The sequence below is a fragment of the Zobellella denitrificans genome (assembly GCF_002407485.1).
Taxonomy (GTDB): domain Bacteria; phylum Pseudomonadota; class Gammaproteobacteria; order Enterobacterales; family Aeromonadaceae; genus Oceanimonas; species Oceanimonas denitrificans.
This window is the reverse complement of the sequence record NZ_CP012621.1, coordinates 2,663,734-2,894,419: the sequence shown is the minus strand read 5'-3', so window position 1 is coordinate 2,894,419 and position 230,686 is coordinate 2,663,734. Positions and strand designations below refer to the sequence as shown.

General features: G+C 63.2%; 200 protein-coding genes, 1 tRNA gene and 2 pseudogenes (1 of these 203 cut by a window edge). 143 read left to right on the top strand and 60 right to left on the bottom strand.

Annotation, left to right across the window (positions count from 1 at the left end):
- Positions 1-998, top strand: the 3' portion of a protein-coding gene (locus AN401_RS13640; RefSeq protein ID WP_096779670.1) for an AAA family ATPase. It extends 457 nt beyond the left edge of the window; 998 of the gene's 1,455 nt are visible here — the last part of the coding sequence; its start codon lies beyond the left edge, outside the window; its stop codon occupies positions 996-998.
- A gap of 3 nt (positions 999-1,001) precedes the next feature.
- Complete coding sequence (locus AN401_RS13635) at positions 1,002-2,423, top strand: vWA domain-containing protein (protein WP_096779669.1); 1,422 nt, start codon at positions 1,002-1,004, stop codon at positions 2,421-2,423.
- Positions 2,424-2,559: 136 nt separating this feature from the next.
- Here the strand turns inward: AN401_RS13635 and AN401_RS13630 are convergent, their stop codons facing one another.
- The 8 genes from AN401_RS13630 to AN401_RS13595 all read right to left on the bottom strand — a co-directional run bounded on the left by AN401_RS13630 (position 2,560) and on the right by AN401_RS13595 (position 15,543).
- Positions 2,560-4,695, bottom strand: coding sequence for a TonB-dependent siderophore receptor (locus AN401_RS13630; RefSeq protein ID WP_096779668.1), 2,136 nt, complete (start codon positions 4,693-4,695; stop codon positions 2,560-2,562).
- A gap of 67 nt (positions 4,696-4,762) precedes the next feature.
- The gene (locus tag AN401_RS13625; protein WP_232513316.1) at positions 4,763-5,614 is read right to left on the bottom strand and encodes an AraC family transcriptional regulator; all 852 of its coding nucleotides are present in this window, start codon (positions 5,612-5,614) and stop codon (positions 4,763-4,765) included.
- A gap of 52 nt (positions 5,615-5,666) precedes the next feature.
- Positions 5,667-7,793, bottom strand: a complete 2,127-nt coding sequence (locus tag AN401_RS13620; protein WP_232513315.1) for a TonB-dependent siderophore receptor — start codon at positions 7,791-7,793, stop codon at positions 5,667-5,669.
- A gap of 115 nt (positions 7,794-7,908) precedes the next feature.
- On the bottom strand, positions 7,909-9,870 hold the full coding sequence (gene fhuB / locus AN401_RS13615) for a Fe(3+)-hydroxamate ABC transporter permease FhuB (protein WP_096779667.1): 1,962 nt from the start codon (positions 9,868-9,870) through the stop codon (positions 7,909-7,911).
- Positions 9,867-10,769 carry an iron-siderophore ABC transporter substrate-binding protein gene (locus AN401_RS13610; protein ID WP_232513314.1) on the bottom strand — a complete coding sequence of 301 codons (903 nt, stop codon included), beginning with the start codon at positions 10,767-10,769 and terminating at the stop codon, positions 9,867-9,869. The genes fhuB and AN401_RS13610 overlap by 4 nt, the downstream gene beginning before the upstream one ends.
- Before the next feature lie 9 nt (positions 10,770-10,778).
- Positions 10,779-11,546 carry an ABC transporter ATP-binding protein gene (locus AN401_RS13605; protein ID WP_094039255.1) on the bottom strand — a complete coding sequence of 256 codons (768 nt, stop codon included), beginning with the start codon at positions 11,544-11,546 and terminating at the stop codon, positions 10,779-10,781.
- A 328-nt stretch (positions 11,547-11,874) separates the two neighbouring features.
- Positions 11,875-14,319: an acyl-CoA dehydrogenase FadE gene (fadE, locus tag AN401_RS13600; RefSeq protein WP_096779666.1), complete on the bottom strand. Its 2,445-nt coding sequence runs from the start codon at positions 14,317-14,319 to the stop codon at positions 11,875-11,877.
- A 204-nt stretch (positions 14,320-14,523) separates the two neighbouring features.
- Positions 14,524-15,543: a choice-of-anchor P family protein gene (locus tag AN401_RS13595; RefSeq protein WP_096779665.1), complete on the bottom strand. Its 1,020-nt coding sequence runs from the start codon at positions 15,541-15,543 to the stop codon at positions 14,524-14,526.
- Between the two features lie 410 nt (positions 15,544-15,953).
- Here AN401_RS13595 and lpcA point away from each other — a divergent pair, with 410 nt between their 5' ends.
- The 4 genes from lpcA to AN401_RS13575 all read left to right on the top strand — a co-directional run bounded on the left by lpcA (position 15,954) and on the right by AN401_RS13575 (position 20,823).
- Entirely contained in the window at positions 15,954-16,535 is a 582-nt protein-coding gene (gene lpcA / locus AN401_RS13590; RefSeq protein WP_096779664.1) for a D-sedoheptulose 7-phosphate isomerase, read from the top strand.
- 5 nt (positions 16,536-16,540) lie between these two features.
- A complete protein-coding gene (locus AN401_RS13585; RefSeq protein ID WP_096779663.1) occupies positions 16,541-17,335 on the top strand; it encodes a class II glutamine amidotransferase in 795 nt (264 codons plus the stop codon).
- 300 nt (positions 17,336-17,635) lie between these two features.
- Positions 17,636-20,044 (top strand): Lon protease family protein, encoded by a 2,409-nt coding sequence (locus AN401_RS13580; RefSeq protein ID WP_096779662.1) that lies wholly within the window; start codon positions 17,636-17,638, stop codon positions 20,042-20,044.
- On the top strand, positions 20,041-20,823 hold the full coding sequence (locus AN401_RS13575) for a hypothetical protein (protein WP_096779661.1): 783 nt from the start codon (positions 20,041-20,043) through the stop codon (positions 20,821-20,823). Before AN401_RS13580 ends, AN401_RS13575 begins: the two co-directional genes overlap by 4 nt.
- On the opposite strand, the gene purN is transcribed toward AN401_RS13575, so the two are convergent.
- Both purN and purM read right to left on the bottom strand, forming a co-directional pair.
- Positions 20,808-21,446, bottom strand: a complete 639-nt coding sequence (gene purN, locus AN401_RS13570; protein WP_096779660.1) for a phosphoribosylglycinamide formyltransferase — start codon at positions 21,444-21,446, stop codon at positions 20,808-20,810. The genes AN401_RS13575 and purN overlap by 16 nt on opposite strands.
- Positions 21,443-22,480: a phosphoribosylformylglycinamidine cyclo-ligase gene (gene purM / locus AN401_RS13565; protein WP_094039247.1), complete on the bottom strand. Its 1,038-nt coding sequence runs from the start codon at positions 22,478-22,480 to the stop codon at positions 21,443-21,445. The genes purN and purM overlap by 4 nt, the downstream gene beginning before the upstream one ends.
- Before the next feature lie 237 nt (positions 22,481-22,717).
- Between purM and upp the strand changes: the two genes are divergently transcribed.
- The 4 genes from upp to hda all read left to right on the top strand — a co-directional run bounded on the left by upp (position 22,718) and on the right by hda (position 26,430).
- Positions 22,718-23,344 (top strand): uracil phosphoribosyltransferase, encoded by a 627-nt coding sequence (upp, locus tag AN401_RS13560; RefSeq protein ID WP_094039246.1) that lies wholly within the window; start codon positions 22,718-22,720, stop codon positions 23,342-23,344.
- 51 nt (positions 23,345-23,395) lie between these two features.
- Positions 23,396-24,664, top strand: a complete 1,269-nt coding sequence (locus AN401_RS13555; RefSeq protein WP_094039245.1) for a uracil-xanthine permease family protein — start codon at positions 23,396-23,398, stop codon at positions 24,662-24,664.
- 64 nt (positions 24,665-24,728) lie between these two features.
- On the top strand, positions 24,729-25,715 hold the full coding sequence (locus AN401_RS13550) for a DUF2066 domain-containing protein (RefSeq protein WP_096779659.1): 987 nt from the start codon (positions 24,729-24,731) through the stop codon (positions 25,713-25,715).
- A complete protein-coding gene (hda, locus tag AN401_RS13545; RefSeq protein ID WP_094039243.1) occupies positions 25,708-26,430 on the top strand; it encodes a DnaA inactivator Hda in 723 nt (240 codons plus the stop codon). The genes AN401_RS13550 and hda overlap by 8 nt, the downstream gene beginning before the upstream one ends.
- Positions 26,431-26,838: 408 nt before the next feature.
- On the opposite strand, the gene AN401_RS13540 is transcribed toward hda, so the two are convergent.
- Both AN401_RS13540 and arsC read right to left on the bottom strand, forming a co-directional pair.
- On the bottom strand, positions 26,839-27,219 hold the full coding sequence (locus tag AN401_RS13540; RefSeq protein ID WP_094039242.1) for a DUF2069 domain-containing protein: 381 nt from the start codon (positions 27,217-27,219) through the stop codon (positions 26,839-26,841).
- Positions 27,219-27,566 (bottom strand): arsenate reductase (glutaredoxin), encoded by a 348-nt coding sequence (arsC, locus tag AN401_RS13535; RefSeq protein ID WP_096779658.1) that lies wholly within the window; start codon positions 27,564-27,566, stop codon positions 27,219-27,221. The genes AN401_RS13540 and arsC overlap by 1 nt, the downstream gene beginning before the upstream one ends.
- 61 nt (positions 27,567-27,627) lie before the next feature.
- On the opposite strand from arsC, the gene AN401_RS13530 reads away from it, so the two are divergent.
- Positions 27,628-28,074, top strand: a complete 447-nt coding sequence (locus AN401_RS13530) for a TlpA family protein disulfide reductase (protein ID WP_096779657.1) — start codon at positions 27,628-27,630, stop codon at positions 28,072-28,074.
- Positions 28,075-28,080: 6 nt separating this feature from the next.
- On the opposite strand, the gene bepA is transcribed toward AN401_RS13530, so the two are convergent.
- Complete coding sequence (gene bepA / locus AN401_RS13525; protein WP_094039239.1) at positions 28,081-29,523, bottom strand: beta-barrel assembly-enhancing protease; 1,443 nt, start codon at positions 29,521-29,523, stop codon at positions 28,081-28,083.
- Positions 29,524-29,643: 120 nt separating this feature from the next.
- On the opposite strand from bepA, the gene AN401_RS13520 reads away from it, so the two are divergent.
- Genes AN401_RS13520 through AN401_RS13510 form a run of 3 tightly spaced genes read left to right on the top strand, consistent with a single transcriptional unit; the run spans position 29,644 to position 32,310 of the window.
- Positions 29,644-29,865 carry a sulfurtransferase TusA family protein gene (locus AN401_RS13520; RefSeq protein ID WP_094039238.1) on the top strand — a complete coding sequence of 74 codons (222 nt, stop codon included), beginning with the start codon at positions 29,644-29,646 and terminating at the stop codon, positions 29,863-29,865.
- An 11-nt stretch (positions 29,866-29,876) separates the two neighbouring features.
- A complete protein-coding gene (locus AN401_RS13515) occupies positions 29,877-30,950 on the top strand; it encodes an AI-2E family transporter (protein WP_094039237.1) in 1,074 nt (357 codons plus the stop codon).
- Positions 30,951-30,972: 22 nt separating this feature from the next.
- Positions 30,973-32,310 (top strand): sodium-dependent transporter, encoded by a 1,338-nt coding sequence (locus tag AN401_RS13510; RefSeq protein ID WP_094039236.1) that lies wholly within the window; start codon positions 30,973-30,975, stop codon positions 32,308-32,310.
- A gap of 68 nt (positions 32,311-32,378) precedes the next feature.
- Here AN401_RS13510 and AN401_RS13505 read toward each other — a convergent pair whose 3' ends face one another.
- Both AN401_RS13505 and AN401_RS13500 read right to left on the bottom strand, forming a co-directional pair.
- Positions 32,379-33,215: a tetratricopeptide repeat protein gene (locus AN401_RS13505; protein WP_096779656.1), complete on the bottom strand. Its 837-nt coding sequence runs from the start codon at positions 33,213-33,215 to the stop codon at positions 32,379-32,381.
- 13 nt (positions 33,216-33,228) lie between these two features.
- A complete protein-coding gene (locus AN401_RS13500; protein WP_096779655.1) occupies positions 33,229-33,948 on the bottom strand; it encodes a 4'-phosphopantetheinyl transferase family protein in 720 nt (239 codons plus the stop codon).
- Positions 33,949-34,154: 206 nt separating this feature from the next.
- Here AN401_RS13500 and AN401_RS13495 point away from each other — a divergent pair, with 206 nt between their 5' ends.
- Positions 34,155-34,547: an NlpC/P60 family protein gene (locus tag AN401_RS13495; protein WP_232513461.1), complete on the top strand. Its 393-nt coding sequence runs from the start codon at positions 34,155-34,157 to the stop codon at positions 34,545-34,547.
- 73 nt (positions 34,548-34,620) lie between these two features.
- Here the strand turns inward: AN401_RS13495 and AN401_RS13490 are convergent, their stop codons facing one another.
- Together AN401_RS13490 and AN401_RS13485 are read right to left on the bottom strand one after the other, a co-directional pair.
- Positions 34,621-36,474: a DUF3413 domain-containing protein gene (locus AN401_RS13490; protein WP_096779654.1), complete on the bottom strand. Its 1,854-nt coding sequence runs from the start codon at positions 36,472-36,474 to the stop codon at positions 34,621-34,623.
- Between the two features lie 32 nt (positions 36,475-36,506).
- Complete coding sequence (locus AN401_RS13485; RefSeq protein ID WP_096779653.1) at positions 36,507-36,734, bottom strand: YejL family protein; 228 nt, start codon at positions 36,732-36,734, stop codon at positions 36,507-36,509.
- A 77-nt stretch (positions 36,735-36,811) separates the two neighbouring features.
- Between AN401_RS13485 and yejK the strand changes: the two genes are divergently transcribed.
- Both yejK and AN401_RS13475 read left to right on the top strand, forming a co-directional pair.
- Entirely contained in the window at positions 36,812-37,810 is a 999-nt protein-coding gene (gene yejK, locus AN401_RS13480; RefSeq protein ID WP_096779652.1) for a nucleoid-associated protein YejK, read from the top strand.
- 151 nt (positions 37,811-37,961) lie between these two features.
- The gene (locus AN401_RS13475; RefSeq protein ID WP_094039229.1) at positions 37,962-38,861 is read left to right on the top strand and encodes a hydrogen peroxide-inducible genes activator; all 900 of its coding nucleotides are present in this window, start codon (positions 37,962-37,964) and stop codon (positions 38,859-38,861) included.
- A gap of 60 nt (positions 38,862-38,921) precedes the next feature.
- Here the strand turns inward: AN401_RS13475 and ahpF are convergent, their stop codons facing one another.
- Together ahpF and ahpC are read right to left on the bottom strand one after the other, a co-directional pair.
- Positions 38,922-40,469, bottom strand: coding sequence for an alkyl hydroperoxide reductase subunit F (gene ahpF, locus AN401_RS13470; RefSeq protein ID WP_096779651.1), 1,548 nt, complete (start codon positions 40,467-40,469; stop codon positions 38,922-38,924).
- A gap of 93 nt (positions 40,470-40,562) precedes the next feature.
- Positions 40,563-41,129 carry an alkyl hydroperoxide reductase subunit C gene (ahpC, locus tag AN401_RS13465; RefSeq protein ID WP_094039227.1) on the bottom strand — a complete coding sequence of 189 codons (567 nt, stop codon included), beginning with the start codon at positions 41,127-41,129 and terminating at the stop codon, positions 40,563-40,565.
- 826 nt (positions 41,130-41,955) lie between these two features.
- On the opposite strand from ahpC, the gene AN401_RS13460 reads away from it, so the two are divergent.
- The 6 genes from AN401_RS13460 (at position 41,956) to AN401_RS13435 (ending at position 51,259) form a co-directional block, all read left to right on the top strand.
- Positions 41,956-43,554: an isocitrate lyase gene (locus AN401_RS13460; protein WP_094039226.1), complete on the top strand. Its 1,599-nt coding sequence runs from the start codon at positions 41,956-41,958 to the stop codon at positions 43,552-43,554.
- A gap of 218 nt (positions 43,555-43,772) precedes the next feature.
- A complete protein-coding gene (locus AN401_RS13455; RefSeq protein ID WP_096779650.1) occupies positions 43,773-45,911 on the top strand; it encodes a methyl-accepting chemotaxis protein in 2,139 nt (712 codons plus the stop codon).
- A gap of 109 nt (positions 45,912-46,020) precedes the next feature.
- Positions 46,021-47,205, top strand: coding sequence for a thiamine pyrophosphate-dependent dehydrogenase E1 component subunit alpha (locus tag AN401_RS13450; protein WP_096779649.1), 1,185 nt, complete (start codon positions 46,021-46,023; stop codon positions 47,203-47,205).
- Positions 47,205-48,182, top strand: a complete 978-nt coding sequence (locus AN401_RS13445; RefSeq protein ID WP_096779648.1) for an alpha-ketoacid dehydrogenase subunit beta — start codon at positions 47,205-47,207, stop codon at positions 48,180-48,182. The genes AN401_RS13450 and AN401_RS13445 overlap by 1 nt, the downstream gene beginning before the upstream one ends.
- 8 nt (positions 48,183-48,190) lie before the next feature.
- The gene (locus tag AN401_RS13440; protein ID WP_096779647.1) at positions 48,191-49,438 is read left to right on the top strand and encodes a 2-oxo acid dehydrogenase subunit E2; all 1,248 of its coding nucleotides are present in this window, start codon (positions 48,191-48,193) and stop codon (positions 49,436-49,438) included.
- A gap of 3 nt (positions 49,439-49,441) precedes the next feature.
- Entirely contained in the window at positions 49,442-51,259 is a 1,818-nt protein-coding gene (locus tag AN401_RS13435) for a protein kinase domain-containing protein (protein ID WP_096779646.1), read from the top strand.
- Positions 51,260-51,683: 424 nt separating this feature from the next.
- Here AN401_RS13435 and AN401_RS13430 read toward each other — a convergent pair whose 3' ends face one another.
- Positions 51,684-52,265, bottom strand: a complete 582-nt coding sequence (locus AN401_RS13430) for an acyl carrier protein phosphodiesterase (RefSeq protein ID WP_096779645.1) — start codon at positions 52,263-52,265, stop codon at positions 51,684-51,686.
- Positions 52,262-52,771: a CBS domain-containing protein gene (locus tag AN401_RS13425; RefSeq protein ID WP_094040128.1), complete on the bottom strand. Its 510-nt coding sequence runs from the start codon at positions 52,769-52,771 to the stop codon at positions 52,262-52,264. The genes AN401_RS13430 and AN401_RS13425 overlap by 4 nt, the downstream gene beginning before the upstream one ends.
- 199 nt (positions 52,772-52,970) lie before the next feature.
- Between AN401_RS13425 and queA the strand changes: the two genes are divergently transcribed.
- From queA to nlpI, 6 genes are all read left to right on the top strand, one after another.
- Positions 52,971-54,020 carry a tRNA preQ1(34) S-adenosylmethionine ribosyltransferase-isomerase QueA gene (gene queA, locus AN401_RS13420; protein WP_094040129.1) on the top strand — a complete coding sequence of 350 codons (1,050 nt, stop codon included), beginning with the start codon at positions 52,971-52,973 and terminating at the stop codon, positions 54,018-54,020.
- Positions 54,021-54,149: 129 nt separating this feature from the next.
- On the top strand, positions 54,150-55,298 hold the full coding sequence (gene tgt / locus AN401_RS13415) for a tRNA guanosine(34) transglycosylase Tgt (RefSeq protein WP_096779644.1): 1,149 nt from the start codon (positions 54,150-54,152) through the stop codon (positions 55,296-55,298).
- 212 nt (positions 55,299-55,510) lie between these two features.
- Complete coding sequence (gene yajC, locus AN401_RS13410) at positions 55,511-55,837, top strand: preprotein translocase subunit YajC (protein ID WP_094040131.1); 327 nt, start codon at positions 55,511-55,513, stop codon at positions 55,835-55,837.
- A gap of 21 nt (positions 55,838-55,858) precedes the next feature.
- A complete protein-coding gene (gene secD, locus AN401_RS13405) occupies positions 55,859-57,712 on the top strand; it encodes a protein translocase subunit SecD (protein WP_096779643.1) in 1,854 nt (617 codons plus the stop codon).
- Positions 57,713-57,724: 12 nt separating this feature from the next.
- Positions 57,725-58,669: a protein translocase subunit SecF gene (gene secF / locus AN401_RS13400; protein ID WP_094040133.1), complete on the top strand. Its 945-nt coding sequence runs from the start codon at positions 57,725-57,727 to the stop codon at positions 58,667-58,669.
- A 159-nt stretch (positions 58,670-58,828) separates the two neighbouring features.
- Positions 58,829-59,662 (top strand): lipoprotein NlpI, encoded by an 834-nt coding sequence (gene nlpI / locus AN401_RS13395; protein ID WP_232513313.1) that lies wholly within the window; start codon positions 58,829-58,831, stop codon positions 59,660-59,662.
- Between the two features lie 25 nt (positions 59,663-59,687).
- Here the strand turns inward: nlpI and AN401_RS13390 are convergent, their stop codons facing one another.
- Both AN401_RS13390 and ubiU read right to left on the bottom strand, forming a co-directional pair.
- Complete coding sequence (locus tag AN401_RS13390) at positions 59,688-60,587, bottom strand: U32 family peptidase (protein ID WP_094040135.1); 900 nt, start codon at positions 60,585-60,587, stop codon at positions 59,688-59,690.
- Positions 60,588-60,595: 8 nt separating this feature from the next.
- The gene (ubiU, locus tag AN401_RS13385) at positions 60,596-61,591 is read right to left on the bottom strand and encodes a ubiquinone anaerobic biosynthesis protein UbiU (RefSeq protein WP_096779642.1); all 996 of its coding nucleotides are present in this window, start codon (positions 61,589-61,591) and stop codon (positions 60,596-60,598) included.
- A 452-nt stretch (positions 61,592-62,043) separates the two neighbouring features.
- Between ubiU and ubiT the strand changes: the two genes are divergently transcribed.
- From ubiT to AN401_RS13275, 22 genes are all read left to right on the top strand, one after another.
- A complete protein-coding gene (gene ubiT, locus AN401_RS13380) occupies positions 62,044-62,568 on the top strand; it encodes a ubiquinone anaerobic biosynthesis accessory factor UbiT (RefSeq protein WP_096779641.1) in 525 nt (174 codons plus the stop codon).
- Positions 62,569-62,626: 58 nt separating this feature from the next.
- Entirely contained in the window at positions 62,627-63,358 is a 732-nt protein-coding gene (gene trmJ / locus AN401_RS13375) for a tRNA (cytosine(32)/uridine(32)-2'-O)-methyltransferase TrmJ (RefSeq protein WP_094040152.1), read from the top strand.
- A 79-nt stretch (positions 63,359-63,437) separates the two neighbouring features.
- The gene (iscR, locus tag AN401_RS13370) at positions 63,438-63,935 is read left to right on the top strand and encodes a Fe-S cluster assembly transcriptional regulator IscR (protein WP_094040138.1); all 498 of its coding nucleotides are present in this window, start codon (positions 63,438-63,440) and stop codon (positions 63,933-63,935) included.
- A gap of 51 nt (positions 63,936-63,986) precedes the next feature.
- Positions 63,987-65,201: an IscS subfamily cysteine desulfurase gene (locus AN401_RS13365; RefSeq protein ID WP_094040139.1), complete on the top strand. Its 1,215-nt coding sequence runs from the start codon at positions 63,987-63,989 to the stop codon at positions 65,199-65,201.
- A 42-nt stretch (positions 65,202-65,243) separates the two neighbouring features.
- Positions 65,244-65,630 carry a Fe-S cluster assembly scaffold IscU gene (gene iscU, locus AN401_RS13360; protein WP_094040140.1) on the top strand — a complete coding sequence of 129 codons (387 nt, stop codon included), beginning with the start codon at positions 65,244-65,246 and terminating at the stop codon, positions 65,628-65,630.
- Positions 65,631-65,642: 12 nt separating this feature from the next.
- Positions 65,643-65,966 carry an iron-sulfur cluster assembly protein IscA gene (gene iscA, locus AN401_RS13355; RefSeq protein WP_094040141.1) on the top strand — a complete coding sequence of 108 codons (324 nt, stop codon included), beginning with the start codon at positions 65,643-65,645 and terminating at the stop codon, positions 65,964-65,966.
- A 10-nt stretch (positions 65,967-65,976) separates the two neighbouring features.
- Positions 65,977-66,495, top strand: coding sequence for a co-chaperone HscB (gene hscB, locus AN401_RS13350; protein WP_094040142.1), 519 nt, complete (start codon positions 65,977-65,979; stop codon positions 66,493-66,495).
- Positions 66,496-66,500: 5 nt separating this feature from the next.
- Positions 66,501-68,342, top strand: coding sequence for a Fe-S protein assembly chaperone HscA (gene hscA / locus AN401_RS13345; RefSeq protein ID WP_096779640.1), 1,842 nt, complete (start codon positions 66,501-66,503; stop codon positions 68,340-68,342).
- 2 nt (positions 68,343-68,344) lie between these two features.
- The gene (gene fdx / locus AN401_RS13340; RefSeq protein WP_094040144.1) at positions 68,345-68,683 is read left to right on the top strand and encodes an ISC system 2Fe-2S type ferredoxin; all 339 of its coding nucleotides are present in this window, start codon (positions 68,345-68,347) and stop codon (positions 68,681-68,683) included.
- A gap of 13 nt (positions 68,684-68,696) precedes the next feature.
- Positions 68,697-68,897 (top strand): Fe-S cluster assembly protein IscX, encoded by a 201-nt coding sequence (gene iscX, locus AN401_RS13335; protein WP_094040145.1) that lies wholly within the window; start codon positions 68,697-68,699, stop codon positions 68,895-68,897.
- Positions 68,898-68,983: 86 nt separating this feature from the next.
- Complete coding sequence (gene pepB / locus AN401_RS13330; RefSeq protein WP_096779639.1) at positions 68,984-70,294, top strand: aminopeptidase PepB; 1,311 nt, start codon at positions 68,984-68,986, stop codon at positions 70,292-70,294.
- Positions 70,291-71,565, top strand: coding sequence for an aminopeptidase PepB (pepB, locus tag AN401_RS13325; protein ID WP_408645775.1), 1,275 nt, complete (start codon positions 70,291-70,293; stop codon positions 71,563-71,565). The genes pepB (AN401_RS13330) and pepB (AN401_RS13325) overlap by 4 nt, the downstream gene beginning before the upstream one ends.
- 125 nt (positions 71,566-71,690) lie before the next feature.
- Positions 71,691-72,122: a nucleoside-diphosphate kinase gene (gene ndk / locus AN401_RS13320; protein WP_094040148.1), complete on the top strand. Its 432-nt coding sequence runs from the start codon at positions 71,691-71,693 to the stop codon at positions 72,120-72,122.
- 150 nt (positions 72,123-72,272) lie between these two features.
- Positions 72,273-73,391, top strand: coding sequence for a bifunctional tRNA (adenosine(37)-C2)-methyltransferase TrmG/ribosomal RNA large subunit methyltransferase RlmN (locus AN401_RS13315; protein ID WP_094040149.1), 1,119 nt, complete (start codon positions 72,273-72,275; stop codon positions 73,389-73,391).
- A 26-nt stretch (positions 73,392-73,417) separates the two neighbouring features.
- Positions 73,418-74,197 (top strand): type IV pilus biogenesis/stability protein PilW, encoded by a 780-nt coding sequence (pilW, locus tag AN401_RS13310; protein ID WP_094040150.1) that lies wholly within the window; start codon positions 73,418-73,420, stop codon positions 74,195-74,197.
- A complete protein-coding gene (rodZ, locus tag AN401_RS13305; protein ID WP_096779637.1) occupies positions 74,187-75,191 on the top strand; it encodes a cytoskeleton protein RodZ in 1,005 nt (334 codons plus the stop codon). The genes pilW and rodZ overlap by 11 nt, the downstream gene beginning before the upstream one ends.
- Positions 75,192-75,210: 19 nt before the next feature.
- On the top strand, positions 75,211-76,329 hold the full coding sequence (gene ispG, locus AN401_RS13300) for a flavodoxin-dependent (E)-4-hydroxy-3-methylbut-2-enyl-diphosphate synthase (protein ID WP_094039821.1): 1,119 nt from the start codon (positions 75,211-75,213) through the stop codon (positions 76,327-76,329).
- A gap of 43 nt (positions 76,330-76,372) precedes the next feature.
- A complete protein-coding gene (hisS, locus tag AN401_RS13295) occupies positions 76,373-77,650 on the top strand; it encodes a histidine--tRNA ligase (protein ID WP_096779636.1) in 1,278 nt (425 codons plus the stop codon).
- A complete protein-coding gene (locus AN401_RS13290) occupies positions 77,651-78,295 on the top strand; it encodes a YfgM family protein (protein WP_096779635.1) in 645 nt (214 codons plus the stop codon).
- Positions 78,296-78,297: 2 nt separating this feature from the next.
- Positions 78,298-79,470, top strand: a complete 1,173-nt coding sequence (gene bamB / locus AN401_RS13285; protein ID WP_094039824.1) for an outer membrane protein assembly factor BamB — start codon at positions 78,298-78,300, stop codon at positions 79,468-79,470.
- 73 nt (positions 79,471-79,543) lie between these two features.
- The gene (gene der, locus AN401_RS13280) at positions 79,544-81,046 is read left to right on the top strand and encodes a ribosome biogenesis GTPase Der (protein ID WP_094039844.1); all 1,503 of its coding nucleotides are present in this window, start codon (positions 79,544-79,546) and stop codon (positions 81,044-81,046) included.
- A gap of 134 nt (positions 81,047-81,180) precedes the next feature.
- Positions 81,181-81,621: a universal stress protein gene (locus tag AN401_RS13275; protein WP_094039825.1), complete on the top strand. Its 441-nt coding sequence runs from the start codon at positions 81,181-81,183 to the stop codon at positions 81,619-81,621.
- A 38-nt stretch (positions 81,622-81,659) separates the two neighbouring features.
- On the opposite strand, the gene AN401_RS20030 is transcribed toward AN401_RS13275, so the two are convergent.
- On the bottom strand, positions 81,660-81,803 hold the full coding sequence (locus AN401_RS20030; RefSeq protein WP_176442045.1) for a hypothetical protein: 144 nt from the start codon (positions 81,801-81,803) through the stop codon (positions 81,660-81,662).
- A 95-nt stretch (positions 81,804-81,898) separates the two neighbouring features.
- On the bottom strand, positions 81,899-83,314 hold the full coding sequence (gene mltF, locus AN401_RS13270; RefSeq protein WP_232513312.1) for a membrane-bound lytic murein transglycosylase MltF: 1,416 nt from the start codon (positions 83,312-83,314) through the stop codon (positions 81,899-81,901).
- A gap of 192 nt (positions 83,315-83,506) precedes the next feature.
- On the opposite strand from mltF, the gene purL reads away from it, so the two are divergent.
- Both purL and AN401_RS13260 read left to right on the top strand, forming a co-directional pair.
- On the top strand, positions 83,507-87,397 hold the full coding sequence (gene purL, locus AN401_RS13265; RefSeq protein WP_096779633.1) for a phosphoribosylformylglycinamidine synthase: 3,891 nt from the start codon (positions 83,507-83,509) through the stop codon (positions 87,395-87,397).
- A gap of 177 nt (positions 87,398-87,574) precedes the next feature.
- Entirely contained in the window at positions 87,575-89,329 is a 1,755-nt protein-coding gene (locus AN401_RS13260) for a putative bifunctional diguanylate cyclase/phosphodiesterase (protein WP_094039828.1), read from the top strand.
- Positions 89,330-89,331: 2 nt separating this feature from the next.
- Here the strand turns inward: AN401_RS13260 and AN401_RS13255 are convergent, their stop codons facing one another.
- The gene (locus AN401_RS13255) at positions 89,332-89,877 is read right to left on the bottom strand and encodes a DUF1439 domain-containing protein (RefSeq protein WP_094039829.1); all 546 of its coding nucleotides are present in this window, start codon (positions 89,875-89,877) and stop codon (positions 89,332-89,334) included.
- Between the two features lie 75 nt (positions 89,878-89,952).
- Between AN401_RS13255 and cls the strand changes: the two genes are divergently transcribed.
- A complete protein-coding gene (gene cls, locus AN401_RS13250; protein WP_094039830.1) occupies positions 89,953-91,410 on the top strand; it encodes a cardiolipin synthase in 1,458 nt (485 codons plus the stop codon).
- 163 nt (positions 91,411-91,573) lie between these two features.
- Here the strand turns inward: cls and AN401_RS13245 are convergent, their stop codons facing one another.
- The 4 genes from AN401_RS13245 to AN401_RS13230 all read right to left on the bottom strand — a co-directional run bounded on the left by AN401_RS13245 (position 91,574) and on the right by AN401_RS13230 (position 96,644).
- Positions 91,574-92,788, bottom strand: a complete 1,215-nt coding sequence (locus AN401_RS13245; RefSeq protein WP_094039831.1) for a pyridoxal phosphate-dependent aminotransferase — start codon at positions 92,786-92,788, stop codon at positions 91,574-91,576.
- A gap of 271 nt (positions 92,789-93,059) precedes the next feature.
- Positions 93,060-93,323 (bottom strand): GrxA family glutaredoxin, encoded by a 264-nt coding sequence (locus AN401_RS13240; protein ID WP_094039832.1) that lies wholly within the window; start codon positions 93,321-93,323, stop codon positions 93,060-93,062.
- Between the two features lie 76 nt (positions 93,324-93,399).
- The gene (gene dacB / locus AN401_RS13235; protein ID WP_096779632.1) at positions 93,400-94,830 is read right to left on the bottom strand and encodes a D-alanyl-D-alanine carboxypeptidase/D-alanyl-D-alanine endopeptidase; all 1,431 of its coding nucleotides are present in this window, start codon (positions 94,828-94,830) and stop codon (positions 93,400-93,402) included.
- Positions 94,831-94,898: 68 nt separating this feature from the next.
- Positions 94,899-96,644, bottom strand: coding sequence for a DEAD/DEAH box helicase (locus AN401_RS13230; RefSeq protein WP_096779631.1), 1,746 nt, complete (start codon positions 96,642-96,644; stop codon positions 94,899-94,901).
- A gap of 71 nt (positions 96,645-96,715) precedes the next feature.
- Between AN401_RS13230 and fabV the strand changes: the two genes are divergently transcribed.
- The 3 genes from fabV to AN401_RS13215 all read left to right on the top strand — a co-directional run bounded on the left by fabV (position 96,716) and on the right by AN401_RS13215 (position 98,922).
- A complete protein-coding gene (gene fabV / locus AN401_RS13225; RefSeq protein WP_096779630.1) occupies positions 96,716-97,915 on the top strand; it encodes an enoyl-ACP reductase FabV in 1,200 nt (399 codons plus the stop codon).
- A gap of 60 nt (positions 97,916-97,975) precedes the next feature.
- Complete coding sequence (locus AN401_RS13220; protein WP_096779629.1) at positions 97,976-98,317, top strand: 5-carboxymethyl-2-hydroxymuconate Delta-isomerase; 342 nt, start codon at positions 97,976-97,978, stop codon at positions 98,315-98,317.
- A gap of 95 nt (positions 98,318-98,412) precedes the next feature.
- The gene (locus tag AN401_RS13215; protein ID WP_094039837.1) at positions 98,413-98,922 is read left to right on the top strand and encodes an anti-virulence regulator CigR family protein; all 510 of its coding nucleotides are present in this window, start codon (positions 98,413-98,415) and stop codon (positions 98,920-98,922) included.
- Between the two features lie 21 nt (positions 98,923-98,943).
- Here the strand turns inward: AN401_RS13215 and AN401_RS13210 are convergent, their stop codons facing one another.
- Together AN401_RS13210 and AN401_RS13205 are read right to left on the bottom strand one after the other, a co-directional pair.
- A complete protein-coding gene (locus AN401_RS13210; protein WP_094039838.1) occupies positions 98,944-99,897 on the bottom strand; it encodes a GGDEF domain-containing protein in 954 nt (317 codons plus the stop codon).
- A 3-nt stretch (positions 99,898-99,900) separates the two neighbouring features.
- Positions 99,901-100,905, bottom strand: a complete 1,005-nt coding sequence (locus AN401_RS13205; protein WP_094039839.1) for a response regulator — start codon at positions 100,903-100,905, stop codon at positions 99,901-99,903.
- A 404-nt stretch (positions 100,906-101,309) separates the two neighbouring features.
- On the opposite strand from AN401_RS13205, the gene AN401_RS13200 reads away from it, so the two are divergent.
- The 4 genes from AN401_RS13200 (at position 101,310) to rluF (ending at position 105,263) form a co-directional block, all read left to right on the top strand.
- Complete coding sequence (locus AN401_RS13200; protein WP_094039840.1) at positions 101,310-101,921, top strand: glutathione S-transferase family protein; 612 nt, start codon at positions 101,310-101,312, stop codon at positions 101,919-101,921.
- 100 nt (positions 101,922-102,021) lie between these two features.
- Positions 102,022-103,785 (top strand): SulP family inorganic anion transporter, encoded by a 1,764-nt coding sequence (locus AN401_RS13195; protein WP_096779628.1) that lies wholly within the window; start codon positions 102,022-102,024, stop codon positions 103,783-103,785.
- Positions 103,785-104,252 carry a methyltransferase family protein gene (locus tag AN401_RS13190; RefSeq protein ID WP_094039842.1) on the top strand — a complete coding sequence of 156 codons (468 nt, stop codon included), beginning with the start codon at positions 103,785-103,787 and terminating at the stop codon, positions 104,250-104,252. The genes AN401_RS13195 and AN401_RS13190 overlap by 1 nt, the downstream gene beginning before the upstream one ends.
- A gap of 123 nt (positions 104,253-104,375) precedes the next feature.
- On the top strand, positions 104,376-105,263 hold the full coding sequence (gene rluF / locus AN401_RS13185) for a 23S rRNA pseudouridine(2604) synthase RluF (RefSeq protein WP_096779627.1): 888 nt from the start codon (positions 104,376-104,378) through the stop codon (positions 105,261-105,263).
- Between the two features lie 541 nt (positions 105,264-105,804).
- On the opposite strand, the gene tyrS is transcribed toward rluF, so the two are convergent.
- Positions 105,805-107,079 carry a tyrosine--tRNA ligase gene (gene tyrS, locus AN401_RS13180; protein WP_096779626.1) on the bottom strand — a complete coding sequence of 425 codons (1,275 nt, stop codon included), beginning with the start codon at positions 107,077-107,079 and terminating at the stop codon, positions 105,805-105,807.
- A 113-nt stretch (positions 107,080-107,192) separates the two neighbouring features.
- Here tyrS and AN401_RS13175 point away from each other — a divergent pair, with 113 nt between their 5' ends.
- The 5 genes from AN401_RS13175 to AN401_RS13155 all read left to right on the top strand — a co-directional run bounded on the left by AN401_RS13175 (position 107,193) and on the right by AN401_RS13155 (position 113,840).
- The gene (locus AN401_RS13175; RefSeq protein ID WP_096779625.1) at positions 107,193-108,002 is read left to right on the top strand and encodes a helix-turn-helix transcriptional regulator; all 810 of its coding nucleotides are present in this window, start codon (positions 107,193-107,195) and stop codon (positions 108,000-108,002) included.
- A 107-nt stretch (positions 108,003-108,109) separates the two neighbouring features.
- Positions 108,110-111,166 carry a D-2-hydroxyglutarate dehydrogenase YdiJ gene (gene ydiJ, locus AN401_RS13170; protein ID WP_096779624.1) on the top strand — a complete coding sequence of 1,019 codons (3,057 nt, stop codon included), beginning with the start codon at positions 108,110-108,112 and terminating at the stop codon, positions 111,164-111,166.
- Positions 111,167-111,184: 18 nt separating this feature from the next.
- On the top strand, positions 111,185-111,427 hold the full coding sequence (locus AN401_RS13165) for a GlsB/YeaQ/YmgE family stress response membrane protein (RefSeq protein WP_096779623.1): 243 nt from the start codon (positions 111,185-111,187) through the stop codon (positions 111,425-111,427).
- 80 nt (positions 111,428-111,507) lie between these two features.
- Positions 111,508-111,933 carry a hotdog fold thioesterase gene (locus tag AN401_RS13160; RefSeq protein ID WP_094040096.1) on the top strand — a complete coding sequence of 142 codons (426 nt, stop codon included), beginning with the start codon at positions 111,508-111,510 and terminating at the stop codon, positions 111,931-111,933.
- A gap of 125 nt (positions 111,934-112,058) precedes the next feature.
- Positions 112,059-113,840 carry a DEAD/DEAH box helicase gene (locus AN401_RS13155; RefSeq protein ID WP_094040095.1) on the top strand — a complete coding sequence of 594 codons (1,782 nt, stop codon included), beginning with the start codon at positions 112,059-112,061 and terminating at the stop codon, positions 113,838-113,840.
- A 547-nt stretch (positions 113,841-114,387) separates the two neighbouring features.
- Here the strand turns inward: AN401_RS13155 and suhB are convergent.
- Entirely contained in the window at positions 114,388-115,191 is an 804-nt protein-coding gene (suhB, locus tag AN401_RS13150) for an inositol-1-monophosphatase (protein WP_094040094.1), read from the bottom strand.
- Between the two features lie 231 nt (positions 115,192-115,422).
- Here suhB and AN401_RS13145 point away from each other — a divergent pair, with 231 nt between their 5' ends.
- Both AN401_RS13145 and AN401_RS13140 read left to right on the top strand, forming a co-directional pair.
- Positions 115,423-115,917 carry an acyloxyacyl hydrolase gene (locus AN401_RS13145; protein WP_096779622.1) on the top strand — a complete coding sequence of 165 codons (495 nt, stop codon included), beginning with the start codon at positions 115,423-115,425 and terminating at the stop codon, positions 115,915-115,917.
- Between the two features lie 128 nt (positions 115,918-116,045).
- Positions 116,046-117,224, top strand: a complete 1,179-nt coding sequence (locus AN401_RS13140) for an MFS transporter (protein WP_157772276.1) — start codon at positions 116,046-116,048, stop codon at positions 117,222-117,224.
- Between the two features lie 48 nt (positions 117,225-117,272).
- Here the strand turns inward: AN401_RS13140 and AN401_RS13135 are convergent, their stop codons facing one another.
- On the bottom strand, positions 117,273-117,524 hold the full coding sequence (locus AN401_RS13135; protein WP_096779620.1) for a YfhL family 4Fe-4S dicluster ferredoxin: 252 nt from the start codon (positions 117,522-117,524) through the stop codon (positions 117,273-117,275).
- 201 nt (positions 117,525-117,725) lie between these two features.
- Here AN401_RS13135 and pdxH point away from each other — a divergent pair, with 201 nt between their 5' ends.
- The gene (gene pdxH, locus AN401_RS13130; RefSeq protein WP_096779619.1) at positions 117,726-118,361 is read left to right on the top strand and encodes a pyridoxamine 5'-phosphate oxidase; all 636 of its coding nucleotides are present in this window, start codon (positions 117,726-117,728) and stop codon (positions 118,359-118,361) included.
- Positions 118,362-118,375: 14 nt separating this feature from the next.
- Entirely contained in the window at positions 118,376-118,867 is a 492-nt protein-coding gene (locus tag AN401_RS13125) for a GNAT family N-acetyltransferase (protein WP_176442108.1), read from the top strand.
- 107 nt (positions 118,868-118,974) lie between these two features.
- Here the strand turns inward: AN401_RS13125 and AN401_RS13120 are convergent, their stop codons facing one another.
- The 6 genes and pseudogenes from AN401_RS13120 to rluE form a co-directional block, all read right to left on the bottom strand.
- Positions 118,975-120,123, bottom strand: a complete 1,149-nt coding sequence (locus AN401_RS13120; protein ID WP_094041141.1) for a ribosomal protein uL16 3-hydroxylase — start codon at positions 120,121-120,123, stop codon at positions 118,975-118,977.
- A 149-nt stretch (positions 120,124-120,272) separates the two neighbouring features.
- On the bottom strand, positions 120,273-121,643 hold the full coding sequence (gene purB / locus AN401_RS13115) for an adenylosuccinate lyase (protein WP_096779618.1): 1,371 nt from the start codon (positions 121,641-121,643) through the stop codon (positions 120,273-120,275).
- 41 nt (positions 121,644-121,684) lie between these two features.
- The gene (hflD, locus tag AN401_RS13110) at positions 121,685-122,308 is read right to left on the bottom strand and encodes a high frequency lysogenization protein HflD (protein WP_094041143.1); all 624 of its coding nucleotides are present in this window, start codon (positions 122,306-122,308) and stop codon (positions 121,685-121,687) included.
- Positions 122,305-123,411 carry a tRNA 2-thiouridine(34) synthase MnmA gene (gene mnmA, locus AN401_RS13105; protein ID WP_096779617.1) on the bottom strand — a complete coding sequence of 369 codons (1,107 nt, stop codon included), beginning with the start codon at positions 123,409-123,411 and terminating at the stop codon, positions 122,305-122,307. Before mnmA ends, hflD begins: the two co-directional genes overlap by 4 nt.
- A 108-nt stretch (positions 123,412-123,519) precedes the next feature.
- Positions 123,520-123,975, bottom strand: a complete 456-nt coding sequence (locus AN401_RS13100; RefSeq protein WP_094040485.1) for an NUDIX hydrolase — start codon at positions 123,973-123,975, stop codon at positions 123,520-123,522.
- A pseudogene (gene rluE / locus AN401_RS13095) lies at positions 123,975-124,565 on the bottom strand (23S rRNA pseudouridine(2457) synthase RluE); the annotation flags it as partial. The pseudogene rluE and the gene AN401_RS13100, both read right to left, overlap by 1 nt.
- Before the next feature lie 216 nt (positions 124,566-124,781).
- Between rluE and icd the strand changes: the two are divergent.
- The gene (icd, locus tag AN401_RS13090) at positions 124,782-126,035 is read left to right on the top strand and encodes an NADP-dependent isocitrate dehydrogenase (RefSeq protein WP_096779616.1); all 1,254 of its coding nucleotides are present in this window, start codon (positions 124,782-124,784) and stop codon (positions 126,033-126,035) included.
- Positions 126,036-127,045: 1,010 nt separating this feature from the next.
- Here the strand turns inward: icd and map are convergent.
- A complete protein-coding gene (gene map / locus AN401_RS13085; RefSeq protein ID WP_096779615.1) occupies positions 127,046-127,831 on the bottom strand; it encodes a type I methionyl aminopeptidase in 786 nt (261 codons plus the stop codon).
- A 328-nt stretch (positions 127,832-128,159) separates the two neighbouring features.
- Here map and rpsB point away from each other — a divergent pair, with 328 nt between their 5' ends.
- The 19 genes from rpsB (at position 128,160) to tilS (ending at position 151,904) form a co-directional block, all read left to right on the top strand.
- Entirely contained in the window at positions 128,160-128,885 is a 726-nt protein-coding gene (rpsB, locus tag AN401_RS13080) for a 30S ribosomal protein S2 (protein ID WP_094040481.1), read from the top strand.
- 108 nt (positions 128,886-128,993) lie between these two features.
- Positions 128,994-129,872 (top strand): translation elongation factor Ts, encoded by an 879-nt coding sequence (gene tsf, locus AN401_RS13075; protein WP_094040480.1) that lies wholly within the window; start codon positions 128,994-128,996, stop codon positions 129,870-129,872.
- 70 nt (positions 129,873-129,942) lie between these two features.
- Positions 129,943-130,671, top strand: coding sequence for a UMP kinase (pyrH, locus tag AN401_RS13070; RefSeq protein ID WP_094040479.1), 729 nt, complete (start codon positions 129,943-129,945; stop codon positions 130,669-130,671).
- Between the two features lie 115 nt (positions 130,672-130,786).
- A complete protein-coding gene (gene frr, locus AN401_RS13065) occupies positions 130,787-131,344 on the top strand; it encodes a ribosome recycling factor (RefSeq protein WP_094040478.1) in 558 nt (185 codons plus the stop codon).
- Positions 131,345-131,418: 74 nt separating this feature from the next.
- Positions 131,419-132,186 carry a polyprenyl diphosphate synthase gene (gene uppS, locus AN401_RS13060; RefSeq protein ID WP_094040477.1) on the top strand — a complete coding sequence of 256 codons (768 nt, stop codon included), beginning with the start codon at positions 131,419-131,421 and terminating at the stop codon, positions 132,184-132,186.
- A gap of 98 nt (positions 132,187-132,284) precedes the next feature.
- The gene (locus tag AN401_RS13055) at positions 132,285-133,139 is read left to right on the top strand and encodes a phosphatidate cytidylyltransferase (RefSeq protein WP_094040476.1); all 855 of its coding nucleotides are present in this window, start codon (positions 132,285-132,287) and stop codon (positions 133,137-133,139) included.
- Between the two features lie 2 nt (positions 133,140-133,141).
- On the top strand, positions 133,142-134,332 hold the full coding sequence (ispC, locus tag AN401_RS13050) for a 1-deoxy-D-xylulose-5-phosphate reductoisomerase (RefSeq protein ID WP_096779614.1): 1,191 nt from the start codon (positions 133,142-133,144) through the stop codon (positions 134,330-134,332).
- Positions 134,332-135,681 (top strand): sigma E protease regulator RseP, encoded by a 1,350-nt coding sequence (rseP, locus tag AN401_RS13045; RefSeq protein WP_094040474.1) that lies wholly within the window; start codon positions 134,332-134,334, stop codon positions 135,679-135,681. The genes ispC and rseP overlap by 1 nt, the downstream gene beginning before the upstream one ends.
- Positions 135,682-135,710: 29 nt before the next feature.
- Positions 135,711-138,125 carry an outer membrane protein assembly factor BamA gene (gene bamA / locus AN401_RS13040; protein ID WP_094040473.1) on the top strand — a complete coding sequence of 805 codons (2,415 nt, stop codon included), beginning with the start codon at positions 135,711-135,713 and terminating at the stop codon, positions 138,123-138,125.
- 214 nt (positions 138,126-138,339) lie between these two features.
- Entirely contained in the window at positions 138,340-138,834 is a 495-nt protein-coding gene (locus tag AN401_RS13035) for an OmpH family outer membrane protein (RefSeq protein WP_232513311.1), read from the top strand.
- Between the two features lie 11 nt (positions 138,835-138,845).
- Complete coding sequence (gene lpxD / locus AN401_RS13030) at positions 138,846-139,868, top strand: UDP-3-O-(3-hydroxymyristoyl)glucosamine N-acyltransferase (protein WP_096779613.1); 1,023 nt, start codon at positions 138,846-138,848, stop codon at positions 139,866-139,868.
- A 20-nt stretch (positions 139,869-139,888) separates the two neighbouring features.
- Complete coding sequence (gene fabZ / locus AN401_RS13025; RefSeq protein WP_094040470.1) at positions 139,889-140,350, top strand: 3-hydroxyacyl-ACP dehydratase FabZ; 462 nt, start codon at positions 139,889-139,891, stop codon at positions 140,348-140,350.
- A gap of 2 nt (positions 140,351-140,352) precedes the next feature.
- Positions 140,353-141,144 carry an acyl-ACP--UDP-N-acetylglucosamine O-acyltransferase gene (gene lpxA, locus AN401_RS13020; protein WP_176442071.1) on the top strand — a complete coding sequence of 264 codons (792 nt, stop codon included), beginning with the start codon at positions 140,353-140,355 and terminating at the stop codon, positions 141,142-141,144.
- The gene (gene lpxB, locus AN401_RS13015) at positions 141,119-142,288 is read left to right on the top strand and encodes a lipid-A-disaccharide synthase (RefSeq protein WP_408645711.1); all 1,170 of its coding nucleotides are present in this window, start codon (positions 141,119-141,121) and stop codon (positions 142,286-142,288) included. Before lpxA ends, lpxB begins: the two co-directional genes overlap by 26 nt.
- Positions 142,285-142,878: a ribonuclease HII gene (gene rnhB / locus AN401_RS13010; RefSeq protein WP_096779612.1), complete on the top strand. Its 594-nt coding sequence runs from the start codon at positions 142,285-142,287 to the stop codon at positions 142,876-142,878. The genes lpxB and rnhB overlap by 4 nt, the downstream gene beginning before the upstream one ends.
- The gene (gene dnaE, locus AN401_RS13005) at positions 142,878-146,351 is read left to right on the top strand and encodes a DNA polymerase III subunit alpha (protein ID WP_096779611.1); all 3,474 of its coding nucleotides are present in this window, start codon (positions 142,878-142,880) and stop codon (positions 146,349-146,351) included. Before rnhB ends, dnaE begins: the two co-directional genes overlap by 1 nt.
- A 9-nt stretch (positions 146,352-146,360) precedes the next feature.
- Positions 146,361-147,317 carry an acetyl-CoA carboxylase carboxyl transferase subunit alpha gene (gene accA / locus AN401_RS13000; RefSeq protein WP_094041374.1) on the top strand — a complete coding sequence of 319 codons (957 nt, stop codon included), beginning with the start codon at positions 146,361-146,363 and terminating at the stop codon, positions 147,315-147,317.
- Positions 147,318-147,696: 379 nt separating this feature from the next.
- Entirely contained in the window at positions 147,697-150,582 is a 2,886-nt protein-coding gene (locus tag AN401_RS12995) for a ligand-binding sensor domain-containing diguanylate cyclase (RefSeq protein ID WP_096779610.1), read from the top strand.
- The gene (tilS, locus tag AN401_RS12990; RefSeq protein ID WP_096779609.1) at positions 150,573-151,904 is read left to right on the top strand and encodes a tRNA lysidine(34) synthetase TilS; all 1,332 of its coding nucleotides are present in this window, start codon (positions 150,573-150,575) and stop codon (positions 151,902-151,904) included. The genes AN401_RS12995 and tilS overlap by 10 nt, the downstream gene beginning before the upstream one ends.
- Before the next feature lie 1,313 nt (positions 151,905-153,217).
- Here tilS and AN401_RS12985 read toward each other — a convergent pair.
- The 4 genes from AN401_RS12985 to rcsF all read right to left on the bottom strand — a co-directional run bounded on the left by AN401_RS12985 (position 153,218) and on the right by rcsF (position 157,670).
- Positions 153,218-154,369 (bottom strand): patatin-like phospholipase family protein, encoded by a 1,152-nt coding sequence (locus tag AN401_RS12985; protein ID WP_096779608.1) that lies wholly within the window; start codon positions 154,367-154,369, stop codon positions 153,218-153,220.
- 277 nt (positions 154,370-154,646) lie between these two features.
- Positions 154,647-156,365 (bottom strand): proline--tRNA ligase, encoded by a 1,719-nt coding sequence (locus AN401_RS12980; protein ID WP_096779607.1) that lies wholly within the window; start codon positions 156,363-156,365, stop codon positions 154,647-154,649.
- A gap of 232 nt (positions 156,366-156,597) precedes the next feature.
- The gene (gene tsaA / locus AN401_RS12975) at positions 156,598-157,302 is read right to left on the bottom strand and encodes a tRNA (N6-threonylcarbamoyladenosine(37)-N6)-methyltransferase TrmO (protein ID WP_096779606.1); all 705 of its coding nucleotides are present in this window, start codon (positions 157,300-157,302) and stop codon (positions 156,598-156,600) included.
- Positions 157,302-157,670, bottom strand: a complete 369-nt coding sequence (gene rcsF / locus AN401_RS12970; protein ID WP_096779605.1) for an Rcs stress response system protein RcsF — start codon at positions 157,668-157,670, stop codon at positions 157,302-157,304. The genes tsaA and rcsF overlap by 1 nt, the downstream gene beginning before the upstream one ends.
- Positions 157,671-158,109: 439 nt before the next feature.
- Here rcsF and AN401_RS12965 point away from each other — a divergent pair.
- From AN401_RS12965 to AN401_RS12845, 26 genes and pseudogenes are all read left to right on the top strand, one after another.
- A tRNA-Gly gene (locus AN401_RS12965) sits at positions 158,110-158,183 on the top strand.
- 402 nt (positions 158,184-158,585) lie between these two features.
- Positions 158,586-159,278, top strand: coding sequence for a Wzz/FepE/Etk N-terminal domain-containing protein (locus tag AN401_RS19840; protein ID WP_157772274.1), 693 nt, complete (start codon positions 158,586-158,588; stop codon positions 159,276-159,278).
- 63 nt (positions 159,279-159,341) lie between these two features.
- On the top strand, positions 159,342-160,421 hold the full coding sequence (gene rfbB, locus AN401_RS12955) for a dTDP-glucose 4,6-dehydratase (protein WP_096779603.1): 1,080 nt from the start codon (positions 159,342-159,344) through the stop codon (positions 160,419-160,421).
- Positions 160,414-161,298, top strand: coding sequence for a glucose-1-phosphate thymidylyltransferase RfbA (gene rfbA, locus AN401_RS12950; protein ID WP_096779602.1), 885 nt, complete (start codon positions 160,414-160,416; stop codon positions 161,296-161,298). The genes rfbB and rfbA overlap by 8 nt, the downstream gene beginning before the upstream one ends.
- Positions 161,298-161,705 carry a sugar 3,4-ketoisomerase gene (locus tag AN401_RS12945; protein WP_096779601.1) on the top strand — a complete coding sequence of 136 codons (408 nt, stop codon included), beginning with the start codon at positions 161,298-161,300 and terminating at the stop codon, positions 161,703-161,705. Before rfbA ends, AN401_RS12945 begins: the two co-directional genes overlap by 1 nt.
- Positions 161,692-162,366, top strand: a complete 675-nt coding sequence (locus tag AN401_RS12940; protein WP_096779600.1) for an acetyltransferase — start codon at positions 161,692-161,694, stop codon at positions 162,364-162,366. The genes AN401_RS12945 and AN401_RS12940 overlap by 14 nt, the downstream gene beginning before the upstream one ends.
- Positions 162,366-163,301: a glycoside hydrolase family protein gene (locus AN401_RS12935; RefSeq protein WP_096779599.1), complete on the top strand. Its 936-nt coding sequence runs from the start codon at positions 162,366-162,368 to the stop codon at positions 163,299-163,301. The genes AN401_RS12940 and AN401_RS12935 overlap by 1 nt, the downstream gene beginning before the upstream one ends.
- Positions 163,298-164,236, top strand: coding sequence for a GNAT family N-acetyltransferase (locus AN401_RS12930; protein ID WP_198401738.1), 939 nt, complete (start codon positions 163,298-163,300; stop codon positions 164,234-164,236). The genes AN401_RS12935 and AN401_RS12930 overlap by 4 nt, the downstream gene beginning before the upstream one ends.
- Entirely contained in the window at positions 164,233-165,357 is a 1,125-nt protein-coding gene (locus AN401_RS12925; protein ID WP_096779598.1) for a DegT/DnrJ/EryC1/StrS family aminotransferase, read from the top strand. Before AN401_RS12930 ends, AN401_RS12925 begins: the two co-directional genes overlap by 4 nt.
- Complete coding sequence (locus tag AN401_RS12920) at positions 165,354-166,643, top strand: O-antigen translocase (RefSeq protein WP_096779597.1); 1,290 nt, start codon at positions 165,354-165,356, stop codon at positions 166,641-166,643. The genes AN401_RS12925 and AN401_RS12920 overlap by 4 nt, the downstream gene beginning before the upstream one ends.
- A 6-nt stretch (positions 166,644-166,649) precedes the next feature.
- The gene (locus AN401_RS12915; protein WP_096779596.1) at positions 166,650-167,861 is read left to right on the top strand and encodes a glycosyltransferase family 4 protein; all 1,212 of its coding nucleotides are present in this window, start codon (positions 166,650-166,652) and stop codon (positions 167,859-167,861) included.
- 10 nt (positions 167,862-167,871) lie between these two features.
- Positions 167,872-168,753, top strand: coding sequence for a glycosyltransferase family 2 protein (locus tag AN401_RS12910; RefSeq protein ID WP_096779595.1), 882 nt, complete (start codon positions 167,872-167,874; stop codon positions 168,751-168,753).
- Positions 168,744-169,976 (top strand): hypothetical protein, encoded by a 1,233-nt coding sequence (locus AN401_RS19835; RefSeq protein WP_157772272.1) that lies wholly within the window; start codon positions 168,744-168,746, stop codon positions 169,974-169,976. The genes AN401_RS12910 and AN401_RS19835 overlap by 10 nt, the downstream gene beginning before the upstream one ends.
- A 6-nt stretch (positions 169,977-169,982) precedes the next feature.
- A complete protein-coding gene (locus tag AN401_RS12905) occupies positions 169,983-171,017 on the top strand; it encodes a polysaccharide biosynthesis protein (protein ID WP_096779594.1) in 1,035 nt (344 codons plus the stop codon).
- Between the two features lie 2 nt (positions 171,018-171,019).
- The gene (wbjC, locus tag AN401_RS12900) at positions 171,020-172,138 is read left to right on the top strand and encodes a UDP-2-acetamido-2,6-beta-L-arabino-hexul-4-ose reductase (RefSeq protein WP_096779593.1); all 1,119 of its coding nucleotides are present in this window, start codon (positions 171,020-171,022) and stop codon (positions 172,136-172,138) included.
- A 22-nt stretch (positions 172,139-172,160) separates the two neighbouring features.
- On the top strand, positions 172,161-173,291 hold the full coding sequence (gene wecB, locus AN401_RS12895) for a non-hydrolyzing UDP-N-acetylglucosamine 2-epimerase (protein WP_096779592.1): 1,131 nt from the start codon (positions 172,161-172,163) through the stop codon (positions 173,289-173,291).
- Positions 173,276-174,454, top strand: a complete 1,179-nt coding sequence (locus AN401_RS12890; RefSeq protein ID WP_232513310.1) for a glycosyltransferase — start codon at positions 173,276-173,278, stop codon at positions 174,452-174,454. The genes wecB and AN401_RS12890 overlap by 16 nt, the downstream gene beginning before the upstream one ends.
- 1 nt (position 174,455) lies before the next feature.
- Positions 174,456-175,400, top strand: a complete 945-nt coding sequence (locus AN401_RS12885; protein WP_096779590.1) for a UDP-glucose 4-epimerase family protein — start codon at positions 174,456-174,458, stop codon at positions 175,398-175,400.
- Positions 175,384-175,935, top strand: coding sequence for a sugar transferase (locus AN401_RS12880; protein ID WP_096779589.1), 552 nt, complete (start codon positions 175,384-175,386; stop codon positions 175,933-175,935). Before AN401_RS12885 ends, AN401_RS12880 begins: the two co-directional genes overlap by 17 nt.
- 90 nt (positions 175,936-176,025) lie before the next feature.
- Positions 176,026-177,930, top strand: a complete 1,905-nt coding sequence (locus AN401_RS12875) for a nucleoside-diphosphate sugar epimerase/dehydratase (RefSeq protein WP_232513309.1) — start codon at positions 176,026-176,028, stop codon at positions 177,928-177,930.
- Positions 177,931-178,019: 89 nt separating this feature from the next.
- On the top strand, positions 178,020-179,033 hold the full coding sequence (gene galE / locus AN401_RS12870) for a UDP-glucose 4-epimerase GalE (protein ID WP_096779587.1): 1,014 nt from the start codon (positions 178,020-178,022) through the stop codon (positions 179,031-179,033).
- Between the two features lie 23 nt (positions 179,034-179,056).
- Positions 179,057-179,629: pseudogene (locus AN401_RS12865) on the top strand (polysaccharide biosynthesis protein); the annotation flags it as partial.
- Positions 179,630-179,652: 23 nt separating this feature from the next.
- Positions 179,653-180,903, top strand: a complete 1,251-nt coding sequence (locus AN401_RS12860; RefSeq protein ID WP_096779586.1) for an O-antigen ligase family protein — start codon at positions 179,653-179,655, stop codon at positions 180,901-180,903.
- A 274-nt stretch (positions 180,904-181,177) separates the two neighbouring features.
- The gene (locus AN401_RS12855) at positions 181,178-182,536 is read left to right on the top strand and encodes an MBL fold metallo-hydrolase RNA specificity domain-containing protein (RefSeq protein ID WP_096779585.1); all 1,359 of its coding nucleotides are present in this window, start codon (positions 181,178-181,180) and stop codon (positions 182,534-182,536) included.
- Between the two features lie 1,173 nt (positions 182,537-183,709).
- Positions 183,710-186,121 (top strand): bifunctional diguanylate cyclase/phosphodiesterase, encoded by a 2,412-nt coding sequence (locus tag AN401_RS12850; RefSeq protein WP_198401737.1) that lies wholly within the window; start codon positions 183,710-183,712, stop codon positions 186,119-186,121.
- Complete coding sequence (locus AN401_RS12845) at positions 186,109-186,957, top strand: substrate-binding periplasmic protein (RefSeq protein WP_157772270.1); 849 nt, start codon at positions 186,109-186,111, stop codon at positions 186,955-186,957. Before AN401_RS12850 ends, AN401_RS12845 begins: the two co-directional genes overlap by 13 nt.
- A 330-nt stretch (positions 186,958-187,287) precedes the next feature.
- On the opposite strand, the gene arcA is transcribed toward AN401_RS12845, so the two are convergent.
- A complete protein-coding gene (gene arcA, locus AN401_RS12840) occupies positions 187,288-188,004 on the bottom strand; it encodes a two-component system response regulator ArcA (RefSeq protein WP_094040388.1) in 717 nt (238 codons plus the stop codon).
- A gap of 440 nt (positions 188,005-188,444) precedes the next feature.
- Here arcA and AN401_RS12835 point away from each other — a divergent pair, with 440 nt between their 5' ends.
- Positions 188,445-188,936, top strand: a complete 492-nt coding sequence (locus AN401_RS12835; protein ID WP_094040389.1) for a putative 4-hydroxy-4-methyl-2-oxoglutarate aldolase — start codon at positions 188,445-188,447, stop codon at positions 188,934-188,936.
- 683 nt (positions 188,937-189,619) lie between these two features.
- Here AN401_RS12835 and paaZ read toward each other — a convergent pair.
- Positions 189,620-191,659 (bottom strand): phenylacetic acid degradation bifunctional protein PaaZ, encoded by a 2,040-nt coding sequence (gene paaZ / locus AN401_RS12830; protein ID WP_096779582.1) that lies wholly within the window; start codon positions 191,657-191,659, stop codon positions 189,620-189,622.
- Positions 191,660-191,927: 268 nt separating this feature from the next.
- Between paaZ and paaA the strand changes: the two genes are divergently transcribed.
- The 13 genes from paaA to AN401_RS12765 all read left to right on the top strand — a co-directional run bounded on the left by paaA (position 191,928) and on the right by AN401_RS12765 (position 203,454).
- Complete coding sequence (gene paaA / locus AN401_RS12825) at positions 191,928-192,860, top strand: 1,2-phenylacetyl-CoA epoxidase subunit PaaA (RefSeq protein ID WP_094040391.1); 933 nt, start codon at positions 191,928-191,930, stop codon at positions 192,858-192,860.
- A 23-nt stretch (positions 192,861-192,883) separates the two neighbouring features.
- Positions 192,884-193,168 (top strand): 1,2-phenylacetyl-CoA epoxidase subunit PaaB, encoded by a 285-nt coding sequence (paaB, locus tag AN401_RS12820; protein WP_094040392.1) that lies wholly within the window; start codon positions 192,884-192,886, stop codon positions 193,166-193,168.
- A gap of 8 nt (positions 193,169-193,176) precedes the next feature.
- The gene (gene paaC / locus AN401_RS12815) at positions 193,177-193,941 is read left to right on the top strand and encodes a 1,2-phenylacetyl-CoA epoxidase subunit PaaC (RefSeq protein WP_094040393.1); all 765 of its coding nucleotides are present in this window, start codon (positions 193,177-193,179) and stop codon (positions 193,939-193,941) included.
- A gap of 11 nt (positions 193,942-193,952) precedes the next feature.
- Positions 193,953-194,447, top strand: a complete 495-nt coding sequence (gene paaD / locus AN401_RS12810; protein ID WP_096779581.1) for a 1,2-phenylacetyl-CoA epoxidase subunit PaaD — start codon at positions 193,953-193,955, stop codon at positions 194,445-194,447.
- Positions 194,448-194,470: 23 nt separating this feature from the next.
- Positions 194,471-195,532 (top strand): 1,2-phenylacetyl-CoA epoxidase subunit PaaE, encoded by a 1,062-nt coding sequence (paaE, locus tag AN401_RS12805; RefSeq protein ID WP_096779580.1) that lies wholly within the window; start codon positions 194,471-194,473, stop codon positions 195,530-195,532.
- Positions 195,533-195,550: 18 nt separating this feature from the next.
- Positions 195,551-196,327 carry an enoyl-CoA hydratase-related protein gene (locus AN401_RS12800; RefSeq protein WP_096779579.1) on the top strand — a complete coding sequence of 259 codons (777 nt, stop codon included), beginning with the start codon at positions 195,551-195,553 and terminating at the stop codon, positions 196,325-196,327.
- On the top strand, positions 196,327-197,118 hold the full coding sequence (gene paaG, locus AN401_RS12795; RefSeq protein WP_096779578.1) for a 2-(1,2-epoxy-1,2-dihydrophenyl)acetyl-CoA isomerase PaaG: 792 nt from the start codon (positions 196,327-196,329) through the stop codon (positions 197,116-197,118). Before AN401_RS12800 ends, paaG begins: the two co-directional genes overlap by 1 nt.
- Before the next feature lies 1 nt (position 197,119).
- Complete coding sequence (locus tag AN401_RS12790) at positions 197,120-198,622, top strand: 3-hydroxyacyl-CoA dehydrogenase (protein WP_096779577.1); 1,503 nt, start codon at positions 197,120-197,122, stop codon at positions 198,620-198,622.
- Complete coding sequence (gene paaI / locus AN401_RS12785; protein ID WP_096779576.1) at positions 198,615-199,061, top strand: hydroxyphenylacetyl-CoA thioesterase PaaI; 447 nt, start codon at positions 198,615-198,617, stop codon at positions 199,059-199,061. The genes AN401_RS12790 and paaI overlap by 8 nt, the downstream gene beginning before the upstream one ends.
- Positions 199,054-200,262 carry a 3-oxoadipyl-CoA thiolase gene (pcaF, locus tag AN401_RS12780; RefSeq protein ID WP_096779575.1) on the top strand — a complete coding sequence of 403 codons (1,209 nt, stop codon included), beginning with the start codon at positions 199,054-199,056 and terminating at the stop codon, positions 200,260-200,262. The genes paaI and pcaF overlap by 8 nt, the downstream gene beginning before the upstream one ends.
- Before the next feature lie 24 nt (positions 200,263-200,286).
- Positions 200,287-201,582, top strand: a complete 1,296-nt coding sequence (gene paaK, locus AN401_RS12775; protein WP_096779574.1) for a phenylacetate--CoA ligase PaaK — start codon at positions 200,287-200,289, stop codon at positions 201,580-201,582.
- A 137-nt stretch (positions 201,583-201,719) separates the two neighbouring features.
- Positions 201,720-202,646, top strand: coding sequence for a phenylacetic acid degradation operon negative regulatory protein PaaX (paaX, locus tag AN401_RS12770; RefSeq protein ID WP_096779573.1), 927 nt, complete (start codon positions 201,720-201,722; stop codon positions 202,644-202,646).
- Positions 202,647-202,857: 211 nt separating this feature from the next.
- Positions 202,858-203,454, top strand: a complete 597-nt coding sequence (locus AN401_RS12765; RefSeq protein WP_096779572.1) for a phenylacetic acid degradation protein PaaY — start codon at positions 202,858-202,860, stop codon at positions 203,452-203,454.
- Positions 203,455-204,021: 567 nt separating this feature from the next.
- Here the strand turns inward: AN401_RS12765 and AN401_RS12760 are convergent.
- The 9 genes from AN401_RS12760 to AN401_RS12720 all read right to left on the bottom strand — a co-directional run bounded on the left by AN401_RS12760 (position 204,022) and on the right by AN401_RS12720 (position 215,445).
- Positions 204,022-205,311, bottom strand: coding sequence for a TRAP transporter large permease (locus AN401_RS12760; RefSeq protein WP_198401736.1), 1,290 nt, complete (start codon positions 205,309-205,311; stop codon positions 204,022-204,024).
- An 8-nt stretch (positions 205,312-205,319) separates the two neighbouring features.
- Positions 205,320-205,859: a TRAP transporter small permease gene (locus AN401_RS12755; RefSeq protein ID WP_157772268.1), complete on the bottom strand. Its 540-nt coding sequence runs from the start codon at positions 205,857-205,859 to the stop codon at positions 205,320-205,322.
- A 5-nt stretch (positions 205,860-205,864) separates the two neighbouring features.
- Complete coding sequence (locus AN401_RS12750) at positions 205,865-206,896, bottom strand: TRAP transporter substrate-binding protein (protein ID WP_176442043.1); 1,032 nt, start codon at positions 206,894-206,896, stop codon at positions 205,865-205,867.
- Between the two features lie 193 nt (positions 206,897-207,089).
- Positions 207,090-208,229 carry a DcaP family trimeric outer membrane transporter gene (locus AN401_RS12745; RefSeq protein ID WP_094039810.1) on the bottom strand — a complete coding sequence of 380 codons (1,140 nt, stop codon included), beginning with the start codon at positions 208,227-208,229 and terminating at the stop codon, positions 207,090-207,092.
- 1,634 nt (positions 208,230-209,863) lie between these two features.
- Positions 209,864-210,442 (bottom strand): REP-associated tyrosine transposase, encoded by a 579-nt coding sequence (locus tag AN401_RS12740; RefSeq protein WP_094039809.1) that lies wholly within the window; start codon positions 210,440-210,442, stop codon positions 209,864-209,866.
- A 220-nt stretch (positions 210,443-210,662) separates the two neighbouring features.
- Positions 210,663-211,862: a M20 aminoacylase family protein gene (locus AN401_RS12735; protein ID WP_094039808.1), complete on the bottom strand. Its 1,200-nt coding sequence runs from the start codon at positions 211,860-211,862 to the stop codon at positions 210,663-210,665.
- 12 nt (positions 211,863-211,874) lie between these two features.
- Positions 211,875-213,413 carry an AbgT family transporter gene (locus AN401_RS12730; protein WP_094039807.1) on the bottom strand — a complete coding sequence of 513 codons (1,539 nt, stop codon included), beginning with the start codon at positions 213,411-213,413 and terminating at the stop codon, positions 211,875-211,877.
- 133 nt (positions 213,414-213,546) lie between these two features.
- Positions 213,547-214,470, bottom strand: a complete 924-nt coding sequence (locus tag AN401_RS12725; protein ID WP_094039806.1) for a LysR family transcriptional regulator — start codon at positions 214,468-214,470, stop codon at positions 213,547-213,549.
- A gap of 63 nt (positions 214,471-214,533) precedes the next feature.
- On the bottom strand, positions 214,534-215,445 hold the full coding sequence (locus AN401_RS12720) for a LysR substrate-binding domain-containing protein (protein WP_096779571.1): 912 nt from the start codon (positions 215,443-215,445) through the stop codon (positions 214,534-214,536).
- 179 nt (positions 215,446-215,624) lie between these two features.
- Here AN401_RS12720 and AN401_RS12715 point away from each other — a divergent pair, with 179 nt between their 5' ends.
- The 8 genes from AN401_RS12715 to AN401_RS12680 all read left to right on the top strand — a co-directional run bounded on the left by AN401_RS12715 (position 215,625) and on the right by AN401_RS12680 (position 222,921).
- Positions 215,625-216,323 carry a fumarylacetoacetate hydrolase family protein gene (locus tag AN401_RS12715; RefSeq protein WP_094039804.1) on the top strand — a complete coding sequence of 233 codons (699 nt, stop codon included), beginning with the start codon at positions 215,625-215,627 and terminating at the stop codon, positions 216,321-216,323.
- A gap of 13 nt (positions 216,324-216,336) precedes the next feature.
- Positions 216,337-216,978 carry a maleylacetoacetate isomerase gene (gene maiA, locus AN401_RS12710; RefSeq protein WP_096779570.1) on the top strand — a complete coding sequence of 214 codons (642 nt, stop codon included), beginning with the start codon at positions 216,337-216,339 and terminating at the stop codon, positions 216,976-216,978.
- 34 nt (positions 216,979-217,012) lie between these two features.
- The gene (locus AN401_RS12705; RefSeq protein ID WP_096779569.1) at positions 217,013-218,221 is read left to right on the top strand and encodes a 3-hydroxybenzoate 6-monooxygenase; all 1,209 of its coding nucleotides are present in this window, start codon (positions 217,013-217,015) and stop codon (positions 218,219-218,221) included.
- 46 nt (positions 218,222-218,267) lie between these two features.
- Positions 218,268-219,299, top strand: coding sequence for a cupin domain-containing protein (locus tag AN401_RS12700; protein WP_094039801.1), 1,032 nt, complete (start codon positions 218,268-218,270; stop codon positions 219,297-219,299).
- A gap of 16 nt (positions 219,300-219,315) precedes the next feature.
- Entirely contained in the window at positions 219,316-220,017 is a 702-nt protein-coding gene (locus tag AN401_RS12695) for a fumarylacetoacetate hydrolase family protein (RefSeq protein ID WP_094039800.1), read from the top strand.
- A 121-nt stretch (positions 220,018-220,138) separates the two neighbouring features.
- Positions 220,139-221,110, top strand: a complete 972-nt coding sequence (locus AN401_RS12690) for a TRAP transporter substrate-binding protein (RefSeq protein WP_096779568.1) — start codon at positions 220,139-220,141, stop codon at positions 221,108-221,110.
- Between the two features lie 45 nt (positions 221,111-221,155).
- Entirely contained in the window at positions 221,156-221,656 is a 501-nt protein-coding gene (locus tag AN401_RS12685) for a TRAP transporter small permease (RefSeq protein WP_094039798.1), read from the top strand.
- Positions 221,653-222,921, top strand: coding sequence for a TRAP transporter large permease (locus AN401_RS12680; RefSeq protein ID WP_096779567.1), 1,269 nt, complete (start codon positions 221,653-221,655; stop codon positions 222,919-222,921). The genes AN401_RS12685 and AN401_RS12680 overlap by 4 nt, the downstream gene beginning before the upstream one ends.
- 404 nt (positions 222,922-223,325) lie before the next feature.
- Here the strand turns inward: AN401_RS12680 and AN401_RS12675 are convergent, their stop codons facing one another.
- The 3 genes from AN401_RS12675 to bioA form a co-directional block, all read right to left on the bottom strand.
- Positions 223,326-223,664: a type II toxin-antitoxin system RelE/ParE family toxin gene (locus AN401_RS12675; protein WP_096779566.1), complete on the bottom strand. Its 339-nt coding sequence runs from the start codon at positions 223,662-223,664 to the stop codon at positions 223,326-223,328.
- An 18-nt stretch (positions 223,665-223,682) separates the two neighbouring features.
- Positions 223,683-223,910: a type II toxin-antitoxin system Phd/YefM family antitoxin gene (locus AN401_RS12670; protein ID WP_094039795.1), complete on the bottom strand. Its 228-nt coding sequence runs from the start codon at positions 223,908-223,910 to the stop codon at positions 223,683-223,685.
- A gap of 333 nt (positions 223,911-224,243) precedes the next feature.
- Positions 224,244-225,509 carry an adenosylmethionine--8-amino-7-oxononanoate transaminase gene (gene bioA / locus AN401_RS12665; protein ID WP_096779565.1) on the bottom strand — a complete coding sequence of 422 codons (1,266 nt, stop codon included), beginning with the start codon at positions 225,507-225,509 and terminating at the stop codon, positions 224,244-224,246.
- A 108-nt stretch (positions 225,510-225,617) separates the two neighbouring features.
- Here bioA and bioB point away from each other — a divergent pair, with 108 nt between their 5' ends.
- The 5 genes from bioB (at position 225,618) to htpX (ending at position 230,562) form a co-directional block, all read left to right on the top strand.
- Positions 225,618-226,649, top strand: a complete 1,032-nt coding sequence (gene bioB / locus AN401_RS12660) for a biotin synthase BioB (RefSeq protein ID WP_096779564.1) — start codon at positions 225,618-225,620, stop codon at positions 226,647-226,649.
- Between the two features lie 280 nt (positions 226,650-226,929).
- On the top strand, positions 226,930-228,072 hold the full coding sequence (gene bioF / locus AN401_RS12655) for an 8-amino-7-oxononanoate synthase (protein ID WP_096779563.1): 1,143 nt from the start codon (positions 226,930-226,932) through the stop codon (positions 228,070-228,072).
- Between the two features lie 48 nt (positions 228,073-228,120).
- Entirely contained in the window at positions 228,121-228,915 is a 795-nt protein-coding gene (bioC, locus tag AN401_RS12650; RefSeq protein WP_232513308.1) for a malonyl-ACP O-methyltransferase BioC, read from the top strand.
- Positions 228,908-229,591 (top strand): dethiobiotin synthase, encoded by a 684-nt coding sequence (gene bioD / locus AN401_RS12645; RefSeq protein ID WP_094038370.1) that lies wholly within the window; start codon positions 228,908-228,910, stop codon positions 229,589-229,591. The genes bioC and bioD overlap by 8 nt, the downstream gene beginning before the upstream one ends.
- Before the next feature lie 95 nt (positions 229,592-229,686).
- Positions 229,687-230,562 carry a protease HtpX gene (htpX, locus tag AN401_RS12640; RefSeq protein ID WP_094038369.1) on the top strand — a complete coding sequence of 292 codons (876 nt, stop codon included), beginning with the start codon at positions 229,687-229,689 and terminating at the stop codon, positions 230,560-230,562.
- The last annotated feature ends 124 nt before the right edge of the window (positions 230,563-230,686 follow it).

The following is a 230,686-nucleotide window of genomic DNA, read 5'->3' as shown; positions in this document are numbered from 1 at the left end:
CGGAGGGAGCCGAACTCAACGCCCTGTACGACCGCTTCCTGCTGCGCTACCAGGTGGCGCCGGTGAGCGACCAGGCTTTTACCGCCCTGCTCACCCTCGACCAGGGCTACCGGGCGCCGCCGCCGGAGCTGCGCCTGAGCGGCTGCGAGCTGGCCGCCATCCGCGAGCTGGCCGGCCGCCTGCCCCTGGCCCCGGCCCTGGTGCGGCTGCTCACCAGCCTGCGCGCCTTCCTGGCCGAGCAGGAGATCGCCGTCTCCGACCGGCGCTGGCGCAAGCTGGTCAAGCTGCTCCGGGTGTCCGCCTATTGCAACGGCGAAAAGGAAGCCGGCCTGCTCGACGCCTGGCTGCTGCCCCACTGCCTGTGGCAGCAGCCGGATCAATATCCCCGCCTGGCGGCCTGGCTGCACGAGCATATCGCCGCCGACCCCGGCTTCAGCCCGGCCCTGGTGGCCGAGCTGGTGGACAGCTGGCAGCAGCGCCTGGCCCAGGACGCGGATCCGGTGGTGCCGGCCCTGGACGAACAGGGCTACCAGCTTTACCTGGACGAAGCCGGCCAGCCGGTGACCGAGCGCGAGGGCCTGCGACCCTGTCGCAACGCCGCCGGTGAGGTGCTTTACCGCCAGCCCCGCCTGCCGGACAGCAGCTTCACCGAGCGGGAAATCCGCAACCTGGGCGGCAGCCTGGATCAGTACGAGCCGGTGCTGGAGTCCTACCCGCGGCCGTCGGCCCTGCAGCCCCGGGCCTGGCCGGCGGCCCACCTGGCCGCCCGCCTGGCGCAGCTCGATGAGCGCATCGACGAGCTGGACCAATACCTGGGCTGGCTGGCCGGACAGCGCCAGGGCCTGGAACGGCGGCTCGAACAGCACCTTTGGCTGAGCCCCGCCCTGGGGGAGCAGGTGCGCCGGCAACTGGAGCGGCAGCAGCAGGAGCTGGGTCGCCAGCGGGAACGGCTGGGGCAGCTCCGCCAGGCCTTCGCCGCCCTGCCGGTGGAGGACTGAGCCGTGCAGGATCAGCCCGCCGGCATCGGCCTCCTGGCGGCGCTGCCGGAAAGCCTGTTCGCCCTGGTGGCCACCCACCCCCTGGGCCGGCTGCTGCCCCGGGTCCGGTGGGTGCTGGCCTGGCTGCACCGGCTGGACAAGGGGCGCCTGCCGGCCCCGGGCGACTGGCTGAACGGCAGCACCGAACGGCGCCTGCGCCACCTGCTGGTGCGCTCGGGCGCGCTCGGTTACTGCCGGGACACCCCGGAAGTGGCGCGGGTGGTGGTGCAGGACATACTGCTGGCGCTGGAGCAGGTGGAACTGCTCTGGCCGGCCACCGCCGCCCTGCTGGCGCGGGCCGGCATGGACAGGCGGCAGGCCGAAGGCCGCGCCCGGGCCCGCCACGCTCGCCGGGCCATCGCCCGCCTTGCCGAGCAGTGGCGCCAGCGGGTCAGCCTGTGGCAGGCCCTGGACGAGGTGACCGAGGAATTCGGCATAGCGCCGGCCATCGGCACCGACGTCAACGGTGGCCAGCTGCGGGATCGGGCCTGGTTCGACATACAGCGGTTGTCCCAGTGGGTGGCTCAAATTCGTGAGCTGCAACGCCTGCTGAACCAGCTGGGCCAGCAGCGCCCGGATCCGTCGCAAAGCGCCACCCTGAGCCAAATTCGCCAGCAGATGAGCCCCCGGGACGCGGGCCCCCAGGAACGCCTGTTGCCCGGCATGCCGATGGAAACCCAGGGCCTCACCCGCTCCGACCGGATCAACCGCATGCTGCCCCAGGAGGCGGCCTTTCTCGGCCATCCGCTGCTGCACCTGTTGTGGCATGCCCGCCGTGCCGAGCAGGGGCTGCTCAGCTACGCGGTGGCCGGGGTCATGCCCATCGACGCCGGCAACGACTGGCCCCTGCCCCGGGCCGGCCAGGGCCAGGGGCAGGGCAAGGGCAGCCAGATGGGACCCATCATCCTCTGCCTGGACACCTCCGCCTCCATGCACGGCCTGGCGGAGCAGGTGTCCAAGGCCATGGTGCTGGAGGCCCTGCGTCTGGCCAAGCGCCAGCGGCGGGGCTGCCTGGTGTACCTGTTCGGCGGCGAGGGCGAGCTGCAGGTGCTGGACAACGGCCACCTGACCCTGGCGGAGCTGATGGCGTTGCTGCGGGCCTCCTTCAGCGGCGGCACCGAGGTGGTCACCCCACTGACGGCGGCGCTTTCGCGCCTCAGGGAGCAGGAGTGGCGGCAGGCCGACATCCTGCTGGTGAGCGACGGCGAGTTCCAGGTGCCCGCCGCCCTGCGGGAGCAGGTGGCGCAGACCAAGGACAGCCTGGGCGTGCGCCTGGTCGGCCTGCAGCTCGGCTACGCCACCGCCCTGCACGCCATGCGCCAGCTGTGCGATCCCGTGCACCTGTTCAGCGACTGGCGCAGCCTGGAGCAGGCGGCCAGGAGTTAGCCGGGCACCGGAGAGAGGAAATCGAGATCCCTGACTTTATGATCCTGCTCGAGTGCTCTGCCGCGAATACAGGAGTTGAAAACAAAGGGAGGCAATTCACATTGCCTCCCTTTGCGTTTTCAGGGGGAGATGAAGGTCAGAACCGGTAGCTCAGGCTGGCCTTGAGCTCGCGTTCGGCGCCGAACCAGCAGTTGCTCTCGTCGAAGCAGCTGTAGTAGCGCTTGTCGAACAGGTTGTTGGCGGACAGCTGCACCCGGGCACCGTCCCAGTCGCCATTGAGCCGGGCCAGATCGTAGCCCAGCGCCAGGTCCACCAGGGTGTAGGCGGGCACCTGATCGGTATTGAATGCGTCCATCTGGGTCTTGCCCACATAGCGCACCCCGGCGCCCAGGGTGGTGCCGGCCAGGGCGCCGTCGAAGATGTCGTAGTTGGCCCACAGGCTGGCCTGGCGTTCCGGCACCCAGATCGGCGTCTTGCCGGCGAGTCCGCTGTTGTCCCTGGTCACCTCCATGTCCATCAGGGTCAGGCTGGCGGCCAGGCTCAGGTTGTCGGTCAGGTAGCTGCCGGCTTCCAGCTCCAGGCCCTTGGCCACCACCTCGCCGGTCTGGATCTTGTCGTAGGCGCTGCCGTTGGGATCCCGGGTCGGGTCATTTTCCTTGGTGATGTGGAAGGCGGACAGGGTGCCCTGGTGGCGCCGGTCGGCGGACTGGTACTTGACCCCGGTTTCCCACTGCTGGCTGGTGGTGGGCTTGAAGGTGTTGCCGTGCCGGTCGTGACCGGTGATGGGCTCGAAGCCTTCGGCATAGCTGACGAAGGGAGAGAAACCGCCCGGCAGTTCGTAGAGGGCGCCGGCGCGGAAGCTGAACTTGTTCTGCTCCACCGTGCTGTCGACCTGGGCACCGTACTGCATGCCCTTTTCATTGCCCACGTAACGGTCGTAGCGGCCGCCGGCGATCAGCACCAGCCGGTCCAGGCGGATCTGGTCCTGCAGGTAGAAGCCGGTCTGGCGGGTGCTGCGGCGGAAGTCTGCCGAAAAGTCGGCGGAAAAATCAGCGGGCTGGAAGAGGCGGTGGTTGCGCGCGAACAGATCGATGGCGGGCATGGCACCGTCTTCGTAGCGGATATCCGAGTTCAGCCAGGTATAGTCCACCCCCAGCAGCAGGTTGTGCTCCAGGCTACCGGTCTGGATCCGGCCGGACAGCTGGTTGTCGATGGCCCAGCTGCGGGAGGCCTCGTCGGTCAGGTAGGCGCGCCGGGCCAGGGTGCGCTGGTCGGCATCCAGGCCCGCGCCATAGCTGTTTTCCTGATAGGCGGTGGCGTCCATGAAGCGCAGGTTCTGCAGCAAGGTCCAGTCGTCGTTGAGTTCGTGGTTCAGCTTGTAGCCCACCAGCAGCACTTCCCGATCATAGGTGTTCCAGTTGGCGTCGCCGGAATAGGCATCGGCGGGCAGCCGGCCGTTGACGTTGTCCTTGAACAGGCCAGCGGCCGGCAGGGTATTGAAAATGCCGGCGGAGGGGTCGTGCTGGTAATAGAGGTTGAGGTTGAGCAGGGTGCGATCCGAGATATGCCAGTCCACCGAGGGGGCGATCAGGTAGCGCTCCTCCTCCGAGGTTTCGGCCTGGCCGTCCTTCTTGCGGCCCAGGGCCACCAGGCTGTAGTTGAGGCTGCCGTCGTCCTTGAGCGCACCGCGGGACTCGAAGGTTCCCTCGCGCAGATCATGGCTGCCGCCGGCCAGGGTCAGCTCGTTGAAGGGCTGGCTGCTCGGTTGCCTGGCGATCAGGTTGACCATGCCGCCGGGCGGCATGGCGCCGTACAGCACCGAGGTGGGGCCCTTGAACACTTCGACCTGTTCGATGGCGAAGGCGTCGATCTGGGGCTGCAGGTTCCAGTCATTGTAGGTGAGCGGCAGGCCGTCGTAGAAGTTCTGGTAGTTGATAAAGCCGCGGATGTTGAACAGATCGAGCCGGCTGACGGCGCCACCGCGCAGCTCGGTGTGCACGCCGGGCACATAGCGCAACGCCTCGGCCACCGAGTCCACGCCCCGCTGGTCCAGGGTTTCCCGGTCGACCACGCTGATGCCCTGGGGCGTTTCCTCCGGCGCCAGGGCCGACTTGGTGGCGGTATGGCGATAGGCCTTGCCCTGCACCACTACGGTGTCTTCGGTGAGCAGGGGAGCGTCGTCGGTGCCGGACTGGGCCAGGGCCTGGCCGCTCAGGGCGCTGGAGACCGCCAGGGCCAGCAGGGAAGGGGTAAAGGCGCGTTGCCGCCGCATGAGATCCTCTCTTTGGGATGGTTAAATGACAATGAATCTCATTTTACTTTTCTGGCGGCGAACAGACTTAACATTTTGGTGCAGCGGCGATGGGGATCCAGTATTCCATCCCGCCGCGCGTGTCGGCGGGGGCGTAGATTTCCAGATCGCAGGCGGACAGGGCGCGATACCCCGAGCCGGGCAGCCATTGGCGCAGTATCCAGGCGAGATTGGCGGCCAGGGTGCCGGGCTCGCCCCGGTGAGGGACCACCAGGTATTCCGACGCCGGTACATCCAGCAACTCGAGACCCGCGGTGGCGGTGCCGCCGAAGGGGGTGCCGGCCCAGTAACGCAGGCGACCCGGCTGACATACGTCGATTTCGATAGCCGCCATGGGCGCCTGCCGGGCATGGGGGCAGCGTTGCAGCAGCCGCCGCCAGATCTGGGGAACGCGTTCGGCGAAGTCGGGGTGCTCGGCGAACAGGCCGCCGCAATGGTCGCTCAGGCCCATCAGCCGGCAGGCGGGACGGCTGTCGATGCGGAGCTGCAGCAACTGCCGATTGTCGGGGCGTAGCAGGGGAGCGCTCAGGCCCCGGCGTATGCCGGCCTGGCGGTACTGGCCGGGGGCGCAGCCGAACTCCTGGCGGAAGGCGCGGCTGAAGCTGACTTCGGAATCGAAGCCGCAGCCCAGGGCGATGTCGAGCTGGCGCAGCCGGCCGCTCAGCAGCCATTCGGCCGCCCGGCTCAGGCGCAGCCGGCGGATATAGCGGGCCAGGCTCAGGCCGGTGGCGGCCTGGAAATCCCGTTGCAGCTGCCAGCGGGAGCAAGCGGACAGTTGCGCCAGCCGTTCCAGTTGAAGCGGTTCATCCAGGTGCTGGTGGATATGCTGGAGCAGGCGGTCCAGCCTGGACTGGGGGGATAAGGGGGTGGGGGCCGTCATGGTGTGCCTCCGGCAAGAGCCGGCCCGGGGCCGGCTCGGTCGTTATTCCTGTTTAGAACTTCCAGTTGACCGTCAGCTTGGCGTTACGGGGTTCGCCATAAAATGCTTGGCTGCCGCCCCAGTAAAGGCTGTTCAGGTATTTTTCGTCGGTCAGATTGTCGACATTGAGGGTGGCGTCAAGCCGGGGGGTAAAGTCGTACTTGGCCATCAGCCCGAGCAGGGTGTAGGCATCCTGGCGGATCTCTCGACCGGCGCCCAGATCGACATAAATATCGTCCTGCCATTTGATATTGGCGCCCAGCTTCAGCTGCTCCATCATGGGCAACCGGTAGGTGGTGGCCAGCTTGGCGCTTTGCCGCGGGGTATAGGTCTTGGTGGTGTTGCCCTCGCTGTCTTCGATATCCACATAGCTGTAGCCGGCGCTGGCTTCCCAGCCCGGCAGCAGCTCGCCGGCCAGCTCCAGCTCCACGCCCTGGCTGGTAACGCCGTCCACGGCGCGGAAGTGGGTCCTGCCGTCGACAACGCCGGCCGCCTCGGCCAGGTTGGACTGCTCTATCCGGAACAGGGCCAGGTTGGCGTAGAGCCGGCCGTCGAGCCATTCGCTCTTGACGCCGGTCTCCATGCTGCTGCCCTCGACGGGATCCAGGCGGTTGCCGTCGATATCCGCCGCCACCTGGGGGGTGAAGATTTCGGTGTAGCTGGCATAAAGCGAGTAGTTCGGGGTCAGGTCATAGACCAGGCCGGCGTAGGGCACCAGCACATTGTCGTGACGGGTGGCCTTGTCCTTACCGTAGCTGGTGCCGTGGCTGTCCCAGTTGGAGAGGCGGGCGCCCGCCAGCAGGCTCAGATCCTCGGTCAGGCTGAAGCGGGCGGCGGCGTAAAGGCTTTGCTGCTTATCGGTCCAGTCGCTGCCGCCGCCGTCGACTGTGAACTGGGGCTTGGCTATGTGACCATTCCAGCCATTGAGGCTTGGTAATGTTTCTAGTTTATTGTTGGCTCCACTCATCGATTTGTCTGTCGTGCTTGTGAAGGACCAACTGGTGCCGGCCACCAGCTCGTGCTCCCGGCCGGCCAGCCGGAAGGGACCGCTGGCGTAGAGATCGACCAGATCCTGGCGGGAACTGAAAGTGTAATGACTGGCGTGATTACCCTGAGGGATGCTGCCATCGGGAATGGGGTTAGCCCTAATATAAAACATCTGTCCGTCGGACTCGATTTTCACATGGGAGTAGGCCGCCTTGGCGGTCCAGCCGTTGCCCAGCTCTTGGGCCAGCTCGACGAAGCTGCGGTTGTCCTCGTTGTTCCAGTAGGCCCAGTCGGCGGCGCTGCTGTCGGAGCGGCTGTAGTCGGTGCGGCTGCCGTCGGTATAGAACAGCGGCAGCGAGCCCCACAGCGGGCTGTCGGCGTCGTTTTGCTGGTAGCTGTGGCCCAGGGTGAGCAGGGTGCTGTCGGTCAGGTCCGCCTCCAGCACGCCGTAGGCCAGGCCCCGTTGCTGCTCGTAGCGATCCAGGTAGGAATGCTTGTCCTGGCCGGCCACCACCAGGCGGGCGCGTACCCGCTCGCTGAGGGCGCCGGAGATGTCGCCCTCCAGTCGGCGATAGTCCCAGGAGCCGACGCCGGCCTTGGCCGAAGCCTGGAATTCCTCGGTGGGGCGCTTGCGCACGAAGTTGACGGTGGCGGCGGGGCTGCCGGCGCCGCTCATCAGGCCATTGGCGCCCTTGAGTACCTCCACCTTGTCGAACAGGGCGGTATCCAGATCCCCCATCAGGTTGCCGTAGGTCAGGGGCACGCCGATACCGTCCACCTGGAAGTTGGTGATATCGAAGCCGCGGGCGGTGAAGTAGGTGCGGTCGGTTTCCACCTTCTCCACATTGACGCCGTTGGTGTTCGCCAGCACGGCATTGACGTCGTTGAGGGCGAAGTCGTCCATCTTGGTACGGGTGGTGACCGATACCGTCTGCGGGGTTTCCCGCGGCGACAGGCTCAGCTTGGTGGCGGTGCGGCTGCTCTTGGTGGTATAGCTGTCGCTGCCCTCGGTGACGTCGTTCTCGCGCTCGGCGTTGACGGTGACGGTGCTCAGCACCAGGGGGTCCTGCTGCTGGGCCAGGGCGGGGGCCAGCACAGCGCCAGCCAGCAGGGCGGCAATCACACGGGACAGGTGTTTCTTCTGAAACGGCATTCCTTTAAATCTCCTTGATAGTAAAATTGTAAAAACAAATGATTTTTATTTAATTATTGACGCCTTTACCCGGCCTGCGCGGGAGTCCGCGCGGGCGGCGCCTTCTATCCCGTGGTTACAGGGCCCGTTTCCGGGCCAGCAGGTAAATAAAGTAGGTCCCGCCCATGATGGAGGCGAGGGTGCCGGCGGGCAGCTGCATGGGGTAGAGCAGCACCCGGCCCAGCCAGTCCGACAGCAGCATCAGCGCCATGCCGAGCAGGGAGGCCAGCAGCAGCTGGGGGCCTGCCTTGCGCGCGCCCAGCAGGCTTGCCATGTGCGGCGCCAGAAGGCCGACGAAGGCCACCGGCCCCATCACCGCCGTGACCATGGCGCAGATCACCGAGACCAGCACCAGCAGCAGCACCCGGGTGCGATCCAGGGCCAGGCCGCGGCCGAGGGCGATGCCGTCGCCGATGGACACCAGGGTCAGGCCGCGGCCCGAGGCCAGGGCCAGCAACCAGGTGAGCAGGATGCCGGCGGTGAGCCAGCCGGCCTGGGCCTCGCTCACCCGGTAGGTGGAGCCCGACAGCCAGCCGAGGATGGCGAACACCTGATCGTTGCCCTTGGCCAGGGTGAACTGCAGCAGGGCGTCGAGGAAGGCGGCGAGGGCGATGCCCACCAGCGCCATCATCGCCGGGGCGTAGCCGTGGCGGCGGCCGAGCAGCAGCAGGATGGCCAGCACCGCCATGCTGCCGCCGAAGGCCAGCAGCGGGCCGCCGTCGTGAATGGAGCTGCCGCCGAGCAGCACGCCCAGCACCAGCGCCAGGGTGGCGCCGGCGGAGATGCCCATGATGTCCGGGCTGGCCAGGGGATTGCGGATCAGCCGCTGCAGTATCACCCCGGCCACCGCCAGGCCGGCGCCGGCGCCGGCGGCGGTGAGCAGGCGCGGCCAGCGCAGCGACCACAACAGCTCATCGGGCCAGGACCACTGCCAGCCCTGGCCGGTGGGCGCCAGGGTCAGGTTGATCAGGATCAGGGCCAGGATGGCGGCCGCCACCGTCAGCCAACTGGCCCGGGTGACCCGCCAGCGCTCGCCGGGCAGGCGGATGGCGCTCTGATCCTGGGCATGCATCCGGCTGCGCAACAGCCACAACAGGGCGGGCGCGCCGATCAGCGCCGCCGCCGCGCCGCTCGGCACCAGATCGGTGGAAACCCGGCTGAAGCCCAGGGCGATGGCGTCGGTGGCCAGCAGCAGCAGGCCGCCGAGCAGGGTGGAGAAGAGCAGCTCGTCGCGGGCGGTGCGGGCGCCGAAAAAGCGCGCCATGTTGGGGGTGAGCAGGCCGATAAAGCCGATCAGCCCCACCGCGGTGATGGCCAGCGAGCTCAGCCAGAGCGCGGCCACCAGCAGGGCGAGCAGCACCGGCCACAGGCTCAGGCCCCGGGCGCGGGCGGCGTCGTCCCCCAGGCGCAGCAGGGTCAGCGGCCGGGGCGCGAACAGCGCCAGAGCCACCGCCACCGGCAGCAACCGGGGCAGCAGCCAGAGCACCCAGTGCCAGTCGGTCTGGGCCAGATCGCCGGCGCCCCAGATAAAGAGGTTGCGGGTGTACTGATCGTTGAGCAGCACCAGCCCCGAGGCCAGGGCGCCCAGCAGCAGGTTGACCGCCATGCCCGCCAGTACCACCGGCAGGCCGCGGATGCCGTGGCGACCGGCGATCAGCAGCACCAGCGCCGCCGACAGCGCCGCCCCCAGCAGGGCAATCCAGTGGCCGTGGCTGGCCGCCAGGGCGGGCGCCCAGACGGCGGCGCAGACCAGCGCCAGCCAGGCGCCGGACGAGGCGCCCAGGGTCATGGGCGACACCAGCCGGTTCTGGGTAAGCTGCTGCAAGATGCTGCCGGAAAGCCCCAGGGCGCCGCCCACCAGCAGCGCCATGGCCACCCGGGGCAGGGCGCTGTAGAAAAACTGGAATTCCTCGAACAGCTCGGGCTCGGCGCCCCGCAGCAGGGCCCATTGCCCGGCGAGGGGCACCGTCGGCTCCAGCTGCAGGTGCAGCAGGGCCAGCGCCAGCAGGGCGGGCGGCAACAACAGGTAGCGGCTCATTCCGTCGGCACGCTCAGCAGGGCCCGGGTCAGGTTGTCGGCCAGGTAGCCGAGGGACATGACGCCGCCGTAGGTCCAGGTGGAGGGCACCGCCGCCAGCCGGCCGGCACGCACGAAGGGCATGGCCCGCCACAGCGGGGTGGCGAACAGCTTGTCCGCCTCGGGGAAGGGCTCGATATAGAGCACCACGCCGTCGCGGATGGCGCCCAGATCGGTCAGCTTCTTCTGCACCTGGCCCCACTGGCTGACCGGCACTTCCAGGGCGGGAGCGATACCGAGGCGTTCCAGGGCATACTGGGGCATGCCGTTGTCGCCGTAGATGCGCACATGGCTGCTGTCCATCAGCCGCACCACCGTCACCCTGGGCAAGGTGTCGCCGAAGTGGGCGTGCAGCCGGGCCTTCAGTTGGTCGAAGCCCTGCTCCAGCTCGGTCAGGCGCTGTTCGGCCCGTTCCTCCCGATCCAGCACCCTGGCCAGGGTCAGGAACACCCGGCGGGCGGCCTCGGCGTTGTTGTGCTCGCTGCTGAAGCTCTCGAAGTGCAGCACGGGGGCTATCTGGGACAGGCGGGGCACCAGATCCCGCTGCTGATCACCGCTCAGGATCAGATCGGGCTTGAGTTCCGCCAGCCGCTCCAGGTTGGGCTCCTGGCGCATGCCGACGTCCTCGACCCCGGCGGGCAGGGTCGGCTGCACCACCCATTCCCGGTAGCCGGCGGTATCGGCGATGGCAAGGGGCGTCACGCCGAGTTCCAGCAGGTGCTCGGCGGCGGCCCAGTTGAGGGCGACTACCCGCTGCGGCGCAGAGGTGAATTCGTGGCGGCCCAGGCTGTCGGTGACGTCAACGGCCTGCGCCTTGAAAACGGCAAGGAGGAGCAACAACAGGGTAAGGGGTGTTTTCATCAACATGACTCAGGCGACAACGGCGATCTTTTCATCCTGGTCCGGATGGTCGATCAGGCGAATGGGAATGTTATAGAGTTCGGACAGCAGCCGCTCCGACATCAGCTCGGCCGGGGCACGGTCGAACAGCAGCCGGCCCTGTTTCAGGGCGACGATGCGATCGGCGAAGCGCAGCGCCAGGTTGAGATCGTGCAGGATCACGATAACCCCACGGCCCTGCTCCCGGTTGAGGGTTTGCAGCAGTTTGAGCAGTTCGTACTGGTGGCTGAGATCCAGCGCCGAGGTGGGCTCGTCCAGCAGCAGCAGCGGCGACTGCTGGGCCAGCAGCATGGCCACCCAGGCCCGCTGGCGCTCGCCGCCGGAGAGCAGATCGGCCTGGTGCTCGGCATGCTGGCCGACCCTGGTATGGCTCATGGCCTCTTCCACCAGGGCATGGTCGGCGCGTTGCCAGCGGCCCAGCATGCCGCGCCAGGGAAACCGGCCCAGCCGCACCAGCTCGCGCACGTTCAGCCCGGCCACTTCCGGCAGGCGCTGGGGCAGAAAGGCGATGCGGCGGGCGAATTCGCGCTGAGAATAGTGGCCGAGGGGCCGGCCGTCGAGGGCGATGCGGCCCTCGTCCGGCGGCATCTGCCGGGCCAGCAGCTTCATCAGCGTCGACTTGCCCGAGCCGTTGTGGCCGAGGATGACGGTAAAGGCATCCGCCGCCAGGGACAGCTCGTCCAGGCTTAAAATGGTCCTGTTATCGCGGTGTACGCGGATACCTTGCAGTTCCAGCATCGGGGCTTAGGGGGATATGAAATTGTGGTGCGTATGATAGTGAGATTGATTATCACTTTTCAAGTGTTTTGCGTAAGGGATGGCCCATTGAAATGGGCCCTACCGGAGTCGTGGGGTGACAAGGGTCGAATTTATTCGACCAAACACGGCGGCGGTAGTGGATTGGTCCACTGAAGTGGACTACATCGGACCAAACCACGGCGCCGGTGGCGGGATGGTCCGTTGGTATGGATCTACGGCGGGGCTTGTAGGGTCGAATTTATTCGACCGAACACGGCGCCGGGGTTGAAATGGCCCATTGAAATGGGCCCTACAGGAGCAGTGCCGTTCAGGCGGCCTTGTTGAGCATGGAGTCGTCGAAGCTGGCCTTGTTGACCACCAGCTCCAGCGGATCGAAGTCGTCCACGTTGATGGTGCGCAGCCGGCTGGCTTCCGCCGCTGTCAGCAGGGCGGCTTCCTCCTGGCTGATGGCACCGGCGGCCAGGGCTTCTTCCGCCAGCTGGTCGAGCATGGTAAAGGGGCGGCGGCCGACGGCCCTGGTGGCCTTGTCGAACACCGGCTCGGCGCGCAGGATGTCGGTGAGCGCCTGCTCCAGCATGCCGAGCGGGTTGCCTTCCTCGGCGGTGAGGTAGAGGTCACCGGCCAGGCTGTTGCGGGCCAGGCCCGGGGTTTGCAGCAGGCGGGCCACCTGGTGATCCAGCCGGTCGGAGGGGCGCTTGAGCGGCGCGCCAAAGGGCATCAGCAGCAGCTTGAGTACCCTGCCGAGGCCGCGGGCGGGGAAGTTGTCGAGCAGCTCCACCAGCGCCACCTGGGCCCGGTAGAGGCCGTCCTGGCAGGCCCAGTGCACCAGCGGCAGCACCTCGGCCGGGCGGCCCTCGTCGTTGAAGCGCTTGAGGGTGGCGGACACCAGGTAGAGCTGGCTGAGGATGTCGCCGAGGCGTGCCGACAAGCGCTCCTTGCGCTTGAGCTCGCCGCCCAGGGTGGCCATGGCCAGGTCGGACAGCAGGCCCAGGTTGGCGGACAGCCGGTTCATCTGGCGGTAGTAGCGGGCGGTGGCGTCCTTCACCGGCGCCGGGCTCAGGCGGGCGCCGGTCAGGCCGAACCAGGCGCTGCGTGCGAAGTTGCCCAGGGCGAAGCCGAGATGGCCGAACAGGGCCCGGTCGAACTGGGCCAGCGCCTTTTTGGCGTCCGGCTCCTGCACCGACAACATTTCCGCCAGCACGTAGGGATGGCAGCGGATGGCACCCTGGCCGTAGATGATCATGCTGCGGGTCAGGATATTGGCGCCTTCCACCGTGATGGCGATGGGCGCGCCCTGGTAGCCCCGGGCCAGGTAGTTGTTGGGCCCCATGCAGATGCCCTTGCCGCCGTGGATGTCCATGGCGTCGATAATACTGCGCTGGCTGCGGTCGGTGAGGTGGTACTTGACGATGGCGGAGATCACCGAGGGCTTCTCGCCCAGATCGATGCCGGTCACGGTGAGCATGCTGGCCGCGTCCGACAGGTAGGCGTTGCCGCCCAGGCGGGCCAGCGGCTCTTCAATGCCTTCCATCCTGCCGATGGGCAACTTGAACTGGCGGCGGATGCGGCTGTAGGCGCCGGAGGCCAGGGCCGACACCCGGCTGCCGGCGGTGCCGTTGGAGGGCAGGGTGATACCCCGGCCGACGGACAGGCATTCCACCAGCATGCGCCAGCCCTGGCCGGCCATCTCCTGGCCGCCGATGATGGTGTCGATGGGCACGAACACGTCCTTGCCCTGGGTGGGACCGTTCTGGAAGGGCACGTTGAGCGGGAAGTGGCGGCGGCCGATGTTCACCCCCGGGGTGTGGGTGGGGATGAGCGCGCAGGTGATGCCGAGATCTTCCTCGCCGCCCAGCAGCCGCTCCGGGTCGCGCAGCTTGAACGCCAGCCCCAGCACGGTGGCCACCGGGGCCAGGGTAATGTAGCGTTTGTTCCAGGTGATGCGCATGCCGAGCACCTCTTTACCCTGCCACTCACCCAGGCACACCACGCCATAATCCGGAATGGCGCCGGCGTCCGAGCCCGCCTCCGGGCTGGTGAGGGCGAAGCAGGGGATTTCCTCGCCCCGGGCCAGGCGCGGCAGGTAATGGTCTTTCTGCTCCTTGGTGCCGTAGTGCTGCAGCAGCTCGCCGGGGCCGAGGGAGTTGGGCACGCCCACGGTGGAGGCCAATACGGCGCTGGTGCTGCACAACTTTTGCAGTACCCGCGACTGGGCATAGGCGGAGAATTCGAGGCCGCCGTATTCCTTCTTGATGATCATGGCGAAGAACTTGTGTTCTTTCAGGTAGGCCCAGACTTCCGGCGACAGATCCGCGCGCTCGTGGGTGACTTCCCAGTCGTTGGTCATGCGGCATACGGTTTCCACCGGACCGTCCATAAAGGCCTGCTCTTCCTCGCTCAGGCGGGGGCGGGGATAGTTGTGCAGGGTCTGCCAGTTCGGCTTGCCGCGGAACAGCTCGGCTTCCCACCAGGTGGTGCCGGCCTCGATGGCTTCCTTCTCGGTGCGCGACATCTCCGGCATCAGCCCCTTGTATACCTTGAACAGCGGCCGGCTCAGCAGGCCGTGGCGCAGGGCCGGCAGGTTGAGCACGGCGGCCACGACAGCGAACAGCAGCCAGACAAGCGGGCCCACCTCGCCGAGCAGGGTGCCCAATACCAGTATGGCGGCGGTAAGCAGGGACGCCGTCACCAGCCGGCTCTGGCGATAGGCCAGTCCCCCCCAGGTGATCAGTAGCAGCAATGCGGTAACCATAAACGACTCCTTGTGCAGATTGAAAGGTAAGAGGTCAGACCTGTGTGGTTTCCCTAGTTGTAATTCATACGGATGTTTAAATCAAGCTGCGCGGTCGTTATCAAAGTGTATATCCTGAGTCGGGGCAGGAGAGGGGAAGGCGAAGGCCGGGGTGGACCGCCGTTGCCGGCCGACGGAAGGGATTGGCAACGGCGGATGGTTCAGTTATTTCTTGCCACCTCCCTTGCCGCCGCCTTTGCCGCCACCGCCGCTATTGCCACCGTCCTCGACGGACAGGGCGCAGGAGGGCTTGTGCAGCTGGATATTGCCGCCCTGGCTGAGGACTCCGCTCACGGCGTAGCCCGAATCACAGTCGATGGCGAAACTGTCGTCGCGACCGGGTTCACCGTTATCGGCCACCTCCAGGATGCACTGGGTGGCCTGGCCGTTCACCGTGGCGGCATAGGTCAGCCGACGGGTGGTTTCGTCCAACGCCGAATATGCCAGCAGGCTCTGGCCCTGGGCATGGACGCCGCTCCCCACCAGGTTGAAGCGGCCGCGCAGCTCGCCATCGCCGCGCACGCCGCCGTGCAGGCCGAAGTTGACCTTTCTACCGCTGCCATCCAGCACGAAACCGCCCCCGGTGACGAAGTCGGCTGGCGCCGGACAGACGCCGTCCGGGCCCGAGCCGCAGTTGATGCCGGACTCGCTGCGCGAGACCACCACTTCCGCCACCGGTTTGCCCAGCAGGTCGAGCACCTTGATGTAGAGGGCGTCCACCTGCAGGCCCTTGGCGGTTTCCACCTGGCGGTTCAGGATCACCTGCAACAGCGGGCCCAAATCCACCCCCTGGTTGGGATGGCCCGAGGCCTCGACGGATTTGCCGTTGATGGTGAGCCCAACGATGTCGGCATAGCCCGACAGCGCTGCCTGGCCGTCGAGGCAGTCGGCCCAGGTGAAGGACTGCAACAGGCCCGCGCCGACGGTAAGGCCCAGCAGGCCGAGATCCAGATCCAGCCCCAGGGTGGATGCCATGGAGTTGGCCAGGTTGCCCGAACCCATGGTGGCGGCGTTGAGTACCGACGCCTTGACCAGGCCGCTGGCGTTCACGTTGGCCAGGGTGGCGTCCTTGCTGCCTCCCGTGCTGTCCAGTTGCCCGGTATCGGACAGTATGATGTTGGTCTTGAGCAGCAGGGCATTGGCCGATACCCTGACCGCCGTGGCCTGCCCGCTGTAAGTGGTCATGACGCTGGGCTCGGCGTCACCACCTCCTCCTCCCTTTCCTCCTCCCTTGGGTGCCGCCATCGTCTGGTGGGACAATCCCGAGCCTAGCCATAGTATTGTGATGGCGACGAACACCAGCCACCGTGCTTTGTTATTGGACATTGGTTAACCCTCCTCCTGGGGATAAAATGACACAGCGTCGGCCTTTGAGTCCTATCCCTGCCGTGCAGGAAAAGTATAGGTTCGGGTTTGCCGGCTTGGTCAAATAATATTCAGTCTCGTTGCGATTGGGGGTTGCCATGGGTACAAGAGCGGCAGGGGGGCTTCTGTCGCTGCCGGCGCAAGGTGGCAGGGAAGGAATGCCACCCGCTTCCCGCTCCTGGCCACTTGTGCCAAAATGCCCCCTTATCCCGCAAGTGAGAGGCCATTTCATGTATCAGGATCTGATCCGCAACGAACTCACCGAAGCCGCCGAGGTGCTGAACCGCTTCCTGGCCGACGACGCCAATATCGCCGCCATCGAGCGGGCGGCCAAGTTGCTGGCCGACAGCTTCAAGGCCGGCGGCAAGGTGCTTTCCTGCGGCAACGGCGGCTCCCACTGCGACGCCATGCACTTTGCCGAGGAGCTGACCGGCCGCTACCGGGAAAACCGCCCCGGCTACCCGGCCATCGCCATTTCCGATCCCAGCCATATCTCCTGCGTGTCCAACGACTTCGGCTACGAATACGTGTTTTCCCGCTACCTGGAGGCGGTGGGCCGCGAGGGCGACGTGCTGTTCGGCCTGTCCACCAGCGGCAACTCCGGCAATATCCTCAAGGCGATAGCGGCGGCCAGGGCCAAGGGCATCAAGGTGATAGCGCTGACCGGCAAGGACGGCGGCAAGATGGCCGGCCTGGCGGACGTGGAGATCCGGGTGCCCCACTTCGGTTATGCGGATCGCATCCAGGAGGTGCATATCAAGGTGATCCACATCCTGATCCAGCTGGTGGAAAAAGAGATGGAGCAAGGGTAAGCCGGATGTGCGAACTGTTAGGGATGAGCGCCAATGTGCCCACCGACATCTGCTTCAGCTTTACCGGCCTGATGCAACGGGGCGGGCGCACCGGCCCGCACAAGGACGGCTGGGGCATTGTCTTCTACGAGGGCAAGGGGGTGCGCACCTTCAAGGATCCCCAGCCCTCCAGCCAGTCGCGCATCGCCCAGCTGGTACAGGAGTATCCCATCAAGAGCTGTGCCGTGGTCAGCCATATCCGCCAGGCCAATCGGGGCGGCATCGCCCTGGAGAACACCCATCCCTTTACCCGCGAGCTGTGGGGCCGTTACTGGACCTTTGCACATAACGGCCAGCTCAGCGGCTACAAGAGCAAGCTGAAAACCGGGCGGCACAAGCCGGTGGGCGACACCGACAGCGAGCTGGCCTTTTGCTGGATACTGCACGAACTGGAGCGCAGATACCCGCGCAAGCCCGGCAACATGGCGGCCATGTTCCGCCACGTAGCCTCCCTGTGCGACCGGCTGCGCGCCCTGGGGGTGTTCAATATGCTGCTCACCGACGGCGAGTACCTGATGACCTACTGCAGCAACAACCTGCACTGGATCACCCGCCGCGCCCCCTTCGGCCCGGCGCGCCTTATCGATGAGGAGGTGGAAATCGACTTCCAGCAGGAAACCACCCCCAACGACGTGGTGACGGTGATCGCCACCCAGCCGCTCACCAACAACGAGCAATGGCGCAAGATGCAACCCGGCGAGTTCAACCTCTTCCACCTGGGCGAGCGCATCGCCGGCAACGGGGCCTGGAGCACCATATAGTTTAAAAATCAGGCAGCCCGGCTCTGCGTCGCTGCCGGTTTGTGCCGCTGTAGCCGTCGCTTCAGCCGACGGGAAGACGGCGCTCAATTTCCACACCCCACGCCGTTGGCAGCTTTGCGCCACGTAAACGGGCGCCTACAGGTAAGATATCGCACTGCTCACGTTTTAAACTGATCGGTGCTCTAGCCGCTAAGCCCCAAAAAGGGGGCGGAGTCATTTTCTGATGGAAAATGACACCGCCCCCTTTTTGGATGGCAATTTTGGCTACGCTTTGAACAGCACTGTTCAGCGAGGCGAGCCATGGAATTCCTTTCTCCCCTAGCCCCCGAGCGGCTTTACCGCGCCTGCGACGAGGCTGCTTTCGGTTTTACCACCACCGACGAACTCACCGATTCCGGCGCCCTGGTGGGCCAGGAGCGGCTGCTGGAGGCCCTGTCCTTCGGTACCGGCATCCGCAGCCAGGGCTTTAACATCTTCATGATGGCGCCGGAAAGCTGTGCCCGTCACTCCCTGATCCAGCGTTTCCTGAGCGGCCGGGCGGCCCATGAGCCGGTACCGCCGGATATCTGCTACGCCTACTGCTTCGAGGAGCCGATCCGGCCGGCGCTGCTGACCCTGCCCGCCGGGGTGGGACGGCGCTTCAAGGCCAGCCTGGAGAAGCTGGTCGAAGAGCTGCTCATCGCCATTCCAGCGGCGTTTGAAACCGAGGAGTACCGCCTGCGGCTGGAAGAGCTGAACCAGCAGCTGGCCGAGCGCCAGGCGGCAGCCATGGCCGAGGTAAAGGCGCTGGCCAAGGCCGAGCAGGTGGCCCTGCTCAGCACCCCCACCGGCTTTACCCTGGCACCACGCAAGGGCGACGAGGTGCTGGACGCCAGGGCCTTCCGCCAGTTGCCGGAGGCGGAGCGCACCGCCATGGAGCAGGCCATCGCCCGGGTCGAGGCCAGGCTGCAGGAGGTGCTGCAGCAGTTTCCCCTGTGGCGGCGGGAGACCCAGCTGCATATCCAGTGGCTGAACGAAGAGATGGTGATGTTCGCCGGCGGCAACCTGATCGACGAACTGCGCCGGGAATACGGTGGCTGCGATCCCGTGCTCCGCCAGCTGGAAGCGATACAGCAGGACTTGAGCGGCAATGTCAACCTGCTGCTCGGGCACATGCGCGAGGGAGAACTGCCGGCCCAGTTGCTGGCCCGCTACCAGCTCAACCTGCTGGTGGACAACGCCGACACCGAGGGGGCCCCGGTGATCTACGAGGATCTGCCCAACCTGTCCCGCCTGCTCGGCCGGGTCGAGCACCACGTGCAGCAGGGCGCCCTGGTCACCGACTTCACCCTGATCCGCAGTGGCGCCCTGCACCGGGCCAACGGCGGCTACCTGATCCTGGACGCACGCAAGCTGGTGATGCAGCCCATGGCCTGGGAAGCGCTGAAGCGGGCCCTGTTCGCCCGGGAGATCCGCATCGAATCGCTGGAGCAGTTCTACAGCCTGGCCAGCACCATTTCCCTGGAGCCGGAGCCGGTGCCCATGGAACTGAAGGTGGTGCTGATCGGCGAGCGCCAGCTCTACTACCTGTTGGCGGCCTACGATCCCGACTTCGGCAAGCTGTTCAAGGTACAGGCGGACTATCAGGACGAGGTGGACGTCAGCCCGGAAAACCTGCAGCGTTACGCCCGCTTTATCGGCTGGCTGGCCCGCCAGCAGGACTTGCGCCCGCTCACTCGGGGCGGGGTGGCCAGGATGGTGGAACATGCCGGCCGGCTGGCCGACGATCAGTTGCGGCTGTCGGCCCACACCCAGGAGCTCACCGACCTGTTGCACGAGGCCAACTACTGGGCCGAGCACGGCGGCGAGCAGAGCATCTCGGCCGGGGCCATCGAGCAGGCGCTGGAGGCCGTCCGGCGGCGGGCTTCGCGCATCCACCGGCAGATGGAGGAGTCGGTGCTGCGCGGCAGCAAGTTTATCGATACCGACGGCGCCGTGGTGGGCCAGGTCAACGGCCTGACGGTGCTGGATCTGGGTAATTACCGCTTCGGCCAGCCGGCGCGGATCAGCGCCACCGCCCGGCTCGGTTCCGGTTCGGTGCTCGACATCGAACGGGAGGCCAAGCTCAGCGGCGCCATCCACGCCAAGGCCATGCTGATCCTGTCGCGCTTCCTCGGCAGCCGCTACGCGCCCGAGGGGCCCATGGCCGTGTCCGCCAGCCTGGCGTTCGAACAGTCCTACGGCATGATCGAGGGGGACAGCGCCTCGGTGGCGGAGTGTTGCGCCCTGATCTCGGCCATCGCCCGGGTGCCGCTCAGCCAGGCGCTGGCGGTGACCGGCTCCATCAACCAATACGGCCAGGTGCAGCCCATCGGCGGGGTCAACGAGAAGATCGAAGGCTTCTTCGACATCTGCCAGGCGCGTGGCTTTGCACCGGGGCAGGGGGTCATCATCCCCAGGGCCAACGAAGACAACCTGATGCTGAACCGGGAGGTGCGCCAGGCGGTGGCCGAGGGGCGTTTCCGGGTGTATTCGGTGGCGCACCTGGACGAGGCGCTGTCCCTGCTCGCCGGTCTGCCGGCGGGGGAGGCGGACGAGCAGGGCAATTACCCCGAGGGCACGGTCAATGCCAGGGTGCGGGAACGGCTGGCGAGGCTGGCCGAGCTGCAGCGCCGCCAGAAGGCGGCAGAGCATGAGGACGGGACCAAGGGCCCGGATGAGGAATCATGATAAGGCATATCGTATGGTATCTGGATCTGAGCCAGGCCGAGCTGGAGATGCTGGAGCGGGTGGCCGAGTTCGCCGCCCGGCACGGGGCCCGGCTGCGCGCCGTTTTTATCGAGGATGAAAGCTTGCTGCGCTCGGCCGAGCTGCCCTGCACCCGGGAGGTGAGCCTGACCACCGGCCGGGTGCGGGAGCTGGATCCGGAGCGAATACGCCTGCAGCTGCGCCGCCGGCGCGAGCATATCCGCCAGCGGTTGCAGCAGCTCGCCCGCAACCGGGCCCTGGAGTGGAGCCTGGAGGTGGAGTACGGCCGGCGCGAGCAGTTGCTGGCCCGACCGCCGGCTTCCCGGGACGAGGTGCCGGTGCTGGTGCTCGACCCGGCCACCGAGCTGCCAACCTGGGACAGGCCGCCGGAGCATGAGGTGCTGCTGCTGAGTCGCCGGTTCAGGCCGGTGGAGCTGGTGCTGGCGGTATGGGAGGAGGCGGCGCGGGATGCACCCGTGCTGGCCCGGGCCGAACAGCTGGCCCGGCAGCAGCAGTTGCCCTTGTGGATCACGGTGCCGGCGGCCGGGGCCGACGAGTTGGGCCCGGCGCTGGAGCCCCGGGGGTTAAAGGGGGCCATGTTGCCGATCACCGACTGGAGCCTGCCGGGGGTGATGGCCGCCGCCAGCGACCGGGCTTCGCTGCTGGTGCTGCACCGGGACAGCCCGCTGTTGGCGGGCGCCCGCATGAAGAACATCAACGCCGCCCTGCTGGTTGCGCCTGAACCTCAGTCTTCGGCGTAGCCCTGGGCGGGCAGGGCCCTGCCGTCAAGCACCGCCTGGCCGTCCCGCATTTCAAGCCGGCCGTCGCAGAACCAGCGCACCACCAGGGGATAGATGGCGTGCTCCTGCACCAGCACCCGGGCGGCCACGGCGGCTTCGTCGTCCCCTTCAAAGATGGGCACCCGCGCCTGCAGCACCACGGGGCCGCCATCCAGCTCCTCGGTGACGAAGTGCACGCTGCAGCCGTGCTCCTCGTCGCCGGCCTCGATGGCGCGGCGGTGGGTGTGCAGCCCCTGGTATTTGGGCAGCAGCGAGGGGTGGATATTGAGCATGCGGCCCTGGTAGTGACGCACCAGGGCGGGGGTGAGGATGCGCATAAAGCCCGCCAGCACCACCAGATCCGGCTGGTAGCCGTCGATAAGCGCCATCAGGTCGGCGTCATAGCTTTCCCGATCCGCATAGCCCTGGTGGGGCAGCACGGCGGTGGGCACGCCCGCGATGCGGGCGCGCTCCAGGCCGTAAGCCTCGGCCTTGTTGCTGATCACGGCGACGATGTCGCCGCCCAGCTGGGCGGCGGCGGCCTGGCTCAGCAGCGCCTGCAGGTTGCTGCCGCTGCCGGAGATCAGTACGACGATGCGTTTCATTGGATCTCGACCTGTTCTTCACCCTCGGCGGCGGCGTCGATGCGGCCGATCAGCCAGGCGTTTTCACCGGCATCCTGCATGAACTTGACCGCGGCCGCGGCCTGCTCGGCGGGCAAGGCGATGATCATGCCCACGCCGCAGTTGAAGGTGCGGTACATTTCAAAGGTTTCCACGTTGCCGGCCTGTTGCAGCCACTGGAACACCTGCGGCCACTGCCAGCTGGCGCCGTCGATCACCGCCTTGGCGTCGGCGGGCAGCACCCGGGGAATGTTTTCCCAGAAGCCGCCGCCGGTGATGTGGCTCAGGGCGTGGATGTCGAACTGCTTGATGAGTTCCAGCACCGGCTTGACGTAGATGCGGGTGGGAGCCATCAGGGCATCGGCCAGGGAGCCTTCGCCCAGGGGCTGCTGCAGGTCCGCGCCGCTCACTTCCAGGATCTTGCGGATCAGGGAGTAGCCGTTGGAGTGCGGGCCGCTGGAGCCCAGGGCGATCAGGGCGTCGCCGGCGGCCACCTTGGAGCCGTCGATAATGCCGCTTTTTTCCACTACGCCGACACAAAATCCTGCCAGGTCGTAGTCGCCTTCTTCGTACATGCCGGGCATCTCTGCGGTTTCACCGCCGATCAGGGCGCAGCCGCTCAGCTCGCAGCCGGCGCCGATACCGGTGACCACGTCGGCGGCGGTGTCCACGTCCAGTTTGCCGGTGGCGTAGTAGTCGAGGAAGAACAGCGGCTCGGCGCCCTGCACGATCAGATCATTGACGCACATGGCCACCAGATCGATGCCCACGCCCTGATGGCGCTTGAGGTCGATGGCCAGGCGCAGCTTGGTGCCCACCCCGTCGGTGCCGGCCACCAGCACCGGCTCCTTATAGCCGGTGGGCAACTGGCACAGGGCGCCAAAGCCCCCGAGGCCGCCCATCACTTCCGGGCGTTGAGTACGACGGCTAACGCCTTTGATGCGTTCAACCAGGGCGTTACCGGCATCGATGTCTACGCCGGCGTCTTTGTAGCTCAGGGGTTTGTTCTGCGTCACGGGGGATCACCTTGTTTTTGGATTCAAAGGCCGGCGGGGCAATTGGCGCCTTGTTCCGGCTGGTACTGATGTGTTCGGGCGCTATTCTAATTTAATGGGCAGGCCAGTGCCACAGCCATAAACCGCCTAATGGAGCAAGGCGGCGGCCTTTGCTAAAAGTTGCTCTGTATCCCTGCCGCTGGACACTATTTTATGCTAGTATTCCGCGGTTTTTTTATACGTCGGGAGATCGGGTTGATGAAAGTCGTCGAGGTAAAGCACCCTTTGGTGAAACACAAGCTGGGTCTGATGCGGGAAGCCGACATCAGCACCAAACGCTTTCGTGAACTGGCGAAGGAGGTGGGCAGCCTGCTGACCTACGAGGCCACCGCCGATTTCGAAACCGAAAAGACCACCATCAACGGCTGGAACGGCCCGGTCGAGGTCGACCAGTTGAAGGGCAAGAAGGTGACGGTGGTGCCCATACTGCGTGCCGGCCTCGGCATGCTGGACGGCGTGCTGGAACACATGCCGAGCGCCCGGGTCAGCGTGGTGGGGGTCTACCGCGACGAGGAGACCCTGCAGCCGGTGCACTACTTCAACAAGCTGGTCAGCCACATCGAGGAGCGGCTGGCGCTGGTGGTGGATCCCATGCTGGCCACCGGCGGCTCCATGGTGGCCACCATCGACCTGCTCAAGCAAAAGGGCTGCAACCAGATCAAGGTCATCGTGCTGGTGGCCGCGCCCGAGGGCATCAAGGCCCTGGAGCAGGCCCATCCGGACGTGGAGCTGTACTGCGCCTCCATCGACGAGCGGCTCAACGAGCATGGCTACATCATCCCCGGCCTGGGCGATGCGGGCGACAAGATATTTGGTACCAAGTAAGGCAAAACCGGCTGAGGCCGGTTTTTTTCCGTTTATTCAAGGTTGAGACAGATGAATTCAGCAGAGCAAACCGACGCCTTGGCCACCGCCCAGGCGGCGGTCAATACCCCCCTGCGCCAGGCCCTGGCCGGCTCCCAGATGCTGTTCGTGGCCTTCGGCGCCCTGGTGCTGATGCCGCTGATCACCGGGCTGGATCCGAACGTGGCACTCTTTACCGCCGGTATCGGTACCCTGATCTTCCAGCTGTGCACCAAGCGCCAGGTGCCCATCTTCCTGGCGTCCTCCTTTGCCTTTATCGCCCCCATCCTCTACGGGGTGCAGACCTGGGGCATTCCCGCCACCATGAGCGGCCTGATGGCGGCGGGCGCCGTTTACGTGCTGCTCAGCCAGCTGGTGCGCTGGCGCGGCACCGCCCTGCTGACCCGGCTGCTGCCGCCAGTGGTGGTGGGGCCGGTGATCATGGTGATCGGCCTCGGGTTGGCACCGCTGGCGGTGAACATGGCCATCGGCAAGACCGGCGACGGTGCCGCCGAGCTGATGCCGCAGGAGGTCGCCCTGTGGCTGTCGCTGGGCTCCCTGGTCACCACCCTGCTGGTGTCCACCATGGCCAGGGGGATTTTCAGGCTGGTGCCCATTACCGCCGGCATCGCGGTGGGCTACGGCCTGGCGCTGTGGTTCGGGGTGGTGGATTTCACCCCGGTGCGGGAGGCGGCCTGGTTCTCCGTGCCCAATTTCGTTGCGCCCGAGTGGCACTGGCAGGCGGTGCTGTTCATGATCCCGGTGGCCATCGCCCCGGCCATCGAACACATCGGCGACATCCTGGCCATCAGCTCGGTCACCGGCAAGGACTACGTCAAAAAACCCGGCCTGCACCGCACCCTGCTGGGCGACGGCCTGGCCACCGGCGCGGCGTCGCTGTTTGGCGGCCCCCCCAACACCACCTATTCGGAGGTGACCGGCGCCGTGATGCTGACCAAGAACTTCTACCCGGTGATCATGACCTGGGCGGCGGGCTTTGCCATCGTGCTGGCCTTTGTCGGCAAGTTCGGCGCCCTGATGCTGACCATTCCCACCCCGGTGATGGGCGGCATCATGATACTGCTGTTCGGCTCCATCGCCACCGTGGGCCTCAACAGCCTGATCAAGCACCAGGTGGATCTGTCCCAGGCGCGCAACCTGTGCATAGTGGCGGTGATCCTGGTGTTCGGCATCGGCGGCATGGCCTTCGGTATCGGCGGTTTCAGCCTGCAGGGCATCAGCCTGTGCGGCATTGTCGGCATACTGCTCAACCTGGTGCTGCCCAGGGCGCGCGGCCATTGAACCTGGCAAGGGCCTGGCTCAGTGGTTATCATGAGTCCCATGCTCCGTTAACGATGGACAATCGATGCTGAAAACTCTGTTACTGGCGGCCATGGCGCTGCTGTCCTCGGTGGCGGTGGCCCAGCCGCTGCTCGAGGTGACCCTGGATCCCGCGCCCTACAGCCGGGACGAGGCCCGCGCGCAGGCCCTGGAGCTGGTGCTCGACCGGCTCACCGGCGACCGGGCCCGGGATTCCTGGATCCGGGAGGAGGCCCTGGCCGAGCCCGAGCGCTACCTGCGGGACGAACCCCAGGGGAGCGGCTACAGCGCCCGCTTCGACGGCGAGGAGCTGCGGGCGCTGATCGACAGCGCCGGCCTGCCGTTCTCACTCGACCCCAGGCCCGCCCTGCTGGTGTGGCAACTGGACCAGGGCCAGGCCCGCAGCGAGGCGGACGCGGACTGGCGCCGGGCCAGCTCGGCCTATCCCTTGCCGCTGTTGTGGCCGCTGTGGGATCTGGAAGAGCACATGGCCATCGACAAGTCCCGGTTGTTCGACGAGGAGCAACTGCGCGAGGCCAGCCGGCGTTACGGTGCCGACTACTGGCTGGCGCTGGAGCGGGAGGCGCAGGGCGGGCGCTGGCAGTTGTACGCCGCCGGCCAGGACGGCGCCCTGTTGCAGGGGCGGCTGGAGCCGGATGCCGGCCTGCTGGAACTGGCCTCGGCCCTGAACCGTTACTGGGTGGAGCGGGGCAACGGCGGCGGCGAGCCGGCCCGGGCCGACAACCCGGATCCGGTGGAGCCCCTGCAGCTACAGCAGGACGGAGCCGGTGAGCTGACCATAGTGGTGTCGGGGCTGCGCCAGTTTTCCGATGCCATCCGTCTGGAGCAGCGCCTGCGCCAGCTGGACGGCGTGGAACAGGTCTACCTGATGGACAGCGCCGGCCACCAGGCGCGCTATCGGCTGTTGGTACCCGGCTCCCGGGCGGCGGTGCTGCAGGCGCTGGCCGCCGTGGCGGGGCTGTCGGCCAGCGGCGAGCGGCAGTTCAACTGGTCGGGGACGGCGAGTGAGTAACGATGGCGAAGACGAGGCGGTACCGGCCCAGTTGGCGCTGGCGGTGCAGTTGCCGGACGACGAAACCTTCGCCAGTTTCTACCCCGGCGACAATGCCCAGCTGATCACCGCCCTGAAGAACGCCGCCATCGGCCAGGGCGACGAAGTGCTCTACTTCTGGGGGCAGCGCGGCAGTGGCCGCTCGCACCTGCTGCACGCCACCTGTGCCGAGGTGAACGCCGCCGGCGAGGCCGCCGCTTACCTTCCCCTCGATGGCCACCGGCAGATGTCGCCGCGCATGCTCGACGGCATGGAGCTGCTGCCGCTGGTGTGCCTGGATAACCTGGATGCCATCGCCGGGGTGGAGGAATGGGAGCGGGCCGTGTTCAATTTCTTCAACCGGCGGCGGGAGCGGGCGACGGGCTCGCTGCTGATCAGCGCCGTCAGCGCCTCGCGCAACCTGGGGCTGGGGCTGCCGGATCTGGCCTCGCGTCTCGACTGGGGCGTGGCCTACCAGCTCAAACCCCTGGACGACGAGGGCAAGCTCAGCGCCCTGCAGCTCAGGGCCGAGTTGCGCGGTTTCAAGTTGCCCACCGATGTGGGCCGCTTCCTGCTCAACCGCCTGTCCCGGGACATGCGTACCCTGCTGGCGGCCCTGGATCTGCTGGACAACGCCTCCTTCCGGGCCAAGCGCAAGCTGAGCATCCCCTTCGCCAAGGAAATACTGGGACTGTAAGGGGCGGGACGCCAAGGCAGGGACTAGAGCACCGATCAGTTTAAAACGTGAGCAGTGCGATATCTCACCTGTAGGCGCCCGTTTACGTGGCGCAAACCGGCCAACGGCGTGGGGCGTGGACATTGGGCGCCGGTTTGTGCCGGCTAAAGCGGCACCTACAGCGGCACAAACCGGCAGCCAGGCGCAGTGTATTTCTGTCTCTTTAGCTGGCAGACAAACGCCGCCGTTTACAGATTTGCACTTGCTGGTGGAGCGCAGGCGGGCCGCCCGCGCCCCAAGCATCATCACTGCCTAAGTTTTAAACTGAACGGTGCTCTAGGGATTGGTGACTGGGGATTCGAGAGCCATTATTCTGGTCCCGAGTCCCGAGTCCCGAGTCCCGAGTCCCGAGTCCCGAGTCCCGAGTCCCTAATTCTGGCCTTTTTTCTTGCGGATGCTCAGGCCCAGCTCGCGGCCGCGGAACTTGGCGTAGTAGATATTGCCCACGAACATGGTACAGGCCAGCAGCAGTTCGACCAGGGCCAGCCAGCGTTCCCCCTCGTCCACCCACAGCAGGGTGAGGGCGTGCAGAAAGTAGGGCATGATCAGGAAGATGGCCCAGGCATGGGTATAGGGATTGCCCCGGAGCATGCCCACCATGGGGATGAACAGCCAGGGCAGCCACAGCATCAGCATAAAGCCGGCACCCAGCTCAGGATGGGGCGAGAGCAGGCCGTGCCAGAGGGCGACCCAGAAGATGAGCCCGAAATAGCCGACCAGGGCCAGTCGGCGTGCCAGTTGGGTGCTCATTACAGGATATCCAGGATCTGCTCGGGCGGACGGCCGAGGGCGGCCTTGCCGTTATGGACCACGATGGGGCGTTCTATCAGTTTGGGGTGGGCCACCATGGCGGCGATCAGGGTCGCTTCGTCGGTCACCCCGGCCAGGCCCAGCGCCTTGTATTCCTCTTCCTTGGTGCGCATCAGCTCCCGGGCCGAGCTCATGCCCAACTGACCCAGCAGGGTTTTCAGTTGATCCGCGTCAGGCGGGGTTTCCAGATATTTGATAATCTCCGGCTGCAGGCCCCGCTGCTCCAGCAGGCTCAGGGTTTCGCGGCTTTTAGAGCAGCGGGGATTATGGTAGATACGTAGGCTCATTCTAGACTCCTGTGGCAAAGCTGCGGGCATTGTATAAAAGCTGCCGTGGAGGGTACAGCGTATGGGCAAACATCAGGCCCTGTTTTTGGCGGTGTTGTTGATGGCAGGCTGCCGGGAGGCGGCCACCCTGACGCTGGCCGACGGCCAGCGTCAGGATCTGGGGGACTACCGGGGCCAGTGGCTGGTGGTGAATTACTTCGCCGAATGGTGCGCTCCCTGCCTGCGGGAGATGCCCCTGCTCAACGAACTGAGCGCCACGGCCGGCCCGGCCGTGCTGGCGGTGAGCTTCGACGCCCTGCCGGCCCAGGCGCTGCACAGCCTGAAGGAACGTTACCAGATGCTGATGCCGGTGGTGGCGAACCTGGAAGGGGCCTGGCCTTTCGAAACGCCCCGGGTACTGCCCACCACCTTCGTGATCGATCCCAGGGGCCGGCTGGCGGAACAGCACCAGGGCGAGCTCCATGCCGAGGATATCGCCCGCTGGCAGGCGCTGTACTGGGGTAATTAGGGGTTATCAGTTCCTCAGGGCGTCCCAGTCTTTCTGCTGCTGGCGCAACTGCTCCAGACGGGCACCGAGCCGGGCCCGCTGCATGGGGTCGGTGGCGAGGTTGGCGGCGATCTCCATCTGATCCACCGCCACCTCGTAACGCCCTTTCAGCGCTGCCACTTCGGCCTGGGCCTGGCGGAAGGCCGACTCGTCGCTGAGTGGCCGGTAGGCCTGGGCGATCAGCTCCCAGGCCAGGGGATTTTCCGGGTGCCGGCGCAGGTAGCCGTCGAGCAGCTCGGCGGCCTCCTGGTTGCGCCCGGCCTGCAACAGGCTGTCGGCCAGGTTGATCATCACCACGGCGTTGTCGGGCAGCCGCTGACGGGCCTGGCGCAGGCGGGCGATGGCCGCGTCGTGCCGTTTTTCGGCGTTGTCCAGATCGGTCAGGGCGTCCAGTACGAAGACATTGCTGCCGTGGCGTTGGCTCAGCTCGTCGAGCAGGGCCCTGGCCTTGTCGTATTCGTGGATCTGCAGCAGGCTCAGGGCCTGGCCGTAGCGGGCGGCATCGGGCTGCCAGTCGCCGCCGCGGCCGGCTTCCCGCTCGAAGAAGCGGTGCAGCTCGCTGGTGTTGCCCTGCTGGAAACGGACCATGATCCTGGCCTTGGCCAGTTGGAACTCCAGGCTGGGCGGATAGGGTTGGGCGGGGTACTCCGCCGCCCGGCTGCGGGCCTCGGCGATCCGGCTGGCGGGCAGGGGGTGGGTCAGCAGCATTTGCGGCGGCGTGCTGGCGAACTGGTATTTTTCGGCCAGTTTCTGGAAGAAGCTGGCCATGGCGTTGGGATCGAAGCCGGCATTGTGCAGCAGGCGCAGGCCGATGCGATCCGCCTCGAATTCGTTGTCCCGGGTATAGTTGATGGCCGACTGCATCTTGAGGCCCAGGGTGGTCTGCAACGCCGCCATGCCCGCCTGGGGGTTGACCACCGCCAGCGCCACCGAACCCACCAGGCCGGCGATGGTCAGGGGGGTGCTGCGCGACTGGGACTCCAGGTAGCGGGCGATGTGGCGCTGGGTGACGTGGGTGATTTCATGGGCCATGACCGAGGCCAGCTCGCTCTCGTTGTCGGCATACAGGAAGAGTCCGGAATGGATTTGCACCACGCCGCCCAGGAAGGCGCTGGCGTTGATGCTGTCGTCCCGGATCAGCAGGAAGCTGAAGGGAAAGCGCACCGAATCGGCCTGGGACAGCAGCTTGAGCCCGAGGTCGGTGAGGTATTCGTTGAGCACGGGGTCGTCGATGACCGGCTGGTTGGCCCGGGCGAAGCGGATAAAGGCCTGACCGAAGCGGGCTTCCCGTTCCACCGACATGGCACTGACCCCGGCGGTGCCGATATCGGGCAGGTTGTTGGCGGCGAGCCAGGGGGCCGCGGTACAGAGGGAAAAAGCCAAAACCAGCCTGGCGGCACGAAAACCCATGTCAATAACCTTATTGCTGTTGTACTCACCGCAGAATACTCTCCGCAATAGGGCGGAACAAGCATTGTTTGGCAGCCAGAACAAAGGGATAATGCCCTTTCTTTTGGTTCGGGGGCTCTCATGGATACGCTGGATGCACGCGCGCTGCGCTGCCCGCTGCCACTGCTCAGGGTCAAGCTCTGGCTGAAGGCGGCGAAGGCCGGCCAGGCCCTGCGGCTGTGGCTGGCGGACTCGGGCTCCCGCCGGGATATTCCCGCCTATGTCTCGGGCATCGGTCACCGGGTAGAGGTGGTGGCCGATGAACCCGGACGACTCGAACTCATCATTACCAAGGCACCTTAAGGAAATTTTGCATGCTGGATGTTATTAAGCACTGGTATCGACAGCGGTTTTCCGACCCGGGTGCGGTTGCCCTGTTCCTGCTGCTGCTGTTCGGTTTCGTGGTGGTGTACTTCATGGGCCACATACTGGCGCCTTTCTTCGCCGCCGTGGTCATCGCCTACCTGCTGGAATGGCCGGTCAGCCGGCTGGAGCGGCTGGGGCTGGGCCGGGGACTGGCCGCCGGCGTGGTGCTGCTGCTGTTCGCGGTGGTGATGGTATTGTCGCTGGTGAGCATAGTGCCTTCCTTCCTGGTGCAGACCGCCAACCTGGCGCGGGAAGTGCCCGCCATGATCAACCGCACCCAGGAGGCACTGCTGACCCTGCCGGAGCAGTATCCCGAGCTGGTGGACGTGACCCTGGTGCAGAGCGTGCTGGACGATCTCCGCGGCCGGCTGCTGGGCTCGGCCGACGCCATCTTGAGCGTGTCGATCAGCTCGCTGACCAACGCCGCCGTGCTGCTGGTCTACCTCATCCTGGTGTCGGTGCTGGTGTTCTTCATGCTCAAGGACAAGCGCCATCTGCTGGACGGCATGAGCCGTTTCCTGCCCCGCAACCGGGAACTGGTGTCCCGGGTCTGGCTGGAGATGAACGGCCAGATTGCCAACTATGTGCGCGGCAAGGTGATCGAGATCCTGATCGTCGGCGTGGTCAGCTATGTCACCTTTGCCCTGCTGGATCTGCGCTATGCCCTGCTGCTGGCGGTGCTGGTCGGCTTTTCGGTGCTGATCCCCTATATCGGCGCCGCCGCCGCCACCGTGCCGGTGGCCATGGTGGGGCTGTTCCAGTGGGGCTTTACCCCGCCGTTCTTCTACCTGATGGTGGCCTACGGCATCATCCAGGCGCTGGACGGCAACGTGCTGGTGCCCATCCTGTTCTCGGAGGCGGTCAACCTGCATCCCATCGCCATCATCGTCGCTGTGCTGGTGTTCGGCGGCCTCTGGGGCTTCTGGGGCGTGTTCTTCGCCATTCCCCTGGCCACCCTGGTCAAGGCGGTGCTCAACGCCTGGCCCCAGCACGAAGATGCGCCTGCAAATACCAACAATTGATGAAAGACGTAAGGACAATACAGTGAGAGAACATTTCGGCTCGCGCTTCGGGTTTATCATGGCCGCCGCCGGGGCGGCGGTGGGGCTGGGCAATATCTGGGGTTTTCCCACCCAGGCGGCAAGCAACGGCGGCGGTGCCTTCCTGGTCGCCTACCTGATGCTGGTGCTGGTGCTGGCCTTCCCCATGCTGGTGATGGAAGTGGCCATCGGCCGCTACGGCCAGGCCAACCCGGTGGATTCGGTGCGCAAGCTGGGCCGCAGTCGAGGCCAGAAGGCCATGGCTTCCCTGGTGGGCTATGCGGGCATGCTGGTGCCCAGCCTGGTGCTGTCGTTCTACGCCATCGTCGCCGGCTGGCTGCTGGCCTTCCTGGCGGCGGCGGTGACCCGCATGCTGGGCTGGGAGGCGGCCACCGGCTGGCTGCAGGGCTTCGGGCTGTCGCGCAACATCGTCTGGACCCTGGTGTTCTACCTGCTCACCATACTGGTGGTGCAGGCCGGGGTACGCAAAGGGATAGAGCGCTGGTCGGCCCGGCTGATGCCGGCACTGTTCGTGCTCTTCCTGGTGCTGTTCGCCTATATCCTGACCCAGAACGGCGCCATGGAAGGGCTGCGTCATTATCTGGTGCCGGATTTCAGCAAGGTACTGGAGCCGGGGCTGCTGATCAGCGCCATGGGCCAGGCCTTCTTTTCGCTGACCATAGGCGGCTGCTCCATGCTGATGTACGGCTCCTACCTGAGCAAGCAGGAGAGCATTCCCGGCACCGCCTTCCAGGTGACCCTGATCGATACCGGCGTGGCCTTCCTGGCCGGGCTGGTGATACTGCCGGCCATGTTCGTGGCCATGAACAATGGCGTGACCATCTTCGCGGAAGACGGCAGCCTGCTGAGTTCCGATACCCTGGTGTTCACCGTGCTGCCCGCCCTGTTCGACACCATGGGGCCGGTGGGGCTGGTGATGGCGCTGGTGTTCTTCGTGCTGATGGGCATCGCCGCCCTGACCTCGTCCATCTCCATGCTGGAAGTGCCGGTGTCCTACACCACCGAACGGTTCAAGGCTTCCCGTCCGCTGGTGACCTGGCTGCTGGGTGGCGGCCTGGCGTTGTTCAGCGTGGTCATCTGCCTGAATTTCGGCGCCCTGTTCGGCTTCGTTATCCGCCTGTCCACCCAGAATCTGCAGCCGCTGGTGGGCCTGGGTTTCTGCCTGCTGGGGGGCTGGCTGTGGGGCAGGGCCAAATTGTTCGAGGAGCTGGTACAGGGTTCGCCGGAACTCGCTTCCAGCCTGTTCTGGCGCATCTGGCCCTGGTACGTGCGGCTGGTGTGCCCGCTGCTGGTGCTGCTGGTGATCGGCGCCAGCTGGTAATCGGGCGGAACAAAAAGGGCGGGGGTCATCTCGATGATCCCCGCCCTTTTTTGTCTTCGAAATTGTACTCAGTAGAGCATGCTGTAGAGCTTGCGGCGGTAGCGGGAGGCGACGGGATCGGCACCCATGGTGGTGAGCATGTCGAGGAAACGCTTCTTGGCCTCGCCGAAGCCCAGATCCTGCTGCAGCACCTCGACCAGCAGTTGCAGGGCCTCTTCCTGGCGACCGGCCTGGAAGTAGAGCACCGCCAGTTCTTCCTTCAATTCCAGCGAGTCCGGGGCGTCGGCCAGCTTCTGCTCCAGCTCGCGCAGTTCGGGGCTGTCGGCGGCTTCTTCCGCCAGCTCCAGCCGGGCCAGGATATGCTGGTACTGGCTGTCCTGATCGGCCATGCCGATGGTCGCCAGCAGTTGCTTGGTTTCCTCCAGCTTGTTCAGGGACAGGGCGGCTTCGGCCAGGCTCAGGCGGATGGCGGCGCTGTCCTCCAGCGCCCGGGCCTGCTGCAGCAGGCCGTAGGCGGCCTGGGGATCCAGGCCCAGGGTCTGCTTGGCCTGCTCCAGCAACAGCGCGGCTTCGTTGGGTTGGTAGGGTTGCAGAAAGGCCTTGAGGGCGGCTTCGTCCTGGGGGCCTTCCAGTATGTCCACCGGCTGGGCGTCCTTGAAGGCGACCAGGGCCGGCAGGGCCTGCAGCCCCAGCTGGACCGCCAGGCTCTGCAGTTGCGGATCGGCGACATCGACCCGGGCCAGATCGATATGACCGTTGTCGGCGCCGATCAGGCGTTCCACCACCGGGCCCACCGTCTGGCATTCGGGGATCTGCTGGGCATGGAAGTAGATCACCACCGTCTTGCTCATGGAGGCCTGGATCAGCGCCTGCTGGAAGTTCTGCACATTGATGTCAACGATCATGTTCGAGGTCTCGTTAAGGGTTTATGGTTAGATTGGGCTGGGGGCCGCCGATTTCAAGGTCGAAGGGCAAATCCGGGAGGCGCAGCAGCAGGGGCGGGGGGCCATCCGTGCCCGCCACCGCCAGGGTCAGCCAGGCCCTGTCCAGGGTGTACTGATACAGCCGGTAAGGCTGGTCGTCGAACAGAGCCCGGTGGCTGCCCGCCTGCCACTGTACCCGCTGCAGGTTGTTGGCGATGCCGCCGCCCTGGGCCTTGAGCACCGCTTCCTTGACCGTCCAGAGACGGATAAAGTCCAGTTCCGGCTCGCGGCTGTGGGCCAGCCACCGCTGCTCGGTGTCACTCAGGTAACGGTGGGCGAGGCGAAGGATCCTGGCAGGATCCAGTCGTCGTCCTTCCAGATCGACGCCGAGCGGGCCGGCGTTACCGATGGCCAGCGCCAGCAGGCTGCCGCTGTGGCTGATGTTGAAGTGCCAGCCCGGCCGGGCGAGGCGGGGCTTGCCCCTGCTGTCGATCCGGATGGGGATCCGTCCCGGATCCTCCGCCAGGTGGACGGCGAGCCAGCGGCGCAGCAGGTAGCGACCCAGCAGGAACAAACGGGCCTGTCCCGGATGGCGGATGCCGGCCAGGCGCTTGTGCTCCGCCGGGGAGAGTATTTTTTGAGCATTTTCCGGCAGTTTTATGTTCGCACTGTCACAAATTAGTAACTTGGTGACGATATCGTTGTTTTTGCTCATATTCTCTTTTGCAAAATACCCTGGATCTGCTCTAGTATCTTTCAGATTGATAGCTGGTTGCCATTATTTGCATGAAAAAGGTCATAATTCTAAGCAGTGTGCTCCTGGTCGCCGGTTGCAGCAGCGCCCCGAGCCCGGAGTCAGGCAAAAAGATGGCTGGAAAAAAACCGTCTTCTTCCCTGACTTACAGCATCAGTACCGGCCCGATGAAGCCCAGGCGTTCCGTGGGAACCGTGCAGGATCTGCATCAGGTGTACCAACGCTGGCGCGGCGTGCCCTATCGCTTCGGCGGGGTGGATGCCGAAGGCATCGACTGTTCGGCCTTTACCCGTACCATGTACCAGGAAGTGTTCGGCATGGAGCTGCCGCGCAGCACCTATGAACAGGTCAACCTGGGGCGGGCGATCGGCAAGAACGAGCTGCAGCCCGGGGATCTGGTGTTCTTCCGCACCGGCAGCGGCCAGCACAACGGCATCTACATCGGTGACGGCAAGTTCGCCCATGCCTCTTCCAGCGTGGGGGTCACCATCTCCCGCCTGGACAACGTCTACTGGCGCAGCCGCTACTGGCAGGCCCGCCGCCTGCTGGACGACATCTGAAAAAGAACATTGGTGACCGGGGATTGGAGGCAGCGATAATATTGCCAGTCACCGGTGACCGGTCACCAGCCTGTTATTTCGCCTGAAAACGGTTCAGCTCATTCATCACCTGCAGCAGCAGCGACAGCTCCGGGCTGGCATCGGCCTTGACCCGGTAGTCCGCCGCGCTCAGTAACTGGAAATCGCCCCGCCGGTTGAACAGGGTGATCTCGTCCTGCTGGTAGATGACATATTCCTCTTCGTCCGATGCCAGTCGCCAACGCTCGGGTACTATCTCGAACAGCGATTGCCCGGTGCTGTAGCTGCGCATCGGACTCTGCACACCCAGTACCTGCTGCATCAGGGTGGGCACCAGATCCAGCTGGCTGGTCGGATGGGTAAACCGGGCCTGGGCCTGACCGGGCCAGCCGATCACCAGGGGCACCTGCAACTGCTGGGGCGAATAGGCGCTGCCGAAGCCCCAGGTGTTGTTGCCGTTGTCGTTGAATTCCATGCCGTGACCCGAGGTCACGATGATCAGGGTGTCCCGGCTGCCGGGCCGCTGGGCCAGGGCCAGCAACTGGCCCAGCAGCTGATCGGTGTAGAACACCGCGTTGCGGTAACGGTTGAACAGGGCCTCGCGCTGCTCGTCATGATAGGCCAGGGCCGGATTGAGGCGTTCCAGGGAGGGCTGGAAGGGGCCCCGGGTGTCCGCCGGCAAATCCAGTGCCTTGAGGGCATCCAGGTACAGGAAGGAGAACCAGGGCCGCAACTCGTCCTGCTCCGTCAGCCAGTCGGCGAAGCCGGCCAGCACCTGGCGGTCGCCTTCGGCACCGCCGGGGGCGGTAGCGAAGGACTGGTTGCGCAGGCTGGAAAAGATGGCGTTCTCATACAGCGGCTGTGCCAGGCCGCCGCTGGCGAACAGGCCGAAACGGTAGTCCTGGCGCTGCAGCTCGTCGATCAGCGCCGGGGCCATGCCTTCTACTTCGGCGTCGTGGCGATAGTGGGCCGGCAGGCTGTAGAACAGGCTGAACAGGGCGGACTGGGGCTGGTTGCCGGCGCTGAGGTGGTCGTCGAAGCGCAGGTTCCGCTCGGCGAAGCGGTACAGGTTGGGCATGGTGATGGCGTCGAGCTGGTCGGCGCGCAGACCGTCGACCACCAGCAGCAGGATATTGGGCGCGTGCGCCGGCGCCGATACCGACAGCGGGCGCAGCGGGTAGTTCAGCCGGCGCTGGGGCTGGTCGGCGGCCTGTTGCGACAGTTGCCGGTATTGATCCGCATCCAGCCAGCCCTGCTTGATCAGGAAGCTCTTGGCGGTCATGGGATAGGACAGCGGGAAGTTGGCCTTCTGGTTGGTGATGGGGGTATAAACCAGGGCATCGGCCCAGATGTGCACGCTGTGGGTGAGGAAGAAGCTTACCAGCAACGGCAGGGCCAGGGGCAGGGCCAGGGAGCGTCGCCGGCGCTGACTCCAGCGCCACAGCCAGGCCGCCAGCCACAGTTCGAACAGGAACAGCAGCGGTACCCAGACGAACAGCCAGCCCCAGCCGGAGGCCTCCTCGGCCTGGGCCTGATCCAGCAGCAGCCGCCAGACGGTGGGGTTGAGGTGGAACTTGAACAGGCTGAATACCTGGGTATCCACCAGCAACAGGGTCAGGGCCCCGGTGGCGATGGCCGCGCCCAGGAATTGCACCGCCCTGAGCCTGGGCAGCAGGAAGGTGAGGGGAAACAGGGTCAGCAGATAGGTGAAGAAGGTCAGAAAGGCGAAATGCCCGACCCAGCTTACCAGCATGTAGCCGATGCCGAGGGGAGTCTCGGGCCAGCCGGCGGCCAGCAGGTAGCGGCTCGACACCGCCATGGCCAGCAGGATATTGAAAAACACGAACCAATGCCCCCAGCCAATCAGGCGGGAAACATTATCGCGATAGAGGTTACCGGTTTCGACCATGGTTCAGACTGTTTCGGCTAACAAAAAGGCTCTTAATGAGCCCCTTTTTGTGTGTCGACGGAGGCGGTGAGCACCTTGGCGAACTTGTCGGCGATGGCCTTCCGCTGCCCGGGGGCGACCTGGTGGTTGAGCACATGGGTGACCAGGTTGCCCAGCACCATCAGCCGCAGATCCGCCGGGGCCTGGTGCTTGTCCATCACGGCTTCCAGCTCGCTCAGCAGTTGGTCGTATTGTTTATCGTATTTGGAAAGGACGGGCATGGGCGTTCAATCATGTAACTTGGTGACAGGGCGACTATAATACCCCACCCCTTCTGGCAACTCTACGGCAATCTGTTATGAGCTTGGATATCGAACACATCATAGTACATTCCCTTTTTCTCGATGAGCAGGGCCAAACCCAGCTTGCCACCCGGGAGCAGGAGCTGGCCACCGGGCCCGCGGTGAACCAGCTGATGGGCGAGTTGCACCATATCTACAACACCAAGGCGGGCAAGGTGTTCGGCTATTTCAGCGAGGAGGACACCGGTTTTCGCGACCTGGTGCGGCGGGTGCAGGATCAGAGCCTGACCTTCGCCGCTTTTTCCCACCTGGCGGCCGAGCGGCTGTTGGGCGAACTGTACCGGCTGGAGATGAACGAGGCCGGCGTGCTGCTGTTCGTGCGCTACCAGTGGCTCGGCGCCCACTATTTGCTGATCGCCCTGCTCGACAACAAGGACAGCGTCACCGTCACCGACAAGCTGGAAGTCAGCCACGCCAGCTACCTGGATCTGGGCAGGATGCAGCTGGCCGCCCGCCTGGATCTGACCGAATTGCAGACCCGCCCCGAGTCGCACCGTTATTTCTCCTTTATCAAGGGCCGGGCCGGACGCAAGGTGTCTGACTTTTTCCTCAACTTCCTGTCCTGCGTGGAGGGCATGGATCCCAAGGCCCAGAGCCAGGGCCTGCTGAAGGCGGTGGACGACTATTGCGAGTCCCGCCAGCTTAGCACCGAGGAGAAGCTGGAGAGCAAGGCACTGGTGAGCAAGTACTGTCGCGATCAGCTCAAGGAAGGGGAGGAGCTGGAGCTGCGCGAGCTGTCCGCCGAGCTGGGCCGGGACGATGACCTGGACTTCTACCAGTTCGTCAGCGAGGAATACCAGCTGGAAGAGCGCTTCCCGGTAGACAGATCCGCGCTCAAGGGGCTGACCAAGTACGTGGGTTCGGGCGGCGGCCTGACCATCAGCTTCGATCAGAAGCTGCTGGGCGAGCGCATCCAGTACGACGCCGCCACCGACACCCTGGTGATCAGGGGTACCCCGCCGAACCTGAAGGCCCAGTTGCAGGGCGGAAACTGAGAAAGGTGGGGCAGGCATCCTGCCGCCCCGGGACTGTAACAAGTAGGCATACTTGGGACAGAAAAGGGAACTCATTCGATAGCGGCCAGTGTAGAGGCTGTGATAGCGTTAGAGAACCGAAATAAACAGATAGCCCTAATCGAGTTGTTCAATGAGTCGTCTGCCCAGCCTGAAGCAATTGACCTACCTGGTGGCCCTGGACGAGCACCAGAACTTCAACCGGGCCGCCAAGGCCTGTTTCGTCAGCCAGTCCACCCTGAGCACCGGCCTGCAGAACCTGGAAAGCCTGCTCGGCGGCGAGCTGATCGAGCGGGATCACAAGGCGTTCGTGATGACGCCGCTCGGCCGGCAGGTGGTGGTGCGGGCCCGGGAACTGCTGGCCCAGACCCGGGAGCTGATGGAACTGGTGGAAGGGCAGAAAGGCGCCATGCAGGGGGCCATCCGCCTGGGGTGCATTCCCACCATAGCGCCTTTTTTGCTGAGTGGGCTGGTGCAGCGCTGCCGCCGGCACTATCCCGAACTGCAGTTGTTGCTGCGGGAGGACACCACGCCGCAGTTGCTGTCCCTGCTGCGGGCCGGCGAGCTGGACCTGCTGTTGCTGGCCCTGCCCACCGACACCGAGGGGCTGCAGACCCGGGTACTGGGCCAGGATCCCTTCGTGCTGGTGATGCACCAGGAGCAGGCCAGGCGGCATGGCCGGGTGCCGGTAGACTATGCCGACCTGCCGGATCAGAGCATCTTCCTGCTGGAGCAGGAGCACTGCCTGACCGAGCACGCGGTGAGCGCCTGCAAGCTGACCGACAGCCGCAAGGTCAACCCCTTCGCCGCCACCAGCCTGCATACCCTGGTGCAGATGGTGGGCGCCGGCCTCGGTACCACCTTCCTGCCGCAAATGGCGATCGACGCCGGTATCCTCGCCAACACCGAGATCGTCGCCATGGCGCCCCAGGGCGACAAGGCCTACCGGGATATCGGCCTGGTGTGGCGGCCCACCGCTACCCGGGTGGAAACCTTCTACCGGCTGGGCGAGCTGGTGAGCGAACTGCTGTAAACAGAAAAGGCGGAGTACCGGGGTACTCCGCCTTTTTTGCGTTGTGAGGCGCCGGCGCCGTTACGAGCCGGCGCGGATCAGGTGGTCGAAGGCGCCGAGGGCGGCGGTGGCGCCGGCGCCCATGGAAATGATGATCTGCTTGTAGGGCACAGTGGTGGCGTCGCCGGCGGCGAACACCCCGGCCATGGAGGTGGCGCCCTTGGCGTCGATCACCACCTCGCCGAAGCGGGTCAGCTCCACTTCCGAGCCCTGCAGGAACTCGGTGTTGGGCACCAGGCCTATCTGCACGAAGATGCCCGCCACCTCCAGCCGTTTGCTGTCGCCGCTGACCCGGTCGGTGTACTGCATGCCGGTGACCTTGCTGCCGTCGCCCAGCACTGCGGTGGTCTGGGCATTCATGATGATGTCGATATTGCCCATGGAGCGGGCCTTGCGTTGCAGCACCTCATCGGCGCGCAGGCTGTCGGCGAACTCCAGCACGGTCACGTGTTCGACGATACCGGCCAGATCGATGGCCGCTTCAATGCCCGAGTTGCCGCCGCCGACCACCGCCACCCTCTTGCCCTTGAAGAAGGGGCCGTCGCAGTGCGGGCAGTAGGCCACGCCCCTGGTACGGTATTCGGCCTCGCCGGGCACCTTCAACTCGCGCCAGCGCGCCCCGGTGGCCAGGATCACCGCCTTGCCCCTGAGGGTGGCGCCGCTGGCCAGCGGCAGCTCGATAAGCTCCCCGCGGCGGATGCCGGCGGCACGCTGGTCGGTGATGATGTCCACCCCGTATTCCCTGACGTGCTGCTCCAGGCTGGCGGCCAGCTTCGGGCCTTCGGTGTAGGGCACGGAAATGAAGTTTTCGATGCCGACGGTGTCCATCACCTGGCCGCCGAAGCGCTCGGCCACCAGGCCGGTGCGAATGCCCTTGCGGGCGGCGTAGATGGCGGCGGCGGCACCGGCCGGGCCTCCGCCGACGATCAGCACGTCGTAGGGGGCTTTTTCGTCGAGGGCGGCGGCCTTGCGCTCGGCGGCGCCGGTGTCGAGTTTGCCGATGATCTCTTCCAGGCTCATGCGACCCTGGCCGAAGTGTTCGCCGTTCAGGTAGACGGCGGGCACCGCCATCACCTGGCGCCGGTTCACCTCGTCCTGGAACAGGGCGCCGTCGATCATCACGTGGCTGATGTTGGGGTTCAGGGTCGCCATCAGGTTGAGCGCCTGCACCACGTCCGGACAGTTCTGGCAGGACAGGGAGATGTAGGTTTCAAAATGGAACTGGCCCTCGAGGTTGCGGATCTGCTCCAGCAACTCGGGGGAGGCCTTGGACGGATGGCCGCCGGCCTGCAGCAGGGCCAGTACCAGCGAGGTGAATTCGTGGCCCATCGGAATGCCGGCAAAGCTTACCCGCGGCGCCTGCCCGGCGGGGGCGACGCTCATGCTGGGAGTGCGGTCGGCGGCGGCTTCCTTGAGGCTGATGTTGCCGGAAAGCCCGCTGATCTCGGCGGCCAGTTCCAGCAATTCTTTGGATTTGGGGCTGTCATCACCGGACACGCTGATCTCTATCGGAGAGACGATGTTCTGCAGGTAGGTGTCCAGTTGTTTTTTGAGATTCGCATCTAACATAGTCGTGTCCTGTGCCGAATTTTGGGTATAAAAAACCCGGCCCGCCGACCGGATGAGGCATCATCGCGGCGGGCCGGGGTAGTTGTCTGGGTCTTAGATCTTGCCGACCAGGTCGAGGGACGGTGCCAGGGTGGCTTCGCCTTCCTGCCATTTGGCGGGGCAGACTTCACCCGGGTGGGCGGCCACGTACTGGGCGGCCTTCACCTTGCGCAGCAGGTCGGAAGCATCACGGCCGATGCCTTCGGCGGTCACTTCGATGGCCTGGATCACGCCCTGGGGGTCGATGATAAAGGTGGCGCGGTCGGCCAGGCCCTGGCCTTCACGCATCACGCCGAAGTTGTTGGTGATGGTGCCGGTCTGGTCGCCCACCATGTAGTACTTGATCTTGCCGATGGTCTCGGAACTGTCGTGCCAGGCCTTGTGGGTGAAGTGGGTGTCGGTGGACACGGAGTACACTTCGACGCCCATCTTCTGCAGTTCGGCATAGTGGTCGGCCAGGTCGCCCAGTTCGGTGGGGCAGACGAAGGTGAAGTCGGCCGGGTAGAAGAACACGATGGACCACTTGCCTTTCAGATCGGCCTCGGTCACTTGAACGAAGTCGCCGTTGTAGTAAGCCTGGGCGGTAAAGGGTTTGATTTCGGTGTTGATTGCAACAGCCATGTTAGCTCCTAAATGTGTCGTTAGTGGGTGTGTCTCTCGAACGGTTTCCATACTAGGCCCTGTCCTGAATCCAATAAAGTGATTATTTTCTATTGTTCTAATAGGTAATTTCTATCGCTCCTTTTTATCGCCGCCGTCGTGGCCGGCAGCCGTGTTGTCGGACTCCTGTGGGTGCCCAAGCGACGGAGCAGGCCCGGTCCGGGAGGAGGACCAAAAATGACAAAACAACCACAGATACCCGCAAGCCGGTGTTGGTTGCCTGTCACCGCCGGCTTTTTGCGAGCGCAAAAAGCCGGGAAAATCCCGGAAAACTTTTTTAAACATGTGTTTAAATGCTTGTATTTCAAGCCTTGAAGAAGAGCGGCAGGGTATTTGTCAAACCTTGGAGTTTAGTCGGGATAATATATTGCATATGAATTAAATTAACGTAATTTAATTACACTTATATTTGTCTTGGTCCAGTGGTGGTTAATGGGTTAATCCAGTAACTAAGTGATTTTTATGGGGTTTGACTTTAGTCGTAAAGCGAATTTGTAGTGTGACCTGTGTTGTATTTTTGTGAAATTGGATCTTGATCTTTTCCGGTCTATTGCGCACCTTAATAACCGTACAGCGATGCAGAGCAACAAGGAAAAGGGGCACCAATAACGGAGACACCGATACGGTGTCCGGATAACAAGCACCGGCCTTGTTGCGAAGCCAAATATAACGAGAGCATCACTGCCAATGCCGGCAAGCGGGAAGGACCCGGAGGTATTGCCGGTTTGACAGGGAAGTTTAATGCCGCTGAACAGAGCGCAAATCATACAAGAGAGGACTTGAGACCATGCCATACGCACACGACCTTGATACCCTGGCGTCATTGATCAAGCAGAATCCGAGCTGGAGCGCCATCAAACCCGAGTACGCCGCCCGCATGCGTGCCCAGAACCGGTTCAAGACCGGCCTGGACATCGCCAGGTACACCGCCAGGATCATGCGCGAAGACATGGCCGCCTACGACCAGGACTCGTCCCAGTACACCCAGTCCCTGGGGTGCTGGCACGGTTTCATCGGCCAGCAGAAACTGATCTCCATCAAGAAGCATTTCGGCAGCACCAAGCGGCGCTACCTCTACCTGTCCGGCTGGATGGTGGCGGCCCTGCGCTCCGAGTTCGGCCCGCTGCCGGATCAATCCATGCACGAGAAGACCTCGGTGCCGGCCCTTATCGAGGAGCTCTACACCTTCCTGCGCCAGGCCGACGCCTGGGAGCTGAACCATCTGTTCCGCGCCCTGGAAGAGGCCCGGCAAGCCGGTGACGAGGCCAAGGCCAAAGAGCTTCTGAGCCAGATCGACAACCACGAAACCCATGTGGTGCCGATTGTCGCCGACATCGATGCCGGTTTCGGCAACGCCGAGGCGACCTACCTGCTGGCCAAGAAGATGATCGAAGCGGGGGCCTGCTGCATCCAGATCGAGAACCAGGTGTCCGACGAGAAGCAGTGCGGCCACCAGGATGGCAAGGTGACGGTGCCCCACGCCGACTTCCTGGCCAAGATCAACGCGGTACGCCTGGCCTTCCTGGAACTGGGGGTGGACGACGGCGTGATAGTGGCGCGCACCGACTCCCTGGGTGCCGGCCTGACCAAGCAGATCGCGGTGACCAACGAGCCGGGGGATCTGGGGGATCTGTACAACAGCTTCCTCGATGGCGACTACATCGACTCGGCCGACGACATCGACAACGGCGACGTGGTGATCAAGTCCCAGGGCAAGCTGCTCAAGGTCAAGCGCCTGGCCTCCGGCCTGTTCTGCTTCAAGCCGGGCTCCGGCGAGGATCGGGTGGTGCTGGATTGCATCACCAGCCTGCAGCACGGCGCCGACCTGCTGTGGATCGAGACCGAGAAGCCCCATATCGGCCAGATCAAGGGCATGGTGGACCGTATCCGTGAAGTGGTGCCCAATGCCAAGCTGGTGTACAACAACAGCCCGTCCTTCAACTGGACCCTGAACTTCCGCCAGCAGGTGTTCGACGCCTGGGCCGCCGAAGGCAAGGACCTGTCCGCCTACGACCGCGCCAAGCTGATGAGCGCCGACTACGACGACACCGAGCTGGGCCGCCTGGCCGATCAGTGGACGGCCAACTTCCAGCGCGACGCGGCGCGGGAAGCCGGCATCTTCCACCACCTGATCACGCTGCCGACCTACCACACCGCGGCCCTGTCCACCGACAACCTGGCCAAGGGCTACTTCGGCGACGAGGGCATGCTGGCCTATGTGGCGGGCGTACAGCGCAAGGAGATCCGCCAGGGCATCGCCACCGTCAAGCACCAGGACATGGCCGGCTCCAACATCGGCGATGATCACAAGGAGTTCTTCGCCGGCGAGGCGGCGCTGAAGGCCGGCGGCAAGGACAACACCATGGGCCAGTTCGAGAACATCTGATTGCAAAACAGGGTCAACTGAGAAAGAAAAATACCAACTAGGTCCATCTCGTTTTGGCAGCCTCCGGGCTGCCTTTTTTATTTGCCATATTCCTGTACAGGTGTTAAGTAAATGCACCCATGGCCGATACAGGGAAAGTATTGCTTCCCGGAATAAGGGGACCAAGGCTGTTGTCATCCGGCCCCATGGCAATCCAACGCAGAAGGATCTGAAACAGAATGATGCAGATAAAGAAAACGGCGCTGTCGGCCAAGCTGTTCCTGGCCACCGGCCTGATGCTGTTGCTCAGCATACTGGTGCTCAATGGGGTGGTCAGCCTCTTCCTGCAGCGCACGGCCGGCCAGGTCGGGGACGACAGTTCCCGGGTGCTGATCCGGGAAGTCAGCGAACGGCTGCAGAGCCAGGCCGCCGAGGCCGGAACGCAGCTGGCCGGCTTTATCAACGAGAGTTTCCGCTCGCCCCTCACCCTGGCCACCATACTGGCCGAGAATGCCGTCCTGCCCGCCTTCGAACGACTCAGCCGGGAGCAGGTGGTGGCCCTGAACCGGCAGCTGTTGCTGGCCAACCGGCAACTGGGTTCCAGCTACAGCCAGTTTGAAGCCAACGCCTACGACGGCGAGGACGCCCTTTTCCTCAGCGGCTACGACCATTCGGTGACCGGGGCCGGCAGCCTGGAGGTCTATGTGGTGCGCCACCAGGACGGACGCCTGGAGCAGCAGATCATCGGCGGTGCCGACGAGAAGCACGATCAGAGCCGCAACGAGTTCGGGGTGCGCAACGCCGAGTGGTACCTCTGTCCCATGGAGACCGGCCGGCCCTGCCTGATGGAGCCCTACCTGTACGAGATCCAGCCCGGCTACAGCGAGCTGATGACCAGCCTGACGGTGCCCATCGTCGCCGAAGGGCGCTTTCGCGGCGTGGCGGGCTCGGACATCAACCTGCCCGCCTTTCAGCGGCAACTGGAGCAACTGGCCGCCTCCCTCTACCAGGGGCAGGCCGAGGTGCTGCTGCTCAGCAGCCAGGGTCTCATCGTGGCCTCCAGCCGCTATCCCGACAAGCTGGGGCGCCCCCTGGCGGAGGCGGCGGGAGCCGAGGACAGCGGCCAATGGCAGGCCCTGGCCAGGGGGGAGGGCAGCCTGGTCACGGCCGAGCACCTCTACGGCAGCTACCGGCTGCAGATACCGGCGGCGGAGGCGAGCTGGTCGCTGTTGATCGGGGTTCCCCGTTCGGTGGCCCTGGCCGAGGTATCGGCCCTGCAGGCCGGGCTGGCCGCGGGAGTGGCCAGCCTGACCCGGCAGCAGTGGCTGGCCGGCGGTCTCGTCATCCTGGCTGGCATCGGCGCCATGATGTTGCTGGTACGTACCATCACCCGGCCACTGCAATTGATGCGGGAGCGAATCCATGAGCTGAACAGTGCCGAGGGAGACCTGACCCGAGTCATCGACATCGATACCCACAAGGAGCTGATCGCCCTGTCCGGCGGCTTCAACGGCTTTATCGACAAGCTGCGCCAGCTGGTCGGCCGGCTCAAGCATACCGGGGCCGAGGTCGGCAGCGAGTCGGAAAACGGCGCCCGCCTGGCCAGGCGTATGCGCGAGGAGGTGGGGCGCCAGAATCGGGAGCTGGAGTCGGTGGTCACCGCCATGAACGAGATGAGCGTGGCGGCGACGGAGGTGGCCCGCTTCTCCGAGCAGGCGGCGATAGAAGCGGGCCAGGCCAACCAGGCGCTGAAGGCGACCCAGGACCGGCTGGCGGGCACGGTGGACGACATCGGCCAGCTGGCCACGGAAGTACAGGAGGCGGCCGGTGCCGTCAACCAGGTGGCGGAGCGCAGCGATGCCATCAACAGCATCCTCGAGGTGATCCGCGCCATCGCCGAGCAGACCAACCTGCTGGCCCTGAACGCCGCCATCGAAGCGGCCCGGGCCGGCGAGCAGGGCCGGGGCTTCGCGGTGGTGGCCGACGAGGTGCGGGCCCTGGCGGCCAAGACCCGCCAGTCCACCGATGACATCGCCGAACTCATCGAACGGCTCAACAGCCAGGTGGGCGCCACGGTGCGGATCATGGAGCAGGGGGCCTCCCGGGCCGGGCAGACCTCGGCCAGCTCCCGCGAGGCCTACCAGGAGCTGGCCCGGGTGGCCGGCCTTATCGAGACCATCAGCGATCATGTGACCCAGATGGCCACCTCCGCCGAGGAGCAGAGCGCGGTGTCCGGCGACATCAACCGCAACCTGACCACCCTGGGCGAGGCCGCCGCCGAGCTGGCGGAGCTGGCCGGGGAGGTGGGCGAGCACGGCCAGCGGCTGAGCGGCCTCTCCGCCGGACTGGATCAGGATCTGGGGCGGCTGAGGACCTGAGCAGGTCCTGCGACTTGTTGCCCAGGTGTTATAATTGGCGTCATATTGAGCTGCCGCTTATCGCGGCGGCTCCGTTTCCTGACTCGCCAGCGGCGATGGGAGTGACGCCATGACCAATCCCAGCAATGCCAGCACCACCACTGTGCACCAGGCCCAGTTCACCGGGGCCCATGCCCTGAGCATTCCCACCCTGAGGATATTGCAGGACGACGGTACCCTCTTTGCCGGCGCCTCGCCGCCGGTACTGGACCGGGATACGGCGCTCCACATCTACGACAGCATGGTGTTTATTCGGGTGCTTGACGAGCGCATGCTGGCGGCCCAGCGCCAGGGGCGGATCAGCTTCTACATGCAATGCCTGGGGGAGGAGGCCGCCGCCGTGGCCAGCGCCGCCGCCCTCGACAGGCACGACATGATCATGGCCCAGTACCGGGAGCAGGGGGCCCTGCGCTACCGGGGCTTCACCCTGGAGCAGTTTATGAACCAGCTGTTTTCCAACGAGCGGGATCTGGGCAAGGGGCGGCAGATGCCGGTGCACTACGGCAGCCGGGACATCCGTTTCATGACCATTTCCTCGCCCCTGGGCACCCAGATCCCCCAGGCCAGCGGCTATGCCTACGCCCAACGGCTGAAGGGGGAGAGCAACACCACCCTCTGCTATTTCGGCGAGGGCGCCGCCTCCGAGGGGGACTTCCACGCCGGCCTTAACATGGCCGCCGTGCTACGGGCGCCGGTGATCTTCTTCTGTCGCAACAACGGTTATGCCATCTCCACCCCGGCCAGCGAGCAGTTTATCGGCGACGGCATCGCCTGCCGGGCGGTGGGCTACGGCATCCAGGCCATCCGGGTGGACGGGGCCGACGCCCTGGCGGTGTACGAGGCGACCCGGCTGGCGCGCAAGCTGGCCCTGGAGCAGCAGGAGCCGGTGCTGGTCGAGGCCATCGCCTACCGCCTGGGCGCCCATTCCTCCTCCGACGATCCCAGCGGCTACCGTTCCCGGGAAGAGGAGGAACGCTGGCGCAAGCAGGATCCCATCGCCCGCTTTCGGCGCTGGTTGCTCAACCAGGGCTGGCTGGACGAGGCGGCGGATCAAATCGCCACCGACGCCCTGCGCCAGGAGGTGCTGGAGGCGGTGAAGGAGGCGGAGCAGGTGCCCAAACCCCGCCTGGACAGCCTGATAGAGGATGTCTATGTCGAGCCCCCGCCCGCCCTCAAGGCCCAGCTCGAGGCGCTAAGGGAGCATATCCGCCGCTATCCGGACGCCTATCCGGTGACCTCAGGGAGGCTTGACTAATGGCACAGATGAACATGCTGCAGGCCATCAACAACGCCCTGGATCTGGCCATGGCCCGGGACGAGAGCGTGGTCTGCTTCGGCGAGGACGTGGGCCACTTCGGTGGCGTCTTCCGCGCCACCAGCAAGCTGCAGGACAAATACGGCAAGCACCGCTGCTTCAACACCCCCCTCACCGAGCAGGGCATCATCGGCTTCGCCAACGGCATGGCGGCCCGGGGGCTGAAGCCGGTGGCCGAGATCCAGTTCGCCGACTACATCTACCCGGCCTTCGATCAGTTGGTCAACGAAACCGCCAAGTTCCGCTATCGCTCCGGCAACCAGTTCGACGTGGGCGGCCTGGTGCTGCGCACCCCCTACGGCGGCGGCATCGCCGGCGGCCACTATCACAGCCAGTCGCCGGAGGCCTACTTCACCCACACCCCCGGCCTGCGGCTGGTGGTGCCCCGGGATCCGGCCCAGGCCAAGGGGCTGCTGCTGGCGGCCATCAATTGCCCGGATCCGGTGTTGTTCTTCGAGCCCAAGCGACTCTATCGCGCTGCCGTGGGCGAGGTGGACGAGGACTACTACGAGCTGCCCCTGGGCCAGGCCGAGGTGGTGCAGGAGGGGAGCGATGTCACCGTGCTGGCCTGGGGCGCCCAGATGGAAGTGGTGCAGAAGGCGGCGGAGCTGGCCGGGCAACAGGGCATTTCCTGCGAGCTTGTCGATCTGCGCAGCCTGGCGCCCTGGGACCTGGAGCGGGTGGCCGAGTCGGTGCTCAAGACCGGTCGCCTGGTGATCAACCACGAGGCGCCGCTCACCGGCGGCTTTGCCGGGGAAATCGCGGCCAGCATCCAGCAGCGCTGCTTCCTCTATCTCGAGAGTCCCATCGCCCGGGTCTGCGGCCTGGACACGCCCTACCCCCTGGCGCTGGAGAAGGAATACATGGCGGATCACCTCAAGACCTTCGAGGCGATAGTGCGGACGGTGAACTTCTAGGGGGCGGCATGAAACAGGATTTCTACCTGCCGGATATCGGCGAGGGCATAGTGGAATGCGAACTGGTGGAGTGGCTGGTCAGCGAAGGCGACAAGGTCGCCGAGGATCAGGCCATCTGCGACGTGATGACCGACAAGGCCCTGGTGCAGATACCGGCGGTGCATGGGGGCACCATCACCCGGCTGTACGTGGCCAAGGGCGAGATGGCGCGGGTGCATGCGCCCCTGTTCGAGATGGAAGTGGCCGGGACCAACGACGGCAAGGCGGCCAGCCAGGCATCCCCGCCGGCGCCGGGTCAGACCGCCGAGCCCGCGGCTCCCGGGCCGGAGAGCGAGGCGGCCAGCGCTCAGCCGGCGGTTTCACCGGCGGCACCGGCCGGCGGCCGGGCGGTGGCCAGCCCGGCGGTACGGCGCCTGGCCCGGGAGCTGTCGGTGGATATCGGCCAGGTGCCCGGCTCCGGCGACAAGGGCCGGGTCTACAAGGAGGACATCGAGGCCTACCTGGCCCGGCGGGAAGCGGCCGCCGCGCCAGCTCCGGTCGAGCCGGCGGCGCCGGCCGGCCGGGAGGAGCCGCTCAGAGGTGTGCGCGCCGCCATGGCCCGGCAGATGACCGCCTCCCTCGGCATCCCCCGTTTCACCTTTTGCGACGAGTTCCGCCTGGACCAGTTGCTGGCGCTCAAGGACAAGCTCAAGCCCGCCTTCGCCGCCGAGGGCGCGCGGCTGACCCTGTTGCCCTTCTTTATCAAGGCACTGTCCCTTAGCCTGAAGCAGTATCCCCTGCTCAACGCCCGCCTGGGCGAAGACGGCGCCAGCCTCCGCTACCAGGATCACCACCATGTCGGGGTGGCGGTGGACACCGAGGCCGGCCTGCTGGTGCCCACCATCAGGCATTGCGAGCAGAAATCCCTGCTCGCCATCGCCGCCGAGCTGGAGCGGCTGAGCGAGGCGGCGCGCCAGGGCGGGCTGTCCCCCGCCGAGCTGCAGGGGGGCACCATCACCCTGTCCAACATCGGGGTGCTGGGCGGCACCGTGTCCACCCCGGTGGTGAACCCGCCGCAACTGGCCATCGCCGCCCTCGGCCGCCTGCAGCGCCTGCCCCGCTTCAACGCGGCGGGCGAGGTGGAGGCACAACAGCTGATGACGGTGTGCTGGTCGGCGGACCACCGGGTGATCGACGGCGCCACCCTGGCCCGTTTCAACAACCGCTGGCGGCAGTATCTGGAGCAGCCGGAGCTGATGCTGGCGCAACTGACCTGAGCCATGTACCGGCACCAGCTGCGCAACTTCTATATTCCGGAAGAGCAGTCCATCTATCTGCTCAACGCCAACGACGCCAGGAAACTGAAGGACTGGATAGCCCTGTGCATGGGCGAGCTGGAGAAGCTCGGTTATCGCCGGATCAGCCTGGCGGGCAAGGGTGCCTACGGCTTCACCTTCGTCGGGGTCGGCGCCGACGGCGAGGAGGTGGCCTTCAAGTTTTCCCGCATCAACCTGCCGCCGCACATCCGCGAGCGGCTGGCCGACGAGGCCTATATGCTGTCCCAGGTGTGCCACCCCCTGGTGCCCCGCTACATCACCTACCAGGTGGTGAGAAAGCAGGGCATCCTGATGATGGGGCGGGCCCGGGGGGAGGATCTGGAGCGGTTCAGCCTGAAGACGGGGCGGCTGCCGCCCCGGCTGCTGGTGGACATCGCCGCCCAACTGGCCGACATACTGCAGGCCCTGCGCCACCACCACAAGGACGGCCAGCCCGCGCCCCTGGTGCACGGCGACATCAAGCCCTCCAACATCGTGTTCGACCCGGAGTCGGGGCGGATCAGCCTGGTGGACTGGGGCTCCTCGGTGTTCGCCCAGACCGACAGCGACGGCCAGTTCGTGGCCAGCAACGTGATGGCGCTGATGTCGGCGGATCTGCAGCATTCCAACGCCCGCCTGGGGGATGTCTATTTCATCGGTCCCGAACAGCGGGAGGGCGGGCTGTCCAGCCCCCGTTTCGACGAGCAGGGGGTGGCCGGCACCCTCTACGCCCTGGCCTCGGGCCAGTCCTGCCGCTTCGGCTGCCGGGCCCTGCCGGCGACCAGCCTGGGGTTGCCCCGGGAATTCGCGCTGATGCTGGACGGCCTGCTGTCCGAGGACGCCGGGCTGCGCCGGCGGGCCGGAGACTATTTCCTGGCCGCCATGCCGCGCCTGAAGCGGCTGGTGCTGCCGACCCTGGTGCTGTTCGACGACAGCCCGCAACTGCCGGTGTGGGTCAGCCCGGAGCAGCACGAGATGGATACCGTGGTGTACTCCTCGCGCAAGTCCTTCCTGCGCGAGCACAGCGAGGAGGAGGGCATCCACTACGTGGACGACGCCCAACTGGAGCGCTACTACAAGAACTACCTGGCGGGCATGGGCGAGACCGAGAAGGCGTTCGTGGCGGCGGTGAGCCGGATCGGCCGCTACCCGGTGGTGGGGGGGCTCGCCATCCACTGGGAGGAGGAGGGCGTCTATATCGACTCCAGCCTCAACCTCTACGACCAGGCGCTGAAGGAGGCCTTCGCGGTGGCGGTCAACAACGTGGTGATGCTGGCCCGGGCCATCGACAGGATAGGGGTGTTCAAGGCCTGCCTGTTCAACGCCCGCAACACCCTCCACCTGAGCCGCTCCGACGAGCACAGCCCCTTCCTGCCACCGCCCGGCACCCGTATCCCCTACCGGCTGGCGGACATTCCCAGCACCGATGACGCCAGCCGCCAGCATTCCTATTTCGAGGACGGCCGGGATCCGGACGAACAGCTGGTGCTGCCCTACGCCATCGTGGACGCCATCGCCCGCCTGAACCGCATCCACCATACCGGCTGTATCATCTTCGAGGTGACGCCGCTCTACCTCAAGCTGCACAGCTACTACCGGCTGCTGGACCGGGGCGCCGAGGAGGAGTTTCGGGCGCTGCTCGCCTTTATCGTGGACAAGATACCGCTGATCAGCGACCAGGGGGTGGGGGGCTTTATGAAGCTGCCCCACAAGAATACCCGCTTCTTTTCCCACCAGCCGGTGCAGCCCGAGCTGTTCTATCCGGCCAACCCCAGGGCTTAGCGGTGGTACTATTTGGCTGTTTGTTACGAAGAAGAAGAGGAAGAAGCAACAGGGCCACCTCCGCCGACCCGCTTCAAGCACATCCCTGTGGCGCTCGGCACATACCGGATGTCGCGGAAACCGTCGGTATCGCCGCGCTGCGACTTGTCACTGGCAACTCGGTCGCGGCGATACCTCCGGTGCAAGGCGCTTCGCGCCCCTGGCATGTGACGGTCGGCGGAGGCCATCCCTGTTGCCTCCTTCAAGCCCCGGCGCCGTCTGATTATGGTGCCTGCAGGCGGCTGCAGGGCGATAAGGAGGACAAAGCATGCTGTTCCGCCGGCCTTCTGTTTCAGGGATGAAACAGAGAGCGTACATGGATGTATTCATAGCGTGTCGGCGGAACAGCATGCTTTGACCGAGTCTACCTGAGCTGGAACAGGTACTAATCCGGTCGGGTCTGGCTCAGTACAAAGTCCTGCAACTCGGGGTAGAAGGCGAGAAAGGCCTGCTCCATCTCGTCGTAATGGGCCCGCAGCAGGGGCGCGCAGTCGGGCAGGGGGGTGGGACGGCGAAAACGGCCGTCGATGCGGATAATGGCCCGGGTGATGCCCTCCAGGCTCCGGTACTGGGCCAGCAGCCGGTGCTGCTTGAGCCGCTCCACCAGCATGACCATGTCCTGCGGCCAGTGTGCCCCGGGCTGCAGCCGGCGGTGGCTGTAGCCGATAAAGTCGGCCAGCGCCCAGGGATGGTAGCGGGACCAGTGCCGGGCCAGGAAGTGATCGAACATCATGTCCATGATGATGCCGCCGTAGCGGCGAAAGGGGCTGGGCAGGGCGCGCACCGCTCCCAGGTGCCGCGGATGGGCGTCGGCGAAGCTGTCGATGCGCCGGTGCAGCAGGATGCCGAGTTGCAGTTCCGGGGGCAGGGCCGGGTCTATGGCACCCCGGGCGAACTCCCCCAGCAGGGCGCCGGCCAGGCTGGTCTGGCTGATATGGGCCAGGTGCAGGTGGGCCAGGTAGTTCATAGATCCCGCGAGCCGTCCAGATAATCCTGGGCGTCCGGCGCCAGATCCAGATCGTCCAGGTCGGCTTCGTCGCTCCCTTCGTCGGCCAACTGGTTGTCCAGCACCTCCAGCAGGTGGATGGCCACGGCGACGAAATCGCTGTCGGTGACGATGCCCACCAGCTTGCCCTTGTCCACCACCGGCAGGCAGCCGTACTTGTGTTTCTGCAGGTAAAGGGCCGCCTCGCGGATGCCCGCTTTGGGGCTGACGGTGGTGACCCCGGTTACCATGATCTCCGCCAGCTGGTGGTGCTCCAGGAAATGGCCATTGGTGCCTTTTTCCAGGCTGGACTCCTGGGCCGCCAGGATATCCCGCTGGCTGACCAGGCCCACCAGCCGATCCTGCTCCAGCACCGGCAGGTGGCGGATGTGCTGGCGCTGCATCAGGGTGCGGGCCTCGGCCAGGGTGGCGGACGGGGGCAGGCCGATAACGTTGCGTGACATGATTTCGGAAACGACGGCTGGCATGATGCTTCTCCTCTTTTTATATCAAGATAGCCCAAGCGGGGAGGCGGAGAACATGACCCCGGTCACGACCGGGCGGAAGTTTCTGCCGTGCTCTTGTTCCCCGCGTGGCATATTCCATGGCGCAGGCCCCGGGCCGAATTGCCTTGATCCCGTGATGCAGCCTCACTAGACTAGCGCCCGTTATAACAAGAGGTTGTCTATGCAGGTCCGTGATTTCCATTTCGAACTCCCCGACGAGTTGATCGCCCGCCACCCCATGCCGGAGCGCACCGCCAGCCGCCTGTTGCAGCTGGACGGCAACAGCGGCGCCCTGGTGCACGGCCGCTTCGGCGACATCCTGAACCTGGTCAACCCGGGTGATCTGCTGGTATTCAACAACACCCGGGTGATACCGGCGCGGCTGTTCGGCCACAAGGCCAGCGGCGGCAAGGTGGAAGTGCTGGTGGAGCGGGTGCTGGACGACAAGCGGGTGCTGGCCCATGTGCGCGCTTCCAAGTCGCCCAAGCCGGGGGCCGAACTGATCCTGGAGCCGGACGTCCGGGCCACCATGCTGGCCCGCCACGACGCCCTGTTCGAGATCGAATTCAACGACCCGCGCACCGTGCTCGAGATCCTGGAGGCGGTGGGCCATATGCCGTTGCCGCCCTATATCGACCGGCCCGACACCGAGGCCGACAAGGAGCGCTACCAGACCGTCTATAACGAAAAGCCGGGCGCCGTGGCGGCCCCCACCGCTGGCCTGCATTTCGACGAGCCGCTGCTGGCCGAGCTCAAGGCCAAGGGCGTCGAGCTGGCCTTTATCACCCTGCATGTGGGCGCCGGCACCTTCCAGCCGGTGCGGGTGGACAATGTGCTCGAGCACAAGATGCACGCCGAATACATCGAAGTGCCGGCCGAGGTGGTGGCGCAAATCGAGGCCACCCGCGCCCGGGGCGGCCGGGTGATCGCCGTGGGCACCACCTCGGTGCGCTCCCTGGAAAGCGCCGCCCGGGCCAGCCTGGGCAAGGGCGAGCCGCTCGCCCCCTTCTACGGCGATACCGACATCTTTATTTACCCGGGTTATCGCTTCCAACTGGTGGATGCCATGGTCACCAACTTCCACCTGCCCGAGTCGACCCTGATCATGCTGGTCAGCGCCTTCGCCGGCCACGACCACATCATGGCCGCCTACCGGGCGGCGGTGGCGGAGCGCTATCGCTTTTTCAGCTACGGCGACGCCATGTTTATTACCCGGCAAAGCCAGGGATAAAAAGGTGAGGCGTGAGGGGAAAGGCGTGAGGCGTGCAAGATAGTGTTTTTCACCTCACTCCTCACGATTCACCCCTCACCAGTTTTAAAAATAAGGTCGGACTGTTTCTCCGGCCAGTAGAGGTAACCGATGAAATTTGAACTGCAAACCACCGATGGCCGCGCCCGCCGCGGCCGGCTTGTCTTCGACCGGGGCGTGGTGGAAACCCCGGCCTTTATGCCGGTGGGCACCTATGGCACCGTCAAGGGCATGACCCCGGAAGAAGTCACCGCCACCGGCGCCCAGATCCTGCTCGGCAACACCTTCCACCTGTGGATCCGTCCGGGCCAGGAGGTGATGAAGCTGCACGGGGATCTGCACGACTTCATGAACTGGCAGGGCCCCATCCTCACCGATTCCGGCGGCTTCCAGGTGTTCAGCCTGGGCGACATCCGCAAGATCACCGAGGAAGGCGTCTACTTCCGCAACCCGGTCAACGGCGACAAGATCTTCCTGGCGCCGGAAACCTCGATGGAGATCCAGTACGATCTGGGCTCCGACATCGTGATGATCATGGACGAATGCACCCCCTATCCGGCCACCTGGGAGGAAGCCAAAAAATCGATGGAGATGTCCCTGCGCTGGGCCAAACGGTCGCGGGATCACTTCGACAAGCTCGGCAACAAGAACGCCCTGTTCGGCATCATCCAGGGCAGCGTCTATGAGGATCTGCGCGACCAGTCCCTGGAAGGGCTGCTGGACATCGGCTTCGACGGCTACGCGGTGGGTGGCCTGGCGGTGGGCGAGCCCAAGCACGAGATGCACAAGGTGCTGGAGCACACCTGTCCGAAGATCCCGGAAGACAAGCCCCGCTACCTGATGGGCGTGGGCAAGCCGGAGGATCTGGTGGAAGGGGTGCGCCGGGGCATCGACATGTTCGACTGCGTGATGCCGACCCGCAACGCCCGCAACGGCCACCTGTTCACCACCGAAGGGGTGGTGAAGATCCGCAACGCCAAGCACAAGACCGACACCGGCCCGCTGGACGCGGATTGCGATTGCTACACCTGCAAGCACTACTCGCGCTCCTATCTGCACCACCTGGACAAGTGCAACGAGATCCTGGGTGCGCGTTTAAACACCATTCACAACCTGCGCTACTACCAGCGGGTGATGGAAGGTTTACGTGGAGCCATAGAGCAGGGTAAATTAGACGACTTTGTAGCTGAGTTCTATGGCCGGCAGGGCAGACCCGTGCCGCCATTGGGCCAGAGCGCAGTTGAACACGGCGAAGGATAAGAGCGGTGAGAACAGGCAGCAGCTAAGCCGACCGTCACCTGCCAGCGCCGAAAATTGCTCCTGCATTTTCGGCATTTCCGCCATCCCTGGCGGTCAGATGCAGGTGCGAGCCAAGAAGTGAATGTTCATGGCGTGTCGGCGTGCTGTGCCTGTTTTCGCCGATGCACTATGCCGGATAACAGCTTTTAACCATCAACGAGGAACCAAAACGAATGGATATTATCTCCAAAGCTTATGCCCAGGGCGGCTCCGCCGGCGGCGGTATGGAAATGATCATCATGCTGGTCGTGTTCGGCCTGATCTTCTACTTCATGATCTTCCGTCCCCAGTCCAAGCGGGTGAAAGAGCACAAGAACCTGATGTCTTCCCTGAGCAAGGGCGACGAGGTGCTGACCAACGGCGGCCTGGTGGGCAAGATTGCCAAGATCTCCGCCGAGAACGACTATGTGGTGCTGAACCTGAGCGAACAGACTCAAGTGACCATCAAAAAGGACTTTATCACCGCCGTCCTGCCCAAGGGCTCTATCCAGTCCCTTTAATTTCCTATCGAGGAGCACAGCGTGTTAAATCGATATCCGCTGTGGAAATACTTGATGGTGATCTGCGTGATCACCATCAGTTTTCTTTATGCAGCACCCAATCTGTTCGGTGAAGACCCTGCCCTGCAGGTGTCCGGCTCCCGTGGTACCCAGGTGACCCCTGAGGTCCTGACTCAGGCCCAACAGACCCTTGATCAGGCCGGCATCGAGGTGCTCAGCGCCGCCCTGGCCGACAACCAGTTACTCATCCGTTTCCGCAATACCGACGATCAGCTCAGGGGCAAGGACCTGGTGGCCGAGGCCCTGGGCGAAAACTACATCACCGCCCTCAACCTGGCCCCCGCCACCCCCTCCTGGTTGCAGGCCATCGGCGCCGGTCCGCTCAAGCTGGGCCTGGATCTGCGCGGCGGCGTGCACTTCCTGATGGAAGTGGACATGGAGGAAGCCCTCAGCCGGGTGCGGGAACAGATGGTGCAGGACTTCCGCACCGATCTGCGCGAGCAGCGCCTGCGCTATTCCGGCGTGGTCGCCCAGGATCAGGGCGCCTTGGTGGTGTTCCGTGAGGCGGACGTCCGCAACCAGGCCCTGACCTATCTGCGCGGGCGCTACCCCGACCTGGTGTTCTCGGAGCGGGACAGTGGCGACAGCTTCGGCCTGTTCGCGGTAATGGGCGAGCAGCGGCTGAAGGAAGTGAAGGAATATGCCCTGCAGCAGAACATCACCATCATCCGCAACCGGGTCAACGAGCTGGGCGTGGCCGAGCCGCTGGTGCAGCGCCAGGGCGCCGAACGCATCGTGGTGCAGCTGCCCGGCATCCAGGATACCGCCCGCGCCAAGGAGATCCTCGGCGCCACCGCTACCCTGGAGTTCCGCCTGGTGGATGAAAGCGCCGACCTGACCGCCGCGGCCGCCGGCCGGGTACCCCCCAACAGCGATCTGCTGCGGGACCGGGAAGGCCGCCCCGTGGTGCTGCAAAAGCGCATCATCCTCACCGGTGAGCATATCGTCGACGCCAGCTCCGGCATGGACGAGTTCAGCCGCCCGCAGGTGAACATCAGCCTGGATGCCCCTGGTGGCAGCCGCATGGCCGATTTTACCAAGGACAACGTGGGCCGGCCCATGGCGACCGTGTTCACCGAGTACAAGCCCACCGACGAACTGAACGAAGACGGCTCCCGCAAGTTCCGCAAGGATCAGGAAGTCATCAACGTGGCCACCATCCAGTCGCGGCTGGGACGCAGCTTCCGCATCACCGGCATCGGCTCCATGGCCGAGGCCCAGAACCTGGCGCTGCTGCTGCGGGCCGGCGCCCTGATCGCGCCCATCCAGATAGTGGAAGAGCGCACCATAGGCCCGAGCCTGGGACAGCAGAACGTGGAAAACGGCCTGATGGCCATGATCTACGGCATGCTGGCGGTGGTGCTGTTCATGACCATCTACTACCGCAAGTTCGGCCTGGTGGCCAACGCCGCCCTGCTGGCCAACGTGGTGATCATCATCGGCGTGATGTCGATGGTGCCGGGGGCGACCATGACGCTGCCGGGCATCGCCGGTATCGTGCTCACCATCGGCATGTCGGTGGACGCCAACGTGCTGATCTTCGAGCGGATCCGCGAGGAGTTGCGCGGTGGCCGCAGCGTGCAGCAGGCGATACACCTGGGCTACGAGAAGGCGCTCAGCACCATTGCCGACGCCAACATCACCACCCTGATCACCGCCGTCATCCTGTTTGCGGTGGGCACGGGCCCGGTCAAGGGCTTTGCCGTGACCCTGATGATCGGCATCCTCGCCTCCATGTTCACCGCCATCGTCGGCACCCGGGCGCTGGTCAACCTGATCTGGGGCGGCAAGCGTCTCAGCAAACTGCCGATATGAGGAAAGTGACCCATGTTTGAGATCCTCAAGACCAGAGCGCCCATCCGCTTTATGCGCTATTCCAGGGCGGCGACGGTGCTGTCCCTGGTGCTGATCGCCCTGTCCTTCTTCAGCCTGGCCACCCGTGGCCTGAACTGGGGCCTGGACTTTACCGGCGGCACCGTGGTGGAAGTGGCCTTCGAGCAGGCGGTGGACCTGGACCGGGTGCGTGACCGCCTCGACGGGGCCGGTCTGCCCGGCGCCACGGTGCAGCATTTCGGCACCAGCCGGGATCTGCTGATCCGCCTGGCGCCCCAGGAAAACGTCAACGTGCAGCAGCAAGGCGAGTCGGTACTGGCGGCCATGCAGCAGGTATCCCCGTCCGCCGCGATGAAGCGGCTGGAGTTCGTCGGCCCGGCCATCGGCGCCGAGCTGGCCGAGCAGGGCGGCCTGGCGATACTGGTGGCGCTGCTCTGTATCCTGGTGTACGTGGGCATGCGCTTCGAGTGGCGTCTGGCCTCCGGCGCCGTATTGTCCCTGGCCCACGACGTGGTGATCACCCTGGGTGTGTTCTCCTGGCTGCAGATCGAGGTGGATCTCACCATAGTGGCGGCCCTGCTGACGGTGGTGGGTTACTCCCTCAACGACACCATAGTGGTGTTCGACCGGGTGCGGGAAAACTTCCGCCGGGTGCGGGACACCACCACCGCCGAGGTGTTCGACGAGGCCATTACCGATACCCTGAGCCGGACCCTGATCACCTCGGCCACCACCCTGGTGGTGGTGGTGGCGCTGTTCCTCAAGGGCGGGGCGCTGATCCACGGTTTTGCCACCGCCTTGCTGCTGGGCATCGGCTTCGGCACCTACTCGTCCATCTATATCGCCAGCGCCTGGGCCATGCTGCTCGGGGTACAGCGGGAGCACATGCTGCCGCCGCAGGTGGAGAAGGAAGGGGCGGACCAGGAACCGCTGCCGTAATGGGGATTGCAAAGGGGCCGGTCGCGCCCCTTTTTATTTGTGAAATGCATTTGCAACATGACAAACGTCGTGGAGCTGCATAACATGTGGCCATAATAAGACAAGTTCGGAGCCGACTTGAAAGACAGATTTTTGCTCGGTCCTTTAGCCCTTCTCGGAGTGCTACTGACCGGTTGCAGTGCGCCCAAGGCAGTCACACCCACCCTGGTGCTGCCGGTGCCGATGCAGGTTTCCTACGAGAGTGAACTGGGTATCGCCCGCCTGGGGCAGATGCTGAACGCGCCCGGCCTGACGCCGGAGCAGCGGGCCGAGCTGTTCTTTCAGCGCGGCGTGGTGTTCGACCGGGTCGGGCTGCGGGCCATGGCCAGGCTGGACTTCAACCGCGCCCTGCGCGAGCGGCCCGACTTCGCCGACGCCTACAACCTCAACGGCGTCTACCTGACCCAGAACCAGGAGTTCGACGAGGCCTACGAGGCGTTCGACTCGGCGCTGGAGCTGGCCCCCGACTATGCCTATGCCAACCTTAACCGGGGCATCGCCCTCTATTACGGCGGCCGGCCCGGGCTGGCGGCGCGGGATCTGAAAATCTTCCTGGATGAGGATCCGGGTGACCCCTACCGCCTGCTGTGGTGGTATCTGGCGCTGGAGCAGATTGATCCCCGGGCGGCGCTCGAGCAATTGGCCGCGCACCGTCAGCAATATGCCACCGAGGAGTGGGCCTGGGATATCGTCGGTGTCTACCTCGGCGAAGTGAGCGACGAGCAACTGCTCAACCGCATATCGGAAGAAAGCGCGGACAACCAGGAGCTGGCCGAGCGGCTGTGCGAGGCCTATTTCTATCTCGCCAAACAGGCTCAGCGCAACGGCCAGCCGGACCAGGCGGCGGTGTATTTCAAGCTGGCCCTGGCCACCAACATCTACGACTTCGTCGAACACCGCTATTCCCTGCTGGAGCTCGATCTTATCGGCGAACAGGCCCGGCTGCGGCGATAGCAGAGGGGGCCTGCGCCCCCTTTCCTTATTCTACCTCCATCCCTGCCGGCGACGGCAGCCACTCCATGCCCGGCAACTGGTTCCAGTAGCCGTTGCAAAAGCGGGAAGCCAGCCGATAGGGGCGGGGCTGCCCGGCCTGCTCGGCAAAGCGTCCTATCCACTCCAGGCAGTCGCGGCTGTGGGCGCTGATGCGCACCGCGTCCACCCAGCCGTTCATGCCCGGTACCTCGTTGATCAGGTTGTAGCAGTAGCCCGACTGGGTCTGGATACCGTTGAGGTTGAACACCGGCTGGCCTTCCTGGGTGTTGGCCTGGCGGCCACTGGGATAGTTGATGCATACCAGCTCGCACTCGTCCTTGGGCCGGTTTTCCGCCCGGGCCGTGAAACAGCGCGCCGAATAGGCCAGGGGCAGGTAGCCGTAGCCGAACACCTCGAGCTGGAAGCGGGCACGCAGGCCTGCTGCCTCCGCCGCCCGGTGGATGTCCCACAGCCAGGCGCGGGACAGCTCCACCGGCGGTACCCAGGTGGTCATGCCCTTGTCCAGCAGCAGCCGCAGTGTCTCCAGGTTGTAAACATTGAGCGCCGGCCCGCCGACGAAGGGCAGGCGGTGCTCATGGGCCAACTGCACCGCCCCGAGATCGTTGGCTTCTATCTGCAGCTCGCCCTGTTCGCACAGCTTTTTGATGGTGAGCAGCTCCGCCGGCGCCTGGATCAGCGCCAGGGTGGACAGCACCACCTCCTTGCCGGCGGCGGAGAGCTCCCGGGCCAGGTCAAGCCAGTCGGCGGTTTTCAGCTCCCGGCGCTTGGGACAGACGGTTTCGCCCAGGTAGAGGCGTCGGCAGGGGGTGGCCAGGGCGGCCTGGTAGAAATCCTCGACCTGTGCCCTGGGCCAGAAGAACAGCAGGGGTCCGAGATGAAGTTGCATATGTGCTCCTATTGCCATTTGCGATGATAGGCGCCCAGGGTGGTCTGGCTGCCTTCGGAGACCCCGTCGAGCCGCTGCGTCCAGGCCGGCCGTACCGCATAGCCTTCGGGCGTGGCGAGGTAGGCATCCAGGGCCTGGCGCCAGACCCGGGTGACCTCGGCCACGTAGGCGGGGCTGCGCTGGCGGCCCTCTATCTTGACCGACTTCACCCCCAGCCGGGCCAGATCGGGGATCAGGCTCAGGGTATTGAGGCTGGTGGGCTCTTCCAGGGTATGGAAGCGCTTGCCATCCACCTCGAAACGGCCCTTGCACAGGGTGGGGTAGCCGGCCTGTTCGCCTTCGGCGAAGCGGTCGATCAGCACGCCGTTCAGGCGCGATTCCAGTTGTTCGCCTTGCTCCTCCCAGCGTACAAAGCGGGCCGGGGAGCAGGCGCCCACCGTATTGGGGCTCTCTCCGGTGAGGTAGGAGGAGAGGTAGCAGCGCCCCTCGGCCATGATGCACAGGCTGCCGAAGGCGAACACCTCCAGTTCGGCGTCGGTGTCTTTGGCTATCTGGCGTACCTGCTGGATGGAGAGCACCCGCGGCAGCACCACTCGCCGGACCTTGAAGTTGTCCCGGAAAAAGCGGATGGCGGCGGCGTTGGTGGCGCTGGCCTGCACCGACAGGTGCAGCTCCGCCTGGGGATAGGTGCGGGCGGTATAGGCCAGGATGGCGGTATCGGCGATGATCAGGGCGTCGGCGCCCAGGGCCACGGCCTGATCCACGGCGCCCTGCCAGAGCGCTTCATTACCCTGGTGAGCGAAGGTGTTGATGGCCACATGCAGCTTGCGGCCGTGCCGGCGCAGGTAGTCCACGCCCTCGCGCAGGCCGCGCTCGGTGAAGTTGAGGCCGGCGAAATGGCGGGCGTTGGTCTGGTCTTTGAAGCCGATATAGACGGCGTCGGCGCCCTGGTCGACGGCCGCCTTCAGCGCCGGCAGGCTGCCGGCGGGACAGAGTAGTTCCATAGCGTTCACTCCGGTTTACAAGGCGGTCAGTCTAAGCAGGGATGCATAACCGGCATTTGATTTGAAACAAAACAGCCGTGATTTGATTTGGCGCAGGACGACCTCGTCCGTAGCCTGCTTTGATATGCCTTTACCCCTGGACCAGGCCCTGTGGCCGACGCCGAGAAAGGGTCAGAAGATAACTAACTGTTCCGGATGGTAGATCACTACCGGAAGCGACTGGGTTCCGCTAAGCAGACCCTCCGCGCCAGGGATGGCGCGGCGGAGCCCCCAGGGGGCGAGCTTGCTCGCCGTGACGAGCGGTTTCAGCCTGGCCGAATATCCAGTGAATGTTCGCAGCAGGCTGAAACAGTGAGTGTCATGTCCTCACGGCGAGTCTGCGTGCGGGGCCCGGTCGATGTAGCACTATTAGGAACAGTTATTTATTGTCAATCAACCGAGAGGAGCCCGTTATGTTGCCCCTGTTATGCCGGACCCTGAGCGAGCGGGGGCCGGCCCTGCTGCGTCCCCCCTTGCGTTACCTGCCCCACCGGCTGCAGACGCCGCTGATGGAAGCCCTGCTCAACCGCGGGCTGGCCGAGCCCATCAAGGACGGCGAACTGGATTTCCTGGCGCACCGTTGCCTGCAGCTGTGGGTGCCGGATCTGGACTACCGGCTGAGCCTGGGCTATGCCGGGGGGCGCCTTACCCTGCTGCGGGACAGCGAGGCCGACGTGGTGATCCGCTGTGCCCTGAACGATCTTATCCGCCTCAGCGCCGGTGAGCGGGATCCGGACACCCTGTTCTTCCAGCGCCGGCTGCTGATCACCGGCGACACCGAGCTGGGGCTGGAGTGCAAGAACCTGCTCGACCGGCTGGAGCCGGGCCGCCAGCCCCCCTGGCTGCAGCGCCTGTTGCGGCTGCTGGCGACGGTGCTGGCCCAGGCCGGACGTGCGCCCGCTCCCAAAGCCGGTGCCGGGCTGCAGGATAACACCTGATCCCGCACCGCGACTGTGCTAGAATCCGGCGCCTTAAGCACTGTTGGACCAAGTGGATATGCTTGAGCAAATACGCATTGTGCTGGTGAACACCTCCCACACCGGCAACATCGGCTCGGCCGCCCGCGCCATGAAGACCATGGGGTTGGGGGATCTGTGCCTGGTCGATCCGGTCAGCCCGCCCGACGGCCAGGCGGTGGCCCTGGCCGCCGGCGCCAGCGACATCCTGGCCAATGCCCGCATAGTGCCGACCCTGGCCGAGGCGGTGGCCGATTGCGGCCTGGTGATCGGCACCAGCGCCCGCTCCCGGACCTGGTCCTGGCCCATGCTCGATGCCCGCGAGGCCGGCGAAAAGGCCATGGCCGAGGCGCCCCGGCACCGGGTGGCGCTGGTGTTCGGCCGGGAGCGCACCGGGCTGAGCAACGAGGAGTTGCAGCAGTGTCACTACCATGTGGCCATCCCCGCCAATCCGGAATACAGTTCGCTCAACCTGGCGATGGCGGTGCAGACGCTGAGCTACGAAGTGCGCATGGCCTGGCTGGCCCGGGACTCCCATCCGGTGGCGGAGCAGGAATACCCGCTGTCGGCGGATTTGGAACGGTTTTACGCGCATCTGGAGCAGACCCTGCTGGACACCGGCTTTATCATCAAGCCGCACCCCGGACAGGTGATGACCAAGCTGCGCCGGCTGTTCAACCGGGCCAGGCCCGAGTCCCATGAGCTGAACATACTGCGCGGCATCCTGACCTCGGTGCAGCGCCGGCAAAAGCAGCGGGAATCCAATAGCTGACTGTTTTGGTAGGACAAATACTTGACTGAAACACTCGGGTATGACACCCTGACGCCATGTCTGGAAACGGTTCAATTACATGAGACTGACATCAAAAGGGCGTTACGCGGTGACCGCCATGCTGGATGTGGCATTGCATGCCGATACCGGTCCGGTGTCCCTGGCCGACATCTCCGAGCGTCAGGGCATTTCCCTGTCTTACCTCGAACAGCTGTTCGCCCGGCTGCGCAAGCAGGGCCTGGTCAGCAGCGTGCGCGGACCCGGTGGCGGCTATCTGCTGGGCATGCAGGCCTCGGCCATCTCGGTGGGGGCGGTGATCGCCGCCGTCGACGAGTCGGTGGATGCCACCAAGTGCCAGGGCAAGGGCGACTGCCACAGCGGCAGCCAGTGCCTGACCCACTCCCTCTGGTGCGCCCTCAGTGATCGGATCAGTAATTTTCTCGACGGTATCAGCCTGGCGGAACTGGTCAGCCAGAAGGACGTCCGGCGGATTTCCGAGCAGCAAGACAGCAATCTGAGCCTGTTGACTCTGGCCGAGCCCGAGCAGCACGAAGTGAGCCTGAAGGTTCAACTTTAATATGTCGATGACAAGACTGCCGAACAGGGCAGCGTTGGAACGGAGAATATGATGAAACTGCCCATTTATCTCGACTATGCGGCGACCTGCCCGGTGGACCCTCGCGTTGCCGAAAAAATGATGCAATGCCTTACCCTCGACGGTATTTTCGGTAACCCGGCTTCCCGCTCGCACCGCTTCGGCTGGCAGGCGGAAGAGGCGGTGGACGTGGCCCGCAACCAGGTGGCGGAGCTGATCAACGCCGACCCGCGCGAGATCGTGTTCACCTCCGGCGCCACCGAGTCCGACAACCTGGCCATCAAGGGTATCGCCAACTTCTACGGCAAGAAGGGCAAGCACATCATCACCTCCAAGACCGAGCACAAGGCGGTCCTGGACCCTTGCCGCCAGCTGGAGCGGGAAGGTTTCGAGGTCACCTACCTCGAGCCCCAGTCCAACGGCCTGTTCACCCTGGAGCAGATCGAAAACGCCATGCGTGACGACACCATACTGGTGAGCATCATGCACGTGAACAACGAAACCGGCGTGATCCAGGACGTCAAGGCCATCGGCGAGCTGTGCCGCAGCCGCAAGATCATGTTCCATGTGGATGCCGCCCAGAGCGCCGGCAAGATAGCCATCGATGTGCAGGACATGAACATCGACCTGCTGTCCCTGTCCGCCCACAAGATTTACGGTCCCAAGGGCATCGGTGCCCTCTACGTCTGCCGCAAGCCGCGGGTGCGGCTCGAAGCCCAGATGCACGGCGGCGGCCACGAGCGCGGCATGCGCTCCGGCACCCTGGCCACCCACCAGATAGTGGGCATGGGCGAGGCCTTCCGCATCGCCAGGGAAGAAATGGCCGCCGAGGGTGAGCGCATCCGCGCCCTGCGCGACCGCCTCTACCAGGGCGTGAAGGATATCGAGGAAGTCTATGTCAACGGCGACCTGGAGCAGCGGGTGCCCGGCATCCTCAACATCAGCTTCGCCTATGTGGAAGGCGAGTCCCTGATGATGGCGCTCAAGGATCTGGCGGTGTCTTCCGGCTCTGCCTGTACCTCCGCCAGCCTGGAGCCGTCCTACGTACTGCGTGCCCTGGGGCTGAACGACGAGCTGGCGCACAGCTCCATCCGCTTCAGCATCGGCCGTTTTACCACCGAGGAAGAGATCGATTACGCCGTCCGCCTGGTCAACGAGGCCATCGGCCGCCTGCGCGAGATGTCCCCCCTGTGGGAGATGTTCAAGGACGGCGTGGATCTGGAAAAAGTTGAGTGGGTACACCATTAAGGGTGTCTAACGGATTAAAGGATTGGTGAGGAGTTTTACATCATGGCTTACAGCGAAAAAGTAATTGACCACTACGAGAACCCCCGCAACGTGGGCGGTTTCGACAAGAACGATCCCAACGTGGCCACCGGCATGGTCGGTGCCCCGGCCTGCGGCGACGTGATGAAGCTGCAGCTCAAGATCAATGACGACGGCATCATCGAAGACGCCAAGTTCAAGACCTACGGCTGTGGCTCCGCCATTGCCTCCAGCTCGCTGATCACCGAGTGGGTCAAGGGCAAGAGCCTGGACGAGGCGGCGAGCATCAAGAATACCGACATCGCCGAAGAGCTGGCCCTGCCGCCGGTGAAGATCCACTGCTCCATCCTGGCGGAAGACGCCATCAAGGCGGCGATCGACGATTACAAGAAAAAGAAGAACCTGGCGTAAGGCGGAGCAAGCATGGCGATTACCATTACCGACGCGGCGGCCCAACGGGTGCGGAATTTCCTGGACAACAGGGGCAAGGGCATCGGCCTGCGCCTGGGCGTGAAGACGTCCGGCTGCTCCGGCCTGGCCTATGTGCTGGAGTTCGTGGATGAGCTGGCCGAAGGCGATCAGGTCTTCGAACACGGCGAGGTAAAGGTGATCGTCGACAGCAAGAGCCTGGTGTACCTGGACGGCACCGAGCTCGACTTCGTGAAGGAAGGCCTCAACGAAGGCTTCAAGTTCAACAACCCCAACGTCAACGGGGAATGTGGCTGCGGCGAAAGCTTCAACGTTTAAGGATGCCGGCATGAACTATTTCGAGCTGTTTGGCCTGCCGGAGCAATTCGCACTCGATACCCAGACGCTGTCCGATACCTACCGCCAGCTGCAGATGCAGTTCCATCCCGACAAGTTTGCCTCCCGCCCCGAGCGGGAGCGCCTGCAGGCGGTGCAGCGCGCGGCCCAGATCAACGACGCCTTCACCACCCTGAAGCAGCCCCTGGCCCGCGCCGAGTACCTGCTCTCCCTCCACGGCACCGATATCCGTGCCGAACAGCAGACCCTGAAGGATCCCCTGTTCCTGATGCAGCAGATGGAGTGGCGCGAGCAGCTCGAGGCCATTCCCGGGGCGGATGACGTCTTCGGCGCCATCCTGGCCTTCGACCGGGAGCTGGCCCAGGTATCGGCCGAGCTGTTCGGGGAGCTTGAACGGCAGCTGGACACCGGCCAGTGGGACGCCGCCGCCGATGCGGTACGCAAACTCAAATTCATGACCAAGCTGCACGCCGAACTCGAGCGGCTGGAAGACGCGCAGCAGGAACTCTGAACTCCATGGCATTATTACAAATATCCGAACCGGGCCAGAGCGCGGCCCCGCACGAACACAAATGGGCGGTCGGTATCGATCTGGGCACCACCAATTCCCTGGTGGCGGTGGTGCGCAGCGGCCTGGCCGACACCCTGCCCGACGATCAGGGGCGCGATTTGCTGCCCTCGGTGGTGCACTACCTGGAAGACGGCCTCCGGGTCGGACACGAGGCCAAGCGCGACGCCGAACTCGATCCCCAGAACACCATCGTCTCGGTCAAGCGGCTGATGGGCAAGGCCCTGGCGGACGTGCCCCGGGCCAAGCTGCCCTACGCCTTCCGCGAGCAGGATGGCCTGGTCGAACTCGACACCGTGCAGGGGCCGGTCAATCCGGTGCAGGTGTCGGCCGAGATCCTCAAGAGCCTGGCTGCCCGGGCCGAAGCCAGCCTGGGCAATCCCATCCAGGGCGCGGTGATCACGGTGCCGGCCTATTTCGACGACGCCCAGCGTCAGGGCACCAAGGACGCGGCCCGGCTGGCCGGCCTGGAGGTGCTGCGGCTGCTCAACGAGCCCACCGCCGCCGCCATCGCCTATGGCCTGGACTCGGGCCAGGAAGGGGTGATCGCGGTCTACGATCTCGGCGGCGGCACCTTCGACATCTCCATACTGCGGTTGCACCGGGGCGTGTTCGAGGTACTGGCCACCGGCGGCGACTCCGCCCTGGGCGGCGATGACTTCGACCATGCCCTGGCCGACTGGATCCAGGACCGGGCCGCTGTCGGCGAGCTGAGTCCGACCCAGCAGCGCAACCTGCTGGACCTGGCCTGTGCCGCCAAGCAGGCGCTGACCGACAGCGACCGCGTGGCGCTCGAGTGGGAAGGCTGGCAAGGGGAGCTGACCCGGGCCGGGTTCGACGCCCTGATCCAGCCCTGGGTCAACAAGACCCTGCTGGCCTGCCGCCGGGCCCTGAAGGACGCCGGCGTGACGGCGGCAGAGGTGCTGCAGGTGGTGATGGTGGGCGGTTCCACCCGGGTACCGCTGGTACGCAGCCGGGTAGGCGACTTCTTCGGCCGCGAGCCCCTGACCAGCCTGGATCCGGACAAGGTGGTGGCTATCGGGGCCGCCATCCAGGCCGACGTGCTGATCGGCAACAAGCCCGACAGCGAGATGCTGCTGCTCGACGTCATCCCCCTGTCATTGGGGCTCGAGACCATGGGCGGCCTGGTGGAAAAAATCATACCGCGCAACACCACCATTCCCGTGGCCCGGGCCCAGGAATTCACCACCTTCAAGGATGGCCAGACCGCCATGGCCATCCACGTGGTGCAGGGCGAGCGGGAGCTGGTGGCGGATTGTCGCTCCCTGGCCCGCTTTACCCTCACCGGCATCCCCCCCATGGCGGCCGGCGCCGCCCATATCCGGGTCACCTTCCAGGTGGACGCGGACGGCCTGCTGTCGGTCAGCGCCATGGAGAAATCCTCCGGGGTGCACGCCAGCATAGAGGTCAAGCCCTCCTACGGCCTGAAGGAAGACGATATCGCCAGCATGCTGAAGGCCTCCTTCGAGCATGCCAGGGAGGACATCGCCGCCCGCATGCTGGCGGAGCAGAAGGTGGAGGCCGCCCGGGTGATAGAGAACATCCTCAGCGCCCTGCAGGCCGACGGCGACGAGCTGCTCGACGAGCAGGAGCGGGCCGGGATAGTGGCCGCCATCGAATCCCTGCAGCGCAGTGCCGGGGGCGACGACCCCGAGGCGATCAAGCAGGCGATAGAGCAAACCGATAAAGAAACCGCCGAATTTGCGTCTCGCCGGATGGATGCATCCATTCGCAAGGCACTTGCCGGACAACGTGTTGATAAGGTGTAATAATGCCAAAGATTGTTTTTCTGCCTCATACCGAGTTGTGCCCCGAAGGGGCCGCGGTGGAGGCCAAGCAAGGTGAAACCGTGCTGGACGTGGCCCTGCGCAACGGCATCGCCATCGAGCACGCCTGTGAAAAATCCTGCGCCTGCACCACCTGTCATGTGATAGTGCGCGAGGGCTTCGACTCGCTGGAAGAAAGCAGCGAGCTGGAGGATGATATGCTGGACAAGGCCTGGGGGCTGGAGCCGGAATCCCGGCTCGGCTGCCAGGCCAGGGTCGCCGACGAGGATCTGGTGGTGGAGATCCCCAAATATACGGTGAACATGGTATCCGAAGGTCACTGACCGGGGAGGGGGTATGAGTCTGAAGTGGATAGACAGCCGGGAAATCGCCCTGGCGCTGCTGGAAGCCTATCCGGACACGGATCCCAAGACGGTGCGTTTTACCGATCTGTACCAGTGGATCTGCGAGCTGGAAGACTTCGATGACGATCCTGCCCATTCCAACGAACGCATCCTCGAGGCCGTGATCATGGCCTGGATGGATGAATACGAATAAACGTAAGCTTCCGGCTTCCAGCTTTTTCAAGCCACAGTCCGACTGTGGCTTTTTCCGTTTTCTGTCAACAGAATTAAGGAAGTGTTATGCCCGCAACCATGAAGGTCATACTGAGTCATGAAGCCGCCGCCGCCCACTGGGGCGACAAGGCGCTGTTGAGTTTCCGGGACGACGAGGCCCGGGTCCACGTTACCGACGCTGCCGCGCTGGTGCAGAAGGCCCAGCAGGCGGGGCGCAAGCTCGATGCCATGGGCATCAAGCAGGTGGCGCTGGCCGGCGAGGACTGGACCCTGGAAAGCCGCTGGGCCTTCGCCCAGGGCTTCTACAACGCCAAGGGCGGACAGCAACTCGACTTTGGCACCACCTCGCCCGAGGAGCGGGCCGAGCTGGAGGCCCGGGAGCGGGCCTGCCGCTGGGTGCGGGAGATGATCAACGGCACCCCGGAAGACATTTACCCGGCCGCGCTGGCCACCGAAGCCGGCAAGTTCCTCCAGGCCCTGGCGCCCGAGGCGGTGAGCTACCGCATCTACAGCGGCGAGCAACTCAAGGATCTCGGCTATGTGGGCATCTACGAGGTGGGCCGGGGCAGCGAGCGGCCGCCCACCCTGCTCGAGCTCGACTTCAACCCCACCGGTGATGCCGGTGCTCCGGTGGCGGCCTGCCTGGTGGGCAAGGGCATCACCTTCGACTCCGGCGGCTACAGCATCAAGCCTTCCGACGGCATGGCGGTGATGAAGTCCGACATGGGCGGCGCCGCCACCGTGACCGGCGCCCTGGCCCTGGCCATCCAGCGCGGCCTGGGCAAGCGGGTCAAGCTGTTCCTGTGCTGCGCCGAGAACCTGGTGTCCGGCCACGCCTACAAGCTGGGCGACATCCTTACCTACAAGAACGGCGTCACCGTCGAGATCCTCAACACCGACGCCGAGGGCCGGTTGGTGCTGGCCGACGGCCTGCTGGCGGCGAGCGAGACCGGCGCGCCCTTCATCCTGGACGCGGCCACCCTCACCGGTGCCGCCAAGATGGCCCTGGGCCGGGACTACAACGCCGTGTTCAGCATGAACGACGAGCTGGCCCAGGCCACGGTGCGGGCCGCCCGGGACGAATACGAGAAGGCCTGGCAACTGCCCCTGGAGCCCTTCCATCTGGGCCAGCTCGGCTCCGCCTTCGCCGACATGGCCAATGTGCACGGCGGCGAGGGCATGGCCGGCGCCTCCACCGCCGCCGCCTTCCTGTCCCGCTTCGTGCCTGAGCAGGGGCGCAACTGGGTGCATATGGACTTGTCGGGTTCTTACCAGAAGGCGGCCAACGATCTCTGGGCCACCGGCGGCAAGGGGCACGGCGTGCGCACCATCGCCGCCGTGCTGGCCCGGGTCTGCGGGGAGGAGGGACTATGCTGAAGGTCTGCCTGAGCGCGGCCCCCGCCGCCGAGGCCTGGGGCGAAGGTGCCCTGTTGAGCTACGGCGAGCAGAGTGCAACTGTGCATCTGGGCTCCTTGCCGCTGCGCCGCATCCAGCGGGCCGGCCGCCGGCTGCACGCCCAAGGCGTGCGGCGGGCGCAACTGGCCGGCGACTGGAGCAGCGAACAGCAATGGGCCTTCGCCCTGGGCTGGATGAGCAGCAAGGACGAAGGCGAGCTGCACTGGGCGGGCGAGGATGGAGAGCAGCACCGGCTGCTCGACGCCCGCCTGCGCTGCGCCCGCTGGGTGCGGGCCCAGACCAACGCCACCCCCGAGCAACTGAGCCCGGTGGCCCTGGCGGTGGAGGCGGCCAGCTTCCTCACCGAGTTGGCGCCCAGCCGGATCAGCCACCGCATCCTCAAGGGCGAGGCGCTGCGCGAGGCGGGCTTCGTCGGCATCTACGAGGTCGGCCGGGGCAGTGACCGTGAGCCGGCGCTGCTGGAGCTCGACTTCAACCCCACCGGGGATCGCAAGGCGCCGGTGGCCGCCTGCCTGGTGGGCAAGGGCATCACCTTCGACTCCGGCGGCTATTCCATCAAGGCCTCCGAAGGCATGCTGCACATGAAGGGCGACATGGGCGGGGCGGCCCTGGTCACCGGCGCCCTGGGCCTGGCCATGCTGAGCGGCCTGGACAAGCGGGTCAAGCTGTTCCTGTGCTGCGCCGAAAACCTGATCTCCGGCCATGCCTACAAGCTGGGCGATATCCTCGCCTACCGCAACGGGGTGACGGTGGAGATCGTCAACACCGACGCCGAGGGCCGGCTGGTGCTGGCCGACGGCCTGCTGGCGGCGGGGGAAACGGGGGCGCCGCTCATCATCGACGCGGCCACCCTCACCGGCGCCGCCGTGATGGCGGTGGGCCAGGAGTACAACGCCCTCTTCGCCCTGGATCAGGGGCTGGCGCAGCGGGCCCTGGAGCTGGCCGGGCAGGAGCAGGAACCCCTGTGGCAGCTGCCGCTGGCGCCCTGGCACCGGGAACAGTGCCCCTCGGCCTACGCGGATACCGCCAACAGCCGGCCGGTGAAGGGCGGCGGCCCGGGCGGCGCCTCCAACGCCGCCGGCTTTTTGTCCCGCTTCGTGCCCAACGAGGGGAGGGGCTGGCTGCACTTCGATCTGGCCGCCGCCTACCGCAACAGCGCCGATGCGGACTGGTCCGCGGGTGGCACCGCCCTGGGCCTGCGTACCCTGGCGCGGCTGCTGCTGGAGCCGTAGGGCTGAGGCAGTACATTATGTTGCCCCTATGCAATAAAAATGCTGAACAAGAGTGTTAACTTGAGCGGGCTTTACGTATAATTCGGCCCGTTTTTACCTAGCCCGTTTACTTTAAAGGAACACACATGGCTCTCGAACGTACTTTCTCCATCATCAAGCCTGATGCCGTCGCCAAGAACCTGATCGGTGCCATTTACCAGCGCTTCGAAGCGGCCGGCCTGAAGATCGTCGCCGCCAAGATGGTTCACCTGAGCCGCGAGCAGGCCGAAGGCTTCTACGCCGAGCACAGCGAGCGTCCCTTCTTCAAGGCCCTGGTCGATTTCATGACTTCCGGCCCGGTGATGGTACAGGTACTGGAAGGTGAAGACGCCGTGCGTCGCAACCGCGAGATCATGGGCGCCACCAACCCGGCCGACGCCCTGGCCGGCACCCTGCGCGCCGACTACGCCAACAGCATCGACGAAAACGCCGTGCACGGCTCCGATGCCGCCGCTTCCGCCGCCCGCGAAATCGCCTATTTCTTCAGCGACGAAGAAATCTGCCCGCGCACCCGCTAAGTGTCGCGCGCCCCGGCAAAAAAGGAGCTTCGGCTCCTTTTTTCATGGCCGGCCGGTCCGGTCGCCGGGGCGGTAGCACTGGCAACCGGATGCTAAACTCTGTACAATTTCGCGCCCTGTGGGCTCTGGTCAAAACGCGAGAGGCAACCGATGAGTGAGACAAAAATAAACCTGCTGGATCTGGATCGTGACGGCATGCGCGAGTTCTTCAATGAACTGGGCGAGAAGCCGTTCCGTGCCGATCAGGTGATGAAATGGATCTATCACTTCGGTTGCGACGACTTCGAGCAGATGACCAACATCAACAAGGCGTTGCGCGGCAAGCTGGCCGAGCGGGCCGAGATCCGCGCCCCCGAGATCAGCCGGGAGCAGAAGTCCGCCGACGGCACCATCAAGTGGGCCATGCAGGTCGGCGGCCAGGAGGTGGAAACCGTCTATATCCCCGATGGGGACAGGGCCACCCTGTGCGTTTCTTCCCAGGTGGGCTGCGCCCTGGACTGCAAGTTCTGCTCCACCGCCCAGCAGGGCTTCAACCGCAACCTCAAGGTGTCCGAAATCATCGGCCAGGTGTGGCGTGCCGCCAGCAGGGTGGGGTTCAGCAAGGACACCGGGCGCCGTCCCATCACCAACGTGGTGATGATGGGCATGGGCGAGCCCCTGCTCAACCTGACCAATGTGGTGCCGGCCATGCGGCTGATGCTGGAGGATTACGGCTTCGGCCTGTCCAAGCGGCGGGTGACCCTGTCCACCTCCGGCGTGGTGCCGGCGCTGGACAAGCTCGGCGACATGATAGACGTGGCCCTGGCGGTCTCCCTGCATGCGCCCAATGACCGCTTGCGCTCCGAGATCATGCCGATCAACGACAAGTACGACATCGCCACCCTGCTGGACAGCGTCAGGCGCTATATCGCCAAGTCCAATGCCAACCAGGGCAAGGTGACCATAGAATACGTGCTGCTCGATCACGTCAACGACGACATGCAGCACGCCCACGAGCTGGCCCAGCTGTTGAAGGACCTGCCCTGCAAGATCAACCTGATCCCCTTCAATCCCTTCCCGGGCAACCCCTACGGCAAGCCGAGCAACAGCCGCATCGACCGCTTCAACAAGGTACTGATGCAGTACGGCAATACCGTGACCATCCGTAAGACCCGGGGCGACGACATCGACGCCGCCTGTGGTCAATTGGTGGGCGATGTCATCGACCGGACCAAGCGCACCCTGAAAAAACGGATGCAGGAGCAAAGCATATCCGTCACAATGGTTTAAAGAAAAACCATGGGTGCAACCAGGGAATGCAGAAGCTCAAACTGCCGGCGGCGATACTGATAACGGGGATGCTGGGGGGCTGTGTCAGCGAGACCACCTACCTGGCCGACGGCAGAGCTTCCCGCGAGCCGGTGTTCACCCCGTCGGATGCGGCCATGACCCGGATGAACCTGGGGCTGGAATACCTGCGGCGGGGCGACCGGGAGCAGGCCAAGTTCAATATCGACCGGGCCCTGTCCCAGGATCCCCGCAATCCGGATGTCCACCTCGCCCAGGCCTATTTCTACCAGTCCGTGTCCGAATTCGAGCTGGCCGAGAAAAGTTACCGTCAGGTGCTGAAACTGTCGCCGAATCATGGCGATGGGCTCAACAATTACGGCGTTTTTCTGTGTGGGCGGGAACGTTTCGACGAAGCGGATGTCATGTTTAGGAAGGCGGTAACGGTGCCCGGTTATGTGCAGGTGGCGGATACCTTTGAGAACGCGGCCCTCTGCGCCAGGCAGAACAATAAGTCCCAGGCGGCGCTCGACTATTTCCGGCGGGCCCTGGAATACAGTCCGTCCAGGCCGAGATCCCTGCTGGGGGCGGCGGAGCTGGCGGCGGAGTTTGGGGATCAGGCGGGGGCGCTCGATTACCTGGCGCGCTACCGGCGCGAGCATTTGCCCAGTCCACAGAGTTTATGGTTGACAGTGCGTACCGCACAAGCGCAGGGCCGGGTGGCACAAGCCCAGGTGGCCGGCGCCGAGCTGGTACGATTATTTCCGGATTCAGAACAGGCCAGGCGATTCCTAGCAAATGACTATTAACGAAGCAGAACAGCAGCCCCAGGCTGAAGCAGTGGTAACGGCCGGTCCCGGCGCCTTGTTGCGTCATGCCCGGGAGGCCAGGGGATGGACCCAGGCCGAGGTGGCCCGCAGGCTGAATCTGCGGTTGGCGGTGATCGAATCGATCGACAGCGATCAGTACAAGGCCGGGGTGGCGGTGACCTTCCTGCGTGGCTACGTCAAGGCTTATGCCAAGTTGGTGGGCGTCAGGGAGCAGGAAGCCCTGGCCGCCTTCGACGGCATGAGCGGGGTCGAACAGATAAAGGCCGCCGCGCCCATGCAGAGTTTTTCCAGGAAAACCCGCCAGCAGGCCAGCGACAACTGGCTCAAGCGAGTCAGTTGGCTGGTGCTGCTCGGCCTGGTCGCCTCCCTGGTGTACTGGTGGTGGCAGGACAGCGGCGCCAATTACATGGAGCGAACCCTGGAGCCGGTCATCCAGCAGGAGGAGGCGGCCCCCTCCCTGCCGGCGCCGATCGAGGGCGGCGAAGTGCCCCTTCCCGTCGCGCCGGTGGCCGAGCCCGCCGCCCAGCCGGTGCCCGATGCCCCCCTGACCACGGCGCCGGCCGGTGACGATGCTGCTCCGGCGCCCCAGGATCTGGCTCCGGCAACGGATGCCGCGCCGGCGGCCGAGCCTGCCTCGCCCGAGGCAACGGCCAGCGTCGAACCGGCGGCCACGGCGGAGCCGGCCGAGCCGGCTGCCGAAGCCGAGGCTCCCGTGGTGGCGGACGCCAATCCCCGGCTGCTGAGCCTGCGTTTCAGCGACGACTGCTGGATCCAGATCACCGACAGCCGGGGTCGGGTGCTGGCCGAAGGCGTGAAAAAGGCCAACGACAGCCTGGCGCTGGAAGGGGAACCGCCCTTTCGGCTGGTGCTGGGCGCGCCCCGGGCGGCCAGCGTCGAATACATGAACCAGGCGGTGGATCTGTCTTCCTTCAGTGCCGGCCGGGTGGCCCGCCTCACCGTCCCCCAATCCTGATCGAATCAAGAGTAGAGCAATGTCTCAGCACCAGTCTCCGATAGTTCGCCGCCAATCCAAACAGATCCGTGTCGGCTCCGTGCTGGTGGGGGGGGACGCCCCCATCAGCGTGCAGACCATGACCAATACCCTGACCACGGACGTGGCGGCCACCCTGGCCCAGATCCGGGCGGTGGAGAAGGCCGGCGCCGACATAGTACGGGTATCGGTGCCCACCATGGAGGCGGCGGAAGCCTTCAGGGCCATCCGGGCCGGCACCAGCATGCCGCTGGTGGCCGATATCCACTTCGATTACCGCATCGCCCTGCAGGTGGCCGAATACGGCGCCGATTGCCTGCGCATCAACCCGGGCAACATCGGCCGGGAGGACAGGGTGCGGGCGGTGGTGGACTGCGCCCGGGACAAGGGCATTCCCATCCGCATCGGGGTCAACGGCGGCTCCCTGGAGCGTGATCTGCAGGAGAAGTACGGCGAGCCCACGCCACAGGCCCTGGTGGAGTCGGCCCTGCGTCACGTGGACATTCTCGACAAGCTCAACTTTGACCAGTTCAAGGTCAGCGTCAAGGCCTCGGACGTCTTCCTGGCGGTGGGCGCCTACCGGGAGCTGGCACGGCAGATAGTGCAGCCCCTGCATCTGGGCATCACCGAAGCCGGCGGCTTTCGCAGCGGCGCGGTCAAGTCGGCCATCGGCCTCGGCATGCTGCTGGCGGAAGGCATCGGCGACACCCTGCGGGTGTCGCTGGCGGCGGATCCGGTGGAAGAAGTCAAGGTCGGCTTCGACATCCTCAAGTCCCTGCGTATCCGTTCCCGGGGCATCAACTTCATCGCCTGTCCGTCCTGCTCCCGCCAGGAGTTCGACGTCATCGGCACCGTCAATGCCCTGGAAAGCCGGCTGGAGGACATCGTCACCCCCATGGACGTGTCCATCATCGGCTGCGTGGTCAATGGCCCGGGCGAGGCCCTGGTCTCCGATCTGGGGCTGGCCGGCGCCCAGCGCAAGAGCGCCCTGTACGACGGCGGCAACCGGGTCGACCGGCTCGACAATAGCACCCTGGTGGACGAGCTGGAGAGCCGCATTCGTGCCAAGGTGGCCAGGCTGGATCCGGCGGGCCGCATCCCGGTGCAGTCCAAGGACTGATATTCCCCCTTTCCTTCATGTTTCAAGAACAGAGATAGTTGTTGTGGCCAAACAGATTCAAGCAATTCGTGGAATGAACGACTGCCTGCCGGAGCAGACGCCGGCCTGGCAACAGGCGGAGGCGGTGCTGCGCGACACCATGAACGCCTACGGCTATGCGGAGATCCGCCTGCCCATCATGGAGGTCACCGGATTGTTCCAGCGGGCCATCGGCGAGGTGACCGACGTGGTCGAGAAGGAGATGTACACCTTCGAGGATCGCAGCGGCGACAGCCTGACCCTGAGGCCCGAAGGCACCGCCGGTTGCGTGCGCGCCGGCATCGAGCACGGCCTGCTCTACAACCAGGAGCGGCGCATGTGGTACATGGGCCCCATGTTCCGCTACGAGCGGCCGCAGAAGGGCCGCTATCGCCAGTTCCACCAGTTCGGGGTGGAGGTGTTCGGCCTGCATGGCCCGGATATTGACGCCGAACTCATCATGCTCACCGCCCGCCTGTGGAAGGCGCTGGGAGTGAGCGAGCACGTCACCCTTCAGCTCAACAGCCTGGGTGCTCCCGAGGAGCGCGCCGCCTACCGGGACGCCCTGGTGGCCTACCTGGAACAGCACCGGGAGCGGCTCGACGAGGATTGCCGCCGACGCATGTACACCAATCCGCTGCGGGTGCTGGACAGCAAGAACCCCGAGGTGCAGGCGCTGCTGGCGGATGCCCCGGTGTTGTCCGACTACTTCGGCGAGCAGACCCGGGCCCACTTTGCGGGACTGCAGGCCCTGCTTACCGCCGCCGGCATCGGCTTCGAGCTCAACCCCCGCCTGGTGCGCGGCCTGGACTACTACAACCTGACGGTATTCGAGTGGGTCACCGAGAGCCTGGGAGCCCAGGGCACCGTCTGCGGCGGCGGCCGTTACGACGGCCTGGTGGAGCAACTGGGGGGCCAGGCCACCCCGGCGGTGGGCTTTGCCATGGGCATGGAGCGCCTGGTACTGCTGCTGGAGACCTTGCAGCGGGTGGCGCCGCAGCCGGCCCTGGCCGACGTCTATGTGGCGGCGGCGGGCGAGGGTGCCCAGGCGGCGGGCTTCGCCCTGGCCGAGCGGCTGCGGGATCAACTGCCCGGGTTGCGAGTGATGAGCCATTGCGGCGGCGGCAACTTCAAGAAACAGCTCAAGCGCGCCGACAAGAGCGGGGCGGCCATCGCGCTCATCCTGGGCGAAGAGGAAATCGCCCGGGGCGAGGTGACGGTGAAGTATTTGCGCGGCCAGGGCGAGCAACAGACCCTGGCTCTGGATGAAGTCATCGAACAGCTCAAGCAAAAGGGGATCTGAGTGGATATCTACAGCACTGAAGAACAACAACTGGATGCCCTCAAGCGCTGGTGGCAGGAATACGGCAAGGCCATCATCCTGGGCTCGGTACTCGGCCTGGGCGGCCTGTTCGGCTGGCGTTACTACCAGAGTTACCAGATAGAGAGCCGCTCCGCGGGGGCCGAGTCTTTCGAGCAGATCAGTCAGCGCCTGGCGGCCGAGGGCAGTGCCGCCTTCGCCGAGGCGAGCGCCTTCGTCGAACAGAACAGGGGCAACAACTACGGTGAGCTGGCCGCCCTGCTGCTGGCGGCCGAAGCGGTGCGTGCCAACGATCTGGCCCTGGCCCGGCAGCAGCTGGAGCTGGCCCTGGCCGGCACCAAGGACGCCGTGCTGGCCGACACCATCAACCTGCGCCTGGCCCGGGTTCTGCTGGCCCAGAACGAGCCGGCGGTGGCCCAGACCCGTCTCGATCTGGTCAAGAGCGACGCCTTTGCCGCCCTGAAGAGCGAGGTGCAGGGCGATCTCTTCCTTGCCGAGGCGCAGCTCGATGCGGCCCGCGACGCCTACCGGGCGGCGCTGGACGCGGGCGGCCTGGCCGACAACCCCGGCCTGCAGCTCAAGCTCGACAACCTGGCGATTGCCACCGAACTCGGCGATGAGGAATGACCATGGCTAACCACCTGATGCGGATGCTGCCCCTGGTGCTGGGGCTTGGTCTTGCGGCCTGCTCCAGCCAGGAGCCGGTGGCGCCAGCCAGCCCCCTGCCCGAGATCAGCAATGCCTTCACCGCCAAACCCCGCTGGTCGGCGTCGGTCGGCCAGGGCGTGGGCGACTTCTACTCCCAGTTGCGGCCCGTGGTGGACGGGGAGCGGATCTTCGCCGCCTCCCGGGACGGGGTGCTGGCCGCCTACGACCGGAGCAGCGGCAAGCGCCAGTGGCAGACCCGGCTCGACAAGCTTGATATCAACAAGAACCAGCGCAGCCCCCGCATTTCCGGCGGCCTGACCGCCGCCTACGGCAACCTCTATTTCGGCTCCGAGAACGGCATCGTCTATGCGGTATCCCAGGCCGACGGCGAGGTGCGCTGGACCCGGGAAGTGCCGGGCGAGGTGCTGGCGGCGCCGGCGGTGGACGAAGGCAAGGTGGTGGTGCACACCAGCGCCGGCAACCTGGTGGCGCTGGACTCGGACAGCGGCGCGCCCCAGTGGCTGCTGCGCAACGAGCAGCCCAGCCTGACCCTGCGCAGCATGTCGACCCCGGTCACCGCCGGCGGCGCCGTGCTCTACGGCCGGGCCGACGGGCGGCTGGGCATAGTGCTGCTGGCCAACGGCCAGCCGGTGCGCGACACCCGTATCGCCAGCCCCCGGGGCGCGACCGAGCTGGAGCGGATGGTGGACGTGGCGTCCCGGCCGGTGATTCTGGGCGATATCCTGTTCGCTATCGCCTATAATGGCCAACTGACCGCCCATCAGCTCATCTCCGGGCAGGAACTGTGGAAGCGCCAGTACCAGGGCTCGCGGGATCTGAGTACCGACGGCGGCCGGCTCTACATCAGCGACAGCCGCAGCCATCTGTTCGCGGTGGATGCGCGCAGCGGCATGGAGCTGTGGTCCAACACCGAGCTGGAAAACCGCCAGCTGACCGCCCCGGCGGTGTTCGGCGACCACCTGGTGGTCGGGGATGCCGAGGGCTACCTGTACTGGCTGGATCGGCAGAGCGGGGTGCTCAAGTCGTTGCAGCGCATCGACAGCAAGGGGCTCTATGGCGCCCCGGTCGTGGCCGGCGATACCCTTTACGTGCAAAGCCGCAGCGGCGATCTGGTGGCCATCGGCCAGCCCTGATCCGGCGGAAACCGGCACCACCGGCTCCTGATCTCGCGTCAGGAGCCGTTATTGTTTTTTGGAGACCCTGTTTATGATGCCTGTAGTGGCTCTGGTGGGCCGCCCCAACGTGGGCAAGTCCACCCTTTTCAACCGACTGACCCGGACCCGGGACGCCCTGGTGGCGGATTTTCCCGGCCTGACCCGTGATCGCAAGTATGGCCAGGCCAGGGTGGGCGAGCTGGAGTTCATCGTGGTCGACACCGGCGGTATCGACGGCAGCGAGGAAGGCATCGAGCTGAAGATGGCCGAGCAGTCCCTGGCCGCCATCGACGAAGCGGACGTGGTGCTGTTCATGGTCGACGCCCGGGCCGGCCTGACGGTGGCCGACGAAGCCATCGCCAACCACCTGCGCCGCTGCGAGAAAAAGACCCTGCTGGTGGCCAACAAGACCGACGGCATCGACGCCGACTCGGCGGTGAGCGAGTTCTACCTGCTCGGCCTGGGCGACATCCACCAGATCGCCGCCGCCCACGGTCGCGGCGTGCTGAGCCTGCTGGAAACCGCCCTGGCGCCCCAGCTGGAAGCCCTGGCGGCAGAGCGGGAAGCGGTGGAGGCCGATGAGGCCGACGGCGAGGCGCTGGAGTTTGACGAGCAGGAGCTCGCCGAGGCCATGGAAGCCCTCGACGAACTGGAAGACGAAGAGGCCACGCCCTTCGAGGATCTGCCGATCAAGCTGGCCATCGTCGGCCGGCCCAACGTGGGCAAGTCCACCCTCACCAACCGCATCCTCGGCGAGGAGCGGGTGGTGGTGTACGACATGCCCGGCACCACCCGGGACTCGGTCTATATCCCCATGCAGCGGGACGAGCGGGACTTCATCCTGATCGACACCGCCGGGGTGCGCCGGCGCGGCAAGGTGCACGAGGCGGTGGAAAAGTTCTCGGTGATCAAGACCCTGCAGGCCATCGAGGACGCCAACGTGGTGCTGCTGGTGCTGGACGCCCGGGAAGGCATCTCCGATCAGGATCTCAGCCTGCTCGGCTTCGTGCTCAACGCCGGCCGCAGCATCGTCATCGCGGTCAACAAATGGGACGGCCTCAGCCAGGAGGTGAAGGACGACATCAAGCGCGAGCTGGATCGGCGCCTCGGCTTTATCGACTTCGCCCGTCTGCACTTTATTTCGGCCCTGCACGGCAGCGGCGTGGGCAACCTGTTCGGCTCCGTGGTCGAGGCCTACGAGTCCGCCACCAAGCGGGTGAGCACCTCCATGCTGACCCGCATCATGCAGATGGCCCAGGACGACCACCAGCCGCCCCTGGTGCGCGGCCGTCGGGTCAAGCTGAAGTACGCCCACGCCGGCGGCTACAACCCGCCACGCATCATAGTGCACGGCAACCAGGTCAAGGATCTGCCGGACTCCTACAAGCGTTACCTGATCAACTATTTCCGCCGCTCCCTGCAGATCATGGGCACGCCCATCCGGGTGGAGTTCCAGGAAGGGGACAACCCCTACGCCGGCGTCAAGAACAAGCTGACGGCGACCCAGTTGCGCAAGCGCAAGCGGTTGATGAAATTCATCAAGAAAAAATCCTGACCCCAGAACGCCGGCATTGCCGGCGTTCTGCTTTGTTGCCGCTGCCCCCTGAGCTGGATCACGCCTCGTCCGGGGTTCTGGTCTAGGCTGAATACGGGGCCGCCGGGGCGGCGTCAGGTCAAGGAGAAACGATAATGTACAAATCACTGCTGGTCGCCGTGGATGGTTCCAAATACGGCAAGAAAGCGCTGGAGCTGGCCGCCTACCTGGCCTGCCAGGACGATGCCAGCCTCCATATAGTGCATGTTCCCGAGGTGTTGTCCCACGATGCCACCCTGGTGTGGGGGATTGGGGCGGTGTCCATCGAGGCTGGACGCCAGGAGCTGGAGGAGGCGGGCCGGAAGGTCATGGCGCGGGCGGAAGAGCAGGCCCGTGCATTGGGCGTCAAGCACCTGCAGACTCATCTGGTTCAGGGAGAGCCGGCCCGAGCCATCATTCGCACGGCCGAGGAGCTGGGCGTCGATGTCATCGTCATCGGCAGCCGAGGGCTCGGCGATCTGGCCGGCCTGGTGATGGGCAGCATTTCCCACAAGGTGACCCACAGTGCCAAGTGCGGCGTGATCACGGTGCGTTGAGGGGCTGTCCCCGCCAGTCCGCTGGCGGGGGGCGGGAATTATTCGGCGGTGGCCTGGGTCAGAAAATAGGCGTTATTGCGGCGCAGTATCTTGCGGCGAAGATCCTGCATCAATATCTTGCGCCGGGGCGACCAACCGGCCGGCTTGCGCTGTTTCAACAAGGCGCGTCTGCGTTTCAACATGGTGGATTCCCCTTCACAAAACTCGTCTGACAAGACGATGTTGCATTGCTTCACTTGATAGCAGTTTGCCATGCTCGAGTAAAGTGACATTCCGGTTAAAGTGGTGGAACTGTCGACGGGCTCTCACGCTGGGCCGTGGTCAGCCCCGGATCCGTGCCGGGTGCGTGCAGCCACTGCAGGCTCTGGTAGTACTGGCGCACGTTGTTGACGAACTTCTGCGCCTCCCGCCCCCGGGCATAGCCGTAGCGGGTCTGGCTGTGCCAGCGCGGCTGGTGCAGCAGCGGCAGGTTCTCCTTGACCTGGCTCCAGGAGTTCGGATCCTGCTCCCTCATCTTGGTCAGCCGGCGCACGTCCAGCACATGGCCCAGGCCCAGGTTGTAGGCGGCCAGCGCAAACCAGATCCGTTCATCCTCCGGTATGGCCTCCGGCAGCCGGCCCATCAGCGACGCCAGGTACTGGGCGCCGCCGCGGATGCTCTGCTCCGGATCCAGCCGATCCTCCACCCCGAGCTGGCGGGCGGTGTCCTCGGTCAGCATCATCATGCCGCGCACCCCGGTGTAGGAACGGGCCCTGGGGTCCCAGTGGGACTCCTGGTAGCTCACCGCCGCCAGCAGGCGCCAGTCCAGCTCGCCGGCATGGCGCTCGAACAGGGGCTGGTAGCGGGGCAGCAGATCCTCGGCCCGGCGCAGGAAGGTGCGGGTGTCCACATAGTCGAAGTCCTGCACATGGCCGAAGTACTTTTCGTTCAGCCGGGCCAGGGTGCCGGCCTGTTGCTGCTCGTTGAAAAAGCTCAGCATCTTGCCGAGCAGGCTGTCGTCGTCGCGCCGGTCGATGACCCAGGCCACCGGCTGGGGATCGCCCAGGCTGAAGGCCGCCTCCACATTGGGGTAGTAGCGTTGGGTGCGGGCCAGCAGGGTATCCTCCACCAGGGTGTGGGCGGCGCGCCCTTCCGCCACCTGGCGTAGCAGATCCTCCGCATCCGCATCCCGTCGCGTTTCCCAGTTCAGTTCGGGCAACTGCTGTTGCAGCCCATGCAACCATTCGGCCTGGCTGGAGCCGGCCAGCACCCGGATGTCGCCCGCTATCTGTTCGGGCTCCTTGGGCCGGGGCTGGCCCTTGCGGTAGACCAGGGTCTGGGCCACTTCGTAGTAACTGGGCCCGAAACGATAGTGCTGGCGGCGCAGGGGGGTACTGGTGAGGCCCGCGGCCAGCATGTCGACCTTGCCGCCGTCGAGCAGGGCGAAGAGGTCGTCCAGGTTGTAGGCCGGAACCATCCGAAGCTCGACGCCCAGGCTGTCGGCGAACAGCCGGGCCAGTTCGTAATCCAGGCCTTCCTGCTGCTCGTCGCGCAGGAAATAGTAGAGGGGATGGTAGAGGGTGCCGACCCTGAGTTCACCGCGGGCCTGGATCTGGGCCTGCTGGGTCTTGGGCTGGGACTCGGCCTCGCAGCCGGCCAGGGTCAGCAGGCCGAACAGCAGGGTGACTTTGGAAAGGCTAACAATACGGCGCAACAGCGAATCCTCATTCTGGGCAACCGACATTTTATAGCAGAAGTCGACTTCTTCGTCAGGTAATTGCCGGTATCGGCGGCGTCAGGCCCAGGACAAGGCTCGGGAAATCGGCGTCGACAGGGCAGGGGTGTAAACCTATAATACCGCCAATTTCTCAACCCCCCATTCACTCACGCTTTGAGAATAGCCACTATGGAAATACTGAGAGGCTCGCCGGCCTTATCCGGTTTCAGGACCCAGGCCCTGGTTCGCCGTGCCCAGGAGCAGAACCTGCCCCTGCTGGGAGTCGAAACCGAGTATGTGCACTTTGTCGCGCTGAACGCCAACCTCGAGGGCGACAGCCGACAAACCCTGAGCCAGCTGCTCGACAGCCCCGCTCAGGGCATCACCCCGGCCGCCGGCAGCCTGCTGGTCCTGGTTACCCCCCGTCCCGGCACCCTTTCCCCCTGGTCCAGCAAGGCCACCGACATCGCCCGTAACTGCGGCCTGGGCCAGGTCAAGCGCATCGAGCGCGGCATCGCCTATTACCTGAGCTTCGAGCGTGAGCCTTCGGCCGTTGAGCTCGGCGCCATCAAGGGCCTGCTGCACGACCGCATGACCGAAACGACCCTCGACAGCCTGGACGCCGCCGCCTGCCTGTTCGTGGAGGCCGAGCCGGCGCCCCTGACCAGCGTGGACATCCTCGCCGGCGGCCGCGCCGCCCTGGCCGAGGCCAACCAGCGCATGGGCCTGGCCCTGGCGGAAGACGAAATCGACTACCTTTATGAAGGCTTCAGCGGCCTGGGGCGCAACCCCAACGACATCGAACTCTACATGTTCGCCCAGGCCAACTCCGAGCACTGCCGGCACAAGATTTTCAACGCCGACTGGACCATAGACGGCATCGAGCAGCCCAAGTCCCTGTTCAAGATGATCAAGAACACCTTCGAGCAGGTGCCCGATCATGTGTTGTCCGCCTACAAGGACAACGCCGCCGTCATGGTGGGCTCGCCCGCCGGCCGCTTCTTCCCCAGCCCCAACTCCGGCGAGTACCTCTACCACCAGGAAGACATCCATATCCTGATGAAGGTGGAAACCCACAACCACCCCACCGCCATCTCCCCCTACCCGGGCGCCGCCACCGGCTCCGGCGGCGAGATCCGCGACGAGGGCGCCACCGGCCGCGGCTCCAAGCCCAAGGCGGGTTTGGTGGGCTTCAGCGTGTCCAACCTCCGGATCCCGGGTTACCAGCGCCCCTGGGAGCAGGATTTCGGCAAGCCCGAGCGCATCGTCAGCGCCCTCGACATCATGATCGACGGCCCCCTGGGCGGCGCCGCCTTCAACAACGAATTCGGCCGTCCGGCCCTGCTCGGCTACTTCCGTACCTACGAGGAGCAGGTATCCAGCTTCAACGGCGAGGAAGTGCGCGGCTACCACAAGCCGATCATGATCGCCGGCGGCCTCGGCAACATCCGCGCCGAGCACGTGCAGAAGGGTGAGATCACCGTCGGCGCCAGGCTGGTGGTGCTGGGTGGCCCGGCCATGAACATCGGCCTGGGCGGCGGTGCCGCTTCCAGCATGGCTTCCGGTCAGTCCAGCGAGGATCTGGACTTCGCCTCGGTGCAGCGCGACAACCCCGAGATGGAGCGGCGCTGCCAGGAAGTGATCGATCGCTGCTGGGCCCTGGGTGAAGCCAACCCCATCCAGTTCATCCACGACGTGGGCGCGGGCGGCCTGTCCAACGCCATGCCCGAGCTGGTCAACGACGGCGGCCGCGGCGGCCGTTTCGAACTGCGCAATATCCCCAACGACGAACCGGGCATGAGCCCGCTGCAGATCTGGTGCAACGAATCCCAGGAGCGCTACGTGCTGTCGGTGGCCGCCGACCGCCTGGCCGAGTTCGAGGCCATCTGCCGCCGGGAGCGCGCGCCCTTCGCGGTGATCGGCGAGGCCACCGCCGAGCCGCACCTCGGCCTGCACGACAGCCACTTCGACAACCAGCCCATCGACATGCCGCTCAACGTGCTGCTGGGCAAGCCGCCCAAGATGCAGCGGGACGTGGAAAGCCGTACCCACCACAGCCCGGCCCTGGATCTGCACGGCATCAACCTGAAGGAAGCGGCCGAGCGGGTGCTGACCCTGCCCACCGTGGCCGACAAGGGCTTCCTGATCACCATCGGTGACCGCACCGTCACCGGCCTGGTGGCCCGGGATCAGATGGTGGGCCCCTGGCAGGTGCCGGTGGCCGACTGTGCCGTCACCGCCGCCGCCTTCGACACCTACGCCGGCGAGGCCATGTCCATGGGTGAGCGCGCCCCGGTGGCCCTGCTCGACTTCGCCGCCTCCGCCCGCCTGGCGGTGGCCGAGGCCATCACCAACATCGCCGCCACCGACATCGGCGAGCTCAAGCGCATCAAGCTGTCCGCCAACTGGATGTCCGCCGCCGGCCACCCGGGCGAGGACGCCGGCCTGTACGAAGCCGTCAAGGCGGTGGGCGAGGAGCTGTGTCCCGTGCTGGGCCTGACCATCCCCGTGGGCAAGGACTCCATGTCCATGAAGACCCGCTGGCAGCAGGACGGCGAGGACAGGACGGTTACCGCGCCCCTGTCGCTGGTGATCTCCGCCTTTGCCCGGGTCAATGACGTGCGCGCCACCGTCACCCCCTGGCTGCGCAGCGACCAGGGCGAGACCGACCTGATCCTGGTGGATCTGGGCAACGGCAAGAACCGCCTGGGCGCCTCCGCCCTGGCCCAGGTCTATCGCCAGTTGGGCGACAAGCCCGCCGACCTGGACAATCCCGAGCAGCTCAAGGGCTTCTTCTACGCCATCCAGGCGCTGCTGGCCGAGCGCAAGCTGCTGGCCTACCACGACAAGGGCGACGGCGGCCTGTTCGTCACCCTGGCGGAAATGGCCTTCGCCGGCAAGACCGGCCTCGACGTCGAGCTGGATCTGCTCGGCGCCGATCGGCTGGCGGCCCTGTTTAACGAAGAGCTGGGCGCCGTGCTGCAGGTGCGCCGGGAAGACAAGGAAGCGGTGCTCACCTGCCTGGCCGGCCACGGCCTGGCCGCCTGCAGCCACGTGATCGGTCACCTCAACCAGGACGACAGCCTGCGCTTCTTCTTCGCCGGCGAGGAAATCTACGCCCAGCCCCGCGCCGAGCTGCGCCGGCTGTGGTCCGAGACCAGCTACCGCATGCAGGCCCTGCGCGACAACCCCGAGTGCGCCCTGTCCGAGTTCGACGCCAAGCAGGATGCCACCGACCCCGGCCTGTCGGTGTCGCTCAGCTTCGATCCGAAGGAAGACATCGCCGCGCCCTTTATCGCCAAGGGCGTGCATCCCAAGATGGCGATACTGCGCGAGCAGGGCGTCAACTCCCATGTGGAGATGGCGGCCGCCTTCGACCGGGCCGGTTTCACCGCCATCGACGTGCACATGAGCGATCTGCAGAGCGGCCGCCACCGGCTGGACGAGTTCGCCGGCCTGGTGGCTTGTGGCGGCTTCTCCTACGGTGACGTGCTGGGCGCCGGCGGCGGCTGGGCCAAGAGCATACTGTTCAACGAGGCGCTGCGTGCCCAGTTCGAGGCCTTCTTCGCCCGTCCCGACAGCTTCGCCCTGGGGGTGTGCAACGGTTGCCAGATGCTGTCCCGGCTGCGGGATCTGATCCCCGGCGCCGCCCACTGGCCGGACTTCGTGCGCAACGCCTCCGAGCGTTTCGAGGCCCGTTTCAGCCTGGTGGAAGTGCAGGACTCGCCCAGCCTGTTCCTGGCGGGCATGGCCGGCTCGCGCCTGCCCATCGCCGTGTCCCACGGCGAAGGCCGGGTACAGCCGCTGCGCGCCGATATCGCCGCCATCGAGGCGAGCGGCACCGTGGCGCTGCGCTATGTGGACAACCATGGCCAGGCCACCGAGCGCTATCCGTTCAACCCCAACGGCTCCGCCAACGGCATCACCGGCCTGTCCAGCGAGGACGGCCGGGTGACCATCATGATGCCGCACCCGGAGCGGGTGTTCCGCACCGTGGCCAACTCCTGGCATCCGGACGGCTGGGGCGAGGATGGCGGCTGGATGCGCATCTTCCGCAACGCCCGCAAAAACCTCGGCTAGATCGCAAATCGAATCCGGTGTTTCAAGCCCGCAGCAATGCGGGCTTTTTATTTTTCATATGAGTCTATATGATGGAGGCGCCCGAAAAATAACCAGCTGGATCAAGCGTCAAAACCAAAAAAATAAAGGGCGATGAACAGAGCGAATCTCATTCATTCAACCATATAGAGCACGGACATGGACCACAGCGATTTGTTATGGGCAACACCGACGGATCTGCACCAGACCAGCCTGGACGGCTTGCGGGAGCTGGCCAACTCCTCCCTCAACCTGGCCCGGCAGATCATGCAGCATACCCGGGAAGGCATAGTGGTAATGGATCCGCGGGGGCGGGTGATCGGCGTCAATCCGGCCTTCTGCCGGCTCAGCGAGCTGGACGCGGCGGATATCGAAGGCCGCCATATCACCAATATCAACCATGATCTGCACGAGCGCCGCTACTACCGCCAGATCTGGCAGCGCCTGCTGCAGCAAGGGCACTGGCAGGGAGAGGTGCAGCACCATACCCGGCAGGGACGGCTGGCCACCCACTGGCTGATGCTGCACCTGCTGCGCGACGGCCGGGGGCGGGTCAGCCATATCATCGGCATCCTCGACGACATCAGCCGGCTCAAGCAGTCGGAGGAAAAGCTCAGCTACCTGGCTCACCACGATGCCCTCACCGGCACCGCCAACCGCAGCTTCCTGCTGAGCTGGTTCAACAAGGTACGGCTGTCATTGGACGAGGGCGAGCAACTGGCCCTGCTCTTTATCGATCTGGATCGCTTCAAGCCAATCAACGACAGCTTCGGCCACGGGGTGGGGGACCAGGTGCTCAAGGCCCTGGCCGGCCGTCTGCTGGCCCGGGTGGATGCCAACGAGCTGGTGGCCCGCATCGGCGGCGACGAGTTTGTCATGATATGGCGGGGGCGGCTCAGCACCGGCGAACTGCTGGCCAAGGCGGAGCAGTTGCTGGAAGAGCTGGAAGCCCCGGTGCTGGTGGGCGAGTATGAACTGAGCGTGGGGGCCAGCATCGGGGTCAGCCTCTATCCCGAGCACGGGCTGGAAATCGAGACCCTGCTGCGCTACGCCGATACCGCCATGTACGAGGCCAAGACGTTCAGCAGTGCCAAGGTGTGCCTGTTCGACAGCGCCCAGTTTGCCCGCCTGGAACAGCAACATCGTCTGGCCGGCGAGTTCCGCCTGGCGATAGAGCGCCGGCAGCTGTTTCTGGAGTACCAGCCCAAGCTGGAGCTGAGCTCACGGCGCCTGCTCAGCCTGGAGGCGCTGCTGCGCTGGCGCCATCCGGAATTGGGGGTGCTCTACCCTGATCAGTTCCTGCCCGCGGCCAAGGATGCCGGCCTGCTGTGCCGGCTGGCGGACTGGGTGTTCGGCGAGGCGGCGCGGCAATACCGTTGCTGGCGGGAGCAGGGCGGCTGGCAGGGGCGGGTCAGCATCAACCTGAACGGGCTGGAGCTGGAGCAGCACAGGGCCGCCCAGTTGCTCGACATCTTCGCCCGCGAACGGGTCAGCCCGAGCGACTTTATCCTGGAGCTGCGCAGCGACTTCATCATGCGCCGCAGCGAGTCGCTGATGGGCGCCCTGCACGCCTTCCGCAGCGCCGGCATGGCGGTCTACCTCGACAACGTGGGGGAGGGCCGGCTCAGCTTCAGCAAGCTGCGACAGTTGCCCATCGACGGCATCAAGATAGACCGCAGCCTGCTGTCGGATCACTTCGATCCCCTGGATCGGTCGGTGATCCGCTCCCTGCTGCTGTTGTCCCAGACCCTGGGGATAGAGGTGGTGGCCTGCGGGGTGGAAACCGCCGAGCAGATGCAGTTCCTGCACCAGCACGGCTGCAGCTCGGTGCAGGGGCAACTGCTGGCCGCCCCCATGACGGCAGGCCAGCTCGAGGCCTTCTACCGCAACGCCAGCGACGGGCTACGCCACTAGCCTTAATCGAGCCCGTGCAGGGAGAGGCGGCCCGGCGCCAGCTCCAGGCCCAGCACCCTCTCCTTCAACTGGCGCTGCAGCGGGTCTTCCTCATCCAGTACATAGACCGGATACTGGGACAGGTAACCGGCTATGCCCTGCAGCAGCATGGGCAGCATAAAACCGGCCTGGGGCGAGCTGCCGTCCTCGTTCAGCCGATAGCCGAGCAGCTCGAACTCCTCCAGGTAGAGGGCGCCCTGCTCGCTGTCGTAACGGGGACGGGCGCTGAAGTCGCCGCTGATATCCCAGTGATAATGGTTCTCTCCCTGACGGACCGAGACGATGCCCCGGCCCGAGACCCGGGCCTTGTCCGCTTCCTGCCGGCCCAGTTCGACCCCGAGATCCTGCAGCCTGATCCCCGCCGACAGCCATTCCCCCAGGGTGAGCGGGAACTCCCGCCCGAGCTGACGGTTGAGTTCGGTGTTGAGCTGCTGCTCGGTGATGGTCAGGGTTTGCGAGCAAGCAAAACTACTTATCCCAAACGTGATTAAAAAAAGTATAATTTTCATAAGCCTATATCTCTGTCCGGATTCGCTGCATCAGGGACAGTCTGCACCGTCCCGCTTGAAAGGAGCAAGGCGTTTTTGAGTGACTACATCTATACAGTATTGGGCTGGCTGCTGTTTCTCGCCCATACCAGCCTGGTGATAGGGGTGACCCTGAGGGTCATCATGAAGCGCCGGGCGGTGGGCGTGTCGCTGGCCTGGCTGGCGCTCATCTACGCCATTCCCATCCTGGGGGTGGCGGCCTATATCCTGCTCGGCGAGGTGCGCCTGGGTCGCAAGCGGGCGGAGCGGGCCAAGTCCATGTACCGGCCCTATGCGGACTGGATCAACGTGCTGGTATCCCGCTTTCCCGGCCAGCGCTTCGAGGTGAGCGACCCGGTCAGGCCGATCTACGAGCTGGTCAAGGCGCGGCTCAACATGCCGATGCTGAGTGGCAACGGCATGACCCTGCTGCAGCGGCCGGAGCAAATACTGGCGGCGATGCGGGCCGATATCCAGGCCGCGCGCAGCTCCTGTTACCTGGAGTTCTACATCTGGCATCCGGGCGGGCAGGCCGACGAGGTGGCCTACGCCCTGATGGAGGCCGCCCGGCGGGGACTGGACTGCCGGTTGCTGCTGGATTCGGTCGGCAGCGCCGATTTCTTTCGCAGCCGCTGGCCCAAACGGCTGCGGGAAGCGGGGGTCAAGGTGGTGGAGGTGCTGCCGGTGGGTGCCCTGCGGGTGCTGTTCGAGCGCCAGGATCTGCGCATGCACCGCAAACTGGTGGTGATCGACGACGACGTGGCCTATACCGGCTCCATGAACCTGGTGGATCCCTCCTGCTTCAAGCAGGACGCGGGGGTGGGCCAGTGGGTGGACATCATGCTGCGTATCCGCGGCCCCATAGTGCCCATCATCTGGTCCCTGTTCGTGTGGGACTGGGAGATGGAAACCGGCGAACGCCTGCTGGAGCAGCTGGAATACCACCCCATCAGTTGCCTGGACAACCAGCTCAAGCTGCAGTTGCTGCCCTCGGGTCCCTTTATGGGCGGAGACGCCATCCAGCAGAGCCTGCTCACCGCCATTTACCAGGCCAGGCGCAGGCTGGTGCTGATCACCCCCTATTTCGTGCCGGACGACCCCCTGGTGGCCGCCCTTTGCTCGGCGGCGGACAGGGGCGTGGAGGTGCAGCTGGTGCTGCCGGCCAAAAACGACTCGCGCATGGTCAACCACGCCTGCAACGCCTTTTTCGACGAACTGCTGCAGGCGGGGGTGGAGATCCACCTCTATGCCGCCGGCCTGCTGCACACCAAGTGCGTGCTGGTGGATCACCAGTTCGCCCTGGTGGGCACGGTCAACCTGGACAAGCGCAGCCTGTGGCTGAACTTCGAGATGACGCTGTTGGTGGACGACGGCCAGGCCATGGGCGAGCTGCTGCGGCTGGCGGACGATTACCTGAGCGATGCCCGGCCCCTGTCCTGGCTGGAATGGCGCAAGCGCCCGTTGCGCAAGCGGGTGGCGGAAAACCTCTTCTACCTGCTGAGCCCGCTGCTGTAGCCTGCAGCGAGAAGCTGGAGGCTTGCAGGCGGCCGGCGTTGTATAACGACAAGGCGTCATCGTCCGGCGTCGAGCCGGTCTGTGAAAATAAAAATGGCGCTGCATTGCAGCGCCATTTTTATTTTGCTTCCAGCTTCCAGCTTCCAGCTTCCAGCTTCCAGCTTTACTGCTGGTAATGCTTGAGGAAGCGGGCGATACGGCCGACGGCGTCCTCGATATCGTCCACCCGCGGCAGGGTGACCAGGCGGAAGTGGTCGGGCTTGGGCCAGTTGAAACCGGTGCCCTGCACGATCAGCAGTTTTTCCTGCAGCAGCAGGTCGTACACCATCTTCTGATCGTCCTTGATGTCGTACACCTTGGGATCCAGCTTGGGGAACATGTAGATGGCGCCCTTGGGCTTGACGCAGGACACCCCGGGGATCTGGTTGAGCAGCTCCCAGGCCTTGTCCCGCTGCTGGCGCAGCCGGCCACCGGGCAGCACCAGCTCGTTGATGCTCTGGTAGCCGCCCAGCGCCGCCTGGATGCAGTGCTGCATGGGCACGTTGGCGCACAGCCGCATGGAGGCGAGCATCTCCAGCCCCTCGATATAGTCCCGGGCCAGGTGCTTGGGGCCACTGAGCATCATCCAGCCCTGGCGGAAGCCGGCGGCGCGATAGCTCTTCGACAGGCCGTTGAAGGTGGCCACCAGCACGTCGTCGCACAGGGTGCAGACCGAGTGGTGGGCCACGTCGTCGTACAGGATCTTGTCGTAGATCTCGTCGGCGAAGATGATGAGCCGGTTCTGGCGGGCGATTTCCACCACTTCCAGCAGGAACTCGCTGCCGTAGACGGCGCCGGTGGGGTTGTTGGGGTTGATCAGCACTATGCCCTTGGTGCGGGGGCTGATCTTGGCCTTGATGTCGTCCAGGTCCGGGTACCAGTCGGCCTGCTCGTCGCACATATAGTGCACCGCCTTGCCGCCGGACAGGGTAACGGCGGCGGTCCAGAGCGGGTAGTCGGGGGCGGGTACCAGCACCTCGTCACCGTTGTTGAGCAGGGCCTGCATCGACATCACGATCAGCTCCGACACCCCGTTGCCGATGTAGATGTCTTCCAGGTCGGTGGTGCGCAGCCCCTTCTGCTGGTAGTACTGCATCACCGCCTTGCGCGCCGAGAAGAGTCCCTTGGAATCGCAGTAGCCCTGGCTGGTGGGCATGTTGAGGATGGCGTCCTTGAGCAGCTCCTCCGGGGCCTCGAAGCCGAAGGGCGCCGGGTTGCCGATATTGAGCTTGAGGATGCGGTGACCCTCGTCCTCCAGGCGGCGGGCCTCCTTGTGGACGGGGCCGCGGATGTCGTAACAGACGTTGTCCAGCTTGTGCGATTTCTCTACGGAATACATGGGTATCAAGGGCCTCGGGTTATGCAACTGCCAGGGAAACCACGGACAGGAGAGGCCGGCATGAGGCGCGGGCTTCGGGAAAGGCGTGTCCGGGAACGGGCAGTACAGACAGTCAATGGCGTCCATGATGGAGCTTTGGCAACCGGATGAAAAGGGGTAAAAGGGAGCTTTGGACGAAAAAAATCCTGAAAATGGCGCTTTGGCGTGAATGTCGGCGTCGGGACGCTGAAAAGGCGGCCTTGCGGCCGCCAGGGCAGGGCAGTGAAAGGAATTACTGGTACAGGTTCAGGTTGGTCTTGGCATAGGCCTCGAAGTCGGTGAAACCGCCGATGTGCTGCTGGTCGAGGAAAATCTGGGGCACCGTCTGCACCGGCTTGCCCACCGTCTTTTCCAGGTCTTCCTTGGAAATGCCCTCGGCGTGGATGTCCACATAACGGAACTTGAAATCGTCGCGCTCGGTGGTGAGCTTTTCCGCCAGCTCCTTGGCGCGAACACAATAGGGGCAACCGGGACGACCAAAAATCACAGCAAACATGGGCTCTCTCCTTAACGGGTTAACGGGGGCCAGTATAAGCAGCCGGGGGGCCCCGGTTAAATCGTTAATCCATTAATTATTGATTGGTTTTAACGATGGAGTCGGCAGCCAGGGCCTGCTCCAGCCACTGCCGCTCGAAGGCCCGGGCCGGCCAGTCGCCTTCGCCCCGGGCCAGTTGCTGCTCCTGTTCGGGACTGATGGACAGGCCGTTTTGCAGCAGCACGAAGGCCTTGCGGCCGCCGTCGGTGTCGATAAAGCCGGCCAGGTTCTGTACATGGGCGATGGTACCGGTCTTGGCCTGCACCCGTCCCTTGAGCGGTGTCTGGAGCACGCTCTTACGGTACTGGAGGGTGCCGCTTTCGCCGCTCACCGGCAGGGCCGCCACCAGCCAGTCGAGCGCCGGGCGCTCTGCCATCACCCGCAGTACCGCCAGCAGATCCGCGGCCCGCAGCAGGTTATGGGCCGACAGGCCGGAGCCGTCCGCCAGCCAGGCGGGACCCAAATCGATGCCGGCCTGCGCTTTCAGGATCTCCCGCACCGCCTGGCCGCCGTTGCGAAAGCTGCCGGGCTGGCCGAAATGCTCGGCGCCCAGGGTGCGCAGCAGGCTGTCGGCGTAGAGGTTGTCGGAGTGGATCAGGATGCGTCGTACCAGTTCCCGCAGGGGCGGCGAGGCGTGGCTGGCGAGCACCGGCCAATCGGCGGCATCCTGCCGGCTGCCGCTGATCCGGCCGGAAAGCGCGATGCCGGCCTGCCCCAGGGCCCAGCGGCTGAGGGCCTCGCCCCAGGCGTCCAGATCCTGGATGGCGAAGCGCAGCGGCCAGGGCTCCTGGCGTGGCCCTGTGCAGCCGCTGAGGTGATAGCGGTTGGGCGGGCTCATGTCCACCTCCAGCTCGCAGAAGCGGGCCCGGCGCTCGGCCTCGCCCAGCACCGCCACCTCGGCGCTCACCGACACCGGCTGGTGCGCCGGCACAGTGGCGCGGGCCGGCTGGCCGAGGCGGGCGTAGAGGGCGCCCTGCACGCAGTTCCTGTCCAGGATCAGCGCCGCCGGCGGTGCCGTGTAGCAGACCCCGAGGTCGTTCCAGGACCAGCCGTTGCCCCTGTCGTAGCCGCCGAAACGGGACTGGTTGAGCAGCAGGTTGCCGCTGATGCGGCGGATGCCGCTGCCGGCCAGCAGATCCCGCAGCTGCTCCCGGGTAAGGCTGGGATCGCCGACAAAGTCGATCAGCAGATCCCCTACCAGCAGGCCGTTTTCGAGCCTGCCCCGGTAGCGCAGCCGGGTTTCATAGCGCCAGTCGGGCCCCAGGGCCAGGGCGCCCGCCAGGCTGGTGAGCAGCTTCTGGGTGGAGGCGGGCTTGAGCAGTTGCTCGGGGTTGTGGCTCTGCTCGATACGGCCGCTGTCGAGGTCGGCCAGCAGCCAGGCGGCCTGGCCGTGCTCCGGCGGCGTGGCCGCCCGGGCGGCCAGGGCGGTAAAAAGAATGGCGAAGCCGGTTAATGCGGTTTTTATCATGGATGTGCTCTTTGGTGATGTCTTGCCTGTGGTCTGCGGGGCCAATATAGCATGCCAGTCTCCGGCCCTTATCCCAATTCATGGGCGCGCCGGTAGCGGCCCTGGTAGTCGAAGATCTTCTCCTTCACCTGCCAGCCCCGTTTGTGCTTGCGGGCGATGACGAAGTCCGGGTGGCGAAAGCGCGCGGCGGCGGCCTCCACCTCGGCCAGGCCGGCGAAATCCGGCTCCAGGCCCGGGGCGGGCCAGTGGGGAGCCACGAAGTCCCGGAAAAAGCGGCCCTTGGGCCCCTTGGCGTCGAAGCCATACCATTGCACCAGCTCGGTGCCGTCCTCGTCGTGATAGGTCACCTTGAGCGCCGGGCCGAACCTGCCCTGCTCCGCCGCCAGCGTCATGCCGGCGCAGCGCAGCACCAGGGCGTCCTTCAGCGCCAGGGCTTCCTTCAGTTGCTTGTCCGGATCCACCAGCAGCTGGCCGCAGTCGTGGCACTGGCGGGCGGCGATGTCGTTTTCCGCCAGGCACTGGGGGCAGGACTTGAAGCGGAAACGGTAGCCGCATTCCTCCCGTTGGCCCTCGTCGTCTTCGAACAGGCCCTGGCAGCGGCGGCCGAAGTGCTCCAGCACCCGGCCCTCGGCGTCGGTCTTGCCCCAGAAGATATTGGCGAAACCGCAGGCGGGGCAGGGCACCTGCACCTGGGTGCTGTCCGGATGGGGCCTGGGCTCGCCCACTTCGGGGGCGAAGAGGTCCATGTTGTTGCCCGCGTAATCCAGCACCAGGCAGTCGTGCTTGCCCGGCGAAAGGCGCAGGCCCCGGCCCACTATCTGCTGGTACAGGGCCACCGACTGGGTGGGGCGCAGAATGGCGATAAGATCCACATGGGGGGCGTCGAAGCCGGTGGTGAGCACCGCCACATTGACCAGGAACTTCAGCTCCCGGGCCTTGAAGCGGCGGATGATGGCGTCCCGCTCCGGGCCGGGGGTCTCGCCGGTGATCAGCGCGGTCTGCCCGGGCGGCAACAGGCCGGCCACTTCGGCGGCGTGGCGCACGGTGGCGGCGAAGATCATCACCCCTTGCCGGGGCTCGGCGTAGTCCTGAATTTGCGCCACTATGTGGGGGGTGACCCGGGGCTGGCGGGCCAGTTCCCGATCCAGCGCCTGCTCGCTGAACAGCCCCTGCTCATAAAGACGGGAAAAGTCGTAGTGCACCACGGGGGCGTCCACCAGTTGCGGCGGGCACAGGTAACCCTGCTTGATCATCAGCCGCAGCGGCAGCTCGAACAGGCAGTGTGTGAAAAAGCGCGGCGCACGACTGCGCACCATGCCGTGGTGGTGGCTCTGGTAGATCCAGCCCAGCCCCAGACGGTAGGGAGTGGCGGTGAGCCCCAGCACCTTGAGCCTGGGATTGTCCCGACGCAGGTGGTTGACCACCTGCAGGTACTGGCTGTCATCGTCGTCCGACACCCGGTGGCACTCATCGATCACCACCAGGCTGAAGCCGGAAAAGGCGTCCAGGTTGCGTGCCACCGACTGCACCGAGCCGAACACCACCTGGGTATGGGCCTGCTTTTGGCCCAGGCCGGCGGAGAAGATGGCCGCCTCCCGGCCGTAGGCGCTGTACTTGGCGTGGTTCTGCTCCACCAGCTCCTTGACATGGGCCAGCACCAGCACCCGGCCCCGGGCCAGGCGGGCCAGCTCGGCGATCACCAGGCTCTTGCCGGCGCCGGTGGGCAACACCAAAAGTCCCGGCGCATCATGGCGGCGAAAGTAGTCCAGGGTGCGGTCGACCGCGTCCTGCTGATAGGGGCGAAGGGTAAACATCGGGCCTCACATTTGCCCCGGAATAGGGTATCTTTAGCCTCTATTTGTGAATAACCGAGGCAAACATCTCTATGATCATCAAACCCAAGGTCCGTGGCTTTATCTGCACCACCACCCATCCGGTCGGCTGTGAGGCGAATGTACGCGAGCAGATCGCCTACGTCAAAGCCAAGGGCAAACTGGCGCAGGGGCCGAAGAAGGTGCTGGTGATCGGCGCGTCCACCGGTTACGGCCTGGCTTCCCGCATCAACGCCGCCTTCGGCAGCGGCGCCGCCACCATCGGCGTCTTCTTCGAAAAGCCGGGCACCGAGAAAAAGACCGGCACCGCCGGCTGGTACAACGCCGCCGCCTTCGACAAAGCCGCCAAGGAAGAGGGCCTGTACGCCAAGAGCATCAACGGCGATGCCTTCTCCAACGAATGCCGCGAAAAAGTGATTGAGCTGATCAAACAGGACCTGGGCCAGATCGATCTGGTGGTCTACTCCCTGGCCTCGCCGGTGCGCAAGCTGCCCGACAGCGGCGAAGTGGTGCGCTCCGCGCTCAAGCCCATCGGCGAGCCCTACAAGTCGGTGGCCCTCGACACCAACAAGGACGTGCTGGTGGAAGCCGTGGTCGAGCCGGCCAACGAGCAGGAAATTGCCGATACCATCCAGGTGATGGGCGGCCAGGACTGGGAACTGTGGATGAATGCCCTGGACGCCGCCGGCGTGCTGGCCGAGGGCGCCAAGTCGGTGGCCTATTCCTACATCGGCACCGATCTGACCTGGCCCATCTACTGGCACGGCACCCTGGGCAAGGCCAAGGAAGACCTGGACCGCGCCGCCCATGCCATCGACGCCAAACTGAAGGCCGGTGGCGGCAACGCCCATGTGGCGGTGCTCAAGTCGGTGGTGACCCAGGCCTCCGCCGCCATCCCGGTGATGCCGCTGTACATCTCCATGGCGTTCAAGGTGATGAAGGAGCAGGGCATCCACGAGGGCTGTATCGAGCAAATCCAGCGGCTGTTCCATGATCGTCTCTACAGCGGCCAGCCCGCGCCAGTGGACGAGCAGAACCGCCTGCGCCTGGACGACTGGGAACTGCGCGACGAGGTGCAAAACGCCTGCCGCGAAATCTGGCAGAAGATCACCGACGACACCATCTATGAGCTGACCGATTACCAGGGCTACAAGGACGAGTTCCTGCGCCTGTTCGGCTTCGGCCTGGCCGGTGTCGACTACGACGCCGACGTCAACCCGGAAGTCGGCTTCGATGTGATCGAACTGGTGTAAACCGCTTTTTTCTGCGAAAGCCCCCGAAGCGGGGCTTTCTTTTTTTCAAGGAGCAAGCTCATGCCCCACTGCGTCATTGAATACTCCACCACCCTGGGACGCCAGCTCAGTCCTTCTGCCCTGGTCATGGCGGTGCACCAGGGGGCCCTCGACAGTGGCCTGTTCGAGGAGGCCGACATCAAGAGCCGGGCCATCGGTTACGATTACCACCACAACGGCGGCTCCAGCCGGGATTTTGTGCACGCCACCCTGAAGATATTGTCGGGGCGCACGCCGGAGCAGAAACAGGCCCTGTCGGCCGGGGTGCTGGATGCCCTGGCCGGCCTGGGGCTCAAGGATATCTCCCTCACCGTGGAGGTGGTCGACATGGAGCGGGAGTGCTACGCCAAGCGGCTGGACTGAATCCGACAGAACAGGTCCCATGGCGTGCCGGCGGGGTTTGCCGCCCGCGGCCGGCGGGAGTAGAGTGAAGAAAAGACCGCAGCCCCGGAGGCCTTATGCAGACCAGATACAAGTTGGGAACCTTATTGCTCGGTGGAGTACTGGGCCTCGGCCTGGCGCCCGCCTGGGCCCAGCCGCCCGAAGGCAAGGGCCAGGGGAATGCCCCGGGGCAGCAACGGGAGCAGTTGCTGCGCAACGAGAGCCGGGGGGATGTGTCCCGGGAACGTGAGCGGGACTGGCAGCGGGACGAGCGCCGCGGCGAACGGCGTGACTACGATCGGCGCGAGCCCCGGATTGACGAGGCCTCCCTGCGGGTGATCTTCCGCGAGCACCGCGACTGGATCGGCTACGATCAGAGTCGCGATGCCCTGCCGCCGGGTATCCGCATGAATCTGGCTCGGGGCAAGCCGCTGCCCCCGGGCATCGCCAAGCAGTTCGACCCGCGTCTGCGAGCCCGCCTGCCCCACTATGATGGCTACGAATGGCGCCGGGTTGGCGACAAGGCGATACTGGTCGACATCGCCACCCAAAACGTGCGCTTTATCCTGGAAAGCATCCTCGACTGAGACAGGGCCCCGGCCGGGGCCCTATCTCATCACCACCCGATTACGGCCGCCGTGCTTGGCGGCGTAGAGCGCCTCGTCGGCCTGACGCAGCCATTCCATGTGGCTGTTCGGGCCTTCCCGCAGGGGGGCCGCCCCCAGGCTGACGGTGTAGCGGATCTCGCCCTCCCGGGTGCTGACCACCGCGGCTTCAAAGGCCCGGCGCAGCCGCTCGCAGATAATGCGGGCACCTTCGGCATCCGTCTGCGGCAGTATGATGCCGAATTCCTCGCCACCATAACGACCCGCCTGATCCGCCTGGCGCAGGGCGTCCCGGGTAATGGCGGCCACCTGGCGGATGACGTCGTCCCCGGCCAGGTGGCCGAACCTGTCGTTGATCTGCTTGAAATGGTCGATGTCGAACAGCACCAGGGTGGATGCCTGGCCGTAGCGGCGGAAGCGGGTGAATTCGGCGTCGAGCAGGGTCTCCCAGGTACCGCGGTTGAGCAGGCCGGTGAGCCGGTCGGTCATGCTCAGCCGGGCCAGCTGTTCGTTGGCCTGCTCCAGGGCCAGCCGGCTGCTGGCCACATCGGTGACGTCATACACCATCAGGCAGACCCGCCGGATACTGCCGTCGGGATCAGACAGCGGGCTGATGGTCAGGTTCTGGAACATGTATTCCTGGGTGCCGGTCACCGGGCGGCTGTTGCGAAAGCGGAACAGCCAGGGCCTTTGTTCCCAGGAGGTGAAGGCCCGGGTGTTGAGGGTGACCACGGTGTCCACCTTGCGCCGCAGCCAGGTTTCGGGCAGCTCCGGGAAGAGACGAAACAGGTTGCGGTCGCGCACGGCGGTGGAGGTCAGGCCGCTGTGGTTTTCCATAAAGCCGTTCCACAGCTGCACCCGAAAGTCCAGATCGACCACCACCAGTCCTATTTCGACCGACTCCAGCATATCCGCCAGCCAGTGGAATCCATGGGCATCCTGCTCGGTGAGGTTCATCGCTTACTCCGCCATGTAGCAAAGGCGTTGCTCCAGTCGGCCGACCGACTCTTCCGTGAGCAGCACCAGTAAATTGCAGTGAATATGATGGTGTTCGAGTTCGTAGGGGATCTCGATGCACAACAGTTGCTCGCTCTGCCGGCGGTGGTGTTCCAGCAGCACGTCCACCCGCTGGTGCCGGCCGAGCACTGTGGGGTGGCCGAGTCCGAGGCGGATGTCGAGCTGGTCTCCCAGCCCCTTGAGGAAGGCGCCGAACAGTATGCTCGACATGTCCATCAATATCTCCACGTCCGGCGCCCCGGCGTCCCCATCGTAGTGCAGCAGCCGTGCCATTTCCGCCATGCTGGCATCCGAAAACAGCAGCAGCGCCTCGCCGGACACGCCGGCCCCGACAAAGCCCTGGCAGACCGCGGAATAGCACTCGCCGTTTTTCGCCGCCGAGATGGCCATGCTGAGTTCGCTGCGGGCGATGGGGGCCACCTTGGGGATGGGCTGGCGGATGAAGATCTTGAGCAGACGGGCCAGCAGATCCGAGGCCTGGCCCATGGCGACGTTGGCCAGTTCCTGCAGGTAGTCGTCCAGGGAGAGGGAGGCATCGGGGAGCGGGGCCGCTGATGGCACCAGCGGGGCGGCTTCGGCCGGCTGGTAGAGGCCGTACCGGCGCAGCAGCCCGCTCAGCTCGGTGGCATCGACGGGTTTGCGGACAAAGGCCATGGCGCCCAGGGCCTGGACTCGTTCCTGGGCCTGCGGCTGGATATCGCCGGACACCACCAGGGTCATCACCGGCAGATCCTCGGCCCTGATGGCTTCCAGCACCCCGTAGCCGTCCAGCTCGGGCATGTTCAGATCGAGAAAGAGCAGATCGATGCCGCCGGTGCGCAACTGTTGCAGGGCATCGAGGCCGTGTTCGGCGAAATGGAGTTCAAGCTCCCAGCCCGCAGGCAGGGATCTGGCCATTTGCTTGCGAGCCAGGGCCGAGTCGTCACAGATCAGAACGCGTGTCGTCATGCCATCCTTTGCCTGTCGATAAATGGGAGAGAGCCGTCATCCGGCCGAAAGGCGATTATTCAACCATAATCGGAGGCCGGAGGACAGGTGACAAACGGCACCTAGATCGCATTCTGGGTGTTCGGGTTCTTTTTTTGCGATCCGGGACCACATCCCGGGCCGCAGCTCTCCGTCCCCTGTCCAGGCGAGGGGGACTGGGATAACCTAAATAACCGCTCCTAATAGTGCTACATCGACCGGGTCCCGCACGCAGACGCGCCGTTAACCCATCCCTGGGGGCTCCGCCGCGCCATCCCTGGCGCGGAGGGTCTGCTTAGCGGAACCCTGTCGCTGCCGGTAGTGATCTACTATTCGGAACAGTTAGTTAGAACATGACCCTGACTCCAGAACCACGAGGAAATCCTATGAAGCTTTATGAACTGGCGACCACGCCCAATGCCCGGCGGGTGAATCTCTTTCTGGCCGAGAAGGGGATAACGGTCGAGCGGGTGCAGGTGGACGTACGGGCCGGGGAAAACCTGACGCCCGAATTCCGGGCCAAGAGTGCCAACGGCCGCATTCCCTTGCTGGAGCTGGACGATGGCGGCTATCTGTGCGAGTCGGTGGCCATCTGCCGCTATTTCGATGAGCTGTACCCGGATGAACTGGCCCTGTTCGGCGACAGCCCCCTGGACCGGGCCCGGGTGGAGATGTGGCACCGCATCGTCGAACTGGACGGACTCATCCCCGCTTTCCAGGCCTTCCGCAACCTGAGCGGCGTCTATCGGGATCGGGAACACTGCGTCCCCGCCTGGGGCGAGGAGTCCAGGGCCCGGCTGCAGGCCTTCCTGCCCCGGCTGGAGCAACGCCTGGGCGAGAGCGACTATCTGGCCGGGGCTCGCTACTCCATCGCCGACATCGCCGCCTATGTGCTGATAGGCTTCCTGCCGCGGCTGGACATTTCGGTGGCGGAGCTGCCCCAATTGCAACGCTGGCTGGACCGGCTGCGCCTGCGTCCCGCCCTGGCCGGGTGCTGAGCCGCGTCGCCGTTTCCAGGAACTGTGGCAATGCTCGCGCATTTTCCCGCTCGGCCGCTCTATACTTAAAGCGAGATAACTAACTGCAAGTGGTTGAAAAATGCGCGATTTTTTTTCCCTGGCCCGCTGGATGCCGGGGTTGGTGGCGCTGCTGGAATATCAGCGGGCCTGGTTGTTGCCGGATCTGCGCGCCGGTCTGTCGGTGGCGGCGGTGGCGCTGCCGGTGGCCATCGCCTATGCGGAGCTGGCCGGGGTGGGGGCCGTGGTCGGCCTTTATTCCTGCATACTGCCGATGCTGGCCTACGCCCTGTTCGGTACCTCCCGCCAGCTGATCATCGGCCCCGATGCCGCCACCTGTGCGGTGATCGCCGCCGTGGTCACCCCCCTGGCGGCGGGGGATGCCGCCCGCCACTGGCAACTGGTGATGACCATGACCGCCATGACCGGCTTCTGGTGCCTGATCGCCAGCCGGTTCAAACTCGGGGTACTGGCCGACTTTCTGTCCCGTCCCATCCTGCTGGGGCTCTTGAACGGCGTGGCCATCACCATCATGGTCGGCCAGCTGTCGAGCATTTTCGGCTTTACCTTCGACGAGTCGGAGCTTATCGAGCGGATCGCCGCCGCGCCCAGCTACCTGGCGTTGATCCACTGGCCCACCCTGGGCATCAGCCTGCTGACCCTGGCGGTGATGCTGGCCTGCCGGCGCTACCGGCCCCAGTGGCCCAGCAGCATGCTGGCGCTGGCCGTCGCCGCCGCCCTGCTGTGGGGACTGGGCCCGGAGCGCGCCGGTATCATGGTGGTAGGAACCATCAGCGGCGGTATTCCCTCGCTGCAGATCCCGGAATTTCCGCCCGGCCTGATGCGGGAACTGGTGCTGCCGGCGCTCAACCTGGCGATGGTGAGCTTCGTGTCGATGATGCTCACCGCCCGCAGCTTCGCCGCCAAGAACGGCTACGATATCGATGCCGACAAGGAATTCCGCGCCCTCGGCGTGGCCAACCTGGCCTCGGCGGTGTCCCAGGGGTTCGCCATCAGCGGCGCCGACTCCCGCACCGCGGTCAACGACGCCAACGGCGGCAAGAGCCAGTTGGTGTCGATCGTGGCCGCCACCGTGATCGCCCTGGTCACCTTTTTCCTGACCGCGCCCCTGCAGTACATTCCCACGGCGGCATTGGGCATAGTGCTGGTAATGGCCTCCTGGTCGCTTATCGATCTGCGCGGCCAGTGGGCGCTGCGCCACTCGGACAACGCCGCCTTCTGGCTGGCCTGGATCACCTTCGTCAGCGTGCTGTTTATGGGGGTGATCCCCGGCATCACCCTGGCGGTGCTGCTGGGGCTGTTCCAGTTTCTGCGCAACGTGATGCGGCCCACGGACCAGTTGATGGGCATGAACGACGAGGGGGTAGTGCATACCCTGGGCCACAACGAGGAGGTCAAGGCCGTGACCGGGGTGCTGATCTATCGTTTCAACTCGCCGCTCACCTATTTCAACGCCGCCTATTTCAAGCGCCGGGTGCTGCAGTTGCTGGGACGGGAGCCCCATCCGCCCAAGTGCCTGATCATCGATGCGGTGTCCTGCTTCACCCACCAGGACATCAGCGTGATGAGCATGGTGGGGGAACTGCACAAGGAGCTGAAGCGGCGTGGCATCCAGCTGCTGATGGCCGGCCGGCGCAGTCAGATGACCCACTGGCTGCACCAGGCCGGCATCCGGGTGGGGGAGGACGGCATCCTGCTCTACCCGGATTTGTATGAGGCCTTGCGCATGACCCGTTGCTACCGGGAGCCGGAAGAGCCGGTGGCGGAAGGGGAAGCCTCGCCTGTTGCCCCTGCATTGCCGCAAGAGCGGCTGGCGGAGTCCTGATGCGCCCGGCCACCCTGCGCCGCCTGCTGTGGCTGCCGCCCCCCGGCGTGGTGGTGCTGATCGCCGGCCTGATGTGGCTGGTGCGGCGCTGGAGCGGCGGGCTGGCCTTTGCCGGCCAGGGCTGGGTTGCCCTGCTGGTGCTGGCGGCGGGGCTGGCGCTGATGGCGGCGGCGGCGTGGCAGTTGGCACGGGCCCATACCACTGTGCTGCCCTTTCATCCGGAGCAGGCGTCGCACCTGGTGACCACCGGGATCTTTCGCCGCTCGCGCAACCCCATCTACCTGGGCGATCTGCTGCTGTTGCTGGCCTGGGCCCTCTGGCTCGGCAGCCTGTTCAACCTGCTGTTGCTGGGACTGTTCGTGCTCTATATGAACCGGGTGCAGATAGCGGCGGAGGAGCGGGCGCTGGCGCGCAAGTTCGGGCCGGCCTACCTCGGTTACTGTGCCCGGGTCCGGCGCTGGCTCTAGCTGTCCGGGGAAGGGGCTTGCGATGGCCGGCCCGGGCGCCTACACTGCCGCTTTTCAGCCAGCCGCCCCGGATCCGTCCGGAGCGGGCCGGTTTATCGCCACCGAGGGAGAGCGTCAGGGCCCATGACAGAAGACAACGGCGGCACCCGCCTGAACAAATTTATCAGTGAAACCGGCATCTGTTCCCGCCGGGAGGCCGACCGGCTGATCGAGCAGGGGGCGGTGGCGGTGAATGGCCAGGTGGCCGGCATGGGCGTCAAGGTAACCGCGGCCGACAGGGTCACCATCAACGGCAAGCCCCTGCGTGCCAGGCCCCAGCCGGTGTACCTGGTCTACAACAAGCCCATCGGCATTACCTGCACCACCGACCAGGCCATTCCCGGCAATATCGTCGACGCGGTCAAGTATCCTGCGCGCATCTTCCCCATCGGCCGGCTCGACAAGCCCTCGTCCGGCCTGATCCTGCTGACCAACGACGGTGACATCGTCAACAAGATACTGCGTGCCGGCAACGCCCACGAGAAGGAATACATCGTCTCGGTGGACAAGCCCATCACCGAGGATTTTGTGGCCAAAATGGCGGCGGGGGTGCCCATTCTCGACACCGTGACCAAGCCTTGCAAGGTCAAACAAATCGGCCCGCGCAGCTTCAATATCATCCTCACCCAGGGGCTGAATCGCCAGATCCGGCGCATGGCGGAATACCTCGGTTTCGAGGTCACCAGCCTGAAGCGGGTCAGGATCATGAATATTTCCCTGGGCGGACTCAAGGCCGGCCAGTGGCGGGAGGTCAGCCCCCAGGAGCTGGCGGTGATCAACCGCATGGTGCAGGGGTCGAGCAAGACCGAAGAGGCATCCCGGCTGGACGTGCCGAAAGCGGCCCGCAAGGGGCCGCGGGTCGGCCAGGACGGCAGGGGCAAGGCGGCCCCGGGGCGGCGACCGGCGAAGCCGGGCCGGGAGAGCGCCGGTACCGCCGGCAAACGGAGCAGCGCCGGGCGGCGCGGCCGCTAGAGTACCGAACAGTTTAAAACTTAGGCAGCGCCTTTCCCCTTTGTCGATGGCTTCTGACGAGGTGTAGTCTGTCGGCCAAAGGGCACTACTCCTCCGACACGCCGTAAAGACAGGACACTCGCAGTTTCGACCTGCTGCGAACATTCACTGGATGTTCGGTCAGGCCGAAACAGCTCGTCACGGTGAGCAAGCTCGCCCCTTGGGGGCTCTGCCACGCTTCTGACCGCCAGGGATGGCGGGAATGCCGGAACGGCAGGAGCATTTTCCGGCCCTGGCGCGGAGGGCCGGCGGAGCTGCCCCCTTTGTCCTCCCTATCGCACCGCAGCTGCCTGCTGGCACCACCTTCAGACGGCGTCAGAGTTTGAAAGAGGTAACAGGGATGGCCTCCGCCGACCGTCACCTGCCAGGGATGGCAGGTGCGAGCCTACAGGGACGTACTTGCGGCGTGTCGGCGGAGGTCGCCCTGTTGACTCTTCTCTGTGTCGCAACAGACAACAAATAGCCGACTGGTCAATATTTGAGCTGAACGGTGCTCCAGGATTCAGGCCGGGTCGAACTTCAGCAGGTGGAAGTGCTTCTTGCCCCGGCACAGCACCAGGTAGCGGTGGTGCAGGGGAGCAATGCCGGCCAGGCTGTCGCCTCCGGCCCGGACGCCGTTCACGCTGATGGCGCCCCGGGCGATCAGTTCCCGCGCCTGGCGGTTGGAGCCGGCCAGCTTGGCTGCGACCACCAGCTCCACCAGCGAACCCGTGGCTTCCACCCGGGTCAGGGGGATGCCGTCCAGCTCCAGTTGGGCGAACTCGGCCGGGCTCAGTCGACCGAACTCCCCGGAAAACAGCGCCGAGCTTATCCGTTCGGCACCTCGCAGCGCCTCCTCGCCATGCACCAGCCGGGTCAGCTCCCGGGCCAGCACCCCTTGGGCCCGGGGCTTGCCGCCTTGCCGGTCCTCCGCCTCCATGGCGGCTATCTCCACCAGGGGGAGAAAGCTGTAGTAACGCAGGAAGCGATGGACATCCTCATCGGCGGTGTTCAGCCAGAACTGGTAGAAGGCGTAGGGCGAGGTCCTGGTCGGATCCAGCCAGACGGTGCCGCTTTCGGTCTTGCCGAACTTGGTGCCGTCCGCCTTGGTGATGAGCGGCAGGGTCAGTCCGAATACCCGCTGCCGGTTGAGCCGGCGCACGAGATCGATGCCGCTGGTAATGTTGCCCCACTGATCGTTGCCGCCGATCTGCAGGCTGCAGCCCCGCTCCCGGTTGAGCACGGCGAAGTCGTAGGATTGCAGCAGGGAGTAGGAAAACTCGGTGAACGACAGCCCCTGCTCGGGGCGGGCCAGTCGTTGCCTGACCGATTCCCGGGCGATCATGGCATTCACCGAAAAATGCTTGCCGAGGTCCCGCAGAAAGCCGAGCACGTCCATGCCGGCCAGCCAGTCGCGGTTGTTGACCAGTTGCACCCGATCATTGCCGTCCGCACCCAACAACCGGCCTATCTGCTCACCCAGTGCGTCCACCCAGCCTTGCACCGCCTCGGCGCTGTTCAGGCTGCGTTCCTTGGCCTTGAAGCTGGGGTCGCCGATCATGCCGGTGGCGCCGCCGATCAGGGCCACCACCCGGTGGCCGGCGTCCAGGAAGCGGCGCAGCATCAGCAAGGGGACCAGATGGCCGATGTGCAGGCTGCCGGCGGTGGGATCGAAACCGCAGTACAGGGTGCGGGCATCGGCGTCGAGGTGCGCCGCCAGGGCGGCGGGATCGGACAACTGGGCAATAAGGCCGCGCCGTTGCAACTCGTCGAGCAAGGAGGAACCGGTCGTATCCATGGGAAGACTCCGTTGGCAAAAGCCCGATCCTGCTCCGGACGCGGCCGGCCAGCTATGTCCTTTATGGGACAGTTTGCGATAATCGTCGGCTCCAACCTCCGGAGTGAATAGCGATGAAAGACCTGGACGAAGCCCTGCTGGCCAGGGCGATCGATGCCTTGGGCGGTGCCGCCTTTTCCCGGGCGCTGGCCCGCCTGCTGGAAGCCCTGCTCGGGTGCGATTGCCTGCTGATGGTGGGCTATCGCACCGGGGGCCGCGCGCTGTATCTGTACGACAACCTGCGGCATCGGCGCGAGCTGCTGTTTCAGCAGTACCTGAACGGCCTTTACACCGAGGATCCCTTCTGCCGGGCGCTGAGCGCCGGCCTGGCCGAGGGCGTCTACTCGCTGCGCGCACTGGCGGCGGCGCAGGGCATGGCGCCCCATTATCTGGCGGCCTTCTATCGGGACACCGGCTGGCAGGAGGAGCTGGGGCTGGTGATCAGGCTCAACGACGGCCAGTGGCTGATGATCTTTTTTGGCCGCCTGCAGGCCAGACCCTTCACCCCGGCGGAGCAGGCGGAGCTGCGCCGCCGTCTCCCCTTGCTGGGGGCCCTGTGCCGGCGGCACTGGCCCGGTGGCATCGGTCCGCTGGCGCTGTCGCCGCCCGGTGCGGCCGACATGGACCGCCGGGTGCAGGCGGCCCTGGCCAGTTTCGGCCGGGCCAGACTGACCCGGCGCGAGGGACAGGTGGCTTCCTTGCTGGTACAGGGCCTCGACAACGGCGCCATCGCCGCCGGGCTCGGCATCGGCGAGGGCACGGTCAAAAACCACCGCAAGCATTTGTACGCCAAGTTCGGGGTGGACTCGCGGGCAGCGCTGTTCGCGCTTTTTCTCAACCACCTGATCACCGGTGACGGCGAGTCCGGTCGAAGGGAAGGATAAGGCCGTCGGCAGGCAACAGTAGCCCCTCGCCCCCGGGGCCCATAGGCGTGTATAATGGCCGCCTCTTCTGGGCGCACTGATACAGGATTCAAAGGGGACAGATCGTTATGATCCCAAGGATTGATCTGCAGCAGCAGATAAACCCCACCTATTTTTCGTTTCTCGAGGCCTTGGCCGACAGCGGTTTTCGCGGAGACATAGAGCGCGGTTACGCCAGCCGGCTGGCGGTGGCCACCGACAACAGCGTTTACCAGTGCCTGCCGCAGGCGGTGGTGTTTCCCCGCTCCAGCCAGGATCTGGTGGTGATGCTGACCCTGGCCGGCAAGGAGGCCTACAGGGATATCCGTTTCTCCCCCCGGGGCGGCGGCACCGGCACCAACGGCCAGTCGCTCAACGACAACATCGTGGTCGACCTGTCCCGCCATATGCACCAGTTGCTGACCCTGGATGCCGAGGGGCGCCGGGTACGGGTACAGACCGGCATGGTCAAGGACAAGCTCAACCAGCTGGTGGCCCCCCAGGATCTGTTCTTCTCGCCGGATCTGTCCACCAGCAACAGGGCCACCATCGGCGGCATGATCAACACCGACGCCTCCGGCCAGGGTTCCCTGGTCTATGGCAAGACCTCGGATCACGTGCTGGGGGTGACCGCCGTGCTGGTGGACGGCACCCTTATCGAAACCGGGCCGGTGTCCGGCGAGGCGCTGGACCAGAAGCTCGAGGAAGACAGCCGGGAAGGGGAGCTGTACCGCTGCGTCTACCACAGCGTCACCGGGCACGCGGGCGAGATAGAGCGGCGCTTCCCCAAACTCAACCGCTTCCTGACCGGCTACGACCTCAAACATGTTTACGACAAGCATACCCATACCCTGGATCTGACCCGTATCCTGTGCGGCTCCGAGGGGTCGCTCGCCTTTATCACCGAAGCCTGGCTGGATCTGACCCCCATTCCCAAGTACCGTACCCTGGTCAACGTCAAGTACGACAGCTTCCAGTCCGCCCTGCGCAACGCCCCGCTGATGGTGGAGGCCAAGGCGCTGTCGGTGGAAACCGTCGACTCCAGGGTGCTCAACCTGGCGCGGGAAGACATCATCTGGCACTCGGTGAGCGATCTTATTCAGGACGTGCCGGGCAAGGTGATGGACGGCCTCAACATGGTGGAGTACGCCGACCAGGACGAAGTCGCCCAGCGCGACAAGGTCGAGGCCCTCTGCGCCCGGCTCGACGAGCTTATCAAACGGGGCGAGGCGGGCATCATCGGCTACCAGCGGTGCGACGATCTGGCCTCCCTCAACCGCATTTACGCCATGCGCAAGAAGGCGGTGGGCCTGCTCGGCAACGCCAAGGGCCGCAAGAAGCCGGTGGCCTTCGTGGAGGACACCGCGGTGCCGCCCGAGCACCTGGCCGACTACATCATGGAATTCCGCCAGCTGCTCGACGACCATGGCCTGCAGTACGGCATGTTCGGCCATGTGGACGCCGGCGTGCTGCACGTGCGCCCGGCGCTGGACCTGACCGACCCTGAGCAGGAGGTGATGCTGCGCCGCATCTCCGACCGAGTCAACGCCCTCACCGCCAAATACGGCGGCCTGATGTGGGGTGAGCACGGCAAGGGCTACCGCTCTGAATACAGCCCGGTGTTCTTCGGCGAAACGCTCTTTACCGAGCTGCGCCGCATCAAGTCGGCCTTCGATCCCTTCAACCGTCTCAACCCGGGCAAGATCTGCACCCCGCTGGACAGCCTGGAGCAACTGGTGTCGGTGGATGCCACCAAGCGCGGCTTCTTCGACCGGCAGATCCCGGTGCACGTGCGTGACGGCTTCACCCAGGCCATGGACTGCAACGGCAACGGGCTCTGTTTCGACTTCGAGGTGCGCTCGCCCATGTGCCCCTCGATGAAGCTCACCGCCGACCGGCGCCACTCCCCCAAGGGCCGGGCCGGCCTGGTGCGGGAATGGCTGCGCCAGCTCTCGGCCCAGGGCTTCGATCCCATGGCCGAAGAGGCGGCGGTGATGAGCCGGGGCACCAGCGTCAAGGGCATGGTGGAGCGCATCAAGCACACCCTGGCCAGGCGCCGGGGCGAATACGACTTCTCCCACGAGGTGAAGGAGGCGATGGACGGCTGCCTGGCCTGCAAGGCCTGCTCCAGCCAGTGCCCGATCAAGGTGGACGTGCCCACCTTCCGCGCCCGCTTCCTGCAGCTCTACCACCAGCGCTACCAGCGCCCGCCCAAGGATTACCTGGTGTCCTGGGTGGAAAGCTACACCCCCTGGATGGCGAAAGCCCCGGGCCTGGTCAACCCGGTGATGAAAAAACAGTGGGTCAAGCGCGCCGCCGCCTCTTGGCTTGGCATGGTGGACATGCCGCTGGTGAGCAACCCCAGCCTCAAGACCCTGCTGGCCGACGGCCCGGCCGGCCAGTTCGACCTGGCCCGGCTGCAGGGCCTGAGCGCGGAGCAGAAGGCGAAAACCGTGCTTATCGTGCAGGACCCCTTCACCTCCTTCTACGATGCCCAGGTGGTGTTCGATCTGGTGCGCCTGGCCACGGCGCTCGGCTTCGCGCCGGTGGTGCTGCCGTTCAAGCCCAACGGCAAGGCGGCTCATGTGAAAGGCTTTTTGCGCCGTTTCGCCGCCATGGCCGCCGACAGCGCCCAGTTCCTCAACCAGCTGGCCCGGCTCGGCATTCCCATGATGGGGGTGGATCCCTCCCTGGTGCTCTGCTACCGGGACGAATACGACAAGATCCTGGGCCCGGCCCGGGGCGACTTCGAGGTGCTGCTGCCCCAGGAGTGGCTGCTGCGGGTGCTGGAGCAAATCCCGGCCCGGCAGCCGGCCGGCGAGCCCTGGTACCTGTTCGCCCACTGCACCGAAAAGACCGCCAAGCCCGCCACCCACCAGGACTGGGGCAGGATCTTCGGCCACCTGGGCGCCCGGCTCGAGCCGGTGGCGGTGGGTTGCTGCGGCATGGCCGGCACCTACGGCCACGAAACCAGGAACCTGGAAGGCTCCAGGACCCTCTATGGCCTGAGCTGGGCCGAGCCCATGGGCAGGTTGCCCCGGGAACGCTGCCTGGCCACCGGCTTCTCCTGCCGCAGCCAGGTCAAGCGGATGGAAGGGCAGCCGGTCAAGCATCCGGTGCAGGCTCTGCTAAGCTTGTTGACGTAAGGCAATAAGGAGAAGCATATGGGTCTGTTATGGGGGTTGATCATCGGCGGCCTGGCCGGCTGGATAGCGGGCAACCTGATGAAAGGGCAGGGCTTCGGCCTGCTCGGCAACATCGTCGTCGGCCTGGTGGGCGGCTTTCTCGGCGGCCTGGTGTTCCGCCTGCTGGGGCTGGCCGCCACCGGCATCATCGGCTCGCTGGTGATGTCGGTGATCGGCGCCGTGCTGCTGATCTTCGTGGTCGGCAAAATCGCCCGGCGTTAGCGGTGATGTGAAGCCTGAGGGGAGAGGCGTTGGGCGTGAGGCGCCTAACGCCTAACGCCTCACTTCAAATTGCGTCTTTTATGTGGAAACGTGAATTTACACTGGACTCTTTGAACCAACTGTCAGAGAATACGCTCGCAGCCCAGTTGGGCATGACCTTTTGTGACGTGGGTCACGATTATCTGCGCGGCAGTATGCCGGTCGACCATCGCACCCACCAGCCTCTTGGCATGTTACATGGCGGCGCTTCCGTAGCGCTGGCCGAGACCCTGGGTTCAGTAGCTGCCAATATGTGCGTTGAAGCGGGTTATTATTGCGTTGGTCTGGAGGTTAACGCAAATCACGTCCGCGCCAAGCGAAGCGGCCTTGTCATAGGTACCGCACGTCCCCTCCATTTGGGCGCGACGACACAAGTCTGGCAGATCGACATCCATGATGAGAAAGATCGACTGGTTTGTACCAGCCGGTTGACCATGGCGGTGTTGAGACAAAAACGGCCAGATTAGCCTTGTGAATCTTTGTGTGACACACACTGTGTGAAGGGAAGCCCTCACCCCCGGTGAGCAATGGGTTGTCCCTGGCCTTTTACTGTATCAGTCCGCCGACATTTTATTTATTTCGGAACTGTTAAATGACAAATACTTCTGTTGTACCTGCTTTCGCTGACCTCGGCCTGGCGCCTGCCGTTCTTCAAGCTCTGACCGATGCCGGTTACGAGCAGCCTTCTGCCATCCAGGCCGCCGCCATCCCCACCCTGCTGACCGGGCGGGACGTGCTGGGTCTGGCGCAAACCGGTACCGGCAAAACCGCCGCCTTCGCCCTGCCGATGCTGAGCCGTATCAGCGGCGGCAATGCCTATCCCCAGGTGCTGGTGCTGGCGCCGACCCGTGAACTCGCCATCCAGGTGGCCGAGTCCTTTGAAAACTACGCCAAGTACCAGAAAGACATTCGCATCCTGTCCATCTACGGTGGCCAGGCCTACGACAGCCAGATCCGCGCCCTCAAGCGTGGTGTCGACGTGATCGTCGGTACCCCGGGCCGGGTCATGGATCACATGCGTCGCGGCACCCTCAAGCTCGACAACCTGCAGGCCCTGGTGCTGGACGAAGCCGACGAAATGCTGCGCATGGGCTTTATCGACGACGTCGAGTGGATCCTGGAGCACACGCCCGAGAGCCGCCAGATCGCCCTGTTTTCCGCCACCATGCCGCCGGCCATCCAGCGCGTGGCCCAGAAATACCTGAAAGATCCCCAGGAAGTGCGTATCGCCAACAAGACCCGCACCAATGCCAGCATCCGTCAGCGTTACTGGTTCGTGCGCGGCATGAGCAAGCACGAGGCCCTGTGCCGCCTGGTGGAAACCGAAGAGATGGACGCCATGCTGGTGTTCGTGCGTACCCGCAAGGATGCCGAAGATCTGGCCGAGATGATGGTGCGCGAAGGCCATGCCTGCGAAGCCCTGCACGGCGATATTCCCCAGAAGCTGCGCGAGAAGGTGGTCGATCGCCTGAAAAACGGTCGCCTGAACGTACTGGTGGCCACCGATGTGGTCGCCCGTGGCCTGGACGTGGAGCGTATCAGCCACGTGGTCAACTTCGACATGCCCCACGACAACGAGTCCTATGTGCACCGCATCGGCCGTACCGGCCGTGCCGGTCGCGAGGGCGACGCCATCCTGTTCGTGACCGGTCGTGAAAAGCGCAACCTGTTCAACCTGGAGCGCCACACCCGCCAGCCGATCGAAGAAATGCAGATGCCGTCCGCCGACGACATCAACAAGATCCGTGCCGAGCGCTTCAAGTCCCGCATCCGTGCCAGCGTGGAAGCCGACGAGCAGGCCCTGGCCCCCTTCGTGGCGATGATCGACGAACTGCAGGCCGACGGCATGGACACCGCCCAGCTGGCGGCCGGCCTGGCCCGCCTGCTGCAAGGCGACCGCCCGCTGTTCGTGGAAGACCGGCCGATGGCGGCCCGCCGCCCCGACGTGCGTGAAAGCCGTGACGGTGGCCGCGAGCGCTTCGAGCGTGCCGAGCGTGCCGATCGTCCCCGCGCCGCCCGGGGCGGCAAGGACGATGTCTCCGGCGTGGTGATGGAAACCTTCCGCGTCGACGTGGGCCGGGTGCACGGCGTCAAGCCGGGCCACCTGGTCGGCGCCATCGCCAACGAGGCGGATCTGGAATCCCGTTACATCGGCCAGATCCAGATCCACGACGACTTCTCCACCGTGGACCTGCCCGAGGGCATCCCGGCCGAGATCCAGCAGGTGCTGCAGAAGGTGCGCGTCTGCCAGCGTCCGCTGAACCTGGCCAAGTACGAAGGCGGCCCGCTGCCCCGTCGCAGCTTCCGCGGCAACAACGACGACCGCGGCGGCAAGTTCCGCCCCCGTCGCAACGACAAGCGCCTGAACGGCTAACCGCCGTTTTGCGCCAGGTCTGAAAAGCCCGCCGGTATTCCCGGCGGGCTTTTTTGTTTTATCACGGGCGTGGAGGCGTGGAGGCGTGGAGGCGTGGAGGCGTGGAGGCGTGAGGGGAAAGGGGCTTTCCTCTTCGAGGCGAGTGCCGAACCACCGAGTTGCTCCCATGTTCCCTTGGCTTTGAAGGCGTACACCGCCCTGGAGCGCAGGCGGCTCGCCTGCTTTCCCGCGTAGCGGGAACCCTTGGGCCCACCAACCACACCCAAGCAATGGGCATAACACCCATGCGGGCGGGCCGCCCGCGCTCCAATGCCCTGTGCATCCACTCGGCAAAGGTGCAACTTCCATGCGGGCGGGCCGCCCGCGCTCCAATGCCCTGTGCATCCACTCGGCAAAGGTGCAACTTCCATGCGGTCGGGCCGCCCGCGCTCCATTAGCCCGTGCCATACCTCGGCTCTAGCGGGTACGTCGCTCCATCACGCCTAACGCCGAACGACGCGCACAAAAAAGCCCCGCCGGAGCGGGGCTTGAGATCAGCCGAAGCGCATCAGTTGGCCAGGGATTCCGGCAGGTGCTCGCGAATACTGGCCAGCATCGCCTTCAGCACCTTGGGGTTGGCGCACACCACATTGCCGCTGCGCTCATGGTTGTGGCCGCCGACGAAGTCGGTGACGATGGCGCCCGCTTCCCGGGCGATCAGGCTGCCGGCGGCGGAGTCCCAGGGCTTGAGGCCCAGCTCCCAGTAACCGTCCACCCGGCCGGCGGCCACATAGGCCAGATCCAGGCTGGCGGCGCCGGCGCGGCGGATATCGGCACACTGCAGGAACATGGCCTTGAACATGGCCAGGTAGGCGTCGGCCTGGTGTTTCTGCTTGAAGGGGAAACCGGTGGCCAGCACGGTATTGGACAGATCCTTGGCCTTGCCGGTGCGGATACGGTAGCCGTTCAACTGGGCACCGGCACCGCGGCTGGCGGTAAAGAGTTCATCACGAATGGGATCGTAGACCACCGCCTGTTCGGTACGGCCCTTCACCCGCAGGGCGATGGACACCGCGAAGTGGGGAATGCCTTTCATGAAGTTGGTGGTGCCATCAAGGGGGTCGATGATCCACTGATAGTCCGGATTGCTGCCGGTCAGCTCGCCACACTCTTCACCGATAATGGTGTGCTCCGGGTAGGACTTGCGGATGGTGTTTACCACGGCGTTTTCCGCATCAAGATCGATATTGGTAACAAAATCGTTCTGGCCTTTTTGGCGGCTTTCCAGGTTGTCCGGATTGGCGAAACCTTTGACGATAACTTGACCGGCGTTACGCGCAGCGCGCACCGCAATATTCAGCATCGGATGCATATCAGTGAACCCACTTGATGTTAAAGAACGAAATTTGAGCGGCGAATTATACCAGCGTACCCGGGCCAGGCAAGGACTAAATGGCGCCCCTCGGCGGAACCCCGGCGCCTGGGCGGCGCCTCTTCATACGCAGGAGCGGATAAAAAAATGGAAAGAGAGGCCAATGGCGCCCGCGGAGGCGGGAAAGCCAGCTATCTTTGATGTAGTGGTGGCAACAAAAGAGACTCAAACATGAACAAACGGATATTGTTATCCTTTGTGCTGTTATCCGTTCCGGCCTATGCGGAAGTGGGGGTGGTGGTCGGAGCAGGCAGCGGGGACGGGGCGGATCGCTACACCCTGGGGGTGGAATGGATGGAAAACTGGCGCAGCCTGGGGGCGGGGCAACTGGCCTATGGCGTCGGTTTCGACAGCAGCTACTGGGAGCTGGACGACGATGATCTGGTGCAACTAAGCCTGGTGCCGACCCTGCGCTACCTGTCCGGCGATAACCAGGGGTTCCGTCCCTTCGTGTTCCTGGGGGTGGGGCCGGCCTGGATCAGCGATACCCGGCTCGGTCGGCGCCAACTGTCCAGCCAGTTCCAGTTTTCCAGCCGGGCCGGCGTCGGGGTGGCGCTGGAGCAGCACAGCCTGGCCCTGGAGGGCTGGCACCTGTCCAATGGGGGCATCAAGCAACCGAACGATGGCCTGAGTTCCTGGGGCGTCAGCTACCGCTATAATTTCTGATTAGAAAATCTAGGCCTGGACATTATAAAAGGTCGTTCAGGCCGCTATTGCCAGTCAATCTCTCCATTCATTATGATGCGATCCAAGTCACAGTCTGCCCGACCGGGCACTTTTTGGAGATCGCGGCCATGTCGGGCCTGTCCTTGGTATTACTCACCGTATTGATGGTCGCTTCCGGTCAGATGACCCAGACGCTCTATGTTCCCGCCATGGGCGACATGGCGGCCGAGCTGCAGGTGGCGAGCGACAGCCTGCCGCTGGTGATGGCGTTCTACTTGATCCCATATGGATTATTTCAGTTTATCTATGGCCCGCTGTCCGACCGTTTTGGCCGACGCCCGGTCCTGCTGGCCGGGCTGTCCATCTATATGCTGGGTTCGGCGCTGATCCTGGCCTGGCCGGTGTTTCCCATGCTCTTGCTGGGCAGCTTTATCCAGGGCGCCGGCACGGCGGCCGCGGGCAGCCTGTGCCGCAGCCTGATGCGGGACAAGTTCGAGGGCACCGATCTGGTGCGCTACAACGGCTATGTCTCCATGGGCATCATGCTGGCGCCCTTGCTGGCGCCGCTGATCGGCGGCTATCTCAACCTGTACTTCGGCTGGCAGTCCATGTACTGGTTTCTGTTGGGCCTGGGGCTGGCGATCACCCTGGTGATGGTGTTCTTCTTCCGGGAGACCCTGCCACCGGCGCGGCGCCATGCCCAGCCCATGCTGCCGGCCTATCAGTATGTGCTGCACGATGCCGGCTTTCGCCGCCAGCTTGGCATGCTGATCGCCACCTTCGCCGGCGTCATCCTCTATGAGGCGGTGTTCAGCGTGCTGGTCGGCAAACAGAGCAACCTGAGCAGCGCCGAAATCAGCCTGCTGTTCATTATGCCGCTGCCGCTGTATTTCGCCGGCGCCATGCTGGCATCCTGGAAAGCCGCGAGCTGGTCCCTCGCCCGGCTGCAGTGGATTGCCACCACCGGCCTGTTGCTGGGAGCGGCCATGGTGCTGCTGTCCGCCTTCGAGCCCGCCTTGAGCGTGGCCGGCCTGGTGCTGGGGGGCAGTGTCTATTTTGCCGGTGCCGGTCTGTTGTTCCCGGTGGCCACTTCCAAGGCGGTTGCGCCCTTTCCCCAGCACAGCGGCACCGCCGGTGCCCTGCTGGGCGGCAGCTCCAACCTGGGGGGCGGCCTCTTCCTGCTGGTTCAGGGGGGCTTGCCGGAGATGAACCAACTGGTGCTGGGTGGCCTGCTGCTGGCCTTTGCCGGGTTGGTGGCCTGGTTCCTGATGCCGAGCCGGGAAGCCCTGCCGGAACACGGGGTATAAGGTGCCGGGACCGGGGAGGTTATATTGCCTGGTCCCCGGTCTTCAGCCTCAGGGCTGGTGGTGCAGCAGCACGAACTTGTCCCACAGCTGTTCCTCGCTTTCCCGGTGCTCGGGATCCTCGATGATGCAATCGATGGGACAGACGCTGATGCAGGTCGGTTTGTCGTAATGGCCCACGCACTCGGTGCACAGGGCCGGGTCTATCTCGTAGATCTCCGGGCCGAAGGAAATGGCGCCATTTGGACACTCCGGTTCGCACATGTCGCAGTTGATGCACTTGTCGGTGATAAGTAGCGCCATGGTGTAATGCTCTTGTTGACCTGGGTGGCTGATAAGGGGTGAACGGGGCGGATTCTAGCATTTTTTGCCGCCGGCGGGGGCTCTTTGTCGTGTGGACGGCCGGCCTCAGGCTCAACTGGCGACAGGCGTGGCCCGGCTTGCCAATCCCCGGCGGTCAACGCACAATAGCGGCTACCCTCCGATACATGAGAGACCCTATCTATGGAATTGGCTGACTACCGGCGGGAATACCTGCAGGGCGGTTTGCGCCGCAAAGATCTGCCGGCAGAGCCCCTCAGGCTGTTCGAAACCTGGATGAAACAGGCCATCGCCGCCGGCCTGGCCGATCCCACCGCCATGGTGGTGGCCACGGTGGACGAACGGGGACAACCCTTCCAGCGCATCGTGCTGCTCAAGCACGCGGACGAACGGGGCTTTGTGTTCTACACCAACATGGGCAGCCGCAAGGCGGGCCAACTGGCCCGAAATCCCCGCATCAGCCTGCTGTTTCCCTGGCACAGCCTGGAACGGCAGGTGCATATCACCGGCCAGGTCGAAAAACTGTCCACGGTCGAGGTAATGAAGTACTTCAGCAGCCGGCCCAAGGACAGCCAGATCGGCGCCTGGGTATCGCAGCAGTCTTCCCGTATTTCCGCCCGTGGCCTGTTGGAAGCCAAGTTCCTGGAAATGAAGCAGAAATTTGCCAGCGGCGAGGTGCCCCTGCCGAGCTTCTGGGGCGGCTTCCGGGTGCACTTCGACAGTGTCGAGTTCTGGCAGGGCGGAGCCAACCGCCTGCACGACCGTTTTCTCTATCAACGCAGCGGCGACGGCTGGACCATAGATAGACTGGCGCCATAGGAGTCCTTATGCTGATATTCAGAACCGAACGTCCCGGTGACGGCGACGATATCGACGAAGTGGTGTATGCCGCCTTCGACCGGCCGGCCGAAGCGGATCTGGTATTGGCATTGCGCGAGCAGGGCGCCATCAGCGTCAGCCAGGTGGCCGAATACGAAGGTGCCGTTATCGGCCATCTGGCCATGAGCCCGGTGCTGATCGACGGCGAGGACCTGGGCTGGCTGGGGCTGGCGCCGGTGAGCGTCTGGCCCGACTGCCAGCGCCAGGGGGTGGGCTCGGAGATGATCAAGGAGGCGATCAACGCCGCCAACGAGCTGGACTGGGCCGGCATAGTGGTGCTGGGCGATCCGGCCTTTTACGGCCGTTTTGGCTTCAGGCCGGCGCGTGAGCTGCAATTGCACAGCATCTACCCGGATGCAGGCGATGCCTTTATGGCGTTGCCCCTGAAGCAGCCCCCGCCCAAGGGACTGGTGACCTATCATCCCGCCTTCGACGAGCTGTCGTAAGCCGGTAAGGTGCCAGGAGTTGGATGTGAGGCGTAAAGAAGAATAGGCTGTTCACGCCTCACGCCTCACGCCTCACGCCTCACGCCTCACGCCTCACGCCTCACGCCTCATTCCTCTTCATCTTCCTCAAAGTACCAGTAACCCTGGTTGACCAGCGGCAGCAGCACTTCCAGCAACACCTTGGGATCCTTCAGACAGGCCACTTCCGGGCCGCAGATGCGGGCCTGGTCGCACAGCAGGGCGATGGCGTCCGCATCGGGCTCGGCCAGTTGGTAGCGATCGCCGTCCAGGTAGAACAGCTGCTCGCTGCCTTCGTGATAAAAGCAGCGCACGCCGCCCAGGCGATAGAGGTGATCGCCGTGATCCAGGCGCAGCACCAGCTCCTCCAGGCTGTAGGCCGGCTCGGCCGGCTCCAGATCCAGATCGTGCTTGGCTTCCGACATCATCTCGCCGAACCAGTCGGCCAGGCGGGCCGGGTCATCCAGCAGCTCCGTCATCAGCGCCTTGACCTGGGCCAGGGCGGTGGCATCGATACGGCCGTGGGCCCGTGCCGGCGCCATGCCCGCATCGTCGAAGCGACGGCTGGTCGTCTCGTGGGCCAGCAGGTGGTCGGCGAAGCTCGAGATCAGATCCCGGGCGTCGGGGGCGCGAAAGCCCACCGAATAGTTGAGCGCCGGCGTCACCGCATAACCTTCGTGGGGGCAGCCGGGGGGGATATAGAGGATGTCGCCGGGCTCCAGCACCTCGTCGATCTCCGCCTCGAAGGCTTCGCAATGGCGCAGGGCGCCGTGGGCGGCAAACTCCTTCAGGCGTTGCTGTTTGCCCACCCGCCAGTGGCGACGGCCTTCACCCTGGATGATAAAGACGCCGTACTGATCGATATGGGGGCCGACACCGCCGCCCGGGGTGGAGAAGCTCACCATGACGTCGTCGAAGCGCCAGCCGGGGATAAAGCGGAATTCCTCGGCGATGTCCTGCACCGCCGGATGCCACTGGTTGACCGCCTGTACCAGCAGGGTCCAGTCTTTTTCGCCCAGGTGATCGTAGCTGTCGAAGGGGCCGGTCTCCGCCTGCCAGCGCCCGGCTTCGCGCCATACCCGGCGGGACTCGATGTGTGGCTCCAGTGCCAGTCCGGCCAGCTCGTCCGGGCTGAGCGGATCCTCGAAACCGGGCAGGCCGGCCTTGATCAGCAACGGCCGGCGTTGCCAGTCGTGGGCGAGAAAGTGTTCTATATCCAGTTTGAGTGCGCTGTGCATGGGGGCCTGCCGGAGTGGGAAGGATGCTTAAAGAATAGCGAAGTATTATGCCAAGGCGCGGCGGGGAAGGGAATGATGGTGAGGGGTGAGGGGTGAGGGGTGAGGGGTGAGGATTACGCCTCACCCCTGTCACCTAACCCATTACGCTGTTACTTCAGCTCGTCGGTCAGTTTGACGGCGCGGCCGATGTAGTTGGCCGGGGTCAGCTTTTTAAGCTCGGCCTTCACCGGCTCGGGCAGTTCCAGGCCGTCGATAAAGGCGCGCATGCCCTCGGCGTCCACCCGCTTGCCGCGGGTTAGCTCCTTGAGCTTCTCGTAGGGCTTTTCGATACCGTAGCGGCGCATCACCGTCTGCACCGGCTCGGCCAGCACTTCCCAGTTCTGATCCAGATCGTCGGCCAGCGCCTGGGGGTTGGCTTCCAGCTTGCTGATGCCCTTGAGGGTGGCCTGGTAGGCGATAAGCGAATAGCCCACCGCCACGCCCAGGTTGCGCAGCACCGTGCTGTCGGTCAGATCCCGCTGCCAGCGGGAGATGGGCAGCTTGGCGGCCAGGTGGTTGAACACGGCGTTGGCCAGGCCCAGGTTGCCTTCGGAGTTTTCGAAGTCGATGGGGTTGACCTTGTGCGGCATGGTGCTGGAGCCGATTTCACCGGCCACGGTACGCTGCTTGAAGTAGCCCACGGAGATGTAGCCCCAGATATCCCGATCGAAGTCGATGAGGATGGTGTTGAAGCGGGCCAGGGCGTCGAACAGCTCGGCAATGTAGTCGTGGGGCTCGATCTGGGTGGTGTAGGGGTTCCAGGTCAGACCCAGGCGGGTGACGAAGCGCTCGGCGAAGGTGTGCCAGTCCACTTCCGGATAGGCGGACATATGGGCGTTGTAGTTGCCCACGGCGCCGTTGATCTTGGCCAGCAGCTCCACCGCCAGGATCTGCTTGAACTGGCGCTCCAGCCGGTAGGCCACGTTGGCCATTTCCTTGCCCAGGGTGGTGGGCGAGGCGGGCTGACCGTGGGTGCGGCTCAGCATGGGCACGTCCCGGTACTGGCGGGCCAGCTGCTTGACCGCATCGATAAGCTCACGGCAGTAGGGGGCGATCACTTCTTCCCGGGCGGCCTTCAGCATCAGGGCGTGGGCGTTGTTGTTGATGTCCTCGCTGGTGCAGGCGAAGTGGATGAACTCGCTCACCGCCGCCAGCTCGGGCAGGGCCTCGACCTTTTCCTTCAGGAAGTATTCCACCGCCTTCACGTCATGGTTGGTGGTGCGCTCGATGTCCTTGATGCGCTGGCCGTCGGCCTCGTTGAACTCGGCGACAATGCGGTCGAGCAGGGCATTGGCCTCGGCGGACAGGGCGGGCACCTCGGTGATTTCAGCATGCTCGGCCAGGGCCTGCAGCCAGCGGACTTCCACTTCCACGCGGAAACGCAACAGACCGAACTCGGAAAAAATGGCGCGCAGCGCCTCAGTTTTGCTGCCGTAACGGCCATCGACCGGGGAAATGGCCGTTAATGCTGACAATTCCATGAACAAGGACTCCTGAAGGTTGGGGGGTAACTAAGGATAGCTTAATAGCGCAGCGCGGCCTGGGCCTGGGCCACCAGCCGCTTGCGCGAAAACAGGATATGGCGGCGCTTGCCGCCGAGCTGGCGCCACAGCACCGCGCTGCGGATGCCGGCCAGCAGCAGGGCGCGGATCTGGTGCTGCACCAGGGGCTGCTGCAGGTAGCCGGGGTTGCCCGCCACCTGGATGCGCGGCCCCAGGGGGCTGATGATGTCGCTGTAGATGCTCGCCAGGTTGGCCAGCACCTGCTCGTCGAGCAGCTCGAAGTGGTGCAGCTGGCGCTTGACCTGGCTGATGCGCTCGCCCAGCATGGACAGCAGGTCGCGGCGGCGGGCCAGCTTGCGCTCCAGCGCCACCAGGCCCACCAGGTAGCGGGTGAGTTCGGCGTTTTTCTGGGCGCTGTCGGTGCTCAATTGTTCTATCAGGGTCTGGTAGCCCAGATGCAACTGGGGATGACCGCCGTAAATGTCTTCCGAGCGCTCGGCATCGGTGACCAGAATGCTGTTGAGGGTGGCCTTGAACACCTCTTTATCTTCAATGCTGCCCTGGCGGGCCACCTGCTGCACCAGGCTGACCGCCTGGCAGATGCCGGCGAAGGCCAGGGTTTGATTTTCCAGACTCTTGCTCACGCTTGCTCCTGACTGAATCGGGTTTCGATGATGCCACCGCCCAGGCAGACCTCGCCCTGGTAGAATACGGCGGACTGTCCCGGCGTCACCGCGGCCTGGGGGCTGTCGAAGGTCACCCTGATGGTGTCGGCGTCCACCGGCTCCACCAGGCAGGGAATGTCGGCCTGGCGGTAGCGGGTTTTCACCGTACAGCGCATGGGGGCCGTGACCGGCTGGCGGTCCACCCAGTGCAGCTGGCGGGCGATAAGGCCATGGGAATAGAGACGGGGATGATCGCCCTGGGCCACCACCAGCACGTTGCGCTCCAGATCCTTGTCCACCACATACCAGGGATCGTCGGTGGCGTTTTTGAGGCCGCCGATGCCAAGGCCCTTGCGCTGGCCCAGGGTGTGGTACATCAGCCCCTGGTGCGTGCCGATGACCTCGCCGGCCACGGTTTCAATGTTGCCCGGCTGGGCGGGCAGGTAGCGGGCCAGAAAGTCGCGGAATTTGCGCTCGCCGATAAAGCAGATGCCGGTGGAGTCCTTCTTCTTGGCGGTCACCAGGCCGAGCTGTTCGGCGATGCGGCGCACCTCGGGCTTTTCCAGCTCGCCCACCGGGAACAGGCTCTTGGCCACCTGCCGGGAGCTCAGGGTATAGAGGAAGTAGCTCTGATCCTTGTTGCCGTCGAGGCCGCGCAGCAGTTTGGGCTGGTCGTCGAAGCTGCGGCGCACGTAGTGGCCGGTGGCGATATAGTCGGCGCCCAGATCCTCGGCGGCGAATTCCAGGAAGGCCTTGAACTTGATTTCCTTGTTGCACAGGATGTCCGGGTTGGGCGTGCGCCCGGCCTGGTACTCGGCCAGGAAGTGCTCGAACACGTTGTCCCAGTACTCGGCGGCGAAGTTGATGGTGTGAAGCTCGATGCCGAGCTTGTCGCACACCGCCTGGGCATCGCGCAGATCCTCGGCGGCGGAGCAGTACTCGTCGGTGTCGTCTTCTTCCCAGTTCTTCATGAACAGGCCTTCCACCTGGTAGCCCTGCTGTTGCAGCAGCCAGGCCGACACCGAGGAATCCACACCGCCGGACATGCCGACAATCACTTTTAGCTGACTGTTATCGCTCATACGCGCCCGTTACCTGTTAGCAAAACGGGCGGCATTTTACCAGACAAATGCCGCCAGGGGGAGGCGTTGTGACGTAAGGGGGGAGGCGCACCCCTCACGCCTCACGCCTCACCCCTTACCCCTCACGCTCTTCAACGCGTCCAGCGGAAAGCGTGCCCCGGCCAGGTAATCCCGGAACGAGGCGAGAATAAGCGGGCTGCGCAGCTGGCTGCCCAGGGCCTCGATCTCGGCCAGGGTCAGCCAGTGGCAGCGGATGATGTCGCCGTCCGGATCCTGGGGATGGGTGGCCAGCGGCTCGGCCACCTCCACACAGAAGGTAAAGCGCACGAAGTGCTTGCCGCTGTCCGGCGCCTGGTACTGGTAGATGCCCACCGCCTGCTCGATGGGCAGGGCAAGGCCGGTTTCTTCCAGCAATTCGCGGCGGGCGCCGGCCAGCAGATCCTCGCCCGGCTCCAGGTGGCCGGCGGGCTGGTTGAACATGATGCGCCCCTGCTGCCACTCTTCCACCATCAAAAAGCGCTCGCCGGCACGCACTATCACCGCCAGGGTGACCGCATGGCTCATAGCTGCCTCCATTGTCCGGGCTGCAGCTCGCCCAGGGTCCAGTCGCCCATGGCATAGCGGATCAGGCGCAGGGTGGGAAAGCCGATATGGGCGGTCATGCGCCGCACCTGGCGGTTGCGTCCCTCGGTGATTTTGATCTCCAGCCAGCTGGTGGGAATGGCCTGGCGCTCGCGGATGGGCGGCACCCGCGGCCATACCGCGGGCTCGGCCATCAACCGGACCCTGGCCGGCAGGGTGGGGCCGTCGTTCAATTCCACCCCCTGGCGCAGACGTTCGAGGTCCGCGTCGGTGGGCACACCCTCCACCTGCACCCAATAGGTCTTTTCGGTCTTGCGTCCGGGTTGGGTCAGGCGGGCGTTGAGGGCGCCGTCGTTGGTCAGCACCAGCAGGCCCTCGCTGTCCCGGTCCAGCCGGCCGGCGGCGTAGACACCGGGCACGTCCACATAGTCGGCCAGGGTCTGACGGCCATCGCCGTCGGTAAACTGGCACAGCACCATATAGGGCTTGTTGAACAGCAGCGTGGTCGGCGGCCCGGCCGGCGGCCTGTTAGACTTTGGTCGGGGTGCGGGACGGGGTCTTCTGGTCTTCATGGTGAAAATGCTTGATGAAACAGGGGGTTCAGCATAACAGAGTGCGCCCCGGCCGGCGAATGACAGGTCCCCGGAACTGTGACTGGGCCAATATTAATAGCCGGATCTTTAACCTATGATGCCAGGGCCTATGTGGCGTGCGGTGCGTCCAATGGAGCGCGGCCCACCCGCCTGCGCTCCGGTAATAATTCAATATCAACAAGCCAGGAGAAAGCCATGACATCAAAAGTGACGGTGCCAACGGACGGACAAAAGATCACCCTGGATGCCGACGGCAAGCTGGTGGTCCCCCGGGATCCCATCATTCCCTTTATCGAAGGCGACGGCATCGGGGTGGACATCACCCCGGCGATGCTGCGGGTGGTGGATGCGGCCGTGGCCAAGGCCTACGGCGGCGAGCGCAAGATCAGCTGGATGGAGATCTACACCGGCGAAAAATCCACCCGGGTTTATGGCGAGAACACCTGGCTGCCGGAAGAAACCCTCGACTTTATCCGCGACTATCATGTGGCGATCAAGGGGCCGCTGACCACCCCGGTGGGCGGAGGCATCCGCTCGCTCAACGTGGCCCTGCGCCAGGAGCTGGACCTTTATGTCTGCCTGCGCCCGGTGCGTTATTACCAGGGTACCCCCAGCCCGCTGAAACAGCCCGAACTCACCGACATGGTGATCTTCCGCGAGAACAGCGAAGACATCTACGCCGGTATCGAATGGAAGGCCGGCAGCCCCGAGGCCCAAAAGGTCATCGACTTCCTGCGCGATGAGATGGGAGTGCAGAAAATCCGCTTCCCCGAGGATTGCGGCATCGGTATCAAGCCTGCCTCCCGCGAAGGCAGCCGCCGCCTGGTGCGGGCCGCCCTGCAGTACGCGGTCGACAACAACCGCGACTCGGTCACCCTGGTGCACAAGGGCAATATCATGAAGTTCACCGAAGGCGCCTTCAAGGACTGGGGCTACGAGCTGGCGCGGGAGGAATTCGGGGCAGAACTTATCGACGGCGGCCCCTGGTGCGCCTTCAAGAACCCGAACAACGGCCGGGAGATCGTGGTCAAGGACGTGATCGCCGACGCCTTTCTGCAGCAGATCCTGTTGCGTCCGGCCGAGTATGACGTGATCGCCTGCATGAACCTCAACGGCGACTATATCTCCGACGCCCTGGCGGCCCAGGTGGGCGGTATCGGCATCGCCCCCGGCGCCAATATCGGCGACGGAGTGGCGCTGTTCGAGGCTACCCACGGCACCGCGCCCAAGTACGCGGGGCAGGACAAGGTCAACCCGGGCTCGCTTATCCTTTCCGCCGAGATGATGTTGCGCCACCTGGGCTGGGTGGAAGCCGCCGATCTCATCATCAAGGGCATGGAAGGGGCCATCGCCAACAAGACGGTCACCTACGACTTCGAGCGGCTGATGGAAGGCGCCATCCTGCGCAAGTGCTCGGAATTCGCCGAGGACATAGTGGTGAATATGTAAAGAGGGGGCGTACGCCTCTATAGCCGAGGGTTTGCACGGGGCATTGGGGCGCGGGCGGCCCGCCCGCATGGGTGTCATGCCGTGGTGTGGGTGTGGCATTGGGTCTGTAGGGTCGAATTTATTCGACCGTTGGGGTATGACGCCGTGGCTTGGGTGTGGCGTTTGGTCGACTGAAGTCGACCCAACAGACACCTCCGTCCGTAGGGTCCACTTCAGTGGACCGTCCCGCCACCGGCGCCGTGGTCCGGTCGAATAAATTCGACCCTACGGTTTAGCGGTTCCCGCTTCGCGGAAAAGCAGGCGAGCCGCCTGCGCTCCAGGGGACGGCGTACGCCTCTATAGCCGAGGGTTTGCACGGGGCATTGGGGCGCGGGCGGCCCGCCCGCATGGGTGTCATGCCGTGGTGTGGGTGTGGCATTGGGTCTGTAGGGTCGAATTTATTCGACCGTTGGGGTATGACGCCGTGGCTTGGGTGTGGCATTGGGTCTGTAGGGTCGAATTTATTCGACCGTTGGGGGTTACGCCTGTGGCTTGGGTGTGGCGTTTGGTCGACTGAAGTCGACCCAACAGACACCTCCGTCCGTAGGGTCCACTTCAGTGGACCGTCCCGCCACCGGCGCCGTGGTCCGGTCGAATAAATTCGACCCTACGGTTTAGCGGTTCCCGCTGTGCGGGAAAGCAGGCGAGCCGCCTGCGCTCCAGGGTACGGCGTACGCCGCTATAGCCGAGGTTTTGCACGGTTCATTGGGGCGCGGGCGGCCCGCCCGCATGGGTGTCATGCCGTGGTGTGGGTGTGGCATTGGGTCTGTAGGGTCGAATTTATTCGACCGTTGGGGGTTACGCCTGTGGCTTGGGTGTGGCGTTTGGTCGACTGAAGTCGACCAAACGGTTTAGCGGTTCCCGCTTCGCGGGAAGGCAGGTGAGCCGCCTGCGCTCCAGGGGACGGCGTACGCCTTCAAGGCTGAAAAAAGCTGGAGACATGTTGGTCGTTGGCTAAGCAGCCTCACGCCTCACGCCTTGATAATACGCGGCAGATGGTCGTCCTTGCGCAGGGTCAGCACTTCGCAGCCGTCCTCGGTCACCAGTATGGTGTGCTCGTACTGGGCCGACAGGCTGCGGTCCTTGGTCACCACGGTCCAGCCATCGCCCAGCATCTTGCTGTGGCGTTTGCCCACGTTGATCATCGGCTCTATGGTCAGGCACATGCCGGCCTGCAGCACTTCGCCGGTGCCCGGCTTGCCGTAGTGCAGCACCTGGGGCTCCTCGTGGAACTCACGGCCGATGCCGTGGCCGCAGTATTCCCGTACCACCGAGTAGTGGTGGGCTTCCGCATGCTGCTGGATGGCGGCGCCGATGTCGCCCAGGCGCACCCCGTGCTTCACCATCTTGATGCCGAGTTCCATGCATTCCTGGGTCACCCGGCACAACCGCTCGGCCATGATGCTGGGCTTGCCCACAAAAAACATCCTGGAGGTATCGCCGTGGTAGCCGTCCTTGATCACCGTGATGTCGATATTGATGATGTCGCCGTCCTTCAGTTTCTTGTCGGACGGAATGCCGTGGCAGATCACATGGTTGACCGAGGTACAGATGGACTTGGGAAAGCCGTGGTAGTTGAGCGGCGCCGGAATCGCCTGCTGTTCGTTGACGATATAGTCATGGCAAATCTGGTTCAGCTCGTCGGTGGTGACGCCGGCCTTGACGTAAGGCTCGATCATTTCCAGCACCTCGGCGGCCAGGCGGCCGGCCACGCGCATCTTTTCTATTTCTTCCGGGGTTTTTATGACTATGCTCATTAAACTCGTCTCTGTGATGTGGGTGCCCGGTTTTGTCGCATCCGTGTCGCTCGGGGCGGCTGTCGGCCATGCCGTTGAAGGGGCAAAAGTGTAACCGCAAGCGGGTTCAACTTCTAGTGGCGGTCTTGCCTTGCCTCGCGCTCGTACTGGCGCGCGGCGCACTTTCATGGTATAAAGCGCGCCGTGACAGCCATGCCTGCCGGTTTGGCCGCTCACGACACATTCACTTTTTAACACACACACACATCGGCACATGCTCCAGGGTGCCTTCGGGTCGGAGCCATGGGATGTGTGGAGGCCTAACCCAATACACTATTTAGAGGAAATCATGGCACAAGTTTCTATGCGCGACATGCTGAAAGCCGGCGTTCACTTCGGTCACCAGACCCGTTTCTGGAACCCCAAGATGAAGCCCTTTATTTTCGGCGCCAGCAACCGGGTTCACATCATCAACCTGGAAAAAACAGTACCTATGTTCAACGACGCCCTGAACTACCTGGGCAGCGTTGCCTCCCGCAAGGGCAAGATCCTGTTTGTTGGTACCAAGCGCGCAGCCTCTGAAGCCGTTAAAGAAGCCGCTACCAAGTGTGATCAGTTCTATGTCAACCACCGCTGGCTGGGTGGCATGCTGACCAACTGGAAAACCGTACGTCAATCCATCAGCCGCCTGAAAGAGCTGGAAACCCAGTCTCAAGACGGCACCTTCGACAAGCTGACCAAGAAAGAGGCGCTGATGCGTACTCGCGAAATGGAGAAGCTGGAGAAGTCCCTGGGCGGTATCAAGGACATGGGCGGTCTGCCCGACGTACTGTTCGTCATCGACGCCGATCACGAACACATCGCCATCAAGGAAGCCAACAACCTGGGCATTCCTGTGGTTGCGGTAGTGGACACCAACTCTAACCCGGACGGCATCGACTACATCGTTCCCGGTAACGATGACGCCATCCGCGCCGTTCAGCTGTACCTGAACGCCGCTGCTGACGCCGTGACCACCGCCCGTGCGCAAGACTTGGCCGTGCAAGCCGAAGACAACTACGTCGTTGAAGAATAATAAAGTCTGAGCGAAGAGCTCGAGCCTTTATTAACCATACGCAAGTAATGGGTTAACGGGGGCCTTGTGCCCCTGTTTTCTTGTAGACCAAGACCGAGGATATTAGAGATGGCAAATATTTCCGCCGCCCTGGTAAAAGAACTGCGTGAGCGCACTGGCGCCGGCATGATGGATTGTAAAAAAGCCCTGATCGAAGCCAATGGCGACATCGAGAAGGCCATCGAAGACATGCGCAAGTCCGGCCAGGCCAAAGCCGCCAAGAAAGCCGGCCGCATCGCCGCCGAAGGCGTCATCCTGGTGCGCCAGGCTGGTAACACCGCCGTGATGATCGAACTGAACAGCGAAACCGACTTCGTTGCCAAGGACGCCGGCTTCCGCGCCTTCGGCGAGAAAGTGGCCGACATCGCCCTGGCCAACAAGATCAACGATCTGGACGCCCTGAAGGCTGCCGAGTTCGAGAATGGCGAGAGCGTGGAAACCACCCTCACCAACCTGATCGCCAAGATCGGCGAGAACATGAGCCTGCGCCGCATCGTGCTGGTGGAAGGCGACAACCTGACCACCTACCTGCACGGCACCCGCATCGGCGTTATCGTCAACCTGAAAGGCGGTGACGAAGAAGTGGCCAAAGACGTGGCCATGCACGTGGCTGCCTGCAGCCCGCAGTTCGTCAAGCCCGAAGACGTGTCCGACGAAGTGGTGGCCAAAGAGCGCGAAATCCAGGTGGACATCGCCGTCAACTCCGGCAAGCCGAAAGACATCGCCGAGAAGATGGTTGAAGGCCGCATGAAGAAGTTCACCGGCGAGATCTCCCTCACCGGTCAGCCCTTCGTCAAGGATCCGTCCGTCTCCGTTGCCGACGTACTGAAGCAGAAAGGCGCCGACGCCCTGGGCTTCGTCCGCTTCGAAGTGGGTGAAGGCATCGAGCGTAAAGAAGAAGACTTCGCCGCCGAAGTTCAGGCGCAAATCGCCGCCGCCAAGGGTTAATTCCCGCCATTTAGTGCTATCCAGACCGCGACACCCGTCGCGGTCTTTCTATGACCAGGAATAGAAAAGCATGAGTACCAATCCCAAACCCGCATACAGACGCATTCTTCTCAAACTCAGCGGCGAAGCGCTGCAAGGAGAGGAAGGCTTTGGTATCGACCCCGCCGTACTGGAGCGTATGGCGCAGGAAATCAAGGAACTGGTTGAATTGGGCGTTCAGGTCGGCCTGGTGATCGGCGGCGGCAACCTGTTCCGTGGTGCGGGCCTGGCCAAGGCGGGAATGAACCGCGTGGTGGGCGACCACATGGGTATGTTGGCGACCGTGATGAACGGACTGGCCATGCGTGATGCCCTGCACCGTGCTTATGTGAATGCTCGCCTGATGTCCGCCATTACCCTGGAAGGCATGTGCGACAGCTACAACTGGGCGGAAGCCATCAGCCTGCTGCGCAAGGGGCGGGTGGTGATCTTCTCCGCCGGCACCGGCAACCCCTTCTTCACCACCGACTCCGCCGCCTGCCTGCGCGGCATCGAAATCGAGGCCGACGTGGTACTCAAGGCCACCAAGGTTGACGGCGTGTTCAGCGAAGATCCCATGAAGAACCCCGAGGCGGAGCTGTTCCACCATCTCGACTACAGCGACGTGCTGGAAAAGGAGCTCAAGGTGATGGATCTGGCCGCCTTTACCCTGGCGCGGGATCACAACCTGCCGATCCGGGTCTTTAATATGAATAAGCCGGGTGCGCTGCGCCGCGCCGTGATGGGGGAAACCGAAGGCACCCTTATCTGCCGCAAGTAACTCTGTGGAGTGAGGTGTCAGGCGGGAGGCGTGAGGCGAATTTCCCCTCGCACTTCATGTTGCTCCTCACGCCTCACGCCTGACACTTCACCCAGGACCAAAGAGGATAACGACTGTGATTAACGACATTAAGAACGACGCCAAGGTGCGGATGGAAAAAAGCGTGGAAGCGCTGAAAACCCAGATGAACAAGGTGCGCACCGGCCGGGCCCATCCCAGCCTGCTCGACACCATCTACGTGGACTACTACGGCAGCTCCACCCCGCTCAAGCAGGTGGGCAACATCACCACCGAAGACTCCCGTACCCTGGCGGTGACGGTGTTCGACCGCTCCATGATCCAGGCGGTGGAAAAGGCCATCATGAGTTCCGACCTGGGCCTGAACCCTTCCAGCGCCGGTACCACCATCCGCATTCCGCTGCCGCCGCTGAACGAAGAGCGCCGCAAGGATCTGATCAAGGTGGTCCGTCATGAAGCCGAACAGGGCCGGGTGGCCATCCGCAACATCCGTCGCGATGCCAACGGTGATCTGAAAGCGCTGTTGAAAGAGAAGGAAATTTCCGAGGACGACGACCGCCGCGCCCAGGACGATATCCAGAAACTGACCGATCTCTACATCAAGCAGGTGGACGAAGCCCTCGCCGCCAAAGAGAAAGAGTTAATGGAAATCTGATACTTACATCAGGTATAGTAGCCGACGCCGTGTAGCTGCCTGCACGGCGTTTGTCTTTGTGCAGGAGTGATTCAATGCCAACCACGGCAGCATTCAAGGAGCCATCCCAGCTACCCCGCCACGTCGCCATCATCATGGACGGCAACGGCCGTTGGGCCGAGCAGCGCGGCAAGTTCCGGGTAAGCGGCCACAAGGCCGGGGTCAAGGCGGTGCGCGAGGCGGTCACCTTTGCCTACAAGCTCGGCCTCGATGCCCTCACCCTGTTCGCCTTTTCCAGCGAGAACTGGCGCCGCCCGGAAGAGGAAGTCAGCGCCCTGATGGGCCTCTTTATCGCCGTATTGGGTTCCGAGGTGCGCAAGCTGCACCGCAACAATATCCGCCTGCGCATCATCGGCGAGCGCGGTGCCTTCAGCGACCACCTGCAGCGCAAGATTGCCGATGCCGAGGCCTTGACCGCAGCCAATACCGGCCTGACCCTCAATATCGCCGCCAATTACGGCGGGCGCTGGGACATCGCCCAGGCGGCGCGCCGCCTGGCTGAACGGGTGGCCGCCGGCGAGCTGGCCCCGGGCGACATTACCGAACAACAGCTGGACGCGCACATGCAACTGGCCGATCTGGCACCGGTGGATCTGCTGATCCGCACCGGGGGCGAGCAGCGCATCAGCAACTTTTTGCTTTGGCAACTGGCCTATGCCGAGTTGTATTTCACCCCCGTGCTCTGGCCCGACTTCGGCGAGGAGTCGTTCAGCGAGGCGGTGGCCGCCTTCGTGGAGCGGGAGCGTCGCTTCGGCTGCACCGGGGCGCAGATCCGTGCCCTGGTGGCGGAGCGCGAGGCGTGAGGCTGGCGGGAATCCGAGAGTAGGGTCGAATTTATTCGACCGGGTGCGGCACCGTGGCTGGGACGGTCGATTGAAATTTCAATAAGAGAGGATATTGCTTGCTGAAGCTTAGAATCATAACGGCCCTGTGCCTGATCCCCCTGGTGCTGGCCGCCATTTTCCTGTTGCCGCTGCCGTTCTTCGCCCTGTTCGCCACCGGTGTCTTCCTGCTGGCCGGCCGGGAATGGGGGCGCTTTATCGATGTCCGCAAGGCCAATGTGGTGATGGTTTCCCTGGCCCTGGTCCTGATCGCCCTGATGGCGTCGGTCCCCATCGCGCAGATCTGGGCCGCCGGGCTGCACCCCTGGGTGGCGGCGGTACTCTATGGCGGCGCCCTGTGGTGGCTGCTGGCCCTGGGATTGGTGCTGGCCTATCCCCGCTCCGCCGCCCTCTGGCGCGATCACCTCTGGCTGAAGGCGCTGTTCGCCCTGATGAGCCTGATCCCCTTCTTCTGGGCCCTGCTGGTGCTGCGCAGTTACCAGTATGAGCAGAATCCCTATTTCGGCGCCTGGCTGCTGCTGTTCGTGATGTCCCTGGTATGGGCGGCGGACACCGGCGCCTATTTCGTGGGCAAGGCCATGGGCCGCCACAAGCTGTGCCCGCGGGTCAGCCCGGGCAAAACCATCGAAGGCATGCTGGGCGGGGTGGCCGCCGCCAGCCTGCTGGCCCTGGTGGTGACCCAGGCCCTGGGCCTGCCGTGGCGGGAAAGCGGCGTCCTGCTGCTGGCCTCGGTGGTGGCGGTGTTCGCCTCGGTGCTGGGCGATCTGGTGGAGAGCATGTTCAAGCGGGAGGCCGGCATCAAGGATTCCGGCCAGATACTGCCGGGCCATGGCGGCATCATGGATCGAATTGACAGTCTTACCGCCGCCTTGCCGGTCTTTATTGTAGTTGTGCAGTTGATGGGGCGGGGCTGAGCATGGAAAGGCTGACCATACTGGGTGCCACCGGCTCCATCGGCCAGAGCACCCTGGGCGTGGTGCGGCGCCATCCGGCGCGGTTCTCGGTATTCGCGCTCACCGCCAGCCGGCAGGTGGACAGGATGCTGGCCGACTGCCTGGAGTTCGGTCCCCGCTACGCGGTGATGGCCGACGAGCAGGCGGCGTGCGAACTGCGTCGCCGGCTGGCGGAGCTGGGCTCCTCCACCCAGGTGCTGAGCGGGCCCGCGGCCCTGTGCGAGGTGGCGGCGGAGCCCGAGGTCGGCTGCGTGATGGCGGCCATTGTCGGTGCCGCCGGCCTGCTGCCCACCCTGGCGGCGGTGCGGGCCGGCAAGCGGGTGCTGCTGGCCAACAAGGAAGCGCTGGTGATGAGCGGCGAACTGTTCATCGAGGCGGTGCACCGGCACGGGGCCCGGTTGCTGCCGGTGGACAGCGAACACAACGCCATCTTCCAGTGCCTGCCGGCCGAGTTGCAGCAAACGCCGGGACGGGGCAGCCTGAGGGAGGCCGGCATCGGCAAGATACTGCTCACCGGCTCCGGCGGGCCTTTCCGCTACACGCCGCTGGCGGAACTGGCGGCGGTGACCCCGGCCCAGGCGGTGGCGCATCCCAACTGGTCGATGGGGCCCAAGATTTCGGTGGACTCGGCCACCATGATGAACAAGGGGCTGGAATACATAGAGGCGCGCTGGCTGTTCAATGCCCCGCCCGAACAACTGGAGGTGCTGGTGCATCCCCAGTCGGTGATCCATTCGATGGTGCAGTACTCGGACGGTTCCGTCTTGGCCCAGCTGGGCCAGCCGGATATGATGACCCCCATCGCCCATGCCCTGGGCTGGCCGGAGCGCATCAGCTCGGGGGTGGCGCCGCTGGACTTCTGCCGCCTGGGGGAGCTGACCTTTATGGCGCCGGACATGGCCCGGTATCCCTGCCTGCGGCTCGCCATCGAGGCCTGCGCGGCGGGGCAGGGCGCCACCACGGCGCTCAATGCCGCCAACGAAGAGGCGGTGGCCGCCTTCCTGGCCGGCGGGCTGGACTATATGGGCATAGCGGCGGTAAATGAAACGGTGGTGCAAAACCTGGGGCTGACCAGGGTAGGCAGCCTGGACGACATCCTCGCGCTGGATGACCAGGCCCGTCGTAGTGCAACAGAGATAATCAGGAGACGGTGATGACAGGCGTATTGTGGAACCTGGGCGCCTTTATCGTCGCCCTCGGCATCCTGGTGGCGGTGCATGAGTTCGGCCACTTCTGGGTGGCCCGGCGCAACGGGGTGAAGGTAGAGCGATTTTCCATCGGCTTCGGCAAGCCGATCTGGCGCCGTATGGGCAAGGATGGCACCGAGTACGTGGTGGCCATGATCCCGCTCGGCGGTTATGTGAAGATGCTGGATGGCCGGGTGGACGAGATCCCACCCGAGCAGCGCCACCAGGCGTTCGACAGCAAGTCGGTATGGGCGCGGATGGCGATAGTGGTGGCCGGGCCCATGGCCAATTTCCTGTTTGCGGTGTTCGCCTTCTGGCTGATGTTCATGATAGGGGTGCCGGCGGTCAAGCCGGTGCTGAACGAGGTAACGCCCGGCTCGCCGGCGGCCCAGGGCGGCCTGGCCCCGGGCATGGAAATCGTGGCCATCGACGGCAAGCGCGTCCGTACCTGGGAAGACGTGAATTTCGCCCTGATCGGCCGCCTGGGGGAATCCCAGACCCGTTTCGAGGCCGAAGACGGCTACGGCCAGCGCCGGGAATACCGGATACCGCTTGAGCAGTGGCAGTTCAACCCGGACGAAACCTCGCCCATCGCCGCCCTGGGACTGGTGCCGGTGGGGCCGGAGCTGACCCTGACCGTGGCCGAGGTGGTGAGCGGCGGGCCGGCGGCCCTGGCCGGGGTTCAACCCGGCGATACCCTGCAGGCGCTGGACGGTGAACCCCTGGCACACTGGAACCAGGTGGTGGAGCTGATCCAGGCTGCTCCCGAGCAGCCGATGGAACTCTTGTTGAATCGTGAAGGTCAGACAGTGGGTTTGACCCTGACCCCGGAGCGGCGGGAAAGCCGGGAGCGGGTGATCGGCTATGCCGGCCTGGCGCCGGAGGTGCTGCCGGTGGCCGAGCAATACCGGTTCGAACTCAGCTATGGCCCGGTGGCGGCCATCGGGGCGGGCCTCCAGCGCACCTGGGAGCTGACGGTGCTCACCTTCAAGATGATCGGCAAGCTGCTTACCGGTATCGTATCGGTCGACAACCTGAGCGGCCCCATCTCCATCGCCAAGGGGGCCGGGGTCAGTGCCGAATTCGGGCTGGTGTATTTCCTTGCCTTCCTGGCGTTGGTGAGCGTGAATCTGGGCATCATCAACCTGTTGCCCTTGCCGGTGCTGGACGGTGGCCACCTGCTGTTTTATCTGGTGGAAGCGGTCACCGGGCGGCCGGTGCCGGAAAAAATACAGGAAATCGGGTTCAAGATTGGGGCTGCCCTGCTGCTGATGCTGATGGGGCTGGCGCTGTTCAATGATTTTGCTCGCCTCTAGGGCGAACGACACAAGGATAACGTCTAATAATGACAGTCAAAAAAACGCTTGTGGCCTCCTGCCTGCTGGGAGCCAGCCTGCTGGCCCAGGCACAGGGTGACATGACCCCCTTTGTGGTGCAGGACATCCAGATCAACGGCTTGCAGCGGGTCACCCTGGGGGCCGCCCTGCTCAGCCTGCCGGTGCGGGTGGGCGAGGAAGTGGACGCCGCCCGTCTGTCCGAGGCGATCAAGAGCCTCTATGCCTCCGGCAACTTCGAGGATGTTCAGCTGCTGCGCGATGGCGACGTGCTGGTGGTGCAGGTGACCGAGCGGCCCACCATCGCGGGCATCAGCTTCAGCGGCAACAAGGAAATCAAGGAAGCCCAGCTCATGGAAAGCCTCGAGGGCGCCGGGGTGCGGGTGGGCGAGCCGCTGGATCGCACCACCCTGAGCTCGCTCGAGAAGGGGCTGGAAGATTTCTATTACGGGGTGGGCAAGTACTCCGCCCAGGTCAAGGCGGTGCTGACGCCGCTGCCCCGCAACCGGGTGGATCTGAAGTTTGAATTCGTGGAAGGCCCGGCCGCCGAGATCAAGCAGATCAACATCGTCGGCAACAAGGCCTTCAGCGAAGAGCAGCTGCTGGCCCAGTTGCAGCTGTCCGACAGCGTGCCCTGGTGGAACTTTATGGCCGACCAGCGCTACCAGAAACAGAAGCTGGCCGGCGACATCGAGACCCTGCGTTCCTACTACCGGGACAGGGGCTATCTCAAGGCGGAAGTCACCTCCACCCAGGTGTCCATGTCCCCCGACCGGGAAGGGGTTTACATCACCCTGAACGTGGAGGAGGGCGAGCAGTACCGGGTGTCCGGCGTCAGCCTGCGCGGGGATCTGATCGACCGCCGCAGCGAGCTGGAGGCCCTGGTGCCGGTGCAGGCGGGGGATCTCTACTCCGCCGCCGACGTGGCCCATATGGAGGAAGTGCTGTCCAAGTTCCTGGGCCGCTTCGGCTACGCCTATCCGCGCATCAGCACCTTCCCGCAGATCGACGAAGGCACCAAACAGGTGGATCTGGTGGTCAACATCGAGCCGGGCAACCGGGTCTATGTGCGTCGCATCAACTTCAGCGGCAACATCATCACCAAGGATGAGGTGCTGCGCCGGGAGATGCGGCAGATGGAGGGCACCTGGCTGTCGAGCGAAAACGTCGAGCAGTCCCGCACCCGCCTGAACCGCCTGGGCTATTTCTCCGACGTGCAGGTGGAAACCCGCCGGGTGCCGGGTGAAGAAGACCTGGTGGATCTGGACGTGAACGTCAAGGAGCAGCCCGCCGGCTCCATCAACTTCGGCGTGGGTTACGGCACCGACTCCGGTTTCAGCATCCAGGCCGGCCTGCAGCAGGACAACTTCCTCGGCACCGGCAACCGGGTGGGCATCAACTCCCAGATGAACGACTACTCCAAGGACGTGTCCCTGGAGTACACCGACCCCTACTTCACCGTGGACGGGGTCAGCCTGGGCGGCCGCCTCTACTACCGCAAGTTCGAGGCGCGGGACGCCAACCTGGCCGACTACGACAGCACCACCTACGGCGCCCGCCTGCTCAGCGGTTTCCCCATCAACGAAACCAACAGCCTGAACTTCAGCGCCGGTTACGAGCACAACTCCCTGGGCAAGCCGGAAGACAGCTACCTGCAGCTGGACGACTTCTGGACCCTGCACGGCGCCAATGTCGACAGCAGCAACGAGATCAGCTTCAACACCTTCGACCTCAGCGCCGGCTGGACCCGCAACACCCTGAACAAGGGCTTTTTCCCCACCGCCGGCAGCCGCCAGAGCCTGAACGCCAAGGTGGCGGTGCCCGGCTCGGATCTGCAGTACTACAAGCTGAGCTTCGACGACGCCCATTACCTGCCGATCGATCGGGAGCACAACTGGGTGCTGCACGGCAAGTTCCGCGCCGCCTACGGCAACGGCTACGGCGATGCCAGCAACGGCAGCCAGCGCCTGCCCTTCTTCGAGAACTACTACGGCGGTGGTTTCAGCACCCTGCGCGGCTTCAAGAGCAACTCGGTGGGCCCCCGGGCCATATATCCCGAGGGCAGTGGTCTGCGCGGCTCCGACAGCGCCATCGGCGGCAACGCCCTGCTGGCGGGCTCGGCGGAGCTGATCGTGCCGACTCCCTTCGCCGGCGAGGATCTGCAGCGCTCGCTGCGCACCAGCCTGTTCGTGGACGTGGGGACCGTCTGGGATACCGAGTACACGGCCTACGACAGTGATTGTGTCAGCAGTTGCGAGCTGATCTACGACTTCGGCTCCCTGTCGAACTTCCGGGCCTCGACCGGGGTCAGCATGCAGTGGCTGTCGCCCCTGGGGCCGCTGGTGTTCTCCCTGGCCACCCCCATCAAGAAGGTGGAAGGGGACAAGACCGAAGTATTCAACTTCAATATCGGCCGGACCTTCTAATTCGGAGACTGTGGGGTCGACTTTATTCGACCGGGCGAGGCGTGGTGGTTGGAGTGGTCGATTGAAATCGACCCTACAGGGCCAGGCATCGGTCTTCGGCGACAGTAGGGTTGAATTTATTCGACCGGGCGAGGCGCCGGTGTTGGGAGTGGTCGATTGAAATCGACCCTAGATTAAAATATGGCTTACAAGCAGGAGTGTTATCTTGAAACAAATGATGAAAATGTTGGGTGTAATGGCGCTGGTGCTGAGCGCCGGGGTGGCCCAGGCCCAGAGCGGCAAGATCGCGGTGGTGGACACCGCCGAGGTGTTCCAGAAAATGCCCCAGCGACAGGTAGTGGCCAACCAGTTGCAGAAAGAGTTTGAAAACCGGGTCAAGGAAGTGCAGAAACTGGAAGCCGACGGCCGTACTTTTGTTGAAAAACAGCAGAAGGACATGGCCTTTATGAACGATCAGCAAAAGGCCGATGCCCAGAAAAAGCTGAACGAGATGCAGGGCGCCTATGTGCAGAAGCGCCGTTCCCTGGAAGAAGACCAGGCCCGCCGCGAGCATGAAGAGCGGCAGAAAATGCTGGCGCGCATCAAGACCGCCATCGACGAAATCACCAAGGCCCAGGGGCTGGAACTGGTGATCGAGCGCGGTGCCGCCATCTATGTATCCCCCTCGCTGGACATCACCGAGCAGGTGATCAGCAAGGTCAGCAAGTAAGAGACGGGTCAATGAACGTAACGCTGCAAGAGCTGGCCGGCCATCTGGGTGCCGAGCTGAAGGGCGATCCGGGGGTGAAGATCACCCGGGTCAACACCCTGGACAAGGCCGGCCCGGGCGAGGTGGCCTTTTTGTCGGACAGCAAGTATCGCCACCTGCTGGCCGAGACCAAGGCGGCCGCCGTGATCCTGAAAGCCGAAGACAGCGTCGCCTGCCCGGTGGCCAGCCTGGTGATGGCCGACCCTTACCTCGGCTTCGCCCTGGCCGCCCAGCGGCTGGACACCACGCCGGCGCCGGCGGTGGATATCCACCCCAGCGCCGTCATCGCGGAGGATGCCGTGCTGGGCGAGGGCGTGGCCATCGGCGCCAACGCGGTGATTGAATCGGGCGTGGTGCTGGACGCGGGGGTCATCGTCGGTCCCGGCTGCTTTGTCGGCAAAAATACCCGTCTGGGGGCCCGTACCCGGCTGTGGGCCAACGTCACCCTCTACCACAACGTGGTATTGGGCAGCGACTGCCTGGTGCAGTCGGGGGCGGTGATCGGCGCCGACGGCTTCGGTTACGCCAACAACAAGGGCGAATGGGTCAAGATCCCCCAGCTCGGCGGCGTGGTGATCGGCAACCGGGTGGAAATCGGCGCCTGCACCACCATAGACCGCGGTGCCCTGGGCGATACCCGCATCGCCGACAACGTTATCATCGACAACCAGTGCCAGATCGCCCACAACGTGGAGATCGGCTATGGTACCGCCATGGCCGGTGGTACCATCATGGCCGGTAGTCTCAAAGTCGGTAAATATTGTATCATTGGCGGCGCTTCGGTCTTCAACGGCCATATGGAGATTTGCGACGGGGTCACCATCACCGGCATGGCCATGGTGATGCGGCCCATTACCGAACCTGGCGTCTATTCCTCCGGCATACCGCTGCAGACCAACAAAGAGTGGCGCAAAACGGCGGCGCGGGTGATGCGCATCGACGACATGCACAAGCGGCTCAGCCGGCTTGAAAAACAACTAGACAAAAAAGACTAAGCGATTGGTAGGGTTACATTTTGAATAACGAACTGAATCAGTTGGATATCCAGGAGATCCTGGAACTGTTGCCGCACCGTTACCCCTTTCTGATGGTGGACCGGGTGGCCCATTATGAAATTAGCCCCGAGCGCAAGACCCTGAGAGGCATCAAGAACGTGTCTTTCAACGAGCCGATGTTCACCGGCCACTTCCCCCAGAAACCGGTGTTTCCCGGCGTGCTGATCCTGGAAGCCATGGCCCAGGCCACCGGCATACTGGCCTTCAAGATGGTCGGCAAGCCCAAACCGAACGAGCTGTACTACTTCGCCTCCATCGACAACGCCCGCTTCAAGCGCCCCGTGGTGCCGGGAGACCAGTTGATCCTGGATGTGGAATACCTGAAGGAGCGCCGCGGCATCGCCAAGTTCACCGGTGTGGCCACCGTGAACGGCGAACTGGTGTGCTCCGCCGAACTGATGTGTGCCAAACGCGAGGGTTGAGTGTGACCGAGTTGAGTGCAGTGATCCATGAAACCGCCATCGTCCACCCCGATGCCAGCATTGGCCAGGGTGTGGAGATCGGCCCCTGGACCCTGATCGGACCCGAAGTGGAGATCGGCGACGGCTGTCGTATCGGCTCCCATGTGGTGATCAAGGGGCCGACCCGCATCGGCCAGCGCAACCGTATCTTCCAGTTCGCCTCCATCGGCGAAGACTGCCAGGACAAAAAATACGCCGGCGAGCGTACCTTCCTGGAGATCGGTGACGACAACGTGATCCGTGAATCCTGCACTTTCCACCGGGGCACCAGCCAGGATGAAAGCATCACCCGGGTGGGCAGCCGCAACCTGTTCATGGTGAACGTGCACGTGGCCCACGACTGCCGTATCGGCGACGACTGCATCTTCGCCAACAACGCCACCCTGGCCGGGCATGTGCACATCGGCGACCATGTCATCTTCGGTGGCCATGCCGCCATCCACCAGTTCGGCCGGGTCGGCAGCCACGCCTTTATCGCCGGTTGCGCCGCCCTGAACAAGGACGTGCCCCCCTACGTGATGGCCGCCGGCCTCTATGCCAAGCCGTTCGGCATCAACTCCGAAGGCCTGCGCCGCCGGGGCTTTTCCGCCGAGGCCATTTCCGCCATCAAGCAGGCCTACAAGGAAATCTTCCGCAGCGGCAAGACGGTGGCCGAAGTGCTTCCCGTGCTCGAGGCGCTGAACGAAAAGCAGCCCGAGGTGGGCATCATGATCGACTTCCTCAAGCAAAATGAACGTGGGATCATTCGTGCCTGAGTCGCAACGCCCCTTACGCATCGGAATCGTCGCCGGGGAAGTCTCCGGCGATACTTTAGGTGCCGGTCTGATCCGCGAGCTTCGTGCCCGCCATCCGGACGCCATCATAGAGGGCATCGCCGGCCCGCAGATGATCGAGGCCGGCTGCAACGCCCTGTTCGACATGGACGAGCTGGCGGTGATGGGGGTGGTGGAGGTGCTGGGCCGGCTGCCGCGCATCCTGCAAATCCGCCGGCAGATAGTGCGCCATTTTATCGACAACCCGCCGGACGTGTTCGTGGGCATCGATGCCCCCGATTTCAATATCGGGGTCGAACTCAAGCTCAAGCGGGCCGGCATTGCCACCATCCATTATGTCAGTCCCTCGGTCTGGGCCTGGCGGCAGAACCGCATCCACAAGATCAAGGCCGCCACCGATCTGGTGCTGGCCTTTTTGCCGTTTGAAAAGGCCTTCTACGACCGCTTCGACGCCCCCTGCCGCTTTATCGGCCATACCCTGGCGGATCAGATGCCGCTCACGCCCGACACCCGGGGCGCCCGCGAGCGGCTGGGGCTTGCCCCCGACGGCCCCTATCTCGCCCTGCTGCCCGGCAGCCGTCACGCCGAAGTGACCCTGCTGAGCCCGGTGTACCTGGAGGCGTGCAAGCAGCTCAAGGTGCGCCACCCGGAGCTGAAGTTCGTGGTGCCCCTGGTCAACGCCAGGCGCCGGCAGGAATTCCTCGCCATCAAGGCGGAAGTGGCGCCCGAACTCGACATCACCCTGATCGAAGGCCGGGGGCGGGAGGTGATGACCGCCGCCGACGTGGTCCTGCTGGCCTCGGGCACCGCCACCCTGGAGGCCATGCTGGCCAAAAAGCCCATGGTGGTGGGCTACAAGCTCAAGGACTTCAGCTACTGGCTGGCCCAGCGCCTGGTCAAGACCGAACACGTGTCCCTGCCCAACCTGCTGGCCGACCAGACCCTGGTGGCGGAGCTTATCCAGCACGAATGCACCCCCGGCCACATCGTGGACGAGGTGGGCAAGCTGCTGGAGCACGACAACGGCGAACTGCTCGCCCATTTCACCCGGCTGCACAAGCAGATCCGCTGCAACGCCGACGAGCAGGCCGCCCTGGCGGTGCTGGAGCTGGCCGGACAGCCATGAGCGAGATCATCTACCCCGAACATGTCCTGGTCGCCGGCGTGGACGAGGTGGGGCGCGGCCCCCTGGTGGGCGACGTGGTCACCGCCGCCGTCATCCTGGATCCCGCCAATCCCATCCCCGGCCTGGCCGACTCCAAGAAACTCAGCGAGAAAAAGCGCGAGCAACTGGCTCCGCTGATTCGCGAGCGGGCCCTGGCCTGGGCCATCGGTCGCTGCTCGCCGGCGGAGATCGACGAACTCAACATACTGCACGCCACCCTGCTGGCGATGCAGCGGGCGGTGGCGGGGCTGGCGGTGCAACCGGGCTTCGTCTTCGTCGACGGCAACCGCTGCCCGGTGCTGCCCATGGCCGCCCGGGCGGTAGTGAAGGGGGACGACCGGGTGGCCGAGATCGCCGCCGCCTCCATCCTGGCCAAGGTGGCCCGGGACCAGGAAATGGTGGCGCTCGACGCCCGCCATCCCCAGTACGGTTTTGCCCGCCACAAGGGCTATCCCACCCGGGAGCACCTGGCGGCCCTGGCCGAGCATGGCGCCCTGCCCGAGCACAGGCGCAGCTTCCGGCCGGTGGCCTTGATACTGGCGGAGGCCTGATGCCGGTTCCCTTTATCCATCTGCGCGTCCATTCGGATTTTTCCATGGTGGACGGCCTGGCCAAGATAGGCCCCATCAACAAGCGGGTGCGGGAACTGGGCTATCCGGCCCTGGCCCTGACCGACCAGATGAACCTGTGCGGCCTGGTGCGCTTCTACGGCGACGCCCACGGCAAAGGACTCAAGCCCATCGTCGGCACCGATATCTGGGTGCAGAGCGAGGAGCTGGGCGAGCAGCAGTTCCGCCTGACCCTGCTGGCCATGGACAACACCGGCTACCAGAACATCACCCTGCTGATCTCCAGGGCCTACGAGCGCGGTCATGTGCAGCACAGGCCCGTTGTCGACAAGGCCTGGCTGGCCGAGCACAGCGAAGGGGTCATAGTGCTGTCCGGCGGGCGCGACGGGGACGTCGGCATTTACCTGCTCAAGGGCAACGACGAGCTGGCGGCCCAGTGCCTGTCCTTCTACCGGCAGCATTTTCCCGATCGCTACTACCTTGAGCTGCTGCGCACCGAGCGGCCGGACGAAGAAAGCTACCTGCACATGGCGGTGGCCCTGGCCGGGCGGGAAGGGCTGCCGGTGGTGGCCACCAACGAGGTGGTGTTCCTCGACAAGGACGACTTCGACGCCCATGAGATCCGGGTAGCCATCCACGACGGCTACACCCTCGACGACAAGCGCCGGCCGCGCCGCTACAGCGCCGAGCAGTACCTCAAAAGCCCGGCAGAGATGGCCGAGCTGTTCGCCGACATCCCCGAGGCGCTGGAAAACAGCGTGGAGATCGCCAAGCGCTGCAACGTGACGGTGCGCCTGGGCGAGTATTTCCTGCCGGACTTTCCCACCGGCGACATGAGCATCGAGGACTACCTGGTCAAGTGCTCGCAAGAAGGACTGGAGGAGCGGCTCGAATTCCTGTTCCCGGATCCGGCCGTGCGCGCCGAGAAGCGCGGCGAATACGACGAGCGGCTCAAGATCGAGCTGGAAGTGATCAACCAGATGGGCTTCCCCGGCTACTTCCTGATCGTGATGGAGTTTATCCAGTGGTCCAAGGATAACGGCATTCCGGTGGGGCCGGGGCGGGGTTCGGGGGCGGGCTCCCTGGTGGCCTATGCGCTCAAGATCACCGACCTGGATCCGCTCGAGTTCGACCTGCTGTTCGAACGCTTCCTCAACCCGGAGCGGGTGTCGATGCCCGACTTCGACATCGACTTCTGCATGGACAGGCGCGACGAGGTCATCGACCACGTGGCCGAGCTGTACGGCCGGGAGGCGGTGAGCCAGATCATCACCTTCGGCACCATGGCCGCCAAGGCGGTGGTGCGCGACGTGGGCCGGGTACTGGGCCACCCCTACGGCTTCGTCGACCGTATCTCCAAGCTGATCCCGCCGGATCCGGGCATGACCCTGGCCAAGGCGTTCGAGGTCGAGCCCAAGCTGCCCGAACTCTACGACCAGGACGAAGAGGTCAAGGCGCTGATCGACATGGCGCGCAAGCTGGAGGGGGTGACCCGCAACGCCGGCAAGCACGCCGGCGGCGTGGTCATCGCGCCCACCAAAATCACCGACTTCTCGCCGCTCTACTGCGACGAGCACGGCCGCAACCCGGTCACCCAGTTCGACAAGAACGACGTGGAATACGCCGGCCTGGTGAAGTTCGACTTCCTCGGCCTGCGCACCCTCACCATCATCGACTGGGCGCTGGGCATGATCAACCCCAGGCTGGCGAAGGAAGGCAAGCCGCCGGTGGACATCGCCGCCATCCCCATCGACGATAAGGATTCGTTCAAGCTGCTCAAGCGCCATGAGACCACGGCGGTGTTCCAGCTTGAATCCCGCGGCATGAAGGACTTGATCAAGCGGCTGCAGCCGGACTGCTTCGAGGACATGATCGCCCTGGTGGCCTTGTTCCGACCGGGGCCGCTGCAGTCGGGCATGGTGGACAACTTCATCGACCGCAAGCACGGGCGGGAAGCCATCTCCTACCCGGACGAGCAGTGGCAGCACGAGTCGTTGCAGCCCATCCTCGAGCCCACCTACGGCATCATCCTCTACCAGGAGCAGGTGATGCAGATAGCCCAGGTGCTGGCCGGCTACTCCCTGGGCGGCGCCGACCTGTTGCGCCGGGCCATGGGCAAGAAGAAGCCGGAGGAGATGGCCAAGCAGCGCGCCGGCTTCGAGGCCGGTGCCGTGGCCAACGGCATCGACGGCGAACTGGCGATGAAGATCTTCGACCTGGTGGAGAAGTTCGCCGGCTACGGCTTCAACAAGTCGCACTCCGCCGCCTACGCCCTGGTGTCCTACCAGACCCTGTGGCTCAAGACCCACTACCCGGCCGAGTTCATGGCGGCGGTGATGACCGCCGACATGGACAACACCGACAAGGTGGTGACCCTGGTGGACGAATGCCAGCGCATGGGGCTTTCCCTGTTGCCGCCGGACGTCAACTCCGGTCGCTACCGCTTCACCGTCAACGAGGACGGTCATATCGTCTACGGCATCGGTGCCATCAAGGGAGTGGGCGAGGCGCCCATCGAGGCCATCCTCGAGGCGCGGGAGCAGGGCGGGCCCTTCCGGGATCTGTTCGACTTCTGCAACCGGGTCGATCTGAAGAAGCTCAACAAGCGGGTGATGGAAAAGCTGATCCTCTCCGGCGCCATGGATCGGCTGGGCCCGCACCGGGCCTCGCTGATGGCGACCCTGGAAGAGGCGATGAAGGCCGCCGACCAGCACGCCCGCGCCGAGGCCCTGGGCCAGGGCGACATGTTCGGGGTGCTGGTGGAGGAAGAAAACATCGAGCATGCCTTCGCCGACGTCGCGCCCTGGCCGGACCAGGTGTGGCTGGAAGGGGAGCGGGACACGCTCGGGCTCTACCTCACCGGCCATCCCATCAACCAGTACGCCAAAGAGCTGCGCCACTACACCGGCGGCCGGCTCAACGAGGTGCAGCCCACCGGGCGGGATCGCAGCACCACCGTGGCGGGGCTGGTGATCGCCGCCCGGGTGATGACCACCAAGCGCGGCAACCGCATGGGCATCCTCACCCTGGACGACAAGTCAGGCCGGCTGGACGTGACCCTGTTTTCGGATGCCCTGGATCGCTATGAGTCTTTGCTGGAAAAGGATAAAATCCTGGTCATCAGCGGACAGGTCAGCTTTGACGACTTCTCCGGCGGACTTAAAATGTCGGCACGGGAAGTGCTAGACATTAATGAGGCGCGCGAGCGGTTTGCCCGCGGGCTACAGTTGAACATCGACAAAAGCCAGATCGATCAGGGCTTTTTCACCCAATTATTGGACATTCTCACGCCGGTGAGGGCGGGAGTCTGTCCTGTTCGAGTGACCTATCACAGACCGGGAGCACGGGCGCAGCTTCAGCTTGGAACCGAATGGCGGGTAACCCCCACCGATCAGATGCTGGAAGCGCTGAAACAGTTGCTGGGTCGGGATAAGGTCGAACTGATTTTTGAATAGAGGGGACCTATGAGCCACCATTTTCTGGATTTTGAACAACCCATCGCAGAGCTTCAGGCCCAGATTGAAGAACTCCGCCACGTCAGCGAAGGAGACGGCCTGGACATCGACCTGGACGAAGAAGTCCGGCGCCTGGAGATGAAGCGGGACGAACTGACCCGCAAGGTGTTCAGCAACCTGGGGCCCTGGCAGATCTCCCAGCTGGCGCGCCACCCGCGCCGCCCCTACACCCTGGACTACATCGAGCTGATGTTCGGCGAGTTCGACGAGCTGGCCGGTGATCGCGCCTACGCGGACGACAAGGCCATCGTCGGCGGCGTGGCCCGCTTCGAGGGCCGCCCGGTGATGGTGATCGGCCAGCAGAAGGGCCGGGAGACCAAGGAGAAGATCAAGCGCAACTTCGGCATGCCCCGCCCCGAGGGCTACCGCAAGGCGCTGCGGCTGATGGAAATGGCCGAGCGCTTCAAGATGCCGATCCTCACCTTTATCGACACCCCCGGCGCCTACCCGGGCGTGGGCGCGGAAGAGCGCGGCCAGTCCGAGGCCATCGCCCGCAACCTCAAGGTGATGGCCGGGCTCAAGACCCCCATCGTCTGCACCGTGATCGGCGAAGGCGGCTCCGGCGGCGCCCTGGCCATCGGCGTGGGCGACCGGGTCAACATGCTGCAGTATTCCACCTATTCGGTGATCTCGCCGGAAGGCTGCGCCTCCATCCTGTGGAAGAGCGCCGACAAGGCCTCGGTGGCGGCGGAAGCCATGGGCATCACCGCCGGCCGTATCCACGAGCTGAAACTGATCGACAACGTGGTGGAAGAGCCCATGGGCGGCGCCCACAGCAATCCGCCGCTGATGGCCGAGCGGCTCAAGGCCCGCCTGCTGGCGGATCTGAATGAGCTGGACGCCCTCGACACCGACACCCTGCTGGAGCAACGCTACCAGCGGCTGATGAAATACGGCTACTGCTGATTTGGGGCGCGGGCGGCCCGCCTGCGCTCCAAAACGGCCTGCGCCCTAAATGCCGGGGCAGTGCACGCCCTGGGGCGCGGGCGGCCCGCCCGCATGGAACCTTGCACCCAAGCCGAGAGTCCCCGCTGTGCTCCTGTTGTAGGGTCGAATTTATTCGACCGGACCACGGCGCCGGTGGCGGGACGGTCCACTAAAGTGGACCCTACGGTTGGAGGTGTTTGTAGGGTCGAATTTATTCGACCGGACCACGGCGCCGGTGGCGGGACGGTCCACTAAAGTGGACCCTACGAGTTAGAAATGCAGGCGAGCCGCCTGCGCTCCAGGCAAAGTGCCCCCAAGCGGCTCGAACGTATTGGACCAGAGGTATGAAGTTCTCGCCATGAAGCTCAAGATCCCGCCGCCTCTCCTTCGTCGATTCAACTGGCTCCTCGGCCTGCTGCTGCTATTGTCATCCTCCCTTTCTGCCGCCCAGGCGCCGCTTTCCCACTATTACCAGGACACCTGGACCACCCGCAACGGCCTGCCCCACAACTCCATCAACGCCATCGCCCAGACCAGCGAAGGCTACCTGTGGTTTGCCACCTGGGAAGGGGTGGCCCGTTACAACGGCCGGGAGTTCAGGGTGTTCGAGCGGGGCGAGCACACCGGCCTGCCCGACTCCGGGCTGCGCAGCCTGACGCCGGACGGCCAGGGCGTGCTGGTGGCCGGGGCACGGGGCGGCGTCAGCCGCTACGAGCAGCAGCGCTGGACGGCCGAGCCGCCGGTGGCCGCCATGGTCAACCATGTGCTGCGCGACCGCCGCGGTCGCTTGTGGTTCGCCACCGAGGGCGAGGGCATCTATATGCGCGACGGCAGGGGCGAGCACCACTACGGCGTGGCCGAGGGCCTGCCCGGGGCCGGGGTCTACCGCCTGCTGGAAGACGACGACGGGCGGATATGGGCCGGCACCTCCCAGGGCCTGGCCTGGATCCGGGACGGCGAGGTGGCCGTGGTGCCCGGGGTGCCGCCGGTGCCGGTGCTGGCCCTGCTGCACGACGAGCGGGGGCGGCTGCTGATCGGCTCCGAGCAGGGGCTCTATGTGTGGGAGGACGACAGCGCCCGGCCCCATTCACCGGCCCTGGCCGGGGAGGCCGTCAGCAGCCTGCTGCTGGATGATGAAGGTTCCCTCTGGCTGGGTACCATCGACCGGGGGCTGGTCCGGGTCAGCCGGTTCGGCCTGGAGCGCCTGGGGCTGGCGCAGGGGCTGCCGGACAAGCGGGTGGTGTCGCTGTTCCAGGACGCCGAGCGCAGCATCTGGGTGGGCACCAATGGCGGCCTGCTGCGGCTGCGCGACGCCCCCTTCACCAGCTACACCCAGGACGACGGCCTGGCCGGCAACTATGTGCGCACCGTGCTGGCCCACAGCGACGGCTCGGTCTGGGTGGGCAGCAGCAACGGGCTCAGCCAGATCCGCGGCGACAGCATCACCAGCCTGCCGCTGCGCCTGCCCGATGGCGGCATTCCCTCCGTGCTCAGCCTGGCCGAAGGCCGGCGAGGCGAGCTGTGGGTGGGGACCTATACTCATGGCCTGCTGCGGCTGCAGGACGGGGAGCTGGCGGAGATCCTCGACCGGGAGAGCGGCCTCGGCGCCAACGAGGTGCGGGCCGTGCTGCCGGCCCGGGACGGCAGCCTCTGGGTGGGCACCGCCAAGGGGCTGAACCGGCTGGCGGAGGACGGCATCCGCACCTATACCCAGGCGGACGGCCTGCCCGGCGACTTTGTGATGAACCTGTTCGAGGCGGTGAACGGGGATATCTGGGTGGGGACAGGGGTGGGGGCGGCCCGGGTGCGCGACGGCACCGTCACGCCGCTCTACCTCAACAGCCAGGAAAACGCCGAGTACGCCTTCGGCTTTTACCAGGAGCCGGATGGCCGCCACCTGTGGATGGCCACCGACCGGGGCCTGCTGCGCTACCGCTACCGGGACGCCAGCCTGGCGGTGGTGGGGCGCCGGCACGGCCTGCCGGTGGAGAAGATGTTCCAGCCCGTGGCGGACCGGCTGGGCGGGCTCTGGCTGACCACCAACAGGGGCATTATCCGCATTGAGCAGGCCGATGCCCACCGGGTGGCCGACGGCGAGCTGGCGCAGGTTGGTTTCGAGCTGTTCGGAGAAGGGGACGGCATGGCCAGCAGCCAGGCCAACGGCGGCTCGGGCCCGGCGGCGGTGCAGGCCGCCGACGGCAGCGTCTGGATTGCCACCGCCAAGGGCGTGGCCCGGGTGCAGCCGGAGCGGCTGGCCGACTTTGGCCGGAGCCGGCTGCCGGTGGTGCTGGAGGGGGTGGAGGTCAACGGCCAGTTGACGGGGATAACGGGCCCCCAGCGGCTGGCGGCGGGCAGCGAGCGCCTGCAACTGCGCTTTGCCGGCCTGGGCTACGTGATGCCGGAGCGCATCCGCTACCGTACCCTGCTGGAAGGCTTCGATCAGGATTGGGTGCCGCGTGAGCACCAAGCCCAGGCCGAGTACACCAACCTGCCGCCGGGGCGTTATCTGTTCCGGGTGGCGGCGGCCTATCCCTACGGTGACTGGAGCGAACAGGAAGCTCGCCTGGCCTTTACCATTGCGCCCTTTTTCTGGCAGCGGTCCCTGTTCTGGTGGAGCCTGGGCATCCTGGGGCTGGGCGGTATCTGGCTGCTGATGCGGTTGCGCCTGCGGCTGCTGCGGCGGCGGGCCGAGCAGTTGGAGCAGCAGGTGGCGGAAAAGACCGGCGAGCTGCAACGCCAGTCCCAGGCGTTCGAGCGCCAGGCGCGGGAAGACCAGCTGACCGGCCTGGCCAATCGCCGGGCCTTCGACGAAGGGCTGCAGGCGGCCTGGGCCAGCCGGGGCACGGCGCCGCTGTGCCTGGCGGTGCTGGACATCGACCATTTCAAGCAGGTGAACGATCGCTGGTCCCATGCGGTGGGCGACCAGGCCATCCAGGCGGTGGCCGCGGTATTGCGGCGCGAGCTGCGGGCCGGGGATCTGGCGGCGCGCTGGGGCGGCGAAGAGTTCACCCTGCTGTTGCCGGACACCGCCGTCGAGGATGCCCGCCGCATCTGCGAACGGGTGCGCCGGGCCATTGAGGAAATGGACTGCGGCCCCATCGCCGCCGGCCTGCGCCTGAGCGTCAGCCTGGGGCTGGCGGAGGCGGGCACCCTGCCCGACGAAGACAAGCTGCTGTCCTGCGCCGACAAGGCCCTGTACCGGGCCAAGCGCGAGGGACGCAACCGGGTGGTGTTATGGTCGTGAACGCGCTTTACCCGCACTTTTGCCGCAAGATGCAGGAGCTGGCACCGGAAGGGCGCTGGTTCGTGGCCTTCAGCGGCGGGCTCGATTCCACCGTGCTGCTGGCCCTGTGCGCCCGCCTGGCCGCCGAGCAGGGCAGGGCGCTGACCGCGCTCCACGTGCATCACGGCCTGCAGGCGGCGGCGGACGCCTGGCCCGCTCACTGTGCCGCCGTGGCGAGTGCATTGGGGGTGCCGTGCCGGACCCTGTCCGTGCAGGTGGCGCTGGGGCCGCGCATCAGCCTGGAGGCGGCGGCGCGGGAGGCGCGTTACCGGGCGCTGGCGGCTGAGCTGGCGCCCGGAGACGCCCTGCTGACCGGCCACCACAAGGACGACCAGGCCGAAACCCTGCTGCTGGCGCTCAAGCGCGGCGCCGGGGTGGCGGGGCTGGCGGCCATGCCCGCGAGCCGGCCGCTCGGCGCCGGGGTGCAGCTGCGCCCCCTGCTGGACTGCTCCCGCACGCAGCTGGAAGCCCATGCCCGGGAGGCCGGGCTGAGCTGGGTAGAGGATCCCAGCAACGCCGACAACCGCTTCGATCGCAACTTTCTGCGCAACGAGATCCTGCCGAGGCTGCAGGCCCAGTGGCCCTCCTTTATGGATACCCTGAGCCGCAGCGCCGAGCTGTGCGCCGAGCAACTGGCGCTGGCCGGCGAGCTGGCGGAGCAGGATCTGCCGGGGCTGCTGACCGCCGGCGGCGGCCTGTCGGTGGCGGGGCTGGCCCGGCTCAGCGCCGCCCGGCGCGGCAATGCCCTGCGCCACTGGTTGCAGGGCCAGGGCATCCATTGCAGCCGGGCCCAACTGACGGCCCTGTGGCGGGAGCTGGCCCTGGCCCGCCCCGATGCCACGCCGCGGCTCCAACTGGGCAGCAAAGAGATCCGCCGCTACCAGGGCGCGCTCTACCTGCCCGAGCCGGGGGCGGCGCCGGTACCATTGCCGGCGCTGCAGGCCGGCACCTGGCAGGACTGCGGGGTGGGGCGGATAAGGCTGGAATGGGTGGAGACGGGCGCGGAGCTGGCCGCCGGGCTGGATCCGGCCCGGCTGCGCCTGGCCTTTGTCGTACCTGGCCTGCGTGCCCGGCCCCAGGGCCGGGCCGGCTCCCGGCCGCTGAAGAAGCTGTGGCAGGAATACGCCATTCCGCCCTGGCAGCGGGAGCGCCTCCCCCTGCTGCTGGACGGCGACCGGCTGGTGGCGGCGGCCGGCCTGTTCATCTGCCAGGAATACACCTCCCCCCCGGATCAGCCCGGCTGGCGACTGCAGTGGCAACCCCAGGACGGGCAGAACCACTGAATTGGAGTGCGGGCGGCCCGCCTGCATGGCTTTTTTGGAGCGCGGGCGGCCCGCCCGCAAGGGGGCTGCACCCAAGCCAAAGGTTCCCGCTGCGCGGGAATGCAGGCGAGCCGCCTGCGCTCCAGGGAATGGCGTACGCCTTAAATGCCGGGGTATTGCACGAATTGGGGCGCGGGCGGCCCGCCCGCAAGGGGGCTGCACCCAAGCCAAAGGTTCCCGCTGCGCGTGAATGCAGGCGAGCCGCCTGCGCTCCAGGGAATGGCGTACGCCTTAAATACCGGGGGTATTGCACGAATTGGGGCGCGGGCGGCCCGCCCGCAAGGGTGTTGCACCCAAGCCAAGGGTTCCCGCTGCGCGGGAATGCAGGCGAGCCGCCTGCGCTCCAGGATAATGCAGGCGAGCCGCCTGCGCTCCAGGGAATGGCGTACGCCTTAAATGCCGGGGTATTGCACGAATTGGGGCGCGGGCGGCCCGCCCGCAAGGGGGCTGCACCCAAGCCAAAAGTTCCCGCCGCGCGGGAATGCAGGCGAGCCGCCTGCGCTCTAGGGAATGGCGTACGCCTTAAATGCCGGGGTATTGCACGAATTGGGGCGCGGGCGGCCCGCCCGCAAAGGGGGCTGCACCCAAGCCAAAGGTTCCCGCTGCGCGGGAATGCAGGCGAGCCGCCTGCGCTCCAGGGAATGGCGTACGCCTTAAATGCCGAGGTATTGCACGAATTGGAGCGCGGGCGGCCCGCCCGCAAGGGGGCTGCACCCAAGCCAAAGGTTCCCGCTGCGCGGGAATGCAGGCGAGCCGCCTGCGCTCCAGGGAATGGCGTACGCCTTAAATGCCGGGGTATTGCACGAATTGGGGCGCGGGCGGCCCGACCGCAAGGGGGCTGCACCCAAGCCAAAGGTTCCCGCTGCGCGGGAATGCAGGCGAGCCGCCTGCGCTCCAGGGAATGGCGTACGCCTTAAATGCCGAGGTATTGCACGAATTGGGGCGCGGGCGGCCCGCCCGCAAGGGGGCTGCACCCAAGCCAAAGGTTCCCGCTGCGCGTGAATGCAGGCGAGCCGCCTGCGCTCCAGGGAATGGCGTACGCCTTAAATGCCGAGGTATTGCACCTATTGGGGCGCGGGCGGCCCGCCCGCAAGGGGGTTGCACCCAAGCCAAAGGTTCCCGCTGCGCGGGAATGCAGGCGAGCCGCCTGCGCTCCAGGATAATGCAGGCGAGCCGCCTGCGCTCCAGGATAATGCAGGCGAGCCGCCTGCGCTCCAGGATAATGCAGACGCTCCAGGGAGCGGCGGGCGCCTTAAATGCAAAAGCGCGTCCATTCAGCCGGTTTTTCGCAGCGGCTCGTCCACCAGCAGAAAGCGACACACTTCCTCCAGGCGGGCGTGGGTATCCTTATAACCCAGCTCGATCAGCTCCTGGCAGTAGTCCTGCTCGAACAGCAGGAAGCTGGCCAGGCCGGTGGCATCCCCCGCATTGACCCCGAACAGCCGCAGCAGGCCGCGGATATTGAGCGGCAGCTTGTGGAAGTGATTGAGGGTGAGATCGTCCAGGTTCTTGCTCGGCTTGAGCACCAGGTTGTCGATATGGCGCAGGGAGAGCTGCTCCCGCTTGCGCTCCGGCACCAGCTTGATGGTGCTGTTGATGCGTTGCAGCCGCTCTATGTCGGAGGTGAGGGCGTCGGTAAAAATGGTGTCCAGCAGGTGGCCGGCGATATCGGAACTGCTGGGATCGCTCGGCAGCACACCGGGCTCCGCTTCTTCCGACGCCAGGCTGATGATAAGGATCTTGCGGGCCCCCAGGTGGATGGCCGGGCTGAGCGGATTGAGCTGGTGGATGGAGCCGTCGCCGTAGTGGTGGTTCTGCAGCCGGCAGGGCTTGAACACGAAGGGCAGGGCGCAGCTGGCCAGCAGGTGCGGCGGCGCTATGACGGCGGAGCGCCCCGAGCGCCCGGCCCTGGCCCAGGGCTGGTGGTAGGGCCGGCCCTGGAAAAAGGTGGTGGAGTCGCCGGTGTCGTAGTTGGAGGCGGTGACGGCCAGCACCTCCAGGGCGCCGTAGAGCAGGTTGTTGTCGATACGCTGAAAGTCGATCAGCCGCTCCAGCAGGCGTTCGAGCGGACTGTTGTCGAACAGGGAAAGGCGGGTCTGGGTGGGCCTGCCGATCAAATCCAGCATCATGCCTTTGAGGGAATGCCAGGCTACCCGGCCAAGCTGCAGGCGCAGGATATCCTCGGTATGCAGGTGGCGCCATACGTACTCCAGCTTGCGCACTCCCAGGTGGAAACAAGAGGCATAGCAGGCCAGGCCGGTGGTATTGATGGCCCCGGCCGAGGTGCCGCAAAGAATGGGGAAGGGAATATGATGGCCGCGCGGGTAGCACTCGGCGATGGCCTTGATCACCCCCACCTGGTAGGCGGCCCGGGCACCGCCGCCGGTAAGCACCAGGGCGCAGGCATTGCTTTCTTCTTGTTCCATGACGACCCCCTTTTTAGCAAGTATAAGTGCTTGTTAATGGGGCAGAAAGCGCCTGTTGGCCGGCATGTGAGCAAGCGCAGGTTGTGGGGCTGATGGGGCGCGAGCGGCCCGCCCGCAAGGGTGTTTGCCGAAGTTGGGGTGTGGTTTGTGGAGCCAAGGGTTTCCGCTGCGCGGAAATGCAGGCGAGCCGCCTGCGCTCCAGGGGGCGTGCTCCACCCAGGCTGAGATGTTGCACAAATTGGGGCGCGGGCGGCCCGCCCGCACTCCCATTTTATGCCTAACCGGCCAAGGCCTGGCGGATTTGCGCCACCACGTCGTCGATGGCCACTTCCACCTTGTCGCCGCCGCGGCGGTGCTTGTACTCCACCACGCCGTTATCCAGGCCGCGCTCGCCGATGACGATGCTGTGGGGAATGCCGATCAGCTCCATGTCGGCGAACATCACGCCCGGGCGCTCCTTGCGGTCGTCGAACAGCACATCCACCCCGGCGTTTTTCAGCTCGGCATAGAGCCTTTCCGCTACTTCCTGCACCCGGTGGGACTTGTGCATGTTCATGGGGATGATGGCCACCTGGAAGGGGGCGATGGCGTCCGGCCAGACGATGCCGCGCTCGTCATGGTTCTGCTCGATGGCGGCGGCCACGATGCGGGACACCCCGATGCCGTAGCAGCCCATCTCCAGCACCACGGCCTTGCCGTCTTCGTTCAGCACGGTGGCGTTCATCTTGGCGGAGTAGTTGTTGCCCAGCTGGAAGATGTGGCCCACTTCGATGCCGCGCTTGATCTGCAGCACGCCCTTGCCGTCCGGGCTGGGGTCCCCTTCCTTGACGTTGCGCAGGTCGGCCACCTGGGGCAGCGGCAGATCCCGGCCCCAGTTAAGGCCGAAGTAGTGCTTGTCTTCGATGTTGGCGCCGGCGCCGAAGTCGCTCATCACCGCCACAGCGCGGTCGATGATCACCGGCACCGGCATGTTGAGCGGCCCCAGGGAGCCCGGGCCGGCACCCACCAGGGTGCGGATTTCTTCTTCGGTGGCGAAGGTGAGGGGGCTGGCCACCTGGGGCAGCTTCTCGGCCTTTACTTCGTTCAGCTCGTGGTCGCCGCGCACCATCAGCGCCACCAGGGAGCAGTCTTCGTCTTCGGCGGCGCGCACCAGCAGGGTTTTGACGGTTTTGGTAATGTCCAGCCCGAACTGCTCCACCAGATCGGCAATGGTCTTGGCGTTGGGGGTGTCGACCAGGGTCATGGCCTGGGTGGGAGCATCGGCGTGCTCCTTGGGCGCCACCGCCTCGGCCATCTCGATGTTGGCGGCGTAATCGGACTCGGTGGAGAAGGCGATGTCGTCCTCACCGCTCTGGGCCAGCACGTGGAACTCGTGGGAGGCACTGCCACCGATGGCGCCGGTATCCGCCAGCACCGCCCTGAAGTCCAGCCCCATGCGCTCGAACACCCGGCTGTAGGCCTGGTACATGTCGTTGTAGGTTTGCTGCAGGCTTTGCTGGCTGGTGTGGAAGGAGTAGGCGTCCTTCATCAGGAACTCGCGGGCGCGCATCACCCCGAAGCGCGGACGGACTTCGTCGCGGAACTTGGTCTGGATCTGGTACAGGTTGAGCGGCAGCTGCTTGTAGGAGGCCACTTCGTTGCGCACCATGCTGGTGATCACTTCCTCGTGGGTGGGGCCCAGCACAAAGGGGCGATCGTGACGGTCTTTCAGGCGCAGCAGCTCGGGGCCGAACTTGTCCCAGCGGCCGGTTTCCTGCCACAGGTCGGCGGGCTGCACCATGGGCATAAGCACCTCGACGGCGCCGGCCCGGTTCATCTCTTCCCGCACTATGGCGGCCACCTTGTTCAATACCCGCAGGCCACTGGGCAGCCAGGTGTAGAGGCCGGAGGCCAGCTTGCGGATCATGCCCGCGCGCAGCATCAGCTGGTGGCTGATCACTTCGGCATCGCTCGGGGTCTCTTTGAGGGTGGAAAGCAAGTATTGACTGGTACGCATGCGCTTAAACCTTGTTGAGCTGAAAGTCCGTTAAAGAAAGCGATTGTAGCAGGGGGGCTGTGCAGCGTGAAGCACGAGGCGTAACAGCTGAGGCGTGGGGCGTTGCACGGGCTGATGGAGCGCGGGCGGCTCGCCCGCATGGGTGTTATGCCTGTGGTTTGGGGAGGTGAGGAACCGCGGGTTCCCGCTGCGCGGGAATGCAGGCGAGCCGCCTGCTCTCCAAGGGGAGGGTTCACTCCTCTTCGGTAATACTCAGCACTCGGGTGAGCTGTCCGAACACCTCGTAGCGCACATTGTAGTGGTACAGGCGCACCCCGTACTGCTGCCAGCTCTGGGCCACCCGCTTGTAGGCCGGGCGCGGATCCTGCACCAGCACCTCGGTGATAAACTCTTTAAGCTCCGGAATGGAGGAACGCTCGCAGGCAAGCTCGGCCGCCGGGCTGAAGATTACCTCCATGCTGATGTCCGGCGGCGCCGGCGCAAAGCCGCCGTGGGCGCCCGGCACCGCGTCGGCCCAGGGCAGGTAGGGCTTGATGTCCACCACCGGAGTGCCGTCCACCAGATCCACCCCGCCCAGCTCCAGCCAGACTTTGCTGCCGTCCCGGCACATGTCGAGCAACTGCACCACCGACAGCCCCAGGGGATTGGGCCTGAAGGTGGAGCGGGTGGCGAACACGCCCACCCGCTCGTTGCCACCCAGGCGCGGCGGGCGCACCGTGGGGTTCCAGCCCTGCTCCCGGGTGTGGTGGAACACGAACACCAGCCACAGGTGGCTGAACTCGGCCAGGCCGCGAAAGGCGCTGGGCTCGTTGTAGGGGGGCAGTATCTCGAGCCGGGCGCGGGCGCGGGTAACCAGCCCCGGCTGGCGGGGCACGGCGAACTTTTCCTTGTAGGGCGAGCGGACCAGGCCTATGGGGTCGAGGCAGACCGGCTCCATCAGTCGGCAACCACCACGGCCTGGCCGCTGCACAGCACCTGCTCCAGGCAGCCGGGCATGTCGTTAAAGCGGATGCAACTGTCTAGCACCACGCCGTTGGCGCCCATGTCGGCGGCGCGGCGGCGCAGCTGGGCGCGGGCGTCGGCCTCTTTGGGTGGTGCCTCGTTGGCCTCTATCTGGCAGGCCTCGCCCTCCACCGAGCCCAGGGTCACGTAGTTCACCCCTTCCAGCTCCGCCTTGCTGTAAAGCCGGACCGCATCGCCCTTGTAATATTCCTTGATACCGGCGGGAGAAACGTTGCTGTCGAAACCCCAGCCGGCACAACCGGAAAGGGCGAGGGCGGCGAGGGTAACACCAAGAAGACGCATGACTTGTCCTTAATAGAAGAGTGAAGCTGCGCCTATTCTGCACCATGGCGGCAAGGCTGCCAATGGCTCCGCGGAGCGCAGCGGGTTCTTGGAGCGCAGGCGGCCCGCCTGCATTCCCGCGCAGCGGGAACAAACAGGCCCGCCTGCATTCCCACCCCTGGAGCGCAGGCGGCTCGCCTGCATTCCCGCGCAGCAGGAACACATCATGTAGGGTCGAATTTATTCGACCAAGGTTCTCGACCAAGACACCCGACCAAACCACCCGACCAGGCCCCCTCGACCACTCCTGTCGCAAAAAGCACCGCAGCCGCCCCCATAAAATCGGCACAAGACAAAACCTGCCCTTAATATCGCTCACTCCTTGTTCAATCAACCACTTGGGGGATTGCCGAACACACAAAACCGGTTATAGTTAAGCACTTGCAAGCACGCCTCCCATGCGGGTGTAGTTCAATGGCAGAACGGCAGCTTCCCAAGCTGCATACGAGGGTTCGATTCCCTTCACCCGCTCCAAGCATTTGAATAAAATCCATTTTTATCCCTTCCCTAATAAACCCCGGCCTTTGCGGGGCCACTAACTTTTATTTATTTTTGATATTGATTCTCATTTTTAATTTCACTCCCTAACCCACACTAGCGACAAAAATTGCCATATATCCAAGGTTTTATCGTTCCCTGAATTTCAGTACACTTGGCCCACATTTTTGATCTGCAGTCCGAATGATTCTCAAAATGCAAAAGAATGCTCACCCATGCCGGGTGGTCATGTACCTTTGCTGACCGAGAAGCTTCGGCTACACCGGCACCAGGTGCCGGCGGCGCTAACGGCCGTGGGGGATTGGCCAACACAACCCTACGGGCGGTAGCGTGCCCGGCGTAAAAACTCTTGTCTTACATCAACTTTAGAAGAAGCACATGAACAAGCAGCAACTCCCGCAAGATGCCCAGTTTGCCCAGCCCCTTCCTCCCTATCACTACCGCGATGATGAAATCTCTCTTGTTGACCTCGCCAAGATACTGGTCAAACGTCGTAACTGGCTGCTCGCTACCTTCATTCTGGTCTTTCTGGCTTCGTTGGCTATAGCCTGGCTGAAACGCCCGCAACCAATGGCAGAAGATCAAGTGGCTTTCACCACCCTTTTGGCTGTGGGTTATAAATCACCTACAGTGTTTGTTGAACCTCTGAGTGGTATCAAAACGCAACTCGAATCAGCGTTTATTCCACGGGCTCATGGTTCAAAAAAATTTAGTGTCGATATAGAAGTTGAAAATAACAATAACATTATCAAGTTGATAACTGTTGCGCCTTTGGAGCAAAAAGAGGAAGTCACTAGTTATCATGACAATATTCTCTCTCCATTACTTGCTCGGCACGAACAGATGGTGGTGAATTTAACAGAACAACTGAAAATGTCAGCGGCAACAAGCGAGTTGCAGCCGTTGAACTCTTCTGTTGCATCCGTTGCTCAGCCCTTACCAGCAACCCAACCTAAAGATAAAACCAAGCTGATAGCTGCACTAGGTTTTATGCTAGCCATTATGTTTTCCGTTATTGCGGCTTTTATGCGTGAATTTATAGGTAAAGTGTGTGCCAGTCTTGGTGAATAATGGTGACTTGTCTGGTACTTGTTTTATGACAGTTAATGTTCCTTACGGATTTTGGTGTGCCTAATGAAAGTTTTAATTACTGGCGGAGCTGGTTTTATCGGCTCAGCCGTTATCCGTCATATCATTCATAACACTAACGATAGTGTTGTCAACGTAGACAAGCTCACCTATGCCGGCAACCAGGAAAGCTTGGTAGAGGTAAGTGGCAGCGCCCGCTACGCCTTTGAGCAAGTGGACATTTGCAACCGGCCCGAACTTGAGCGCGTATTTGCCGAGCATCAGCCCGATGCCATTATGCATTTGGCAGCAGAAAGCCATGTGGACAGGTCCATCGACGGCCCGGCGGAATTTATCACCACCAACATAGTGGGTACCTACACCCTGCTGGAAGTGGCAAGAAGCTACTGGAACGGCCTGAGCGCAGAGCGCAAACGGGCCTTCCGTTTTCATCACATTTCCACCGACGAAGTGTACGGCGACCTGCCGCACCCGGAAGAAGACGAAGCCGCGCACCAAACACTGTTTACCGAAACCACCGCCTACGCGCCCAGCAGCCCCTATTCCGCCAGCAAGGCCAGTTCCGATCACCTGGTGCGGGCCTGGCAGCGTACCTACGGGCTTCCCACCTTGGTGACCAACTGCTCCAACAACTATGGGCCTTACCATTTTCCGGAAAAGCTCATTCCGCTGGTTATCTTCAATGCCCTGGAAGGCAAACCCCTGCCCATCTACGGCAAGGGCAACCAAATCCGTGACTGGCTCTATGTGGAAGACCACGCCCGCGCACTCTACCAAGTCGTTACCGAAGGCATAGTGGGCGAAACCTACAACATCGGCGGCCATAACGAAAAAACCAACCTTGAAGTGGTGCAAACCATCTGCACTCTGCTGGATGAGTTGTCTCCTTCACGCTTTACGCCTCACGCCTCACTGATCACTTACGTGGCCGACCGCCCCGGCCACGATATGCGCTATGCCATCAACGCTGGCAAAATAGAGCGCGATCTGGGCTGGAAGCCGCTCGAAACCTTTGAAAGCGGCATCCGCAAAACCGTACAATGGTATCTGAACAACCTGGACTGGTGCCGGCGGGTGCAGGATGGCAGCTACCAGCGCGAGCGGTTGGGAGTAAGCCATGAATAAAGTCAATCGCAAGGGGATTATCCTGGCCGGCGGCTCCGGCACCCGCCTTTATCCCATTACCATGGGCGTTTCCAAGCAGCTGTTGCCAGTTTACGACAAACCCATGATCTACTATCCGCTGTCTGTGCTGATGCTGGCCGGCATTCGGGAAGTTCTGATCATCACCACACCCGAAGATAGTAGTGGTTTCAAGCGGCTGCTGGGTGACGGCAGCCGCTTTGGCATTGAACTCAGCTACGCCGCGCAGCCCAGCCCGGATGGCTTGGCCCAGGCCTTTATCATCGGTGAAGAGTTTATTGGCGACAGCAATGTCTGTCTAGTGCTGGGTGACAACATCTTCTACGGCCAGGGTTTTACTCCCATGCTGCGTGCTGCGGCTGCACGGCCAGCTGGCGCTACTGTATTTGGTTATCAGGTAAAAGATCCGGAACGCTTTGGCGTGGTGGAGTTTGATGAAAACAAGCGTGCTGTTTCCATAGAGGAAAAACCCCTTAAGTCCAGGTCTCACTATGCAGTAACCGGCCTGTACTTTTACGATAACAAGGTAGTGAACATTGCCAAAGAGGTTCGGCCCTCGGAGCGTGGCGAGCTGGAAATTACCAGTATTAACCAGGCATATCTTGAGCGTGGCGAATTGAACGTAGAGCTGCTGGGCCGTGGCTTTGCCTGGCTGGACACTGGCACTCACGAAAGCTTGCTGCAGGCAGCCTCTTTTGTGGAAACCATAGAAATGCGCCAGGGCTACAAAATAGCCTGCTTGGAAGAAATTGCTTTTAATAATGGCTGGTTAACTGCAGCGCAGTTACATAAAGCCGGCACTGATTTGAAAAAGAATGGCTACGGTCAATATCTTCTTGAACTGCTGAGAGATAAATAATGAGTTTAGTTCAATGGATCCCGTTTCCTTCGTTGGGAGATGAGCGAGGGTCCCTAATCGCACTGGAAGCTGAAAAAATCATTCCCTTTGCCATTAAACGGGTTTATTACATCTTTGGCACTCAGCCCGGTGTTGCTCGTGGTTTTCATGCACACAAGGCATTGAAACAAGTTGCGGTATGCGTGTCGGGAAAGTGCCGAATGCTTCTGGATGATGGCAAAAAAAAAGAAAGTGTATGGCTCGATTCGCCGTCGAAAGGCATTCTGATTAATGATTTTATTTGGCGAGAAATGCACGATTTTAGCTCGGATTGTGTACTGCTGGTGCTGGCCAGTGAGCACTATGATGAAATGGATTACATCAGAAACTACGATTCTTTCATGGAGAAAGTACATGAAAAAAAATGAAATAATAATATTTGGCTGTGGTGAGACAGCATTATTGGCTTATGAATACTTCACTCATGACTCGGAGTATGAAGTTGTTGCATTCACAGTGGATAAAGAATTTTTAAATGAGAGTTCTTTATTCGGTTTACCTGTAATTGCAACTGAAGAAATTGTAAAAAAATACCCACCTGAATGCTATGGAGCATTCGTTGCGGCAAGTTCAACAAAGCTAAATAGAGTCAGAAAGCAACTTTACATGAAAGCTGTTGGTTTGGGCTATGAGCTGGTTTCTTATGTTAGTAGCCGAGCATTCGTGTGGCAGAATGTAAAAATTGGTCAGAATTGCTTTATTCTTGAGGATAATACATTGCAACCATTCACTGAGGTCGGTAACAATGTTGTAATGTGGAGTGGTAATCATCTTGGTCACCGTTCTGTTATTAAAGACCACTGCTTCATCTCTTCCCATTGTGTTATATCCGGCTTTTGTGAGATAGGTGAAAGTTCGTTTTTAGGTGTGAACTCTACACTAGAAGACGGTGTTAAACTGGATGACGATAACTTTATAGGTGCAGCATCACTTATCCAAAAGAGTTCAGCGTGCAGGGCATTATATCAAGAGCGACAAACTGATATATCTAAAGTTACTACGCATAAACTTTTTAGGATAAAAGAATAATGAATTTGAAATGGAAGAAAAAAGGTCTCGTATATTCACCCAAATATGATGGTGGTTGGATGGATAACTCGGCACTAACACCAACTGCATTTTTGTTAAATAAAGATGTTATTAGGGTTTATGCTGGGTTTCGTGATACTAACGGCATCAGTCGTATTGGTTATGTTGATGTATCAAGTGATAATCCATCAATGATTCTAAAAGTATCTGAGCAACCTGTTCTGGACGTAGGTGAGCCAGGAATGTTTGATGATAATGGTGTCATCCTTGGCGATATTATTAATGTTGGCGAAGAAATAAGAATGTATTATGTAGGCTTTCAGCTTGTCAAGAAAGCTAAGTTTCTTGCATACACTGGGCTTGCAGTTAGTAACGACGGAGGGGATAACTTTGATCGAATCAGCCCTACCCCAATACTTGATCGCACTCAAGAAGGTAAGTTTATTCGTGCCATTCACTCCGTTCTTGTCGAAGATGGAGTTTTTAAAGTTTGGTATGCAACAGGTAATGGTTGGGAAACGATAAATAACACAGACTATCCTCAATATGATATAAATTATATTGAAAGTCGAGATGGTATTTCGTTTCCTTCGTCAGGGAATAAAATCATTAAAAACAATTTGAAAAACAAAGAATATAGAATTGGTCGTCCTCGAGTGCATCGTTTCGGTGAAAATTATTTGATTAATTTCACTTATGGAACAACAGATGGTCGCTATGAAGCTGGTCAGGCTATATCTAGTGATGGTGTTAATTGGATTAGGGATGATAAAGGTATTGGAATTACGGTATCCCAAGAGGGTTGGGATTCAAAACATTTAAGCTATCCTTCATTAATTACTGTTCCGAATGGTAAAACTTATATGTTTTATAATGGAAATGATATGGGGCGTGAAGGCTTTGGCTATGCAGAATTAGTTGAAGGTGCTTTGTGATTAAAGTTATTCAATATGATCAAAGTAAAGAGCTAGCATGGAATGAGTTTGTAGAGAAATCTAAAGGCTCTCACTTTATGTTTATGCGTAACTTTATTGAGTATCATGCTGATCGTTTTTTAGATAGTTCTTTAATGTTTTATGATCAAAAAGAACGATTGATAGCACTGCTACCGGCTAACAGAAGTGAAAATATATTATATTCACACCAAGGACTTACTTTTGGTGGGTTAATTGTTGATCCTAAAATCACAGCACCTGATGTTATTTCTATTTTTGAAAGCCTATTAATGTTCTGTAAGAATGAAAATGTGGAAAGAATGATATATAAAAAAATGCCGGATTTCTATAGTGGTACTTTTGCACAAGATGATCTTTACGCATTGTTTCGGTGTGGGGCTAAATTATTCAGACGTGATTTGAACTCTACAGTCGATTTGACTTTACCTTATTCATATTCAAAAGGAAGGAAGTGGGCAGTAAATAAAGCCAAAAAAGAATCAATTGAAATTGTTGGTAGTGATAATTTTGACCTTTTTTGGCCTGTACTAATTGACGTATTATCTAGGCACGATGCAACACCTACGCATACAGTTGAGGAAATAAATAAGCTAAATGCTCTTTTTCCTGAAAATATAAAGTTATTTTTAGCGGTGAGGAAGGGGGTAGTTCTGGCCGGAACAGTCTTGTTTATTACCAAACATGTTGTTCATACTCAATATATGGCCACTACAGAAGAAGGTAAGGATGTTGGAGCACTTGATTATTTGATTTCTCATTTAATGAAAGATGAATATTCAAGCAGACATTATTTCAACTTCGGAATATCGACCGAGCAGGCAGGAACTGTTCTTAATGAGGGGTTGCTAGCACAAAAAAATGCTTTTGGTGCAAAATCAACAGTTCATGATTTTTACGAGATTAATATCCAATGATTTCATTTCTTGATCTTAAATCTATTAATGCCCAGTATCGAGATGAGCTTGTGGATGCAGCAACAAAGGTTGTTGAATCAGGGTGGTATATTCAAGGCTCAGAGCTGAAATATTTTGAGTCTGAGTTCGCCGCTTATTGTGGCACTAAACACTGTATTGGTGTTGCTAATGGTTTGGATGCGCTCACACTTACATTACGTGCTTGGAAAGAGCTTGGGAAAATTAAAGAAGGTGATGAAGTAATCGTCCCTGCTAATACCTACATTGCCAGTATTCTTGCAATAACTGAAAATAGATTAAAACCAGTTTTAGTTGAGCCAGATGAGCAAACATATAATCTTTGTCCAATTAAAACAGCAGCGGCAATTACACCCAGCACCAAAGCCATTCTTGCGGTTCATCTTTATGGTCAGCTCGCCTCAATGCCTGAACTTATGGCCTTAGCAGAACAGCATGACCTGCTGGTTCTGGAAGATTCAGCGCAAGCACATGGAGCGGCGATTAATGGCAAAAAGGCGGGCAGTTGGGGGCATGCTTCAGCTTTCAGTTTTTATCCAGGTAAAAACCTTGGGGCCTTGGGGGATGCAGGTGCCGTCACAACCAATGATGATGAGCTTGCGAATACGATTCGTGCCTTGGGTAACTACGGTAGTCATCAAAAATACGAAAATAAATATAAAGGGGTTAACAGTAGGCTCGATGAAATACAAGCAGCTTTTTTAAGGGTTAAACTCAAGCATCTCAATACAGAAATGATTCTCAGAAAAGAAGTTGCGTATGAGTACACAAGGCGGATAGATAATTGTAACTTAACACTGCCAGTTGGTGTGGAGAGTTTTCCGGCTATTGAATGGCATGTTTTTCATTTGTACGTTATACGGTGCCATAAGCGGGAAGAGTTAAGAGAGCATTTGTTAAAAAATGGTATACAAACGTTGGTTCATTATCCTATCTCACCTCATCAACAGAAGGCGTATAGTGAATATTCAACCCAAAGTTTACCAATAACAGAGCGTATTCACAAACAGGTTCTTAGTCTCCCTCTTAGCCCTGTTATGTCACGTCAGCAGGTTAATAAAGTTATTGATGTTTGTAACTCTTTTTATCCAATTGATATATGACTTTTATCAAAACCAGTTTTCTAAATGGCATTGCAGTTTTAATTAGAATGGGTTGTATGCTTGCACTTAACAAAGTACTTGCTATTTACGTTGGCCCATCAGGTTATGCGGTGGTGGGGCAGTTACAAAATGCCATACAAATGATCTCTACCATTGCTAGTGGTGCAGTAACTACTGGTGTTACAAAGTATACTGCGGAGTATTTTGATAACGAAGAACAACAAAAAACACTTTGGAGAACAGCAGGTACAATAGCGATAGTAGGCTCTTTGCTTACTTCTATACTTATGGTTGTTTTTAGTAAAAGCTTGGCTGTATTCTTTCTCGAAGATGATACGCTAGGATATGTGTTCATCTGGTTTTCAGTAAGTTTGCTTTTCCTTGTACTAAATACATTATTACTGTCAGTAATAAATGGCAAAAAAGAAGTTAGGTGTTATGTTCTGTCCAGTATTGTTGGGAGTATTCTTTCGCTTTTAATTACATCACTTCTTTCTTTTTATATGGGGCTGAGTGGTGCCTTGATAGGACTTACTGTTTATCAGTCTTTGTCTTTTATCGCTACAGCATATTTGGTGTCTAGGCTTTCATGGTTTCATATATCTAACTTTTTTGGAACGATTGACTTTACGATTGCAAAAAAATTGCTCAAGTATACTGCTATGGCTATAACATCGGCAATTTGTGTTCCACTGAGTTATATTTATATTCGTAATTATATTGGAGATTCCCTAGGGTGGGATTATGCCGGTTATTGGGAAGCGGCAAATAGACTGAGTAATGCTTATTTAATGTTTTTGATAAGCACCTTGTCGGTTTATTATATCCCTAGGATATCTGAAATAAAAGAAAACAAAGAGATTGTGAGTGAGGTTAAAAAGGTTTTATTGCTGGTTTTTCCAACTTCAATAATTTTATCTGTTTCTGTCTTTATATTTAAGGAACAAGTTGTTTCTTTATTGTTTACCAAGCAGTTCATGGTGCTAAACGAATTGTTGCCTTGGCAGTTGTTTGGTGATGTGATAAAGATTAACGCTTGGGTCTTGGCATGTATCATGCTTGGTAAAAACATGTATAAAACATTTATAATAACCGAGGTATTTTTTTCGGCGTTATATTGTTTTTTTATTACGCTCCTTGTGCCGGCTTACGGGTTTAAAGCTGCATCCATGTCATATGCACTGAATCATATTTTATATTTCATACTAATGGTTTTTGTATTTGTATATTGGCTTAATTGCAACTCCAGTAAAAAAAATGGGGAAATTAAGGTTGAGGTTTTTTGATATATTATGGTAGCTACATCTGTAATCTTCTTGGGTTTTACAATACCAGATGAAGATATTCAAACGATTTGCGAGAATGATCAGCAAATGCCCATTCAAACGCACAAGTTTGCATGGAATTTTGTCGATTGCCTGTCGAAAGCGGGTATTGATGTTGAGCTGGTTAGTTCGGAACCTGTTAGCAATTACCCCAGATATAAAAAGATTTTTTTTAAAGGGGGATTGAATGATTGCAAAGGATATAAGCTACAAAAGCTTTTCTTTATTAATGTTCTTGTTTTTAAGCATATAACCAGATTATTTTCTTCGATCATATCATTGTTTTCTATTAATAAAAAAAAATCTTTTGATATAGTGTTTGTTCATGGTGTTCATTCACCATATCTGGTTTCTTCTTGGTTGTTCTGTTTCCTATTAAAGAAGAAATTTGTGGCGATATTAACTGATCCACCTGGAGTGATCATCGGTAGTGATGGGGCTTTCTCAAGGTTTTTGAAAAAAATAGATGTATTGATAGTCAGAACTCTGCTCAGCAAAGCGGATGGAGTAATAGCTGTTGCACCAGGGTTAATTGAAAATTTATCATTAGATACAGAAAGTATAATTTTAGAAGGCTTTGTTGAACCTTCAAAAGCTTTATTGTCTAAATCATTTTCCAACAAGCAAGAGACTGTTAACTTTCTTTATGCTGGAGGTTTGTTTAAGGAATATGGTATTAACGAATTTGTGGATGCGTTTAGTAGTTGTAAGTTAGATAATATAACTTTAACTGTTCTAGGGAAAGGCAGTTCTGCTGAATATATTCAGGGTGTATCTGACAAGGATCCCAGAATTAAGTATTTAGGTTTCAAGTCAGGTGACGAGCTCGATGGCTTGTTTTCAGGTGCAGATGTATTTGTTAATCCTAGAATGAAAGATGGCTACATTGAAAATTTGTCGTTCCCATCAAAATTGCTAGAATATCTTTCATTTGGTAAGCCAGTTCTAACTACTAAGCTTAATTCCATACCTAGCGACTACGATGAGTTTTTTATATATTTTGATAGTGATAACGTCACGGACTTTAGAGAGAAGATAGAGGCAGTGGCATCTATGAGTAAGTCTGAACTTTTTACACTAGGTGATAAAGGTAAAAAGTTCAGTCTTTCCCAAAAAACACCTCAAGGACATGCTCATAAAGTAGCAATGTTTATTAACAAGATACTAGGTAAAAAGTAAGAAGGTTTTTATGATGTGTCCATTGGTTACTGTGGCTGTTCCAGTTTTTAATCATGAGGCTTATGTAGAGAAGACTATATTAAGTATTTTGAATCAAACATATAATAACATTAAATTGGTTGTTATTGATGATGGATCTTCAGATAATTCTGTTGAAGTAATAAAAGAGCTTAATGAACGATTTGATTTTGTTTTTGTTTCACAAGAAAACAGAGGGTGTGCAGCGACGTTAAATCGAGCTATAAGAGAATTTTCAGAAGGAAAGTATTTTTCTATCAGTGCCTCTGATGATTATTGGGCTCCAGATAAAATTGAAAAGCAAGTTGCCTATATGGAAAAAAATGAGGATGTACCTTTTGCATATAACAAGAATTACTTTGTGGATGAAGATGATAGAATTCTGGAGAGGGAAACCGAAATGGCAAACTCCAACTTGAAAGGGGGGGAAGTTTTCAATGAACTGATTTTTCAAAAGTTTCATCCGTTGCCAGGTTATATTTTCAGGAGGGATCTCTTCGATGATGAAGAGGTTGGCCTTTATAAAGAAGGTATATGGACTGAAGACTTTTATCTGAATTTGAAGATAGCAAAGAAGTATAAGATCGGATTCATAGACGATTACCTTTCTTATTATCGTTACCCGAGTAATTTTAATGACAAGTTGAAAAACATAAGGATATCTGAAGGTCATAAATTTTGTATTGATATGTATAAGAGTGAGCCTGTTTATGCGCAAGCAATAAAGTTATGGCACTTTAGAAACTTTGTTTGGTATTCATCGATTAAAAAACACAAACTTTTTGCCATTAAGTCGATGCTCCATTCTTTGTCTTTTTGGAGCGAAAAGGACTTTTATGTTGCGCTTGCGAAGTTAGTTTTGCTATGGCGATAAAAATTCAGTATCTTTTTGTTGTTGTAATGTTGTTTTTTTATCTTTTCTTTAATGGGGGGGGGGTCGGCTTTTTTCTATCATCTATGTTTTGTTTTATCATTTTTTTGTGGGATAGAAATAGCCTATTTTGTTTTTTTTCTTTTTTGAAACGAAACCTTTATATCGTTTTTGCTTTTGTGTTTTTTTTGGTTTTCTTTTTGCTTCGTGAGTTTTTCTCAGCTTTTCACAATGACTTTGAACTGGAAAATCTTGTTTTTGTTTACAGGGTTATTCAGGTTTTTCTTGGTGTCATTCCATTTTCATTTTTTCTTTCTTATTTTGTTTTTTTTAAAAGTAATGGAGAGGATAAGCTTTTTAAGTTATTTTTTCTGGTTTCAATAATTCAATCTTTTTTTGTTGTGATTTCATATTTTTCTTCATCAGTAAGAGAGTTTCTCACATTGGCTGTTATTGATGATAGATACAAGGAAGTGTTAAGCGCTGTGTTGCATTATAGAATATATGGCTTTTCGACAAACTACACATTTACTATGCCGGTATTTATGGCTATTGCTGCTTTGTTCTCTTTTATTAAGAGTGTTAGGAGTAATATATTCTACTTTTTGTTTGTTCCTTTTTTTATTTTTTCTATATACCTTAATGCCAGAGTCGGATTGTTGGTTTTATTTTTTTTGGTTGTTTTTTATGCTCCATATTTAATTAAATATAGTAACTTTTATAAGTTGCTCTCTTTGTTTCTTTTGTTGTCTGTGTTTGCTTATTTTCTTTCCTTTTGGTATGACTTGGAAGTCGGTTTAAATCATTGGTTCTTAGCTGGAGTGGAAGAGTTGCGTCAGTTGCTTGATGGGCGATTGCTTGGAACTTTTTCAGTCTTGGGTGACATGTTTTTTATTCCTGATGGCTGGGGTCTTTTGTTTGGTGATGGGGTCAATGTTTTTCATGCTGAAAGAAATTCTGATGTTGGATATATAATATCTATAAATTATGGTGGTCTTTTTTACCTTTTGATGCTGTTGGGGTTTTATTTTCTGTTTGTTTTTAATTCTCTTTATCTGGGTAAGCAATGTTTTTGGGTTGTCTTTTCAGTTTTTTTATGTTTAATCTTAATAAATTTTAAAGGTGATGCTTTTTATAGGAATGAAGTAACTACTTTGTTTTTTTCTGTGTTTTTTTATTTCTATTTTAAGTATAATTTCTTTTGTTACTGTCATATTTCAAAATGAGTTTTTATGTTTAAGAGTAAAGTTCTTTTTATCTCTGGTGGTACTGGTTCTTTTGGTAACGCTGTGCTTAATCGCTTCCTCGATACCGATATTGCCGAGATCCGCATCTTTAGCCGGGATGAGAAAAAACAGGATGATATGCGCAAGCGCTATGCCAATCCCAAGCTTAAGTTTTACATCGGCGATGTGCGTGACTATCAGAGCGTGTTAAACGCCACTCGTGGTGTGGACTACATTTTCCACGCTGCGGCCCTCAAACAGGTGCCTTCCTGTGAATTCCATCCCATGGAGGCGGTTAAGACCAATATTCTGGGTACCGAGAACGTACTGGAAGCGGCCATTCAGAACCAGGTACAGCGGGTGGTGTGCCTGAGCACCGACAAGGCCGTTTACCCCATCAATGCCATGGGCATTTCCAAGGCGATGATGGAAAAGGTGATGGTGGCCAAGTCCCGCAATGTGGATAGCAGCAAAACCGTGATCTGTGGCACCCGCTACGGCAACGTAATGGCGTCTCGCGGCTCGGTGATTCCCTTGTTTGTGGATCAAATGCGTGCCGGCAAGCCGCTGACCATTACCGACCCCCACATGACCCGCTTTATGATGACCCTGGCGGACGCGGTGGATCTGGTGCTCTACGCCTTTGAACACGGCAACAATGGCGATATGTTCGTGCAAAAAGCGCCTGCCGCCACCATCGAGACCCTGGCCCGGGCCATTACCAGCCTGCTGGAGCAGCCGGATTATCCCATTCAGGTCATTGGCACCCGCCATGGTGAAAAGCTGTACGAGGCGTTGCTCAGCCGGGAAGAAATGGCCTGTGCCGAGGATTTGGGAGGCTACTACCGGGTGCCGCCCGATCTGCGTGACCTCAACTACGGCAAGTTTGTGGAGCAGGGCGAAGAAAAAATTTCCCACACCGAAGACTACAACTCCCACAACACCGAGCGGCTGGACGTGGCCGGCATGCAGAAGCTGCTGCTCAAGCTCGACTTTATCCGTGCCCTGCAGCAAGGCGAATACATCAATCCGGAGGAATAAGCATGCGTGTGCTCATTACCGGCGCCAACGGCTTTGTGGGCCAGAACCTGGTGGCCCACCTCGGCGAGCGGGCGGATATCACCCTGGTACCCTTTACCCGCGCGCATCGGCTGGCAGATTTGCCGGTGTTGCTGGAAGGAGTGGATTTTGTATTCCACCTGGCCGGCATCAACCGCCCGCAGGATCCCGCCGAGTTCAGCACTGGCAATGCCGATCTTACCCGCAGCCTGTGCCAGGCCATTGCCGGCAGTGGTCGTCAAATTCCCGTGCTTTACACCTCCTCCATCCAGGCCGAGCAGGATAACCCCTACGGCCAAAGCAAACGCCATGCCGAGCAGGCACTGCTGGATTTGGCCGAGCAGCATGGCAGTGCCGTGCACCTGTTCCGCCTGCCCAATGTATTCGGCAAGTGGGCCAGGCCCAACTACAATTCGGCGGTGGCCACCTTCTGCCATAACATCAGCCGTGATCTTCCCATCCAGATCAACGATCCGGCCGCCGAGATCCGCCTGGTGTACATTGATGATGTGATCAGCCACTTCGTGGCGGGGATGGAAGGCAAGTTAGCCGGTAACCCCTTTGTGGCGGTGGCGCCGGAATACCGTATTACCGTGGGCGAGTTGGCCGGGCAGTTACAGCGTTTTCGCGACAGCCGTACCAGCCTTGTCAGCGAGCGGGTAGGCACCGGCCTGGTGAGGGCGCTCTACTCCACCTATCTCAGCTATCTGCCGCCCGAGCGCTTTACCTACCCGGTGCCCAAATACGGTGATGAACGCGGCGTGTTTGTGGAAATGCTCAAAACCCCCGATGCCGGCCAGTTCTCGTTTTTTACCGCCCATCCCGGCATTACCCGTGGCGGCCACTATCACCACTCCAAAACCGAGAAATTTTTAGTGATCAAGGGCAAGGCCTGTTTTCGGTTTCGCCATATTATGAGCGGCGAGTTTTATGAGCTGTTCACCAGCGGCGAGCAGCCGGAAATAGTGGAAACCGTGCCGGGCTGGACTCACGATATTACCAACGTGGGCAACGATGAAATGGTGGTCATGCTGTGGGCCAATGAAATTTTTGACCGCGAGCATCCGGATACCTATGCCCGCCCGGTGGGCACCCAGGCCTGAGCAAGCAAAAGCAGGAATAATAATGAACAAGTTAAAAGTCATGACCGTAGTGGGCACCCGCCCCGAGATCATCCGCCTTTCCCGTGTGCTGGCGGCGCTGGATGCACATTGCGAGCACATTCTGGTGCACACCGGCCAGAACTACGATTACGAGCTGAACGAGATCTTTTTTCAGGATCTGGGCATCCGCAAGCCGGACTATTTTCTTAACGCGGCAGGTGCCAGCGGTGCCGAGACCATAGGCAAGGTGATCATCGCGGTGGACAAGGTGCTGGCCGAGGTGCAGCCCCAGGCGCTGCTGGTGCTGGGTGACACCAACAGCTGCATGGCGGTGATCCCGGCCAAACGCCGCAAGATCCCCACCTTCCATATGGAGGCGGGCAACCGCTGTTTCGACATGCGGGTGCCGGAAGAAATCAACCGTCGCATTGTGGATCACACCGCCGACATCAACCTTACCTACAGCACCATCGCCCGCGACTACCTGCTGCGCGAAGGGCTGGAGCCGGACCGGGTGATCAAAACCGGCAGTCCCATGTTCGAGGTGCTCAACCATTACCGTGGCGGCATAGAGGCCTCGGACGTGCTGGAGCGGCTGGGCCTGGAAGCCGGCAAGTTCTTTGTGGTGAGTGCCCACCGGGAAGAAAACGTCGACTCCGACAAAAACTTCCTCAAGCTGGTGAATATCCTCAATACCGTGGCCGAGCAGTTTGGCTACCCGGTGATTGTGTCCACTCATCCGCGCACCCAAAAACGGGTGGATGCCATGGGCGTGAGCTTTCATGCCAACGTGCGTTTGCTCAAACCGCTGGGATTTAAGGACTACAACAAGCTGCAACTTACCGCCAGGGCGGTGCTGTCCGATAGTGGCACCATCAACGAGGAGTCTTCCATCCTCAACTTTCCGGCGCTGAATATCCGCGAAGCCCACGAACGCCCGGAAGGCATGGAAGAGGCCGCCGCCATGATGGTGGGCCTGGAGCTGGAGCGGGTGCTGCAGGGCCTGCAGATCCTGGAAAGCCAGGCCAGGGGAGAAGCGCGCAGCCTGCGCCTGGTGGCCGACTACAGCATGCCCAATGTGGCCGGCAAGGTAGTGCGGATCATCCACAGCTACCGGGATTATGTAATGCGCACTGTGTGGAAGCAGTATTGATGACCCGAAAGCCTATTAAAGTGGCTGTTATTAATCGCAGCTTTTGGCCAGTATACCCTGTAATTGGCGAAGCCCTTTTGCGATTTGCTGAAGGTGCGTCAGCCAAGGGATACTCTGTGTCGGTAATTATGCAGGATCATGCTGGTATCAAGGCCAGGCTGGCGAAAGAAAATCGCGGTGAGGGTGTAAATTTCTACCCTGCCAAAGCCTTAACCACATCAGCCAGTGGCATATTGCTCAGAGCCTGCGATGCCGTGTTTTTCATGCTCTGGGTGCTGGCAGTGCTGCTGTGGGTAAGGCCCCGCAAAGTCTATGTTTCGACAGACCCGCCGGTTGTTGTTCCCTTTATTGTCATGCTCTATAGCCGGTTATTTGGTGCTGAATATATCTACCATCTGCAGGATATCCACCCGGAGGCTGCGAATGTTATCATACCGGTTAACAAGTGGGTGTATAATATCCTGCTGAAGATGGACGCTCTGACCATGCGCAAGGCGAAGTGTCTGATCACCATCACCGAGCAGATGGCGGCTGAAATTCGTGCCCGATCAGGCACTGCCGCACCTGTTCATGTGCTGGACAACCCGGCTGTATCATTCGATGGTATTGATACAACCAAACCTAAAGTTTCGGGTTTTTCCTTCTGCGGCAATGCCGGAAGGTTGCAGCGGATACCTCTGGTGCTTGATGCAATAGAAACGTACTTTGCCCGGGGAGGCCAGCTTTTATTCAGTTTTGCAGGTGGTGGTGTATATGCAGACCACTTAAGGGCCTTTTCTGATAGATTCGAGCATTTCCATTACCACGGCCAGGTTACTCCCACTGAGGCTGCTCAGATTAATGCCGATTACACCTGGGCATTGCTACCTATTGAGGATGATGTAACGCGGTTTGCTTTTCCCAGTAAGTCGTCATCCTATGTTTTTTCAGGTGCAAATATACTGGCCGTTTGTGGTGAACATACGGGGGTGGCTCAATGGGTAAAGGAGAACCGCGTGGGTTTGGTTGTAAAACCGGAGATTGATGCATTGGCTGGCATTTTTTCAGATATTGAAAATGGTGCTGTAAATGAGGCCGGTGATCAAAATGCAAGAGAAATACTGAAGGCCAGGCTCAGGTTTGATGTATTTGTCAATGCGCTGGACAAGATAGTGTTGGAGTAATATGAATCTACTACTAACGGGGGCCACCGGTTTTCTGGGTAGCCGGCTTGCTGAAGTACTGCAGTCCAGGCCGGATATTCACCTGACTGCCGCCGTGCGTCGCCATGCTGAAGTTCCGGCTGCTTGCATTGTTGAAGTGCAGGGCCTTGATGCCGGCACCGGCTGGTCAGCCGCCCTGGCCGAACAACAAGTTGTTATTCATGCCGCGGCCCGTGCCCACATCATGAAAGATGAAGTGGCTGATCCCTTGGCGGAATACCGTAAGGTGAATGTAGAGGGCTCGCTTAACCTTGCCCGGCAAGCGGCAGTTGCAGGCGTGAAGCGCTTTATTTTTATCAGCTCCATCAAGGTGAATGGTGAGCAAACGCCGTTGGGCAAGCCCTTTACGGCTGAAGATGCTCCCGCACCGGAAGATGCCTACGGTATTGCCAAGCGTGAAGCCGAACAGGGCTTGCAGCAACTGGCTGCCGAAACCGGGATGGAGGTGGTGATTATCCGCCCTCCACTGGTGTATGGGCCGGGTGTAAAGGGCAATTTTGCCAGCATGATCAAGCTGGTTGAAAATGGTTTGCCGTTACCTTTGGGAGCCGTTCACAACAAGCGAACGCTGGTTGCACTGGATAATCTGGTTGACCTTATCATCACCTGCATCGATCATCCCGCCGCTGCCAACCAGGTGTTTCTGGCCGGGGATGGTGAAGATGTCTCCACTACCGAGCTGCTGCGTGGAGTGGCCAATGCAGCAGGCAAACCTTGCCGATTGTTGCCGGTGCCGGCGGGCTTGCTGCAGTTGGGGGCTACTGCGTTGGGTAAAAAGGCGGTTGCACAGCGCTTGCTGGGCTCGCTGCAGGTGGATATTTCCAAGGCGCGTAATGTATTGGGCTGGATGCCGCCGCTGTCGGTGGAGCAAGGATTAAAGAGGTGTTTTGATGATTCGGTTGTTTGATATTGTATTTTCGCTGCTGGGGCTGGTGTTCGGCTTTCCGGTGCTGGTGCTGCTTACCCTTATCGGCCTGTTTGACACCGGTTCTCCCATTTTTCGCCAGGTGCGGGTAGGGCGTCACCAAAAGCCCTTTACCCTGGTCAAGTTTCGCACCATGAAGGTGGACACTGCTTCTGTAGCTTCTCACTTGGCAAGCGCATCATCCATTACTCCTTTTGGCCATTTTTTGCGCCGTACCAAACTGGATGAACTGCCTCAGCTGTGGAACGTGCTGAAAGGTGAAATGAGCCTGGTGGGGCCACGGCCCGGCCTGTTTAATCAGGAAGAGCTGACGAGAGCCCGAGCTGCTCACGGTGTGTATGATGTGCGCCCCGGCATTACCGGCCTGGCACAGGTGAATGAAATTGACATGTCCACCCCCGTGCTGCTGGCCGAGACGGACAAAAAAATGATCCAGTCGCTGTCGGTTAAGGATTATTTTCGCTACATACTGCTTACCGTATCCGGCAAGGGCAGTGGCGATCGGGTAAAAAGCTGAAATAACAATACACCAACGGGATATTGCATGATCCATCAGGCCATTCACTGGTTGTTTCAACAGCCTCGCTCGGTAAAGCGTATTATCAGCTTGTTGCTGGATACGCTGTTTATTTCGCTGGCGTTCTGGGCAGCTTACCTGCTGCGGCTGGACAGCGTCAGCCTGCTGGGCTCGTTCCGGCACTGGCTGGTGTTGGCGGCCATGGTGCCGGTTACCCTGCTGTGTTTTGTGCGCTTTGGCCTTTACCGGGCTGTACTGCGTTACCTGGGGCATCACGCTACCCTGGTGATGATGGGCGGGGTGGCGGTGTCGGCCGTTACCATGGTGCTGGCGGCCTATTACTTCAATGCGTTTTTGCCCCGCTCGGTGCCGGTTATTTATGCATCGTTGGCGTTGCTGCTGTGCGGCGGTGCCCGCAGCATGGCCCGGGCGCTGTATAACCAAAGCACCAAAAAGCAGAAAACCCCGGTTATTATTTACGGGGCCGGATCTTCCGGCCGTCAGTTGAACACTTCGCTAACCCATGGCAGTGAATATCGCGCCGTGGCGTTTGTAGACGACAACCCCGGCCTGCAAAAGGCCCTGCTGCAGGGATTAACGGTTTATTCCCCGGCCGAGCTACCCTGGCTGGTGGAGCGCTATGGTGCACAAAAACTGTTGCTGGCCATGCCCAGCATCAGCCGCCAGCGCCGGCGGGAGATTGTGGATGCGCTGGAAGACTTGCAGATAGACATGCTTACCATTCCCGGCATGGCCGATATTGTAAGTGGTAAGGCAAAACTGAATGAACTGCACGAAGTGAGTGTGGAAGACTTGTTGGGTAGGGATCCGGTGGAGCCTTTTCCTGATCTGATTAGTGCCAACATTCGCGGCAAGGTGGTGATGGTAACCGGTGCCGGTGGCTCCATTGGCTCCGAGTTGTGCCGGCAAATTGTGCAGCAGGGGCCGCGCACTCTGGTGTTGTTTGAAATGTCGGAATATGCCCTGTATCAAATCGATCAGGAGCTGAATGGCATGTGCCGTGAGGCTGGTTACGCTGTGCGCATTGTGCCCATTATGGCCTCGGTGCAGCGGCAAAACCGGCTGGAGGCGGTGATGCGCGCCTTTGGCGTGCAAACCGTTTACCACGCCGCCGCCTGCAAGCATGTGCCCCTGGTGGAATACAACGTGGTGGAGGGGGTGCGCAACAATGTGTTCGGCACCTGGCGGGCGGCGGAAGCCGCCATCAACTGCGGGGTGGAAACCTTTGTGCTTATCTCTACCGACAAGGCGGTACGCCCTACCAACGTGATGGGTACCAGCAAGCGCCTGGCCGAGCTGGTGCTGCAGGGGTTGGCCCTGCGGCAACAGCAAACCCGTTTTTGCATGGTGCGCTTTGGCAACGTGCTGGGTTCAAGCGGATCGGTGGTGCCCTTGTTCAAAAAACAAATCCGCGCCGGCGGCCCCATTACCCTTACCCACCAGGAGATCACCCGCTACTTTATGACCATTCCCGAGGCCGCCCAGCTGGTGATCCAGGCCGGCGCCATGGGCCGGGGAGGGGATGTCTTTGTGCTGGACATGGGCGAGCCGGTCAGGATCATCGACCTGGCCCGTAAAATGGTCCGCCTGATGGGCTACGAGGTAAAAGACAAACAAAACCCCGATGGAGATATCGAAATCAGGGTTACCGGTTTGCGCCCGGGAGAGAAATTGTACGAAGAACTGTTGATCGGGGCCGATGAACAGCCTACCCTGCACCCGCGCATTCGCGCCGCCCGCGAGGTACATTTGCCCTGGCCGGAAGTGGCCAGGCTGTTGGATGAACTGGAGCAGGCCTGCGAGCATTATAACCAACCGCGTATCCGCGAATTGCTGCTTGGCGCCCCCACCGCCTTCACTCCCCAGGATGGCATCTGCGATCTGGTCTGGACAGAAAAGCAAAAACCGGGAGCGGAGCCCGAAGCGTTAACAGCCGCAACGGCGGAAAAAAACGTAGTGCAATTACTGCGCTAAGGCGCGCCTTAGCCAGGTTTTGCGGTGCCGGGCACTACAACCATATTTTGGCCGGGCTTATGCCCGGCTTGTTGTTTTAGGGATATATCATGACCATTCTGGTAACAGGGGGAGCCGGTTATATCGGCTCCCATACACTGGTGGAGTTGCTGGGTTCGGGGCGGCAGGTGCTGGTGCTGGACAACTTGTGCAACGCTTCGGTTGAGTCGTTGCGCCGGGTAGAACTTATCACCGGTCGGAGCGTGAACTTTGTCCGGGGGGACGTGCGTGATGCCGCCTTGCTGGACAAGCTGTTTACCAAGCATGCCATCGAGGCGGTGGTACACTTTGCCGGTCTTAAAGCGGTTGGCGAGAGTGTGCAAAGACCGCTGGAATATTACGACAACAATGTAAACGGCACCCTGGTGCTGGCCAATGCCATGCGCAAGGCCGGGGTGTTCCGGCTGGTGTTCAGTTCCTCCGCCACCGTGTACGGTGCAGATGCCCCCGTTCCCTATGTGGAAACCATGCCGAGGGGGCACACCAGCAACCCTTATGGTACCTCCAAGGCCATTGTGGAGCAGTTGCTGACGGATTTGTCGGTGGCCGACCCGCGTTGGTGCGTTGCCCTGCTGCGTTATTTCAACCCGGTGGGGGCGCATGAGTCGGGGCTGATTGGGGAAGATCCGTTCGGCATTCCCAACAACCTCATGCCTTTTATCGCCCAAGTGGCGGTGGGCCGGCGGGAGCGGTTGTCGGTGTTTGGCAATGATTACCCCACGGCCGATGGCACCTGCGAGCGGGATTATCTGCATGTGGTGGATTTGGCAACAGGCCACGTCAAGGCGCTGGATTTTCTGGCCGGCAATACGGGTGTGCATCCGTTTAACCTGGGCACCGGGCGGGCGGTGTCGGTGCTGCAAATGGTGCGTGCCTTTGAGCAGGCTTGCGGAAACCCCATTCCCTTTGAGTTTGCGCCGCGCCGGCCCGGCGATTTGCCGGCATTTTGGGCCGATGCCACCAAGGCACGAGAAGAGCTGTGTTGGGTGGCCGAGCGTGATTTGGCGAGGATGATGGCGGATACCTGGCGTTGGCAGAAACAGAATCCGCAAGGGTACCGATGAGTTTGTTCCGCGCCGACTGTAGCAACGTGCTGGGTTCAAGCGGATCGGTGGTGCCCTTGTTCAAAAAACAAATCCGCGCCGGCGGCCCCATTACCCTTACCCACCAGGAGATCACCCGCTACTTTATGACCATTCCCGAGGCCGCCCAGCTGGTGATCCAGGCCGGTGCCATGGGCCGGGGAGGGGATGTCTTTGTGCTGGACATGGGCGAGCCGGTCAGGATCATCGACCTGGCCCGTAAAATGGTCCGCCTGATGGGCTACGAGGTAAAAGACAAACAAAACCCCGATGGAGATATCGAAATCAGGGTTACCGGTTTGCGCCCGGGAGAGAAATTGTACGAAGAACTGTTGATCGGGGCCGATGAACAGCCTACCCTGCACCCGCGCATTCGCGCCGCCCGCGAGGTACATTTGCCCTGGCCGGAAGTGGCCAGGCTGTTGGATGAACTGGAGCAGGCCTGCGAGGATTATAACCAAGAGAAAATCCGTGAGCTGATGTTACAGGCACCAACGGCCTTTACCCCCCAGGATGGTATTTGTGATCTGGTGTGGAATGAACTGCTTGTGGATGAAAAAAAGGTAGTAAATGAATAGGTTGCAGCTATGCGGGAGTGTTAATGGAACGCTGGATTAATAACAACAAGTTAACGTCATGGATGGTGTTTTTGTCACTGGCACTGCTGCTGGCAACGCCGGGCGTGTCGGTGGCGGCCTTTGCCATTTTGCTGTTGGTAGGGGTACTTTTCATGTTCAGGGTGAAGAACAAGCCTGAGCTGACATTTACGGATAAACTGCTTATCGTGACCCTGCTGTTTATCTTTTTGACGGTGCTGCCTCCCTTTGTATCGGATGGTTTTCGTGGCCGTTATCTCGATCTTACCCTGCGCTACCTGTTGGCCATTCCGGTGCTGTTGCTGCTGCTTAACACCCCGCCAAAAGCCGGATGGTTGTTTGGCGGGGCCAATGTTGGCGCGGTTGGAGCCTTGTTGTTGGCCCTTTATCAATATTTCTACCTGGGCATGTCGAGAGTAGATGGATTTTTATACAGCATTAATTTCGGTTACCTGGCCTGTGCCCTGGCGTTTTTATGCCTGCCCGGTATCTGGTTTTTTGATAACAACCTGAAACGAGCTTTTTCTTTGGTTGGCTTTGTCAGCGCCCTCATCGCCATGCTTCTCACCGGCACCAAAGGGGCCTATATTGCCGTGCCCCCCTTGCTTGCGATAATGTTGTTTATTTACCGAAAGGAAATTGGTGGAAAACTGCTGTTAGCCTGTTTGGCGGCGACTGTATCTCTTCCGGTTGCAAGTTATGTGGCCATACCCCAGGTAGAGCAACGTTTTCATGTTTTGATCAGCGATATTGTGAACTATGAAAGTGCCAACCAAGAAGCGGCCTATACTTCCGCCGGTTTGCGGCTGGAGCTTTGGAAAGCAGCTATTTCCGCCTTTAAGCAAAGCCCGGTTTACGGGCTGAACTACAACCAAAGGGAAGCGCTAAACGCCGATCTGGTGGAAGAAGGTATTGTTATACCCCAGGTGCTGACTGTGTCGCGCGGGCATGCGCATAGCGAATATTTCGAAGCGCTGGCCGGGCGTGGTGCTCTGGGGTTAATGGCCTTGCTGATGCTGTTTTTGGTGCCCGGTGTTATATTCTTGCGCAAGGCCGTGCAAAGCGAGGGACAAACCAAGGCGCTGGCGGTGACCGGCGTGGCCTTTGTGGGAGGCTTTATGATTTACGGTATCAGCGAGGCGCCCTTGCAAGGCAATGTGATGTCCAGCTGCTATGCGCTGACCGTGGTGGCCATTTATGCCATGCTGCGCCGGCCTGAGGAAAGTGGTATCACCGCCGGCGAGCGGGTGCCATAGTTCTGGCTGTGGCGCGAATCTTAAACAAACGGGGGAGCTTTGGCTCCCCCATTTGTTTTTGGGCCGATGAGGCGCGGACGGCTCGCCCGCAAGGGTGCTGCTCTTTGGCTCGGGTTCCCGCTGCGCGGGAATGCAGGCGGGCCGCCTGCGCTCCAATACACCTCACACCTCACACCTCACACCTCACACCTCACACCTCACACCTCACACCTCACGCTTCCCCGCTTATTGGTTTATATTTAGCCTCAATTGGTTCTAATTCACGGGAGGCGCTATGGTCCAGGTGCTGCACCACGGGGCGGTGAAGGGGGTGACCGGCTCTTGCCACGAGCTGCGGGTGGATGATGCCGGCATTCTTATCGACTGTGGCCTGTTCCAGGGGGCGGAGGCCGGGGCTAGCCCGGCCATCGACTTCGACATCGGCCATATCCGGGCGCTGGTGGTCACCCATGTGCATATCGATCACGTCGGGCGTCTGCCCTATTTGCTGGGCTCCGGCTTCACGGGGCCCATTTACTGTTCCCAACCTTCGGCCCTGCTGTTGCCGGCCATGCTGGAGGATGCCCTCGGTATCGGCTTTACCCGCGACAAGGCGCTGGTGCGGCGGGTACTGGCCTTGCTGGAGTCGCGTCTGGTGCCCTTGCCCTATGGCCAGTGGCAGCCGGTGCCCGATTGTGCGGTGCGGATACGGTTGCAGCGGGCCGGCCATATCCTGGGTTCGGCCTATGTGGAGTGCGAGGCCTGGCACAAGCGGGTGGTGTTCAGCGGCGACCTGGGGGCGCCCCATTCTCCCTTGCTGGTGGCGCCAAGGCCGCCGGAGGCCTGTGATTTGCTGGTGCTGGAAAGCACCTATGGCGACAAGAATCACGAAAGCCGGCAACACCGCCGGCTGCGGCTGAAAGAGGCCATAGAGCACGCCCTGGCCGATGGCGGCACCCTGCTGATCCCGGCCTTCAGCCTGGGCCGCACCCAGGATATTTTGTATGAACTAGAAAGCCTTATCGCCGAATTCGGCACCGAGGCGGCCGCGCCCGACTTGCCCTGGAACCAGTTGGAGGTGGTGGTGGACTCGCCCCTGGCGGCCAACTTCACTGCCCTTTACCGCCAGCTCAAGCCGTTCTGGAACGCCGAGGCCCAGGCCCTGCTGGCCGATGGCCGGCATCCGCTTTCCTTCGAGCAGTTGACGGTGGTCAACAGCCACCGGGATCATCTCAACGCCGTGGGCTACCTGGCGCGTTCGCGCCGGCCCTGCGTGGTGCTGGCGGGCTCGGGCATGTGCGCCGGCGGGCGGGTGGTGAATTACCTCAAGGCGCTGCTGAACGAGGCCCGCAACGACATCCTGTTTGTGGGCTACCAGGCCGAGGGCACGCCGGGGCGCGCCATTTTGGACTACGGCCCCAAGGGCGGCTGGGTGGAGCTGGACGGGGAGCGTTATGACATCAAAGCCCAAGTGCACCAAGTCAGCGGTTACTCGGCCCATGCCGGCCAGCAGGATTTGCTGGATTTTGTGGCGGGGATAGCGCCGCCGCCGGGGGAAATCCGACTGATCCACGGGGAGGGGAAGGCCAAGGCGGTGCTGAAGCAAAGGCTGGAGGCGATGCTGCCGGCGACCCGGGTGGTCATTGGGCGCTAGTCGGGGGTGCCGCTGCGCGGCAATGCAGGCGGGCCGCCTGCGCTCCGGGGGTGGCGAGCCCTCCAAGCCGGGGTGTTGCACGGGTCGGTGGGGCGCGGGCGGCCCGCCCGCAAGGGGTGTTGCAGTTTAGTTGAGGGGTTGCCGCTGCGCGGCAATGCAGGCGGGCCGCCTGCGCTCCAGGGGTGGCTACCCCTCTAAAGCCGGGGTGTTGCACGGGTCGATGGGGCGCGGGCGGCTCGCCCGCAAGGGGTGTTGCACTTTAGTTGAGGGGTTGCCGCTGCGCGGCAATGCAGGCGGGCCGCCTGCGCTCCAGGGGTGGCGTACCCCTCTAAAGCCTGGGTGTTGCAGGAGCCGGTGGGGCGCGGGCGACCCGCCCGCAAGGGGTGTTGCACGTGTCGGTGGGGCGCGGGCGGCCCGCCCGCAGCAGAGAATCGCCGGCATTGCCGGGGAAAACTGCTTACTCCTCTCCTGTGCAAGCGGCAGGGAGGCTGCTGAAAATTTTTATCGCATAGCCAACATTTTTTCCGCAAAGGTAGATTAAGGCAATTTTTTTTGCGCATCTGGTACATTTCTTTGGCGGGATCTGCTGGTGCTGGAAGGCACCTACGGCGACAAGAACCACGAAAGCCGGGGTGTTGCACGGGCCGATGGGGCGCGGGCGGCTCGCCCGCAAGGGGTGTTGCAGTTTAGTTGAGGGGTTGCCGCTGCGCGGCAATGCAGGCGGGCCGCCTGCGCTCCAGGGGTGGCGTACCCCTCTAAAGCCGGGGTGTTGCACGGGTCGGTGGGGCGCGGGCGGCTCGCCCGCAAGGGGTGTTGCAGTTTAGTTGAGGGGTTGCCGCTGCGCGGCAATGCAGGCGGGCCGCCTGCGCTCCAAGGGTGGCTACCCCTCCAAAGCTGGGGTGTTGCACGGGCCGGTGGGGCGCGGGCGGCCCGCCCGCAGGGGGTGTTGCACTTTAGTTCAGGAGTTGCCGCTGCGCGGCAATGCAGGCGGGCCGCCTGCGCTCCAAAGTGAATGCAGGCGGGCTGCCTGCGCTCCAAAGTGAAGCAGGCAGGGTGCCTGCACTCCTACTACTATGGAACTGTGCAATTGTTAAAAGTGTGCCCGCGAGGTAACGGATGTAGGGGACGCAGCCCGGGCGCATGCCGCCGCCCGCTCAGGATGAAGGAGTCTGCGTGACTTTGCCCATATTGGCCAGGATGGTGGAATTTTACCGGCGCAATCCGCTGTCGCTGCGGCTGGTGGCGGCCATTCTGGCCGTCAGCACCCTGTTCGCCACCCTGGCGGTGGGGGTCCAGCTTTATACCGATTATCGCCGGGACATCACCAGCCTTGGCCTGCGCCTGTCGGACGCCGAACGCACCTTTGTGCCCGGGCTGGTCGACAGCCTCTGGCTGATGGACGAGCAGCGCATCCGCCTGGGGCTCGACTCCATCGTCACGCTGCCCTATGTTTCCTACGCCACCCTGCGCACCGCCGAGGGCCGGCTCTATACCAGCGGCAGGGCCACCAACAGGGGCCACGAGTCCAGCCACCTTTATGTGTTGCGCCACCAGGATGACAAGCAGCAGCAGTGGGTGCTGGGCGAGCTGACGCTGCTGGTGGACAAGGAAGAGATCTTCGCCAGCCTGTGGCAAAAGCTGTGGGTGGTGCTGGCCAGCCAGGCCGCCAAGACCATGGGGGTGACCCTGGTCATCCTGCTGCTGCTGCATTTTTCCCTGTCGCGTCATCTCGCGGCGCTGGCGGACGTGGCCGAGCGGCTCAACCTGAACCGGCTGACCCAGCTTGTCCGCCTGGATCGCCGCCGCGGCCACCACCCCGACGAACTGGACCGCCTGGCGGATGCCATGAACGGCATGCAGCAGCGGCTCCAGCGGGAGGTGGCCGAACTCGAGCGCGTCCACGCCCTCAACCGCCGGCTGTCGGCGGCGGTGGCCGCCAGCCCCGCCGCCATGATCATCATGAACGAGCAGGGGAGCGCGGAATACGTCAATCCCGCCCTGTGTCGCCTGCTGGAGCTGCCGGAGGCACGCTGCCTGGAGCTGGACTGGCCCACCCTGCTGGAAAACCGCCTTTCCCAGGGCATGCTGTCCTCCCGGCCCGCCGGCTGGCTGCTCGACAAGGTGCGCCAGGAAAGCTGGCAGGGCGAGCTGCTGTGGCGCACCGAGTCGGGCCGGCCCCGCTGGCTGCTGGCCCACCTTTCGTTGTGCCGGGCTACCCCGGACGAGGCGGGCCATGTGCTGCTGGTGATGGAGGATATCACCGGGCTCAAGGAGTTTGAGCACCAGCTGAGCTACCAGCGCCGCTACGATCACCTTACCAACCTGCCCAACCGGGTGATGGCCATGGAACGGCTGGAGCAGATGCTGCTGCAGTCGGTGCAGGAGGGTGGCCACCTGGCGGTGATGGTGATTGCAGTGCCCGCCTACAAGGAGGTGACCGAGAGCCTGGGCATAGCCTATGGCGACGCCCTGCTCCAGGAGTGTACCCAGTCCCTTAACGCCGCCCTGGGCGAGGCCTGCTTCAGGGCACGCACCGGTGACGACGAATTCCTCTGTGCCCTGCGCTTCGGCCAGTCCGCCGAGCCGGTGGAAGCCTGCCTGCAGCAGATAAAAAAGGCCCTGTCCCGTTCCGTCCGGCTGGACAACCTGCCGGTTACGCCGGGGGTGGCCGTGGGCGTTGCCGTGTATCCCAACGACGGCAACCAGCCCGAGCGGCTGTACAGCCGGGCGCTGTCGGCGCAACAGCGGGCCCGGAGCCAGAAGGAGCCGGTGCAGTTTTTCGAGCCCGAAATGCAGGCCGCCTCTTACCGCTCGCTGCATATCGCCACCGCCCTCAAGCACGCCGTGGAGGCGGGGGAACTGCGGCTGTTTTACCAGCCCATCGTGGATCCGCGCACGGGCGACTACGAAGGGGTGGAGGCGCTGGTGCGCTGGCAGAACGCGGAGCTGGGCTGGGTGTCGCCGCTGGATTTTATCGATATCGCCGAAAATACCGGGGAGATCGTGGCCATTGGCCAGTATATCCTGCGGGAGGCCTGCCGCCAGGCCCGCCAGTGGCAGCTGCAGGGGCGCAATATCCGGGTGTCGGTGAATGTCTCCCCGGTGCAGTTCGGCGAGCCGGACTTCGTCGCCTCGGTGGCCAACTGCCTGAAGGAAACCGGGCTGGATGCGGATTGCCTGAAACTGGAGATCACCGAGCGGCTGCTGTTCGCCAGTTCGGAAGCGGCACAGCAAAAGTGCAGGCAACTGGCGGATATGGGCATACGCCTGGCCATGGATGATTTCGGCACCGGTTATTCCTCGCTCAGCTACCTGCGCGACCTGCCGTTCGACATCGTCAAGATCGATCAGAGCTTTGTCCGCCACATGACCCGCAACAGCCGGGACAAGGCCCTGGTAAGGGGCATTATCGATCTGGCCCACCAGCTGGGGATGAGCGTGGTCGCGGAAGGGGTGGAGGATCATGTGCAGCTGGAGTTGCTGACCCGCTTCGGCTGTGATCTGATGCAGGGCTATTACTTCAGCAAGCCGGTGCCGCCGGAGCAGCTGTTCAGCAAAGAGGAGAGCTCCTCGTGCTCCGGTTAGCCGCTTGCCTGTTGTTGCTGGTGGCCACCGGGCTGCCGGCCGTGGAGATCACCCACCGGCCGGCGGAAAGCCGCCAGGATCAGCGGGTGAACTACTTTATCGCCCTGCTCGATCTGGCGCTGGAAAAGACCCGCGAAGACTACGGGCCGGCGCGCAGCAGGCCCTATCACGAGCCCCTGTCCCAGGCCCGGGCCTTCGAGATGGTGGCGCAGGGGCAGCTCGACCTGGTGTGGAGCATGGCCAGCCAGGAGCGGATGAACAAGGCCAGGGCCGTGCCGGTGCCCCTGCTCAGGGGGCTGCTGGGTTACCGGGTGCTGCTGGCACACCCGAGCCAGGCCGAACGGCTCGGGCGTGTGCGTTCCCTGGCGGATCTGTCGGGGCTGACCGCCATCCAGGGGGCGGGCTGGCCGGACGTTGCCGTGCTGCGGGCCAATGGACTCGGGGTGATCACCTCGGCGGATTACGACGGCATGTTCAACATGGTCATGGGGCGTCGGGTGGACTACTTTCCCCGCAGCGTGGCCGAGGTGTGGCCGGAGCTGCAGCGCCATTCCGCCCTTGCCCTCCGGCTGGAGCCCTCCCTGGCCCTGTATTATCCGGCCCCCATCTACTTCTTTGTACACCCCGACAACACCGCGCTGGCACAGCGCCTGGAGGCGGGACTGATGCGGGCGGTGGAGGACGGATCTTTCGGGCAACTGTTTATGGCGCAGGAGGAACACCGCCAGGCCCTGGACTTTATCGGCAATCCCGGACTGCGGTTGTTGCGGTTGGACAATCCGCTGATGCCGGACTTTGTTCCCCCCCAGGATCCGCGCCTGTGGCTGGAGCCCTGAAGGGGAGGTGGTATTACCTGGGGCGCAGGCGGTTCGCCTGCATTGTCTGGGGCGCAGGCGGTCCGCCTGCATTGTTTGGGGCGCAGGCGGCCCGCCTGCATGTCTGGAGCGCAGGCGGCCCGCCTGCATTGTGTGGGGCGCAGGCGGCTCGCCTGCATTGTTTGGGGCGCAGGCGGCTCGCCTGCATGTCTGGAATGCAGGCGGCCCGCCTGCATGTCTGGGGCGCAGGCGGCCCGCCTGCATGTCTGGAGCGCAGGCGGCTCGCCTGCATTCCCGCGCAGCGGGAAACCCGAAAAGAACAAAGCCCGGCATAAGCCGGGCTTTGTCGTATCAGGACTCCAGATCGCCGCAGAAGCGGTAACCTTCGCCATGGATGGTGGCGATGATCTCGGGCGTGTCCGGCACCGACTCAAAGTGCTTGCGAATGCGGCGGATGGTCACGTCCACGGTGCGGTCGTGGGGTTTGAGCTCGCGGCCGGTCATCTTCTTCAGCAGCTCGGCGCGGCTCTGGATCTGGCCCGGGTTCTCGCAAAAGTGCACCATGGCGCGGAATTCGCTGCGGGGCAGCTTGAACACTTCCTCGCTGGGGCTGATCAGGGCGCGGCTGTTGATGTCCAGGGTCCAGCCGTTGAAGCGGTAGGCTTCCACCTGTTTTTCTTCTTCCTGGGCCTCGGGGGCCTGCATGGTGCGACCCAGCAGGTTGCGGGCGCGGATGGTCAGCTCGCGGGGGTTGAACGGCTTGGTGATGTAGTCGTCGGCGCCGATTTCCAGGCCCAGGATCTTGTCGACCTCGTTGTCGCGACCGGTCAGGAACATCAGCGCCAGGTTGTGTTGCTCGCGCAGCTCGCGGGCCAGCAGCAGGCCGTTTTTGCCGGGCAGGTTGATGTCCATGATCACCAGGTTGATCTTGTTGCCGGACAGGGCCTGGTACATTTCGTCGCCGTCGGTGGCTTCAAGCACCACGTAGCCTTCGGCCTCGAAGATGCCCTTGAGGGTGTTGCGTGTGACCAGTTCGTCTTCAACGATAAGAATGTGAGGTGTCTGCATGAGCGTACCTGTTTTTAGATGTAAAGATAATTCAGTGCCAACAGCCGCCGGAGCCAAGCAGGCGCTACTCAGGAAAATAGTGTAACTAAATTACGCTATCTACCACTAAATGCATAGTGTGTTAGCCCGGTGATACTGTTTTTTTAAGCCGTTTTTACTTGCATCCCATGCAGTTACTGCTTCATGCCCAAAAAATAAGTGGACGGGACGAACAGAGGTCCATTACATAAAGTTGTCTTATTTTAACAGTTAACAGGGGCATAACAACAGTCTGCGGCCAATAATGTTAAATAGTTTTATGGCCCCTCTTGATCCAGGTCAAGGGCGGATTTAACAAAAATCGTGGAATGTTATACAACTGTCCCACTGTTTAAGGCATTGATACGGCAGCTTTGGTCTCAGGCCTGAGGCCGGGGCCTGTCGCCCACAAGGAGGAACGAATGCTGGATTTACTGCCCGATTTATGTGACGAGCACGCCGACAAGGTCAGGGTGCTGGACCCCCTGTTCCGGGACTTTGGCGGCGAGCGGATTTTCTGGGGCCAGGTGGTCACGGTGCGCTGCTACGAAGACAACTCCCGGGTGCGGGAGCTGGTGGCCACCCCGGGCACCGGCAAGGTGCTGGTGGTGGACGGCGGCGCCATGGTGCGCCGGGCGTTGCTTGGCGATCAACTGGCGGAAAAGGCGTTGGAAAACGGCTGGGAGGGCATCGTCATCAACGGCGCCATCCGCGATGCCGGCGCCATCGGCACCATGGCGCTGGGCGTCAAGGCCCTGGCCAGCTGCCCGATGAAAACCGAAAAGCGCGGCCTGGGGGATGTGGATGTGCCCGTGACCTTTGCCGGCGTCACCATCTACCCCGGCGACTACCTCTACGCCGATATCAACGGCATCCTGGTAGCCCGCGAACCCTTGAGCCACCCGCAGCTGTAAACCACAAAGCCCCACGGCTTTTTTGGAGCGCGGCCGGCCCGCAAGGTTTTTTTGGAGCGCGGGCGGCCCGCAAGGCTTTTTTGGAGCGCGGGCGGCCCGCCCGCATGGGGGTACGCCTGTGGTTGAGGCATGGCTTGCCAGGCCGCAGGTTCCCGCTGCGCGGGAATGCAGGCGAGCCGCCTGCGCTCCGGGGTTGGTGCTCGCTTTTAGACCGCAGGATGACGCTGTTTGGGGCGCGGGCGGCCCGCCCGCATGGTTTTTTTGGAGCACGGGCGGCCCGCCCGCATGGGGATACGCCTGTGGTTGAGGCATGGCTTGCCAGGCCGCAGGTTCCCGCTGCGCGGGAATGCAGGCGAGCCGCCTGCGCTCCGGGGGGTGGCGCTCGCTTTTAGACCGCAGGATGGCGCTGTTTGGGGCGCGGGCGGCCCGCCCGCATGGGGGATACGCCTGTGGTTAAGGCATGGCTTTCAACGCCGCAGGTTCCCGCTGCGCTCCTGTTGTAGGGTCGACTTCAGTCGACCAAACCACGGCGCCGGTGGTGGAAAGGTCCACTGAAGTGGACCCAAGTTAGGAATACCGGCGGCCCGCCTGCGCTCCAACAAAAAAGCCGGTCGCAAGACCGGCGTCAAAAGGAGCCGTCCCTGCCCTTGATGGCCGGCTCGGGTACTTCGCGGCCGTGGCCGTTATTCCTTTGCCTGCACCAGGGTCAGGATGTCGTAGCTGGCCACCAGTTGGTCGCGCTGGTTCTTGACCTTGATGTCCCACACCACCACGCCCTGGGGCAGATCGTCCGGGGTGCGCCTGGGCTTGCGGGTTTTCTGCTTGCAGGTCAGCTCCACCTGTATGGTGTCGCCTATCTTCACCGGCTCGATAAAGCGCAGCCCTTCCATGCCGTAGTTGGCGATCACCGGGCCCGGTGCCGCGTCCACGAACAGGCCGGCGGCGGCGGACACCACAAAGTAGCCGTGGGCCACCCGCTCGCCGAACAGGGATTCGGCGGCGGCAATCTTGTCCATGTGGGCATAGAAGTGATCCCCGCTCAGGCAGCCGAAGTTGACGATGTCGGCCTCGGTCACGGTGCGGCGGGCGGTCAGCAGGCGCTCGCCCACGGCCAGCTCCTCGAAGTATTTGCGGAAGGGGTGCACTCTGTCTTCCACCACCGGCGCGCCCGTGGTCCAGCTGTGGCTCAACTGGGTCATGGCACCAGGGGAGGACTGCACCGCGGTGCGCTGCATATAGTGCTTCACCGCCCGCAGGCCGCCCATCTCCTCGCCGCCGCCGGCCCGGCCCGGGCCGCCGTGCACCAGGTGGGGCAGGGGCGAGCCGTGGCCGGTGCTCTCCTCGGCGCTGACGGGGTCGAGCAGGTGCAGTCGGCCGTGCCAGGCGCCCAGTTGTGCCACCAGGGCGGACACATTTTGGCCGGCGTTGAACACCACCGAGGCGACCAGGCTGCCTTCGCCCAGGGCCACCAGTGCCAGCAACTCTTCCTCACTGTCGTAGGGCAGCAGGGTGCACACCGGGCCGAAGGCCTCGGTCTGGTGCACCAGCGGGCTTTCCTTGGGCTGGTCGCACCGCAGCAGGGTAGGCGGATAGAAGGCGCCGGCCTCGGGGGCCTCGGCGTCCACCGCAAAGGGCTGCTGGTGGCCGCCGCACAGGATGCGGGCCTGGCTCGCCAACTGCTCCACCTTGTCGCGCACGTCCGCCAGCTGGCGCTGGCTGGCCAGGGGGCCCATGGTCACGCCTTCCCGCGCCGGATCGCCCAGCACCACCTTGCCGAGTTTGGCGAGCAGGGCGTCCTGCACCCCGGGCAGCAGGGCCCGCGGCACGAAGGCGCGGCGGATGGCGGTGCACTTCTGGCCGGCCTTGGTGGTCATCTCCCGCACCACCTCGCGCACGAACAGGGCCTGGGTGGCATCGTCGGCGCCTTCTACCAGTATGGCGCTGTTGACCGAGTCCGCCTCCATGGTGAAGGGGATGGAACAGCGGTTGAAGCGGGCAGTGGCGCGCAGCTGCTGGCCGGTGTGGGCCGAGCCGGTAAAGGTGACCACGTCCTGGGGGCCCAACTGGTCGAACAGATCGTTGACCCCGCCGCAGATAATCTGCAGGGCGCCCTCGGGCAGCAGGCCGGACGCCAGCGCGCATTTCACCACCGCCTGGGTGAGCTGGGCGCCGTCGGTGGCCGGCTTGACGATGGCCGGCATGCCCGCCAGCAGGGTGGGGGCCAGCTTTTCCAGCATGCCCCACACCGGGAAGTTGAAGGCGTTGATGTGCACCGCCACCCCCGGCTTGGGGGTCAGCATGTGGCGGGCGCCGAAGCCACCCCGGCGCGACAGGGGGATCCAGTCGTCTTCCAGCAGGATGCGCTCGTCGCTCAGCTCGCGCCGCACCAGGCTGGAATAGGTGAACAGGGTGGCGAAGCCGCCCTCGATGTCGATCCAGCCGTCCTTGCGGGTGGCGCCGGTGGCGGCGGACAGGGCATAGAATTCCTCCTTGTGCTCCGCCAGGTGGCTGGCCAGGGTCTTCAGCATATGGGCCCGCTGATGGAAGCTCATGGCCGCCAGCGACTTGCCGCCCTGCTTGGCCCAGGCCACCATGGCGGCCATGTCCAGCCCCTGGCTGGTCACCTCATACAACGGGGCGCCGGTGACCGCGTGGCGCACCAGGCGTCCTTCGCCTTCTCCCTCCAGCCAGCGGCCGGCCACATAGCTCTGCAGTTTTTCCATCACTCCTCCCTCGGATACGACACCAAAAAATCACTGAACACATGAATTGTGTTACATAATTTGTTGTCATTTTTGTGCCTTGTCAATGCTGATTGCCGCCTGATTATCGATTGATTCAAGGTGTCATTCTCTTATCTGTTTGAAAATAAAGGGTTTGCTGGAATTATTAAATGATTCACTAAAAAATATATTGAAATATTTTTCGTGTCACATTAAGTTTTCACCATGTTTTTGAAATGTTGCACGCCATGGTGCAGGAGGTTGAGTGATGGAAAACGCCGAACAGCTCGCACGGTTTGAGCAGGCCGTACGCGACGAAGTGAACATAGAGCCCAAGGACTGGATGCCGGAGGCCTACCGCCGGACCCTGATCCGCCAGATTGGCCAGCACGCCCACTCCGAAGTGGTGGGCATGCTGCCGGAAGGCAACTGGATCACCCGCGCACCCAGCCTGCGCCGCAAGGCGGTGCTGCTGGCCAAGGTGCAGGACGAGGCGGGCCACGCCCTTTATCTGTACAGCGCCGCCGAAACCCTGGGCGCGGACAGGGACGAGATGATGGAAAAGCTGAACAACGGCAAGATGAAGTACTCCTCCATCTTCAACTATCCCACCCTGGGCTGGGCCGACATTCCCGCCATTGGCTGGTTAGTGGACGGCGCCGCCATCGTCAACCAGGTGGCCCTGTGCCGCACCTCCTACGGGCCCTACGCCCGGGCCATGGTGCGCATCTGCAAGGAAGAGAGCTTTCACCAGCGGCAGGGCTTCGAGGCCATGATGGCCCTGGCCAACGGCAGCGAGGAGCAAAAACGCATGGCCCAGGATGCGGTAAACCGCTTCTGGTGGCCGGCACTGATGATGTTCGGCCCCTCCGACGCCGACTCGCCCCATTCCGCCCAGAGCCTGGCCTGGAAGATCAAGCGCTTCGGCAACGACGAGCTGCGCCAGAAATTCGTGGACAACACGGTTCCCCAGGTGCACGCCCTGGGCCTGACGGTGCCGGACCCGGATCTGAAATGGAACGAGGAAACCGGCCACTACGAGTTTGGCGAGATCGACTGGGACGAGTTTTACGCCGTGATTGCCGGCCAGGGGCCCTGCAACCACGAGCGCCTGGCCGCCCGCAGCAAGGCCTGGGAAGAGGGCCGCTGGGTGCGCGAAGCCGCCAGCGCCTATGCCGCCCGCCGCCGGCACGCGGCCTGATGAACAAGCAAGGAGAGCAAGCAATGAACAAGCAATGGTCTTTGTACGAAGTCTTTATCCGCAGCAAGCAGGGCCTGCACCACCGCCATGTGGGCAGCCTGCGCGCCGCCGACGATGAAATGGCCCTGGAGCACGCCCGGGACGCCTACACCCGCCGCAAGGAAGGGGTGAGCATCTGGGTGGTGAAGTCCGAGCTGATCACCGCCAGCCAGCCCGAGGAAAAGGGCGCCTTCTTCGAGCCGGCGGAAGACAAGGTGTATCGCCACCCGACCTTCTACCAGATCCCCGACGGCATCGAGCACATGTAGGAGGCGGTATGGACAAGGCACACAAAGACGCGCTTTTCACTTATCTGCTGCGCCTGGGTGACAGCCAGCTGGTGCTGTCGCACCGGCTGTCCCAGTGGTGCGGCCACGCTCCCGAGTTGGAGCTGGACATCGCCCTGGCCAACATCGGCCTGGATATCCTGGGCCAGGCCCGCACCCTGCTGACCATGGCGGGCGAGCTGGAAGGCCAGGGGCGGGACGAAGACCGGCTCGCCTTTTTCCGGGACGAGCGGGAGTTCTGCAACCTGCTGCTGTGCGAGCAGCCCAACGGCGACTTCGCCCGGACCCTGATGCGCCAGTGGTGGCTTGATAACTACCACCAGCTGCTGTTTTCCGCCCTTACCCAGTCGGGGTATGCGCCCCTGGCCGCCTTCGCTGCCAAGTCGCTGAAGGAGGTGAACTATCACCTGCGCTTTTCCAGCGGCTGGATCCAGCGGCTCGGCCTCGGCACCGAGGAGAGCCACCAACGCACCCAGGCCGCCCTGGACGAGCTGTGGCGCTTTACCGGCGAGCTGTTCGCCACCGACGAGGTGGAAGCGACGCTGGTGGCGGCGGGCATCCTGCCCGGGTTGGACGAGCTGGCCGGCCAGTGGCGGGCACGTATCGAGGCAGGCTGCCGCCAGGCCGAACTGACCTTGCCGGCCCAGGCGCCCTATCGCCAGGGTGGCCGTCAGGGCCTGCACACCGAACACCTGGGCTACCTGCTGGCGGAGATGCAGTCGCTGCCGCGCAGCCTTCCGAACGTGAGCTGGTAAGGAGAAACAAGGTGCAGATCGCCGATCATCGCATTCCCCGCTGCTGGGAGCTGCTGAAAACCGTGTCCGACCCGGAGATCCCGGTGCTGTCGGTGACCGATCTCGGGATGATCCGCGGGGTGGCACTGGCCGACGACGGCGCCCTGGTGGTGCGTTTTACCCCCACCTACAGCGGCTGCCCGGCCACCGACGTGCTGGAGGCCGACATACTGGCGGCCCTCGGCCGGGGCGGGCTGGGGCCGGCCCGGGTGGAGCTGGACCTGTCCGAGGCCTGGACCACCGACTGGATGAGCGCCGAGGGCAAGCACAAGCTGCGCCGGTACGGCATAGCGCCGCCCCAGGGGCCGGCCTGCGGCCAGCACCTTATTCCCCAGGACGGGGTGCCCTGCCCGCAATGCGGCAGCCCCCATACCCGGCTGGTGAGCGAGTTCGGCTCCACCGCCTGCAAGGCCCAGTACCAGTGTCGCGACTGCCTGGAGCCGTTCGATTACTTCAAGTGCATCTAGCCAAGCCGCACAGGGAGCAGAGTATGAATCAGTTTTATTCGCTACGGGTCAAGTCCGTACAGGAGCAGACCCAGGACGCCATCGCCATCGCCTTCGAACTGGAGGGCGACAACAAGGAGCGGTTCCGCTTCAAGCCGGGCCAGCACCTCACCCTGCGTTATCAGGATCAGGGGGAAGAGCTGCGCCGCTGCTACTCCATCTGCAGCCGCCAGGGCGAGGAGGAGCTCACCATCGCCGTCAAGCGGGTGCCCGGCGGCCGTTTTTCCAACTGGGTCAACGACAACCTCAAGGCGGGAGATGCGCTGGAGGTGATGCCGCCCCAGGGCGTGTTCTTTCAGCAGGCGGAAAAGCTGGGCGGCGAAAGCTACCTGGGCTTTGCCGCCGGCAGCGGCATCACGCCCCTGTTGTCCATCGTCAAGGCGGTGCTGGCCGAGCGGCCCGACAGCCGTTTCACCCTGGTGTACGGCAACCGCAGCTGGCGCCAGACCATGTTCGCCGAGGCGCTGGCGGATCTGAAGGACCGTTACCCCAACCGTTTTCAGCTGATCTGCCTGTTCAGCCGGGAGCAGGGCGAGAGCGACATCCTCAACGGCCGGCTCGACGCCGAGCGGATCCAGTCCCTGTTTGCCAGCCGGCTGCTGTCCGATGAGTACGACCACTGCTTTGCCTGCGGTCCCGAGGAGATGATGCAGGCGGTGGAGCAGGTGTTGCCCGAGCAGGGCCTGGCCCGGGAGCGCATTCATACCGAGCGCTTCAACTCGGGCGCGCCGCGCGCCATCAGCGCCGAGCAGCGCGCCGCCCGCAGCCAGGGCGAAGTCAGCCTGGTGCTGGACGGCCGCGAGTTCCGGGTGGAGGTGAGCGCCGAGGACGACAGCATTCTCGACGCCGCCCTGCGCGCCGGGGCCGATCTGCCCTATGCCTGCAAGGGCGGGGTTTGCGCCACCTGCAAATGCCGGGTGCTGGAAGGCGAGGTGGACATGGCCCTCAACTACAGCCTGGAAGAAGACGAGGTGGCCAGGGGCTATGTGCTGAGCTGCCAGGCCCGGCCCCGGAGCGGTGCGGTACGCATCAGCTTCGATGACTGAGCCAGGGGGGAGGAGAGGATGACGGAGCGGGATATTCTGAGCCGGTTGGGGGACGACGGGGTCTTGACCCTCAGCCTCAACCGGCCCGAGCGGCGCAACGCCCTGCGCAACCAGAGCCTGCGCGAGCTGGGCGATGCCCTGGCCGGGGCCGCCAGTGACGAGCGGGTGCGCGCCGTGGTGCTGCGCGGCGAGGGCCGCGGCTTTGCCGCCGGGGCCGACCTGGAGGAGATGCGCCACCTGGACGCGGTGGCCCTGCAGCAGGACGAGCGGCCGGCCCTGTGGGCGCGCATCGAGGCCTTTCCCAAGCCGCTGATCGCGGCGGTAAACGGCTTCGCCCTGGGCGCCGGGCTGGAGCTGGTGCTGCACTGCGACCTGGTGGTGGCGGGGGAGGGGGCCCAGCTCGGGCTGCCCGAGATCACCCTCGGCATCATGCCCGGTGCCGGCGGCACCCAGCGGCTGACCCGCCAGCTTGGCCAGCAGACCGCCATGCGCATGGTGCTTACCGGCGAGCCGATCAGCGCCGAGCGCGGCCATGAGCTTGGCCTGGTGAGCCGGGTCTGTCCGCCGGCCCTGACCGACGAATACGCCCACCAGCTGGCCCGGCGCATCGCCGCCCAGGCGCCGCTGGCGGTACGGGCCGCCAAGGCCGCCGTGCGGGCCTGCCAGGAAACCAGCCTGAGCCAGGGCCTGCGCCAGGAGCGCCAGGCCTTTGTCTGGCTGGCCGCCACCGACGATCGCAACGAAGGCATCAACGCCTTTCTGGAAAAACGCGCACCGCACTACCGGGGGAAATAATGGAATACCAGCATATCGAATGTTACAGGGAAGGCGCCGTGGGCGTGCTTGCACTCAACCGTCCGGCCCAGCTCAACAGCTTCAACGAACGCATGCACCAGGAAGTGGCCGAGGTGCTGAAAGCCTGGGAGCAGGACGCCGAGGTGCGCGCCATCCTGCTCACCGGCCGTGGCCGGGGCTTTTGCGCCGGCCAGGATCTGGGCGATCGGGCCGTGGCCCCGGGCGGCGAGGCGCCGGATCTGGGCCTGTCCATCGAGCGTTACTACAACCCCCTGATCCGCCGCCTGACCAGCCTGCCCAAGCCGGTGGTGTGCGCGGTGAACGGCGTGGCCGCCGGCGCCGGCGCCAACATTGCCCTGGCCTGCGACATCGTGCTGGCGGCGCGCAGCGCCTCCTTTATCCAGGCCTTCTGCCGGCTGGGCCTGGTGCCCGACTCGGGCGGCACCTGGCTGCTGCCCCGGCTGGTGGGCCGCGCCCGGGCCATGGGCCTGGCCCTGCTGGGCGACAAACTCGGCGCCGAGCAGGCGCTGGCCATGGGCCTTGTCTGGCGGGTGGTGGACGACGAGCAGCTGGACAGCGAGGCCATGCAACTGGCCCAGCACCTGGCCCGCCAGCCCACCTATGGCCTGGGGCTGATCAAGAAGGCCATCCACCAGGCGGAGAGCAACAGCCTGGAGCAGCAACTGGAGCTGGAGAGGGATCTGCAACGCCTGGCCGGCCGCAGTGAAGACTACCGGGAAGGGGTGGATGCCTTCCTGAACAAGCGCACGCCCGAATACAAGGGGCGCTAACATGAGCAACCGCATCAACATTCAACAGGTGGCGGTGATCGGCGCCGGCACCATGGGCCTGGGCATCGCCCAGGTGGCGGCCCAGGCCGGGCACGAAGTGCGCCTTTACGACGCCCACCCGGCCCAGACCGCCCGCGCCCTGGACGATTTTGCCAGCCGCCTGGCCGACCGGGTGGCCCGTGGCAAGCTGAGCGAGCAGGATGCCGCTGCGCTGAGGGCCCGGCTTACTCCTGCTGCCAGCCTGAACGAGCTGGCCGATGCCGACCTGGTGATCGAAGCCATCGTCGAGCGGCTGGACATCAAGCAACAGCTCTTTGCCGAGCTGGAAGGGATCTGCGGCGAGCGGTGCATACTGGCCTCCAACACCTCGTCCATTTCCATCACCGCCATCGGTGCCGCCCTGGCGCGGCCCGAGCGGCTGGCAGGGTTGCATTTCTTCAACCCGGCGCCGGTGATGAAGCTGGTGGAGGTGATCTCCGGCCTGGCCACGGCGGCGGCGGTGCGCGACACCCTGCTGGCGCTGGCCCGGGACTGGGGCAAGGTGGCGGTCCATGCCAGCTCCACCCCCGGTTTTATCGTCAACCGCATCGCCCGGCCCTATTACGGCGAAACCCTGCGCGCCCTGCAGGAAGGGGTGGCGGAGCCCCAGGTTCTGGACGCCCTGATGCGCAGCGCCGGTTTTCCCATGGGCGCCTGCGAGCTGACCGATCTGATCGGCCAGGACGTGAACTTTGCGGTGAGCGCCAGCGTCTACCGGGCCTTCTTCGACGAGCCCCGCTACCGGCCCTCGCTGGTGCAGCAGGCGCTGGTGGAGGCCGGCCGCCTGGGGCGCAAGTCCGGCCGGGGCTTCTACCGCTACCAGGGCGGCCAGCCGGAGGTGCCGGCCCTGCCCAGCCCCGCCGGCCGGGCGCCGGAGCGGGTGATAGTGCGCGGCGATTGGTCCGGGCTCAGGGGCGTCGAGGCCCTGCTGGCCCGTTATCCGGGCACCATTGAGCGCGAAAACGGCGCGCCCGCCCTGTTGATCGACGGGGTCTGCGTCGAGCTGACCAACGGCCAGAGCGCCGCCCTGCGCCACCCGGGCCGGGCCGCCATGGCCCTGGACTGGGTCGAGGATTACGAGCAGGCCCCCTGCTTGGCCCTGGGGGTGTCGGCCTGCTGCACACCGGAGCAGGTGGCCGCCGTGACCGGCTTTTTCCAGGCCCTGGGCAAGCAGGTGCTGCTGCTCTCGGATCACCCGGGCCTGCTGGTGCTGCGCACCCTGGCCACCCTGGTCAACGAGGCCGCCGAGGCCTGTTTGCACGGGGTGGCCAGCCCGGAAGACATCGACCTGGCCATGCGTTATGGCGTGAATTACCCCAAGGGGCCGGTGGCCTGGGGGGCGGAAATCGGCTACCGCCGGCTGCTGGCCCTGCTTGAACAACTGCACGCCCTGTACGGCGAGGACAAATACCGCCCATCGCTCACCTTGCGGCACTGGGCGGCCATGGAGGAAGCCCATGACTGAACGGATGGAAGAGGATCTGGCCCGGCGCTGCGCCGAGGCCATGTTTGCCAACGACGCCTGTAGCCAGCACCTGGGGTTGGAAATCGAGAGTGTCACCGTCGGTGCCGCCGTGATGACCATGCGGGTGCAGCCGTGGATGCTCAACGGCCATGGCAGCATCCAGGGCGGCATACTGTTCACCTTCGCCGACGCGGCCTTCGCCTTCGCCTGCAACGGCTACAACCGGGTGACCATAGGGCAGGGTTGCAGCATCGATTACCTCAAACCCGCCTTCGCCGGCGAGTGTTTGCGGGCCCGGGCCGAGGAGCGGCACCGGGGCGGGCGCACCGGCACCTACGACGTGCAGCTGGAAAATGAGGCGGGAGAGGTGCTGGCGCTGTTCCGGGGCCGCTCCTACCAGGTAAAGGGAACCATTTTAAAGGAAGAACACCATGACTGATGCCTATCTGTGCGACATGGCGCGTACCCCGGTGGGCCGCTACGGCGGCGCCCTGAGCGGGGTGCGGGCCGACGATCTGGCCGCCATTCCCCTGCGCCGGCTGATGGAAAACCATCCCCAGCTGCCCTGGGAGCGGGTGGACGAGGTGATACTGGGCTGCGCCAACCAGGCCGGCGAGGACAACCGCAACGTGGCGCGCATGGCGGCCCTGCTGGCGGGGCTGCCCGTCACGGTGCCGGGCACCACCGTCAACCGGCTGTGCGGCTCGGGGCTGGACGCCCTGGGCTTCGGCGCCCGCAGCATCAAGGCCGGCGAGGCCCATCTGGTGCTGGCCGGCGGGGTCGAGTCCATGTCCCGGGCGCCCTTCGTGATGGGCAAGGCCGAGAGCGTCTTTTCCCGCCAGGCGGAGCTCTTCGACACCACCATCGGCTGGCGCTTTATCAATCCGCTGATGAAAAGCCAGTACGGCAGCGACTCCATGCCGGAAACCGCCGAAAATGTGGCCGAACGCTATGGCATCAGCCGTCACGATCAGGATACATTTGCGCTACAAAGCCAGCGGCGCACCGAGCGGGCCCGCCAGAGCGGCATGCTGGCCCGGGGCATGGTGCCGGTGCTGGTGCCGGGGCGCAAGGGCCAGGTCACCGAGGTGAGCGCCGACGAGCACCCCAGGCCCGAGACCACCCTGGCGGATCTTTCCCGGCTGCCGACCCCTTTCCGGGCGAACGGCACCGTTACCGCCGGCAACGCCTCGGGGGTGAACGACGGTGCCGCCTGCGCTCTGCTGGCCAGTGGCCAGGCGGTGCGCCAGTACGGCCTGGTGCCTCAGGCCCGCATCCTGGCCATGGCCAGCGCGGGGGTGGAGCCCCGCTACATGGGCATAGGGCCGGTGCCGGCGGTGCGCGCCGTGCTGGAAAAGGCCGGTCTTAATCTTGAGCAGATGGACGTGATCGAACTGAACGAGGCCTTCGCCGCCCAGGCCCTGGCGGTGCTGCGCGAACTGGGGCTGCCGGGCGATGCCGCGCACGTCAACCCCAACGGCGGCGCCATCGCCCTCGGCCATCCGCTCGGCATGAGCGGGGTGCGCCTGGTGATGGCGGCGGTGAATGAACTGAAACGCACCGGCGGTCGTTACGGCCTGTGCACCATGTGCGTGGGCGTGGGTCAGGGTGTGGCCCTGATCGTCGAGAACCTCGCGTAACCAGCCAAAGGGAGGAGGCTACCAATGAGCAAGCTGGACCATATCGAAACCGCATCCGTCGACGAACTGCGTTCGCTGCAACTGGCGCGGCTGCAAAAGACCCTGCACCACGCCTATGAGAACGTGCCCATGTACAGGCGCAAGTTCGACGAGGCCGGGGTGCATCCCTCCGACTGCAAGACCCTGGAGGATCTGAACAAGTTTCCCTTCACCACCAAGCAGGATCTGCGCGACAACTATCCCTTCGGCCTGTTCGCGGTGCCGATGGAGAAGATAGTGCGGCTGCACGCCTCGTCCGGCACCACCGGCAAGCCGACGGTGGTGGGCTATACCCAGCACGACATCGACGTCTGGGCCGACGTGGTGGCCCGCTCCCTGCGCGCCGCCGGCCTCAGCGCCCGGGACAAGATCCACGTGGCCTACGGCTATGGCCTGTTCACCGGCGGTATGGGCGCCCACTACGGCGCCGAGCGCCTGGGCGCCACCGTCATCCCCATGTCCGGCGGCCAGACCGAGAAGCAGGCCCAGTTGATCCAGGACTTCCAGCCCGACGCCATCATGGTCACACCCTCCTACTGCCTCAACATCATCGATGAGCTGGAGCGGCAGATGGGCGGCAGCGCCAGCGCCTGCTCGCTGCGGGTGGGGGTGTTCGGCGCCGAGCCCTGGACCAACGCCATGCGAGCCGAAATCGAGCAGCGCCTCGGCATCGACGCCCTCGACATCTACGGCCTGTCGGAGGTGATGGGGCCGGGAGTGGCCATGGAGTGCCTGGAGTCCAAGGACGGCCCCACCATCTGGGAAGATCACTTCTACCCGGAGATCATCAACTCGGAAAACGGCGCCGTGCTGGCCGACGGCGAGCTGGGCGAGCTGGTGTTCACCACCATCACCAAGGAAGGGCTGCCGGTGATCCGCTACCGCACCCGGGATCTGACCCGCTTGCTGCCCGGCAGCGCCCGCACCATGCGCCGCATGGACAAGATCACCGGCCGCAGCGACGACATGCTGATCATCCGCGGGGTGAACGTGTTCCCGTCCCAGGTGGAGGAGCAGATCCTCAAGTTCCCGCAGCTGACCCCCCACTACCAGCTGGAGGTGAGCCGCCACGGCCACCTGGACTCGCTGATGGTCAAGGTTGAGCTGCGCCACGACTGCGCCAGCGCCGATCTGCATTCGCTCGGCCACCAGCTCAGGCACCGCATCAAGGCGATGATCGGCATCTCCACCCAGATAGACATAGTGGGCGAGGGCCAGTTGCCCCGTTCCGAGGGCAAGGCGGCCCGGGTGCTGGATCTGCGCAAAAGCGCCTGCGCCTGAGCGCCGGACCTGATACACAAAAGTGGCGGTAACGCCACTTTTGTGCTTGATGTCCGCCATTTAAACGGGGTGTAATGGGCTCATCCCGGCCGTTGGCCGCCTTTTCACACCCTGACTCATACCCCAGATTGGACACCATGGATTCCCGACTCAGCCACTTTATCCAGCAGGCCCTCGACTACGAAACCGTGAGCGGCACCTCGCTCATCATGACCATCTTCGGCGACAGCCTCGCCCATCGGGGCGGCGGCGTCAGCCTGGCCAGCCTGATCGAGCTGGTGGCCGGCTTCGGCTTCGGCGAGCGCTTCGTGCGCACCTCCGTCTTTCGCCTGGCCAAGAACGACTGGCTCAGCTCGGAGCGTATCGGCCGGCTCAGCTTCTACCGGGTGACCGACAGCAGCGTCCACCGCTTCCGGCAGGCCGAGGCCCGCATCTACGGCATCGGCCAACGGGACTGGGACGGCCAGTGGGATCTGGTGCTGCTGAGCTCGGTGGAGCTGGAGGCCAAGGCCCAACTGCGCAAGGAGCTGGAATGGCTGGGCTGCGCCGGCATCGCCCCCAACCTGATGGCCTACCCGGGGCTGGACCAGGGCAAGCTGCGCCAGTTGCTGCTGGATCTGGACATGGCCGAGCAGGTGGTGGTGTTCAGGGCCCAGACGCCGGACTTGTCGCTGGGGGTGGCTCCGCCCCTGCCGCGGATGGTGAGCGTCAACTGGCCGCTGGAGGACATCAGCCAGCGTTATCACGAGTTTCTGGCGTTGTATCGGCCCCTGCTGCCGCTGCTGGAAGACGGCGCCGGGCTGGATCCGGCCCAGGCCTTCCAGCTGCGCACCCTGCTTATCTACCACTACCGGCGGGTGCTGCTGAAGGATCCCAACCTGCCCATCGGCCTGCTGCCGGCGGGCTGGCCCGGCGCCGCCGCCCAGACCCTGTGTGCCAATATCTACAACCTGCTCTACCGGGCGGCGGATGAACACCTCTGGGCCACCGGCCGCACCGCCGAAGGCCCGCTGCCGCCGGCCGGCCCCGCCTTTTACCGCCGCTTCGGCGGTTTGAGGCAATAGCCGGAGCCGTCGGTGGAGCGCAGGCGGCCCGCCTGCTTTCGCGCGTAGCGCGAACCCTAGGATGGGCCTGCCACACCGTGGGTGGGAGGTCCGTTGAAACGGACCCTACAGCACCCCGGCGGATCCTGCAGGGTCGAATTTATTCGACCGAACACCGTCGGCCGATTGAAACCGGCCCTGCACCGGCTACCCATGCCAAAGGAGACTATCGATGAATTGCTATGAAATTGACGGCCTGGTGCCGGTGGTGGAAGAGGGCGCCTATGTGCACCCCACCGCCGTGCTGATCGGCGACGTCATCGTGGAGCAGGGCGCCTATATCGGCCCCCTGGCCTCGCTGCGGGGTGACTTCGGCCGCATCCATGTGCAGCACCATGCCAATGTGCAGGACAACTGCGTGATGCACGGCTTTCCCGACGCCGATACCCTGGTGCGCCCTTGGGGCCATGTGGGCCACGGCGCCATCCTCCACGGCTGCGTGGTGGGGGAGAATGCCCTGGTGGGCATGAACGCCGTGGTGATGGACGGGGCCGAGGTGGGCGAAAACAGCATAGTGGCGGCCCACGCCTTCGTGAAGGCCGAGATGCGGATCCCGGCCAATGTGCTGGTGGCCGGCACCCCGGCCCGGGTGATGCGCGAGCTGCGCCCGGAGGAGATCGAATGGAAGCGCCAGGGCACCCAGACCTACATCGACCTGGTCGGGCGCTGCCTGCACAGCCTGCGCCCGGCCACCCCGCTCAAGGCGGTGGAGCCGGATCGCCCCCGCCTGTTCCAGCACGCCGACTACCTGCCCAAATACAAGGCCTGAACGGCCTCCTTCCTGCCGGCCCCGTCCAGTGGCGGGGCCTTGTTGTCTCTCTGTCTGGGGCGCGGGTCTTGTCCCCGAATGGGGGCGGCCCCCGCATGGGGGGGCACCCAAGCCAAAGGTTCCCATATTGGGGCGCGGGCGGCCCGCATGGCTTTTTTGGGGCGCAGGCGGCTCGCCCGCATGGGTGCACGCCTGTGGTTAAGGCGTGGCTTGCCAGGCCGCAGGTTCCCGCTGCGCGGAAATGCAGGCGAGCCGCCTGCGCTCCGGGTTGGTGCCTGCCTTTAGGCCGCAGGATGGCGCTGTTTGGGGCGCGGGCGGCCCGCCCACATGGCTTTTTTGGAGCGCGGGCGGCCCGCCCGCATGGGTGCACGCCTGTGGTTAAGGCATGGCTTGCCAGGCTGCAGGTTCCCGCTGCGCGGGAATGCAGGCGAGCCGCCTGCGCTCCAGGTTAGGAATGCAGGCGAGCCGCCTGCGCTCCGGGGTTGGTGCCCGCCGTTAAGGCCAAGGAATGGCGCTCCAAAAAATGCCGGCGGGTGCCGGCATTGAAACAGGGAACGACAGTAACACTCAGCGATACAGCAGGTTCGGCAGCCAGAGGGTGAGGGCCGGCAGCAGGATCAGCAGCCCCAGGCGGATGACGTCGGCGCACCAGAAGGGGATGACGCCCCTGAATACGGTGCTGCTGTTCACGTCCTTCAGCATGCCGCTCAGCACGAAGACGTTCATGCCCACCGGCGGGGTGATCAGGCTGATCTCGGTGGCCACCACCACTATGATGCCGAACCAGATGGGGTCCAGTCCCAGGCTGTGGATCACCGGGAAGAACACCGGTACCGTCAGCAGCATCATCGACATGCTTTCGAACACGGCGCCCAGCACCAGGTAGATGGCGATGATCATCAGCAGCACCGTCATGGGCGAGACCGAGAACTGGGTGATCATCTCCACCAGGTGCTCCGGCAGGCCGGCGCGGTTGATGAAGTTGGAGAAGATGAGGGCACCGATCACCACGCAGAACAGCATGGCCGAGGTGCGCACCGTTTCGGTTAGCACCTCCAGCAGATCCTTCATGCTCAGGCTGCGGCGCTTGAGGGCGATGCCCAGGGCCCCGGCGGCACCGATGCCGGCGGCTTCGGTAGGGGTGAAGATGCCGAGGTAGATGCCGCCCATCACCAGGGTGAACAGGCTGAGAATGCCGCCCACGCCCTTGAAAGCCTGCCATTTCTCGGCCCGGCTCATGGCGTCGCCGGGCGGGCCGGCCTTGGGATTGCGCCACACCACGTAACGCACGGCGCCCAGGTAGAGCAGTATGCCGAGCAGGCCGGGCACGAAGCCGGCGGCGAACAGATCGCGGATGCTCTGCTCGGTGAGCACGCCGTAGATGATCAGCGCCACGCTGGGCGGAATGAGGATGCCCAGGGTGCCGCCGGCGGCGATGGCGGCGGTGGCCAGGCTGTCGGCGTAGCCGTATTTGCGCATGGGCGGAATGGCTACCCGCGACATGGTGGCGGCGGTGGCCAAGCTGGAGCCGCAGATGGCCGAGAAGCCGCCGCAGGCGGTGATGGCGGCCATGGCCATGCCGCCCTTGCGGTGGCCGACCAGGGCGTGGGAGGCCTGGAACAGCTCACCGGACAGGCCGGAGCGGCTGACCAGGTTGCCCATCAGGATGAACAGAGGGATCACGCTCAGGCTGTAGTCCTGGGCGGTGTCCAGCAGGCGGCGGGCGCTGATGGACAGGGCGGCGGCGAAGTTGAAGTCCATCAGGGCGGCGAAGCCGACCACGCCGACCCCCGCCATGGCGAAGGCGATGGGAATACGCAGGAAGATGAGTACCAGCAGTATTCCGAATCCGATCATTGATTCCATCATAGGGCGGCCGCCTCCTGCTGCGGTGCTTGTTGTTGCCAGGCCTGGTCGGCCTTTTCCCCCAGCAGGGCCAGCACCAGGAAGGTGAAGGCGGTCAGCCAGAGGCTGGCGGCGATCAGGTACATGGCCCAGGCGCTGGGAATGGACAGGTATTCGGTGACCGAGTTGAAGCGGGCGGCCCGCTCGGCCAGCTTCCATACCGTCGTCGCCAGGTAGGCGGCGCCGACGGCCATAAAGGCGTGGCACAGCCGGTCCCGCAGCCGGCGCAGCCAGGGCGGCAGCAGGTGCTCGGTCAGGTCCACCGCCACGTGTTCCCGGTGCCAGGTGATGGTGGGCAGTACCAGGAAGATGGCGGCGGCGAGCATGATCTCGATAAGCTCGGAGGCGCCGATCAGGGGCTGGTTGAACAGGTAGCGTCCGGCCACGTCATAGGCGGTGAGCGCCATCATCAGCAGCAGCATCAGGGCGGCCAGCAGGTTGAGCAGCCGCTTGAGGGCGGCCGCGCTGCCACACCAGAGCCGGGCTGAGGTGTGAGTCATGGTCTTCATCCCTGGTTCCCGTCGAGTTGAGCCTGGTATTCACGGGCGATGCGGCGGAATTCGGCCAGGGCCTGCGCCGCGTCGACCTTGCGATCGGCCACGTCGTCCAGCCAGCCGTGCTCGATGCCGCGGGTCAGCTCGGTGAACAGCTGCACATCCTGCTCGCTGGCCTGGATGATGGTGTTGCCGAATTCGAGGGCGTCCTGTTCCGCCTCCTGGTCGCCCTGCACCCAGGCACGGGCGGCCATGGCCGACAGCTTTTCGCCGGACACGGCCATGATGGCCTCCCTGTCCTGCTCCGACAGCCGGTCGAGGAAGTCGTGGCCGATAAAGATGCCGAAGCTGCCCAGGTACATGCCGTGGGGCATTTTCAGGGTGTAGGGGGCCACTTCCTTGAAGCGCATGGTGCGCTTGGTGTTCATGGGGTTGAACACGCCGTCCACTACGCCCTGGGTCAGCATTTCGTAGACCTTGGTGGTGGGGGCGGCCACGCCGATGATGCCGAGCTGCTCGCCGATGCTGTTCTGTACGCCGCCGCCGACCCGGATCTTCTTGTTGCTGAGTTCGCTCAGGCTGTTGATGGGCTGGCGCATGTGTATCTCGCCCGGGCCGTGGGTGAACAGGCCGGCCACCACCACGTCGCCGTGCTCGTTGGCCTTGGCCAGGTACTGCTGGTGGACCCGCCAGTGGGCCACGGAAGCGGCCTCGGCGCCGGCGCCCAGGTTGGGCAGTTCGGCGATGGTGGTCAGCTTGAAGCGGCCGGGAAAGTAACCATGATACGTCCATGAGGCATCAACGGCGCCATCCTGAACCAGGTCAATCATGCTCTGGGGTTGGCCCAGATCGTGTTCCAGCTTGATTTTGACCCTTCCTTCGGTGGCTTCCTCGATCCACTGGCCCCAGGTAGGCAGCACCACCGTATTCATCTCGCTGGTGGGCGACAACCAGGTGGCGATGCGCATGGTGGTTTCGGTGGCGGTGGCCTGGCCATGCCAGAGCCCGGCGGCAGCGAACAGAGATATCCATATTCCTTTCATAACACTCCCCTTTTTGCGAATGGAACATTGCCATAACAAACATGATACACATTACACTAGTTTATTTTTAAAAGTGAAGTGTTTGTTTGAGTTGTTGTTAACTTTTGCGTAACAGTCGGTAAAAGCAGGGGAAGGGCGCATAAAAAAGGTGCCGGCCGAGGCCGACACCGAAAACAGCAGGCAAGGGAAAGGATCAGAAGCGGTACATCACCATGGCCTGCAGGCGGGTGGCGTCGCCGTCCCGGCCATCCTGCACCTCGCGGGTATGGTGGCTGGCTTCCACGCCGTAGCTGACCTGGCCTGCGGGCGACCAGATGTAGTTGAGATGGATGGCCTCGAACTGCTCGGTGGTATCGCCGCCGAAGCCGGTGGCGCCGGCGCGGACGGCATCGTCGATATCGGATCGGGCGATGCCGTAGCCCAGGGTGGCGGCGCCCGGGCCGGCCTTGACGGTGATCCCCGCAGTGGCGCCGGTGGCCTTGATGGTTTCCAGCTCGCCGCTGACGGGATCCACATAGCCCGGGCGGGCGGGGCTGCCTTCCAGATAGCCGCCGATGCCGTCGCCGTGGGTGAGGGCACCGCGCAGGGTGACATCGCCCAACTGGTAGCGGGCTTCCAGGTTCAGGCCCCAGCCGAGGGCGGTTTCATCGCTGTCGGTGGCGTCCCGGTAGTATTCGAGCTGGCGCAGCATCACCGATGCGCCGTAATCAAGGGCCGCGATCTGGCCTTGGTAGCGCAGGGTCAGATCCGGCAGGCCGCTCTTGTTTTCATCGGGCGGGGTCACGCTCACTTGCCGGCCCAGGTTGTCGGGGTCTTCCAGCGCCACCGAGAATCCCTGTAGGGTGTAGCGCAACTGGGCCTGGCGGCTGGCGTTGGCCATGCCTGGCCAGGGAGCGAAGTCGATGGTCGGGTACATGGCGAGATGGCCGCCGAAGTTGCTCCAGGTTTGGCCGGCGGTGATACCGTTCCACTCGCCATAGGCGTGACGCAGGCGCAGGTTGCCCCCGCCACTGCCGTAGAAGTCGCCTTCCAGGGTGGTTTTGAGCTCGCCCATCTGGGTGGGGGTGGCGGTGCTCACCCCCAGCCGGCTCTGGAAGGCATGCAGGGTGGTGTGCCCGTCCGGGCCCTTTTCGCCGTCGAGGCGGATCTTGTTGCGATCCACGAAATTGCCCAGATCCGCGTCCAGATCGTGAATGATGTCCAGTTTGGCGTAGCCGTAAAGGCTGGCCTTGGTGTCGCCCACCTGCACTTCGAAGGCGGTTGCGGGGCCGGCTACCAGCAGGGCCAGCAGGGAGAGGGGGAAGACGCGCGATTTCTTGCTTGGGTAAGTCATGTCATCAAGTCCTTTTATCAACAGATTTCCTGCCTGAGCGGCTCAGGCAGCCGGGGGCGGAGCCGTGGACAAAGGGATCCCTCACGCCGCTCTGCCGCGCAGAGGCGTGTGCCGTTCATGACGTTGATGGAGGGCTGTGCTCCCGGAGCAGGAGCCCGATATCGGGGCCAGAGCCATTAAATTAAAGCGATACGATAATTTTTATATGTCGCTTTAATGTGTTGCTAGGTTTGTGGTGAGGCGAATCCGGTATCTACAGGACCATCCATGGTCAGGCAAGGGATCATGTCTTTGTTTTATCTACTCCATTGTCGTGGGTGCTTCGGCCCTTTATCTCGGGCCTGGCTCGTAAACCCGATACGCAATATGCCATATACTGTAAAAAAGTGAAGTGTTTTGTTTCGCTTTTTTAACCGATATGTAACCTTGCCGTATCGCTTTTTGCGTTACTCGCCTTCAGGCTCGAGACCTTGCACGAAAACTGCGGAGCGCGGGCGGCCCGCCCGCATGGGGTTACGCCTGTGGTTAAGGCATGGCTTTCAACGCCGCAGGTTCCCGCTGCGCGGGAATGCAGGCGAGCCGCCTGCGCTCCGGGTTGGCGCTCGCCTTTAGGCCGCAGGATGGCGCTGTTTGGGGCGCGGGCGGCCCGCCCGCATGGGGGGTGCACGTACGTTTCCCGCTGCGCAGGAATGCAGGCGAGCCGCCTGCGCTCCGGGATTTGGCGCTTGCCTTTAGGCCGCAGGATGGCGCTGTTTGGGGCGCGGGCGGCCCGCCCGCATGGCTTTTTTGGAGCGCGGGCGGCCCGCCCGCATGGGGATACGCCTGTGGTTAAGGCATGGCTTTCAACGCCGCAGGTTCCCGCTGCGCGGGAATGCAGGCGAGCCGCCTGCGCTCCGGGTTGGCGCTCGCCTTTAGGCCGCAGGATGGCGCTGTTTGGGGCGCGGGCGGCCCGCCCGCATGGCTTTTTTGGAGCGCGGGCGGCCCGCCCGCATGGGGATACGCCTGTGGTTAAGGCATGGCTTTCAACGCCGCAGGTTCCCGCTGCGCGGGAATGCAGGCGAGCCGCCTGCGCTCCGGGTTGGCGCTTGCCGTTAAGGCCGCAGGATGGCGCTGTTTGGAGCGCGGGCGGCCCGCCCGCATGGGGATACGCCTGTGGTTAAGGCATGGCTTTCAACGCCGCAGGTTCCCGCTGCGCGGGAATGCAGGCGAGCCGCCTGCGCTCCGGGTTGGCGCTTGCCGTTAAGGCCGCAGGATGGCGCTTTTGGGGCGCGGGTGGCCCGCCCGCATGGGGATACGCCTGTGGTTAAGGCATGGCTTTCAACGCCGCAGGTTCCCGCTGCGCGGGAATGCAGGCGGGCCGCCTGCGCTCCGGGGGTTGGTGCTTGTCTTTAGGCCGCAGGATGGCGCTGTTTGGAGCGCGGGCGGCCCGCCCGCATGGCTTTTTTGGAGCGCGGGCGGCCCGCCCGCATGGGGTTACGCCTGTGGTTAAGGCATGGCTTTCAACGCCGCAGGTTCCCGCTGCGCGGGAATGCAGGCGAGCCGCCTGCGCTCCGGGGTTGGTGCTTGTCTTTAGGCCGCAGGATGGCTCTTGGGGCGCGGGCGGCCCGCCCGCATGGGGTTACGCCTGCGCTCCATTAAGGCTCAGGTTTTTGGCGATGGGCACTGCTCCAGGCCCAGTCTGACGGCTGGGAGACCAGACCGGCTTTAACCGGGTTTTGGTGGATGTATTCGACCACACGATCGAAGTGGGCTTGATCGCGGATATAACGGTCCCAGTATTCTGGCTGCCATATCCTCTTTGGCACCGTTTCTTCCCCTTGCGTACGCCTGATGTAGGCCTGAATTGCCTTGGCGCTGTAGGATTTCCAGCCGTGTACTATGGTGGACAGCTGTGCTTGTGGATACACCCGGATTAAAAGATGTACATGGTTGGGCATGACGATATAGGCGATGAGTGCGTAGCGTTTGCCATCGAAAAAGCGCCAGTTCTGTACCACCGTAGAGGCAATGGAGGGCAGGCGAAGCCAGCATTGGCCATGGCCTTTTCCTAATTCATGCTCTATGAGCCGTTTTCTTTTGGGCTTGCTGTTCTCGGTAAGTATTTGTCTTGTCGTTTCCCAAGGGAGAGAGTCGGCCAGCCGATAGGTGATGGCCTGATATTCGGCGCCTTCGAGGTGGGGTAGGTAGCCTCGTGAATGTTCGCCCTGGCGCATGTCGAGATCTCCGGCGGTGTTTGTGAGTTAAAGGCTAGTTTAGCTGGTTTGCCAAGGGGCTTAGGGGCCGGTCTCAGGTTGGTACAGTTCTGGTTCCCGCTGCGCGGGAATGCAGGCGAGCTGCCTGCGCTCCGGGTTTGGCGCTCGCCTTTGGCAGGCGAGCCGCCTGCGCTCCGGGTGATCCCGTTCCCGGCTTTGTGTGGATATGCGTACCGGACGGTCAGCGCACCCGGCCCAGCTCCAGCTCCACCAGTTTGGCAAAGTAGCTGGCGCCCACCGGTATGATGGCGTCGTTAAAGTCGTACCTGGGGTGATGCAAAAACACCTTGTTGTGGGGGCTGTCGTGGTCCCTGTCGTTGCCCAGCAGCACATAGCAGCTGGGCACGGCTTCGGCAATGTAGCTGAAATCCTCGCTGCCGGGCACCGGCGCCACCTGATCCTTGACGTTTTCCGCGCCCACTACCTCCCGGGCCGCTTGCAGGGCAATGCGGCTGGCTTCGGCATCGTTGACCAGGGGAGGATAGCCCACCTTGTTGCCCAGGTTGAAGCTTACCTCAGCCTGGGCGCCGAAGCCGGCGGCCAGGTTGGTGGCCAGGGTGGCGATCCGCGTTTTGATCAGCTCGCGATTGTCGGCGCTAAAGGCGCGCAGCGTGCCCTGCAGGGTGGCTGCGTCGGGGATCACGTTGGTGGCCTCGCCGGTGTGCACCATGGTGCAGGACACCACCGCTGGCTGGATGGGGTCGATATTGCGGCTGACAATGGTTTGCAGCGCCAGTATCAGGTTGGCGGCAATCACTACAGGATCGTTGGCCAGGTGTGGCATGGCGCCGTGGCCGCCCTGGGCGACAATGCGGATATGAAAGTTGTCGGAGCTGGCCATCATGGGGCCGGGACACAGGTGGATATGGCCCTGGGGAATACGGGGGAAGTTGTGCAGCGCATACATCCGCTTGCAGGGAAAGCGCTCGAACAGGCCGTCGTCCAGCATGGCCTTGGCCCCGCCCAGGCCTTCTTCCGCTGGCTGGAAAATCAGCACTACCTGGCCGCTGAAGTTGCGCTGTGCGCACAGGTATTGGGCGGTGGCCAGCAGTATGGCGGTGTGGCCGTCGTGGCCGCAGCCGTGCATTTTGCCCACGTGGCAGGAGGCATGGGCAAAGTTGTTTTCCTCGGTCATGCCCAGGCAGTCCATGTCGGCACGCAGGCCAATGCTCTGGTTGCCCGGCCGGCCCTGGATAACGCCCACCACGCCGGTTTTTCCCACGCCGGTGTGCACCTCGTCCACGCCGTATGACCGTAGCCGCTCTGCCACCAGGGCGGCGGTGGCTTGCTCTTCAAACCCAAGCTCGGGGTGCTGGTGCAAATGGCGGCGCAGGGCGATAAAGGTGTGGTGTTCCTGGCAAATTTCCGGGTATAGCTTCATGGCGTGCTCCTTTTATTGTTGGAATAGCGAGATATAGAAAGACAGAGCGTCCGGCCCCAGCGGCAGGTCCAGCAGCATCCACAGGCCGAGCTGGGCTATCCACAGCAGCAGGAACACAACGGCGTAGGGCAGCGCCAGGGAGAAGAGGGTGCCCACGTGGGCGTCTTTGTTGTACTTGGTAATAAAGGACAACATGATCGGCAGATAGGGGAACAAGGGCGAAATGGGGTTTGTGGCCGAGTCGCCAATGCGGTAGGCCATTTGCACCACGGCGGGCGAAATGTCCAGAAAGGCGAACATAGGGATCAGTACCGGCGCCAGCAGCGACCACTTGGCCGAGGCGCTGCCCAAAAACAGGTTGAGAAAGGCCACCAGCAGGATCAGCGCCACCAGCAGCGGAAAGGCGCTCAGCCCGCTCTGCTTGAGGATGCCGGCGCCCTGAATGGCCAGCACGGCGCCCAAGTTGGTCCAGTTGAACATGTAGATGAACTGGGCGATCACCAGGGTCAGCACAATAAAGGGCACCACCACCTTGGTGGCCTGGTTGAGCTTGGCGGGAATGTCGGCTTCCGAGCGCAGGGTGCCGACGGTAAAGCCGTACACCAGGCCAATGACGATAAAGTAGAAGAAAATCAGTGCCACCAGCCCGGCCATAAAAGGCGAGGGCACCAGGCCACCAGTGTCGGGGTGGCGCAGTGGCGAGCTGTCGGGGAGCACCAGGGCGGTCACCAGGCCCCAGAACAGCAGGCTGGCATACAGCACCCGGCGCAGGCCCTTGTGCTCTTGCGCAGTGAGCTGCTCCAGGCTTTCCTGCTCGGTGGTAGGCTGGTAGCGCCCCAGACGCGGCTCTATCAGGCGGTCGGTGATCAGGCCGCCGGCCAGGGTGAGGATGAACACACTGACGATCAGGAAATACCAGTTAGACACCGGCGAAACCTGCAGCTGGGCCGACACGCTTTGCAGGGCTTCGTTGGTGATGCCGGCCAGCAATACGTCGTTGCCACCGATCAGCAGGTTGGCCGAAAAGCCGCCGGCGGCGCCGGTAAAGGCACTGATAAAGCCGGCCAGCGGGTGGCGGCCGGCGGCCAGAAACATCAGGGCCGCCAGTGGGGGCACTATGATAAAGGCAGCGTCGGAGGCCATGTTGCCCATAATACCGGTAAAGGCCATGGCATAGCCCAGGCTGGCCCGGGGCACCCGGCTGATCATCAGGCGCAGGGCCGCGAAAATACAGCCCACCTGCTCAGCAAAGCCGATGCCAATGGCCATGACAATCACCACCCCAAAGGGCGCAAAGCCGGTGATGTTGGTGATGAAGCTGGTTAAAAACCACACCAAGCCTTCGCCCGAGAGCAGGCTGCGAACCTGGATCTCCTGGCCGCTTAGCGGGTGCACGCTGGTCACGTCCAGCCAGGAGAGCAGCGCCGACAGACCCAGGGTCAGCAGCACCAGGTAGAAAAAGAGGGTAAAGGGGTGGGGCAACTTGCTGCCTGCCAGTTCCACCCAGTTGAGGGTACGGGCCAGCCGGCCCTGGGACATTACTGCTTGCATGGAATGACTCCTGTCTCCAGATAAAGCGACCTTCCGGGTTGGTGTCGGTCTGGAGTGGGTTATGCCACAACAGGGGCCAAAAATGGATTCGACTTGCTTATGGGTTCATAAGCACAACAGGCCGGGGGCCGGATTACAGCAGCATGATGGCGTTTTCCCGCAGGGCAGCGGCGCGGAGCAGGTGCTCCCGGAATACTTGGCTGAACACCTGCACCCGGTGATCGTCGCGGGCCACATGGGCGCCCAGCAGCAGCCCCAGGGTGCGGTATTCCCTGGGTTCGGCCACTGGCACAAACACAATGTCGCCCAGCGGCTGGCAATAGGCAAAGGTGGACGACAGCAGGGCGGCGCCCATGCCGGCCCTGAGCATGCCGAGCATGGTGGAGGGCTGGGCCACGGTAATGCCTGGCTGGTAGTGGATGCCGAGCTGGGTAAAGGTGTGTTCTGCGTGCAGGCGTAGGTTGTTGTCGGGCGGCACGCCGATGTTGGCCGCCTGGGCCGCCTGCTCCCAGCTGATGCTGGCCTGGCAGGCGAGGGGATGGTCGCGGTGGCAGTACAGCCCGATAAAGTCCCGGTAGAGTGGAATAAAGTGGTAGCTGGCATCGAAGGGCGCCGTGCTCACGGCAATGTCGAACTCTCCCTTCGACAGCACCATGCTCAAGGGCAGGCTGCCGATTTCTTCCAGCTCCAGGGGCAGGTCGGGCAACTGGCGCAGTAGGTCGGGCAGGCTTTCGGTCACCAGAGGGGCAGTGGTGTACAGGGTGGCAATGCGAAACGGCGGTCGTTTGCCCTGAGCCTGCAGATCGTTTTCGGCCCGCAGCCGCTCCAGGCGATTGACGATGATCCTGGCTTCCCGGTACAGGGCTTCGCCGGCCGGGGTCAGAATGAGCTGACGCTTTTCCCGTAGCAGTAGTTGGCTGTTGAGTTGTTCTTCCAGCCGCTTGACGATTTGGCTCAGGGCCGACTGGGACAGGTGCACGGCTTCGGCGGCGGCGGTCATGCTGCCGATTTCCACCAGATGAATAAAGGCCTTGAGTTGGCGATAGCTGACGTCCATGGCTGGGTTTCCGGCATTGAGTGGGACAGATGGCCTCAAGCATAACGCCAACTCATTTTGGCATCACCTCCTGGCCTGGCGCAGGCATTCCAGCAGATCCAGGGTGGTGGGGTCGGGGTGTTCCTCGTCGCGCCAGCACATGCCCACATAGCCTTCGCCGCTGTCGAGGCGGATGTCCAGCGGCACCACCAGGCCGCGGCCGGTGAAGTGGCGGGCTACCCGCTCGGAGCTGACCGACAACATGTCGCTGTGCTGCAGCAGCCAGAGGTTGCCCACCTGGGAGGAGGACTCCACCCGGTAGGGCGGCGGCTTGCGTCCGGCCAGGGTCAGGGCCATGTCCAGCTTGCTGCGGATGGGGGTGCCCTGGGGCCAGACTATCCAGTCGTATTGATAGAGGTCGTCCCAGCCCAGCCCCGGTCGCCCGGCCAGGGGGTGGTCGGGGCGGGCCACGATGCGCAGCGGCTCCTCGTAAAGCATTTCACTCTTCAGGCTGGCGCGGGGCTGGTAGTTGTCGAGCCGGCCCACCACTACGTCCAGCTTGCCCAGCTCCAGTTTGTCCAGCAGCGAGTTCATGGTGCTTTCCTGTATTTCCACCCGCGCCCTGGGGTGCCGGGCGATGAAGGCCATGATGGCCGCCGGCACGAAGCTGGGCGCCGAGGCCGGCGAGGTGCCCACCGCCACGGTGCTGGCGCTGCCTTCCTGCAGGGCTTCCAGGTTGTGCTGGGCCCGGGCCATCTCGGTCACCATGCGCCGGGCATGGCTCACCAGCAACTGGCCCATGGCGGTGGGCCTGAGGCCGCGGGCATGGCGCTCGAACAGCGGCGCGCCTATGTCTTCCTCCAGCTCCTTCAGCCACTTCGACAACCCCGGCTGGGTGGTATGCATGATGCGGGCGGTATCGCTCAGGCTGCCGGTGTCGGCCAGGTTGATCAGCAGGTGCAGGTGCCTGAGGCGCAGGCGGCGGGTCCAGTCCATTGAGCTATACCATAAAGTGTATGACGGTATCTCAAAATATCATTATTCGATATGGGTTTCACGGACAATACTGTTGCTCAGAAGTTACGAAGCCGTGAGCGAGACATTGGAAGAATGCTATCGCCGGGCAGTACCAGGGCGCCGACGCAGGGCCGCTCAATCAGTCAGGAGAGTGTCACGTGAGTTATGTCGTAGAACCCCAAGCCGTCACCAGCATCCCCGTCGTCGGCGGCGAGCAGCAGTTTCCGGTGCGCCGCGTCTATTGCGTTGGCCGCAACTACGCCGCCCATGCCCGGGAGATGGGCTTCGACCCGGATCGGGAGCCGCCCTTCTTCTTCTGCAAGCCCGCCGACGCCGTGGTGCCGGTGGCGGAAGGCGACACCCTGGCGCTGCCCTATCCAAGTGAAACCGGCAACTACCATTATGAAATAGAGCTGGTGGTGGCCATCGGCAAGGGCGGCAGCAACATCCCCCTGGAAGAGGCCAACGACCATGTGTGGGGCTACGCCGTGGGCCTGGACATGACCCGCCGGGATCTGCAGATGAAGATGCGCGAGATGGGCCGCCCCTGGGAAATCGGCAAGGCGTTCGACGCCTCGGCGCCGGTGGGCCCGCTCCATCCGGCCAGCCAGATTGGCCACCCCGGGCAGGCCGCCATCTGGCTGCAGGTGGACGGCGAAGACCGCCAGCGCAGCGACATCGACAAGCTGATCTGGTCGGTGCCCGAGACCATCAGCTACCTGTCCCGCTTTTTCGAGCTGCAGCCGGGCGATCTCATCATGACCGGCACCCCGGAAGGGGTGGGCGCGGTGCACCGGGGCGAGCTGATGGTCGGCGGCGTCGAGGGCCTGGGCGAACTGCACGTGCGTGTGGTGTAAGGGAGAGAAGACCATGCAGCTTTACAGTTTTTTCAACAGCTCCACCTCCTACCGGGTGCGCATCGCCCTGGCCCTGAAGGGCCTGGACTACGACTACAAAGGCATAAACATCCGGGTGGGTGAGCAACGGGCCGACGACTACCGGGCGCTGAATCCCTCCCAGGGGGTGCCGTTGCTGGTGGAGGACGACGGCACTGCCCTGAGCCAGTCGATGGCGATCATCGACTATCTGGACGAGACTCATCCTGAGCCCAGATTGTTGCCCGCCGAGCCCCGGGCCCGGGCCCGGGTGCTGGAACTGGCCAATGCCATCGCCTGCGACATGCACCCGGTCAACAACCTGCGCATCCTCGGCTACCTGAAGAACCGCCTCGAGGTGAGCGAGGAGCAGAAGAACGACTGGTACCGCCACTGGATAGCCGAGGGCTTCGGCGCGGTGGAAGCCCTGCTCGAACGTTATGGCCATGGCCCCTACTGTTTTGGCGAGGCGCCCACCCTGGCCGACTGCTGCCTGGTGCCCCAGGTGGCCAACGCCGAGCGCATGGGCTGCGACCTGAGCGCCTATCCCAGGGTGATGGCGGTGTACCAGCACTGCCAGCGGCAGCCGGCCTTCCAGCAGGCCGCCCCCTCCCGCCAGCCGGACTTTACCGCCTGAGCCGGGCGACAGACAGATTGAAAGGAGAACAGTGATGGACAAGCAACAGACAGAGCAAAACGTCATCGTGGTCGGCGGCGGCATCGGCGGCCTGGCCGCGGCGCTGGCCCTGGTGCGCCGGGGCTTTAGGGTACAGGTGTTGGAGCAGGCGCCGGAAATCGGTGAAATCGGCGCCGGCATCCAGCTCGGGCCCAACGCCTTCCACGCCTTCGACGCCCTCGGCGTGGGCGACAAGGCGCGCAGCCGCTCGGTGTTCACCGACTTTATGGTGATGCACGACGCCATCGACGAATACCAGATCGGCAAGATCGAAACCGGCGAGGCCTTCCGCCAGCGCTTCGGCAACCCCTATGCGGTGATCCACCGGGTGGACGTGCACCTGTCGCTGCTCGAAGGCGCCCAGGAAACCGGCCGGGTGGAATTCAAGACCGACACCCAGATCCAGCGGGTGGAGCAGGATGAAAACGGCGTGGCCGTCTACGACCAGCGCGGCAACGTCTACCGGGGCGTGGCCCTGATCGGCGCCGACGGCGTCAAGTCGGTGGTGCGCGCCACTTACGTCAATGATCCGGCCCGGGTCACCGGCCATGTGGTGTACCGCGCCGTGGTCGACAAGGAAGACTTCCCCGAAGAGCTGCGCTGGAACGCCGCCAGCCTGTGGGCCGGTCCCAACTGCCACTTGGTGCATTATCCGCTGCGCGGCGGCGAACAGTACAACGTGGTGGTGACCTTCCACAGCCGCGAGCAGGAAGAGTGGGGCGTAACCGAAGGCAGCAAGGAAGAGGTACAAAGCTACTTCCAGGGCATCTGCCCCAAGGCGCGCCAGTTGATCGACCTGCCCAAGAGCTGGAAACGCTGGGCCACCGCCGACCGGGAGCCCATCGAGCAGTGGACCTACGGCCGGGCGACCCTGCTGGGCGACGCCGCCCACCCCACCACCCAGTACATGGCCCAGGGCGCCTGCATGGCGATAGAGGATGCCGTGACCCTGGGCGAGGCGCTGCGGGTACACGACAACGACTGGGACAAGGCACTGGATCTGTACCAGCGCTCCCGGGTCGCCCGTACCGCCCGCATCGTGCTGTCCAGCCGGGAAATGGGGCGCATCTATCATGCCAAGGGCGTGGAGCGGCTGATCCGCAACGACCTGTGGAAAGGCCGCAGCCAGGAACGTTTCTACGATGCCATCGAATGGCTGTACGGCTGGAACGTGACCAACTGCCTGAAAGACGACCACCGCTAATCGTATCGCGCGCCGGCCCGGCCGGCGCCGCAAGGAGACAGAGAAGATGCATCAACTCGGAACCCTGGAAGACCTGCCCGAAAGCTACCGTAATGAGCTGACCGAACAGAACCTGGTGCCGCTGTGGCCCAACATGCGCGCCGTGCTGCCGCCCAAGGTGCCCAGCCGCAAGACCCGCACCCTGCGCTGGGGCTACGAGGTGGTGCGCCCGCTGCTGCTGCAGGCCGGCGAGCTGACCCCGATGGAAAAAGCCGAGCGCCGGGTGCTGGTGCTGGCCAACCCGGGCCACGGCCTCAACAACATGCAGGCCACCCCCAGCATCTACATGGGGCTGCAGCTGATCCTGCCCGGTGAAACCGCGCCCAACCACCGCCACACCCCCAACGCGGTGCGCATCATCATCGAGGGCGAGGGCGCTTACACCACCGTCAACGGCGAGCCCTGCCGCATGGAGCGGGGCGATCTGATCCTCACCCCCTCCGGCAAGTGGCACGAGCACCACCACGAGGGGGAGGGCCCCATCGTCTGGCTGGATATCCTCGACCTGCCGCTGATCTACCAGCTCGAAGGCTCCTGGGCGGTGGAAGGCCAGCCCCAGCAGACCACCCTGAGCCGGGACAAGTCGTTTGCCGACTACAGCGCCGCCGGCGTGGTGCCCAACCTCAACTTCCAGCGCGGCACCGCCGACTCGCCCATGCTGCGCTATCCCTGGGGCAAGACCCGCGCCTGCCTGGTGGAGATGGCCGAGCATTATCAGGACGGCCTGCTGCAGGTGAGCTACGTCAACCCGGAAACCGGCGCCAGCCTGTTCCCCAGCATCGGCTTCGGCGCCCTGATGCTGCGCCCGGGCGAGACCGTCACCCTGCCCAGGCGCACCACCGCCTGCGTGTTCCACGCGGTGGAAGGATGCGGCCAGCTGAGCGTGGACGGCGGCGAGCCCCTGGCCTGGAACGACAAGGACACCCTGTCGGCCCCCGGCTACAGCGACATTACCCTGAGCAACGGCTCGGCCGACCAGCCGGCCTTTATGATCACCGCCGACGAAGCCCCGCTGCATCGTTATCTCGGCATTTACTGAGTCAAGGTTGAACAAGATGAGCGCAAAACTGTTATTTCCCGCTAAAGAGCAGACCCTGGCCGCCGTGGCCGGCACCGACGCACTGTTCCCGGTGCACCGCATCTTCTGCGTGGGCCGCAACTACCATGCCCACGCCGCCGAGATGGGCGTGAGCGTCGACAAGAGCAGCCAGGAGCCCTTTTACTTCACCAAGCACCCGAGCAGCCTGATCCCCTCGGGCAGCGAAATCGCCTATCCACCGCAAACCGCCAATTACCATTATGAAATGGAGTTCGTGGTGGCCATCGGCAAGGCCGGCTTCGAGGTGAGCGAGGCCGAGGCCGACGAGCTGGTGTTCGGCTACGCCGCCGGCCTGGACATGACCCGCCGGGATCTGCAGCTGAAGGCGCGGGAAACCGGCCGGCCCTGGGATCTGGGCAAGGACTTCGAGGAGTCCGCGGTGCTCGGCCCCATAGTACGCAAGGAAGAAACCGGCATCGTCGACAGCGGCGTGATCACCCTGAGTGTGAACGGCGAGGTCAGGCAGAACTCGGATCTGACCAAACTTATCTGGAACGTGCCGGAGATCATCGCCCACCTGTCCCGCTTCTACCACCTGCAGCCGGGTGATCTGATCTACACCGGCACCCCCGACGGGGTAGGCCCGGTGGTGGCCGGCGACCATATCCTCGGATCTGTGGCCGGGGTGGGCGACGTGGAACTGCGTATCGCCAAATAACGACGGGGCCGGGTCATGGACCCGGCCGGACCCGTTGATGATGAAAACGGATGTCAGGCCCAACGGCCGCAATGGTGGGGGATACCCCCGGACTCAAGGATTACAGGGAGCTCGACTCGTCATGGTAACTTTCAAAAAACTCTTCGCGGTGACCGCCATCGCCTCGGCACTGACCTTCAGCTTCTCCGCCAGCGCGGAGCGGATGCGCCTGGGCCACGTGACCCCGCCCAGCCATATCTGGAACCAGGTGGCCGAACGCTTCAACGACAACCTGAAGGAAGCCTCGGGCGGCAAGCACACCATCATGATCTTTCCGCTGTCCAAGCTGGGCGGCGACGATCAGATGATCGATCTGCTGCAGTCCGGCGGCCTGCAACTGGCCATCCTGACCGCGGGCAGCCTGTCCAACCGGGCCGAGGACATGAACGCCTGGTTCCTGCCCTATCTCTTCGACGACGTGACCGACGCGGCCGAGGCCAGCAAGCATCCCGCCGCCCAGGAAATGCTGGACAACCTCAAGCAGCACAAGCTGGTGGGGCTGGGCTACACCTTCGCCGGCATGCGCCACGTGATTTCCTCCAAACCCATGACCTCGGTGGACGACTTCAGGAACAAGAAGATCCGCTCCTTCCCCAACAAGCTGTTCAACGACTGGTGGAACCAGCTGGGCGCGGCGCCCACCGCCCTGGCCATCAGCGACGTGTCCTCGGCCCTGACCACCAACCTGCTGGACGCGGTGGACGTGGATCTGGACATAGTGGTCGGCCTCAAGATGTACCAGCAGGCGCCCTACCTGACCCTGACCAACCACATGGCCTTCCCCGGCGTGGTGGTGGCCTCCGAGGTCTGGTGGAACCGGCTGTCGGATGAGGATCGCACCCTGGTGCTGAACGCCTTCAAGGAGGCCGAGGAATGGGGCTTTCGGAAGCAGGCCGAGGCCGAGCTGAGCAACCTGGAGCTGCTCAGGCAGGAAGGGGTCACCATCAATGAATTCGACGCGGCGCAGCTGAGCCAGGCCGCCGAGGCGATCGTCGGCAAATACAGCGCTGCCAGCGAAGGCATCAACGCCTTCTACCAGCAGCAAACCCAGTAATCAAGCACAAGGGGCGGGGCCCGGGTCCCGCCCACCGAGGTGATTATGTTCAAGATCATCAAGACATTGGATGGACTGCTCGGCAAGCTGGAATACGCCTTGCTGGTGCTGCTGACGGCGGCGCTGACCCTGATCCTCTCCGCCCAGGTGATACTCCGCTATTTCTTCAGCAGCCCGCTGTTCTGGGCCGAGGAAGTGTCGGTGCAGATCCTGATTTCCGCCACCTTTATCGGCGTCAGCTACCTGCTGTTCAGCAACAAGCTGGTGCGGGTGGACTTTATCCTGGAAAACCTGGGCAAGCCCTGGGGGGCCTGGCTGAACAAGGGGCTGCAACTGCTGTCCCTGCTGGTGTTGCTGGTGCTGTGCTACTACGCCACCGAATGGATACTGCGCCCGGAGATCAAGGCCGACGTTTCCCCCACCACCCAGTTGCCGCGCTGGTACAACTACGCGGTGCTGGTGGTGTCCTTCTATTGCATGGCCTGGCACCAGCTGATCAAGATAGTCCTGCCCGCCAGGCTGGTTCACAGTGAGGCGGCATTATGATGACCTCCATTACCTTCTTCGTCGCCCTGCTGCTGGGGCTGCCCATCTTCATTACCCTGCTGCTGGGCACCCTGGTGTTTTTGTGGCAAACCGACCTCACCGTGCTGATGAGCTCGCTGCCGATCCAGCTTTACGGCTCCCTCAACCAGAACGGCCTGCTGGCCATTCCGCTGTTCATGCTGGTGGGCGAGCTGATGAACAAGGGCGGGCTCACCTCCCGGCTGATGAACGCCGCCGACGTGTTCGTGGGCGGCTTCAAGGGCGGCCTGGCCTATGTGAACCTGCTGACCAACGCCATGGCCGCCTCCATCCTCGGCTCGGCCACCGCCCAGATAGCGGTGATGAGCCGGCTGATGGTGCCCACCATGGTGGAAAAGGGCTACAAGAAGGAATTCTCCGCCGCCGTCACCATGGCCGGCGGCCTGCTGGGGCCCATCATCCCGCCCTCGATGCTGATGATCATCTACGGGGTGGTGGCCTACCAGCCGATCTCCGCCCTGTTTATCGCCGGCATAGTGCCCGGGCTGTTGATCATCGCCGGCTTCGCCCTGGTGATCTTCCTCACCGGGTTGTTCGCCGGCCTGCCCTCGGGCGAGCACCTCAAGCACAAGAACATCCGCCAGGAGCTGGTGAGCGGCCTCTTGCCCGGCACCATTCCGGTGGTGGTGATCATCTGCATCATCACCGGGGTGATGACCCCGACCGAAGCCGGCGCCATCGCCTCCATCATGGCCTTTATCATCGGCGCCGTGGTCTACAAGAGCATCGGCCTGAAGGAGCTGCCGGGCATTTTCGCCTCGGTGGCGCTCAACACCGCCACCATCACCGGCCTTATCGCCACCGCCTCGGTGTTCGGCTGGGCGCTGTCGTTCGAGGCGGTGCCGGACATGCTGGTGGAATGGATCAGCGGCATCACCACCTCGCCGCTGCTGTTCCTGATGCTGGTCTATGTGCTGGTGATCCTGCTCGGCATGTTCCTCGAGAGCATCAGCGTGATGATCGTCATTGTGCCGATCATACTGCCGGCGGCCATTTCCTTCGGCATCGATCCCATCCACTTCGGGGTGATCATCAGCCTGGCCACCCTGATCGGCCTGGTCACGCCGCCGGTGGGGCCGGGGCTCTATATCGCCATGACCTCGGCCAACCTGCCGATGGGCGCCCTGTTCAAGGCGATGCTCCCCTTCCTGGCCTCCATGCTGATCTGCATGCTGATCATCGCGGTGTTCCCGGCCATTTCCCTGTGGCTGCCGAGCCTGATGTAGTTAGAACGACAATAAAAAGCGTTAAGACACCCGTTTTGCCCTTTCACCCCAGGTGAAAGGGCTTTTTTTTGGAGCGCGGGCGGCCCGCCCGCATGGGGGTACGCCTGTGGTTAAGGCATGGCTTGCCAGGCCGCAGGTTCCCGCTGCGCTCCCGTTGTAGGGCCGACTTCAGTCGACCAAACCACGGCGCCGTGGCGGGATGGTCCATTGATATGGATCTACGGCGGGGCTTGTAGGGTCGAATTTATTCGACCGAACACGGCGCCGGAGGTGGATTGGTCCACTGAAGTGGACCCTACATCGGACCAAACCACGGCGGCGGTGGCGGGATGGTCCATTGAAATGGACCCTACAGGTTAGAAATGCAGGCGAACCGCCTGCGCTCCGGAGGGTGGTGCTTGCCGTTAAGGCCGCAGGATGAGCAATTCAAAGAGCTGGAGTTGAACGTCCTGATTCTGACGGAGAATGGCGTGAACGGTGACGGTGCTGCCAGCCGGCTCGTATTCGTAAAAAATACGGTAACCCTTGTGAAGATACTCGCGATAGCGGGCGACACCCAACTCCAGCAACTGCCTGCTGGCTGGGCCCAGTTCGGGGAAGGCTCCGAGTTGTTCAATAATGTGTTTAACCAGCTCCTTTAGATGCTCACTGGCGTTGCCGGGGCTTCGTGCACCAGTTGAAACCAGATACGCCTTTTGGCTTATCAGCGTCTGTTGTGCCAACTCGGTAAACTCTACCTTCATGGGTGCCTCTTAATCGGGTTACAAGCTGGCAAGCACTTGATCACCGGTAAGGACTCGACCCTTCTCCTTGTCCTGGCTGGACAGCGTCATCATCTTCAGCAGTGCAACCGCTTCATCACGGCGTTTTCGATCAGCATAAGATTCAATAACGTAGGCCGGTTCGCCATTTTGGGTAACCATGATGGGCTCGGAAACATCCAGCGCCGCGGCGTGCTTTTTCACATAGCTGATGGTGTGGGTTTTCATAGGGCTCCTGAACAGCGCGTCCTGCTTGTTTATAACAAGACCAAATATAGTCTAAATTTAGCCTTGCAGCAAAGGTGCAAACCCGGACCTGGGCTGGTGGCGCCGACTCTTGGAGCGCGGGCGGCGCACCGGCAAAGGTGCTGCACCCAGGCCAAGGGTTCTCATAATGGGGCGCGGGCGGCCCGCCCGCAAAGGGTGTTGCACCCAAGCCAAAGGTTCCCGCTGCGCGGGAATGCAGGCGAGCCGCCTGCGCTCCGGGGAATGGCGTGCGCCTTATAATGCCGGAGTATTGCACCTATTTTAGTGGACCGCCCACCAGCGGCCCGCCGGCACCTACTGCCCGGCGATCACCTTCATGGCACTGGTCAGCCGGCTGAGTTCGTCGGGTTTTATGATGTAGGGCGGCATCACGTAGAACAGCTTGCCGAAGGGGCGGATCCACACGCCCAGCTCCACCAGTTGCTTTTGCACCTCGGCCACCGCGAGCGGCTCTTTCATCTCGATCACACCGATGGCGCCCAGCACCCGCACCTCCGCCACCCGGGGCAGATCCTGCGCCGGTGCCAGTTCGCGCTTGAGCTGGTCCTCGATGGCCTGGATGTGCTCTTGCCAGGGGGAGGCGAGCAGCAGCCTGAGGCTTTCCAGGGCCACGGCGCAGGCCAGGGGGTTGGCCATAAAGGTGGGGCCGTGCATCAGCACCCCGGCCGGGCCGTTGCAGATGGTGTCGGCCACCGCTTGCGTGGTGATGGTGGCGGCCATGGTCATGTAGCCACCGGTGAGCGCCTTGCCGATGCACATGATGTCGGGCCTGATACCGGCCCACTCGCAGGCGAACAGCCTGCCGGTGCGGCCGAAGCCGGTGGCGATTTCATCGGCGATCAGCAGCACCTCGTAACGGTCGCACAGCTCCCGCGCGCCTTTCAGATAATCCGGATGATAGAAGCGCATGCCGCCGGCGCCCTGCACCACCGGCTCCAGGATAAGCGCCGCCAGCTCCCGGTGGTGTTCGGCCAGCACCGCCTCCAGCGCTTGCAGATCGGCCGGATCCAGCTCGCCGCCGAAGGGGCTCTGGGGCGTGGGCACGAAAATATGCTCCGGCAAAAAGCCCTTGTACAGGCTGTGCATGCCGCCGTTGGGGTCGCACACGCTCATGGCGCCGAAGGTGTCGCCGTGGTAGCCGCGGCTGAGCGCGGCGAAGCGGGTTTTGGGCGTGCCCCGGCCGTGCCAGTACTGGATGGCCATTTTCAGCGCCACCTCGACCGATACCGAGCCCGAGTCCGCCAGGAAGAAGCGATCCAGCCCCGCCGGCAGCACCTGGCCCAGTGCCCGGCACAGCTGGACGGCGGGATCATGGGTGAGGCCGCCGAACATCACGTGGGACATCTTCTCCAATTGCCCGGTGGCGGCGGCGTTCAGCTCCGGCACATTGTAGCCGTGCAGGCAGGCCCACCAGGACGACATGCCGTCGACAAGCCGGCGGCCATCCGCCAGCTCCAGGTAAACGCCGCTGGCTCGCTCGACCTGATAGCAGGGCAGGGGACGGGTGAGGGAGGTATAGGGGTGCCAGAGGTGGTGCAGATCGAATTCTTGATTGGTCATAATATAGTCAAATGTAAACTTGTTATGATCTTGATGGTTGACAGGCTAGCATCCGTCCTTACACTAGCCAAGCAAAACCCCGCTTTAATTTAAGGACATAGGGTGACCATGAGCCGCCAGAACTGGACCCGCGAGCAGGTGCTCGCGCTGTTTGAACGCCCCTTCTTCGATCTGCTGTTTGAAGCCCAGCAGGTGCACCGAGCCCACTTCGACCCCAACGAGGTGCAGGTGAGCACCCTGCTCTCCATCAAGACCGGCGCCTGCCCGGAAGACTGCAAGTACTGCCCCCAGAGCGCCCGTTACAGCACCGGGCTGGAAACCGAGCGGCTGATGGAAGTGGAAAAGGTGCTGGAGCGGGCGCGGGAGGCCAAGGCCAACGGCTCCAGCCGCTTCTGCATGGGCGCCGCCTGGCGCAACCCCAGGGAGCGGGACATGCCCTACCTGCTGAAGATGGTGCAGGAGGTGAAGTCGCTGGGGATGGAAACCTGCATGACGCTGGGTATGCTGGATGCCTCTCAGGCCGATCGCCTGGCCGAGGCGGGGCTGGACTACTACAACCACAACCTGGACACCAGCCCGGAATTTTACGGCGACATCATCACCACCCGCACCTATGCCGACCGGCTCAACACCCTGGAAAACGTGCGCGGCGCCGGCATGAAGGTGTGCTCCGGCGGCATCGTCGGCCTGGGTGAAAGCCCGGAAGACCGCGCCGGCCTGCTGCTGGCCCTGGCCAACCTGCCGCGCCAGCCCGAAAGTGTGCCCATCAACATGCTGGTAAAGGTGAAGGGCACCCCGCTCGAAAACCAGGAAGACCTGGACGACTTCGACTTTATCCGCACCATCGCCGTGGCCCGCATCCTGATGCCCCAAAGCCATGTGCGCCTGTCCGCCGGGCGTGAAAAGATGAACGATCAGATGCAGGCCCTGTGCTTTATGGCCGGCGCCAACTCCATCTTCTACGGCTGCAAGCTGCTCACCACCCCCAACCCGGACGAAAACAGCGACATGCAGCTGTTCAAACGCCTGGGGCTGCGCCCCAGCGGTGTGAGCCAGAAACCGGACGAGATGACCGAAATCGAACTGCACGAGCAACTGGCCGCCCAGAACGCGCCCAAGCCGCTGTATTACGAAGCGTAAAACACAGCTGGCAGCCCCGTAGGGTCGAATCTATTCGACCGAACACGACGCCGCCGTTGGGATGGTCGATTGAAATCGATCCTACGGCGGCCCCTGTAGGGTCGAATTTATTCGACCGAACACGACGCCGCCGTTGGGGTGGTCGATTGAAATCGATCCTACGGCGGCCCCTGTAGGGTCGAACTTATTCGACCGAACACGACGCCACCGGTGGGGTGGTCGATTGAAATCGACCCAACGGCTGACCGCTTTTCATCATCCCGGAATTATGGAAACTGCTATGCCCTTTCACTTAAGCCTGGCCGGCCGCGAAGCGGCGGGGCTGAAACGCAGCCTGCCCCTTATCGACAAGGTGGCAGGCCGGCTGCTGTGGTCCGCCGGCCAGAGCTACCTCAACTTTGCCGGCAACGACTACCTGGGCTTAAGCCAGGCACCGGAATTGCGTGAGGCCGCCGACCGGGCGGCGCGGGAATTCGGCGCGGGCGCCGTGGCCTCGCCGCTGGTGGTGGGGCACCAGGCCGTGCACCGGGCGCTGGAGGCGGAGCTGTGCGACTGGCTGGGGCTGGAGGCGGTGCTGCTGTTCTGCTCCGGTTTTTCCGCCAACCAGGCGGTGATCAAGGCCCTGCTCGGCAAGGAGCACCTGCTGTGGCAGGACCGGCTCAACCACGCCTCCCTGCAGGAGGCGGGCCTGCTCAGCCCGGCGCGCCTGCTGCGCTTTGCCCACAACGACATGGCCGCGCTGGAGGCCCGGCTCAAGCCCAGCGCCGGTTTGATCATCTCCGAAGGGGTGTTCAGCATGGACGGTGATCTGGGTGACTGGCCGGGGCTTTCGCGCCTGGCCGGGCAGAGCGGCAACTGGCTGATGATAGACGACGCCCACGGCCTGGGCGTGCTCGGCCGGGAGGGCAGGGGGACCCTGGATGAGCTGGGCGTGGCACCGGAACAGGTGCAGATCTTTATGGGCACCTTCGGCAAGGCGCTGGGGGTGGGCGGGGCCTTCGTCGGCGGCAGCCGCGAACTGGTGGACTACCTGCTCAATTTTGGCCGCAGCTATGTGTACAGCACCCACCTGCCGCCGCCCCAGGCCGCCGCCGTGCTGGCCGCCGTCCGCCTGGCGCGCCGGGCCGACGACCGGCGCACGCACCTGAACCAGCTGGTGCAACAGTTCCGCGCCGGTGTGCAATCCTTGCCGTTCGAGCTGCTGCCCTCCGCCACCGCCATCCAGCCCCTGGTGATCGGCGACGAGGCCCGCACCCTGGCCCTGGCGGCGCGGTTGAAGGAACGCGGCATCTGGGTGGGCGCCATCCGCCCGCCCACGGTGCCGGTGGGCGGTGCCCGGCTGCGCATTACCCTGAACGCCGCCCATACAAGGGAAGACGTGCACACCCTGGTTGCCGCCCTGATGGACGCCTCCCGGGAGTAGGCAAGAAATTCAAGGTCGGCGATAAAACGTGGGGAACGACAAGGTGTGATGGATCTGATGGTGAACGAAACGGGTAACCAGTTGCTGATGGAGCATATCGACAAGCAGAAAGTGGCCGAAGCCTTCGGCCGGGCCGCCCACAGCTACGAGCGGCACAACGGCCTGCAGCGCCGCAGCGGCGAGGCGCTGCTCGAACGGCTGCCGGCCCGCGCGGGCACCGGCCTGGATCTGGGCTGCGGCAGCGGCTGGTTCCTGCCCGCCCTCAAGCAACGGGCCGAGCGCTTGCTGGCGCTGGACCTGTCGCCGGCCATGCTGCAACAGGCGGCGGCCAAGGCACAGGTGGAGCCCATCTGCGCCGACATGGACCGGCCGCCGCTGCCCGAGCACAGCCTGGACTTTATCTTCGCCAACCTCTGCCTGCAGTGGAGCGCCGATCCCGCCGCCTGGCTCGCCCAGTGGAGCGCCCGGCTCAAGCCCGGCGGTGTGATGGTGTTTTCCACCCTGCTGGCGGGCAGCCTGCACGAGCTGGAAGCCGCCTGGCGGCAGGTGGACAATCATGCCCATATCAACCGTTTTATCGGGCAGGAGCAACTGGCGGCCCACCTGGCCGCCACCGGCCGGCGCTGGCGGCTGGAGCGGGCCGACATCCGCCTGGCCTACCCCGAGCTCAAGGGATTGCTGCTGGATCTGAAAGGCATCGGCGCCAATCGCATCAACAGCGACCGCCGCCCCGGCCTGCTCGGCAAAGAGGCCTGGCAGCGGCTCAATCTGGCCTATGCTAAAGACCGGCAAGGACAATGCGTGGCCAGCTATCACCTGGCCTATGGAGTGATTTATGGCTAAGACGTTTTTCGTGACCGGCACCGACACCGAGGTGGGCAAGACCTTCGTGACCCGCGCCCTGATGCGGGCGGCCAGGCAGGCCGGCAAAAAGGTGCTGGGCTACAAGCCGGTGGCCTCCGGCTGCGACTGGGTGGAGGGCGAGCTGAAAAACAGCGACGCCCTGGGGCTGCAGGCCGAGTCCAGCATCCCGCTGCCCTACGCCATGCACAACCCCTACGCCTTCGCCCCGGCCATCGCCCCCCATATCGCCGCGCGGGAGGCCAGTGAGCTCATCAGCATTGCCCGCATCGGCGAGGGCCTGGCCCGGCTCAAGGAAACCGCCGCCGACTGGATTTTTGTGGAAGGCGCGGGGGGCTGGCGGCTGCCGCTGGACGAACGGCACTTTTTGTCGGACTGGGTGAAGAAGGAGCACCTGCCGGTGATCCTGGTGGTGGGCGCCCGGCTGGGCTGCATCAACCACGCCCTGCTCACCCTGGAGGCCATCCGCCACGACGGCCTGGTGGTGGCCGGCTGGGTGCTGAACCGGGTGGATCCGCAGATGAGCCACTACCAGGACAACGCCAATACCCTTAAGCAATTGATTTCCGCGCCCTTGTTGGGTGAAATACCCTGGCTGGAAGAAGGCGGGGCCGAGGCGGTCGACAGCTTTGTCGATCTGTCGCCGCTGCTCAAATAGGGCGGAACAGGCCGAAATAATTCGCCGGCCTCGTCTTGAAATTTGCGTAACCGGACATATTATGTCGACAGACCTCTTTGTTTAAGGAAACCCCTATGAAACGCATTCTGCTGTTTATTGCCACCAACCTGGCCGTGGTAGTGGTGCTGGGCGTGGTGCTGAACATCGTGTTTTCGATGCTGGGCATTGATCGCAGCAGCATCGGCGGACTGCTGGTGTTCTGCGCCGTGTTTGGCTTTGGCGGCGCCACCATCTCCCTGTTTATGTCCAAGTGGATGGCCAAGCGGGCCTACAACGTGCAGGTGATCACCCAGCCGCGCAACGAAATGGAACACTGGCTGGTGACCACGGTCGCCCGCCAGGCCCAGCAGGCCGGCATCGGCATGCCCGAGGTGGGGGTTTACAACTCGCCCGACATGAACGCCTTCGCCACCGGCGCCCGTCGCAACGATTCCCTGGTGGCGGTGTCTTCCGGCCTGATGTACAGCATGAGCCGGGACGAGGCCGAAGCCGTGCTGGCCCACGAGGTAAGCCATATCGCCAACGGCGACATGGTGACCCTGACCCTGATCCAGGGCGTGGTGAACACCTTCGTGATGTTTTTCGCCCGCATCGTGGCCAACATCATCAGCAGCTTCCTGAGCCGCGGCGAGCAGGAAGAAGGCGGCGGCCTGGGCGGCCTGGCCTACTTCGGCGTGGTGATGGTGCTGGAAATCGTGTTCGGCATCCTGGCCTCCATTATCGTCATGTGGTTCAGCCGCCAGCGCGAATACCGCGCCGACGAAGGCGCCGCCCGCCTGGTGGGCAAAGAGAAGATGATCGCCGCCCTCGAGCGCCTGCGCCGCGGCCCGGAAACCGAGCTGGAAGGCTCGCTGGCCGCCTTCGGCATTAACGGCAAGCGCCACAGCGAGCTGTTTATGAGCCACCCGCCCATCGAAAAACGCATCCAGAGCCTGCGCGAATTGCGTTGATCCTTTTGTAGTTTGGTCTCTGTTTACCCCGGCCTGGCCGGGGTTTTTTTGTGCCCGAATCGGCGGCGAGGGGTGAGGAGTGAGGTGTGAGGAGTGGGGAGTGAGGTGTGAGGAGTGGGGAGTG

Bases quoted from the DNA above. Each gene is read 5' to 3' on its own strand.
- AN401_RS13245 (WP_094039831.1), bottom strand. From the start codon at position 92,788: ATGTATTCCGTAGAGAAATCGCACAAGCTGGACAACGTCTGTTACGAC.
- iscR (WP_094040138.1), top strand. From the start codon at position 63,438: ATGAGACTGACATCAAAAGGGCGTTACGCGGTGACCGCCATGCTGGAT.
- ispC (WP_096779614.1), top strand. From the start codon at position 133,142: ATGGAAAGGCTGACCATACTGGGTGCCACCGGCTCCATCGGCCAGAGC.
- AN401_RS13205 (WP_094039839.1), bottom strand. From the start codon at position 100,905: ATGACGACACGCGTTCTGATCTGTGACGACTCGGCCCTGGCTCGCAAG.
- AN401_RS13520 (WP_094039238.1), top strand. From the start codon at position 29,644: ATGGATACGCTGGATGCACGCGCGCTGCGCTGCCCGCTGCCACTGCTC.
- AN401_RS12945 (WP_096779601.1), top strand. From the start codon at position 161,298: ATGAGTTTAGTTCAATGGATCCCGTTTCCTTCGTTGGGAGATGAGCGA.
- AN401_RS13585 (WP_096779663.1), top strand. From the start codon at position 16,541: ATGTGCGAACTGTTAGGGATGAGCGCCAATGTGCCCACCGACATCTGC.
- bioA (WP_096779565.1), bottom strand. From the start codon at position 225,509: ATGACCAATCAAGAATTCGATCTGCACCACCTCTGGCACCCCTATACC.
- AN401_RS12730 (WP_094039807.1), bottom strand. From the start codon at position 213,413: ATGCAAGCAGTAATGTCCCAGGGCCGGCTGGCCCGTACCCTCAACTGG.
- AN401_RS12695 (WP_094039800.1), top strand. From the start codon at position 219,316: ATGAGCGCAAAACTGTTATTTCCCGCTAAAGAGCAGACCCTGGCCGCC.
- tyrS (WP_096779626.1), bottom strand. From the start codon at position 107,079: ATGGATACGACCGGTTCCTCCTTGCTCGACGAGTTGCAACGGCGCGGC.
- der (WP_094039844.1), top strand. From the start codon at position 79,544: ATGATGCCTGTAGTGGCTCTGGTGGGCCGCCCCAACGTGGGCAAGTCC.
- bepA (WP_094039239.1), bottom strand. From the start codon at position 29,523: ATGGGTTTTCGTGCCGCCAGGCTGGTTTTGGCTTTTTCCCTCTGTACC.
- AN401_RS13630 (WP_096779668.1), bottom strand. From the start codon at position 4,695: ATGCGGCGGCAACGCGCCTTTACCCCTTCCCTGCTGGCCCTGGCGGTC.
- accA (WP_094041374.1), top strand. From the start codon at position 146,361: ATGAGCCACCATTTTCTGGATTTTGAACAACCCATCGCAGAGCTTCAG.
- AN401_RS12985 (WP_096779608.1), bottom strand. From the start codon at position 154,369: ATGGAACAAGAAGAAAGCAATGCCTGCGCCCTGGTGCTTACCGGCGGC.
- AN401_RS13390 (WP_094040135.1), bottom strand. From the start codon at position 60,587: ATGCAACTTCATCTCGGACCCCTGCTGTTCTTCTGGCCCAGGGCACAG.
- AN401_RS20030 (WP_176442045.1), bottom strand. From the start codon at position 81,803: ATGTTGAAACGCAGACGCGCCTTGTTGAAACAGCGCAAGCCGGCCGGT.
- purL (WP_096779633.1), top strand. From the start codon at position 83,507: ATGGAAATACTGAGAGGCTCGCCGGCCTTATCCGGTTTCAGGACCCAG.
- AN401_RS13155 (WP_094040095.1), top strand. From the start codon at position 112,059: ATGACAAATACTTCTGTTGTACCTGCTTTCGCTGACCTCGGCCTGGCG.
- rnhB (WP_096779612.1), top strand. From the start codon at position 142,285: ATGAGCGAGATCATCTACCCCGAACATGTCCTGGTCGCCGGCGTGGAC.
- bamA (WP_094040473.1), top strand. From the start codon at position 135,711: ATGACAGTCAAAAAAACGCTTGTGGCCTCCTGCCTGCTGGGAGCCAGC.
- AN401_RS12725 (WP_094039806.1), bottom strand. From the start codon at position 214,470: ATGGACGTCAGCTATCGCCAACTCAAGGCCTTTATTCATCTGGTGGAA.
- tgt (WP_096779644.1), top strand. From the start codon at position 54,150: ATGAAATTTGAACTGCAAACCACCGATGGCCGCGCCCGCCGCGGCCGG.
- AN401_RS12750 (WP_176442043.1), bottom strand. From the start codon at position 206,896: ATGAAAGGAATATGGATATCTCTGTTCGCTGCCGCCGGGCTCTGGCAT.
- AN401_RS12905 (WP_096779594.1), top strand. From the start codon at position 169,983: ATGTTTAAGAGTAAAGTTCTTTTTATCTCTGGTGGTACTGGTTCTTTT.
- ndk (WP_094040148.1), top strand. From the start codon at position 71,691: ATGGCTCTCGAACGTACTTTCTCCATCATCAAGCCTGATGCCGTCGCC.
- AN401_RS13455 (WP_096779650.1), top strand. From the start codon at position 43,773: ATGATGCAGATAAAGAAAACGGCGCTGTCGGCCAAGCTGTTCCTGGCC.
- purB (WP_096779618.1), bottom strand. From the start codon at position 121,643: ATGGAATTGTCAGCATTAACGGCCATTTCCCCGGTCGATGGCCGTTAC.
- lpcA (WP_096779664.1), top strand. From the start codon at position 15,954: ATGTATCAGGATCTGATCCGCAACGAACTCACCGAAGCCGCCGAGGTG.
- galE (WP_096779587.1), top strand. From the start codon at position 178,020: ATGACCATTCTGGTAACAGGGGGAGCCGGTTATATCGGCTCCCATACA.
- AN401_RS12680 (WP_096779567.1), top strand. From the start codon at position 221,653: ATGATGACCTCCATTACCTTCTTCGTCGCCCTGCTGCTGGGGCTGCCC.
- rseP (WP_094040474.1), top strand. From the start codon at position 134,332: ATGACAGGCGTATTGTGGAACCTGGGCGCCTTTATCGTCGCCCTCGGC.
- queA (WP_094040129.1), top strand. From the start codon at position 52,971: ATGCAGGTCCGTGATTTCCATTTCGAACTCCCCGACGAGTTGATCGCC.
- ahpC (WP_094039227.1), bottom strand. From the start codon at position 41,129: ATGGCTGTTGCAATCAACACCGAAATCAAACCCTTTACCGCCCAGGCT.
- dacB (WP_096779632.1), bottom strand. From the start codon at position 94,830: ATGATAAAAACCGCATTAACCGGCTTCGCCATTCTTTTTACCGCCCTG.
- AN401_RS13435 (WP_096779646.1), top strand. From the start codon at position 49,442: ATGTACCGGCACCAGCTGCGCAACTTCTATATTCCGGAAGAGCAGTCC.
- AN401_RS13215 (WP_094039837.1), top strand. From the start codon at position 98,413: ATGCAGACCAGATACAAGTTGGGAACCTTATTGCTCGGTGGAGTACTG.
- paaB (WP_094040392.1), top strand. From the start codon at position 192,884: ATGAACAAGCAATGGTCTTTGTACGAAGTCTTTATCCGCAGCAAGCAG.
- lpxB (WP_408645711.1), top strand. From the start codon at position 141,119: ATGAACGTGGGATCATTCGTGCCTGAGTCGCAACGCCCCTTACGCATC.
- paaZ (WP_096779582.1), bottom strand. From the start codon at position 191,659: ATGGAAAAACTGCAGAGCTATGTGGCCGGCCGCTGGCTGGAGGGAGAA.
- AN401_RS13035 (WP_232513311.1), top strand. From the start codon at position 138,340: ATGATGAAAATGTTGGGTGTAATGGCGCTGGTGCTGAGCGCCGGGGTG.
- AN401_RS13145 (WP_096779622.1), top strand. From the start codon at position 115,423: ATGAACAAACGGATATTGTTATCCTTTGTGCTGTTATCCGTTCCGGCC.
- yejK (WP_096779652.1), top strand. From the start codon at position 36,812: ATGAGCTTGGATATCGAACACATCATAGTACATTCCCTTTTTCTCGAT.
- pdxH (WP_096779619.1), top strand. From the start codon at position 117,726: ATGGAATTGGCTGACTACCGGCGGGAATACCTGCAGGGCGGTTTGCGC.
- tsaA (WP_096779606.1), bottom strand. From the start codon at position 157,302: ATGGAGCCGGTCTGCCTCGACCCCATAGGCCTGGTCCGCTCGCCCTAC.
- AN401_RS13210 (WP_094039838.1), bottom strand. From the start codon at position 99,897: ATGAACCTCACCGAGCAGGATGCCCATGGATTCCACTGGCTGGCGGAT.
- AN401_RS12915 (WP_096779596.1), top strand. From the start codon at position 166,650: ATGGTAGCTACATCTGTAATCTTCTTGGGTTTTACAATACCAGATGAA.
- AN401_RS12720 (WP_096779571.1), bottom strand. From the start codon at position 215,445: ATGGACTGGACCCGCCGCCTGCGCCTCAGGCACCTGCACCTGCTGATC.
- AN401_RS12855 (WP_096779585.1), top strand. From the start codon at position 181,178: ATGGTCCAGGTGCTGCACCACGGGGCGGTGAAGGGGGTGACCGGCTCT.
- AN401_RS13620 (WP_232513315.1), bottom strand. From the start codon at position 7,793: ATGCCGTTTCAGAAGAAACACCTGTCCCGTGTGATTGCCGCCCTGCTG.
- pyrH (WP_094040479.1), top strand. From the start codon at position 129,943: ATGAGTACCAATCCCAAACCCGCATACAGACGCATTCTTCTCAAACTC.
- pcaF (WP_096779575.1), top strand. From the start codon at position 199,054: ATGACTGATGCCTATCTGTGCGACATGGCGCGTACCCCGGTGGGCCGC.
- AN401_RS13605 (WP_094039255.1), bottom strand. From the start codon at position 11,546: ATGCTGGAACTGCAAGGTATCCGCGTACACCGCGATAACAGGACCATT.
- ahpF (WP_096779651.1), bottom strand. From the start codon at position 40,469: ATGTTAGATGCGAATCTCAAAAAACAACTGGACACCTACCTGCAGAAC.
- wecB (WP_096779592.1), top strand. From the start codon at position 172,161: ATGAACAAGTTAAAAGTCATGACCGTAGTGGGCACCCGCCCCGAGATC.
- pepB (WP_096779639.1), top strand. From the start codon at position 68,984: ATGCCCGCAACCATGAAGGTCATACTGAGTCATGAAGCCGCCGCCGCC.
- icd (WP_096779616.1), top strand. From the start codon at position 124,782: ATGACATCAAAAGTGACGGTGCCAACGGACGGACAAAAGATCACCCTG.
- iscA (WP_094040141.1), top strand. From the start codon at position 65,643: ATGGCGATTACCATTACCGACGCGGCGGCCCAACGGGTGCGGAATTTC.
- fabV (WP_096779630.1), top strand. From the start codon at position 96,716: ATGATCATCAAACCCAAGGTCCGTGGCTTTATCTGCACCACCACCCAT.
- AN401_RS13530 (WP_096779657.1), top strand. From the start codon at position 27,628: ATGGGCAAACATCAGGCCCTGTTTTTGGCGGTGTTGTTGATGGCAGGC.
- AN401_RS13485 (WP_096779653.1), bottom strand. From the start codon at position 36,734: ATGCCCGTCCTTTCCAAATACGATAAACAATACGACCAACTGCTGAGC.
- AN401_RS13135 (WP_096779620.1), bottom strand. From the start codon at position 117,524: ATGGCGCTACTTATCACCGACAAGTGCATCAACTGCGACATGTGCGAA.
- bioB (WP_096779564.1), top strand. From the start codon at position 225,618: ATGAGCCGCCAGAACTGGACCCGCGAGCAGGTGCTCGCGCTGTTTGAA.
- uppS (WP_094040477.1), top strand. From the start codon at position 131,419: ATGCCAACCACGGCAGCATTCAAGGAGCCATCCCAGCTACCCCGCCAC.
- dnaE (WP_096779611.1), top strand. From the start codon at position 142,878: ATGCCGGTTCCCTTTATCCATCTGCGCGTCCATTCGGATTTTTCCATG.
- AN401_RS12835 (WP_094040389.1), top strand. From the start codon at position 188,445: ATGCTGGATTTACTGCCCGATTTATGTGACGAGCACGCCGACAAGGTC.
- AN401_RS13365 (WP_094040139.1), top strand. From the start codon at position 63,987: ATGAAACTGCCCATTTATCTCGACTATGCGGCGACCTGCCCGGTGGAC.
- AN401_RS13140 (WP_157772276.1), top strand. From the start codon at position 116,046: ATGTCGGGCCTGTCCTTGGTATTACTCACCGTATTGATGGTCGCTTCC.
- iscU (WP_094040140.1), top strand. From the start codon at position 65,244: ATGGCTTACAGCGAAAAAGTAATTGACCACTACGAGAACCCCCGCAAC.
- tilS (WP_096779609.1), top strand. From the start codon at position 150,573: ATGGTCGTGAACGCGCTTTACCCGCACTTTTGCCGCAAGATGCAGGAG.
- tsf (WP_094040480.1), top strand. From the start codon at position 128,994: ATGGCAAATATTTCCGCCGCCCTGGTAAAAGAACTGCGTGAGCGCACT.
- arsC (WP_096779658.1), bottom strand. From the start codon at position 27,566: ATGAGCCTACGTATCTACCATAATCCCCGCTGCTCTAAAAGCCGCGAA.
- AN401_RS13515 (WP_094039237.1), top strand. From the start codon at position 29,877: ATGCTGGATGTTATTAAGCACTGGTATCGACAGCGGTTTTCCGACCCG.
- AN401_RS13260 (WP_094039828.1), top strand. From the start codon at position 87,575: ATGGACCACAGCGATTTGTTATGGGCAACACCGACGGATCTGCACCAG.
- paaG (WP_096779578.1), top strand. From the start codon at position 196,327: ATGGAATACCAGCATATCGAATGTTACAGGGAAGGCGCCGTGGGCGTG.
- AN401_RS13425 (WP_094040128.1), bottom strand. From the start codon at position 52,771: ATGCCAGCCGTCGTTTCCGAAATCATGTCACGCAACGTTATCGGCCTG.
- AN401_RS12920 (WP_096779597.1), top strand. From the start codon at position 165,354: ATGACTTTTATCAAAACCAGTTTTCTAAATGGCATTGCAGTTTTAATT.
- htpX (WP_094038369.1), top strand. From the start codon at position 229,687: ATGAAACGCATTCTGCTGTTTATTGCCACCAACCTGGCCGTGGTAGTG.
- AN401_RS13505 (WP_096779656.1), bottom strand. From the start codon at position 33,215: ATGATCGTTGACATCAATGTGCAGAACTTCCAGCAGGCGCTGATCCAG.
- rfbA (WP_096779602.1), top strand. From the start codon at position 160,414: ATGAATAAAGTCAATCGCAAGGGGATTATCCTGGCCGGCGGCTCCGGC.
- rfbB (WP_096779603.1), top strand. From the start codon at position 159,342: ATGAAAGTTTTAATTACTGGCGGAGCTGGTTTTATCGGCTCAGCCGTT.
- AN401_RS13220 (WP_096779629.1), top strand. From the start codon at position 97,976: ATGCCCCACTGCGTCATTGAATACTCCACCACCCTGGGACGCCAGCTC.
- AN401_RS13230 (WP_096779631.1), bottom strand. From the start codon at position 96,644: ATGTTTACCCTTCGCCCCTATCAGCAGGACGCGGTCGACCGCACCCTG.
- AN401_RS12800 (WP_096779579.1), top strand. From the start codon at position 195,551: ATGACGGAGCGGGATATTCTGAGCCGGTTGGGGGACGACGGGGTCTTG.
- paaC (WP_094040393.1), top strand. From the start codon at position 193,177: ATGGACAAGGCACACAAAGACGCGCTTTTCACTTATCTGCTGCGCCTG.
- ubiU (WP_096779642.1), bottom strand. From the start codon at position 61,591: ATGGAACTACTCTGTCCCGCCGGCAGCCTGCCGGCGCTGAAGGCGGCC.
- pilW (WP_094040150.1), top strand. From the start codon at position 73,418: ATGCAGAAGCTCAAACTGCCGGCGGCGATACTGATAACGGGGATGCTG.
- hscB (WP_094040142.1), top strand. From the start codon at position 65,977: ATGAACTATTTCGAGCTGTTTGGCCTGCCGGAGCAATTCGCACTCGAT.
- AN401_RS12745 (WP_094039810.1), bottom strand. From the start codon at position 208,229: ATGACTTACCCAAGCAAGAAATCGCGCGTCTTCCCCCTCTCCCTGCTG.
- fadE (WP_096779666.1), bottom strand. From the start codon at position 14,319: ATGGTTACCGCATTGCTGCTACTGATCACCTGGGGGGGACTGGCCTAT.
- bioC (WP_232513308.1), top strand. From the start codon at position 228,121: ATGGATCTGATGGTGAACGAAACGGGTAACCAGTTGCTGATGGAGCAT.
- AN401_RS12765 (WP_096779572.1), top strand. From the start codon at position 202,858: ATGAATTGCTATGAAATTGACGGCCTGGTGCCGGTGGTGGAAGAGGGC.
- AN401_RS13315 (WP_094040149.1), top strand. From the start codon at position 72,273: ATGAGTGAGACAAAAATAAACCTGCTGGATCTGGATCGTGACGGCATG.
- ubiT (WP_096779641.1), top strand. From the start codon at position 62,044: ATGTTGCCCCTGTTATGCCGGACCCTGAGCGAGCGGGGGCCGGCCCTG.
- ispG (WP_094039821.1), top strand. From the start codon at position 75,211: ATGTCTCAGCACCAGTCTCCGATAGTTCGCCGCCAATCCAAACAGATC.
- trmJ (WP_094040152.1), top strand. From the start codon at position 62,627: ATGCTTGAGCAAATACGCATTGTGCTGGTGAACACCTCCCACACCGGC.
- AN401_RS13200 (WP_094039840.1), top strand. From the start codon at position 101,310: ATGAAGCTTTATGAACTGGCGACCACGCCCAATGCCCGGCGGGTGAAT.
- bamB (WP_094039824.1), top strand. From the start codon at position 78,298: ATGGCTAACCACCTGATGCGGATGCTGCCCCTGGTGCTGGGGCTTGGT.
- AN401_RS13575 (WP_096779661.1), top strand. From the start codon at position 20,041: ATGATAAGGCATATCGTATGGTATCTGGATCTGAGCCAGGCCGAGCTG.
- AN401_RS13495 (WP_232513461.1), top strand. From the start codon at position 34,155: ATGAAGCCCAGGCGTTCCGTGGGAACCGTGCAGGATCTGCATCAGGTG.
- AN401_RS13255 (WP_094039829.1), bottom strand. From the start codon at position 89,877: ATGAAAATTATACTTTTTTTAATCACGTTTGGGATAAGTAGTTTTGCT.
- AN401_RS12700 (WP_094039801.1), top strand. From the start codon at position 218,268: ATGCATCAACTCGGAACCCTGGAAGACCTGCCCGAAAGCTACCGTAAT.
- bioF (WP_096779563.1), top strand. From the start codon at position 226,930: ATGCCCTTTCACTTAAGCCTGGCCGGCCGCGAAGCGGCGGGGCTGAAA.
- iscX (WP_094040145.1), top strand. From the start codon at position 68,697: ATGAGTCTGAAGTGGATAGACAGCCGGGAAATCGCCCTGGCGCTGCTG.
- secF (WP_094040133.1), top strand. From the start codon at position 57,725: ATGTTTGAGATCCTCAAGACCAGAGCGCCCATCCGCTTTATGCGCTAT.
- lpxD (WP_096779613.1), top strand. From the start codon at position 138,846: ATGAACGTAACGCTGCAAGAGCTGGCCGGCCATCTGGGTGCCGAGCTG.
- AN401_RS19840 (WP_157772274.1), top strand. From the start codon at position 158,586: ATGAACAAGCAGCAACTCCCGCAAGATGCCCAGTTTGCCCAGCCCCTT.
- fdx (WP_094040144.1), top strand. From the start codon at position 68,345: ATGCCAAAGATTGTTTTTCTGCCTCATACCGAGTTGTGCCCCGAAGGG.
- AN401_RS13445 (WP_096779648.1), top strand. From the start codon at position 47,205: ATGGCACAGATGAACATGCTGCAGGCCATCAACAACGCCCTGGATCTG.
- paaE (WP_096779580.1), top strand. From the start codon at position 194,471: ATGAATCAGTTTTATTCGCTACGGGTCAAGTCCGTACAGGAGCAGACC.
- AN401_RS12980 (WP_096779607.1), bottom strand. From the start codon at position 156,365: ATGCGTACCAGTCAATACTTGCTTTCCACCCTCAAAGAGACCCCGAGC.
- AN401_RS13625 (WP_232513316.1), bottom strand. From the start codon at position 5,614: ATGACGGCCCCCACCCCCTTATCCCCCCAGTCCAGGCTGGACCGCCTG.
- AN401_RS12860 (WP_096779586.1), top strand. From the start codon at position 179,653: ATGGAACGCTGGATTAATAACAACAAGTTAACGTCATGGATGGTGTTT.
- fhuB (WP_096779667.1), bottom strand. From the start codon at position 9,870: ATGAGCCGCTACCTGTTGTTGCCGCCCGCCCTGCTGGCGCTGGCCCTG.
- AN401_RS19835 (WP_157772272.1), top strand. From the start codon at position 168,744: ATGGCGATAAAAATTCAGTATCTTTTTGTTGTTGTAATGTTGTTTTTT.
- AN401_RS12690 (WP_096779568.1), top strand. From the start codon at position 220,139: ATGGTAACTTTCAAAAAACTCTTCGCGGTGACCGCCATCGCCTCGGCA.
- AN401_RS12705 (WP_096779569.1), top strand. From the start codon at position 217,013: ATGGACAAGCAACAGACAGAGCAAAACGTCATCGTGGTCGGCGGCGGC.
- arcA (WP_094040388.1), bottom strand. From the start codon at position 188,004: ATGCAGACACCTCACATTCTTATCGTTGAAGACGAACTGGTCACACGC.
- AN401_RS12675 (WP_096779566.1), bottom strand. From the start codon at position 223,664: ATGAAGGTAGAGTTTACCGAGTTGGCACAACAGACGCTGATAAGCCAA.
- bioD (WP_094038370.1), top strand. From the start codon at position 228,908: ATGGCTAAGACGTTTTTCGTGACCGGCACCGACACCGAGGTGGGCAAG.
- AN401_RS12925 (WP_096779598.1), top strand. From the start codon at position 164,233: ATGATTTCATTTCTTGATCTTAAATCTATTAATGCCCAGTATCGAGAT.
- AN401_RS13175 (WP_096779625.1), top strand. From the start codon at position 107,193: ATGAAAGACCTGGACGAAGCCCTGCTGGCCAGGGCGATCGATGCCTTG.
- AN401_RS12885 (WP_096779590.1), top strand. From the start codon at position 174,456: ATGAATCTACTACTAACGGGGGCCACCGGTTTTCTGGGTAGCCGGCTT.
- AN401_RS13190 (WP_094039842.1), top strand. From the start codon at position 103,785: ATGCGCCCGGCCACCCTGCGCCGCCTGCTGTGGCTGCCGCCCCCCGGC.
- paaK (WP_096779574.1), top strand. From the start codon at position 200,287: ATGAGCAAGCTGGACCATATCGAAACCGCATCCGTCGACGAACTGCGT.
- AN401_RS13450 (WP_096779649.1), top strand. From the start codon at position 46,021: ATGACCAATCCCAGCAATGCCAGCACCACCACTGTGCACCAGGCCCAG.
- AN401_RS12740 (WP_094039809.1), bottom strand. From the start codon at position 210,442: ATGCGCCAGGGCGAACATTCACGAGGCTACCTACCCCACCTCGAAGGC.
- wbjC (WP_096779593.1), top strand. From the start codon at position 171,020: ATGCGTGTGCTCATTACCGGCGCCAACGGCTTTGTGGGCCAGAACCTG.
- ydiJ (WP_096779624.1), top strand. From the start codon at position 108,110: ATGATCCCAAGGATTGATCTGCAGCAGCAGATAAACCCCACCTATTTT.
- AN401_RS13100 (WP_094040485.1), bottom strand. From the start codon at position 123,975: ATGAGCCATGCGGTCACCCTGGCGGTGATAGTGCGTGCCGGCGAGCGC.
- AN401_RS12910 (WP_096779595.1), top strand. From the start codon at position 167,872: ATGATGTGTCCATTGGTTACTGTGGCTGTTCCAGTTTTTAATCATGAG.
- AN401_RS13275 (WP_094039825.1), top strand. From the start codon at position 81,181: ATGTACAAATCACTGCTGGTCGCCGTGGATGGTTCCAAATACGGCAAG.
- AN401_RS13555 (WP_094039245.1), top strand. From the start codon at position 23,396: ATGAATTCAGCAGAGCAAACCGACGCCTTGGCCACCGCCCAGGCGGCG.
- rluF (WP_096779627.1), top strand. From the start codon at position 104,376: ATGACAGAAGACAACGGCGGCACCCGCCTGAACAAATTTATCAGTGAA.
- AN401_RS13120 (WP_094041141.1), bottom strand. From the start codon at position 120,123: ATGCACAGCGCACTCAAACTGGATATAGAACACTTTCTCGCCCACGAC.
- AN401_RS12940 (WP_096779600.1), top strand. From the start codon at position 161,692: ATGAAAAAAAATGAAATAATAATATTTGGCTGTGGTGAGACAGCATTA.
- AN401_RS13580 (WP_096779662.1), top strand. From the start codon at position 17,636: ATGGAATTCCTTTCTCCCCTAGCCCCCGAGCGGCTTTACCGCGCCTGC.
- AN401_RS12790 (WP_096779577.1), top strand. From the start codon at position 197,120: ATGAGCAACCGCATCAACATTCAACAGGTGGCGGTGATCGGCGCCGGC.
- purN (WP_096779660.1), bottom strand. From the start codon at position 21,446: ATGAAACGCATCGTCGTACTGATCTCCGGCAGCGGCAGCAACCTGCAG.
- maiA (WP_096779570.1), top strand. From the start codon at position 216,337: ATGCAGCTTTACAGTTTTTTCAACAGCTCCACCTCCTACCGGGTGCGC.
- AN401_RS12735 (WP_094039808.1), bottom strand. From the start codon at position 211,862: ATGAAGCTATACCCGGAAATTTGCCAGGAACACCACACCTTTATCGCC.
- AN401_RS13550 (WP_096779659.1), top strand. From the start codon at position 24,729: ATGCTGAAAACTCTGTTACTGGCGGCCATGGCGCTGCTGTCCTCGGTG.
- suhB (WP_094040094.1), bottom strand. From the start codon at position 115,191: ATGCATCCGATGCTGAATATTGCGGTGCGCGCTGCGCGTAACGCCGGT.
- AN401_RS13195 (WP_096779628.1), top strand. From the start codon at position 102,022: ATGCGCGATTTTTTTTCCCTGGCCCGCTGGATGCCGGGGTTGGTGGCG.
- rodZ (WP_096779637.1), top strand. From the start codon at position 74,187: ATGACTATTAACGAAGCAGAACAGCAGCCCCAGGCTGAAGCAGTGGTA.
- map (WP_096779615.1), bottom strand. From the start codon at position 127,831: ATGAGCATAGTCATAAAAACCCCGGAAGAAATAGAAAAGATGCGCGTG.
- upp (WP_094039246.1), top strand. From the start codon at position 22,718: ATGAAAGTCGTCGAGGTAAAGCACCCTTTGGTGAAACACAAGCTGGGT.
- rcsF (WP_096779605.1), bottom strand. From the start codon at position 157,670: ATGCGTCTTCTTGGTGTTACCCTCGCCGCCCTCGCCCTTTCCGGTTGT.
- AN401_RS13165 (WP_096779623.1), top strand. From the start codon at position 111,185: ATGGGTCTGTTATGGGGGTTGATCATCGGCGGCCTGGCCGGCTGGATA.
- AN401_RS13500 (WP_096779655.1), bottom strand. From the start codon at position 33,948: ATGAGCAAAAACAACGATATCGTCACCAAGTTACTAATTTGTGACAGT.
- AN401_RS12935 (WP_096779599.1), top strand. From the start codon at position 162,366: ATGAATTTGAAATGGAAGAAAAAAGGTCTCGTATATTCACCCAAATAT.
- AN401_RS12995 (WP_096779610.1), top strand. From the start codon at position 147,697: ATGAAGCTCAAGATCCCGCCGCCTCTCCTTCGTCGATTCAACTGGCTC.
- AN401_RS13540 (WP_094039242.1), bottom strand. From the start codon at position 27,219: ATGAGCACCCAACTGGCACGCCGACTGGCCCTGGTCGGCTATTTCGGG.
- paaI (WP_096779576.1), top strand. From the start codon at position 198,615: ATGACTGAACGGATGGAAGAGGATCTGGCCCGGCGCTGCGCCGAGGCC.
- AN401_RS13460 (WP_094039226.1), top strand. From the start codon at position 41,956: ATGCCATACGCACACGACCTTGATACCCTGGCGTCATTGATCAAGCAG.
- AN401_RS13440 (WP_096779647.1), top strand. From the start codon at position 48,191: ATGAAACAGGATTTCTACCTGCCGGATATCGGCGAGGGCATAGTGGAA.
- AN401_RS13610 (WP_232513314.1), bottom strand. From the start codon at position 10,769: ATGAAAACACCCCTTACCCTGTTGTTGCTCCTCCTTGCCGTTTTCAAG.
- rpsB (WP_094040481.1), top strand. From the start codon at position 128,160: ATGGCACAAGTTTCTATGCGCGACATGCTGAAAGCCGGCGTTCACTTC.
- AN401_RS13430 (WP_096779645.1), bottom strand. From the start codon at position 52,265: ATGAACTACCTGGCCCACCTGCACCTGGCCCATATCAGCCAGACCAGC.
- AN401_RS12760 (WP_198401736.1), bottom strand. From the start codon at position 205,311: ATGATCGGATTCGGAATACTGCTGGTACTCATCTTCCTGCGTATTCCC.
- mnmA (WP_096779617.1), bottom strand. From the start codon at position 123,411: ATGAGCGATAACAGTCAGCTAAAAGTGATTGTCGGCATGTCCGGCGGT.
- paaX (WP_096779573.1), top strand. From the start codon at position 201,720: ATGGATTCCCGACTCAGCCACTTTATCCAGCAGGCCCTCGACTACGAA.
- AN401_RS13240 (WP_094039832.1), bottom strand. From the start codon at position 93,323: ATGTTTGCTGTGATTTTTGGTCGTCCCGGTTGCCCCTATTGTGTTCGC.
- AN401_RS13160 (WP_094040096.1), top strand. From the start codon at position 111,508: ATGTGGAAACGTGAATTTACACTGGACTCTTTGAACCAACTGTCAGAG.
- AN401_RS12670 (WP_094039795.1), bottom strand. From the start codon at position 223,910: ATGAAAACCCACACCATCAGCTATGTGAAAAAGCACGCCGCGGCGCTG.
- AN401_RS12880 (WP_096779589.1), top strand. From the start codon at position 175,384: ATGATTCGGTTGTTTGATATTGTATTTTCGCTGCTGGGGCTGGTGTTC.
- hscA (WP_096779640.1), top strand. From the start codon at position 66,501: ATGGCATTATTACAAATATCCGAACCGGGCCAGAGCGCGGCCCCGCAC.
- AN401_RS12755 (WP_157772268.1), bottom strand. From the start codon at position 205,859: ATGACTCACACCTCAGCCCGGCTCTGGTGTGGCAGCGCGGCCGCCCTC.
- yajC (WP_094040131.1), top strand. From the start codon at position 55,511: ATGGATATTATCTCCAAAGCTTATGCCCAGGGCGGCTCCGCCGGCGGC.
- AN401_RS13595 (WP_096779665.1), bottom strand. From the start codon at position 15,543: ATGACCACTTACAGCGGGCAGGCCACGGCGGTCAGGGTATCGGCCAAT.
- AN401_RS13475 (WP_094039229.1), top strand. From the start codon at position 37,962: ATGAGTCGTCTGCCCAGCCTGAAGCAATTGACCTACCTGGTGGCCCTG.
- AN401_RS13490 (WP_096779654.1), bottom strand. From the start codon at position 36,474: ATGGTCGAAACCGGTAACCTCTATCGCGATAATGTTTCCCGCCTGATT.
- paaA (WP_094040391.1), top strand. From the start codon at position 191,928: ATGGAAAACGCCGAACAGCTCGCACGGTTTGAGCAGGCCGTACGCGAC.
- AN401_RS12685 (WP_094039798.1), top strand. From the start codon at position 221,156: ATGTTCAAGATCATCAAGACATTGGATGGACTGCTCGGCAAGCTGGAA.